Consider the following 222,074-nt stretch of genomic DNA (forward strand, 5'->3'; position numbering starts at 1 on the left):
AAGCGATGGAGCGCACAACGATGCGATTGGCAGTCATTTCCGATATCCACGGCAATCTTGCTGCGTTGGAGGCCGTGCTGGCCGACATCAAGGCGCGTGGCGTCGATCGTATCGTCAACCTCGGCGATTGCGTCACCAGTCCGTTGTGGCCGAAGGAGACTTTCGAAGCCCTGCAATCGCTGTCGTTGCCGACCGTGCGCGGCAATCATGACCGCTGGATCGAGGAGTTTCCGGACGACAAGCTCTCGCCGGCCGGCCTGTTTGCCCGCAACGCATTGACCGCGGAGCAGCGCCGGGTGCTGCACAGCCTGCCCTCCCAGCTACGTCTGGACGAGGCAATCCTGGCCTGCCATGGCACGCCGGAGAACGACACGACGTGCCTGCTGGAGGAATCGCTCGACGACGGCCGCTTTGTACCGGCACGCCGCGACGTCCTGGAGGCCCGCCTCGCGAGCGAACCGGCGGCGCGCGTGGTGCTGTGCGGTCATAGCCACCGCCAGGCGGTCGTTCAGGGTCCCGGCGACCGCCTGGTCCTTAACCCGGGAAGCGTTGGCTGCCCGGTCTTCGCAGACCTTCCCATCGCCGCAAAACTCGAACACCGCTCGCCTCACGCCCGCTACGCGATCCTCACGAACAGAAACAAGCGCTGGCAGGTCGAGCTGCTGGCCCTCGAATACGACTGGGACGCCGCATCGGCGCGCGCGCTCGCCAACAACCGCCCCGACTGGGCGCAGGCCATGCTGACCGGGAGCGTCGAATAGAGGCTCCGCTGAGCGCGCAGCGCTCAGATCTCCGCGTAGACCTCCAGCAGATTGCCATCGGGATCGCGGAAGAACAGCGTGCGGTGGCCGAAGGACTGGTTCGTCGGCGGCGATACCAGCGCAACGCCCTGCCGCACCAGCTCGTCGGCACACGCATCGACCTCGGCTGCGGACACCCTGAACGCCATTTGCAGCGCGGCGCTGCCGGTCGGGATCGGCGCATCAGCAGCAGTACGGCTCGGCCGTGCCAGCGCCAGCGTGTTGGAGCCGAGGCCGTACTCGATCCAGTTCGGCGACAGCTCTCGCAGCAGCGGGAAGGCAAGAACGTCCTCGTAGAAGCGGCGCATCGCCGCCATGTCGCGTACTAAGATGACGGTATAGTCGATCGCGCGGATGGCATCGAAGGGCGATCGAGCCTGCGGGTTGGATGCGTCTGTCATCGTGGCTCTCGTTGCAATGCCGGCACGTGGCCTGCGGATCACTTACCGCGGCAGGCCATCATTCCACCAGCTCCGGCCACGGCACGATGGTCGACTTCACCGTCTTCATCGCCATCGCGTCCTTCACAGCCTGCGCGACGCCTTCTTCCGTGAACGGATAGATCGTCTGCATCCTCAGCCAGGGATATTTGTCTCGTGTGCGGTACAGCATGTCGACGCCGAGCGGCAGGTCGTTGCCGGTAAAGCCCCAGGAGCCCAGCACGTTGAGGTCCTTGGTGCAGATGCGGTGCCAGGAGGTGTCGATCGAGCCGGCGTCGGTGAACTGGCCCATCTCGACATAGGTGCCGCCGTCGCGCAGCATCTCGATGCCTTCGGGGCCTGCGGTCGGATGACCCGAGCAGTCCATCACGAGATCGGCGCCGAAGCCGCCGACGATTTTCCGCACGCGATCGATGCGCTGCTGCGGCGACGTCAGCTCCTCGATGTTCACGGTCGCCTCCGCGCCGAACTCGCGGGCGAGCTTGAGCCGCGGCTCCTCCGGCGCGCCGACGCAGATCACGCGCCCTGCCCCCATCTCCCTGGCGGCTGCGACTGCCAAAATGCCGATCGGGCCCGAGCCCTGGATCACCACCGTGTCACCCCAGGTAAAGCCGCCCGCACGCGTGGCGCGATTGAAGGCACGGATGCAGGAGGTCAGCGGCTCCGACAGCGCCCCGAGCCGCAGCGACATGTCGTCGGGCAGTTTGTAGATCTTGGTGCCCGGCAGCATGTCGAGATCGACATAGACATATTCGGCCCAGCCGCCCCACATATGCGGCGCCTTGTCGAAGCCGAGATAGCGGCCGTAATAGACCGGCGTCAGGCACTTGTTCGCTACTTGCGGATAATGGATGCAGTAATAGCAATGGCCGCAGGGCATCAGCGGCGGGATCATCACCTTCGAGCCGACGGTCAGTGGCTTGCTCATGAAGTCCTCGGTGAACTCCTCCCCGCATTCGACGATCACACCGCCGAGCTCATGCCCGAGCGTGAACGGCCACGGCAGCGGCTTCGGCCAATGTCCTTTCAGGATATGCAGATCGGTGCCGCAGACGCCGCAAGCGCCGACCTTGATCAGCGCGGCCTTCCTGCCGACCTTCGGCCACGGCACGGTGCGGATGACGGGCTCCGAGCCGGGACCTGCGTGGGTGCAGACGCGGATCTGTTGCATGGCTGCTTCCTCGTTGCCCGTCTGTTATGATTGATGGCGCGGGCGTAAGGTGAAGCGTATGTGAGATGCACGCGCGTGCCAAGCTGCGGCGCGCTGATCACTTGAGCGATCCCGAAAAATGACAATCCTCGGACACCCGGCATTGATCGTCTTTGGCGGCCTTCCCGGCACCGGAAAGACGGCACTTTCCCGCGGGCTGGCGATGCGGCTCGCAGCGACGCATCTTCGCATCGATGCCATTGAACAGGCTCTGCGGGAGAGCGGTCTCGCAGTCGGTGCGGCCGGCTACGCCATCGCCAACGCGATTGCGGCCGAAAATCTGAAACTCCGCCGGCCCGTCATTGCCGACTGCGTCAATCCCGTCCACCTAAGCCGCGCGGCCTGGCGGCAGACCGCCTCGCAATACTCGGCTCCAATCGTCGAGATCGAAGTTGTGTGCAGTGACCCGGCTTTGCACCGGCAACGCGTCGAAGGCCGGTCGGCCGACATCAGCGGCCATAAGCTGCCAAGCTGGGATGACGTCGTGAATCGCCACTATGAACCGTGGGACCGGGAACATCTCGTACTCGACACCGCCCGAGACACGCTCGATCACCTCGTCGCGCAGGCAGAGGCCTACACGCGCGAAAGGATCGGCTAGCCGCTTCGTGCCGCCGCACACCCAATTCTCTTGAGCCCTCGCCAGCGACCGTGTAAGGCCGCAAGCTCCCTACCGTGGTGCCCGCTTGAACCCCCTGCCCCAAAATCCGGTCGCCGCCTCCGGCTCGTTCGCGGCGATGAAGTCGGTGCCGTACCGGCTCCAGTTCGGCTCTTACGTGCTGGCGATGATGGCCGACAATATCGAGCATGTGATCAGCTATTGGGTTGTGTTTCAGAAATTCCACTCGCCAGCGCTGGCAGGTTTTGCGGTGCTGTCGCACTGGCTGCCGTTCCTCTTGTTCTCGGTCGCGGTCGGCGGGCTCGCCGACCGGGTCGATCCACGCCGCATCATCCAGTGCGGCATGCTGCTGTTCATCGTGGCATCGAGCGGGTGGGGATTCTTCTTCCTCACCGACACGATCCAGATGTGGCACGCGATGCTGCTGCTGGTGATCCATGGCTGCGCCGGCGTGCTCTGGCAAACGCCGAACCAGCTGCTGCTCTACGACCTCGTGGCGCCTGCCGACCTGCCGAGCGCGGTGCGGCTGAACGCGATGGCGCGCTATCTCGGCATCCTGGTCGGGCCGGCCGTGGGCGGAATCATCATGCTGACGCTCGGCACCTCGCACGGCATCATCTTCAACACGCTGTTCTATCTGCCGATGCTGCTCTGGCTGTTCTGGGCGCCGGTGCGCGACAAGAGCGTGGCGGCGCGGCGCTTTGCGGTCCGTGGCTTCGCCGATATCGTGCTGACCATCCGCGCCATCGCCACCCAGCCGGTGCTGACGGCGATGACCTGGCTTGCCGGCCTCACCTCCTTCATGATCGGCAATGCCTACCACGCCCAGATGCCGGGCTTTGCCGGCGACCTCGGCCATGGCGATCCCGGCGTCTCCTACAGCGTGCTGCTCGCGGCCGACGCGGCCGGTGCAGTGCTCGCCGCGATCGCGCTGGAATCCTGGGGACGCCTGAAGGGCACCCCGCGCGTCGCGATCCTGCTCGCGATGCTCTGGAGCTTGGCGCTGCTCGGCTTCGCAATGGTGCGGGTCTATCCGGTCGCGATCGTGCTGTTGTTCTGCGCCGGCTTCTTCGAGCTGTCGTTCAACACTATGGCGCAGGCGCTGGTGCAGCTGAACGCGCCGCACGACATCCGCGGCCGCGTGGTCGGTCTCTATAATATGGCCGGCCTTGGCATGCGGGCCTTCAGCGGCATCACGGTCGGGTTGTTTGGCGCGGCGATCGGCATTCACTGGTCGCTCGGCCTGTCGGCTGCGCTGCTGCTGGCGCTGCTGGTGGTGCTGCAGCGTCGTGCAACGAGGCCGGCATGAGCGCCATCACCGGGTGTGGCTTTTCGGGCGCATTGTGTCAGTCCGTGTCCGCCGCGGCCGATCCTAACGCGGCATTAACCCTGTGCACCTTAGGGTCGTCCCGGACTCCGCCCGGGCGGGGGGTCGGGTGTTGAAAATGGCGTTGGCGAACAAAAAATTTCTTCCGGCCGCCGAGGAGCGTCGGCGCTTCCAGCGGGTGAAGGTGCACCTGCTCGGCCGCTACATGCTGCCGGACCGCCGCGAATTCCCCTGCCAGGTGATCAACATGTCGCCGGGCGGGCTCGCGCTGCTCGCCCCCGGCATCGGCAATGTCGGCGACCGCGTGGTCGCCTATCTCGACCATATCGGCCGCGTCGAGGGCAAGATCACCCGCATCATCGACAACGGCTTCGCCATGACGATCGGGGCTACGCCCCGGAAGCGCGACAAGCTCGCGGCCCAGCTGACCTGGCTCGCCAACCGCGACATCCTCAACCTGCCGGAAGACCGCCGTCACGACCGTATCGTGCCGCGCAACCCGATCGCGGTGCTGACGCTCGAGGACGGCACCAAGATGACCTGCCGCATCATCGACCTCTCGCTGTCGGGCGCCGCCATCGCCGCGGAGAACCGGCCGCCGCTGAAATCGACGGTCCTGCTCGGCCGGGTCCAGGGCCGCGTGGTCCGAAACCTCGAAGACGGCTTCGCGCTGGAGTTCCTGCACGAGCAGCCGATCGAGACACTCGAAGAGAGCGTTACCGCGCGGTAAAGCGCCAGCGCGGCAAAACCCCGTAATTTCCAGCCCTGAAGGCGGCCTCCGCAATGCGGACGCCGCCTTTTTCATGCGTCGTGACGGCGTCAGGGCGGGTTAACGCGCAGCCCGTTTGCAGATGGAAACGGCGGTTCCGCCAGTGTTTCCGCGTTAATCGATAAAATTTGAATCAATTGCAGTTGTTTCAAATTTTATGAGAATTCGATTCAAGTATAGATCGAATTCGCCGCAGGTTTTACTTGCATTCGTCTCGACTTGACTTGGTCGACTTAGCGGCAACGCAAAAGCTCCATGCGAAATGTGGTCCCAACAAGAAACGGGGGCCGCAATGTTTGACTTCAGGGGACAGGGAAAAGGGCTGGCGCTGGCCGCCATGCTCTTCGGGATCAGCGCGGCAGCGCAGGCCGGCGAAGGCCGTCTGCTCTACGCGAGCCTCGGTGACACCACGCGTGCACCGATCGGCTGGGTCGAATTCTGTGCGGACAACACCGCCCAGTGCCAGGGCGCACCGGCGCAGCCGCGCGACATCGTGATGTCGCAGGGCGCATGGCGCGACCTCGTCAAGGTCAATCGCTGGGTCAACGAGACCGTCAAGCCTTTGACCGACCAGGAGCACTGGGGCGTGATCGAGAAATGGTCGCTGCCATCAGACGGTTACGGCGACTGTGAGGACTACGTGCTGTTGAAGCGCAAGATGCTGATCGATGCCGGATGGCCGCGCCAGGCCCTGCTCATCACCGTCGTGCGCGACAAGAAGGGCGAAGGCCACGCGGTGCTGACGGTGAAGACCGACAAGGGCGAGTTCGTTCTCGACAATCAGAATGAGAACGTCGTTGCCTGGACCGAGACCGGCTACCGCTTCGTCAAGCGCCAGTCGCAGAGCGATCCCAACGTCTGGGTCTCGCTCGGCGATACCAAGCCGGCGGTCTCCACCGCCAGCGCGAGAGACTGAGCAAGAGATCAGGAACGAGACAGCAGGTTACGCGACCCGGTCACATCCCCACCCCTCCCCGTCCCAGACCGGTTCGCGCGCGGCCAGGCTTCCCCCAAAGCCTGGCCGCAACTTTTTTGGAGCCCAGCCTGTCCCCGGGAGCGTCGTGCAGCGTGTAACGCTGCGTCGCTGAATCGGGACCCGCTTTGCGAACAGAGATGAGCCCCGGTTCAGCAGCACATCATTGCATGCTGCGCCCCGGGGCGCGGCAATCACCCCAGCACGTCTGCAAGCCGCAGCTCGTCGGCGACGGGATCTTTCAGGAACAGCTCGGCTTCGATCTCGTCCAGGTGCGACAGCATCTGCGCGCGCGCGGCTTGCTTGTCGCGCTTGCGAATGGCGGCAACGATGCCGGCGTGGTGCTCGGTGCCGCAGGCCGGCGTGTCGTGACGGCGATAGAGCAGAATGATGAGCGAGGAGCGTGCGATCAGCTCCTTCAGGAAGCCGAGATAGATGCTGTGTCCGCTCATCTCGGCGACGAGACGGTGAAACTCCCCGGAGAGCCGGACCGAGGCGCGGGCATCGCCGCGCAGCTCGGCCTCGCGTTCCTCGGCAAGATGCCGCTGGAGGCGATCGATCCAGTCCGGCGTCACCGCATCGACGGCGTGATCGACGATGGTGGGCTCGATCAGGCGGCGCGCCTCGAACACTTCGCGGGCATCGGCCGGCGTCGGCCGCGCGACGAAGGCGCCACGGTTCTTCTCGATGTTGACGATGCCCTCGTGCGCGAGCTGCTGAAGCGCGGTGCGGACCAGCGTGCGGCTTGCGCCGTAGATCTCGCCGAGCTCGTCCTCGCCGAGCTTGGTGCCCGGCAGCAGGCGGTGCTCGAGGATCGCGGCGGTCACACCCTCCCGGATGCGGCTGACGCGATCGTTCGCATCGGGCGCGTCGGATTTGGGGCGGGGCTTGGCGGCCATGAGTTCGAGGTTGGGCTTGAGGGCTCGATCGACGACGTTCGCTCGCGAATGTTAGTCGACGAGCTGTATGCAATCACAGGCGAAAGTTTATACAATCCGCGCTCGTTTCGTGTGCAGGTGATTGCGCACAGGGCGGACGGGACAGCGGGCCCGGATTCGATCTAACGATCTGACTCCGCTGCACAGTTTCGCAATTCGGCCGGCAGGGCGGCGGTTGGCACGGACCTTGCGGAGAGAGCGGCAAGCACCGCCCCTCCTTGGACACGCCATGGCCACTCCCGCCGCCCTCGAACTGGTCGCCGTCACCAAGCGCTATGACACGACGCTGGCGGTCGACACCGTCAACCTGAAGATCCCGGCCGGCACCTATTGCTGCCTGCTCGGCCCGTCCGGCTGCGGCAAGACCTCGACCCTGCGCATGGTCGCGGGCCACGAGGCCGTCAGCGAGGGCGACATCATCCTGGGTAGTCAGAACGTCACCGACCTGCCGCCGGCCGCGCGCGGCACTGCGATGATGTTCCAGTCCTACGCGCTGTTTCCGCATCTTACCGTGCTCGACAACGTCGCCTTTGCCCTGAAGATGCGCGGCATCGACAAGCCGACGCGCCACAAGCGCGCCGGCGAGCTGCTGGAGCTGGTGGCAATGAGCCAATATGCCGGCCGGCTGCCGGCGCAGCTCTCCGGCGGCCAGCAGCAGCGCGTCGCGCTGGCCCGCGCGCTGATCACCGAGCCGCAGATTCTCCTGCTCGACGAGCCGCTGTCGGCGCTCGATCCGTTCCTGCGGGTGAAGATGCGGGGCGAATTGAAGCGGCTGCAGCGAGAACTCGGCATCAGCTTCATCCAGGTCACCCACGGCCAGGAAGAGGCGATGGCGCTCGCCGACCACATCGTGGTGATGAACCACGGCAAGATCGAGCAGCAGGGCACGGCCCGCGACATCTTCCACCATCCCCGCACCGAATTCGTGGCGCGCTTCATCGGCGGCCACAACGTGCTCAGCGACGCCGGCAAGCTCATCGCCGTGCGCGCCGATCAGCTCGGCATCGCGCCGTTCGCTGACGGCGCGTTCGGCGCGCCGGCGCTGCTGACCCAGACCGAGTACCAGGGCTCCTACATCGCCGTCTCGCTCACGCTCGACGACGGCACCGCCCTGTTCTCCCACGTTCCCGAAGCCACTTTCGACGTCCACCCGTTCCGTCCGGGCGATCGCGTGCTGGCCACCTGGGACCCCGCCAAGGCGCAACGCCTGCAATAGCGCCCTTGATCTTGGAAAAATGCGCAACACTAGAGGAGTGAGGGAAATGACCGAGACGACCAGGACAACCGGCCTCAGCCGCCGCACGCTGCTCAAGGGCACCGCAAGTCTTGCCGGCCTCGCCGCCGGCTCCGGCGCCATCACCGGCTTTCCCTATGTGAAGTCGGCCGATGCCAAGGTGCTGCGCTATCTCGGCACCGCCGTGAACGAAGGCGACGACATCTCCAGGCAGTGCCTGAAGGACACCGGCATCAAGATCGAATACATCACCGCGACCACCGACGACGTCACCAAGCGCGTGATGACCCAGCCGAACTCCTTCGACGTGCTGGACACCGAATATTTCTCGCTGAAGAAGATCGTGCCGTCCGGCAACATCCTCGCGCTCGACGCCCGCAAGATCAAGGAGTTCGGCAACATCACGCCTGTGTTCACCAAGGGCGAGACGCCCGGCGGCAAGAAGATCGGCGGCCAGGGCACCGCGCCCTGGAAGGTGCTCTACCTCGAAGGCAAGGATTCCAAGAAGTTCGCGACGTCGGCGACCGAATTCGTCACGCTGATCCCGACCGTCTACAATGCCGATACGCTCGGCATCCGCCCCGACCTGATCAAGCGGCCGATCAGCTCCTGGTCCGAGTTGCTCAACCCCGAATTCAAGGGCAAGGCCTCGATCCTCAACATCCCCTCGATCGGCATCATGGATGCCGCGATGGTCGTGGAAGCCTCCGGCAAGTACAAATATGCCGACAAGGGCAACATGACCAAGGAAGAGATCGACCTCACCATGAAGGTGATGACCGAAGCCAAGAAGGCCGGCCAGTTCCGCGCCTTCTGGAAGGACTTCAACGAAAGCGTCAACCTGATGGCCTCGGGCGAGACCGTGATCCAGTCGATGTGGTCGCCGGCGGTGACGAAGGTGCGCTCGATGGGCATCCCCTGCACGTTCCAGCCGCTCAAGGAAGGCTATCGCTCGTGGGCCTCGGGCTTCTGCGTCTCCAAGGGCGTCTCGGGTGCGAAGCTCGAATGGGCCTATGAGTTCGTGAACTGGTTTCTATCAGGCTATGCCGGCGCCTATCTCAATCGCCAGGGCTATTACTCCGCCGTGCTCTCCACCGCGAAGGCGCATATGGAGCCCTACGAGTGGGCCTATTGGATGGAAGGCAAGCCGGCCGAGAAGGACATCAAGGCGCCCGACGGCTCACTGCTCGAAAAGGCCGGCGCGGTGCGCGACGGCGGCTCCTACGAGGACCGCATGGGCGGCGTCGCCTGCTGGAACGCGGTGATGGACGAGAACGACTACATGGTCCGCAAGTGGAACGAGTTCATCGCGGCGTAGCGCGACATGTCCGAAGAAGTCCTGCAACAGGCAGCCCCGGGCCTGATCCCGGGGTCAGGCACAGTGCGCGCCGCCAAGCCGACGCGCCTGTCGCCGTCCTTCATCTCCTGGCTTCAGGCCGGGCCGATGATGCTGGTGTTTCTCGCCTTCTTCCTCATTCCGCTCGCCTTCGTCGTCATCGTCTCGTTCTGGGACTACAACGAATACCAGCTGCTGCCCACTTTCTCCGGCCGCGGCTACACCGACACGTTCGAGGGCTGCATCGCGCAACTCCCCGATCTCTGCACGATCGGCAAGACCTATCTGAAGACGCTGAAGCTGTGTTTCATGGTCTGGGCCATCACGCTCTTCATCGGCTTCTGGGTCGCCTACTTCCTCGCCTTCCACGTCAAGTCCAAGACCTGGCAGATGGGATTGTCGCTGCTCTGCACGATCCCGTTCTGGACTTCCAACGTGATCCGCATGATCGCCTGGATTCCACTGCTCGGGCGCAACGGCCTCGTCAACTCGGGCCTCACCAAAGCGGGACTGATCAACCATCCGATCGAATGGCTGCTGTTCTCCGAGTTCTCCGTGGTGCTGGCGCTGGTGCACCTCTTCACCTTCTTTATGGTGGTGCCGATCTTCAATTCGATGGTGCGCATCGACAAGTCGCTGATCGAGGCCGCCTATGATGCCGGCGCCAGCGGCTTCCAGACCCTCGTCAATGTCATCATTCCGCTGTCCAAGCCCGGCATCGTGATCGGCTCGATCTTCGTCATCACCATCGTGATGGGCGATTTCATCACCATCGGCGTGATGGGCGGCCAGCAGATCGCCGCCGCCGGCAAGATCATCGAGACGCGGGTGAATGCGCTGCAGTTCCCGGCCGCGGCAGCCAACGCCGTCATCCTGCTCGCCATCACCTTCCTCATCATCACCATGATGTCGCGCATCGTCGACATCAAGAAGGAGCTCTAGAGCATGACGGAAGGACGCCCGGGCTCGTTCTACGTGCTCGCGATCTTCTTCGCGGCCTATGTGCTGTTCCTCTACGGGCCGATGATCGCGATCTACGTGCTGTCGTTTCAGGGGCCGCAGGGCGGCCTCACCTTCCCGATGAACGGCGTGTCGACCTTCTGGATCGCAAAGCTGTTCCAGGGCACCGGCATCGTCGATCTCGGCGCCGCCTTTCGCCGCTCGCTGCTGCTCGGCATCATCGTGATGATCGTCACCGTCGTGCTGTCGGTCGCCGCCGGCATGGCGTTCCGGCGCAAGTTCAAGGCGCAAAGCATCCTGTTCTACTCGGCGATCGCCAGCCTGATCGTGCCCTCGATCATCACCTCGCTCGGCATTTCCCTCGAATTCCGTATCATCGACGATCTGATCAAGGCGCATTGGAATGAGAATTTCGAGACCTCGATGGGCCTGCTCACCTCCGGGCTCGGCGCGCATCTGACCTGGACGCTGCCGTTCGGGCTGCTCATCATGTTCGCGATCTTCAACCGCTTCGACCCGCGGCTCGAGGAAGCCGCGCGCGATCTCGGCGCCACGCCGTGGCAGACGTTCCGCCATGTCGTGCTGCCGATCATCCTGCCGTCGGTGATCGGCATCGGCCTGTTCGGCTTCACGCTGTCGTGGGACGAGCTCGCGCGCTCCAGCCAGGCCATCGGCGCGGTGAACACGTTGCCGCTGGATCTGCAGGGCCTCACCACCACGGTGACGAACCCCGACATCTATGCGCTCGGCACCGTGATTTCGGCCGTCTCCTTCACAGTGATCGCCCTTGCGCTCGGCACCATCCACGTGCTCAACAAGCGGCAGGCGGCCAAGGGCTCGGACGCCGGCCAAGGACTCGTCTAACAACACGCTGGTCTGAGGGACTTGTCTGATCCGATGCGGCTTCACGTCGTCAATCCCAACACCACGGCGTCGATGACGGCGAAGATCGCCGCTGCGGCGCGCAGCGTCGCCCTGCCCGGCACGGAGATCGACGCGCGGCAACCGACGATGGGCCCGGTCTCGATCGAGGGATTTTACGACGAGGCCTTCGCCGTCCCCGGCATGCTCGGCTGCATCCGCGAGGCCGATCGCGACGGTGCGGACGCGCACATCATCGCCTGCTTCGACGACACCGGCCTCGATGCCGCCCGCGCCGTCGCCAAAGCGCCGGTGATCGGCATCGGCGAGGCCGGCTTCCACATGGCGAGCCTGATCGCGGCGCGCTTTGCCGTGGTGACGACGCTCGGTGTCTCCATCGTCCCGATCGAGCACAATCTGAGGAAATATGGCCTCGCCGAGCGCTGTGCCCGCGTCCGCGCCGCCGAGGTCCCGGTGCTGGCGCTCGAGGCGCGCAACGCCGATGCAATCGGACGAATCTCCGCGGAGATCACCGCCGCCATCCGCGACGATCGCACTGAAGCGATCGTGCTCGGCTGCGCCGGCATGACCGATCTCGCCGCCGAGCTCGCCGCCACGCACGACCTGCCCGTGATCGACGGCGTCGCCGCCGCGGTGACGCTGGCGGAATCACTGGTGCGGCTCGGCCTGAAGACCTCCCGGCTCGGCCCCTACGCCGCGCCGCGCGCGAAGACCTATTCCGGACCGTTTTCGCCGTTTCAGCCGTAGGCTCGGTTCGACACCAACAGGCCCAAACTTGCCCAAAGAGCGACGTCTTATCGCAATTGGGTTGATACTATTTTTGGTAGAGTGTATTTTTGTTCACATATTTGGCGACATTACTGCACCGCTAAGGCGTGCGAGAAATCATGATCGCGGATCACGAATTTGGTGGACAACATACCGAACTCAAACTGTCGATTATTGAGGGGTATCTAAAGGCCTTTACCACGGCGCTTCGTCCTCACTTCAAGAACCTTTGGTACATTGATGCGTTTGCCGGAAGTGGTACTCGGACGGTTCGAACTGAGCGACAAGGCGCTACTCTGGTCGAAAGACCCATCGAAGAGGTCGTCGAGCGCAGGCGCGGATCAGCTCAAATCGCGCTGGACGTAAGACCCGAGTTTGATTTTGTGGTCTTCATCGAAAAGAATCCCAATTATGTGTCTGCGCTGGAAGATTTGCGAGCCAAGAATCTCCGACGCAACATCGTTGTCGCGGAGGAAGATGCAAATTCAGCTCTGAAACAATTAGTTGCAAATAATAGCTGGGACGACAAACGAGCCGTCGTCTTTCTTGACCCATATGGAATGGAGGTCGAGTGGACCACTCTTCAAGCGCTCGCCGCAACGCAAGCAATCGACGTCTGGTTTCTATTTCCGTTGGCGGGATTATTTCGACAGGCTACAAGGAAGCTGACTGATATTGATGAGCATAAGCGCGCCGCGCTGACGCGAATGTTTGGCTCAGATTCTTGGGAAGAAGAGCTTTATCCTGAGGTCGGGAACCCCGACATGTTCGGCATGTTGCCTGAGCGACGAAGAGACCTAAATCCGGCTGGGCTGGAGCGCTACGTGCGAGGTCGGCTTAGCGAAATCTTCGGCGCAGTATTGAAGCCTCTCGCGCTACCAATCGACCGCGGGCCGCAGATGTTTTCGCTGTTCTTGTGCATCTCCAATCCAGCGCAAGAGGCGATTGGTCTCGCCACACGGATCGGAGATCACCTGTTAAATCCTAAGCGGCATCTCATCGTACGTCCGACCACGAAGTAGCCTGCCGGATGCCTTCTTATTTTTACCGCCCCATTGCTTAAAAAAGAACGCCGTGCCGTGACGGCGACAAGCACTCTGGATTTCGTCCACCCATTTTGGGTCCATCGAGCGGGCTCCGGGACCGCTCTCACCACCAACGATCGCCCAATGGATGCCGGAGAGATCAGCGGTGGCGACAGATCCGAGCAGCGGCTCGAATGAAATGAAACGAACCACTGCGCGAACCCGGCGTAAATCCTCGACGCGATCCAAGTAATCTGCGTTCTCGACGCTGGTGCCAAGCCAGACATTCTTCAGTGTTGGCAAAGCATGTGTGACCTGAGCCATCCGGTCGGGGCGCTTGGTTAAGATCTGATAGGTGTGCTGCGGTGTCGCCTGCATCGTCGTCCAGACCTCGCGGACAAAACTATCCGGCACATTCGCGTGGAATAGATCGGACATTGAGTTCACAAAAATTTGGCGCGGCTTGCGCCAGGCCTTTGGTGCTTCAAGTGCGCGCCTATCGAGGAATAGCTTGCCAGTCCAAACTGACCTTTCTCCACTCTTTCTCGTTAGGCCGCGGTATTTCTCGGCTCCCATGGCCTCAAGACGCGCAGCCATGCGCATCGCGTAGCAGTTGGTGCAACCAGGCGAGAGCACAGTGCAACCCGCGACCGGATTCCAGGTTGCGTCAGTCCACTCGATCGAGGTCTCGCCCATCGTCCATTCTCCGAGCGCTTAGGCCTGACAGAGTGAAGTAAATTATCCCTAAGGACTTGTGATTGCACTAGCCGCCGCAACCCACGGCCTGCCCGTAGTCGACAGCGTCGCGGCGGCGGTGACGGGCGGAATCACTGGTGCGGCTGGGCCTGAAGACCTCCCGGCTCGGCCCCTACGCCGCGCCGCGCGCGAAGACCTATTCCGGACCGTTTTCGCCGTTTCAGCCTTGATTCCCCAGCCGAGACGAAGCCTCGGAGGCGCCAAGGCCCGCTGATTGCTGGTTTTCTGGCCTTTGGCCTCTTTTTGGTCCCATTCCTTGCTGACACGTAACGCTTTCGGGACGCCCCGGCCGCCTCTGGGCTGCCGGTCTTCGCCACTCACCAAGTTTCAATTTTGGGTTTTGTCAGCGATGATCGATCTCGCCCAGGGCACACCGTCCAACCCGCTGCTCCGTCTCGGCGCCCAGCCCATCGCGCTGACCGCCGCAGCGCTCCTGCTCCTGATCGCCGGCGTCACCTCGATCGCGATCTGGCGTGCCTATACCGGCGCCGCGCCCGAGACCGACCGGGTGGTGGCATCGCGGCAGCTCCAGGCGCGGACCGCGCAGGCCTCCGAGCAGCTGGTCGAGAAGACCAAGGGGCTGGAGGCGACCCAGCAGGAATCGATCGACCAGCTCCAGGTGGTGCAGGATCAGCTCCAGACCATGAAGCGGCTGATGGCGGCGCAGCAGGCCGACACCAAGCGTCTGTCCGAGCAGGTGGCATCGCTGAACGAGTCCATCGACGGCCTGCGGCAGTCGTTCGCCAGCGCGCGAGCCACCGACGTCGAGGCGCCCGCGGTTACCCGCAGGAAACCAGTGCGGCACCGCGCCCAGGCCAGCGCGCGCAAGCGCTCGCGCGGCTAGGCAACTCACCGCAGCGCACTAATTTTTTCGACTTGTGAACTGGATCACATTCGCCCGTGTGATTCCGCGCGATGCTCGCGGTTACCGGATGGCGTGAGCCGATTTCAATGTCCGGGGCTGGCAAGGTCGTTGACGGTATACTGCGTCAACGGCCTTGTTTTTTAGTCGGTCATCCCTGTCGAGGGCGCTACTCGCAGACATCCACGCGGCGGATACGCCAGCCCGCGGGCGTCATGACGCGCTTCCGCGCGACGTAGCAGCCGCCATAACCATCATTGTAGCCGTAGCCGGTACCATAATAGTAGGGGCCGCCGTAATAGGGGTAGCCGTAGCCGTAATAGCCGCCGTAGAGACCGGCACCGGCAATGCCCGCCCCGATTGCCAGTCCAGGCCAGAAGCCGCCGCCGTGCCAATGGCCGCCATGGTGCCAACCGCCGCCGTGACCCCAACCACCATGGCCCCAGCCGCCATGTCGGAAGCCACGTGCCTCGGCCGCCTGCGGCACTGCGAGCCCGACCATTGCCACGGTCAGCGCCGCCATCATCATCCTGCGTAACATCACTCGATCCTCCGCGTGGACACGCTCCACGCTTCAAAGTGGGGTCAAGCTAGCGTCACTCGGGGATTCCGGACAGCCACACTGTCTCACTTCCGCGCGAGCGTTCAGCAGCCGCGGCAGATGCTCTTGAGCTTCTTGTCGAGCAGGCGATTCTCGGCATTGACGGCGGCGTCCGTGCCGCCGCCAGTGGCGGCAGCGCCTCCGCCGCCGGGGCCGGATGATTGAGCCGTGCCGAGGCTGTTGGTGCCGGGCGGCGGCGCCGGCGAATTGGCGACACCTCCAGCCGACCCTGCGGCGCCACCGTTCGTTCCGCCAGAGCCGCCGGCCGCCTGCGCGAACGCGACGGCCGGCATCGCCGCAAGCGCGAGGATCAGGATCAGGGTTCTTGTCGGGACGGCTACAGGCGATGCGGCCATGCAGAATTCTCCTTTACCGGTCAACCGCCGCGGCGGAATCCGGTTCCGGACCAAATGCCGTCGCCTGAGCTTGAATGAGCGCGACCGAGGCGCGCCTCGGAGGGATGCTTCGCAGCACGCCAGTCGGGTCCGCCGACCATCATGCCGCCGTCGCCGAGGTCTCGGTCCGGTCCTCGACCATGGTCACGAACATGTGGGATTCTTCGCTGGCGCTGCCCACCTGGATCCGGCGAGCACAGATGACGCGGCGCCCTCGCGCGGGATTGTCGATGGTGTCGACGATCGGCTCGAGCTGCTGCTTCTGCGCGAGGAGCTGCTGGTCGCGCCGCTCGATCAGCTCGGCCGCCTCCATCGAGAACAATTCCCGCGCGGTCTTGCCGATGATCTCGCCGCGCGTCATGCCGATCATCTTCTCGGCGGCCTTGTTGACGAAGACGTAGCGCAAATTGCGCGCGTCCTTGGCGATGATGCCCTCGGCCACGTTCTCGATGATGGTGGCGAGGAAGCGCTCCATCCGCTCCAGAATGCGCTCGCGCTGACGCTGTTCGGTGACGTCCTCCTGCACCGAGACCCAGCCGCCGCCGTCCATCGGACGCTCGTAGATCTTGATGGTGCGTCCGTCGTTGAGGGATATCTCGTAGACCGTCGGCTCGCGCCTGGCGATCCTGCCGAGAACCGCCGCGAGATATTTCGCGACGTCGCCATCGAACAGCCCGCTCTTGACCCGGTGCTGCAGGATTTCCTCGAGGGTGGATCCGGCCTGGATCGTCTCCGGCAGATTGTAGATCCGGCGGTAGTTCGCGTTCATCGCCACCACATTGGCCTTGCCGTCGAGCATGATCAGGCCCTGCGGCATGCTGTTGATCGCCGCCGAGAGCTGCCACTTCTTGGCCTGGTACTTGTCGTTGAACTTGTCGCGGTCGGTCATCGCGGCGTCGCGCGCCTGGGCGGTGCCGAGCTCGAGCTCCTCGAGCTCGAAGATGCGGGCGACGGCGTCGCGGAAGTTCTGCACGGCGCGCGCAAGACGTCCGATCTCGTCGTGACGGCCGAGATGCGGCACCTCGCTCTTGACGTCGCCTTGCGCGATCCGGTCGGTCGCCAGCGTGATATCGGCCAGCGCGCCGACCACGGAGGTGCGCATGACCACGACGTTGAGCGCCGCCAGCATCAGGGCGGCAAGTCCGAGCGCGAACAGATAGGCGGCCGCATAGCGGTTGTCATCGGCGAGTTCGTCCGCCTCGCGGGCGCGCTGCTCGTAGATGCGTTCGAGCGCCTCGATGTCGCTGTTGAGCTTTCTGCGCACGGTCCGGTTGGCGTCGTTGTCGCCCCATTCGCGAGCCGCCGCCGGGCTGATTTCCACGCCGCGTCGGACCAGCTCCCGGCGGAAGTCGATGAACTGGATGATGCGCTGGCGGAAGCTTGCGAACAGTTCGGCGTCGTCCTTGCCGACGTTCTTCTCCATGCTCTTCAGGGCGTCGGCGAGTTCGCGGTTGCGCCGTATCAGCCCATCGGCGAATTGCTTCGCCGTGCTGCGGTCGGCCGACATGTAGATGCCGCGTGAATCCATCACGATGGCGTAGATCAGCGCATTGATGCGCCCGACGCCGATCGCCGCCTCGGCGGACGAGGCGTGCATGTGACGATAGTTCGCCTGCAACCGCACGGACTGGACCGACATCACCAGGAGGAAGGTGGTGACGATCGCAAGGAAGGCGGCAATGCTGTAGACTTTCTCGGCGACCGTCAGCGTGTCGGCACCACGGGCGAGCCTTACGAACTTCTTCAATAGATTGGTTCCGGCGCCAAGGCCGGATTCCAGCGCCGTCGCCTCCATGGCGCCGCTCCTCCTGGTTGAGAACGCTCAACGATAAGCGTGATCGCGCTAGCGGAGGCTTAAGGCGCCAGACTGTATTTTTACGGTACGGAACCTGCCGCGCCGGCTCCTCAACCGATCCGCTTCAGCCCCTGCTTGAAGCGCGGACCGTTGGCCGCGTAGAACTTCGCCGCGCTTCCCATCTTCTGCACCTGAGCGTCGTCGAGGGTGCGAAGCACGCGCGCCGGCGAGCCGATGATCAGGGAACGTTCGGGAAATTCCTTGCCCTCGGTGATGACGGAACCGGCCCCGACGATGCTGTTGCGGCCGATCCTGGCGCCGTTCATCACGATCGAGCCCATGCCGATGAGCGCGCCCTCCTCGATGCTGCAGCCGTGCAGGATGACGTTGTGGCCGACCGTGCAATTCCGGCCGACCACAAGCGGAAAGCCGAGATCGGTGTGGCAGGTCGAGCCGTCCTGCACATTGGCGCCCTCGCCGATCTCGATCCACTCATTGTCGCCGCGCAGCACGGCGCCGAACCAGACGCTCGCGCCCGGCTTCAGGCGCACCCGGCCGATCACGGTCGCGGTGTCCGCGATGAAATAATTGCCGTCGGCGGGAAGGTCGGGCGCCTGCCCGTCGAGCTCGTAGATCGCCATGGAGGTCTCCTGTCACGTCGCCCCAGCCATAGCGAAACGGCGGCGAGGAGGCAAAGGAACCGGCGCGCCGGCGATCCGGCCGCGCGTCAGCCCAGGACGCCGGCCGCGCGCAGCGTCATCAGGAAGAAGGTGCCGCTCATCATGCTCCAGAACCCGGCGATGACGGTTGCCATCATCACGAATTCGGCGCGGCGGCTTTCCAGCCGCCTGCCGCGCAGCGTGTTGCGCATGATGATGAAGGGCGCGGCGAACACCAGGAACGGCACCGCCGCGAAGGTCTTCGGCGCCACGCCGTCCTGCAACAGGCCGAAGCCGGCGGGGCGCTGCGCCAGCGCCTGGTATCCGTTCACGAGCGCGCCCGCGAGCGCGAAGCCAATGCAGATCGCAAAAAACGTATTGAGAGCTTCAGGTGTCATCGGAACGGTCCGCCCTTACGCAACGCCACCGCCTTCCTCTGACAAAGAGTGCGGGTTAACGCTACATTATCCTTAAGCGAAGGTTAACGCCGCCGCCTGTTCCGCGCAGGGCCGTCCCCGCCCGCCGCAGGTGCGGAACGCTGCGCGAAATCGCTGCCGCATGGCATATTCGCCGCTGATTCGCCGGCCGGCGGCCGGCGTCCGGATCTCTTGCGCCAGCTCATGACGGTGTTTTCGGAAGCTCCCTTCAGGTCCCCCCGCACGCGCACCCGGGCCCATGTCGTCCCGATCGTGCTCGGCGGCCTTGCCGCGGCCGGCGCGGTCGCGCTGGTCGCCTATTTGCTGTGGCCGACCTGGGGCCCGCGCGGCGCCAATGCCCCGGACAAGCTGCCGGTGAGCGTCGGCGGCACGCTGTTCAACCTGCCCGTGAACGCAATCCGCATGAAGATCCAGCGGCACTCCGGACCGCAGGAGCGCATCGATCTCGACTTCCTCTATCCCTCGCTGGAGCCGCCGGGCCCGCCCAAGCACGTCACCGCCGAGACGGTGGAAGCGGCAGTGCGATCGATCGACCGCATCTTCCTGTCGATCGCGGCCCATCACGATGCGCTCTCGCCCGAGCAGCGCACGGCCACGATCTATCCGCGCTATCTCGACCCGGCCGCAGCAAGCCCGGCGGACGGCCTGACCATGCGGATGTTCCGCAGCGACACGCCCTACGGCAGCGAGGATCTCTATTCCGCGGCAAGCCCCGCGCTGACCGCGCGCTGCACGCGCGATGGGGCAACGCCGGGCATGTGCCTGTCCGAGCGCCGCGTCGGCGGTGCCGACCTCACCTTCCGCTTCCCGCGTAGCTGGCTGTCGCACTGGCACGACGTGGCGGACGCGATGGACCGGCTGACCGCGCAGCTGCGCGGGCCGAAGGGGTGAGCGGAGCCGCCCTGCTCTGCCGCGAGATCGGCCGGGCGGCGCCCCCAAAACAAAAACTGCGAAAACAACCCCATGCACAGTAGCCAAGCATTGACGGCATTAGGCATTTTCGTATTTTTCGAATAGCCATTGACCCGACGGGCAAAGCAGGGGCAAAATGACATCCTGATGAGCTCGTTTGAATGATGCGGTTGCGCATCCTCCGCCGCCACCGGAATTGCCCGGGTCGCCGCACCAATGTGTGACTGGTGTCACTGATCATGGATTGCACTGGGGCATTGTGCGAGTAATCTGACGCTATTGCATTCGGGGGCTGGAATGCGGTTTCGGCTGTTGGTTTTGTTGATTGTTGCGAGCTGGCTCGGGACCGGTGCGGCGCTCGCCGAGAAGCGCGTCGCGCTCGTCATGGGCAACTCGGCCTACAAGAACGTGGCGCGGCTGGCGAACCCCGCGAACGATGCCGCGCTGGTCGGCGGCATGTTCAGGAAGGCGGGCTTCGACGCCGTCGACGTCAAGCTCGATCTCACTGGTTCGGAGATGCGCAAGGCGCTGCGCGAGTTTGGCGGCAAGGCGCGGGATGCCGGGGTCGCGGTGGTCTATTACGCCGGGCATGGCATCGAGCTGGACGGCGTCAACTATCTGATCCCAACGGACGCGACGCTGGAGACGGACAGCGACGTGCTGGACGAAACGATTGCGCTGGACCGCGCGCTGTTCGCCGTCGAGCCCGCCAAGCAGTTGCGCCTGATCATCCTCGATGCGTGTCGCGACAACCCGTTTGCCAAGACGATGAAGCGTACCATCGCCTCCCGCGCCATCGGCCGCGGCCTTGCCAAGGTCGAGCCGACCAGCCCGAACACGATGATCGCCTTCGCCGCGAAAGCGGGCTCGACTGCTTCGGATGGCGATACGAAGAACAGCCCGTTTGCCACCGCTCTGGTGGAACGCCTGCCCACGCCGGGACTCGACCTCGGCAAGGCCTTTCGATTCGTTCGCGACGATGTGCTCAAGAGCACCGGCAACAAGCAGGAGCCGTTTGTCTACGGCTCGCTTGGCGGCGATGACGTGGCGCTCGTCCCTGCCAAACCGGCGGCAGCGCCAGGCCCGCAAGCCGATGCGCGAGACGGCGTGCGTCGGGACTATGAACTGGCGCTCCAGGCCGGGAACCGCGACGCATGGGAAGCCTTCCTGCAGGCTTATCCCGATGGGTTCTATGCGGGCCTCGCCCGTGCGCAGCTGAAGAACGTCGCGGCCGAGGAGGCGCGCGCAGCCGCAGCCGCGAAGGCACGCCAAGCCGAAGATGAAAAGGCACGGCTCGCAGCCGAGCGCGCGAACAAGGCCGAGCAGGAGAAGGCGGCTACCGCCGCCAAGGCCGCCGAGAACGCCCGCCTTGCAGCCGAAAAGGCCAAACAGATCGAGGAGGCCAAGGCGGCCGCAGCAGAGCAGCGTAGGAAGGACGCAGAAGCAGCAGTGGCGAAGGCGCTGGCTGACAAGCAGGCCGCGGAGAAGGCGCTTGCCGATAGGTTGGCGAACGAAAAAGCCGCTGCCGAGAAGCAGGCGACCGAGAAGCAGCAGGTTGCAGACACCGCACAGAAAGTCGCGGCTGTCGCACCAACCTCATCACCGCCGAGCCTATCTCCACAAGAGACAGCGAAATTGGTTCAGTCAGAGCTGCGCCGTGTCGGCTGTCTGGCATCCGCAGCCGACGGCGACTGGAATGCGTCATCGCAACGTTCGCTGACGTTGTTCAACAAATATGCGGGAACGAAATTCGACGCCAAGCTTGCGAGCTTCGAGGCGCTCGACGCCATCAAGGCCAAGCCGGGCCGGGTCTGCCCCTTGGTTTGCGATCACGGCTTCAAGGCCGATGGCGATGCTTGCGTGAAGATTGCCTGCCGAGCCGGCTATCGCGTTAACGACGATAACGAGTGCGAGAAGGTGCAGGACAAGAAACCGGTCGCGACTCGCGAGGATACCAAGAAGCGAGACACGGAGCGCAAGCAAACAGAAGCTGCACCAGCGAAGCCGCAGTCGTCTGGTCAAATGGTCTGTGCCAGTGGAATCTGTCGTCCAGTTCGGTCAGGCTGTCGCCTTGAATCAACAAGCTCTGGCAGCGGCTACAGAAATGTCGAAGTCTGCAATTGAAGACGCGTGCCCGGTAAGTCCTGCTCTAGGTTGCTTCGCTTCGCTCGCCATCACGACGTTGAGAGAGCGCGCCTCGATCTCATCCGTGCCCGGACGCAACGCAGCGCCGCTTCGACGGTGCGCTGCGGAGCCGGGGCCCATGTCGCAGCGATGCGTTGTGTAGCTCTCTGGGTCCCGGCTCTGCACTGCAACGCTTATCGGCGTTGCAGTGCGTCCGGGACACGAGAGAGTGCCGAAACTATTCCTGATCGACCAGATCGTCCTCGAGGATCGCCATCTGGAACTGAAACGAACGATCGTCGTCCTCGTCGTCGACGAAGAGCACGCCGATGAATTCCTCGCCGATATAGACTTCGGCGGAATCGTCCTTCTTCGGCCGCGGCACGACGCGGATCTTGGGATTGCCGAATACGCGCTTCAGATACGCATCGAGCTTTCTGACTTCTTTGACGTCCACGGCAAGTCTCCGATCGAAAATGGCTGGCCGCGTTTTAGGACGAGATGCGGCGAACCGCCAGCATGAATTGCCAAAGAATTTGGGGACGGAAAGGGCCGGAAAATCCGGCCCTTCGCAGATCAAGGGCCCGCTCAGAGCCCCATCGCGTTGATCATCTGGTCCATGGTGCGCGACGGCTCGGCGCAGCCGGCTTCGCCGACGATCTTGGCCGGCACGCCCGCAACCGTGACGTTGTGCGGCACCGGCTTGACCACGACCGAGCCGGCGGCGATGCGCGCGCAATGGCCGATCTCGATGTTGCCGAGGATTTTTGCGCCGGCCCCGATCAGGACGCCGTGCCGAATCTTCGGGTGACGGTCCTCGTTCTCCTTGCCGGTGCCCCCTAACGTGACGCCGTGCAGGATCGAGACGTCGTCCTCGATGATCGCCGTCTCGCCGCAGACGAAGCCGGTGGCGTGGTCGAGGAAGATGCCGCGGCCGATGCGCGCGGCGGGATTGATGTCGGTCTGGAACACCGCGGAGGCGCGGCTCTGCAGATAATACGCGAAATCCTTGCGGCCCCTCAGATAGAGCCAGTGCGCCAGGCGATGGGTCTGGATCGCGTGAAAGCCCTTGAAGTAGAGCAAGGGATCGATGAAGCGCGAGGTCGCGGGATCGCGGTCATAGACGGCGACGAGATCGGCGCGAAACGCGTTGCCGAGATCGGGTTCGTCGCGCAGCGCCTCGCCATAGGCCTGGCGCACCAGCTCGCCCGACAATGCGGAGTGATCGAGCCGTTCGGCGACGCGGTGAACCACCGAGTCCTCCAGGCGGCTATGATGCAGCACCGACGAATAGATGAAGGTCGCAAGCTCCGGCTCGCGGCGGACGATGTCCTCCGCTTCGCCCCGGATCCGGTCCCAGATCGGATCGAGCGATGCGAGCTTTCCCCCCGGATTGACCTGATGCACTGCCATGGAATTTGCTCTCTCGAATGGGCGTCTTTTGTTGGCTGTATAGCACAGTCTAGGCGACAAAGTCCTGACGGGCTTGCCTGAGAGTGAACAGCACCTTGCCCCATAAGGCATGCCAAGACCTTGAAACACAACAGGTTCTTCCGACGCCCAAGCGGCAAGGTCGGCTCAAGGTGGTCAGAGTTTCGTCAAAATTCAAGCCGGGGCGGCGTCAAACTATTGGTGAATTCCCTCTGAGCCGTTATTGCGGTGATTGATCCGAAAGCGAGGCCGGGAGCGGATTTGAGCATCACCACCGATCAATTGCGCGCACGCGCCGCGGGGTCGTCTTGGCTGCGCGTAGCGGCAATGGCTTTGCCGCTCCTGATGCTCGCGCCGGCGTTCTGGAATGGCTATCCGCTGCTGCAATGGGATACCGGCGGCTATCTGGCACGCTGGTACGAGGGTTATCTCGTTCCCAGCCGCTCCACGGTGTTCGGGCTCTATCTGCATTATGGCGAGAGTTTTGGTTTCTGGACCAACCTCGCGGTCCAGTCGCTGGCGACGCTGTGGCTGCTGCAGCTCACCCTGCGCGTGCTCTCGATGATGCAGACCTTCCGCTTCGTCACGATCAGCCTGTGCCTGATCGTGGCGACCGCGCTGCCCTGGCTTGCGAGCATGCTGCTCACCGACATCTTCGCCGGGCTCTCGATCCTGTCGCTGTTCCTGCTGGCTACAGGCGCAGGCCGCACCTCGACGCTCGAGAAGATCTCGCTGTTCGTCTTCACCGCCTTTGCCGCGGCGACCCACAGCGCCACGCTCGGCGTGCTGCTCGGCCTTTGCATTGCGGGCTGGATGGCGCGGCCGTTCCTTAAGCAGCGCCTTCCGCTCAGTGGGCTGGCGCAGGCGAGCCTCACCATCATCGCGGGCAGCCTGATGCTGGTCTCGGCGAACTACGCGCTGTCCGGCAAGCTGGCCTGGACGCCCGGCGGCTATGGCGTCGCCTTCGGCCGCATGATGCAGGACGGCATCGTCGCGCGCTATCTTAACGACCGCTGCCCGCGCGAGCGCTACAAGCTCTGTCCCTATCGCAACGAGCTGCCGGCGACCGCCGACGAATTCCTGTGGGGCAAGAGCATGTTCAACACGCTCGGCCGCTTCGAAGGCATGAATGACGAGATGGGTTACATCGTCGTGCAGTCGATCAAGGATTATCCGGCCTGGCAGGCCGGCGCGGCGCTGCGGGCGATGGGCCAGCAATTGCTGCATGTCGCGACCGGCGAAGGCACCGACGGCTGGATCCCGCACACCCGCGGCATCATCGAGCGCTACATCCCCGCGCAAGTCCCGCCGATGCGCGCGGCGCGGCAGCAGAACTGGCAGCTCGACTTCACCGCGATCAACTGGCTGCACGTGCCGGTGGCGCTGGCCTCGATGCTTGGGCTGCTCGCACTGCTGGCGCATGCGCTGGCGAACCGCCGGCTCGACGATTTGACGCTGCTGGCGGCGACCGTAACGCTGGCGCTGCTCGGCAACGCCTTCATCTGCGCCGTCATCTCCGGCCCGCACGACCGCTACGGCGCGCGCATGGTGTGGGTTGCGACGTTCGTGGTGCTGATGGCGCTGGCGCGGCGGTTTGGCGAGGATGCCAAGGCGCGATGAGATTGGGGTGAAGCACCTTCGCGCTTGGTTCGTCCGAGCAGCTATCACATTTGTCGCAGAGCAGCACTCAGAACTGACCCGGCATTCAACAGCCTCTCCGAGTCGGCAAAGAAGTAGAGTCCGATAACAGCCCTTGGCGGGTCACCCGTGGCACCTGAGTCCGTTGTTGGCCCTTTGCGCCGGCTCGTCCAGCGCCGCCACGTCCGAGCCGAAGGGTAAGCCGGACCTCACAGGTGCCCCCCAAAGTCGGCGCGAACGACCCGAGGCGACATCCGGCCCCCGTCAGCATCTCTTGTCAGGTGCTGTTTCGGTCGGAACGCTACTGAAAATACGAAGTTGATCTTCCGTCACGACGCGCTCGATCTTCTCGGACTTGCCCCTGATGCGGTATCTAACTCGTCCATCGGACTCGATGGGCATGCATCGAATGATGGTATAAATCATCGGCGGTTCAGCGGTGGCACGTCCTTGTGGACCTTGGGGTTGGTGGCGAACGTCTTCATTCAACTTATAAGCATACGACATGTGTGACCTCAACGTTTGCGGCTTGGAGTGACCTAACGCGTACTGTCGGCTCTGGTTCGTAAGATCGAATACGAGATGCTCTAGTCCTCGAGAATGGATTTTGTAGCCTCGAATATCTGTTCCGCTGTGCCTTTGATCGTGCCCTTGGCCCAGGCCTGAAACACGGTCACGTAGGCGCTCTTGTAAGCCTCTTCGTCTGCAGAGAAGTAGACCTCATCTGTGACGGTATCCAAGACAAGCGCTCCTTTATCGATGCAAATTTCTTCGATTAGAACCAGTCGCTCTTCTTGCTCGGCGAGATGCCGTTTGACAATGCTCATTGAAACTCCTGCTTTGCGCTGATCCACGTTCTTCGGGTGATCGCCGCCCAATGCACACGCGAATGACTTCATAGAGAGCTGGAACAAGCCGCTGAGAGGAGTGAGCGACATCACCTAAGGCATGACGCGCCTGACACGGGAGAAAGATGGCTCAGCCGGCTGGGGGCGTTGGCGGACGAATGCGCCACGAACGTCTCATCCGATCGCCGGCTGCTGGTCCAATCTGCCAGTTGCATCATCCCTCGGACGGGGAATTCCGTACGGGACCGACAATCAACCTGTAGGTGGGCACCGAAGCAGTGTTCCACGATTCCAGGGGCGCGCCGCAAACCGTGCACTCGAAGCTTGCGATTTGCCGACTGGGGGCTATTTCCTCGGTTCGACTATAGACGGCGCCGCACCGACAGGATCGGTGATGAGATTCGATCATGCCGATCTATGCGCCCGAAAGACGAAACAAGCTACGTCCAAATTCGATTTGGCTATTGAGCTCCGAGACAGAGACGCCTCGTCGTTTCACCTTCTCGGTCCGTTCAAGTTTTGCTGGGCAACCACCGGGCCGAATGTCGAAGAGAAGCTACGACAGCTCACTTGACGGTCGCTTCCACGGGTTGAAGCAAGAACCCCGCCCTGATGACTCAGGCGGGGGGGGGACCACAAGCTCTGCCAGTACATCCGTGGCTAGAGCAACAGGTCTGTCGTGCTCTTAACTAAGCAGCACGAAGATTTTCGGCAGCGGACTTGCCCGTACGACGGTCCGCGACAACGTCGTAAGACAGCGTCTGACCTTCGTTCAGGGTGCCCATTCCGGCGCGTTCGACCGCGCTGATATGAACAAAAACGTCGTTGCTGCCGTTTGCCGGCTGGATAAAGCCGAAGCCCTTTTGGGTGTTAAACCACTTCACTGTACCTGTATTCATCGGGTCTTCCTTTCGCATACGCGCAGGAGCTGGCGCGCGGACTTGCGGCCAGTGTTCCAGTTTGTCGATGTTGGAGAATGTCTGAAACGTGCGCGCCGTCAGGACCTGAGGCGAAAGCGGAACAGTTGTTCGGCCAGTATCGATGCTTGAGACCATACATCAATAGTTGTGAGACTTCAAGGAGAAGCCAACAGCACTTCTTATCATGGTTTGTGTCCTAGTCCGGTAGTTGAAATCCGTGGTGACTGATGCGGAAGCGACCTCGGGCGCTCGGAGTTGTAAAATGCTCTTCGTCGGCGCGACAAAATTGAGGCTGACGACAAGTTGCTCGAAATGCTTCCCTGAGGTTCCCTTTTCGCGCGCTTTCCTGCATAGTTCGGCATGGCAAAAGCAAAAGTAGACTTCAAACCACTTCGTAACTCAGAGGGCGACTGGACTATTGTTGCCGAGTACCCCGGCGCAGAACCCCGAGAGATCACGGGCTTCACGAGCAAAGCCGAGATCGACGATTGGATGAACGGGGAGCGCCGGATCGCTTGGCTCCGATCACAGGGTTACGCGAAGTGACGTGGTGATCCCTTCTTCCAACTGTCGCATTGTCGCTTCTGGCTTGTGGCGAAGATCTGGCCGTCATCGCTATTCTAGCCCGCTTGATTGGCTGGGTTATCGCTGACGGCCGAAGTTCTCGTCGCGGCAAGTCTGACAGCTCTGGTCAGGGCCAATGATTGTGCACAGTCACCGTTCTCAGTAATTTTTCAAATTGCCTTGGCGAGCGCAATCAGCCGAAAATCCTCGAGCGCCGCGTGCCGATGCGGAGCGACGTCGCGCTGGTAGATCTCGGTGTCGACGATCGCGCGGAAGGTGGCGAAGTCGCCGTATTCATTGATCGCCGCTTCGTCCCAGCGTTCGCCTGGCGAGCCGACGATGGGCGCCAGGACCGGGACGGAGAATACCCGCACCAGCGGCTTACCGGCCGCCAGACGCCGGAATGCCGGCCTGTAGCGTTCATTGAAGGCTTCGCGGCCTGAGCAGGGCGCGGCGTCGAAGCCATCCTCGTAACGCGCCTGAGCGCGGTAGCGCAGCAGATTGAGCATGTAAACCGGCTGGCCGGGTGGAATCGCGCGCTCGGCGGCGTCGAGAGCTTGCAGAGTGATTTCGATCGGGTTCATCGGACTTCCCATGTTTCGAGCGCCGCAGAATGCGCGCTGACGCTCTCCAATTAGAGGGTTCGGAAAGGCTCTTGTAGTGACTGGGCAGCCATGATTGTTTGGACTGCATGTCCACAACGACCTTGCCTCCCGATCTCTCCCGTCTGCTCGCCTTCGTCCGCGTGGTCGAGGCGGGCTCGTTCGCCGAGGCGGCGCGGCGGGCGGGGACGACCACCTCGGCGATGTCCAAGGCGGTTGCCCGCCTGGAACAGGCTCGCGGGGTGCGGCTGTTGCATCGCTCCACCCATTCGTTGGCGCTGACCGACGAGGGCGACCGGCTGATGACGGCGGGACGCGCGCTGGTCGAAAGTCTCGCCATTGTGCAATCCGCGCTCGGCGACGTCGCGCGCGACGATGGCGGACGGGTGCGCGTGACCGCCCCCGCCTCGTTCGCGCGCGCCTGCATCCTGCCGCGGCTGCCCGCATTCCTGCGGGAACGGCCGGAAATCGAGATCGAGGTCAAATTCCGCAACGAGATTCTCGATCTCGCCGCGGAAGGCGTCGACGTCGCGATCCGCTCAGGGCCCCTCGACCGCACGCCCGGCCATCAGGCGCGGCGGCTTTGCACGTTCTCCTGGATCGCCTGCGCCTCGCCCGCCTATCTGAAGGCGCGCGGCGGGCCGGCCACTCCCTTTGAGCTTTCCGCGCACGACCATGTCGGCTTCCGCAATCCCGCGAGCGGTCAGATCCTGACCTGGCGCTTCGCCGACCCGCGCGGCAAAGCACCCATTCGCCTCACGCCCAAGCCCAAGCACATTTGCGACGACGCGCATGCCTCGCTCGCGTTGATCGCGAACGGGTTCGGCATCGGCTGGGGGCCGGCGTGGCTGGTCCACGAAGACATTCGCGCCGGCCGGCTGGTCGAGGTGCTGGCGCCCTGGCGCGCGCCTGGGGAGCCGCTGTGGATGCTGCGCAGCTCGGGACGCCGCCCGCCCCTGCGCACACAGCGCGTCATGTCGTTCCTCAACACGCTTCCCGCCGCGTTCAGCGACAAGGCAGCGTGAGGCATCGGCCGTCAGCGAAATCTGGGCACCGAGAACCGAGCTCCAGCTCCCAGGAATTGGGACTCGCTATGCTGGAAGCCGCGACCGATAGGGCGCGGTCAGAAGCAGCATGAAAAGCGCTCTTTCAGCCTGGTACTTGGCGGCGGGTCGACTTGCTTCCCGGCCCTGCGCCGCGACGGCTCCTTGGCTGGTGCAGACGCTCCAGGCCCATCTTTTCCGCCTGCGCTGCACCAGGACCACCTCGAATATCGGAAACTCCGGACTGACCATTGCTGCCGCTTCTCGCCCAATATCCAACCAAACAAACTTGAACCCGGAGGATGGACTTGAGTCTTCACCCATTTGGGTGAAGAGGGAGTTCGCGCATACCGGGGCAAAGTCTGATCCAGACCGCCGCGTGTCGGACGGGACGGGCGATGAGGGGATATGCCCGCGGATGGAAAAACCGTCTAGCCGCCACGCAATGCCTTGCCGGCGAGCAGGCTGACGAGCTCCTGCTGACGTGAAAGTCCGGTCTTTGAAAGCACGGCCTTGAGCTGCGTGCGCACTGTCTCTCGTGCAACGCCGAACGTCGCTGCGAGTGCGTCGATCGATGCGGCCTGTGCAACGCCACGTGCGACCTGGGCCTCTGCCGGCGTCAGGTCGAAAAGCCCTTGCAGGACTTCCGCACTCGGTACCGCGCCGCGATCGACCGGGGTCACGACGAGCATGAAGGTGGCTCGCGTGAAGACATCGCGCGCCGATCCGCGCACCGGGATGACATGCAGGACCATCGGGACGCGATCGATCGCCGCTGCGATGGCGACGGACTTGACGATCCTGCTGTTGCCGACCAGCGGAGCTCCCACCGCTGCCAGGAACAACTCGTCCGCGGCAGCATCGGTCAAAGTCAGCCGCTCGGCGCGGTCGTGGAACAGCGACGGCATCAGCGCTTCGAACAAGCCGTTTGCCGCGAGCAATCGGCCGCGTTCGCGCAAGATTGCTCCGGGCAGCCCGATCGCCTGCAACGCATCGGCTTGCGCGCGCGCCTGCTCGAAACCAAGGCGGCTTGCGGTCAGTGACGCCCGCGCCAGGTGTGGCCGCAAGTCATCGAGGAACGAGACGACGTCGCGCGGCACCGGCCCATTGTCCTGGTGTCGCGGCATGACGATCGCGATCGAATCGCCGCTCGGTATCGGGATGATCGTCCCGGCTCTGTAGCCGAGCCCGTGCCTGCGGTAGAAGTCGCGGTACACTTCATTGGTCGCGATCTCCTCGTCCGACAGGAGGTCTCCATCATTGAGGAAGCCGGCGTAGTTGAGCGCGGCGGCACGCGGCAGCAACGGATCGCGCTCACTCCATCCCTCATTCAGGAAAAGCGGCATGGTCTGGTCGAAATTATTGGAGTTGACCGCACTGATGTAGCCGTCGCGTACTGCGAAAAGCAGGCCGCCATTGCCGCCGATAGCGAGACCGATTTCGCCGAGGACCTCGGGCCACAATGACGGTATCAGCCCGGCCTCGTAGATGCGATCAATCAGACGATCGAGATGCCCAGATCCACTCATGCGCTGCGCGAAGGAACCAATGGCACAATTATAGCTGGATGACCAAGGGACGCAATCAGCCACGTGGAGCGGGGCCCGAGATCCTGCGGTGGAACCAGCTGGCTCGTAAATCCCTGCCGTGGGTATCGCCCAGGTGGTGCGCGGTCCAGCGACCCGGCTGGCGTCTCCTCGCCTCGGACAACATGCCCTCATCCTCGCCGTGCCAAGAACTCCAGCACGCCGGTCTTGTGGACCTTTCGCCAAGCGCGCCGGCCCTGCTCGGCAACGCCTTCATCTGCGGCGCGTCTCCGGCCGGCACGACCGCTACGGCGCGCGGATCTTGCCCGGCTCGCCGGCCAGCGCAGCCGGAGCGGCTCCGGCAGTATAGGCATTTCAGCAACCTCGTGTTTAGCGCTGTGAACCTCTTCTACGGAGAAGAAGAGACGCTTAGGATCGATCGGCCTCCATGACCGGCATCGACGTGAAGCGCGTGAGAGTGACAAGCCCGGAGCAATGACGACCAATGAATGACCAAACATCCGAGGAGGTCATCGAACTCCGGGTCGACGACATCGCCCAGCTCTTTCACACGCTCGATCCCTTCCCGTTTCGCGAGCGCGACCTCGATCGAGAGGCGGAAGAGTACATTATCGGCTGGGCGCGAGAGCTGGCGGGGCAGAAGGCGATCCGGATTCGGATCCATCATCCCGACACTGATCTGCAGGTGAAGGCGGCGCTGGAGCTCCGCGAAGCCTTTCGCCACTATTTTGCGGATCGGGCGGAGGCAACCCAAAGAGATATCAATGAATTGTTCAGAATAGGCCGCCGGTCGCTGGCGATCGGGCTTGCCATTCTGATCACGTGTTTGCTCGTGGCGCATTTCGTCGTTGGCGCGTTTGTTGCCAACCCCTTGCGGCGTCTGCTTGAGGAAAGCCTCTTGATCCTGGGTTGGGTTGCGAACTGGCGCCCGTTGGAGATATTTCTGTACGACTGGTGGCCGCTGGTTCGCCGGCGCGATCTGTACCGGCGCCTCTCTCAGGCTATCATCGAAAGCCGACCGCGTATTGACGAGCGGAGCCCAGCCAGTGGGTCAGGGACTCAAGCCGGTTCAAAGCCAGAACGCGTGCAGTCAAGCTAAGTCGGTCCCTATGGAGCCACGGAATCGTCGATATTCGTCTCGTGGATCGTGCGCACGCGCTGCCGTCGGTCCCAGCCGCGCTCTGCTCGCGTCATCGCCAACGGCGGACGATGTGGCAATCATCGTTAGCAGCCAATGGCTGCTAGTTCGGGTCGACCGCGCATCGTCCTGCCTGCTGGTCGAGGTCGCTCAATGAATGCCGCGTTGCCTTGGTTCGAGTTTGCCCTCTGTGTCATCATGATCGGCTTGGCCGGGCCCGTGCTGACGCGGTACGGCGATGCTATCGCGCGGCTGACAGGACTGAGCCGCTCCTGGATCGGCCTGGTCCTGCTCGCGACAGCAACTTCGTTGCCAGAATTGTTCACGGGGATCAGCTCGGTTGCCATCGCGCGGGTACCCGACATCGCAGTCGGAGACGCACTGGGCAGTTGTGTCTTCAATCTTGCGATGTTGGTTCTGCTCGACGAGCTGAGCCGCAACGAACCCTTGTACCGGCGAATCGACCAGGGACACGTGCTAACGGCGGGGTTTGGTATCGTCCTGATCGGAACCGTGGGTGCCATCATTCTGATCGGTCGCGGATCTCTGAGTGTGGAACTGTTCCATATCAGCATCTACACGCCGCTTCTCGTCCTGCTCTACCTCGTCGCAATGCGCGCGGCCTTCGAATACGAGCGGCGCACACCCCCGCTTCCACAGACCGTCCAGACCGGATCTGACGTCACCTTGTCCGAGGCGCTGCTGCGTTATGCCGGAGCCGCCGCGGTGATCGCCGCCGCCGGAACCTGGTTGCCGTTCGTCGGAGCGCAAATCGCCGATACGATGGGCTGGCAGACAAGCTTCGTCGGCACTCTGCTGATCGCCGCGGCGACGTCGATCCCCGAGCTGGTCGTGAGCATCAGCGCGCTGCGGCTCAAGGCCGTCGACATGGCGATCGGCAACCTCCTCGGCAGCAATCTGTTCGACGTGCTCGTGCTTGCGATCGACGACCTCGCCTATCGCGACGGACCCCTGCTGTCCTCGGTGTCGCCCGTCCACGCAATCTCGGCCTTCGCGGCCGTCGTCATGTCGGGAATCTTCATCATCGCGATCCTGTACAAGCCGGAGACCCGCATTCGCGGCACAGTCGGTTGGGTCAGCATCGCCCTATTGGCTGTCTATCTGTTCAGTGCGTACGCCGCGTATCTGCACGGGCACTGACGCGCCCTCTAGTGGAAAAGGAACAGGGGACAAGGCGGCCGCTCGACCAATCGCCGCGTCGTCGAGCCAAACAACGCGTTGCTCCAGCCGCGATGGCCAAACGCGCCCATCACCAGCAAACCGATACTCCGATCAATCACCTCAATTCGGATCGCCTCGGATGGGTCCACCGACGACTCGATCGGAACGACCGTACAGTGTACTTCATGGCTCCGTAAGAACTCAGCCGCAGCATGAGCGCGTCGGGTCGCAAGCTCCGAGTCCGCCGCGATCGACGTCACGTGCACGCGAGCCTCGCGCCACAATCCCAGAAGCGCGTACATCTGCAAGGCGCGCATGGCGGGCAGGCTGCCATCATATGCGACCAGCACGTCGCTGGGACAGCGATAGTCGTCGCCGCAGATGACGACTGGCCGCGGCGATAGCAGCAGAAGACCGGATACCAATTCCGGCAAAGCCGCAGGCGGGTCGACTGAAAAGGTGGTATCGTGGCCCGTGACGATCAAATCTCGCGTCTCAGAAGCCGCACGGAAGACCTCGGGTGGATCACCTTCGAAAGAGAGCCACGAGAACTCGACGCCCCTCGCATCACATGCTGCAGCGTATGACGCGTGCATCCGCGCGTTGTTCTCGACCGCTTGCCGTCCCCGGATCTCTTCGAGCTTGGCTTGATACGCCGATGCGCCGATGCCGCCAATCATCGGAACAGTGAGGGAAGAGAGATCGATTCCAGAGAGACCGGAAACGAGCACCCCGCCGGAACGGGCGAGATCGAATGCAAGCTCCCGCGCGCAAAGCGAGGACGCCGTCTGGCCGAGAAGAAGAAGAATGCGCATTGATCCGCTCCAGTGATGCTAGGCAGCAGCTCTGCTTGTGACACCCTCCAGATCCAGCCTAGCGGAAGACGGGGCAAGCTGCATGACGCAGATCAATGAACCTTCACGTCTGGAGTTGGGCCGTTGCGCTTGAAGAGATGAACGGTTGCCTCAAAGGGAGCGGACAGCCCCCCGTGGCGCGACATTTCAGGATAGTTCGGCAACAACCTCGTCACTCGGACAACCTGCCCTCACCCCCGCCGTGCCAAGAAATCCAGCACGCCGTTCTTGTAGACCTTGTCGCCGACCGCGCGCATGTGGTCGCGATTGGGAATGTCGAGCACTTCGGAGCCTGGGATGATGGCGCCGAGCGCGCTGGCGGAGCCGGCGACGTCGTCGGTCGAGCCGACCGCGATCAGCACCGGCACGTCGATGCGCGCGGCTTGCTCCCGGGTCATGAGGTCGCGCGTGCCGCGCAGGCAGGCGGCGAGCGCACGATGATCGGAGCGGGTCTGGTCGGCGAAGGCACGGAAGGTCCGGCCCACGGGATCGGTGACCTCGTCGAGCGAGGGCGCCTCCAGCGCTTTCGCCACGTTCTCGCCGGGCCCGGTGCCTTCGATCAGGCCGCCGATGCCGATGCCGCCGAGGATCGCCGAGCGCAGCCGCTGCGGCTCGTTGAGCGAGAGCCACGCCGCCATCCGCCCGCCCATCGAATAGCCCATGATGTCGGCCTGCGGGATGGCGAGATGATCCATCAGCGCCAGCACGTCGCCGGCCATGGTCGGAATCGAATATTGCGCGGGCTCGTAGAGCTTCGCGCTTTCGCCGTGGCCGCGATTGTCGAGCGCGATGACGCGGCGGCCGTTCTTGCGCAGCTCCGAGACCCAGGTCGGATAGACCCAGTTCACGTTCTTGCTGGAGGCAAAGCCGTGCACCAGGATGATCGGATCGCCCTCGCCTTCGTCGAGATAGGCAATTTCAACAGCGCCGTTGTGAAAGCTCGGCATCTTTCAGTTCCGTGAGGGTGTTGAGGGAATGAATTGATCTTAGACCACGATCCGGAAAAGTGTGCAGCGGTTTTCCGGCAACATCGTGCTCAAACAATAGCCCGAAGCGGCTCGCGCCTCAGGCCGTTGCGACCGCGTTGGCGAGCGCGGCCTCGGTTGCGATCCGCGCCTTGCGCAGGCGGCGCGCCCGCCTGCGGTCGCACCAGGCCTGGGTCAGGCGCTCGGTGGTCGCCTTGATGGACGACAGCAGACCGAACAGCGTCAACACCGCGCCGAACAGCCACATCGCCAGGTCGAAGGCGCCGCCGATCAAGAGCAGCGCGCCGCGGCCGAGCAGCTTCATGACCGCACGCGTCTTGCTGCCTTGCGCTTCGGCAAGCCGCGCCGCGCGCGCGACGTCCTTCGGACCTTCGGCGATGCGCAACGTATCCATCGCCCCGCGCGTGCCGGTCTTCCCGGCGACGCGGGTGACGTCCTTGCCCAGCCGCACCAGTGCGCCGGCCTTCTCGGCCCGGAACGCAGCCTTGATCGCGCTCACCGTCTCGCCCGGACGGAGCACCGATCCCCTGGCGACCGCATTGCGGAGCATCGGCGTGTCGACGACCTCGCGCGCGGAGCGGCCGGCCCATGTTGCGAGCCCCTCGCCGAGCCGCCCGACCTTGCGCGCATCCTTCACCAGCGTCAGTCCGGCGCGCACCGGCGCCGCACCGCCGGCGGACACATAGGTTGCCGCCGTCACCGCAAGGCCGGCGGCCGCAAGCCCGAGCACGAGGCGATCGGTGTCCTCGCCCATGGCGAGGTGCTTGCCTTCCCGGACGATGTCCCTGATGTCGCCAAACACGAAGAGATCGCCGGCCACCGTTCCCGACAGGCTCGCGACATCGTCGGCATTGCCGGTCACGAGGCCGGTGGCAAATCGCTTGGCAAATTGCGACGTGGAATTCTCGGCCTTGACCGCATCGCTGACGCGGCTCAACAGGTCGTCCGGCAGCGCGATGTTGCGATCGCGCGCCAGCGCGACGAAACTGTCGGCGAGATCGGAGTCTCCGGCCGCGAGCGCGGCCTCGATGTTGTCCTGAACCACCCGCTCGTTCTGCCGCAGCAGCGCATCGAGCTTCAGCTCGGAGAGCGCGGCCGGATCGTCCTGGGCGGCGAGGATCGCGCCGGCCTCACGAGCATGCGGCGCCACCTGCGCGAGCAGGAAGCTGCACGCGGCAATGCCCGCCAACGCCGTACTGATTCGCAGCCACTTCATGTGGAACAGCCCGGATGCCCCTGGGATCGCTCGCGCCGACAATTCGTCTTTCGTCTCGAATGCACGCGCCCACACAGAGATAGTATGCCAAAATTGCGACACAACGTCCCCGACGAAAGAAGGGCTTCTCTCAGGCCGCAAGATTGTGTCGAATTTGCATGAGCAAATGAGCATGGGGCAATTGCGGAGCTTTCGGTTCCGCCGGACTAGCAATCAGCTGCACCCGCCAGTATGGTCCGCGGCGCCTTAAAGATGCCGCGTCAGTTCTTGATTGTGTCTGCCGCCATTGCCACTCCAGGATGAGTTACGATGTCCGACCATGTCGTCCCGCACTTCCACAACGATGCCGGTGTCCCCGTCATCGAGATCGGCTCGCAAGAGTTCATGTGTGTGGGCGCCAACCCTCCGTTCGACCATCCGCACGTCTTCCTCGACCTCGGCAACGACAACGAGATCATCTGCCCCTATTGCTCGACGCTGTACCGCTTCGCGGCCGACCTGAAGCCGGGCGAAGCCCGCCCGCCGGAATGCGTCCTGAAGGACAAGGTGGCCTGACCGCTTCCGTCGGTCAGGGGTGGCGCTCTCCCGAACGATTGTCATCGCCGGTGCCGGTATCGGTGGCCTGACGGCCGCGCTTGCGCTCGCGGCCCGCGGGTTCCGCATCGTCGTGCTGGAAAAGGCCGAGCGCCTCGAGGAAGTCGGCGCCGGCCTGCAACTCTCCCCCAATGCCAGCCGCGTGCTGGTCGAGCTCGGCCTCACCGAGCGCCTCAAGCTGCGCGCCGTCGTCCCGGAAGCGGTCTCGATCATGAGCGCACGGGCCGGGGGCGAGTTGCTGCGCATGCCGCTCGGCGAAGCCGCCTCGCTGCGGGCCGGCGCCCCCTATTGGGTGGTGCACCGCGCCGACCTGCAATCGGCGCTGGCCGGCGCCGTTGCCGATCATCCCGATATCGACCTGAAGCTGGGCGCGACCTTCGAGGACGTCGCGCCGCACGCCAAGGGACTGACGGTGGTCCATCGCAGCGGCACGATCCGCCGCAGCGATCTCGCCAGCGCCCTGATCGGCGCCGACGGCATCTGGTCGACGGTCCGCCAGCATCTGTTTCCCGAGGTGCAGCCGCGCTTCTCCGGGCTGATCGCCTGGCGCGGCACGCTCGATGCCACCCAGCTGCCGAAGGACTACACCGCGCGCCGGGTGCAGCTCTGGATGGGCCCGAACGCCCATCTGGTCGCCTATCCGATCGCCGGCGGACGCCAGATCAACGTGGTGGCGGTGCTGCCGGGCACCTGGAACATTCCGGGCTGGAGCACGCCCGGCGATTTTCGCGAGGTGATGGACGCTTTCGCCGCCCCGCGCTGGCCGCCGTCGGCGCGGATGCTGCTCGCCCCGGTCGACAGCTGGCGGAAATGGGCGCTGTTCGGCGTGCCCGACGGCTGTCCCTGGAGCAAAGGGCCGGTGGCCCTGCTCGGCGATGCCGTGCATGCGATGCTGCCCTTTGCAGCCCAGGGCGCCGGCATGGCGATCGAGGATGCCGCGGTGCTCGCCCGTCATCTGAGCCTTGAAGCCGCCGAGAGCAGCGCTGATATCGCCGCGGCGCTGAAGCAGTACGGCCGGGCGCGCGAGGCGCGGGTGCGTCGGGTGCAGCGCACCGCGCGGCAGCAGGGCCGCATCTATCATCTCAGCGGGGCGCTGGCGATCGCGCGCGATGTTGCGATCCGCGCGCTCGGTCCCGAGCGCATGCTGGCGCGGCAGGACTGGATCTACGGCTGGCGGCCGTGAACCGGCGCGGCCGCGGTCTCAGCGTGCCGTTCGGCCGGATTTCGGAGCAGGCTTGACCGCTGCGGCCGGCGCAGCCGCCGGCTCGGCGGGCGGTGCCGCCGCCTCCATGTCGCTCTCGCGGCATCTGTTCCTGCGCCAGGTCTCTTCGAGCAGCTTCTGCTGGCCCCGCGCCGCGACGTAATCGTTGCGATAGGCGAGCTCTGCGACCACGACGCCCCCCGTCCCCGTCTCGGCCTTCGCCATCAGCCGCTCGAGCTCCTGGATGCGGATGACGAGATTTTTGCGTTCGGGGGCAAGCTGCTTGCAATCCCAGAGGTCGTAGCGGGCCGGATCCACGAAGGCCGGGCTGATGGTGTCGCTGACGCTCGCGCAGCCGGCGAGCGCCGCGCAGAGCAGGCCCAGCGCAAGCAGTCCGCGCCCGGAGCGACAGCGGGAGAGAAACGAATCAGGCATGTCGGATGAACAGTCCCCGTGGATGAGAATGCCTAAAGCAATAACACATGTCCGGATTGAGGCTTTGCCTTGTGCCGCCGGCTCGCTTAGAGAAGAAACGTCCCCCGGTGACGCAAAGCGCCAATTCCAGACCGCCGGCGATGGACTTAAGTGTTTGATCTCGTTGGATCAAAGCGGGCATGGCGGAATTGGTAGACGCAAGGGACTTAAAATCCCTCGGTGCGCAAGCGCTGTGCCGGTTCGACCCCGGCTGCCCGCACCACGAGATCTGACGCTGGCCCCGCCGCCGCCTCCGCCTCCGCCTCCGCCTCCGCAGGCGGGCTCGCAGCCGCGCCGGGCACGCAAGCTTTCGTTTACCAAGCCGCCCTTCCGCGTGCCGAATCCGGGCGGCGCGAGCGGCCTTTACTCCACCTTAGATCGTCCTCGCCTAAAGCGAGCGATGTCTGCCCCGTCGATGCAGACCCAGGGAACGCAGGGCCTGGAGCGGCTGGCTTCGATGGTGAGAGCTCCGATGGACGCGCGCGAGGATTGGTCCCGGTCCAGGATTGGCGGAAGAGGCGCGGCGTCCGCATCTCACCTGCACGGGGTCGAGGTCTACGTCTTCCTGATCGCCTTCCTCGCCGTGTTCTACCTGTCGAACGGCCCGCTCCTGCTCGGCCATTACGATCTGGGCTGGCACCTCGCCGCCGGAGACCTGATCAGGCAGCGGGGCGAAGTGCCCTTGCAGGATCCGTGGGCGTTCACCGTCGGCGACAAGCGATGGTACAATCTGTCCTGGCTCTGGGACGTGATGGCCAGCGCGCTGTATCAGCAGGCCGGCTTTGCCGGGATCGTCCTCATGGTCGTCGCCTCCGGCGCGGTCATCGCCGGCTATCTCGCCTTCTGCGGCTTGAGCTGCGGCGCTTCGGCCCCCGCGGTCTGCATTGCGGTGTTCGCCGCGTGCCTGCTCTATCCCTGCTACGAAGCCTCGCCCAACATGTATCTGGCGGCATCGCCGAACATCGCGACGATGTTGTTCGCGGTGGTGTTTTACGCGGAATGCCTGCGGCGGGGGCGATGGTTCCTGCTGCCGCCGATGATGATCGTCTGGGTCAATCTGCATGGCGGCTTCATGCTCGCCTTTCCGATTCTCGGTGTCTTCGCCGGCGTCGCCTTGCTGCGGCGGGACTGGACAGGCTTTCGCGATTACTGCCTGGCGGGCGTCGGGTGCTTCATCGCGATCTTCGTCAATCCGCTGGGATGGCACATCTATGACGGCGTGACGGCGACGCTGGGTCATTTCGTGCAGGCCGACATCAGCGAATGGCGGTCCTATTTTCACAACGTGGAGCTGCCGGGGAGCCTTCCCGGCATCGCCTATGCGCTGACATTCGCGGTCCTGGAGCTGCGCTACCGAAACTCCACGCGCGTGCCGCTCGAGGCGCGCGTGCTGGCGTGGCTCTTCCTTTTTCTCGGTCTCTACCAGTTCAGATACACCGCGTTCTTCTTCATCTTCTCCAGCGTGCCGATGGCGCTGCACATCGACCGGCTGCTGCCGAAGCTCCGGGGCCTCGAGGTGCGGCGCGCGATGCTGGCGGCAGGCGTCGTCGGCATGTTGTTGCTGCCCGTCACGTTCATGCAGGTGAGACCGGCGCTGGCATTGCCGGACATGCTCTCGGAAGCGGATGCCCGCTATCTCGAGGCGCACAGCCCGCGCGGGCACCTGCTCAACCATTGGAACGTCGGCGGGCTCCTGATCTTCAGAACCCAGGGATCGGTGCCCCTCTTCGTCGACGGCCGGGCTGCGACCGCCTACCCCGACGCGCTGCTGCGGGACTATCTCGCGCTGGTGCGGTGGGACATCGAGGCGGCGACCTGGGACAAGGTGATCGCCAAGTACAGGATCGATGCGGTGCTCTGGATCAGAGCGCATGACCAGCTGCGGCACTTCCTGGTCGGCGAGAGGGGCTGGAAAGAGGAATATACCGGCGCGTATGTCAGCCTCTACACACGGCAACAGGCCGCTCCCAGATAAGGCCTGCCGGGGCTTGAGCCGGCCGAACCAGCGATGAACACACCGGCGATCGATGCCGGGGTCGGTCCTGCGCAGGGCTGACCGCTCACCAAGTCTTGTCCGCACCCGCTCCGTCTGCCAGCCATCCCGAAACGTGGGTTGTGCAGCGCAGCATAGGCAGCGGATAAAGCCCTTGAAATCGAGAGGTGAGCTTCTTGTCTGACGTCAATGCCGACGACTGGGTGTCCACGGGACACCGCCCGATGCGCTTTCCGGAATTCGTCATCGTGATCGCGTCCATCATGGCGCTGAATCCACTCGCGATGGACATGATGCTGCCGGCGCTGCCCAATATCGGGGCAGCCTTCAGGATTCCCGTCGCCAATCATCTCCAATTGGTGCTGTCGACCTTCCTGATCGGCTTTGGTGTCGGCCAGTTCGTCATGGGCCCCCTGTCGGACCGCTTCGGCCGCCGGCCGGTGCTGCTCGGCGGCATGGCGGTCTATGCGGTGGCGAGCGTGCTGGCGGTCGCCGCGCCCTCATTCGAGACGCTGCTGCTGGCACGTGCGCTCCAGGGACTCGGCACCGCGGCGACGCGCGTGATCGCGACTTCGATCGTGCGCGATTGCTATGTCGGCCGCCGCATGGCCAGCGTGATGTCGCTCGCCATGATGGTGTTCATCGCGGTGCCCGTGGTCGCCCCCTCGTTCGGACAGGCGGTGCTGCTGGTGACCGCGTGGCGCGGCATCTTCGTCGTGCTGATGCTGTACGGCCTGCTCGCACTCGCATGGTGCGTGCTGCGGCTGCCTGAAACCCTGCCCCAGTCCGAGCGCCGGTCGCTGGCGCCCGCCGACGTGCTTTCGGCGTTCCGGCAAACCGTCACCCATCGCCAGACCATCGGCTATGCCACGGCCGCCGGCAGCGTGATGGGCGCCCTGTTCGGTTATGTCTTCTGCGCCCAGCAGGTCTTCACCGACATCTATCGCCTCGGCCATTACTTCCCGCTCGCTTTCGCGGCGATCGCGGCCGGCGTCGCCATTGCCGGCTTCCTCAATGCAAGGCTGGTCGGGCGGCTCGGCATGCGCGTGATCTCGCACGGGGCGCTGACGCTCTACACATTCGTGGCCGTCGTGATGCTGCTGACGGAATGCCTCGGCGTGCTGCCGCTCGCCTTGTTCATGGTGCTCTCAGCCCTGATGATGTTCTCGTTCGGCATGATGGTCGCGAACTTCACCGCACTCGCGATGGAGCCGCAGGGCCACATCGCGGGGACCGCCTCGTCGCTTTACGGCTCGATCACGACGCTGATCGGGATCGTGGTCGGCATGGCGATCGGGCAGAGCTTCGACGGCACGCTGCTGCCGTTCTCGATCGGCTTCTTCCTGTCGACGCTCGCCGCGCTCGGGATCGTGCTGGTGGTCGAGAAGGGACGGCTGTTCAGGCCGCATCATCGCCCCATCGCCTGAGGAACTTCCCGGACCTCTCGATGTTGTACTGCAGCAATTGAAGGGATCGGCGAGATGGAACAAGAGAGCAGAGCGGATCAGCCCGCGTGGGAGACCGAGCGGCCTGCCCCCGGCGAAATATCCGAGGAGCAGCCGAACCGAAGCCTGCCATTCGCAAGCGAAGGTCTCGAGCAGGTGCGCGACAGCCACTGCTGATCGAGACCGATATCCTCGCAACGAAAAGGCGCCGCGGTTTCACCCGCGGCGCCTTTCGCTTTTCAAGCGCAGGCGGGGGTCGCCTACTCCTTCTTGTCGATGTTCCAGAACACCGGCGTCGCAGGACCGTCGAGCACGCCGGTCAGCGATTTGCGCCAGCCGCTCGGGATCAGATACTGCCCCAGCGGAATGTAGATCACCTGCTCATAGGCTTGCTTCTGGATGTCGGCGGCGATCTTCTTCTGATCGTCGACCGAGGCCGCGCGGACGAAAGCGTCCTTGAGCTGCTCGATCTTGGCGTCCTCCGCCCAGCCGAACCAGCCCTTCTTGCCCTGGCCGCCGATCGAGAGATTGGCGATCGGGTTGGACACGTCGGCCGCGACCCAGTTGGTGAAGAACATGTTCCAGCCGCCTTCCTTCGGCGGCTTCTGGCTGGCGCGGCGGCTCACCACCGTCTGCCAGTCGGTCGCCTGAAGGTCGACCTTGAAGCCGGCCTCGCGCAGCAGCTGGGCCGCAACGATCGGCTGCGCCTTCAGCGTCGTGACATCGCCAGGGGCCATGATCACGATCGGCGTACCGTCATAGCCGGACTCGGCCAGCGCCTTCTTGGCTTCCGCCATTCCGTTGCCCTTGATCAGGGTCTCGGAGCCCGCATCGGTTGCGAGTGGCGTGTCGCAAATGAAGAAGGCGCCGCAGATCTTCTGATATTTGGCGTTGCCGACCAGCGCGTCGAGCACGTCCTTCTGGTTCATCGCCAGCAAGGCGGCGCGACGCACCTTCACGTTGTCGAACGGCGGATGAAGGAAGTTCATCCGGCCGAGCGTCTGAAAGCCGAACTTGTTCAGGACCTCGATCGTGAGCTCCTTGTTGGGTTCCAGCACTGGCAACATGTCGAACGGCAGGTTCTCCATGAAATCGATGTCGCCCGACTGCAGCGCGTTCACCGCGGTCTGAGAGTCCGGCATGGTGATCCACTCGACGCGGTCGACCTTCACGACCTTGCCGCCGGAGGTCCAGCTCGCCGGCTCCTTGCGCGGCACGTAATCGGTGTTCTTGACGTAGACCGCCTTCACGCCGGGCTGGAATTCGCCCTGCACGAACTTGAAGGGACCCGAACCGATTTGCTCGGGGATCTGCTTGTCCGGCGGCGTCTCGGCGAGGCGCTTCGGCATCATGAAGGCGACGCGCGAGGACGGCTTGCCGATGGAGTCGAGCACGAGGCCGTAGGCCTCCTTCAGCTTCAACGTGATGGTCTTGGCGTCGGTTGCCTCGATGCTCGCGGTGAAGTCCATGAGCTTCTGGCCCATGCCGTCGACCGCAGCCCAGCGCTTCAGCGAAGCGACGCAATCCTCCGCCGTTACCGGCGCGCCGTCATGCCACTTCAGCCCGTCGCGGAGCGTGAAGGTGTAGGTGAGCTTGTCGTCGGAGATCTTCCAGTCCGCCATCTGCGGCTGGACCTTGAAGCTCGAATCGGTGGCCACCAGCGTGTCGTAGACCATGTAGCCGTGGTCACGCGTGATGTAGGCCGTGGTGAAGATCGGATCGATGATGCGCAGATCGGAATGCATCACCGCCGTGATGGTCTTGCCGGCGGCGAGCACCGGCGAGGCAAGCGCCGTCGAAAGCGCGACGACAGACAGCGCGAGTTTGGAGGCAAACGCGCGAGGCCCCCGGCGCATGAAGTGCAACATAAAAAGTTTCTCCTGACGTGAAACTGTTCAAAGGCGGGTTATTGATTGAGCATGTGGTTCATTCCCTGGGCGAACTAACCCCATGCAATGCCTTTGTCTTTCGAGACTTGCAGACAGTGCCGAGCGCGTCAATCCGGTTTCGCTGCAGGCCCTGGCGGCGTGCGCACGGGCTCCACAAGGATCGGTTTGGCACTACAACACTCTCCGCTCGTCTCGCCCCGCGGCGATGCAATGCGCGTTCCATCTTTCGAAGCTTGAGAGACATTGAGATGAATCCAGCCAATCTTCCCTTCGATTCCGAGGCCATGCTCGAAGGCTTGCGCACCTGGGTGGAATGCGAGAGCCCGACCTGGGATGCCAACGCCGTCGACAAGATGCTCGATATCGCAGCGCGGGATATGGCCATCATGGGTGCGACGATCGAGCGCATCGCGGGCCGTCAGGGCTTTGGCGGCGTGATCCGCGCGCGCTTTCCGCACCCGAGACAGGGCGAGCCCGGCATCCTGATCGCCGGACACATGGATACCGTCCACCCGGTCGGCACCATCGAGAAGCTGAAATGGCGGCGCGAGGGCAACAAGTGCTACGGCCCCGGCATCTATGACATGAAGGGCGGCAACTACCTCTCGCTGGAAGCGATCCGGCAGCTGGCGCGCGCATCCTTCACCACGCCGCTGCCGATCACCGTGCTGTTTACGCCGGATGAGGAAGTCGGCACGCCCTCGACGCGCGACATCATCGAGGCGGAAGCCGCGCGCAACAAATATGTGCTGGTGCCCGAGCCCGGCCGTGCCGACAACGGCGTCACCACCGGACGTTACGCCATCGCACGCTTCAATCTCGAGGCGACGGGACGGCCGAGCCACGCCGGCGCGACGCTGTCGGCCGGCCGTTCGGCAATCCGCGAGATGGCGCGGCAGATCCTTGCGATCGACGCGATGACGACGGAGGACTGCACCTTCTCGGTCGGCGTCGTGCATGGCGGGCAATGGGTCAATTGCGTTGCCACGACCGCCACCGGCGAAGCGCTCTCCATGGCCAAGCGGCAGGCCGATCTGGACCGTGGCGTCGAGCGGATGCTGGCGCTGTCGGGCACGACCAACGACGTCACCTTCAAGGTGACGCGCGGCGTAACGCGCCCGGTATGGGAGCCGGATGCGGGCACGATGGCGCTGTACGAGAAGGCGCGCGGCATCGCCAAATCTCTCGGCGCGGAATTACCGCATGCGAGTTCCGGCGGCGGCTCCGACGGCAACTTCACCGGTGCGATGGGCATCCCGACGCTCGACGGCCTTGGCGTGCGCGGCGGCAACGGCCACACGCTGGAAGAGTATATCGAAGTCGAGAGCCTCGTTGAGCGCGGTCGGCTGATGGCGGGACTCTTGGCGACGCTGGAGTGATGGTGCAGGCCGTCATTCCGGGGCGGCGCGTAGCGTCGCACCTGGAATCTCGAGATTCCGGGTTCGCGTCTGCGACGCGCCCCGGAATGACAAAGCATCGGAAGGGGCTACACGCTCCCAAAACAGCTGACCGCACTGCAAAAACCGCGACCCTGATGGCACGGGAATTGCTGAAATGTTAGGCTGATGGCAGAACAGACCCTCGCTGCCACGATTTGACTCTAATCTGACGGATCCAACTTGCTCGGATATCTCCTTCGCCGAATCCTCGCCGCCGTGCCCGTGATGGGCGTCGTCGCGCTGTTCGTCTTCCTCCTGCTCCGCCTCACCCCTGGCGATCCCGCCGCGATCCTCGCCGGCGACAATGCGACGCCCGAGCGGCTGGAGCGCATCCGGACCTCTCTCGGCCTCAACGAGCCGCTGATCGTGCAGTTCATCACCTGGGTCAACAAGCTGCTGCACGGCGACCTCGGGACGTCGCTGATCTCCAACCTGCCGGTGATCAAGATGATCAGCCAGCGCGTCGAGCCCTCGATCTCGCTCGCGCTGTCGACGATCATCCTCGCCGTCGTCATCGCAGTCCCGCTCGGCGTGATCGCGGCCTGGAAGCACGGCACCTGGATCGACCGCTTCGTGATGGGCCTGTCGGTGCTCGGCTTCTCGGTGCCGGTGTTCGTGGTCGGCTATGTGCTGATCCAGATCTTCGCCATCGAACTGCGCTGGGTCCCGGTGCAAGGCTTCCGCAGCGTCTTTAACGGCTTCGGGCCGTTCTTCGAGCGCATCATCCTGCCGACCTGCGCGCTTTCCTTCATCTACATCGCGCTGATCGCCCGCATGACGCGCGCGGCGATGCTGGACGTGCTCGGCGAGGATTACGTGCGCACGGCGCGCGCAAAAGGCATCAACGAGGTTGCGGTGATGATGCGCCATGCGCTGCGGAACGCCGCAGTACCCGTGATCACCGTGATCGGCACCGGCTTCGCACTGCTGATCTCCGGCGTCGTCGTTACCGAGAGCGTGTTCAACATACCCGGCATCGGCCGCCTCACCGTGGACGCGGTGCTGGCGCGCGACTATCCGGTGATCCAGGCGATGATCCTGCTGACATCGCTCGTCTATGTCGTCGTCAATCTTCTGATCGACGTCGCGTACACCCTGCTCGATCCCCGGATCCGGTACTGAGGCAAGGATTTAAGAACGAACATGTCGGTCGATACCCTTCCCCAGTCCTCCATTCCGATCACGTCGCCGCTGCGGCCGCGGTTCGGATTCCTCACCTCGACGCCGATCATCGCCACGGCGACGGTCCTGCTCGCCTTGATCGTGCTGGTCTCGATCTTCGCGCCGCTGATCGCGCCCCATGATCCGATCCAGCTCGCACCGTCGCAACGGCTCAAGCCGTCGTCCGCGCAATTCCTGCTCGGCACCGATGCCTACGGCCGTGACCTGGCCTCGCGCGTCCTCTATGGCGGCCGCATCTCGCTGCTGATCGGCATCGGCGCGGCCATCCTGTCGATTGCCATCGGGCTCGCGATCGGCCTCGTCTCCGGCTTCTTCAAGCTGGTCGATGCCGTGCTGATGCGCGTCATGGACGGCCTGATGGCGATGCCGAGCATCCTGCTCGCGATCGCCGTGGTGTCGCTGTCCGGCGCCAGCCTCTGGACCGTGCTGATCGCAATCACGATTCCGGAGATCCCGCGCGTCGCGCGCCTGGTGCGCTCCGTCGTGCTCTCGGCACGGGAGGAGCCTTACGTCGAAGCCGCGATTTCGGTCGGCTCCAGCCTGCCGAAAATCATGTTGCGGCACCTGATGCCGAATACGGTCGCCCCGCTGATCGTGCAGGGCACCTATATTTGCGCCAGCGCCATCCTCACCGAGGCCATCCTGTCCTTCCTCGGCGCCGGCATCTCGCCGGAGACGCCGACCTGGGGCAACATCATGGCCGAGGGCCGCCAGTACTTCCAGATCAAGCCGTCGCTGATCTTCTGGCCGGGCCTTCTGCTTTCGATCGCCATCCTCAGCATCAATCTGATCGGCGACGCCGCCCGCGACGCCCTCGATCCGCGCATGAAGCAGCGGGAGGGGAAGTGAGGTCCTCAGTTTCGTCACTCCGGGGCGCGACGACGTCGCGAACCCGGAATCCATTTCAACACCGACACTGCGGCCCGATGAATTCCGGGCCCGCGCTGCGCGCGCCCCGGAATGACGGCGGAGAGAATTGACGTGACCAACATTATCCTCGACATCAACAACCTCGTCGTCTCCGTCGGCAAGAAGCCAGGCGGGCCGAAGATCATCGACGACATCTCGATCCAGGTGCGCGAGCGCGAGACGTTGTGTCTTGTCGGCGAAAGCGGCTCGGGCAAGTCGGTGACCTCGCTCACCACGATGGGCCTGCTGCCGAAGGGCACACTGGTGCCCACCGCCGGCAGCATCAAACTGGTCGGCGAGGAGCTGCTCGCCGCCACCGATCGCCGCCTGCGACAGCTTCGCGCCACGCAGATGGCGATGATCTTCCAGGAGCCGATGACCGCGCTCAATCCTGTGGTGCCGGTCGGCCGTCAGATCGACGAGGTGCTGCGCGTGCACACCAGCCTCGACGCCAAGGCGCGCAAGAAGCGCATTCTCGACATGATGGAGCAGGTTCACCTGCCCCAGGTCGAACGCATCTTCGCGTCCTACCCGCATCGGCTCTCCGGCGGCCAGCGCCAGCGCATCATGATCGCGATGGCCCTGGTGCTGGAGCCGAAGCTGCTGATTGCCGACGAGCCGACCACCGCGCTCGACGTCACCACGCAGAAGCAGATCCTGACGCTGATCCGCGAGCTGCAGCGCGATCACGGGACCGCCGTGCTGTTCATCACCCACGACATGGGCGTGGTCGCCGAGATCGCCGACCGCGTCGCGGTGATGCGGCAGGGCCGCCTGGTCGAGACCGGCCCGCTCGACACCGTGCTGCGCAATCCGACCATGGAGTACACCCGCAATCTGCTCTCAGCGGTGCCGAGCCTAGTGCCGCGCGCGGCCCGACCCGAGACCAAGGAGCCGGTCGTGCTGGAAGCCAACGAGCTCAGCAAGGTCTACAAGGAGCGCGCCTTCTTCGGCAAAGGCCGTGAGGTCGTCGCCGCCGACAAGGTGACGCTGACCCTGCGCAAGGGCCGCACGCTCGGCATCGTCGGCGAAAGCGGCTCGGGCAAGTCGACAGTGGCGCGCTGCATCGTCCGCCTGATCGACCCGACCTCCGGCGGCATCCGCCTCGCCGGCCGCGAAATCGCCGACATCTCGCGGCGCCTGCTGCAGCCGCACCGGAAGAAGATCCAGATCGTGTTCCAGGATCCCTACCGCTCGCTCAACCCGCGCGTCACCGTCGGCGAGAGCATTGCCGAAGGCCCGATCAATTACGGCGTCGCGCACGCTGACGCTATGAAGCGGGCGCGCGAGCTGCTCGAGCTGGTCGGCCTGCCCCCCGACGCGGTGTCGCGCTATCCGCACCAGTTCTCCGGCGGCCAGCGCCAGCGCATCGCCATTGCCCGCGCGCTCGCGCTCGATCCGGACGTGCTGGTGGCCGACGAAGCGGTCTCCGCGCTCGACGTCTCGGTGCAGGCGCAGGTGCTGGACTTGCTCGACGAGATCCAGACCCGGCTCGGCATCGCCATCCTGTTCATCACCCACGATTTGCGCGTCGCGGCGCAAATCTGCGACGAGGTCGTGGTGATGCAGCATGGCCGCGTGGTCGAGCAGGGCCCGGCCGCCGAGGTGCTGACGCATCCGCAGCAGGCCTACACCAAGGCGCTGCTCGACGCCGCGCCAGGACGCGGCTGGGATTTTGCGAACTTCCGGCCGGTGGCGGAAGGTGTGGGGGCCGCACTGTAGCTCTCTCCGCTGTCATTCCGGGGCATCGCGAAGCGATGAGCTATGGTGCGCAATTGCGCACCTGAGAATCCATCGGACAGCGGATTCTGTAGCGCAATGGATTCCGGGCTCGCGCTCCGCGCGCCCCGGAATGACAGCGGAGTGTGGGCGCACCCGCGGCATTCCCAAAACGTCCTGACCCTATGCACGGCGCGAGTGCTTCCCGCCTTGCTCTCTCCTTCGCGCCGGGGCTAACGTCGCGCACTTTCAAAACGCTGGACTTGAATTGATGACACGTATCGCCGTCGGCGGCTTCCTGCACGAGACCAACACTTTCGCTCCCACCAAGGCGACCTTCGCCGATTTCCAACATGGCGGCGGCTGGCCGGCGATGACCGAGGGGGCCGACGTGCTGAAGGTGATGCGGCGCATCAATGTCGGCCTCGCCGGTTTCGTCGACAGCGCCGAGACCAACGGCTGGGAACTCGTCCCGACGATTGCCGCCGCGGCGAGCCCTTCCGCGCACGTCACCAAGGACGCCTTCGAGCGCATCGTGAGCGTGATGATCGACGGCATCGCAGCCGCGGGCCCGATCGACGCGGTCTATCTCGACCTGCACGGCGCGATGGTGACCGAGCACCTCGACGACGGCGAAGGCGAGATCCTGGCGCGGGTCCGCCGCGTCATCGGCAGGGATGTTCCGCTGGTCGCCAGCCTCGACCTCCACGCCAACGTCACCCCCGAGATGATCGAGCATGCCGACGCGCTGATCGCCTACCGCACCTATCCCCATGTCGACATGGCCGAGACCGGCCGCGCCTCGGCGCGCCATCTCGCTCTGCTGCTGAAGACGAATCAGCGCTTCGCAAAGGCGTTCCGACAATTGCCGTTCCTGATCCCGATCAGCTGGCAATGCACCAACGACCAGCCGACCAAGGGCATCTATGAAAAGCTCGCGGCCCTGGAGGGCGATGCGGTCCCGACGCTGTCTTTCGCGCCGGGCTTTCCCGCCGCCGACTTCCGCGATTGCGGGCCGAGCGTGTTCGCCTATGGCACGACGCAAGCGGAGGCCGATCGCGCCGCGGATGCGGTCATGCGGCTGGTCGAAAGCCACGAAGACGATTTCGACGGCAAGATCTGGTCGCCCGACGATGGCGTGCGCCACGCCATGGAACTGGCCAAGAACGCGCGCAAGCCGATCATCATCGCCGACACCCAGGACAATCCCGGCGCCGGCGGCGATTCCGACACCACGGGCATGCTGCGCGCGCTGGTGCGCAACAAGGCGAGCGCCGCGACCGGCGCGATCTACGATCCGGTCTCGGCCAAGGCCGCGCATGCGGCCGGCGTCGGCGCCACCGTGACGCTGTCGCTCGGCGGCAAGTCCGGCATTCCCGGCGACGAGCCCTACACCGAGACCTTCGTGGTCGAGCAGCTCTCCGACGGCCGCTTCATCGCGCCGGGTCCATATTACGGTGGCCGCGAGATGGAGATGGGCCCCTCTGCAGCCTTGCGCATCGGCGACGTCCGTGTCGTGGTGAGCTCGTACAAGGCCCAGCTCGCCGACCAGGCGATGTACCGCTATGTCGGCATCGAGCCGACGCAAGAGAAGATCCTCGTCAACAAGAGCTCGGTGCACTTCCGCGCCGATTTCGAGCCGATCGCGGAGAAGCTGATGATCTGCGCCGCGCCCGGCGCGATGCCGGCCGACACCGCCTCCCTGCCCTGGACGCGGCTGCGCCCGGGTATCCGCATCAAGCCGAACGGCCCCGCTTTCATTCCTCCCTCACGCTGACTGGACAAAGCACATGCCCACGATCGACCGCATCGACGGCTATGCCGACGAACTCACCGCCATCCGGCGCGACCTCCACGCCCATCCCGAGATCGGCTTCGAGGAAGTGCGGACCTCCGGCATCGTCGCCGACAAGCTGAAGAGCTGGGGCATCGAGGTGCACCGCGGCCTCGGCGGCACCGGCGTGATCGGCGTCATCAAGGGCAAGGGCTCCGGCAGCAAGCGCATCGGCCTGCGCGCCGACATGGACGCGCTGCCGATGGAAGAGAACACCAACCTGAAATGGAGCTCGAAAATCCCCGGCCGCTTCCACGGCTGCGGCCATGACGGCCACACCACCATGCTGCTCGGCACCGCGCGCTATCTCGCCGAGACCAGGAATTTCGACGGCACCGTGCACCTGATCTTCCAGCCGGCCGAGGAAGGCCTCGGCGGCGCCCGCGCCATGATCAAGGACGGCCTGTTCGAGAAATTTCCGTGCGACGAGCTCTACGGCCTGCACAACGCGCCCGACCTCAACCACGGCGAGATCGCGATCCTGCCGGGCCCGGCGATGGCCAGCGCCGACTTTTTCGACCTGCGCATCACCGGCTACGGCGCGCATGGCGCGATGCCCGAGCGCTCGAAGGACGCGGTGATCATCGCGACCACGCTGGCGCAGGCGATCCAGACCATCGTCAGCCGCAACGTCGATCCGCTGCAGGCCGCCGTGGTGTCGATCACCCAGATCCATGCGGGCTCCGCCTACAACGTCATTCCCGGCGACGCGCATCTTTGCGGCACCATCCGCACCTTCTCGAAGGAAGTCCGCGCCCTGGTCAGCGAACGCATCCGCACGATCTGCGCCGGCGTCGCCAGCGCCTACCAATGCGTGATCGACGTCGACATCCGCGACACGTTTGGCGTGCTGATCAACCAGGTCGAGCAGTCCAAGGTGGTCGAGGAGGTCGCGCGCACCATCGTCGATCCCGCCAACGTGATCACCCGCGCCCAGCCCAAGATGGGCAGCGAGGATTTCGCCGACATGCTGGAGACCATTCCCGGAGCCTATTTCTGGGTCGGCCATGACGGCTCGGTGCCGGTGCACAATCCCGGCTTCGTGCTCGACGACAAGATCCTGCCGATCGGCGCCAGCATGTTCGCGCGCATCATCGAGACGCGCATGCCAGTGGGTGCCAATGCATAAGAAGCGTGCCGACGAGGCGGTCACCTCGCTGCACGATCTGTCCGCGGTCGATCTGATCGCGGGCTATCGCGCCAAGCAATTCTCGCCGAGCGAGGTGCTGGAGGACTTGCTCGCGCATGTCGCGGCGTGGGAACCGCATCTGAAGGCGCTCTATGCATTCGATCCCGACGGCGCGCGCGAGGCCGCCAAGGCTTCGTCCGCGCGCTGGACCGGCGGCGAGCCGTCCGGTGCGCTCGACGGCGTGCCCGTCACGGTGAAGGACAACATCGCGACCAAGGGCGTGCCTTTGCCGCTGGGCGCGGCCAGCGTCAAGCTGGTTCCGGCCGAGAAGGACGCCCCGCCCGCGGCGCGGCTGCGCGAGGCCGGGGCGATCATCTTCGCCAAGACCACCATGCCCGATTACGGCATGCTGTCCTCCGGACTCTCCAGCTTCCACGCGCTGGCGCGCAACCCCTGGGACCTCACCAAGAATCCCGGCGGCTCCAGCGCGGGCGCAGGGGCTGCAGCAGCAGCCGGCTATGGTCCCTTGCATCTCGGCACCGATATCGGCGGCTCGGTGCGCCTGCCCGCGGGCTGGTGCGGCCTCGTCGGCCTGAAGCCGAGCTTTGGCCGCGTGCCGATCGATCCCACCTATGTCGGCCGCGTCGCCGGGCCCATGACCCGTACGGTCGATGATTGCGCGCTGATGATGAGCGTGATCGCCAAGCCCGACCGGCGCGACGGCATGAGCCTGCCCGCCGAGCCGCTCAACTGGAAAGGCTTGGAGAAGTCTCCGCGAAAACTGCGGATCGGCTTGATGCTCGATGCCGGCTGCGGCCTGGCGCCGGAGAAGCCGGTGCGCGAGGTCGCGGTGAAGGCGGCGAAGGCGTTCGAGTCCGCGGGCAGCGTCGTCACCGAGGTCGACGGCATCCTGACGCGCGAGATGCTCGACGGCCTCGACGATTTCTGGCGCGCCAGGATGTGGGACGATCTGTCGAAGCTGACGCCGGCCGACCAGGCCAAGGTGCTGCCCTACATCTTCAAGTGGGGCGAGTCCGGCGCCAGGCTCTCGGGCGTCGACGTGATCCGCGGCTTCAACCAGACCATGGCGATCCGGGCCGCGGCAGCAAAACTGTTCTGCGAGCTCGACTATGTGATCTCGCCGACCGCGCCGAACGTGAACTATCCGGCGGAATGGGCCTCGCCGACCAACGATCCCATGAAGCCGTTCGAGCACATCGCCTATACCGTGCCGTGGAATATGTCGGAGAACCCTGCGGTCTCCGTTAACGGCGGCTTCGACGCCAAGGGCTTTCCCATCGGCGTGCAGATCGTCGGCCGCCGCTTCGACGATATCGGCGTGCTCGGCATGGCCAAGGCGTTCGAGGCCCTGCGCGGCGCGCAGCGGCCCTGGCCGAAGCCGCCGGCGAAGTAAGCACCCTCTGTCATTCCGGGTTGCGCCCACTTGGCGCAAGCCCCAATGACTTGGGACAGACAACCTGCGGGAGCCTCTTGCTTACCCTCCCCTGGAGGGGGAGGGTCGGCTCACATTGAGCGCAGCGAAATGTGAGACGGGGTGGGGTGACGGCTCTCCACATCCGACACTGCCCGAGGGGAGAGATCACCCCACCCCGCTCGCGCTGCGCGCGATCGACCCTCCCCCTCCAGGGGAAAGTAAAGAAAACCAGCCTCTGCCGTCTGCGCAGCAAAGAAACAAGGAAGGAAACCATCATGGCGTATGAGACGATCAAGTACGAGGTCGCCGAGCAGATCCTCACCATCACGCTGAACCGGCCCGACAAGCTCAATGCCTTCAACGCGCAGATGCAGTCCGAGCTGATCGACGCGTTCGACGCCGCCGACAAGGACGACAATGTCCGCGCCATCATCGTCACCGGCGCCGGCCGCGGCTTTTGCGCGGGCGCGGATCTTTCGTCCGGCGCCGACACGTTCGACCGCGATGCGCGGCGCGGGCCGGTGAGGCGCCTTGCCGACGGCAGGGTCGATTACAGCGATCCGCAGGTGCGCGACGGCGGCGGCCAGGTCACCTTGCGCATCTTCAAGTGCCTGAAGCCCGTGATCGCCGCGGTGAACGGGCCGGCGGTCGGCATCGGCGTCACCATGCAGCTCGCGATGGACATCCGCATTGCCTCGGACGCGGCGCGGTTCGGCTTCGTGTTCTCCCAGCGCGGCATCGTGCCGGAGGCCGCCTCGAGCTGGTTCCTGCCGCGCATCGTCGGCATCTCGCAGGCGCTGGAATGGTGCTATTCCGGCCGCGTCTTCCCGGCCCAGGAAGCCCTCGCCGGCCGTCTCGTCAGCAAGGTCGTCGCCCCCGATGATCTCCTGCCGACCGCCCGCGCGCTCGCCAAGGAATTCGCGGCGAAGACCGCGCCGGTCTCGGTGGCGCTGATCCGCCAGATGATGTGGCGAATGATGGGCGCCGACGATCCCATGGAGGCGCACAAGGTCGACAGCCGCGGCATCTATGCTCGCGGCCGCTCGGACGACGTCAAGGAAGGCGTGGTGTCGTTCCTGGAGAAGCGTCCCGCACAGTTCAAGAACAAGGTCTCGACCGACATGCCGGACTATTTCCCGTGGTGGACCGAGCGGGAGTACAAATGACGCGTAGCGTCATCCCGGGGCGATGCGAAGCATCGAACCCGGGATCTCGAGATTCCGGGTCGCCCTTCGGGCGCCCCGGAATGACGGCGGTGAGGATCAGTCCATCATCAGCGCGACGCGACCGATTGCCTTGCGGTCGATCAACAGCCGCATCGCCTTCGCATAGTCCGCCAGCGGCAGGCGGTGCGAGACGTTGGGGCGCAGCTTGCCCTGCTCCGCCCATTGCAGCAGTGCCTTCAGGCGCACCTCTCCCAGCGCGGGATTTTTCCGCACGGCTTCGCCGGCACGCACGCCGAGCACGCTGGCGCCCTTGATCAGCAGGAGATTGGTCCTGGCCGAGCCGATGCCGCCGGTGAAGCCGATCACCAGGAGCCGCGCGCCCCAGGCGATGCAGCGCAGCGAATCTTCAAAGACCTGGCCGCCGACGGGGTCGAACACGACGTCGGCGCCGCGACCGTCGGTGATGCGCTTGACGGCATCGCGAAACGGCTCGCGGTCGTAGCGCACGAGATGGTCGGCGCCGCGCGCCTTGGCGACGGCGAGCTTTTCGTCGCTGGATGCGGTCGCGATCACGATCGCGCCGAGCATCTTGCCGATCTCGACGGCGGCCAGTCCCGTGCCGCCGCCGGCGCCGTGCACCAGCAGCACCTCGCCCGGCTCGACCCGGCCGCGATCGATCAGGGCATGATAGGCCGTGCCATGGCCGGCAAGATAAGTTGCGGCTTCCGCGTAGTCGAATGTCGACGGCTTAGGGGTAAGCTGAGACGGCGTGACGACGGCTTCATCCGCAAACGCACCGTGTCGCATCTTGACGATGACCTTGTCGCCGACGGCAACACCCTTGGCCTCCGGGCCGATCTCGGTGACGTCGCCGGCGGCTTCCATGCCCGGCGTGAACGGCAGCTCCGGCTTGAGCTGATATTGGCCGGCCGCCATCAGCACATCGGGAAAATTCAGCCCGGCGGCCCGGATCGCGACGCGCACCTCGCCGGGCTTCAGGACGCGCGATGGATATTCCTCGAGCCGCAATGCTTCGGGCTCGCCGAGCGAGCGGCAGACGACGGCCCGCACCATCAGGCCGCGCTCGCCTTGCTGCGCAGAAGCGCTTCGCGGATCAGCGGCAGGCGGTCGTTGCCGAAATACATGTCGGTCTTGTTCACGAAGATCGTCGGCGAGCCGAAGCCGCCGCGCGCGACCACCTCTTCGGTATTCGCCTTGAGCTGGTCCTTGATGCCCTGCTCCGAGATCCCTGCGAAGAATTTCTGCTCGTCGATGCCGACCTGCCTGCAAATCTCGGCCAGCACGGCGTCCTGCGAAATGTCCTTGTCACCGCCCCAATAGGCTTCGAACACGGCGGTTGCGAACGGCACCATGTCCTTGCCCAACCAGATGCACCCGCGCATCGCCTTGACGCTGTTCACCGGGAACACGGTCGGCGGCATCTTGATCGCAAGGCCTGCCGAGCGCGCCCAGTCCTGCAGATCCTTCTTCATGTAGCGCGCCTTCAGCGGCACGGGCTTCTCGCGCTGCGCATAGACGCTCGGATTGACGGTGTTGAAGATGCCGCCGACCAGGATCGGCCTCCAGACGATCTCCGCGCCCAGCTCCTTGGCCAGCGGCTGGATGTTGTGGAAAGCGAGATAGGTCCAGGGGCTGGAACAGTCGAAGAAGAACTCGATCATGATGGTTCCTTGTGTTTGTCATTCCGGGATGCGCCCGCAGGCGCAGGCCCGGAATCCATTTCACCACCGTCTCTGCGGCACGATGGATTCCGGGCTTGGCGCTACGCGCCGCCCCGGAATGACGGCGTTGCCGTCACCTCTTTCCCAACCCTTCCTCGCACGCTTGCCGAACATGATCTTGCGTGATTCCCTCGCCGAACGGCTCTTTCCTCGGCCCTTCCCTGTCGCCGCGGCTGGAATGGCGAGCGACTTTCGTTGTTCTGTACCTCGACGTTAGGACATGGCAGGAAGGGGCGCAACACAACCTGCCGGGAGGGCCGCCATGCTGTTTCCAACCACGATCGCCGGCTCCTTGCCGAAGCCGGAATGGCTCGCCGAGCCCAACATGCTCTGGGCGCCCTGGAAATCGCAGGGCGACGAGCTTCTCCGCGCCAAGCGCGACGCGACGCTGATCTGGCTGAAGATCCAGGAGGACGCCGGCATCGACGTGGTCACCGAGGGCGAGCAGGCCCGTCAGCATTTCGTCCACGGCTTCCTGGAGAAAATCGAAGGCATCGATTTCGCCCACAAGGTCGAGATGGGCATCCGGAAAGACCGCTACAAGGCGATGGTGCCGCAGGTGGTCGCGCCGCTCCGGCTGAAAGATCGCGTCCATGCCTTCGAGGCGCGCGTGGCCCGCACGCACACCAGGAAGAAGCTGAAATTCACGCTGCCCGGCCCGATGACCATCATCGACACCATCGCCGATCGCTATTATGGCGACCGCGTCAAGATGGCGTTTGCCTTCGCCGAGCTCTTGAACGAGGAAGCCAAGGCCTTGCAGGCCGACGGCGTCGATCTCGTGCAGTTCGACGAGCCTGCCTTCAACGTCTACATGGACGAGGTCAACGATTGGGGCATCACGGCGCTGGAACGCGCCGCGCAGGGGCTGACCTGCACCACCGCCGTGCACATCTGCTACGGCTACGGCATCAAGGCCAACACCGACTGGAAGGAGACGCTGGGCAGCCAATGGCGGCAATACGAGCAGATCTTCCCGGCGATCGACGCGAGCCCGATCCAGCAGGTCGCGGTCGAATGCCGCAATTCGAAGGTGCCGCTCGACCTGCTCGGGCTCCTGAAGAACAAGATCGTGCAGGCCGGCGTGATCGACGTCGCCAGCGACGAGGTGGAGACCGCCGAGGACGTCGTCCAGGTGATCGACGCCGTGTCGAAGTTCGTGCCCAAAAGCAACATCATCGCCACCACCAATTGCGGCATGGCCCCGATGCGGCGCGAGATCGCCGAAGCCAAGCTGATGGCGCTCGGCGCGGGCGCGGCGCTGGCACGCGAGAAGCTGGGATGATGGCGGCGACCTGCAAACGGCTCCGCTAGTCCAGAGCCGTCGGATGCAGCGCCGGCCGATATCCGGCGCTCAGCGCCCGCAATGCGGACGGAGGCGTCAGCAACATCGGGCCGGCCGGCTCGCGCTCGGTGCGGGTATAGCCGGCGGGAGACCATAGCCGCGCCCGGCCTTTCTTCATCAGAAAGCTCTCCTCGCCCAGCTGCACCATCGCGCCATCCGGCAAGTCTGCGAGCGCCACTTGCAGCGGGTGCAACCGCTTGCGGCCGCGATCGAGACGCTCCCGATGCAGCTGCGCGTCCATCTCCTTTGCGCTCACCTTGCTTACGCCATTGCCCTGCTCCCATGCTGCGCGGAAGCGGTTGGCATCGTCGCGGCGGCAGAAGAAGCAGGGGCGGTGCCCCGCGGCAAGCGCGGTGGCTTCGTCGAGAAAGAACAGCTCGGTCCAGCTCCGCCGCGCCATCACCGGCCGCCGCCAGCCGCGGAATTCGCACAGGCAGGTGATCCACGCCGGTGACGACCAGCGCTTCTTCAGCAGAGACTTCGTCGCGGGATCGTGGATGATGCCGCGATTGCCGGTGAACATGCCGCGATGCGGGGTGGCGATGATGTCGCCGGTGGGCGTGACGCGGTTTTGCAGGGGCATTTTTTCGGTACCGTCATTCCGGGGCGATGCGCAGCATCGAACCCGGAATCTCGAGATTCCGGGTTCGCTTCGCGCCCCGGAACGACGAACACCTCACGCCGCCCCGTCGCGCAGCGGCGGGTGGTAGGACAGCGCGGTGTCCCAGGGGAAAAAGATCCAGGTGTCCTGCGAGACCTCGGTGATGAAGGTGTCGACCAGCGGGCGGCCCTTCGGCTTGGCGTAGACGGTGGCGAAATGCGCGTCCGGCAGCATCTCGCGCACCAGCCGGCCGGTCTTGCCGGTGTCGACGAGGTCGTCGACGATCAACAGCCCCTTGCCGGTGCCGCCGCCAAGCTTCATGGCCTGTTCCGAAATGCCCTTGAGGACCTGGAGCTCGCCCTGCTTGTCGTGATCGTAGCTGGCGATACAGACCGTATCGATCACGCGCACGCCGAGCTCACGGGCCACGATCGCGGCCGGCACGAGGCCGCCGCGCGTGATCGCGATCACCGCGTGGAACGGACCGACCTCGTTGAGCCGCCAGGTCAGCGCCCGGCAATCCCGGTGGAATTGGTCCCACGAGACCGGAAAGGCCTTGCCCGCCCGCTCCTGTGCGCTCAGTTCCGGTGCGTCACCAGCCATTGTCGTCTCCTGCGTCGTAAACCGTCCAGCAAGCCGGGGCTTTAACGGCTGACGTTCAATCCTGCCAGCATCTCCTTCACCGCAGCCATCGCTGCCGCCAGCTTCTCCGGATCGCGCGAGCGCACCACCAGGTTGGTGTTCGGCTTCGATTCCTCGTCCATGAAGGGATAGCTGCCGATGATGGTGTCGGGATGGGCGGCGGCGATCGCCCGCAGCGGGCCGCCGATGTCGCCCTCGCGCGCGTTGGCCCGCACCGTGTCGGAGAGCATGCGCACGCCCGATTTCAGCTTGGGCGCGACGATGTCCATCATCGCCTGCATGATCGAGGGCACGCCCGCCATGACGATGACATTGCCGATCTTGAATCCGGGGGCCAGGATGGTCGCGCTCTGGATCAGCTCGGCGCCGTCGGGGATGCGGGCCATGCGCAGGCGGGCCTCGTTGAGGTCCTGCTCGCTCCAGCGCTCGCGAAAACGGGCGACGACCTCCGGGTGGTGGTCGATGCCGACGCCGAACGCCTTGGCGACGGCATCGGCAGTGATGTCGTCATGGGTCGGCCCGATGCCGCCGGTGGTGAAGACATAGGTGTAGCGATGCCGCAGTGCATCCAGGGCCGCAATGATGTCGGCCTCGTCGTCGGAGACGACCCGGACTTCCTTCAGGTCGATGCCGATATTGGTCAGGTATTCGGCGATGAAGCCGATATTCTTGTCCTTGGTTCGGCCGGACAGGATCTCGTCGCCAATGACCAGAATGCCCGCCGTGACGATCTCGCTCATAACTCAAGTCCCTCACCTGTAGCACCGACTTTGCCGGGGTAACGCGTTGAAGTCACGCGGTTTTGCTGCCGAAATAAGCAGTCCTCCGCCATTTTTTCGGGCAGGCCGCCGGCCACCCCCGGCAAATGCTGCCAAGCCATGCTTATCGCGCTGGCCCGGCCCTTGCTACCACATGAAAGTCATGCACTCTTGCCGCATGGCCACAGGACGTTGCGGTCTTCAACAAGGCCTTGCGGCCTGTCCAATGGCGCAACGCCTTGCGGAGACAAGTCGGGATCTATGGCAGTCGCGTTTGATGAAATGAACATTCCCGGCGGGGACCTTCGCCCCGCCTATCAGGAGCTGGCGCGCTGGCTCAAGGAGACGCCCCCCGAGGCGCTCGAATATCGCCGCCAGGAGGCCGAGCTCCTGTTCCGCCGGATCGGCATCACCTTCGCGGTCTACGGCGAGGCCGAGTCCACCGAACGCCTGATCCCCTTCGACGTCATACCGCGAATCATGTCCGGCAAGGAATGGACCCTGTTGGAGAAGGGCCTGAAGCAGCGCGTGCGCGCGCTCAACATGTTCCTGCGCGACATCTATCACAGCCGCGACATCCTCCGCGCCGAGATCGTGCCTGACGATCTGATCTTCCAGAATCCGGTGTTCCGACCTGAGATGAACGGCCAGCATGTGCCGCACGACGTCTACGTGCACATCGCCGGCATCGACATCGTCCGGGTCGACGCCGAGGACTTCATCGTGCTGGAAGACAACGCCCGCACGCCCTCGGGTGTGTCCTACATGCTGGAAAACCGCGAGATCATGATGCGGCTGTTTCCGGATCTGTTCGCCCGCCACAGAGTGGCGCCGGTCGAGCGCTATCCGGACGAGCTGCTCTCTGCCTTGCGCTCGGTCGCGCCGCTAAGTGCATCCAGCGAGCCGACGGTGGCCCTGCTCACCCCCGGCGTCTACAACTCGGCCTATTACGAGCACTCGTTCCTTGCCGACAAGCTCGGCATCGAGCTGGTCGAGGGCCGCGATCTCATCGTCAAGAACAACGAAGTGTTCATGCGGACGACGGAAGGGCTGAAGCGGGTCGATGTGATCTATCGCCGCGTCGACGACGACTTCCTCGACCCCCTCACCTTCCGGCCCGATTCCGTGCTCGGCGTGCCCGGGCTGATGTCGGCCTATGCGGCCGGCAACATCACCCTCGCCAATGCCGTCGGCACCGGGATCGCCGACGACAAGGCGATCTACTCCTACATGCCGGACATCGTGAAATTCTATCTCGGCGAGGAGCCGATCCTGAAGAACGTACCGACCTGGCGCTGCCGTGAGCCGAAGGATCTGGCCTACGTGCTGGACAATCTGAGCGAGCTCGTCGTCAAGGAAGTCCACGGCTCCGGCGGTTACGGCATGCTGATCGGCCCCGCTGCGACGAAAGCGACGATCGAAGCGTTCCGCGACAAGCTCAAGCGCGAGCCGGAGGGTTTCATCGCGCAGCCGACGCTGGCGCTTTCGACCTGCCCGACCTGCACCGCATCCGGCCTCGCACCGCGCCATGTCGATCTTCGGCCCTTCGTGCTCACGGGCAGCAAGAGCACGACCATCGTGCCGGGCGGCCTGACACGTGTTGCGCTGAAGGAAGGCTCCCTGGTGGTGAATTCGAGCCAGGGCGGCGGCACCAAAGACACCTGGATCCTGGACGAGTAGACAGATGCTGTCGCGTACCGCCGAAAACCTCTACTGGCTCGCCCGCTACGTCGAACGGGCCGAATATCTCGCGCGCACCATCGACGCAACGCTGCGCGTCACCGCGCTTCCCGCCGCCTATATCGGCAAGACCAACGAATGGGACTCGGCGCTGCTCACCGCCGGCGTCGCCGCCAGCTTCTACCAGACCTATGAGGAAGCCAACGAGCACAACGTCGTCGAATACCTCTCGTTCTCCGCGGACAATCCGTCCTCGATCAGGAACTGCATCGAGGCGGCGCGGCTGAACTCGCGTTCGGTGCGCACCGCGCTGACCAGCGAGATGTGGGACACCATCAACTCGGCCTGGATCGAGCTTCAGGCGGTGTGGAGCAAGGGCACCTCGACGCGCGAGGAACTCGCAAGATTCCTCCGCTTCGTGCAGGAGACCTCGCTGCGCTTCGACGGTTCTGCCTACCGGACCATGCTGCGCAACGACGCCTATTGGTTCTCGCGGATGGGCGTGCACCTGGAGCGCGCCGACAACACCGCGCGCATTCTCGACGTGAAATATCACGTGCTGCTGCCCGAGGAGGAGCATGTCGGCGGCCCGCTCGACTTCTACCAGTGGAGCTCAATCCTGCGCTCGGTGTCGGCGCTGACCGCCTATCACTGGGTCTATCGCGAGACGCTGAAACCCTGGCTGATCGCGGACCTGCTCATCCTCAACGACACGCTGCCGCGCTCGCTAGCCAGCTGCTATGGCAATCTCGTGCGCAACCTCGACCAGATCGGCGTCGCCTATGGCCGCCAGGGCGCGGCCCAGCGCCACGCCCGCGGCATCCGCAACCGGCTGGAGCACAGCAACATGAACGACATTTTCCAGCACGGCGTGCATGAATTCATTCAGGAATTCATCACGGACAATTCCAGGCTGGGCGAAATCATCACGAAGCAGTATTTGATCTGACCCACGCTGTCGTTCCGGGATGGTCCGAAGGACCAGACCCGGAACCTCGAGATTCCGGGCTCGGTCCTGCGGACCGCCCCGGAATGACGGAATCAAACCACCATGCGCCTGCGAATCCTGCACACCACGACCTATCGCTACGAGCCGCCGGCCACGAGCGTGATCCAGATCCTGCGCATGACGCCCGGCAGCCATGACGGGCAATATGTGGCGGAATGGCAGATCGACGTCTCCACCGACACCAAGCTCGACACGCATGAGGATGCGTTCGGCAACGTCACCCATGTGCTGTCCTGCGGGCCGGTCGGCGACATCCAGATCACCGCCGAAGGGCTGATCGAGACCCACGATACCGGCGGCGTGCTGCGCGGCACCGACGAACGCTTTCCGGTGGGCATGTTCCTGCGCTCGACCGATCTCACCTCCGTCAATCCGGCGATGACGGCGGTGGCGCGTCAGTTGCGCAGCGAGGCCGAGAGCGACACGCTCGGCTTCCTGCATACGCTGATGACCGAGATTGCCGACCACATGACCTTCGACGAGGACCCGACCCATAGCGGCACCTCGGCGGCGGAGGCATTCACGCTCAAGCGCGGGGTGTGCCAGGACTACGCGCACATCTTCATTGCCTGCGCCCGCGCCGGCGGCGTGCCGGCGCGCTTCGTCTCCGGTCACTTCCTGCGCGCGGACGGTCTGTTGCATCAGGACGCCGGGCACGCCTGGGCGGAAGCCTTCGTGCCCGACCTCGGCTGGGTCGGCTTCGATCCCGCCAACAGCATCTGCGCCACCGACGCCCATGTCCGCGTCGCGATCGGGCTCGACTATCTCGGCGCGGCCCCGGTGCGCGGCACCCGCTACGGCGGCGGCACGGAGACGCTGACGGTGGCCGTGAAGGTCGAGCAGGCCGGCCGCGGCGGGCCGTCGCAATCGCAATCCCAGCGGCAGAGCTAACCGCAGCCGTCGGATCGCATCAGCCATGCTACACTCGCGGGACCAGCCCTCCGCGAGGTACCCATGGCCACTGTAAAACTGCTTTCGGACGATGAGCTCTCCCCTGAAGCGCGCGCCGTCTTCGACGATATCCGCAAGGTGCGAAAGTCGGACTTCGTCAACAATTTCTGGCGCGCGCTGGCGCATGATCCGAAGACGTTGCGGCGGACCTGGGAGAGCATCAAGGAGGTGATGGCGCCCGGTGCGCTCGATCCCAAGGTCAAGGAAATGCTTTACGTGGCGGTTTCGATCGCACATGGCTGCAGCTATTGCATTCATTCGCACACCGCCGCTGCGCGCGCCAAGGGCATGAGCGAGGCCGAATATGCCGAGATGCTCGCCATCGTCGGCATGGCCGCGGAGACCAACCGCCTGGTGACGGCGCTCGGCGTGCCGGTGGACGAGGCGTTTCTTGTTGATGCCGGCGAATAAGCTGCCGTCTCACGCCGTCATTCCGGGGCGCGCGCAGCGCGAGCCCGGAATCCATCGGGCCTCATAATTCGTCGATGAATGGATTCCGGGCTCGCGACTTCGTCGCGCCCCGGAATGACGGTTGGAATCGGGGGTTTCATGCCTCCTTGAAATTGGCTAGTAATTCCGCGCAAACGCGTTCGGGGAATGGAAATGACCTATTGCTGCGGAATTCTGGTTCGGGACGGTCTGGTGATGATCGCCGACACCCGCACCAATGCCGGCCTCGACAACGTCTCCACGTTCCGCAAGCTCCACATCTTCTCCAAGCCCGGCGAGCGCATCATGGCGATCGCCAGCGCCGGCAACCTCGCCATCAGCCAGTCGGTGCTCTCCACGCTGACCGAAGGCCTGGAGGACCCCAACACGGGCGAGCTCGAAACGCTGATGAACGCGCCGACCATGTTCCAGGCCGCCCAGCGCATCGGCCGGGCGATCCGGGCGGTGCACGCCACCGAAGGCCCTGCCTTGAAGTCCGAGGACGTGTCCTTCGACGTCTCCTTCCTGTTCGGCGGCCAGATCAAGGGCTCGCGGATGCGCCTGTTCATGGTCTACACCGCCGGCAATTTCATCGAGTGCACCACCGACACGCCCTATTTGCAGATCGGCGAGCACAAATACGGCAAGCCGGTGCTCGACCGCGCCATGCATTACGACGTCGAGCTCTACGAGGCGCTGAAGACCGGCCTGATCTCGATGGACTCGACGATGCGCTCCAATCTCGGCGTCGGCCTTCCCATCGACGTGCTGGTGGTGCGGTCGGACGCCTGCGAGGCCGACCTCAACCACCGCATCGAGGCGGGCGAGCCCTATTTCCACGACCTGCGCTCGCGCTGGTCGGCGGCGCTGCGCGCAGCGCATCAGAACATTCCGCGGCCGCCCTACAAAACGAAAAAGAGCCAAAAACCTGACAACATGAGCAAAGGCAGGAAACGATGAGCGAAGCAAAAAAGATCGCATTGGTGACGGGCGCCGGCACCGGAGTCGGGCGCGCGGCCTCGCTGGCGCTGATGAATACCGGCTTCACCGTCGTGCTCGCGGGGCGCCGGCTCGACATGCTCGAGGAGACCGCAAAGCTCGGCCCGGCAGGAAAAAGCCTGTGCGTCACCGCCGACATGACCAAGCCGGATTCCATCGCCGCGCTGTTCGACAAGGTGAAGGCGACCTATGGCCGGCTCGACGTGCTCTTCAACAATGCCGGCATGGGCGCGCCCGCCGTGCCGTTCGAGGACCTCAGCCTCGAGCAATGGCAGGCGGTGGTGAACACCAACCTCACCGGGCCGTTCCTGTGCACCCAGCACGCCTTCCGCATCATGAAGGACCAGACCCCGCGCGGCGGCCGCATCATCAACAACGGCTCGATCTCGGCGCATGCGCCGCGGCCGTTCTCGGCCGCCTACACCTCGACCAAGCACGCCATCACCGGCCTGACCAAGGCCAGCAATCTCGACGGCCGCATGTACGACATCGCGGTCGGCCAGGTCGACATCGGCAATGCCGCGACCCCGATGACCGATCGCATGGTCAACGGTCCCGGCGTGCTGCAGCCGGACGGCACCACCAAGCACGAGCCGCGCATGGATGCCAAGGCGGTCGGCGACGCCGTCGCCTACATGGCCGGCCTGCCGCTCGATGCCAACGTGCTGACCATGACGGTGATGGCGACGAAGATGCCGTTCGTGGGGCGGGGCTGACCCAAAATTGCGAAAACAACCCCATGCACAGTAGGGATCTCATTGATTCCTTTGTGCTGGGTCTCGTGCCCCGGACGCAGCGCGGCATGCAATGACGCGCTGCTGAGCCGGGGCCCATGCCTCCGCGATCTCGCGCTTGGTCGTCTGGGTCCCGGCCCTGCGCCGCAACGCTGATGCGTTGCGGCTTGTCCGGGACACGAGAGCATCTCGGACTTCCGCGCCCAACGGCATTGCCTTTGCAAGGCCGGTGCGGCCATAATTGCCGAGGGTTCGGGGACATCATGCTGCGGCTGCAATCGGCACTCGGCATTTTCGCACTGCTGTTGATCGCCTTGGTGCTGAGCGAGAACCGTCGCGCGGTCTCGCTGCGGCAGGCGGCGATCGGCCTCGCCGCGACCTTCGTCACCGCCCTCGTGCTGCTGAAGCTGCCGATCGTCGCGCACGCCTTTGGCACCATCAACGACGCGGTCGGCGCGATCTCCGCGGCCTCGCGCGCCGGATCCGCCTTCGTGTTCGGCTATATCGGCGGCGGGCCCCTGCCCTTCGACGTCAAGGTGCCGGGCGCAGATTTCATCCTGGCGTTCCAGGCGCTGCCGATCGTGCTGGTCATGAGCGTGCTGACGACGCTGCTGTTCCACTGGCGCGTGCTGCCGCCGATCGTGCGCGGCATGGCCTGGCTGCTGGAGCGGACGCTCGGCGTCGGCGGCGCGGTGGGCCTGTCGACCGCCGCCAACGTCTTTCTCGGCATGGTCGAGGCCCCGCTGTTCGTGCGGCCGTATCTGGCACAGATGACGCGCAGCGAATTGTTCCTGGTGATGACCGGCGGCATGGCGGGCATCGCCGGCACCGTGCTGGTGCTCTATGCGACGCTGCTGGCGCCTCTCATCCCCGATGCCGCCGCGCATTTCGTCATCGCGTCCGTGCTGGGCGCGCCGGCCGCGATCCTCATCAGCCTGATCATGGTGCCTGAAATCTCGGACAAGCGCACCGGCGGCACGCTTGAAGATCCCGAAATGGAAATGTCGGGCACGATGGACGCGATCGTGAAAGGCACCACCGCCGGCCTCGAACTGCTGCTCAACATCGTCGCCATGCTGCTGGTGCTGGTGGCGCTGGTCTATCTCGTCAACGCCACGCTCGGCCTGCTGCCTCATGTCGGCGGTGCCGCGATCTCGCTGCAGCGTCTGCTTGGCCTCGTCATGGCGCCGGTGTGCTGGCTGATGGGATTGCCGTGGGATCAAGCGGTCACCGCCGGCAGCCTGATGGGCACCAAGACCGTGCTCAACGAATTGATCGCCTATGTCGACTTCTCGAAGCTGCCGCCCGGCGCGCTCGATCCGCGCTCGCGCCTGATCATGCTCTACGCGATGTGCGGCTTCGCCAATTTCGCCAGCCTCGGCATCATGGTCGGTGGCTTGGGAGTGATGGCGCCGGAGCGGCGCGAGGAGATCAACGCGCTCGGGCTGAAGTCGATCGTGTCGGGGACGCTGACCACGTGTCTGATGGGCGCGGTGGTGGGGGTGGTGGCGTGATCTTCACTCGTCATTCCGGGGTGCCGCGTAGCGGCGAGCCCGGAATCCACTTTACGGCACGCGGTGTCGTCCGATGGATTCCGGGGCGCGCCACGCGCGCCCCGGAATGACGTCAAGCCTTCAACTCTACCGTCTTGAATTCCGCCGGCAGGATCACCTCCAAGAGCTCGACGTCGTCGGAGTAATCCAGGATCATGTGCTTGATCTTCGGCGGCTGGGTCCAGGCGCTGCCTTCCTTCATCAGCGTCTCGCCCTGCCCGTCCATGTAGGTCTTCACCCAGCCCTTGAGCACGTAGACCATCTGGAATTCGACGTCGTGGAAGTGCAGCTTGGAGACCTCGGCGGGATTGCACGGGCCCTGCAGGCGGATCACATGCGCCTGCGCAAGACCGTGGGTCGCCTCGGCAATGCCGAGGTCGCGGTATTTCGCGTAGGCGCGCAGGCCGTCGGCCTTGAAGTCTTCCTCGCGGTGATGGCTGATGGCGATGCGTTGCCGCGGGCGCGCGGGCTTTTTCGGAGCCAGAGCCGCCGGCTGCTTGACCGGCACGCGCACAGCGGCCTTGGCGCTGCTTCGCTTCCGGGCAACGGCTTGCACCGCACCGCGCGATTTGGTCTTCGTGGCCATTGGGTGCCTCCCCTGTTGTTATTCCGGGAGGCTAGCACGGAAACGGGTCGCGTGGCGTGCGCAAAGCGAGGCGTACCCACCGTTGAGGATCGCGAGAGGTCGCGGGCACGGCGCGGACGCGCCTTTGCCCGCCCTATGGCACCGTCTGCATTTCAATGCAGCCGGAACACGCCGTCCACGGCGCGCAGCTCGGCCGGCTTGATCAGCTTGGAATGCGCCACGGTGACCGAATGGAGGGGGCCGTCGAGCTTCTCCTGCCAGAACGCCAGGAAATCCTTCAGCGCTGGGAATTTCGGAAACATGTCGTAGTTCTGCCAGACGTAGGTCTGAAGCAGCGAGGGATGATCCGGCATCCGATAGAGGATCTGTGCCGTCGTCAGCCCGTAACCCAGCATCTGTTTCCGGAAATCCTCGGAAACGGCCCCATTCCGCAGTCCCATGCCAAACCTCCTTTGCAGGAGCGCATTCAAGGGGCGGCTTGGTCGGTGTGCGCCTTACGAGCCACCCGGTACTGATGCGCTCACATGAGAGAAATGTGACGCAAACTGACAATTCATCTCAAGCCCAAAAGTTTAACAAGCTGTTGAAATTCAACGCGTTAGCAGCAGAGAAGACTCCGTGCTAATACGGGCGCGAGGCTCGGTTAACGATGGCGCGAGAAGCTGGCAATCCGCGCTTCCGAGTGCTGATTTTTTTGCTACAAACCCTTGCCCCCGCAAAATTCCTGTCCTATTTCAACTCCGCGCGTGCTAGCACTCGCGGGCACCGACTGCTAACAATCTCAAAACCTCAACCCGAGCAAATGCTTAGGAGGACTGCATGAAATTCCGTCCGCTTCACGACCGCGTCGTGGTCAAGCGCATCGACGCAGAAGAGAAGACCGCTGGCGGCATCATCATTCCCGACACTGCCAAGGAAAAGCCCTCCCAGGGCGAAATCGTCGCTGTTGGCCCGGGTGGCCGCGACGAGTCCGGCAAGCTGATCCCGATCGACCTGAAGGTCGGCGACCGCGTGCTGTTCGGCAAGTGGTCCGGCACCGAGGTCAAGATCGACGGCCAGGACCTGCTGATCATGAAGGAGAGCGACGTGATGGGCGTTCTCGAAGTCAGCGAGTCCAAGAAGAAGGCGGCTTAAGAGCCCCTCTCCTCCCTCCAGTCAAACATCCAAGGAAAAATCCAGATGGCAGCCAAAGAAGTCAAATTCTCGGTTGATGCGCGCGACAAGATGCTGCGCGGCGTCGACATCCTCGCCAACGCGGTGAAGGTCACGCTCGGCCCGAAGGGCCGCAACGTCGTGCTCGACAAGTCGTTCGGCGCTCCCCGCATCACCAAGGACGGCGTCACCGTCGCCAAGGAGATCGAGCTCGAGGACAAGTTCGAGAACATGGGCGCCCAGATGGTGCGCGAAGTCGCCTCCAAGTCCGCTGACGCGGCCGGCGACGGCACCACCACCGCCACCGTGCTGGCCCAGGCCATCGTGCGCGAAGGCGCCAAGTCGGTCGCCGCCGGCATGAACCCGATGGACCTCAAGCGCGGTATCGACCTCGCGGTCGAGGCCGTCGTTGCGGACCTGCAGAAGAACTCCAAGAAGGTCACCTCGAACGAGGAGATCGCCCAGGTCGGCACCATCTCGGCCAACGGCGACCAGGAGATCGGCAAGTTCCTCTCCGACGCCATGAAGAAGGTCGGCAACGAGGGTGTCATCACCGTCGAGGAAGCCAAGTCGCTCGAGACCGAGCTCGACGTCGTCGAGGGCATGCAGTTCGACCGCGGCTACATCTCGCCCTACTTCGTCACCAACGCCGACAAGATGCGCGTTGAAATGGACGACGCCTACATCCTCATCAACGAGAAGAAGCTCTCCTCGCTGAATGAGCTGCTGCCGCTGCTCGAGGCCGTGGTGCAGACCGGCAAGCCGCTGGTCATCGTCGCCGAGGACGTCGAAGGCGAAGCGCTCGCGACCCTGGTCGTGAACCGCCTGCGCGGCGGCCTCAAGGTCGCGGCCGTCAAGGCGCCGGGCTTCGGCGATCGCCGCAAGGCCATGCTGCAGGACATCGCGATCCTGACCGGCGGCCAGGCGATCTCGGAAGACCTCGGCATCAAGCTCGAGAACGTCACGCTCAACATGCTCGGTCGCGCCAAGAAGGTGATGATCGACAAGGAGAACACCACGATCGTCAACGGCGCCGGCAAGAAGGCCGACATCGAGGCGCGCGTGGCGCAGATCAAGGCGCAGATCGAGGAGACCACCTCGGACTACGATCGCGAGAAGCTCCAGGAGCGTCTGGCCAAGCTCGCCGGCGGCGTCGCGGTGATCCGCGTCGGCGGCGCGACCGAGGTCGAGGTGAAGGAGCGCAAGGATCGCGTTGATGACGCGATGCATGCGACCCGCGCGGCCGTGGAAGAAGGCATCGTTCCGGGCGGCGGCGTCGCCCTGCTCCGTGCCTCCGAGCAGCTCAAGGGCCTGCGCACCAAGAACGACGACCAGAAGACCGGCGTCGAGATCGTGCGCAAGGCGCTGTCGGCTCCCGCCCGCCAGATCGCGATCAACGCCGGTGAAGACGGCTCGGTCATCGTCGGCAAGATCCTGGAGAACAAGGCCTACAATTACGGCTTCGACTCCCAGACCGGCGAATATGCCGACCTCGTCAAGAAGGGCATCATCGACCCGACCAAGGTGGTCCGTACCGCGATCCAGAACGCAGCCTCGGTTGCAGCCCTGCTGATCACCACGGAAGCCATGGTCGCCGAGCTGCCCAAGAAGGCCGGCGCCGGCCCGGCCATGCCCCCCGGCGGCGGCATGGGCGGCATGGACTTCTGATCCAGCCGTTCAGGCACGGATACGAATGCGAAACCCCGGCAGCGATGCCGGGGTTTTCTTTGGGGGGCGTTACTAGCGTTGCCGTCAAGCCTCGCCAATCTCTGACAGCGCCATCAACGCCCCGGCAAAGGCTACGATTGCAGCTGCCAGCGCCATATTCGCCTGTATAAATGAGAAAAGCTGTAGACCGGCGGCTATTGCCGCCAAATGCTTGCTCTGTATCATGAAGCAATCCTGTGTTTGTGATTGCCGTCCGGACGACATTTTGTTGCGCCTAGATACGTTACAGGCGCCGCGACCGGAAAACGTGCGGCCCAGCTGCGCATAATATGCGGAGTAAATGCGGTATATGCCCCACCCCACTTTTGGCGCAGCTCTAGGAAAGCTCATCTACCAGAAGCGCAAGGCGCTCGGCCTTACGCAACTGCAGTTGGCCGAAGATGCATTTCAAACGCAAGCGAAGGTTAGGCGCGTCATCGAGCTCGAGAAAGGCACGGTCGCCAATCCCCATCCAAAAACGATCGATCCGATTATCGCAGTTCTACAGATCACCGAGGAGGAGCTTGAGGCGTGTGCCAAAGGCACCGACTTCCAGCCTGATCGCGAACTAGACCGCGCCTACCGGGAAGCTCGTAATCTAATCGAGGCAATATCGAGACAATTTGAGCATTCAAATCCACAAGCCAGCTTAGCAGAAGTGGACGACTTCCTGCGGCAAAAAGCGAGGGAGTGGGCGGAACTGCGAGCTCGCATACAAGCGATTGAGTCCACGGATAGCAAACTCGCAAATTTTACTACTGCCGCCTCTCACGCTCTTGCTGAAGGCAACTTTGAAGAAGTCGACGCTTTGCTCGCGCAAGCAGAAGATTTTCAACAACAGGAACGCACGCTCACCGAAGTGCGTAAGCAAGCTCAGATCAGAATCACACGCGGCGATACCAGCCTTTTGAAGGGTGACTTCGATGCGGCTAAGATTCATTATCGTCAGGCGGCGCAGTTCTTCGAGCCCTTCGATCAAAGCGAAATGGTCTACATTTTGGACGAGATCGCCGGGCACCTCTATGAAGTGGGACGGCGCTCCACTAATCCTCCGTTCTTAATTGCAGCCGATTTGCTTGAAGCAGCACTCAGAACTGAGCTAGTCCAGAATGATCCAGAAGAGCGAGCCAAGCTCTACTTTCGTCTTGGCCTTATCTATCGCAACGCTAGCATTACCGCCACATTGAGCGAACTTGCTGCTGAATTCATAGACAAAGCGATTGACTGCAATCGAAAATCTCTCGCAGCTTTACCAGACACACCCGACGCAAATCGGCTCGCATCCGCAAAAGTGGGACTAAGCAATTGCCTCCTGCAAAAAGGTCGTGAAACTCGAAGCCCAGAGATCATCGGTGATGCCATCGGGATCCTAATCGAAATACGACAACTCTTGCATGGAATCCCTGAGGCTCTCGAAGTGTTGGGTACTACTTGCAATGCGCTCGGAAACGCCTTCATGGAGAACTATCAACTGCAGAACCCCGAGCTTCAAGACCAATCTCTTTTGGACACGGCACTCGAAGCGTATAACGCTGCATTAGAAGCAGCCTCTAGATCATCGGATGCTAGCGTCTGGGGAACCGCGAAGGCGAATTGCGGAGTTGTACTGGCGACCAAAGCTAGAATGCAAGGGATCGAATCTGAAGCAGCGCGCTTTTTGCGCGTCCAAGCCATCTCCGCATATTTGGCTTCGATCGAAACTTTTCCAGAAGTCTCGTTTCCGATGCCCTTCGCCGAAGCTCACAAATCTCTGTCAGATCTCTTTTTCGATCAGTCCGTCGCTACGGACGATGAACTCAAGGAATTCTACCTGTTTCGTGCAATAGCATCGTCCAATTCAGCTGGTGAAATATTCAGCAAGGAGCGCTACCCAGATGATTGGGCGCATATTCAGACACAGCTTGGACGAATATTTCTATACCATGCAACGCTACGTGACGACACGTTAGTTACGGACCTCAACCAAGCGAAGGAACACTTTCAAGAGGCGCTCAAGATATTCCAGACAAGTAACGACGAGGTAGAAATCGAATTCTGCCACGAACGCCTCAAATACATTGATGAGCAGCTTGAAGATCGAGAGAATTAAGAATTGCGGCGTTCTCGAACGCTGTAATCGCATCAGTCATTTGACTAAGGCTACCACCTTTGACCGGTTGGCCGTTGCTCGACGAACGATGCCCCCTACTCCACCTTGCCCATCCGCTCGAAGCGCGGCTCGTCGTCTTCGTCGATTGACCAGATGATCCGCGTAACCTTGCCGATCAAATTGTCCATCGGCACGAAACCGAATGTCGACATGCGACTGTCGGTGGAATTGTCGCGGTTGTCGCCGAGCACGAAGAAGTGGCCCGGCGGCACCGTGAAGACGGCGGTATTGTCCAGGAAACCGTCGTCGTCGCAATCGATGGTGACATAGAACGCGCCGCTTGGCAGCGTCTCGCGCCAGCGCTTGACCTTCGCCTCGTCGTCGCCGCCACAGGCTGAGCCGGCGGGCTTCGCCTCCAGGGCGACGCGCGTCACCGGACGGTCGTTGAGGACGAGGCGGCCCTGCCGCATCTGGATGCGGTCGCCGGGCAGCCCGACCACGCGCTTGACGTAGTCGACCGAATTGTCCTTCGCCGTCCGGAACACGACGATGTCGCCGTATTCCGGGTCGGCGGCAAGGACGCGGCCCGAGATCCAGGATGGCGCGAACGGGAGGGAATAGCGGCCGTAGCCGTAGGCGTATTTCGCGGCGAAGACGTAGTCGCCGACCAGCAGCGTCGGCGCCATCGAACCCGAGGGGATGCTGAACGGCTGGTACAGGACGAAGCGAAACAGGAGCAGCGGCGACCACAGCACCGGGACCAGCAGGATCAGGATGAGAATCGCCTTCCATTCCCGCGACTGGGCTCGCGAGGGCCGGATGGTTTGCGAAAGAGTGGTCATGTGCTTGCCCCGGTCAGGTCCTCACGAGATTACGCAACCTTGGCGCGCACGCAATCCCTGCTCCGTGATCTTGGTCGCGCCTCGCGCGCACCGCGTTCAATGCGAAGGCCTTGAACGTCGCCGCCGTCAGAGCTGCGAGACTTCCTTGAAGCAGTGCCTGACCCAATCGATCGTCACGCGGGTGGCCGCGTCGCGCTTGAGATGGTTCTGCACCAGGAGCCAGACGTCGCGCCGTTTCGACAACAGCGTGGCACGCAGGCCGCGGTCGGCGAGCAGCGCGGTGCAGCTGTGCTCGGGCAGCACGCCAACGGCCTGGTGCGACTGGATCATGGTCCGGATGATCCGGACATTGTCGGTAACGCAGCGGACGTTCGTCAGCCGCTTCGCGCGCAGGAACTGCGCTTCCGGAATGCTGTCGAGCTCGTCCGGATAGACGCAGGCGATCGGCTCGCCGCCGGAGCGGTCGGCGGGCTCGAAGAAATACAGCCTGACATCGCCGAGCTTGGAGATGGTGAAGTCGCCCTTCTCCGGCTTGCGCAGGCGGATGGCGAGGTCGGCCTGCCAGCGCGAGAATTTCACGTTGCCGCTGGAGGTGAGGAATTGCAGGGTCAGGCCGGGATGATCGCGCAGGAAGCTGCTGGCCCGCGGCGCCAGCAGCTCTTCGGCGACCGCGTTGGTCGAGGCGATGCGCAGGCGCCCGACCGGGCCCGGCTGGCTCTCCTTGATGCGATCGATCGCGGCGGCGTGGGCGGCCATCGCCCCGACATGTTCGAGCACCGCCTCGCAGTGGCGCGTCGGCCGCCGCAGCCCGTCCACCGCATCGAACAGCGGCACGCCGAGATCGCGCTGGATCCGCGCCAGCCGGCGGCCGACCGTGGTCTCGTCGATGCGCAGCCGCGCGCTGGCGCCGGCATAAGTGCCCTCGTCCCTCACCGCAGCAATGATGCGCAGATCGTCCCAGTTCATTGCGGCGAGCCTAGCAGGCGACGCCGCGCCCTGCAAATTCGCAGCCATAAGCTGCAATAGTCCTGCACAATGGCAGGCCGTCGTTGCGTTAATGTCGCGCCCATCCGCTATCCTCTTAAGGCCTGACCCGCATGACCGCTCCGAAGACCCTGCTCGAACTCGCCGGCGCCGATCTCGATCCGCCGAAGCTCCACGAGGCCTGCCTCGTGCTGATCGACATTCAGAACGAATATTGCGCCGGTCCGCTGGCCCTGCCCGATGCGCAACCCGCGATCGCCGCGGCGGCGCGCTTGCTGGCCCGGGCACGGGAGAGCGGCACCGCGATCTTCCATGTCGCGCACAAGGGCCGCGCCGGCGGCCTGTTCGACCGCGAAGCCGCGCGCGGCGCGATCGTTGAGCGCCTGACACCGCTCGCGAGCGAGCCCGTGATCGAGAAGGCGCTGCCGAACTCGTTCGCCGGCACCGACCTGCAAGCACGCCTTGCCGCAACCGGGCGCAAGAACATCGTGCTGGCCGGCTTCATGACCCACATGTGCGTCTCCTCGACCGCCCGCGCCGCGCTCGATCTCGGCCTGCGCACGACGATCGCCGCCGATGCCTGCGCCACCCGCGACCTGCCGGACGGCCGCGGCGGCACGCTGGATGCCCGGACCATTCACGAGGTCGCGCTGGCCGAGCTCGCCGACCGCTTCGCGATCATCGCGCAGAGCGATGCGCTGACCTGACGGAGCCGGCCATGCTGCAACTCTATTTCTTTCCGATGGCCTGCTCGCTCTCGAGCCGCATCGCGCTGATGGAGGCCGGCATCGAGGCGGAATATCACCTCGCCCATATCTGGACCAAGCGGATCGTGGACGACGGCAGCGATTTCCGCGACCTGTCGCCGAAGGGCGCGGTGCCGGTTCTGGTGCTGGAGAACGGCGAACGGCTGACCGAGAGCGCGGCCGTGCTGCAATACATCGCCGACGTGAAGCCGGAGGCCCGCCTTGCGCCTGACAACGGCGAGCCCGCTCGCTATCGCCTCCAGGAATGGCTGAGCTTCGTCGGCGCCGAGATCCACAAGGCGTTCCTGTTTCCGACCTTCTGGTACAAGGACGACGGCTCGCTCGCCAAGCCGCGCGCAAGGATCACGCAGACCTTGTCGGTGCCATCTGCGCATCTGGCGGAGCGCGAATTCCTCGTCGGCAACAGCTTCACGGTGGCGGATGCGCACCTCACCTGGGCCTTGCTGCTGCTGCGTCCCGCGGGAATCGACATCGCGCAATGGCCGGCGCTGTCGGCCTATCTCGCGCGCATGCAGGCGCGCCCCGCCGTGCGGGAGGCGATCGCGACCGAGATGGCGCTGCGCAAGACCATGGCGGCGTGAGCGCGCCTCACTCCACCCGCGCCAGCACCGCGAGCTTGCGGATGCCCTTGTTGCGGTAGGCGTCGAGGAACGCATAATAGTCCTTGAACGACACGCAGCCGTTGGAATCGCCGCCCGGCCCGAGCATGAAGGTGTGCGCGAGCAGGCCGTCGCGGCCGTAGATCGCGCTCTCGCCTCCGATCGGGGTCAGGCGCAACGCCGGCACGCCGTGGAACAGCGCCTCGCGCGGCTTCAGCGTGTAGATGTGGGGCGGAGTCACACCGCGCATGCGCAGGCGGCGCGAGCTCGGATCGTCGCGGTTGGCGCCAAGGCCGGAATGCGCCTCGAGCCTGGTGCCGTCGGGCAGATACACCGTCTTGGCCATGATGTCGTAGACCGCGGTGTCGCGCTCATAGGGCGGCGCGCCGCCGAGCATCGGATTCTGCTCCTTCGGCGCGATGGCAGCGGTGATGCTGGCATCGGCCGAGGCATAGGCGAGCAGCCCGCCGGACGGCTCACGCTTGCCCCAGAGCTTTTCCACCATCGACTGGCGCGGCCCGGTGATCGACATCACCGCAGCCTTGGCGCGGTCCGCGAACGATGTCTTCGCTTCAGGCGCCGGCACGATCTGGGCCGGATCGGCCGAGGCGAGCTGGATCTGGGCATCCGGAGCACGCTTGGCCTTGTCGGTTGTCTTGTCAGTGGCGGTCTTGGCCGGAGCCGCCGGCTTCAGCGCTTCGGCGACCTTCGCGATCACGCTCTGCTTCGGCGCGTCCTTGGCCACCGCGACCTGGGTGGACGGCACGGCGCTCGCTGCATTCGAGGGCACGCCTTGCGTCGCGGCCGCAGCGAAGCGCTCGTTGAACATCTCCCGCGAGATCGGGGCTGTGACCTGCAATCGGTCGGGCAGCAGCGCGAAGGCTTCCTTGATGGCATCGCCTGCCTCGCGCAGCACGACCTTGGGTGCCCGCTTGATCACCGGCTCGTCGTAGCCGATGCCGCCCATGGTCGGGTAGACGCTCGCGCCGAAGACGTTGCTGTAGATGGTCCAGCCGGCGCCCATCACGACGCAGCCGATCGCCGCGGCGCCAAGCCAATTAATCGTGGTCATTTGCCGGGAAGATTTCCGCGAATGGCTTTGCGAGAAATTTTTCGACTTCCGTGCCGCGTTACTCGGCGCAGCGATACTCGTACTCATTCGCCTTGCGTCCAGGACGGTGTCACTCAGTCCCCCTTCAAAGTGCCGCTGGTCACGATCCGGGAACAGCATCTCGCAGAGGGTCGGAGCGTCATTAAGGCGACTTTTAGTTAAATGCGGATTAAGTTCGGGCAGATGTGAGGCGGCTCGTCAACGCTGTCTCATTCTGGGAAAAAAGCCCGCAGAATTACGGACTTAGGCGCGTCTGTTAACCATCATTCTCGGCCGGATCGGCGCATTCTGCGAACTTCTCCGGTCGCCCCTTTAAGCACATCCAACCAAGTCCTTTTCGTGGTCTTCAATGCCCGGATGATGACGGGGAAGCATTGCGCGAGGCTGCCGTGCATGCGCCCCTCCGCCTCTCTGCTTGGCTCGCTTGGCGGCCGCGTTGGGCCGCTCACGCCATCACGCGTCGTGCAGCGCAACTGACGTCGCACCGGTCTTCCCTGACCGAAATTTGATCGCGCCGGACTGGACAATGCCGCGGCAGGGAAATAGCTGGCAGAGCGGCACTTTTCAGCAGCCTCTGCGCGTGATACGGTACCGTATCAACATCGCCTTGAACTGTGCCAAGCACGCAAACGGAGGCTGGCATGAGTGGATTCGCGCGCGCGGGGTATTTCGCCGTAGCGTGGTCGTTTCTGTTGATCGGCTGTGCAATTGCGCAGCCTGCTGCCAATGCGGGCTGCACGGCAGCGCCATCCACCGCAGGCACACAAGTCTGGCGCTGCGGCAGCGGCATCACCATCGTCGCAGAAAACGGCGCCCGATTTGAACTAAAGGACGCCAACCGCGACGGACATATAGACTCCGTCGAATTGAGCAGCAAAGCGCTGCTGGTCGAGGTGCCGAGGAAGCCCCGGGGCAATGCCTTCAAGGTGCTGACGCCGCAGGCGATCGCCGCGGTGCGCGGCACCAGATGGGCCGTCGATGTCGCCGAGGCCAGGACCTCCGTCTTCGTCGCTGATGGCCGCGTCGGCGTCAGCCGCAGGTCCCGTGGGCGCGGCGTCGTTCTGGGCCCCGGCGAAGGCGTCGACGTGGAAGCGAGCGGCCCGTTGACCGTCAAGACGTGGGGCCAGCCGCGCGTCGACGCGCTGATGGCAAGGCTCGGCCAGTAGGACCTATTGGCCGATACGACTCAGAACAAAGAAGATTGCAGTTCATAGTGGCTAGACGCGTTCAGATCCTGGTGGCACTCGTCCTCACCGCGCTGTGGGGTGCGGGCATCTATGCCGCGCACGCCTACGGGCATCTGCGCTTTCTCGACCGCCTCGAAGCCACGCTGACCGATTGGCGAACCCAGGTTCGCGGCGTGCAGCGGCCGCCCGATCTCGTCACCATCGTTGCGATCGACGATACCGTGGTGAAACGCGGCGGCAGCTATCCGTTGCCGCGCGCCGACCTCGCCCGGGTCGTCGACACCATCGTGCAGTTCAAGCCGAAGGTGGTCGCGATCGATCTCCTGCTGGTCGACCGCAGCGCCGCGATCGGCGACGCCACGCTGGCCAACACGCTCGCCACCGGCCCCATGGTGCTTGCCGCCGCGGCGATCTTCCCCTCCGACAGCGAAACCGTGACATCCGTCAGCGAAGACGGTCCCCTCGCCGTGCTGCCGCAGGCCGAGCGCTTCCTGCAGCCCCTGCCCGCCTTCGCCGATCACGCCGAGGTCGGTGTGGTCAATGTCGCGACAGGACAATCCGGCTCGCCGCTCTCGGTGCCGATGCTGTTCCGGACACGCGACAAGGTCGAGTTGTCGTTCCCGTTGCGCGTTGCCGCCCGCGCGCTCGACGAGCCGCTGACGGTCGCGCCGGACCATCTAAGGCTGGGTGAGCGCGTGGTGCCGACCGACAGCGACTTCGCGCTGCCGATCACCTTCTACGGCCCACGGCGGACGATTCGCACCGTCAGCGCGCAGAGCATTTTCGACGGCACGCTCGACCGCGCCGCGATCGAGAACCGGATCGTCGTGATCGGCGCCTCGGTCGCCGGCGGCGGCGACTTCTTCCCGACGCCGTTCGACTCCCTGATGCCCGGCGTCGAGGTGATCTCGACGGCGATCACGCATCTCGTCGCCGGCGACGGCATCGTGCGCGACCGCAGGGTCCGCATCACTGAAGCGCTCACCGCGATCCTGCTGCCGATGCTGCTGGTCGGCCTGCTCGCCTGGCGCCGCAGCGCGCTCGGCATCGCGGCCGCCGCCGCTTTGATGGTCGCCTGGGCCGGCCTCAATGCGTTCGCGTTCACCCATGGCGTCTGGCTGAATGCGGCAACCACACTTGCCGCCGCAGTGCCGCCGGTTGCGATCTTTGCCGGTGTGCAGCTGTGGGCCGGAGGCCGCCGCACGCAATATCTCGCCGCCAAGAGCAGGTCGCTTGCCCGGTTGCAGTCGCCTGCAGTGCAGGAATGGCTGGCGCGCGACCCGAACTTCCTGTCGAAGCCGGTTCGGCAAAACGCAGCCGTGGTCTTCATCGATCTCTCCGGTTTCACGGGTCTGAGCGAGCGGATTGATCCGGACGAAGTCAGGAATCTTCTGAAGGCGTTTCACGCGCTGATCGACAGGATCGCGGTCGATTGCGGCGGCACGATCACGGGCTTTCTCGGCGACGGCGCCATGATCCTGTTCGGACTTCCGGGTGCGATGCCCGATGATTCGGCGCGCGCGCTGAAATGCGCGATCGACCTGCATCGCAGCGTCGACCGCTGGATCGCCTCGCTGCCATCGGCCATCGGCAATCGGCTCGGTTTCAAGATCGGCGCGCATTGCGGCGAGATCGTCGCATCGCGCCTCGGCGAAAGCCACCAGCACATCACCGCAACCGGCGACACCGTCAATGTCGCGAGCCGCCTGATGGAGGTTGCCGCCCGGAACGGTGCGCGGCTCGCGCTCAGCGATACGCTGCTGGATGCGGCCGACTTCCACGGCGCTCCCGACGGCGTTCTGTCGGGCCCCCTGCTCGCTCAGGTCCGCGGCCGTTCAGCCGTCGTGACGGTGTGGTTCTGGCGCGATCAGAGCGGCCCGGGCCAGGCTGCGGCCAGAGCCGAGATGATCGACTGAACCTATCGAGCTTCCGGCGGCGGCGAGCGGTCGAGCACGTCGCCCTTGGCGCCCTCCAGCAGGTCGACGCTGTAGGTCTCGACCACGAGCGGCCCGCGCTTGCGCTGCAATTGCGCAACCTGCGTGACCTTCGCGAAGCGATCGTTGAGGAAGGGGTGGCCGCCGGGACGCAGCTCGTCGACATAGAGCAGCTTGCCGGCGAGCAGCTTTGGATCGGGCTCGGCCATGTTGACCCAGCGGATGCGCTGGTTCTGCTGCAGCACGCAGGTGCCGCGCGGCAAATAGAAAGCGAGCCACCCCGTGGTGCCGTAGTCCTGCGCGAGCACGCAGCTCGCGCCATGGCGCGTGCGCACCTCCTCGATTCCCGCGGCGAGCTCGCGCCAGCCGACACCGACGCTGCGCACGGTGGCGTCGCGGCGATAGCCCGAGAGCCAGCCGGTGTTGGCCTGCACGATCAAGGCTGCGAACATTACGATGCCCACAGGCGCGGCCCAGCGCAGGCAGAAATCGACGAGGCGCCGTGCACGCGGCTTCCACTGCACGAGGTTGGCGGCGGCCGCGGCAGCAATGACAAAGGGCGGATAGACGGGCGCGAACCAGTTGGCCTCGACACGGGCATGCAGCGAATGCCAGACGAAATAGGCGACGATGGTCCAGAACATCGCCTCGATCAGCACGCGCGAGGCCAGCGCGCCGGCGCGCTGCCAGGTCAGCGCGTGCAGGCCCATCGCGCCGAGGATGAAGACCAGCGGGGTCGCGAACGCGATCTGGGTCGGGATCAGCTCGGCGATGAAGACCGGGCGGAAGTCCTCGATCCTGGCACGGCCGAGCTGTTTTGCGAACGAGACCCATTGATGGTCCGCATTCCAGAGGATCACCGGCGCGAACAACGCCAGCGCAACGAGGCCGCCGAGATAGGGCCAGGGCGAGAGAAACCAGCGCCGCAGCTTCGGCACGAAAGCGAGCCAGATCAGGATGCCAGCGCCAAAGAACATCGCGGTATATTTCGACAGCAGCGCCGCGCCGACGGCCGCCCCGACCGCGAGCCACCAGATGCCGCGGCCGGTCTCCAGCACCTTGGCGAGGAAGAACAGCACGAAGCTGGATGCGACCAGCAGCGGTGCATCCGGCGTCACGATCAGCGTGCCGACGGCGGCCAGCAGCGTCACGTTGAGCAGGACGGCGCTGGTCGCCGCGACGCGCACCCCGCCGAACAGGATCGCCGCGGAGCGGTAGATCGCATAGCTCATCGGCAGCGCCAGCAGGATCGAGACGAGGCGGACGCCGAGCTCGGTATCGCCGGCGATCATGGTGCCGGCCCGGATCACGTAGGCGACCATCGGCGGGTGGTCGTAATAGCCCCCGGCCAGGTTCTTCGACCACATCCAGTAATAGGCTTCGTCGAAGGTGATCGGCGTCAACGCGGCCGCGACGAGCCGTAAGCCGACCAGCGCGAGGATCAGCAGCGCGCCGTTGCGGACGATCCGCGCGTCAGCCCCGCCCATATCGCGCTATTTCTTGCGCCAGACGAACAGTCCGGACATCGCGTAATTCCACACCACACCCATCAGCGCTCCGGCCATGCCGGCCAGCCACCAGATCGGCTCCTGGTCATACACCGAGAAGGCAACGCCGACATTGGCGAGCAGGCCGACGCTGCAGACGATGTAGAAGGCGATCAGGCCGCGCAGCAGCGCAAATCCCTTCAGCCGCTGATCGCGATAGGTGAGGAAATTGTTGAGAATGAAATTGCTGGTCATGGCGACGACGGCGCCGGCGGCCTGCGCCTCCGCGAACGGCGCGTTGAACAGGCGAAGCGCGATGAACAGCGTGGTCAGATGCACCACGAGGCCGATGCCGCCGACCATCGCGAACAGGATGAAACGCAGCGATACGACGTCGTTGGTCAGCTTGGCGAAGACGAGACCGAGGAAGTCGAGCGCGACCATGGAATCGAGCTTGCTCTCCCCGTGTTGGCGCGCACCGAAAGTGTAGGGAATCTCGATTGCCCGCAAGCTGCCGTGCGCGGTTGCCACGATGTCGAGCAGGATCTTGAAGCCGTGCACGGACAGTTTTGGCGCGAGCTGCTCGAAGCGGTCGCGGCGGATCATGAAGAAGCCGCTCATGGGATCGGCGATCTCGACCCGGAGCATCTTCCTTGCGACCTCGGTCGCCAGCGCGCTGGCGCCGGCGCGCTGCTTGTTGAAGCCTTCGCTCTTGTAGCCCTCGATGTAGCGGCTGCCGACCACGAGGTCGGCTTGGTCGCTCGCGAGCAAGAGCAGCATCTTCGGCAGCTGCGTCTCGTCGTGCTGGAGGTCGGCATCGATCACGGCGACGTAGGGCGCGCTGGATGCCAGGATGCCCTCGATGCAGGCGCCTGACAGACCGCGGCGGCCGATGCGGCGGACACAGCGGACGCGGCTGTCCTGCTGCGCCAGCGCGCGCACAACGTCCCAGGTGCCGTCGGGTGAATTGTCGTCGACGAACACGACCTCCCAGGCGACGTTGACGAGCGTCGCCTCCAGGCGCCGGTACAGCACCGTGACGTTGTCACGCTCGTTGAAGGTCGGGACAATGACCGACAGTTCCGGGCCCTCGTGAGCCTGCTGCGGAATGTCGGAGCCCGGTCTGATCGCTTCGTTCATGACGGCAGCGTATATCTGCCGCATCCTGCGCTGCCAAGCCGGGAGGTCTGTGGGAAAGGCCTCACAAAAGGGGCCCAAAAATGCCAACGACCCCGGAACGGCGGGCCGCGCGTACATCCGGCGCAAGCCCAAGCTATTCCAAGGTCGTTCCAGCGCCGGAGTTTTCGCTCAACGGCACCGTTACAAGCAAGATAGGAAGGACAGGACTGCTCCGCAAGGGGCCGGAAACCGGAATTATGAGCCTTACTGGTTCGGCACTTCCCGGATGATCGGGCCGCGCGGGGCGGGCGCGGCGGGGGCTGCGGGTGCCGCAGTCGGGGCCGGCTCGGCTTTCGCCGGTTTGGGCGGCTTACCGTACTGGCCGATCGGCCCGAACACGACGGCAACCGCAAGCACGATAGCGGCAACGATCGCGCCCAAAATGCCCCCCACCGATTCAGACGCCATGGACACCCATCCCTGTTCCAGATGCGGCCAGTGATATCACGGATGCGCGCGGAGCCGGAAGGGCCACGGCCCTACTTCGCCGGTGGCCTGTGCTTGACGAAGGCCGTCACGATGTCCTTCTGCGCGGATTCGACCGCCCTGTTCGCGGTCGCGAGATGGGCGCCGGCATCGATGTCAGGATATTGCGTGGTGAGATAGTCGAGCAGCGCCACCCGGTAATATTGCCGCTCCGACCGACAGGCGCCCGCGACCGAGCGGCCAAAATCCTGCTCCGTCATTCCCTGATTGCTGTCGCGCGAATATTCCCGCGCCAGGCAATGCCAGTAATCGTCGCGGCCCTGCTGGGCGAGCTTCTGCGCGCCCTTGGCATCGTCGTCATCCGCCATGACCGGGGACATCATGGCGGCAGATGTCATCATGATGAGCGCCGCTCCCAGCATCCGCATCTTGTTCTCCTTGTTCGCAGATCGCACTGCCGAGCTTAGACCGGCGGCGAGAACTGGCCAATCACATCTCGTTTGACTAGGATGACGTCTTCCCTCCCCGTCGATGCGAGATCCTCCGTGGCCAAAGCAAAAACCGCGTCCAAAAAATCCGGCGACATCTTCATCGGCGTCGGCGGCTGGACCTTCGAGCCCTGGCGCGGCGTGTTCTATCCGGAGAAGCTGGCGCAGGCGAAGGAGCTGTCTTATGCCGCCTCGAAGCTGACCTCGATCGAGATCAACGGCACCTATTACGGCTCGCAGAAGCCGGAGAGCTTTCGCAAATGGGCGAGCGAGGTGCCCGAAGGCTTCGTGTTCTCGGTGAAGGGTCCGCGCTTTGCCACCAATCGCCGCGTGCTGGCGGAAGCGGGCGATTCCATCAAGCGGTTCTATGATTCCGGCGTGCTGGAACTCGGCGACCATCTCGGGCCGGTGCTGTGGCAGTTCGCGCCGACCAAGAAATTCGACGGCGCCGATTTCGGCAAGTTCCTGGAGCTGCTGCCGCGCAAGCTCGAGGGGCGCGCACTGCGCCACGTCGTCGAGGTCCGCCACGACAGTTTCTGCACGCCGGATTTCGTGGCGCTGATCCGCGAGTTCGAGACGCCCGTCGTGTTCGCCGAGCACGGCAAATATCCCGCCATCGCCGATGTTGCCGGCGATTTCGTCTATGCCCGGCTTCAGAAAGGCAATGACGAGATCAAGACCTGCTACCCGCCGAAGCAGCTCGATGCCTGGGCCGAACGCTTGCAGGCCTGGGCGTCGGGCGGTGAACCGGACGACCTGCCGAAAGTCGACAAAGCCAGGCCGAAGAAGGAGCCGCGCGACGTGTTCGCTTACGTCATTCACGAGGGCAAGGTGCGCGCACCGGCCGGTGCCATGGAATTGATCGCGCGGGTGAGTTGAGGGACCCATGGCAAAGGCGAAAAAGCTGTTCACCATCGGCTATGAGCAGACGCCGCCCAAGGCGGTGCTGGACGAGCTGGAAGAGGCCGGCGTCAAGCTCGTGGTCGACGTGCGCGCGGTGACGTCATCGCGCCGGCCCGGCTTTTCCAAGAAGCAGCTTGCGGCAGGGCTGGACGAACGCGGCATCGCCTATGTCCACCTCGCCGCGCTCGGCACGCCGAAGGAAGGTCGCCTCGCCGCCCGCAGCGGACAGTACGACGCGCTCGAGAAGATCTTCTCAAAGCACCTGAAGGCGCCCGAAGCCAGGGAAGCGATGGACGAGCTCTCGGCGCTGGTGAAGAAGGCGGGTCCGGTGTGCCTGCTCTGCTACGAACGCGACCATACCCATTGCCACCGCCAGATGATCGCGGAGATCATCGAGGAACGCGATGGGGTGACGGTGAAGAATCTGGCGGGACGGCAGGTGTAGTTGCCGCCGTCATTCCGGGGCGCGACGACGTCGCGAGCCCGGAATCCATTCATCCACCAACTCTGCGACCCGATGGATTCCGGGTTCGCGACGTCGTCGCGCCCCGGAATGACAAATTACCCTTCACCCGCGAGCCTGAACGTTCCTTCCATCATCTGCACGGATTGTCCGCCGACATGGGCGGAGACGATCTTGCCGCCCTGCTTGCGCACGCGCGTCAGCAGCAGGCTCGGCCGGCCCATGTCGAAACCCTGGCCGACGGTGAGCTTGAGCTCGCCGTCGCGCACGGGATCGAGATCGGCGAACAGCGCGGCGGCGGCGACGGTCGCGCTGCCGGTGGCGGGGTCCTCGACGAGGCCGCTGGCGCCGCGCATGAACATCCGCGCCTGGCGATCGCAGGGCGCCTCCGCCGCGGGCACGTCGCGCGTATAGAACCAGACCGAGCGGGCGCCATCACGCGGCAACAGCTTGCCGTAGGCTGCCGCATCGGGCCGCGCGCGCTTCAGCGCCTCGCGCGAATGCAGCTCCATCACCAGAAACGCGTTACCGACGGTGACGATCTGAGCCTCGTGATGGTCCGTCTTGATGTCGTCCGCGCCGAGCGAGATGCAGCTCGCGGCTTCGGCAGCCGACAGCCGTGAAAGCCGCTCCAGCGGCTGCGGCGCGGTCAGCTCGGTTCTGGTCACCCGGCCCTGCTCTCTCACGACGTCGACGGGCACGAGCCCGGCCTTCTCCTCGAACAGCAGGCGCGGCTTCGGCTCCTTCGCCATCGCGGCGAGCACGAAGGCGGTGCCGACATTGGGATGGCCCGCAAAGGCAATCTCCTGCACCGGCGTGAAGATGCGCACCTGCGCATCATTGGCCTTGTCGCGCGGCGGCAGCACGAAGGTGGTCTCGGAATAGTTGAATTCGGTTGCGATCGCCTGCATCTGAGCCGTCGTCAGCCCGCCGGCGTCGAGCACCACGGCGAGCTGGTTGCCGCCGAAGGCGCGGTCGGTGAACACGTCGACGGTGATGTAGCGGCGCTGCATCGTCACTTCCCCATGCAAGTCGCGGCCAATAGCCGGCCGCATCGCCGGCAGTCTACAAGCCCGCGATATCGCTCGTCATGCCCCAAAATTCGGTGCAATCGGAGCAATCGCAATGATGTGTCGGACGTCAGTCAGAAGCAGCGCTAGCCCAGCTGAAACACCGGCACCTTCTGCGCATAGCCGCGCACCTCGACCTCGCCGAGCGCGACGGCATCGCTGCCGGCCTCGCCCACCGCCTCGCGCACGGTCGCGGAGATCAACAGCTGCGAGCCGAACTCCTTGTTCAGCGCCTCCAGCCGCGAGGCGAAGTTCACGGTGTCGCCGATGACTGTATACTCCTTGCGCCGGGGCGAGCCGATATTGCCGGCGACGACCTCGCCGAAATGAATGCCGATGCCGATGCGCAGCGGCCAGCTGGTCTGCGCGTTGATGATATCCATCGCTTGCAGCATCTCGCGGCCGGCAGCAACCGCCCGCTGCGCGGCGTCAGAGGCCTCCAGCGGCGCACCGAACAAGGCGAGGAAGCCGTCGCCGAGGAACTTGTTCACGATGCCGCCGTGACGGTCGAGGATGTCGACCAGCACCGCAAAGGCGCCGTCGAGCCGGTCGACCACCTCCTGCGGGCTGCGCGATTGCGCGCCGGCGGTGAAGCCGCGGAAATCGACGAACATCACGGCGACGCGGCGGACGTCGCCGCCCCCGCCGGTGCCCGCCGCCATCAGCCTTTCCACCACCTGCGGAGAGACGTGCTGGCCGAACAGGTTCGTCACCCGGTCGCGCGCGGTCGCCGCCGCAATGCTGGCGGCGAACTGGCGGCGCAGCTGGGCGCCGACGGCGCCCGCCAGCACGCCGCAGATCAGGATGACGATGCTGCGCACGGCGTGGAAATAGATCAGCGGTTCGCCGGTCTCGTCGGCCGCGTTGTAGAGTAGCGCGACGGAGAAAAGTCCGGCCGCGGCGACGAAACCCGTGAACGCCGAGAGCCAGAAGTCGAGCCGCAGGGTCGATAGGATGACGAAGATGAAGTACATCAGCGGCACGGCGAAGCCGATCGCCTGGCTTGCGCCCATGGTCCTGGTCTGCAGGACCAGGATCACCGTGGGCAGCGAGGTCTCGATCAGCGTGCCGATATAGCGCCTGACCACCGGCAGGTCGCGATCGAGCCGGAGGTTCTTCCTGATCTGGGTATGAACCCAGACCTCGAACAGGATGAAGCCGGCCAGGAGACCGTAGACCTCGAAGATGCCTTTCGTTCCACGCCAGACCCGGTTCACCACGCCGGGGTCGATCAGATAGATCGCGGTGAGCAGCAGCAACATGACGCAGCCCGTCGCGATCAGCGCCCGCACCCGCAGCAGCTCGGTGCGCAGCACCTCCCGCGTCAGCTCGCGCTCGAAATCCTCCGATAGCACGGCGTGCTGCCGTGTCCTCCTGCTCGCAAAACGAACCATCATCCCCCCTTGTCATTCCGGGGCGATGCGACAGCATCGAACCCGGAATCTCGAGATTCCGGGTTCACGCTTCGCGTGCCCCGGAATGACTTTCAAGAGCCATTGTGCCTCAATCCAGCGTACGGCGGAAGCGCGTCACGGCGATGGTCATGGCGAGCAGCATCAAAGCCGCCAGCGCCAGCGTGTCGAAGTGCAGATTCTGCATGGTCGCGCCCTTCAGCATGATGGCGCGGACGATGCGCAGATAATGGGTGAGCGGCAGGCATTCGCCGACATATTGCGCCCAGGCCGGCATGCCCGCGAACGGGAACATGAAGCCGGACAGCAATATGCTCGGTAGAAAGAACATGAACGACATCTGTATCGCCTGCAGCTGATTCTGCGCGATGGTGGAGAACGTGTAGCCAATCGCGAGATTTGCGGCGATGAAGAGGGTCGAGAGTGCCGCCAGCAGGAGCAGATTGCCGAGCACCGGCACACCGAACAGGAACACTCCGATATTGACGATCAGGAAGGCTTGAATGAAGCCGACCAGGATGTAGGGAATGATCTTGCCGAGCATGACCTCGACCGGCTTGATCGGCATCGACAGCAGGCTTTCCATGGTGCCGCGTTCAATCTCGCGCGTCACCGACAGCGCCGTGAAGATCAGCATGGTCATGGTAAGGATGGTGCCGACCAGTCCCGGCACGATGTTGAGCCGTGATTCCGCAGCCGGATTGTAGCGTGCATGCGCCCGGATCTCGAACGGCAGCGCCGGCGCATCGCCGATATGCAGATCGTGCCGCAGAGCGGTCTGCACGAGCATCCCGAGCGAGCCGAGTGCGGAGCTTGCAGCGACCGGATCGGTGGCGTCGGCGGCGACCAGCAGCGCCGGCTTGTCGCCACGCCGCACCGCCCGTTCGAAGCCGCGCGGGATTTCGACGCCGAACAGCACCTTGCCGGACTTCAACAGGTTGTCGAAATCGTCCACGTCGTGCACTTCGTAGACGAAGCGGAAGTAGGCGGTATTCTCCAGCGCTTTCAGGACCGAGCGGGCAAGATCGGATTCCTCCTGAATGAGCACCGCGCTCGGCAGATGGTGCGGCGTGGTGTTGATGGCATAGCCGAACAACAGAAGCTGCATCACCGGGATCGCCACGATCATCGCGAACGAGACGCGATCCCGCCGAAGCTGAATGAACTCCTTCGCCATCATGGCATAGGTGCGGCGCCAGAAGCCGAAGCGGTCGCGGATGTCCGGTTCGGGCCCGGTTGCCTGGACGGTGCTCATTGGAAATTGTCCCTTGAGCGGTTCATCAGTTCGATGAAGACATCTTCCAGCGATGGATGCGATTTCTGCCAGTGCAGGCCACTCTTCTCGCGCCAAGGCGCGACGCTGGCCTCGAGCGCGGCAACGTCGCGGCCGGACACGTGCAGCGAGGTGCCGAACGGCGCCACCATGTCCACCCCGGGCTTGCCCTCGAGCTCGGCCGTGAGGCCGCCCAGCTCGCCGGTGACGGTGTAGGTCGTCAGCGCGGACTTCGCGATCACCTCGTCCACGGTCCCGCGCGCCAGCAAGTGGCCGTAGGCGATGTAGGCGATCTCGTGGCAGCGCTCGGCCTCGTCCATGTAATGGGTCGAAACCAGCACGGTGAGGCCCTCGGCGGCGAGTGCATGGATCTCGTTCCAGAAATCGCGCCGCGCCTTGGGGTCGACGCCGGCGGTGGGCTCGTCGAGCAGCAATAATTGTGGATTGGGCAGCGTGCAGGCTCCGAGCGCCAAGCGCTGTTTCCAGCCGCCGGAGAGCTCGCCCGCAAGCTGCCCCTCGCGCCCTGAGAGCCCGAGCCGCTTGACCATGTCGCGGGCGGCGCCGCGCGCGTCGGCCAGACCATAGAGCCGCGCCACGAATTCCAGATTCTCGCGCACCGACAGATCCTGGTACAGGCTGAAGCGCTGGGTCATGTAGCCGACCTGGCGCTTGATCTTCTCGGAATCGCGGCGGATATCGTAGCCGAGGCAGGTGCCCTCGCCGCTGTCAGGCGTGAGCAGCCCGCAGAGGATGCGGATGGTCGTGGTCTTGCCCGAGCCGTTCGGCCCGAGGAATCCGTAGATCGAGCCGCGCCTCACCTGCATCGACAGATCGTGCACGACCTCGCGGCCGCCGAACGATTTGCTCAGGCCCTTGACGTCGATGGCGATGCCGTTGCCGCCCTTCATCGCTTGTCCGCCACCGGAGTCTTGGGGTTGAGATAGACGTCGATCGGCTGGCCGACCCGCAGCGCGTCGGGGCGCGAGGGCCGCGCCTGGATCAGATAGACCAGCTTGCTGCGCTCATCGAGGCTGTAGATGACAGGCGGGGTGTATTCGGCCGAGGTCGCGATGAAATAGATCTTTGCGGTGAGATCGGCCGCGCAATTGTCGCAGGAGACGCGCACCGTATCGCCGATCGCAAGCTTCGGCAGCGCCGTCTCCGGCACGAAGAAGCGCAGCTTCATGTTGCCGGGCGGCATGATCGACAGCACCGGCCGCTGCGCCGCCACCATCTCCCCCTCGCGGAAATAGATCTGCTGGATGGTACCGGCAACGGGCGCAAAGCCCTTACGTCGCGCCATCCGCGTCTCCGACGTCGCCACCCGCGCTTCTGCTACACGCAATGCGGACACGGCGGAGTCGAGATTGGCCTGCGTGCCCGACCCGGTCTTGCTCAGCGAGGCCGCGCGATCATAGGTCTGCTGCGCGTTCGCCAGCGTCGCCTTTTGCTGGTTGAGATCGGCGCGCTGGAGATCGTCGTCGACGGAATAGAGGGCGTCGCCGACCTTGACCTCGTCGCCCTCGCGGACATTGAGCTTCGTGACCCGCCCCGCTTCGTCCGGACTGACGAAGATCATGTCGGCCTCGACCCAGCCCTGGAAGCCGGGCTCGCGCTTCTCCTTGCACCCGGCAAGCGAGGTCGCGAACACGACAGCCAATGCAATACTGAAAAATGCGCGCGACGACCTCATGTCGTCCTCCGTTCGCCAAAGATCAAATCGAGATGGACGCGCAGCATGTCCTGTGCGTCGAGCGGCGCATGCCGCGCAAACAGGCTCTGCCAGATCACCGCGATCATCGCCGGTGCGACCAGGATCTGCGGATAGCGCGCGAGATCGTGCTGGCGGATCTCGCCGCGGGCAATGCCGAGCTCGATCAGCCCGCGCATGGCGGCGATGCCGCGCGAGACGACCTCGCGGTAGTAGAAGTCGGCGACGGCCGGAAAGCGCGGCCCCTCCGCCACGATCAGCCGCACCAGATCGCCGCGCCTGGTGCCGATGACCTCTTTCAGGAAGTTGCCGGCAAAGGCCTCGATGAGGTCGCGCACCGAGCCGGTCGGCGGCGGCAGCGCAGTCAGCCGCGCCACGACCGGCACGATCACGACGCGCACCAGCTCCTCGAACATCGATTCCTTGTCCTTGAAGTGCAGATAGATCGTGCCCTTGGCGACACCGGCACGCTTGGCGATGTCGTCGAGCCGCGTTGCGGCAAAGCCGCGGGCGATGAACTCCTCCATCGCCGCCTCGACGATCGCCGCGCGCCGCTCGGCCGCGCGCGTAGCGCGGTTCGAGGCGGGCAGCTCTCCGCGGATCGTGGACGGACGGTCTCCACGCGGAGGAGACGGTTTGGCGGGCTTGGTCAACTTGGTCATCATTGGTAATTTCTGACTGACTAGTCAGTCATTGTCAAGTCCAGAGCTGGATGAGGCCAGGCCCAATGGATTAGTGTTGACTAATGTATTAGCATACACTAATTGAATTTCATGACCGAAGCCGCTCCCAACCCCGTCACCACCGTGATGCGTGCCCTCGCCGATCCGACGCGGCGGGCCGTATTCGAGCGCTTGTTCGAGAGCAAGGAGATCAGCGTCGCGGAGCTGACGCGGGGCAGCGGCGTGACCCAGGGCGCGGTCTCGCAGCACCTGAAGTCGCTGAAGCAGGCGGGTCTCGTCGCCGAGCGCGCCGAGGGCCGCAACGTCTATTACCGTGCCGCGCCGCAGGGGCTCGAGCCGCTGGTCACCTGGATGGACCATTACGGCGTGTTCTGGCGCGAGCGTTTCCAGAACCTGCGTGACCTGTTGAAGGAGATCGATCCGTGAGTGCAGTTGTTTCCAAGGTCCAAACTCAAGACATCGTCATCGACGAGGTCTTCCCGCACGCCGTCGCGACGATCTGGAAGGCGCTGACCAGCGCCCAATTGGTCGCGCGCTGGCTGATGCCGCCGACAGGCTTCGAGGCGGTCGTGGGCAACGCCTTCACCTTCAAGACCAATCCGGCCGGCGCGTGGGACGGCACGATCCATTGCCGGGTCCTGGAGGTCGTGCCGAACCAGCGTCTTGCCTACGCCTGGAAGGGCGGCGACGAGAGCAATACCGGTTACGGCTCGGCGCTCGACACCGTCGTCACCTGGTCGCTCACACCGGTTGAAGCAGGCACGCGCGTGCGCGTGGTGCATTCGGGCTTCGTGACACCGAAGAACGATACCGCTTATCGCAACATGAGCGACGGCTGGGTCAAGGTGCTGCAGCGACTCGACGCCATCTCCGGCGAAGACGAGTAAGGACGCATCATCATGGACAAGCCCTATACCGGCGGCTGCGCCTGCGGCGCGATCCGCTATTCGATTCTGGGTGAGCCCCTGTTCAGCAATCATTGTCAGTGCCGGGACTGTCAGCGGGAAAGTGGCAGCGGCCATGGCTCCTACGCGACGTTCGCGCGGACAGGCGTCACGCTCACCGGCGAAGCCAGGCATTGGGACATGGTCGCCGACAGCGGCAACGTGAAGAGGCGCAGCTTCTGCCCACAATGCGGCGTGGCCGTCTATATGACCTTCGCGGCACAGCCCGATGTCTTCACGATCCGCGCCGGAAGCCTCGACGAGCCCGCCCGCTACAAGCCGCAGGTGGTCACTTTCGCCGCGCGCGGCCACGACTGGGATTGTCTTGACTCCGACCTGACGAAATTTGCCGGCATGCCGCCGGCGTGAGATTGGGCGCGCCGAGACTGGTCGGCGGCTCAAATGCACGCCCGGATATAAGGCCGGTTGATCTCCCACAGCTCATCAAGCAGGCCCCGCGCCGCCTCCTCGGATTGGATGACGGGGTCGAGCAGCAACGCTTGCAGCGCCATTTCCTTCGAGGCATGCATCGCCGCTTCCACAGCCATCTGCTGAACCTGAACCTGGACCGTCATCAGCTTGGCCACGGCGTCGGGCAACGGCCCGAGCGAGACCGGGTGGATGCCTGCGATATCGGCCACCACCGGCACCTCGACCGCGGCATCGGCCGGCAGGTTCGGGATCACCTGTTGATTGTAGATGACGGCGGACTCGATGAGTTGCCTCCGGTTGTGAACGATGGCGGCGATGATGCTGGTCGCACGCTCCCCTGAGGGCGCCGACCACCAATCCGGGACCTCGGCCTGGCCTGCGAGCACGTCATCGATCAGCCTCGTCAGTTTCGCCCGTTCGCTCTCGTCCCAGTCGTAATTGTAGCCAGCCTCGCCGGCCTCCCAGCCGAACGAGAGATACTCGCCAACGTGACCATCCCCGCATCCGAGCCAGTAGCCGAAGGCATGCAACAACTTCCGCGTCAGGGGTGAGAAGGTGGGATCGAAATCCCGCTCCTTCTCACGCAACAGCGGATAGAGGTCCTCGCCCGTCTCGCGATCCCGAATTTCGGTCAGGCACTGGAAATGATTGAGGCCTGCACCCCACACATCCACCTGGTCTTTTCGCATCCCCAAAATTCGGGCGACATTCTCGCGGGCAAGGAATATTCCGTGGCAGAGGCCGACGCTGCGAATCCTGCTGTACCGCCCGAGCGCCAGGATGATGCGGCTTTCCGGATTGGAGAAGTTGATGAAGGTCGCGCGCGGGCAGCGGCGCTCCATCTCGCGCACGAAGTCGAACACCACCGGCAAGGTCCGCAACGTGAAGAACAGACCGCCGGGCCCACCGTTCTCGCCCAGCGTATGGCGGATGCCGAACTTGCGCGGAATCTCGAAATCGAGCCGCCACAGTCGGTTACGATCGATCGCGGTGGAATGCACGACGAACTCGGCGCCGTCGAGCGCCGCGTGCCAATCCGTCGTGGCCTCGATGGCATAGCCGGCGCCGGATTTCTCGTTGAGCAGCTTCGCGAGCTGCGTCGACCGGCTGAGCCGGTCGACGTTACGTCCGACCAGAGTCAGTGTTGAACCTGAGAGATCGCGGCTCGAGAACAGGTCCCGGAACATGCTCATCCCGAAGGATGCGCTGCTGGCGCCGAGAAAGACGATCTTCGTTGGCCGGGTCACGCTCTGCTCGCCGCGCGTTAGCCGAAATCGAGCACCATGCGGCCGTCGATCTTGCCGGCCTTCATCCGCTCGAAGACGTCGTTGATCTGCGCCAGCGGCACCTTGGTCACCTCGGCCTTGACCTTGCCGTCCGCTGCGAAGGCGACGGCCTCATCCAGGTCGCGCCGCGTGCCGACGATGGAGCCGCGCACCGTGATGCGCTTGAGCACGACGTCGAAGATCGGCGTCGGGAATTCGCCCGGCGGCAGGCCGACGAGACTGACGGTGCCCTTCCTCCGCACCATCTTCAGCGCCTGGCCGAACGCGGCGGTCGAGACCGCCGTCACCAGCACGCCGTGCGCCCCGCCGCCGGTCGCCGTCAGCACCTTGTCCACCGCGCCGTCCGCGAGCGCATTGACCGCGAGATCGGCGCCGGTCTCGCGCGCCAGCGCGAGCTTGTCTTCGGCGATGTCGACGGCGGCGACCTTCAGCCCCATTGCCTTGGCGTACTGGATCGCGACATGACCGAGCCCGCCGACGCCTGAGATCACCACCCACTCGCCAGGCTTGGCCTCGGTCTCCTTCAAGCCCTTGTAGGTGGTGACGCCGGCGCACAGGATCGGCGCGATGGCGGCGAAATCGACGTTTGCCGGCAGCTTTGCCGCAAAGGCAGCCGAGGCGATGACATATTCGGCGAAGCCGCCGTTGACGCTGTAGCCGGTGTTGTGCTGGTGCTCGCACAGGGTCTCCCAGCCGGTCTCGCAATATTCGCAAGCCATGCAGGCATCGTGCAGCCAGGCGACGCCGACGGCGTCCCCCACCTTCAGATTCTTCACGCCGGCCCCGAGCGCGGCGACGATGCCGGCAGCCTCGTGGCCGGGAATGAAGGGCGGAACCGGCTTCACGGGCCAGTCACCCGAGGCCGCATGCAGATCAGTGTGACAGACGCCGCAGGCCTTGACCTTGACCAGAACCTCGCCGGGACCGGGCTGCGGCATCGGCACGTCCTCGATCACCAATGGCTTGCCGAATTGCTTGACGATTGCGGCTTTCATGGTCGGCATCTGCGGCTCCTCTGCGGGTTGCGATGCAGACTAGCAATGCCGCTCCGCGCCCCTTTGACGGGGGTCAAACAGCGCAAAATTTGCGCAAGGCAGCCCCGATCATGACACCACGATGACGCTGCGCGGAATCTCGACCTGTCAGCTATGGAACTTGAGGCCGTCGAGGATCTTGTCGACCACCTTGCGATCGGCCCGCATGGCGATGCCGACGAGATTGAGATCGTTGCGCGCCACCGCCCTTACCGCCTCGCGATTGGCGGCGTCGTGCGTGGTGCTGAACATGTCCTCGGTATAGACCGCCGGCTTGACGTTGCGCGCGAGCGCACGCTCCAGCGCGCGCGACAATGCGGGCCCGTCGGCGCCGTAGATCAGGATCGGCTGGCCGATCAACGCATGATATTTCGTGCCTGAGGCGTCTTCGTAGGCTTCGCCGATGCATTCGGGAAAGGCCGCGGCGATGCCGCTGGTGAGGAAGGAGGCGACGTTGAGCTTCTGCCAGACCTGAAGATCGGTGCGGATCACGACGGCGATCTTGGTATCGAACTGCATGCAATTCCTCGATTGTCATTCCAGACGCGCCACCTGGCGCGAGCGGAATCCATTCGTCCACCTACTCCGTAGCACGATGGATTCCGGCCTTCGATGCTATGCATCGCCCCGGAATGACGGCAAGATAAATCAACCCTCATCACCCCTTGGCGTCGCAGGCCCAGGCGCGGATCACACATTCCTTGCCGCCGTATTTGTAGCATTCGCGCGTGGCGGCGTTGAGCGAGGCGGAAATCTTCGGCTTGACGGCGTAGCCGTAGGCGCCGCAGGGGTTGGCGAGGTCGATCGACATGGCCGCGCAGGCGTGCTTCATCGTCACGGTGGTGCAATCGCCCTTGCACTGCTTCTGCGCCGCGGCGCGCGCCTCGTGCTCGGCGCCATAATCATACGCTTGGCCATAGGCGCCGCACTTGCCGACCGCAAAGGCGCCGGCGGCATGGGCTTCGGTGATGTAACGGGCACCGGCGACACAGACGGACAGCGCAAAGAAAAACATCGCGCAACGGCGCGCGACGACGTTCGAAACCATGGAAAATCCCCTCCCCCCAAGGCAGGTGCGGCTGACTCTAAGCCGCGGTCGTTTCCAGATGGTGAACGGGTGGTTGAATTCGGCAGGCTTGGAGGATGCCGTAGACCCGTAGGGCGGACTAGCGAAGCGTAATCGGCCTCTTGTTTCCGCGGAGAAACACAGCGGCGGATGACGCCTTCGGCTAATCCGTCCTACGCATCCTCATCCCCGTCTTGCCGCTTCCAGCGCCTGCGGCGTGTCGATGTCGAGGAAGGCGCTCTCGCCCTCGACGGGCACTTCGGCGACCGCCTCGGTGTGCTTGGCGATCAGATGCCGCGCGCCGACGTCGCCGTCGAGCATCATCAGCTCCTTGAAGAAGCGGCGCGACCACAGCACGGGATTGCCGCGGCGGCCTTCGCTGACGGGCACGACGATCAGGTTGCCGCGGTCGGGCGCGAAACTGTCGATGAGACGGTCGATCAGGCCGGCATCGATTAGCGGCATGTCGCCGAGACACACCACGGCGCCGTCGCAGGCCTCCGGCACGGCGGCGATGCCGGCCTTGACTGAGCTCGCGATGCCGCCGGCGAATTCCGGATTACGGACGAACCGCACCTTCAAGCCTTGCAGGGCCTGCTCGACCAGCTCGGCCTGATGGCCGGTGACAACGATCACCTCGGAGGCTTTCGAGGCCAGCGCCTGCTCGGTCGCGAGGCGCACCAGCTTCTTGCCATCGAGTTCGGCGAGCAGCTTGTTGGGTCCGCCCATGCGGGTGGAGCGGCCCGCCGCAAGCACGATCGCGGCGACCTGGCTGTTGCCCTCGATCTCCGGCTTGGCGCGCGGCTGCGGGCGCGTGACGATCTCCATCAGCAGGCCGCCGACGCCCATGCCCATCAGCTCGGCGCGCGTCACCTTGATGCCGGCGAGGAGCCGCATCAACACCCAGTCGAAGCCGTTCTCGACCGGCGAGCGCGCACAGCCCGGCGCGCCCAGCACCGGCACGCCGCCGGCGCGCGCGATCAGCAGGAGATTGCCGGGATCGACCGGCATGCCGAAATGCTCGATCGCGCCGCCGATCGCGGTGACGGCCGCGGGGATGACGTCGCGGCGATCGGCGATCGCGGACGCCCCGAACACGATGACGAGCTCGGCCCCGAGCCCAAGCAATTCCTTGATCGCCGCCGACAGCTCGTGTTCCTCGTGCGGGACACGGCGCTCGGCGATGATGCTGGCACCCGCGGGCGCGAGCCGCTCGGCGGTGACCCGCAGCGTCTTGTCGATCACCTTGGAGGACAGGCCCGGCAGCTGCGTCGAGACCACGCCGACGCGCTGGATCACATAAGGCGCGATCTTCAGCACATCCTTGCCCGCCGCCTTCACCGCGGCATCGCGCAAGCCCCCCTCGACGCCGAACGGGATGATCTTGACGGTGCCGACCATCTCACCCTCGACCACCGGCTTGTAGGCGGAGAGCGTCGCAAAGGTGATGGCCTCGTCGATATTGTTGATGCGATCGACTGCGGCGCGGTCGATCACCAGCACGCCCGGACGCGCGGCGAACAGGTTGGCGCGACCAGTGAAGGCGCGCTCGACATGAATGCCCTCGCCGCCGACGGCAAGCGCGATGCTGGCGGCCGCGACGTCCTCGGAGACGTCGCCCGCCTCCATGCGCACCACGACGATGTCCTTGATGCCTGCGCGCTCCAACGCCTCGACCTCGGCGGGGCCGATCGTCGTGCCCTTCTTCAGCACCAGCGGCCCCTGGCGCAAGGTGTGAACGGTCACCCCGCCGATCGCATCCCTGGGGCTCGCCGGGCCGAATTTCATGCCGCTTCTTCTTTCTCCTTGGGCGGCAGGCGGAGCACCGCGGTGATCTCCGCCATGATCGCGACCGCGATCTCGGACGGAGAGACCGCTCCGATCGCAAGCCCGATCGGCGCATGGATACGCGCGATGTCGCTTTCCTTCGCGCCCCGCGCCCGCAGCCGATCGGCCCGCTTGGCGTGCGTCTTCCGCGAGCCGAGCGCGCCGATATAGAAGCAGCCGCGCTCGAAGGCATGCAGCAATGCGGGATCGTCGATCTTGGGATCGTGCGTCACCGCGACGAAGGCGGTATAGGCATCGACATTGAGCGGCGGCAGCGCGGTATCAGGCCATTCGGCCACCAGCGGAATATCGGGGAAGCGCTCCGGGCTTGCAAAGGCCGTGCGCGGATCCACCACCGTGACGTCGTAGCCGAGCGAGCGCGCCAGCGGCGCCAGGGCCTGGCTGATATGCACCGCGCCGACGATGACGAGCTTTGCGGTCGGCGCATAGACGTTGAGGAACAGCTTCTTGCCGCCGGCTTCGACGCTGGCGCTCTTGCCCATGCGAAGCTGCTTCTCCAGCTCGCTGCGCAGCGGATCCCTGGCAAAATCCTTCGCCTTCACCAGGCGCTGTTCGCCGCTTTCGGTGTCCGTCACCAGGATCGCCGGCCGGCGCGCGGCCCGCTCGGCATTGAGTTCGTGCAGGATCTCGAGCTTCACGGCTAACCGACCTTCTCGACGAAGACGCGGATAGTTCCGCCGCAGGACAGCCCGACATTCCAGGCGGTCTCATCGGCGACGCCAAACTCCAGCATCCTGGGCTTGCCGCTCTGGATCACATCCATGGCCTCGGTGACCACGGCGCCCTCGACGCAGCCGCCGGAGACCGAGCCCAGGAACGTGCCCTCGTCGTTGATGACGAGGCTCGAGCCCGCAGGGCGCGGCGCCGAGCCCCAGGTCTCGACGACCGTCGCCAGCGCGACGCCACGGCCGGCCTTTTGCCAGTCCTCCGCCGCCTTCAGGATATCCTCGTCGCGATCGAGCATGGGTGCCTCTCAAGCTGCGGAGCGGATCAGGCTGCGGTGATGCGGCGGCAGCGGCCGGGAGAGCGTCGTGATCAACTCCTGGATCGAACTCAAATTATGTACCGGGCGGAATTCGTCAACGTGCGGGAGCATCATTTTGATGCCCTGCGCCTTGGCCTCGAAGCCGCCGAACCGGAGCAGCGGGTTGAGCCAGATCAGCCGCCGGCAGGAGCGGTGCAGCCGGTCCATCTCGAAGGCCAGCTTGGAATCGGCCTCCCGCTCCAGCCCGTCGGAGATCAACAGCACGATGGCGCCCTGGCTCAGCACGCGGCGCGCCCACAATTTGTTGAAGTTGTGCAGCGAGGCCGAGATCCGGGTGCCGCCGGCCCAGTCCTCGACCGAAGCCGAGCAGCTCGCCAGCGCCTCGTCGGGATCGCGCTGGCGCAGCGCGCGGCTGACGTTGGTCAGACGGGTGCCGAACAGGAACACCGAGACGCGCTTGCGGGCATCGGTGATGGCGTGCAGGAAATGCAAGAACAGGCGGGTGTACTCGCTCATCGAGCCCGAAATATCGAGCAGCGCCACGATCGGCGCCGGCTTCTCGATCCGTCCCAGGCGGTGGATGTCGATGATGTCGCCGCCGGTGCGCAAGGATGCGCGCAGCGTTCGGCGGAGGTCGAGACGAAGCCCGCGCGGATCGGACCGGTGTCGGCGCGTCAAAAGCTGGGCCTGCGGCAGGTGCATGCGATCGATGGCGCGCAACGCCTCGGCGATCTCCGCCGCGCTCATTTGCGCAAAATCCTTCTTCTGAAGGATTTCCTTGTCGGAGACCGACAGGCGCAGATCCTGCTCCTGGTGCTGCGGCGTCTCCGTCATGCGCGGCTGCGACATCGCCTCCTGCACGCGGCGCGAGCCGGCCTTCGGCTTCTTCTTGGCCTCGTCCGGCAGCGGCACCGAATCCAGCATGTGCTTCCACTCCTCGGAGGCGCGGAAGAACAGGTTGAAGGCCTGGCTGAAGATCATCGCATGTTCGTGGCGCTTGACGAAGATCGACTCCAGCGTGGTGAAGACGTCGGCGCGGTTGCCGATCTCGATCACCTGCAGCGCGCTCATGGCGTCGATGACGGCGCCCGGCCCCACCGGCAGGCCCGCCGCGCGCAGCGCGCGGGCGAAGCCGACGATGTTATCGGCGAACTGCTCGGTTTGCTCCGGGGCAAGGTGGTTGATGGCCATGAGTCTATCCTCGCTCCGTCATTCCGAGGCGTCGCGAAGCGACGAACCCGGAATCCAGAAGTTGTGGCGCGAGATTCCGGGTTCGCGCTACGCGCGCCCCGGAATGACGGAAAATCAATTCTCGCTCGTCGCTTCCTTCAGCACCTTCTGCAAGGCATCGCCCTGCATCCGGGTGATGTCGTCCTGATATTTGAGCAGCGCGCCCAGCGTGTCGCCGACCACCTGCGGGGTCAGCGATCGCGCATCGAGCTCGGACAAAGCGGTGGCCCAGTCGATGGTCTCGGCAACGCCCGGCGATTTGTAGAAGTCCTGATTGCGCAGCGCCTGCACGAAGCGCACCACCTGCTGCGACAGCTTGGCGGAGATGCCGGGCACGCGCGACTTGACGATCGCGAGCTCGCGCTCGGCGGCGGGATAATCGACCCAGTGATAGAGGCAGCGCCGCTTCAGCGCGTCGTGGATCTCGCGGGTGCGGTTGGAGGTGATGATCACGATCGGCGGGTGCGGCGCCTTCACGGTGCCGAACTCGGGGATCGTCACCTGGAAGTCGCTGAGGATTTCGAGCAGGTAAGCCTCGAACGCCTCGTCGGCACGGTCGAGCTCGTCGATCAGCAGCACGGGCGGGCCGGCGACGTCGGGCTCCAGTGCCTGGAGCAGCGGCCGCTTGATCATGTAGCGGTCGGCGAAGATGTCACTCGAGAGCTGGTCGCGATCGGTATCGCCGGCAGCTTCCGCCATCCGGATCGCGATCATCTGCGCCGCGCTGTTCCACTCGTAGACCGCCGAGGAGACGTCGAGGCCTTCGTAGCATTGCAGGCGGATCAGCTTCCGCCCCAGCGCCGCCGAGAGCACCTTGGCGATCTCGGTCTTGCCGACGCCGGCTTCGCCTTCCAGGAACAGCGGCCGTCCCATCCGCAGCGAAAGATACGTCACTGTCGCCAGCGATCGCTCGGCGAGATAGCCGCGCGAGGTCAGGAGTTCGAGCATCGCATCGACCGATGCCGGCAATCCAACTGAAGTACTGGCACCGGAAGTATTGGCCACTGAAGTCATGAAACGCCAGTCTCGGTTACGCCCTCATCGGGGCAGGCTTCGGGCCCGTCGGTCGCCCGCTCATTCCTTGGCGTTGGCCGCATCGACGGCGCGCCGTGTCAGCACGCCAATGAGATGCGCGCGGTATTCGGCGCTGCCGTGGATGTCGCTGTTGAGGCCTTCCGCCGGCACGTTGATGCCCTCGAGCACCTTCGCGGAGAACCGCTTCTTGAGCGCTTCCTCGTACGCCTCGACGCGGAACACGCCGTCGGAGCCGGCGCCGGTCACGGCGACCCGCACGTCCGACGGGCGCCGCGCCACGAATACGCCGACCAGCGCGTAGCGCGAAGCCTGATTGCGGAACTTGATGTACGCAGCCTTCTTCGGCAGCGGAAACATCACCTTGGTGATGATCTCGTCCGGCTCAAGCGCGGTCGTGAACAGGCCCTGGAAGAATTCTTCCGCCTTGAGCCGGCGCTTGTTGGTGACGATCGTCGCGCCCAGCGCGAGCACCGCGGCCGGATAGTCCGCGGTCGGATCGTTGTTGGCGAGCGAGCCGCCGATCGTGCCCTTGTGGCGCACGGCCGGATCGCCGATCTGGCTGGCGAGATTGGCCAGCGCCGGGATCGCCTCACCGACGATCGCGGAGGACGCGACCTCGGCGTGCTTGGCGGTGGCGCCGATCACCAGCGAGCGGCCCTTCATCTCGATCGTGTTGAGCCCCTCGATATGGGAGAGGTCGACCAGATGCGGCGGGCTCGCCAGGCGCTGCTTCATGACGGGAATCAGCGTGTGGCCGCCGGCGATCACCTTGGCGTCTTCGTTCTTCACCAGGAGGTTGGCGGCCTGCCGAACGGTGCCGGGGCGATGATATTTGAATTCGTACATCTGAATGTCCTGATCGCGGGATGCGCGTTACGCGAGGTCGGATTTCGCCATCGCCTTGGCGCCGGCGGAGATCGAGGCGACGATGTTCTGGTAGCCGGTGCAGCGGCAGAGATTGCCTTCCAGTTCTTCCCGGATCGTATGGTCGTCGAGCTCGTGGCCCTTGCGGTGCACGATGTCGATCGCGGTCATGATCATGCCCGGCGTGCAGAAGCCGCACTGCAGGCCATGGTGCTCGCGGAAGGCTTCCTGCATCGGATGCAGCGGCGCGCCGTCGGCGGCTAGCCCCTCGATCGTCTTGACCTCGTGGCCGTCGGCCATCACCGCAAGCGTGGTGCAGGACTTCACGGCCTTGCCGTCGAGATGCACGACGCAGGCGCCGCACTGCGAGGTGTCGCAGCCGACATGGGTGCCCGTCAGCTTTAGATTCTCGCGCAGGAACTGCACCAGAAGCGTGCGGGGATCGACATTGGCCGTGACTGGATTGCCGTTCACGATGAGGGAGATTTTTGCCATAAGCACTCTCTATCAGCGCCCCGACGGGTCCCATCGAAGCGGTTCTTATAATTATTCCAACCCATCATATGGGCCATTATGCCCGGGGGCAACATCGCCCCGGACGCAAGGCGCCATGCCGGAGGCGCTACCCTAGAGATATTGGACCTTCAGCTCTGTACGGCCTTGGCGAAGTTCGCGAAAAACTCGTCGGCAAGCTTCTTGGCGGCACCGTTGATGAGGCGCTGGCCGAGCTGCGCCAACTTGCCGCCGATCTGCGCCTCGACGTCGTAGGAAAGCAGCGTGCCGCCGTCCTTCTCCGCCAGCCTGACCGCCGCGCCGCCCTTGGCGAAGCCGGCGACCCCGCCCTCGCCCTCGCCTGAGATCTTGTAGCCGTTCGGCGGATCGAGATCGGACAGCGTGACCTTGCCCTTGAAGCGCGCCGACACCGGGCCGACCTTCATTTTCGCCGTTGCACGAAAGCCGCCGTCGTCGGTCTTCTCGAGCTCCTCGCAGCCGGGGATGCAGGCCTTCAGCACCTCGGGATCGTTGAGCTTGGCCCAAACGGCCTCGCGCGGCGCCGCAAGCTGGACTTCGCCGTTCATCGTCATGGCCATGAGGGTGCCTCCCGGATCACGTAACTATAGTGCTGATCAAGTAACGCAGGGACGCGGCAAAGGAAAGGGCGGCGCTCGGTCAAGTGCAATGCATATTCGCAACTGCAAAAAGGCGTGTGCGGGCGGTTGGGGATTGGCATGGCCGGGCCATGATGATTAGGTCGCGCGCAACATGAGCACATCCCTCTCCCCCCTGCTCGCACCGATGCTGTCGAGCGCTGCCATGCGCGCGGTCTGCGACGACCGGTCGACGCTGCAGAACATGCTTGATTTCGAGGCAGCTCTGGCACGCGCCGAGGCCGCCACGGATGTGATCCCGGCATCCGCCGTGGGGCCAATCGAGGCCGCCAGCAAGACCGATGCCTTCGACATGGCCGCGCTGGCAGAGGCCGCGACACGATCGGGCAATCTCGCGATTCCCCTGGTCAAGACCCTGACCGCCAATGTCGGCAAGGCCGACAAGGAGGCCGCGCGCTACGTGCATTGGGGCGCCACCAGCCAGGATGTCATCGATACCGCCACCATGCTCACGCTTCGCGCCGGCATCGATGCGCTCGACGCCGACCTCGGCCGCGCCATCAAGGGCTTTGCCGCACTGGCGCGCCACCATCGCAACACTGCGATGGTGGCACGGACCTGGCTCCAGCACGCGCTGCCGATGCCGTTCGGCCTCAAGGCCGCCGGCTATGCCTCAAGCCTCGCCCGCGCCCGCTGCCGCCTGCGGCGGCTCCGCCGCGAGGGCCTCGCGCTGCAATTCGGCGGCGCTGCCGGCACGCTCGCGGCCCTCGGCGACAAGGGCCTGGCCGTGGCGGAACGCCTCGCGCGGGAGCTCGGTCTACCGCTGCCGGAAGCGCCCTGGCACACCCATCGTGACCGGATCGCGGAGGCCGCTTCCTGCTTCGCCATTCTGGCCGGAAGCTGCGGCAAGATCGCGCGCGACGTCTCGCTGCTGATGCAGACCGACGTTGCCGAAGCCTTCGAACCCGCCGGCGAAGGCCGCGGCGGCTCCTCGACCATGCCGCACAAGCGCAACCCGGTCGCCGCCGCAAGCGCGCTCGGCGCCGCCACGATGGCTCCGCAGCTTGCCGCGACGATCTTCGCGGCTCAGGTGCAGGACCACGAGCGCAGCGCCGGTCCCTGGCATGCGGAATGGCCGACGCTGCCGCAGTTGATGCTGGTCACCTCGGGCGCGCTGTCCGCCATCGTCGACATCGCGGAAGGCCTCGACGTCGACGCCGCGCGCATGGGCGGTAATCTCGATGCGACGCATGGGCTGATCATGGCGGAGGCGGTCACCTTCGCGCTGGCGGAGAAGATCGGCAAGAGCGAGGCGCATCACCTCGTCGAGGCCGCCAGCAAGCGCGCGGTCGCCGAGAAGAAGCATCTGCGCGAGGTGCTCTCGGCCGATTCGCAGGTGAATGCGCAGCTTTCGCCGGAAAAAATTGCGGCATTGTTCGAGCCGATGGCCTATCAAGGGGCTTCCCAAGCCCTGATCGACCGGCTGCTCGACGGCCTCGACCGCGAATAAGAACCGCAAGATACCACGGAGACGCCGCATGCCCATGATCGATGCCGACGGATGCCTGCTCAACGTCTCCGTCGAAGGCCGTGACGGCGGGCCGACCTTGATGCTGTCCAATTCGCTCGGCTGCACGCTTCAGATGTGGGAGCCGCAGATGAAGGCGCTGACGCAACTGTTCCGCGTCATCCGCTACGACCGCCGCGGCCACGGCAAGTCCAACGTGCCGCCCGGCCCCTATACGATGGAGCGCTTCGGCCGCGACGTGCTGGCGATCCTCGATGACCTCAACATCGAGAAGGTGCATTGGTGCGGCCTGTCGATGGGCGGCATGGTCGGACAATGGCTGGGCGCCAACGCGCCGGAGCGTTTCGGCAAGCTCATCCTCGCCAACACCTCCTGCTACTATCCCGATCCAACTAATTGGCATAACCGCATCAAGGCGGTGAAGGAGGGTGGCATCGCCGCCGTCGCCGATGCCGTGATCGCGGGCTGGCTGACCCAGGATTTCCGTGAACGCGAGCCTGACATCACCGCGAAGATGAAGGCGATGCTGCTCGCCTCTCCCGTCGAGGGCTACCTCGCCTGCTGCGAGGCGCTGTCGACGCTCGACCAGCGCGCGCTGCTGCCCAAGATCAAGAGCCCGACGCTGGTGATCGCCGGCCGCCACGACGTCGCAACACCGATCTCGGCCGCCGAACTGATCCGTTCGAACATTCCCGGCGCCAGCATGACCATCATCGACGCCGCGCACATTTCCAACGTCGAGCAGCCGCACGCGTTCACGGACGCCGTGGTGGGATTTTTGACGCAGCGCTGACAGCAACCGTCATTGCGAGGAGCGCAGCGACGAAGCAATCCAGACTGCCTCCGCAGATGCTTTCCTGGATTGCTTCGCTGCGCTCGCAATGACGAAGGAGGAAACATCATGGACGACCAGAAGCGCCGCGATGCCGGCATGAACGTGCGCCGCAAGGTGCTGGGCAATGCCTGGGTCGACAAGTCGATCGCGAACCGCAACGCCTTCAACACCGATTTCCAGGATATGATCACGCGCTATGCCTGGGGCGAGATCTGGACGCGACCGCATTTCGACGAGCGAACGCGGCGGGTGCTGGTGATCGGCACCATGGTCGCGCTGGGGCAATGGGACGAGTTCCGCCTGCACGTGCGGGCGGCGCTTGCCGAGGGCGGCTTCACGCCCGACGACATCAAGGAAATCCTGCTGCAGCAGGCGATCTATTGCGGCGTGCCGGCCGCGAACCACGCCGTCAAGGAAGCCTCAGCGATTGTGCAGGAGCTCGGCCTGCTCGAGCCCTAACGGCGCCGCGGTCTCGACGGTCTTCTGCTGAACGGTCTTGGGCGCGCCCTCGGGCCGTTCGATCACCACCACGATGGCGGCGCCGAGCAGGAGCAGCAGCTCGGTGGCGTGCAGGCGAAGCGCCGCCATCTCGCCGACCTTCGAAGCCATGATCATGCTGGCAAACGAGATCAGGCTGCCGATCGCCAGGGCGATGCCGAGCGCCTCGTCGCTGCCGCCGTTCTTGCGGATGCGAGGAATGCCAAGCAGCACGAGATAGATCGCAAAGAACGCCACGACCGTCAGCCGGCCCAGCGCCAGCAGCCAGGCGGCGCGCACCGTGTCCATGCCGGCCATCTGGAGATGGTCGCTGAGGTACAGCGCAACCGCGACGCTCGGCCGCTCGTAGAGGCCGTGCACCGGTGCGACGATGATATTGAAGACGACAAGGGCCCAGACCGGGATGAAATAGGCCGCCAGCAGCGCGCCGTTGACCGAACCGATCCGCCAATTCTTGAACATGCCGCTTCCCGCTTCGCCTGCCTTCGCCTTCGATCGAAAGCTTTGCGGGGAGCTAACTCGCATCGGACTGTGGCGGCAATTTAAACCCTTTGTTTACCTTAACTGGCCTCGCCCGAGGCGGCCATTCCGGGCAGTCGAAGCCGAAATCTCGAGATTCCGGCTTCGGCTCGGCGAGCCGCCCCGGAATGACGACGCTAGAAGGCCACAAAAAAGGCCCCGCCTTTCGGCGGGGCCCTCGTCGCCCTCTTATTATTTCTCGGCTATCAAGCGCACTATTCCTGGTCGCGCTGGCCGCCCTGCTGCTGGCCGGGACGATCGCCCTGGCGCATCGGGTCGTTCTGCTGCTGCTGTCCGGGTTTCTGACCGCCGCCCTGCTGCTGCCCGGGGCGCTGCTGGCCGGGGTTCTGACTCTGCTGGCCCGGATTCTGGTTCTGTTGCTTCGTCATTCGGGGAACTCCCTTGTTGGACGTCAGAGATGAGACAACGGCCGCCGCCGAGTTAGGTTGCCGTCGGAACCCGGTTTCTCGCACCTGCGGAACCCATCGGAAGCCAAATGACCTCTGTACAAGACCTGCTGCCGCCGCGTGAGCTGTTGCAGCCGTCAGTTCCCTCCTGTTACAAACGTGCAGAATGCTAAGCGGCTGCCGGGGCCCAAGAAAACCACCCTCCAACCCACTCTCCCAAGAGCTCGCTTTGAGCCCGCCTCAGGTTTGGTACGGCAGCGCATGGATTATTTCGCCCAACAGCTCATCAACGGTCTCGTCCTGGGCTCGATCTACGGCCTGATCGCCATCGGCTATACGATGGTCTACGGCATTGTCGGCATGATCAACTTCGCCCATGGCGACGTCTTCATGATCGGCGGCTTCATCGCGCTGATCACCTTCCTTCTTCTGGTCTCGACCGGCCTGACCGCGGTCCCGGTGATCCTGCTTGTCGTCATCCTGGTCTCGATGGCGATCACGGCTCTGTATGGTTGGACCATCGAGCGCATCGCCTACCGTCCGCTGCGCCACTCCTTCCGCCTCGCCCCGATGCTGTCGGCGATCGGCATGTCCTTCGTGCTGACCAATTATTCGCAGGTGGCGCAAGGCGCGCGGGTGAAGCCGGTGCCGCCGGTGATCACCGGCGGCTACACGCTGCATGAGAGCGCCGACGGTTTCGTGATCCAGCTCTCCAACATCCAGATCGTGGTGGTCATCACCACGATCGTGCTGCTGGCGATCTTCACCTGGCTGGTGTCGCGCACCCGGCTGGGGCGCGACATGCGCGCCTGCGAGCAGGACCAAACCATGGCGGCGCTGCTCGGCGTCGACGTCGACCGCACCATCTCCATGACCTTCGTGATCGGTGCCGCGCTCGCCGCCGTCGCGGGTCTGATGTACCTGCTTTATTACGGCCTCGTCGACTTCTTCATGGGCTTCGTCGCCGGCATCAAGGCGTTCACCGCCGCCGTGCTCGGCGGCATCGGCTCGCTGCCCGGCGCCATGCTCGGCGGCCTCGCGATCGGCCTGATCGAGACGTTCTGGTCGGCTTATTTCTCGGTCGAATACAAGGACGTCGCGGCGTTCTCGATCCTGATCGTGGTGCTGATCTTCATGCCGACCGGTCTGCTCGGTCGTCCCGAAGTCGAAAAAGTCTGACGGTCGCGCGTGGCAACTTCCTCACCCATGACTGCCGAACCTGCAACGGGCATCGCCTCCATCCTGAAGACGGCTTTCGTCAACGCTCTGATCGCGCTGGTGTTGTTCTCGTTGATGGTCGGCATCCGCACCGAGGCGGGCGCCTCCGGCCAGCTCACTTATTGGACTCGCTTCGGCGAGCTCGCTTCCCTCGTCGCCGCCGTGTTCGGCGGCTCGATCGTGATCGAGCTGCTGCGGCAATGGATCGGCCCGACCGGCACCGAGAAACTGGTGCCGCCGGCGGTGCAGAGCGGCATGTCTTTCATCGGCCGCTACCTCGCGCCGGCGCTGCTGATCTTCACGGTTCTGGTACCGGTGATCTTCTATGACCAGCGCTACATCCTCGACCTCGCGATCCTCGTGCTCACCTACGTCATGCTGGGCTGGGGACTGAACGTCGTGGTTGGGCTCGCCGGCCTGCTCGATCTCGGCTATGTCGCCTTCTATGCGGTCGGCGCCTATTCCTACGCGCTGCTTGCGACCAATTTCGGCTGGTCGTTCTGGGTCTGCCTCCCGCTCGCCGGCATCCTCGCAGCGTTCTGGGGCGTGCTGCTCGGCTTTCCGGTGCTCCGCCTGCGCGGCGACTATCTCGCCATCGTGACTCTCGCCTTCGGCGAGATCATTCGCCTCGTCATCATCAACTGGCAGGAGCTCACCGGCGGCCCCAACGGCGTCTCCGGCATTCCCCGCCCCTCCTTCTTCGGTATCCCGCTCGACAACAGCGACGACGGCCTCGCCGCCAGGCTGCACATCGAATATTCGCCGACGCACCGCATCATTTTCCTGTTCTACCTGATCCTGGCGCTGGCGCTGCTCACCAACTGGGCGACGATCCGCCTGCGCCGCCTGCCGATCGGACGGGCCTGGGAGGCCTTGCGCGAGGACGAGGTCGCCTGCCGCGCGCTCGGCATCAACACCACCACCACCAAACTGACGGCGTTCGCGACCGGCGCCATGTTCGGCGGCTTCGCCGGGGCGTTCTTCGCCACCCGCCAGGGCTTCATCAGCCCGGAATCCTTCACTTTCCAGGAATCGGCGCTGGTGCTGGCCATCGTCGTGCTCGGCGGCATGGGCTCGCAGCTCGGCGTCGCGCTCGCCGCGCTCGCCATGATCGGCGGCTTCGAATTGTTCCGCGGCCTCGAGACCTACCGCATGCTGGTGTTCGGCATGGCCATGGTGCTGATCATGATCTGGCGGCCGCGCGGCCTCGTTGGCCATCGCGCGCCGACCGTCTATCTGACCAAGGCGAAAGCGATCTCCTCCGACCTCGTCAAGGAAGGGCACGGATGAGCGGCGACAAGATTCTCAGCATCGACCGGCTCGCCATGCGCTTCGGCGGCATCGTTGCCGTGCAGGACCTTTCTTTCGCCGCCGAGCGGAAGAAGATCACCGCGCTGATCGGGCCGAACGGCGCCGGCAAGACCACCGTGTTCAACTGCATCACCGGCTTCTACAAACCCAGCAGTGGGACCATCCGTCTCGCCCACGACGACGGCAGGACGATCGCGCTGGAGCGGCTGAGCGATTTTCGCATCGCCAAGCAGGCCAAGGTCGCACGCACCTTCCAGAACATCCGGCTGTTTCCCGGCATGACCGCGCTGGAGAACCTGATGGTGGCGCAGCACAACGCGCTGATGCGCGCCTCCGGATTCACCCTGCTCGGCCTGCTCGGCGTTCCCTCTTACCGTGACGCCGAACAGCGCGCCATCGACCTCGCCACCGACTGGCTCAAGCGGGTCAAGCTGATCGACCGCGCCGACGATGCCGCCGGCAATTTCGCCTATGGCGACCAGCGCCGGCTCGAGATCGCGCGCGCAATGTGCACCGAGCCCGCGCTTTTGTGCCTGGACGAGCCCGCCGCCGGCCTCAACGCGCGGGAGAGCGCGGCCTTGAGCGAGCTGCTGCTCTCGATCCGCGACGAACTCGGCACCTCGATCCTGCTGATCGAGCACGATATGTCGGTGGTGATGGAGATCTCCGACCACATCGTGGTGATGGACCACGGCGTCAAGATCGCGGAAGGCACGCCGCGCGAGATCCGCGACGATCCCAAGGTGATCGCGGCCTATCTCGGCGCCGACGAGGAAGAGGCGGCAGCCGTGATGGAGGCCGGATCGTGACGCCGGCGCCCTCTCCTCTGCTCGCAATCCGGGGCCTGCGCGCCGCCTACGGAAAGATCGAGGCGCTGAAGGGCGTCGACGTCGATATCGATGCCGGCGAGATCGTGGCGCTGATCGGCGCCAACGGCGCCGGCAAGTCGACGCTGATGATGACGATCTTCGGCAAGCCTCGCGCGCGGGCCGGCCAGATCCTGTACGAAGGCCGCGACATCACCAACGTCCCGACCCACGAGATCGCGCATCTGCGCATCGCGCAATCGCCGGAGGGCCGCCGCATCTTCCCGCGCATGAGCGTGGCGGAAAACCTCCAGATGGGGGCGGACGCCACCGACTGCACGGAGGCCGAACGCGAGGCGACGCTCCAGCGCGTCTTCACGCTGTTTCCACGGCTGAAGGAACGCTATGACCAGCGCGGCGGGACCCTCTCCGGCGGCGAGCAGCAGATGCTGGCGATCGGCCGCGCCCTGATGAGCCGTCCGCGCCTGCTCCTGCTCGACGAGCCCTCGCTCGGCCTCGCGCCGCTGATCGCGCGCCAGATCTTCGACGCGATCCGCACCCTGAACCGGCAGGACGGCCTCACCGTCCTGATCGTCGAGCAGAACGCCAACCATGCCCTCAAGCTCGCCCATCGCGGCTATGTCATGGTCAACGGCCTGATCACGCTGGCCGGCACCGGCGCCGAATTGTTGCAGCGCCCTGAGATTCGCGCCGCCTATCTGGAAGGCGGCCGGCACGGCTGACCGAGCCGCACGCGCTCCCGCGTGCGGCCGAACGTGGCGAGATATCTGCGCCAATGCCCGTATTTTGCCGGTGACTTCTCCGGAAATTCATTCAAGAATGGCGCCGGTTTGGACCGGGCCTGCCCGGCAACTTCCACAGGCGACCACCCGCGAGGTATCTCATGAAATCACTGAAGCTCATCGGTCTGGCATTCGGCGTATCGATCGCGCTGTCGAGCGCGGCGTTCGCGCAGGATGTCACCATCGCAGTCGCAGGTCCGATGACCGGCGGCGAATCCGCCTTCGGCCGCCAGATGAAGAACGGCGCCGAAATGGCCGTGACCGATATCAATGCCGCCGGCGGCGTCAACGGCAAGAAGCTCGCGCTTTCCGTCGAGGATGACGCCTGCGACCCGAAGCAGGCGCGCTCGATCGCCGAAAAGATCGCTGGCGCGAAGATCCCGTTCGTGGCCGGGCATTATTGCTCGTCGTCGTCGATCCCGGCCTCGGAGGCCTATGCCGACGGCAACGTGCTCCAGATCACGCCGGCCTCGACCAACCCGCTGTTCACCGAGCGCAAGCTCTGGAACGTGGCGCGCGTCTGCGGCCGTGACGATCAGCAGGGCCTGATCGCGGCGCAGTACATCGCCAAGAACTACAAGGGCAAGAACATCGCGATCCTCAACGACAAGACCACCTACGGCAAGGGTCTTGCCGACGAGACCAAGAAGGCGCTCAACAAGGCCGGCGTCACCGAGAAGATGTACGAGTCCTACAACAAGGGCGACAAGGACTTCAACGCGATCGTCTCGCGCTTGAAGCGTGACAACATCGACCTCGTCTATGTCGGCGGTTACCATCAGGAGAGCGGCCTGATCCTGCGTCAGATGCGTGACCAGGGCCTCAAGACCGTGCTGATGGCCGGCGACGCGCTCGCCGACAAGGAGTACGCCTCCATCACCGGTCCGGCCGGCGAAGGCACGCTGTTCACCTTCGGTCCCGATCCGCGCAACAAGCCGACCGCGAAGAAGATCGTCGAGGCTTTCAAGGCCAAGAACATCGATCCGGAGGGCTACACCCTCTACACCTATGCGGCGATGCAGGTGTGGTCGCAGGCGGCCAAGAAGGCCGGCACCACCGACGCCAAGAAGGTCATGGAAGCGATGAAGGCCGGCAAGTGGGACACCGTGATCGGCCCGATCGAGTATGACGCCAAGGGCGACATCAAGCAGATCGACTACGTCGTCTACAAGTGGGACGCCAAGGGCGGCTACGCCGAGATCAAAGGCAACGGCACCTGAAGACGGCTCCGGGGCTCAAACCTCGCATGCGAACCTCAACAACGCCCCGGCTTGCCCGGGGCGTTTTTCTTTGTGCGGCAGAATCAGACGGCTGCGGGCAGCTCGCCGGCGGGCGCCGCCTGGGCCTTACGAAGCGCTTGCAGGAGATCGTTCGGCCGAAACGGCTTTTGCAGGCAGATCACGTTGGCGAGGTGGGGCGATTCTTCCATGAAGTCCAGCGCCGTCATTCCGGACACCGCTACGACGGGCAGCCCCGGCGCACGTTCGCGCAGGGCCGCGATGACGTCGACGCCGCTGATGTCACCGAGGAAGATATCGACGATCGCCGCGTCGAACGGACCTTCAGCGAAGGCCTTCAGCCCGGCCGCGCCGCTGTCGGCCTCGGCAACCTCGTAATGGTTGACCCGAAGCACGATCGCGACCATCGCACGCACGTCCTTCTGGTCGTCGATGATGAGAACGCGAGACATGGGAACAACTCCCGCAGATCAAACAAACCGTATGTTTCAAGCCTGGAACCCGGGACCGTGGCGGGGCATTATGACACCGTGCGGTAAAGCGCATCTTACCCGATCCCTATTCCGCGTTCCCACCCGAATTAGGTAAGTTGTAACCTTCGGTTGAGTCGTCGCTGCATCAGTTCACGACCCGTGTCCGGAACGGGCTATCCTGGAGGTCAAGGCTGCCAGATCTTGGAACTGCGGAGATGCTCAACACGGGTCTGCACGAGATGAACGCGCCTGCGATTGACCGAAGCACATTTCTTTCCACTCTGCCGGCCACCTCAACCGACCGGAACGCGGCTCTGTGGATCGTCGGCGTCTCCTCGATCCTGTTCGCCCTGGCCGTGCCGTTCGCCGGTATCCCGCTGCCGCCGGTTCCGGCCTTCGTCGCGAGCTATCAATCCGCCCTGGCCGTGAGCGACATCATCACCGCAGTGCTGCTGTTGTCGCAGTTCTCGGTGTTGCGGACCCGCGCGCTGCTGTGGCTGTCGACCGGCTATCTCTTCACCGCCGCGGCGGCGCTGGCCCACGCCCTTACCTTCCCCGGCCTGTTCACCCCGACCGGACTGTTCGGCGCGGGCAGCCAGACCACCGTCTGGCTCTACATGATCTGGCACGGCGTCTTCCCGCTGTTCGTGCTCGGCTATGCCTGGCAGAAGGAAAAGGACGGCGGCCCCACGATCAAGGGTCCGACCAGCAACGCGATCTGCGCCATCGCGCTCGGCGTCGTCGCGGCCATGGCTGCCTTTGCCTGGATCGTCACCGCCCAGCACGATCTGCTGCCGGTGCTGCTCCGCGACGGCCGTTACACGGCGACCATGATCGGGGTCGTGTCCTTCGTGTGGTCGCTGAGCTTCGCCGCGCTCGTTTCGCTGTGGTTCCGCCGCCCGCATTCGGTGATCGACATCTGGCTCATGGTCGTGATGTGCGCATGGCTGTTCGACATCGCGCTGTCTGCGATCGTCAACGTCGCGCGCTTCGATCTGGGTTTCTACGCCGGCCGTCTCTACGGCCTCTGCGCGTCGAGCTTCGTGCTCGCGGTGCTGCTGATCGAGAATGTCCGCCTTCAGGTGCACACCGTCGGGCTCGTCGGCAGGCTGCGCCAGCAATCGGCCTCGGAACGCGATTATTACGGCAAGCGCCTCGCGCTGTACGGCGCCGTCGTCGAATCCTCCAACGACGCCATCATCACGAAGACGCTCGACGGCGTCATCACCGGCTGGAACAAGGCCGCGGAGCATCTGTTCGGCTATTCCGCCGCGGAGGCCGTCGGAAGGTCGATCGACATCATCGTGCCGCCGGACCGCAAGCACGAAGTCAGGAGCATCCTCAACCGGATCGCCGGCAACGAATCGATCGCCCAGCACGAGACGGTGCGGATTCGGAAGGATGGCCGCGCGCTCGACGTCGTCCTGAATGTTTCGCCATTGAAATCGGACAACGGAGAGATCATCGGGGCCTCCAAGATCGCTCATGACATCACGGAGGAGAAGGAGGCGCGCGAGAAGCTGCGGCGCGAGACCGAGGAGCGCCGGCGCATCTTCGAGACCTCGCAGGACCTGATCCTGGTCACCGACGGTTTCGGCAATTTCGTCCAGGTCAGCCCGAGCGTGAAGGACATCCTCGGCTTCAACCCGGAGGACATGATCGGGCACAGCGCGACCGAGTTCATCCACCCTGACGACCTCGAGAAGACGCGGGAGGAGATGCGGGCGGCGCGGCGCGGCGCGGTCAAGCGCAGCTTCGAGGCGCGCTACTATCACCACGACGGTCACGAGGTCACGCTGAACTGGATGGGCACCTGGTCCGAGCCCGTGAAGCGCCATTTCTTCATCGGCCGCGATCTCACGGAGAAGCAGGCCGCCGAAGCCCAGTTCCGGCACGTCCAGAAGATGGACTCGATCGGCCAGCTGACCGGCGGTGTCGCCCACGATTTCAACAACGTGCTGACCGTCATCACCGGCACGATCGGCATCCTGGCCGACGCGGTCGCCGACCGCCCCGAGCTGGCTGCGATCACCAAGCTGATCGACGACGCCGCCGAGCGCGGCGCGCAGCTGACCAAGCATCTGCTGGCCTTCGCCCGCAAGCAGCCGCTCCAGCCCCGCGAGATCGACGTCAACGCGCTGGCGCTCGAAGCCGCCAAGCTGTTGCACCCCACCCTGGGCGAGCAGATCACCATCGTGCCGCAGCTCACCGAGGATGCCTGGCCGACGCTGGTCGATCCCGGCCAGTTGTCAACCGCGATCCTCAATCTCGCGCTGAACGCTCGTGACGCCATGCCGGAGGGCGGCACGCTGGTGCTGGAGACCCGCAACATCTTCCTCGACGACGGCTATGCCAGCATGAACCCCGACGTCGTCGCCGGCAATTACGTGATGATCGCGGTCAGCGACACCGGCTCCGGAATCCCGCCGGAGCTGATCGACCGCGTGTTCGACCCGTTCTTCACCACCAAGGAGGTCGGCAAGGGCACCGGGCTGGGCTTGAGCATGGTGTTCGGCTTCGTCAAGCAATCCGGCGGCCACATCAAGATCTACAGCGAGCAGGGCCACGGCACGAGCGTGAAGATCTACCTGCCGCGCTCGAGCGGCGTGCAGGAGAGCGAGTTCGAGGCGCTACAGAATGTGCCCGTTACCGGCGGCAACGAGAAGATCCTGATCGTCGAGGACGATGCACTGGTGCGGCAATATGTGGTGACCCAGGTCAAGAGCCTCGGCTACACCGCGCTCGAGGCCGCCAACGGCGCCGAGGCCCTGACCATCCTCGACAACGACAAGACCATCGACCTGCTGTTCACCGACATCATCATGCCGGGCAACATGAACGGCCGTCAGCTGGCCGACGAAGCCGTCCGCCGCCGCCCCGACCTGAAGACCCTGTTCACCTCGGGCTATACCGAGAATGCCATCGTCCATCACGGCCGGCTCGATTCCGGCGTGCTGCTGCTGGCAAAGCCCTACCGCAAGACCGAACTCGCCAAGATGCTCAGGACTGCACTGGCGAGTTGAGCCTGCGGCATCCCTGCGCTATCGCAAGGCGAGCTCCTTTCAGCGCGCGAGGCCATCTTGAAGAACCTGCTCACCGACATTGCCGGGGTCCGCGTCGGGCATGCCGAGGACGCCAAAGTCGCCAGCGGCACCACCGCGATCATCTTCGATTCCCCCGCGATCGCGGCGATCGACGTGCGCGGCGGCGGTCCCGGCACGCGCGAGGACGCCCTGCTCGATCTTGCCAACACCGTCGAGCGGGTCGATGCGATCGCGCTGTCCGGCGGCTCCGCTTTCGGCCTCGATGCCGGTGGCGGCGTCCAGGCCTGGCTCGCCGAGCAAAGGCGCGGCTTCAAGGTTCGCGAAGCCCTGATCCCGATCGTGCCGGGCGCGATCCTGTTCGATCTGCTCAACGGCGGTGACAAGGCCTGGGGCCGCTTCTCGCCCTATCGCGACCTCGGCTACGCCGCGGCCGCTGCCGCCGGCACCGACTTCGCGCTCGGCAGCGTCGGCGCTGGCCTCGGGGCCACCACCGCGACGTTCAAGGGCGGGCTCGGCTCGGCTTCGGCGGCGACTCCTGATGGCGTGAAGGTCGCGGCGATCGTCGCCGTCAACGCGGTGGGCACCGTTACCGTCGGCGACGGGCCGTGGTTCTGGGCGGCGCCGTTCGAGCTCGGCGGCGAATTCGGCGGCCGCGGCCTGCCTGACACGTTCACCGACGACATGCTTCGCATGCGCATCAAGGGCGGTCCCGCGGCAAGCGCGCGCGAAAACACCACCATCGGGGCCGTCGTCACCGACGCGGTGCTGACCAAGCCCCAGGCCAAGCGCCTGGCGATGATCGCGCACACCGGCTTTGCCCGCGCCATCTATCCGGTGCATGCACCGACCGATGGCGACGTGCTGTTTGCGGCGGCGACCGGCGAGAAGCCAATCGAGCCGCTGGTCGGCCTCACCGAGCTCGGCACCGTCGCCGCCAACGTGGTCGCGCGCGCGATCGGCCGCGCCGTGTACAGCGCGGCCGCGTTGCCGTTCCCGGGGGCGCAGCCGGCGTGGAGGGACAGATTCGGCTAGAAACGAAACGGCTGATGCGGCGTTACCCTGGCGGCCTCAGGTGTGCTGCCATGCCGTCTTCCGTGATCCGGTTCTTCCGCTATGCGCCCGACACGCGGGAGCTGAAGGTGACTTTCGTCAGCGGACGCCTCTATGTCTATGAGGACGTTCCGCCCGAGGTTGCCGCAGCGTTCCGGCAAGCGCGCTCAAAGGGCGCGTTCTTCAACCACGAAATCCGTGACCGCTACGGCTATCGTGACATCACGCACGAATATGCCGGATGATCTCGGATGCCGCTCAGACGCTCATCGACATCGACGAACCGGCCGCCGCCGAAGAGCCCTGGCCCTGGCCGCCTTGCTGCTGCATCAACTGCGCGAACAGATCATAGGCCGAATTGCGGGGGCTGGAGGGGCCCGGCACCGTCGTCGACATCTTGAAGCCGTCGGCATAGGTGACGGTGGTGGTGGTCGAGCCGTCGGCAGCGGTCGTCGTCGTCGAGGTCGATCCGCCGACGGACTTCGACGATGAATCCGATCCATCGCCCGAGCCGCCGGCACTCTCCGCGTGATGGTGGCCGTGGTGACCGCTCTTCAGGGCCTTCGACATCTCATCGAGACTGACGTTGCCGTCGGAGTTCGCGTCCATCTTAGAGAACACGTCATCGGCCTGCGCTAAGTTGGTCCCGCCAGCTCCCAGTGCGTCCTCGAACTCGGACTTGGTGATGTTGCCGTCGCCATCCGCATCGATCTGCGAGAACAGATCCTTGAGTGCAGCATCCCGGCCTTTCGACGTCGCGTTCGACGACGTCGAGGTCGCCACGCTGCTGCCGTCGGACGATTGGCCTTGTGCCGCGATCAGCGCGCTCATCGTTTCCGGCGAAATCTGTGGGCGATTGCCCGAATTGACCGACGAAGTCGCGCCGCTGGTCGTATTGCTGCTGCCGCTGTCGATCGCGAACGGATTGGTCGCGCCCTGCGCCGAGTTCGTCTTGGGCGTCGAGGAGGACGATTTCGAGTTCGTCAGCGACTGAATCGCATCGAGTGCGCTCGATACGGCCCCGACGGCCCCAAGGGCAAACAACATTGCACAACTCCAACCGATGCGGCATGCCGCGGCCAATGTTCTGCAGGTGTCGTCAGCAAGCGTCGTGCCAGCGCAAAAAGTTCAATGAAATCCGGCTACGCCGCGCATCGGACGGCCGGGGAACACCGGCAATTCGTGCCGACTGCGGCAGAATTTTCCGCCCACAGCAAGCACGCCTGTCCTGCATTGCCCGCCGCGGAGGCGCATGTTAGGCGAGGCCATCTTTCACGGCCGCACCGGGAAACCGCGCCATGACCCAAGCCTTTACCCCCCGCCCGCTGGCCATCGCGCCCTCGATTCTGGCCTCGGATTTCTCCAGGCTCGGCGAGGAGGTGCGCGCCGTCGACGCCGCCGGCGCCGACTGGATCCATCTCGACGTGATGGACGGTCACTTCGTTCCCAACATTTCCTACGGCCCCGACATCATTAAGGCGATGCGCCCGCACACCAAGAAGGTGTTCGACGCGCATCTGATGATCTCGCCATGTGACCCCTATCTCGAAGCCTTTGCGAAAGCCGGCTGCGACCACATCACCGTGCATGCGGAGGCAGGCCCCCATCTGCACCGCTCGTTGCAGGCGATCCGTGCGCTCGGCAAGAAGGCCGGCGTCTCGCTCAATCCAGGCACGCCGGTCAGCGCGCTCGAATACGTGCTCGATCTCGTCGACCTCGTGCTGGTGATGTCGGTCAATCCCGGCTTCGGCGGCCAGGCCTTCATTCCCTCGGCGATCGGCAAGATCCGCGACATCCGCGCGATGACGGCGGGACGCCCGATCGACATCGAGGTCGATGGCGGGGTCGGCCCCGATGTCGCCGGCGCGCTCGCTGCGGCCGGCGCCAACGCCTTCGTCGCCGGCACATCCGTATTCCGGGGCGGCACGCAGGATGCCTACAAGGCCAACATCGCCGCGATCCGCAATGCGGCGCTGGGGGCCCGCGGCGAAGCCATCTGAGAACCATTCGCGGGTCCCGAACCGGCGCCACCGCCGCCGCGACCAAAGGCAATGAATGGAATTCACGCCCCCCCGTTTTCCGCAGGCTTGGAACGCCTGCGCGCCGAATCCCTGCAGGACGGAGAGCGGGTGATCTGGCAGGGCCAGCCCGACGGCGTCGCCCACATGATGATGTGGCGGTATCTTTGGTGGATCGGATTTCCCTGGCTGTTGCTGACCGCCATCGGCTTCGATTGGATCGGCGGCGCGGCCCACCCTCTCGCGATGCTCGGCATTGCGATGGTTGCGGCCCCGCTGGTGATGCTGCTTCAGGACCTGCAGACGCTCTATCTCATCACCGATCGTCGCGCGCTCATCTTGCGAACGGCCTGGGGCAGACGGACGGTGAGCCAAACGCCATTCCAGGCGATGGACCCGGTTTGCGAAATCCTCGACATCGGCCGTGGCGCCGGTCACCTCAATTTCGCGTCGGGAAGGTCGACCCGCTCGCCCGATACCGACTATACTGGACGCTACGGATTTCGCTGTCTTCGAGAAGCGCCGCGCATACGGGAGATCCTCGAAGGTGCGCGCACGGGCGCGATGCGACAGCACGGAAAAAAAGTCGCGGCTTTTACGGGTGCTGCAATGCGCAATGCCTAAAATTGCAGTCTTGATCCGTACTCATCCGGACTTCACTGATTCGCGCAAATCACCGCAAGTGATTCCTGCCTGCTTTTGACGGGAGGACATCATGACGGCGATCCTGCTCTGGACTGGTGTAGCGTTGTGGTTGGCGTTCAACGCGGCGATTGCGGCTCGCAGCCTGCGTGTGGCGCGACCGCTGAAGGCCGAGGCTTCTGCCCGCGTCATTCACCTTCATCGTCGTCGGGGCTGAGCGCCATGCAAATCACGCTCGTGAAGCGCCAGCCGAAGCGCAGGTGCCGGATCCCGCGCCGCCCGCATCCGGGCCTTGATTATTTCTTCGGCCGCCTCGATCGCGCCGACGGCGCGATGGACGACGATGCCAGGCTCGACACCACGGACCTCGATCATTCGTTGGCGTCACAGCACTGATACTTCCCTCTTTCGGATCGCCCCATGAAACCGCACTGCCCGAACTGCCTGAAGGAAATGACCAAGGCATCCGCGTCGCGTAACCTGTTCAATTGCGAGCCCTGCCGCGAGATCATCCAGTTTTTCGGCGGCAGCGCGGATCACGGCGAGCCCGGCCCGCAATTCTCTTGGCCGATCCGCCGCAAGCGGGTCGCCCACGCCGTTCACGCGGCCTGATCCGCCCGTTCAAATCGGCAGCCAGCCTATCCAGGTGCTTCGCCAGCGTCGCCGGCCATCCGCGGCGGCCGTACCACGGTGACGGTGCAGGCCGCTTCCGCGGCCACCTTGGCCGAGACACTGCCGAGCAGCGTGCGCCTGAATGAGTCTTGCCGGGCTCCGATGATGACGTGGTCGACCTGGTTGACCTCGGCGAATTCCAGGATCGCGGCGGCGGGATCAACCGCCTCCAGCACATGAGCCGTCAGCCGGCTCTCATCCAGTTTGAGCGGCGTCGCCCAGTGCCGGAGTGCGACCAGGCGGTCGATATGCTTGTTGGAGCCCTGCTCGTCCAAGGTGCGGTCGACCGCGATCCGGCTCAGCTTGAGCACGTTGAGGCAGGCGAGCCGTGCTGACGGCAGGGTGGCGAGGATGCGCTCGGTGGTCACGCGCAGCGCTTCGTTGAGCTCCGGTGCGCCTTCCACCGTGTCGAGCGCGACCGCGAGGATCGGGCTCGATGCGATTTGGGCGGCGACATCCGACTTCGCGCGCGGCGCCATGACACCCAGATTGAACCGGCGCCGCCAAGCGACGCTGAGCGGGTCGCGTTTGACCCGCTCCGAGCGCGTGGTGAGCTTGACCTGGTCCGGGTGGGCGAGGTCGAAAGCAAGCTGGGACGCCGTCGGATAGCGCCACACCGGCTCGATCTCAAGACATCGCAGCACCACCTCCTGGAGCCAGGGCGGATAGTCGGCACGGAGCTTGCGCGGCGGATGCGGATCGCGCCACAGCCGGCGCCGCATCGCGCGCAGCGTCTCGCCCTCGCCGAACGGCCGCTCGCCGGTGGTGAAGAAATACAGCAGCACGCCGAGCGAAAACAGATCGCTGCGCGGATCGTCGCGCACCCCCGACAGCCGCTCGGGCGCCATGTAGGGCGCAGTGCCGTAAGGCAGGCGGAACTCCTCCTGCAACAGATCCGGCAGGTGGTTGTGATGCGACAGGCCGAAATCAATCAGCACGGCCTCGCCGCTCTCGCGGAACATGATGCTGCTCGGCTTGATGTCGTGGTGGATCACGTTCTGCCGGTGCAGGTCGGCCAGCGCGCTCGCGATCCTGGCGACCAGCTGCCGGGCTTCGTCATAAGGCAGCGGCAGGTCGGGCAGCCGCTTGTAGAGCGTGGCGCCACCGATGCGCTCGATCACGACATAGGCCTGGTGCGCGAAATCGCCGGTGCCGAAACAGGTCGGGACGTGCGGCCCTGCAAGCCGCGGCAGGATCATCATCTCCATCTCGAAGGAGACGATCGCGGCGGGATCCTCGCCCTCCGAGACCCGCGGTATCTTCATCAGCAGGGGCACGTCGATGCCGGGATGGGTGACGATCCACAGCGTCGCCATGCCGCCGGCGTGAACGCATTCGCCGATGGTGTAGCCATCGATCACCGCGCCGGATTTGACCAGAGGCTTCGGCATTGCCTTCAGCGCCCCTGCGACAGCCGATCGGCGAGCCAAGGCGGCAGACCGTTGTCGCGAATTCTGCCGGCTGCGGTCGCGATGTCATAGGGCGCCCGGCAATAGGTGATCTGGCACGATTCGGTGTCGAACAAGACGAAGGCTGCCGACGGATCGCCGTCGCGAGGCTGGCCGACCGAGCCGAGCACGGCGAGCCATTGCCGTCCGCGCAGCAGCTGCACCGGGACGTCGGTCTTGGGCACGAAGCTCGTCATCTTCGCCGTCACCGACATCGAATAGAGCGCGGGACGATGGACATGGCCGCAGAACGTGACATGGGCCGGTGTCGCGATCAGGCTCTTGGCGGCCTCCACCGTCGAGCGCACATAGTGCCAGCGCTGGGGGTGGGAGGCTTCCGAATGCACGAAGAGACGATCGTCGTCCTCGACCAGCATCGGCAATTCGGTCAGGAACCTCCGCTGCGCGGTATCAAGCCGGCCGCGGGTCCATTCGATCGCGACCTGCGCCTCGGCGTTCATGGTCTCCGCGGAGGAATTGACCGCCTGGTCGTGATTGCCGCGCACGGCGACAGCACCTTGGGCAACGAGCTCCATCGCGGTATCCACCACCCATTCGGGATCGGCGCCATAGCCGACGAAATCGCCGAGCAGGACGAATTGCTCCACGCCCTTCGCACGGGCGGCCTTCAGGCAGGCCTCGAAGGCCTGCCGGTTGCCGTGGATATCCGAAAAGACAGCGAGAAGCACGCACCCTCCACCCTCGAATTCTTATTGAAAGCCGATAAGGCCAATTTGAGGGAGGTCAAGACCATGCGCCAGCGCGGCGGCCTTTGCCAGCGCCCGCCGACGATGGCGGAGAGCCTATTGCTCGTCTTTCGGGGGCATTCGGGGCGGCGGCAGCGGGGTGAACACGGCGCCTTGCGCGCCGACCGGCGGGGCGATGAACTCACCGGTCGAGGAATCGCCGCCGGTCGTCTCCAAGATGGTCTTGGGCGTCACATATTCGCGGACCATGTCGATGATGCTGCCATCGCCGCCGCCGAAGTCGGCGGCGCGGCCGCCTTGCGGATTTCCGAGCGCGATCTCGTTCTCCGCGGCATGGGTCTTGTCGGCGAGCCTGTCGTTGTAGGGCACGCGGAAGGCACGCGGAATGCCGCTCGGGCGATTGTCCTCGTCGAGCTGCTCGACCCACAGATAGATCGAGCCGGGATCGCCCTGAAGCGAGTGCGGCTCGACGATGCGGGCCTTCAACAGCTTGAAGGACGCCGGCAGCCGCTCGGAACTGGCCCAGCCGAGCAGCCCGCGCATCTCGGTGAAGCTGACGACATAGAAGGCGCTGGTCACGATCACCGCGACCGCCTTCAGCGACCAGTGCAGCCGCGCATAGACCAGCACGACCAGCAGCAGCGCGCCGATCACGGCGTAGGCGACCGACAGCGTCAGGATGACGGTCTGCAGATCAGTCACGGCGTATCCTCGTGGGGTTCCTGCTCACGCCTGTCCTCGGGTCGAGATCGGCGCCGTTGCGCCAGCCGCTACGGAACGTCTCCAGCAGCGATTTCGGCCGCTGGTCGACGTTGACGACCTTGCCCTCGTCATCGATCCGGAACCGGACCGCGGTCTTCTCGTCGCCGGTGTGGTCGAGCGTGAATTTGTTGTCGAACACCACCTGCGCCGTCGGATTGAGCTTCTGCACCTTCACGTTGGCCGTGACGGGCTCGCCGGTCGTCGCCACGAAATGCGAGATGTTGACGGTGTATTCGCCGGCCAGGATGCCGCGCACCGTGACGATCTCCTCGCGGATCGGCGAGGCGATCTTCTTGCCGGCGACGATGATGAAGTCGTTGGCCCCGCCGCGGTCGTCGCGGTCGAGGGTGAGGAAGCCGGCCTCGCGGTGGCGATACCAGGCGATGTTGCCGGCGGGATCCTGCACGAACAGGTCGAGATCGTCGGGGTGATTGTCCGGCCAGTCCAAGGTGATCATGAACTCGGCCTTGGAGTCGATCTTGCCCTCCTTGGCGTCCGGAGAGACCGCCAGCAGCGCCAGGAAGAACAGGAACGCGATCACCTGGAGCGCCTTGAACAGCATCACGCCCAGGGGGTCGAACGCCTCCTCGCGCGGATAGAGACCGAAATCATCCATCATGACGAGGTGGCGCCCTTGACTGCGCCTTTGCGCTCGAGCACCGGCGTCACATAGGTCTCGGTCAGCACCACCGCATCCGAGAACACCCGCTGGGTCGCGGCGTCCAGCATGTAATACTGGATGCGGACCAGGATCGAGCCGACGAGGCCGGCAAGCGTCGTATACATCGCAACCGCCATGCCGTCGCTCATCAGGCCCATCGAGGAACGCATCGCGACCTTGTCGGCGGCATCCAGCCCCGCGATCGGCGCCAGCATGATGATGAAGCCGATGATGGTGCCGAGCAGGCCGAGCTTCATCAGCGTGTCCGAGACGAAGGCGCCGAACCCGTTGGAGCCGCGCAGGCGATCGGCGAGCGTTCGCAGCAGCAGGGTCTGGTCGACCGGCCGATAATCCTGCGCCGCGGCCTTGGTCACCAGGCTTTCGATGTGATCTCGTACCAGCCCGCGCGGCAACGCCGCCGCACGCGCATCGAGCACCTTGCCACCGTCGGGGGCCGCGAGCACCGCTCGGCAGCGCCGCGCCGCCGCGCCCTCCCGCGCGATCGCCCGCGTGCGCAGGAAGCAATGGCCGCAGGTGAGGACATAGAGTACCGCGATCACGCTCGAAATGTAGGTGCGGTCCGAGGTCAGCATCAGATGGATCAGACCGAACCGCCACAGCAGCACGACGGCGAAGATCGAGAGTCCGGTGAAGATCATCCAGAACAGGAGCGCGCTGCGCTCGGACGGGTCGGTCGTGACAGGCGCGATCGGTCCAATCGTCATCGAACTCATGCTGCACCGCTCCTCGGGCCGCAACGATTGGCCCCATAAATTTCCACCCGATTAGATCAAAGCCGCCGTATCAGGTCCAAAGACCCATGCCCAATCCGGCTTGGGAAATTTGCCCGAGCTGCGATCCTGCCGAACCCCGCAATTGGCAAGGCGCGGCGGCGTTGTTAGGCTGACCTTATCAAACGTCGAGGGTGATCGCATGCGCCTCGTGCTTCAGCTTGTCGCCCGTCTGCTGCTCATCGTGGCTCTTTGCCTGGGCGCAGCAACCATATGGGCCACGTTCGACGCCTATCGCAGCGTCGATCGGGCGACCGCAGCCTCGGCGCAGCGCGTCGCGCAGGCGCTTCAGGGGCTGTATTGGCGCGAGCTTTTGTTGCGCAGCAGCAGGGCCCGCGAGCATATCCTGCCGGTTCCGGACTGGCGCACCCTGGAGACCATGAAGCTGATCTCGCCCGGCGTCTGCGTCGAGTTCCAGCCGGCCACCGCTTTTGAGAAGCCGCTGTGCGGCCAGAGCGAGGGGCTGGGCAAGGCGCCGCCGCGCTGGTTCGCCGCAATCGTGCCGATGATCCTCGGCAGCCACGCCGAGGTGATACGGCCAGTCAGTCCCCGGGCCGCTTCCGCCGGCACGGTGGTCGCGACGCCGGATGCGGCCGCCGCGATCTCGCTCGCCTGGGAATACATCCTCAACGTGATCGACGTCGCGCTGTTGATGGCGGCGGCGATCGCCCTGCTGGCATCGCTCGCGATCGCGCATGCGCTGGCCCCGGCGCGCGCGATCGTGACGGCGCTGCAGCGCATGGCGCGCGGACAATACCGCACCCAATTGCCGCGCTTCCGTTCGATGGAGCTGGCGATGATCGGCCGCGCCGTCGAGGAGCTCGGCGGCCGCCTGGAGGAAGCCACCGAGCAGCGCGCCGCGCTGACGCGGCGTCTGATCGAGATCCGCGACGACGAGCGCCGCGCCCTCGCCCGCGAGCTGCACGACGAGTTCGGGCAGAACCTGTCCGCCATTCTCGCTTTCGCCAATACGATCGAGACGGCGAGCAAGAAGGGAAACCCCGACATCGGCATCGCGCAGGATGCGCGCATGATCTCGCAGGCCACCCATCATCTGATGGCCTCGTTGCGCGATGCGCTGAAGCGTCTGCGCAATCCGCTGCCCGAGGAGCTCGGGCTCGAGGCGAGCCTCGTCAATCTCGTCGACAGCTGGCGCTCGCAGAGCGCGGCCCGGCCGACCATTCGGCTCGACCTCAGGGGCGACCTGACGGACGTGCGGGGAGCGGCCGCCACCACCGCCTATCGCGTGGCGCAGGAATGCCTGACCAACGCACTGCGCCACAGCGCGGCGCGCGAGATTTCCTTGCGCATTGAACGCCGGACCGGCGACGACGACGCGCTGCTGATCCGCGTCGAGGACGACGGCGGCGGCGATGCGGCGCGCGTCGCACAGTCGGCGGGCTTCGGCCTGACTGGCATCCGCGAGCGCGTCAATGCGGCCGGCGGATCGCTCTCGATCCTGCCTGCCCGCGGCGGCCTCAGCGTCGCCGCCACCATCCCGCTCGCCGCGTGAGGCCGCCATGAGCGAGGTGGCAACAACAGGCATCTCCGTGCTGCTGGTCGACGACCATCCGATCGTTCGGCAAGGCTACCGGCGTGTGCTGGAAAGCCAGGGCGATCTGCATGTCGTGGCGGAAGCCGACAACGCCGCGGACGCCTATGGCGCCTTCAAGGCGCACGACCCCGATGTCGTGGTGCTCGACATCTCGATGCCGGGCGCGAGCGGGCTGGAGGCGATCCGCAACATCCGCGCCCGCAGCCCGCGGGCGCGGATCCTGGTGTTCACCATGCACAACGAGGCCGTGCTGGTGAAAGCCGCCTTCGGCGCTGGCGCCAGCGGCTTCGTCACCAAGAGCAGCGAGCCGTCCTCGGTGGTCGGCGCCATCCGTGCCGTCGCCCGCGGCGAACGCGCCATGAGCGACGACATCGCGCATATCCTGGCCGAGGACAGCCTGTCGTCGGGTTCGGTGCTGGATCAGTTGGGGGAGCGCGAGATCGAGATCCTGCGCCAGTTCGCCGGCGGCGCTACCACCGAGCAGATCGCGGCGCATCTCAATCTCAGTGTGAAGACGGTGCAGAACTATCACTACCTGATCAAGACCAAGACCGGCGCCCGCACGGATGCGCAGCTGGTGCGGCTGGCCGCGACGTGCGGTCTGACGAGGATCTAGCAGCAGAGCTGCCGCACCGCCTCGGTCACTTGAGGCTTCTCAATCTGCCGAAGCAAATTGGAACGGAGACCATCCGGCGCCGGTTAACACGGCAAAGGAGTCCAGGGTCATGAGTAAGGGTCATCACAAGTCAGTCGACCATCCCTCCATAATTACCGTCGGTGAGCTGATCGACGAACTGTGCCGCCTGCCGGATACCGCTGTTATCCATTTCCGCTGCCCGATGCTCGGCCAAGAGCTGGCATTCGAGCGCCTTCGAAAGCGGTCAAAGGACGATGTCGAGATCGCAATCAATGCGTATCCGGAGAGTCCGCCGGTCGCACCATCCTCGGAGTCCGCCCTCCACGCCCGAAGGCACTCCGCTTCCTCGGCCTCGCTTCGCAACGGTGCCGTTCTTAACAAAGTGAGAAGTTGATCGGCCGCACCGCGAATTGAATCGTCCTGCGGCCTCAGGCCGCCTTCAATCCGCGCAGCAGCAGCGCCAGCGTCGCATCGACGCGCGCGGGAAGATCGGCATCCTTCCACTCCTCGGCATGAGCCGGATGGTGGAAACGCACGGTCGCATCGAAGATCGCGCGCGCCGTGATCTTCGCGTCGGCGACGTCAAACACGCCCTGCTTCACGCCGTCGCTCAGGATCGCCGCGATCTGGTCGATCATGGTGTCCTTGTGACACTTCACGGCCGCGCAGGCTTCGCGCGCCAGCGTCAGGTAGGTGTCGAACATCTCGGGGTCGTCGAGCACGCGCGAACGCTTGGCAGCGAACAGCGTGCGCAGCCAGCGCTCGAGCCTGGCCGGCGCCGAGCCCTGCTCCTCGACGATCGCGCGCAACGGCGCGTCGATGCGGTCCAGCCAGCGCTTGGCGACGGCCTCGCGCAGCGAGGCCTTGCTCGGGAAATGGCGGTAGACGCTGCCGTGGCTCACATCGAGCGCACGGGCCACGTCGACCACGGTGGCCTTGGCAAGTCCGAAGCGCCTGAGCACGTCCTCGGTGACGTCGAGGATCCGCTCCGGCGTCAAGACAACAACTTCATTCATGCCAGCACCATGTTCCCGTTGAGGGCTCAGTTTCCCGGCAGTAGGGCTACTTCCGAAGCGCCCTGGCCGGTCGTTTCGGAAAGCCTATGCCCTAATGAGGCAGTTTTGCAGCTTGCGCCGCGATCTGGCGCGCCACCAGCAGATTGAGCCAATGCCCAATCACGCCGGTCAAATTGAGGATTTCGGTCGTCATCGTCTTAAGTCTCCATTCGTCCGCGGTCCCGTTCTTCAATCGCCCTCCGATCCGCTTCGGATGTCGGGCTCCCCGGGGCTTGTCGCGGGACGCCCAATCGGAGCGTCCGGGAGCAGATATACACGTCTCGATGACAGATTTCAATATCTGTCAGTCAATGATCCGTGATTGACAGTGGGTTTTTACCGGCCCCCACCCCCGCCAACCGGTCCGGTGGATAGCTCGGCGATCCTCCTCTTTGGCGGGTCAGACCGTTTGTTTCGCCCTGTCCGCTCTGTTAAATCACGGCGTAAAAAGCATTTTGGCCGGCGCCGCCTCCTCAGGATCGCCCGCCCACCTTCCTGGAGCCATCAGATGATCCCCCGCTACACCCGTCCCGAAATGGCCTCGATCTGGGAGCCGCAGACCCGGTTCAAGATCTGGTTCGAGATCGAGGCGCATGCGGCGGACGCGCTCGCCGAGCTTGGAACCATCCCCAAGGAGGCGGCCAAGACGGTCTGGGCCAAGGCCAGGAACGCCACCTTCGACGTCGCCCGCATCGACGAGATCGAGCGCGAGACCAAGCACGACGTCATCGCCTTCCTCACCCATCTTGCCGAGATCGTCGGCCCCGAGGCGCGCTTCGTGCACCAGGGCATGACTTCCTCCGACGTGCTCGACACCTGCCTCAACGTGCAGCTCACCCGTGCCGCCGACCTCCTGCTCGCCGATCTCGACAAGGTGCTGGCCGCGCTGAAGAAGCGCGCCTTCGAGCACAAGATGACACCGACCATCGGCCGCAGCCACGGCATCCATGCCGAGCCGGTGACCTTCGGCCTCAAGCTCGCTTACGCCTATGCCGAGTTCTCGCGCGCCAAGGAGCGCCTGATCGCGGCGCGCAAGGAAGTCGCGACCTGCGCCATTTCCGGCGCCGTCGGCACCTTCGCACAGATCGATCCGCGCGTCGAAGAGCACGTGGCGAAGGCGATGGGCCTCGTCCCCGAGCCGATCTCGACCCAGGTGATCCCGCGCGACCGCCACGCGATGTATTTCTCGACGCTGGGCGTGATCGCCTCCTCGATCGAGCGGATCGCGGTCGAGATCCGCCACATGCAGCGCACCGAGGTGCTGGAGGCCGAAGAATTCTTCTCCGAGGGGCAGAAGGGCTCCTCCGCCATGCCGCACAAGCGCAACCCGGTGCTGTCGGAGAACCTCACCGGCCTGTCCCGCATGGTGCGCGCCTATGTGACGCCGGCGCTGGAGAACGTCGTGCTTTGGCACGAGCGCGACATCTCCCACTCCTCGGCCGAGCGCATGATGGGTCCGGATGCGACGGTGACGCTCGACTTCGCGCTGGTGCGCCTCGCCGGCCTGATCGACAAGCTGCTGGTGTACCCCGCCAACATGCAGAAGAACCTCGACCGCCTCGGCGGCCTCGTGCATTCGCAGCGCGTGCTCCTGGCGCTGACCCAGAAGGGCGCAAGCCGCGAAGACGCCTACAAGCTGGTGCAGCGCAACGCCATGCCGGTCTGGCGCGGCGAAGGCGATTTCCTCCAGCTGCTGAAGAAGGACGTGGAGGTGCGGAAGTATCTCTCGGACGCCGAGATCGAGGAGCAGTTCGACCTCGGCTATCACCTCAAGCACGTCGACACGATCTTCAAGCGCGTGTTCGGCGAGAGCTGATATCCCGTCATTCCGGGGCACGCGACGCGTGAACTCAGGTGCGCAATCGCGCACCTGAGAATCTCGCGCTACGATTTCGAGATTCCGGGTTCGATGCGTCGCATCGCCCCGGAATGACAAGTGAACCCCCAGAACACGGATCCCCCATGCCCATCGTCAACCGCGTTGCCGCCCTCTCCGACGAAATGGCTGCCTGGCGCCATGACTTCCACGAGAACCCGGAGCTGCTCTACGAAGTCCACCGCACCGCCGGCATCGTTGCGGACAAGCTGCGCGAGTTCGGCTGCGACGAGGTGGTGACCGGCATCGGCGGCACCGGCGTGGTCGGCGTGATCCGCGGCCGCAAGTCCGCCTCAGGCAAGACCATCGGCCTGCGCGCCGACATGGACGCACTGCCGATCATGGAGACGTCGGGCGTGCCCTACGCCTCCAAAGTGCCCGGCAAGATGCATGCCTGCGGGCATGACGGCCACACCGCCATGCTGCTGGGCGCCGCCAAATATCTCGCCGAGACGCGCAATTTCGACGGCACCGCGATCATGATTTTCCAGCCCGCCGAGGAAGGCGGCGGCGGCGGCAAGGCCATGGTCGAGGACGGGCTGATGACGCGCTGGAACATCCAGGAGGTCTACGGCATGCACAATATGCCGGGCCTGCCGGAGGGGCATTTCGCAACCACACCCGGCGCGATGCTCGCCTCCTCCGACAACATCCAGATCACCGTCCGCGGCAAGGGTGGCCACGCCGGCGCCGGACCGCACAAATCGGTCGACAGCGTGCTGATCGGCTCGCAGATCGTGAATGCGCTGCAATCGATCGTGGCGCGCAACGTCGATCCGCTGAAGTCCGCGGTCATCTCGATCACGCAATTCCACTCCGGCACCGCCTTCAACATCATCCCGGAGGTCGCCGAGCTCGCCGGCACCGTGCGCACGCTCGACCCTGAAGTGCGCGATCTCGTCGAACGCCGCATCGGCGAAGTCGCCGACAGCATCGCCCGCGCCTATGGCGGCTCGGCCGAGACGAAGTACACGCGGATGTATCCGGTGACCATGAACCATGCCCGCGAGGCCGGCCTTGCCGCCGACGTCGCTCGCGACATCGTCGGCACTGAGCGCGTCAACGACAAGTTCATCCCGATGATGGGCGCCGAGGATTTCTCGTTCATGCTGGAAGCACGCCCCGGCGCGATGGTGCTGGTCGGCATGGGCGACGGCAACGAGTGCCACCACCCCGCCTATGTCTTCAACGACAATATCCTGGGCCACGGCGCCTCGTTCTGGGCACGCCTCGTCGAGACGCGGATGCCGGCGGGGTAGAGGCTTCGTAGGGTGGGTTAGCCGAAGGCGTAACCCACCACTTCTGTTGCCGCAGAGACGAAAGAGGTGGATTACGCCGAGCAGATGCGCTTTGCGCATCTGCAGGGCTAACCCACCCTACGCTCTCACGTCGAATAAGGTGGGCATGGCGCTTTGCGCCTTTGCCCATCCTACGAGTGCGAAGCGCCATTCACCTACGCGTGCACCACCTCATGGCGCATCACGAACGGTGCAAGCAGCTTTTGAACCTCGCCGGCGACCATCTCACGCCGGTCCTCCGGCACCCCCGTCAGCGTGACGGTCGCGATCGAGCCGTGGCTGCCATGGGCGCCGACCTTGACCCTGCAATCGATGCCGCGCTCGACCAGCGGCGCCAGCACCTTGGTGAACACGCGTTCCGCCGCGTCCCAGCGCAGCTGCGGCTTGAACACCTTGCCGACGCCCGTCACGGGCATCGGGTCGATCGGAATCACCTGCACCGGGACGGCGGCGCGCTCCGGCGTGCGCTCGCGCACCCACGATTCCAATTCGCCCGGCTCGACCTTGGCGCCCGGCTTCAGCTGCACATATCCCACGGGCAATTCGCCGGCATAGGCGTCGGGTTGGCCGACCACGGCGGCAAAGCCGACGGCGGGATGGCGGAACATGATCTCCTCGATCGGCGCCGGATCGATGTTGTGGCCGCCACGGATCACGAGGTCCTTGGCGCGGCCGGTGATCCAGAGATAGCCGTCGGCATCGAGACGGCCGAGATCGCCGGAATTGACCCAGACCTCTTCGACGAAGGCACCTTTGTTGTGCTCGTCGTTGAGATAGCCGCTGAACACGCCCGGCCCGGCCATGATGACGACGCCGATCTCGTCCGGCTTGCAGTCGCGGATCAGGCGGCCGTCGGCGTCCAGCTGCACGATGCGCACGCGCGAATAAGGCATCGGCAAGCCGACCGAGCCGAGCCGGATCGGCCGTGACGGATAAGCCAGCGTGTGCACGCTCGAGGTCTCGGTCATGCCGTAAACCTCGACCACCGGGAGCTTCAGCTTGTCCTGGATCGCCGAGCCGACGGCGACGGGGATCGCCGAGCCGCCGCCGGCTGCATATTTCAGGCTGGAGATATCCGCATTGCCGGGCGGCACCGCGAGCGTCGCGGCCAGCACCGTCGGCACGCTCGACAGCGCCTCGGGCTTGTAGCGTTCGACCAGTCCCCAGATGTTCTTCACAGCATTCGGATTGCGCCAGCCGCTCGGCGACAGCACGATTAGCGAGCCGCCGCCCGACAGCGTCGTCAGCACCTGAGTCAGCGAGCCTCCGACGTGAAACAGCGGCATGCCGAACAGCAGATTGACGCCGGGCTTTCCCTTCAGCAGCAGATTGAGCGCCCAGGCCTGATAGACCTGGTTGGCATGAGTGTGCCGCACCAGCTTCGGCGTGCCGGTGGTGCCGCCGGTGTGGAAATAGGCGGCGATGTCACGGCCGAGAATCTTGCGGCCGCTGACGAGCCGGTCGGACGGCTGCTGCTTGATCAGGTCGGCAAAGGCGAAGATGCCCTTGTCAGGATCGCCGCCGCCGAACACCTGCACGATCGCCTTGAGGTGCTTGAGCTGCGGGCGGATCTGCTCGACCTTCTGCCAGATGTCGGTGCCCGGCATCGGTCCGAGCGCCACCAGGATCTTGGTGTTCGCGGCTTCCAGGATTTCCGCGATCTGGTGCGGCTCCAGCAGCGGATTGACGGGATTGGCGATGCCGGCGGCCTCCGCACCGAACAGCGTCACGAAAGCATCGGGCACCAGCGGCAGCATGAAGCTGATGACGTCGCCCTTTTCCGCGCCGAGCGCGTGAAACATGTTGGCGGCCTGCGTGACGCGCGCGATGAAATCGCGGTACGTGACCACAGCCGGCGTGTCGGCGGGATCGGCATTCTGCAGGAACTGGATCGCCGCGCCGTCGGGGTTGCGCTCGGCACCCAGCTTGATGGCATCATAGGTACTCTCGGCCGCAATGCGCTCTGCGTAAGGGACCTGCTCGAAAGCGCGGACGTCCGCGTCCGTCAAAAGTTCCGGATAGTCGTTGCCGATAAGCCGATCGAGCGCATGGATGCCCGCCATGGAATTCCGTCCTCCCTCAGATGCATGTCGCCCGCCCGCTGTCTTTTGACATCTTGTTCGGCGAGGCCTCGACCAATGGCCGGTCGAGCGAGCGCAGAATGATCGATGATTTGCCGTTCGTCCATGGCCTATCCGCTGCAGCGGCGGGCCTCGATCGACACCGAAATTGAACCTTCACACCCAATTCCGGGACCAAGAACTGGCGTCGGATTTGGCGGCCAGCGTCCTGCCGCAAGACTCGAGGTGATCATGCCTAGGCATTGGAGCAACTTCATCCCCGCCCTCGGCGTAGCGCTCGCCATGGCAGCGGCGATCGCCATGCCGGGCGCGGCGTCGGCCGACGCCCAGCTCGACAAGATGCGAGTCAAGGTCGCTGCTTTCATTGCCGACAAGATGGAGAAGCTGGGCGGATCGCGCATCGTCTATCGGGTGGACGCCGACGGTTTGCGCGAGGCAGCCGTCGCGGACCTGCGCGACGACGTCTACAAGATCCTGCGCGAGGGCCGGATCGCCTTCTCCGGCCTCGCGATCCGCGACGGCGGAGTCGAGGTGAATATCCCCGATGCGAAGGGCCGCGAACAGCTCACACGCAAGCTCGCCTTGGCAGCGGAGGGCTTGCCAACGCACGCGCTCACCGTCAGCGGCAGCGGCGACGGACCGGTCAGGCTGGCGCCGACCGAGGCCGCATCCGCCGCACGGCTGCACGAGCTGGTCGACGATTCCATCGCCATGATCGAGCAGCGCCTCAAAGATGCCGGCGTCACGCTCGCCAGCGTCCAGCCCGAGGGCGCGGATCGCATCCGGATCTTCCTGCCGGGCGCGACCGAGCCCGAGCGCATCACCGCGATCTTCGCCAGGAAGGTCAAGGTCAGCTTCCGCCAGGTCGACCTGTCGATGCCTGCCGAGCAGGCGCAGCGGGGCGCGCCGCCGGACGGCACGGAAGTTCTGCTCGGCTTCAAGGACAACGAGCCCTACCTCGTTGCCAAGCGCAGCGCGCTCGACGGGGACGACATCAGCTCTGCCGGTCCGGGATTTGCAGTCGGCACGAACGAGCCCATCGCCTCGTTCCGCTTCAACGGCCGCGGCACGCGGCGCTTCGCCCACATCACCAGCGAGAATGTCGGCAAGCCTTTCGCCATCGTGCTCGACGACAAGGTGATCTCCGCCCCCGTGATCCGCGAGTCGATCACCGGCGGCTCGGGCCAGATCTCCGGAAACCTGACACTGGAAGAAGCCAACAGCGTCGCCATGATGCTGCGGGCCGCTTCGCTGCCGGGGCGCCTTGGCCTCGTCGAGCAGCAGGTCGTGCAGCCCGCCACGAAGCCGTAAGCCGAAGATCGTCCGGCGCCCCCGCCTGGGGGTGCATCCAACCCCTCCGCGGCGCCGCCTCCCGGTCCGAATCACGGCCGCGACGGCCTGATGGGCAATTGCCGAAAGGCCCGATCGGGCTAGAATTTGCCTCTTGCGACATGGCGGCCGAAGGCTTCATTTCAGCCGGCCGTCATCCGATTTCGGCTATAGGTGTCGAGCACACCGACCAGGACTGAAGGCCTTACGCGGGGTTAGTACCATGCCGTCCGGCAGCGCAGACATTTCCTCGATCCTCGACCGCATTCTCGACGCGGCCACGGACAATCTCAGGATCGCGAAGATCCTGGTTCAGATGGGCCTCGATCCCAACGACGTCACCTACGACGCGATCTTCAATCGGCTGCTGGAGATCTTCGTCAGCAACATCACGCTGGCCAATATGTTCGCCGTGGTCGGGGCGGTCTTCTTTGTCGCCACGCTCTTGATGCGGACGATGGTGCCGCTGCGCGTCGCCAACATGGTCGGCTGCGCGTTCTTTGCCATCTTCGGCGCGCTCTCCGCCAACGTCGCAACGTTCCTGCTCTACCTGCTGATGCTTCCGATCAACGCCCTGCGCCTCCGGCAGATGCTCAAACTGGTCAAGAAGGCGCGCCATGCCGCCGAAGGCGACATGTCGATCGAATGGCTGAAGCCGTTCATGACCGAGCGCCGATATCGCCGCGGCGACACGCTGTTCAAGCTGGGCGATCCCGCGAAGGAGATGCTCCTCACGGTCACCGGAAAGTTCCTGGTCAAGGAGATCAACGTCGAGATTGGGCCCGGGGCGCTGATGGGCGAGCTCGGCTTCCTCACGCCCGACAACCGGCGCACCGGAACGATTCAATGCATCGAAGACGGCCAGGTGCTGACGATCACCTATGACCGGCTGCTCGAGATCTACTTCCAGGATCCGCAGTTCGGCTATTACTTCCTGGTGCTGACCAGCCAGCGCCTCCTGCAGAACATCGACCGCCTGCAGAAGCAGCTGGCCACGGAACGGGCAGCCACGACGAACAGGATCGCGTGAACGTGGGCACCCCACGCCGGACCGCATCATGTCGGTCCCGGAATTCTGCGGATGCCGCTGGTACCTGGCTCCCCTCCCATGACGCCGAGCGGCCCCGCCGCAAAACCGCCCCAAAAACCGAATGGTAACCATGGCGCCTTAAGGTGACGACGTGACCCATTCTCCGACCATCCTGGTGTTCGATTCCGGCCTTGGCGGGCTCACGGTGCTCCGTGAGGTCGTGGCCGCGCGCCCGGAGGCGCACTTTGTCTACGTCGCCGACGACGCCTTCTTTCCCTACGGCCACCACGGCGAGGACGAGATCATCGCCCGCGTCGTGCCGCTGATGGGGGAGCTGATCGGCACGCACGACCCTGATATCGTCGTCATCGCCTGCAACACCGCGTCCACCCTGGTCCTGTCGCACTTGCGCGCCGCCTATTCCGTACCCTTCGTCGGCACCGTGCCGGCGATCAAGCCGGCCTGCGCGAGGTCGAGGACCCGCCGCGTCTCGGTGCTCGGCACCAAGGGCACGGTGAGGCGCGAATACACCAAAGCCCTGATCCGCGATTTCGCGCAAGGCTGCGAGGTGACGCTGGTCGGCTCTCCCGAACTCGCCTCGCTCGCCGAGGCCGCGCTGGGCGGCGCTTCCGTCAGCGACGGCGACATCCTGGCCGAGCTCGCGCCCTGCTTCGTCGGCGATACCGAGGATGCCGGCGCGCGCACCGACACCGTCGTGCTCGCCTGCACGCATTATCCGCTACTGCTCGACCGGCTGAAGCGGCTGGCACCCTGGCCGGTGGACTGGATCGATCCCGCGCCGGCGATCGCCCGGCGCGTCTCCGATTTGCTCGGTCCACGCAGCGGAGACATCGCACAGGCCGGCGCCGAGATGTTCTTCACCTCGAACCGCGTGCACGGCCTTTCGGCCACCCTGACGCCGTTCTTCGGCGGACGCGCACTGGCCTGACTTTCCGCCTCGGCGCCGCGCTGCTACGTTTTGCCGTCGTCCCCCAGCTGCAGGTCTTTCGATGTCGGTCCCGTCCACGCCGCTCAACCGTCTCCGCCAATTGTGGAGCGAGGGCCGCCCCGCCTTCGGTGCGATCGCGACCATCCCGAGCGTGCAGATGGTGCAGATCATGGCGCGCTCGCTCGATTGGATCATCGTCGATCTCGAACACGGCCCGATCGGACTGACCGAAGCGCATGCGATGATCGCCGCCACCACGGGCACGCCGTGCACACCCCTGGTGCGGATCGCGGCGAACGAACCGTGGCTTGCGAAGGCACCGATGGACATCGGCGCCTTCGGCATCAACTTCCCGATGATCACCAGCCGCGCGGACGCCGAGAAGGCGGTGCGCAGCGTGCGCTATCCGCCGCGCGGCGATCGGCTCTGGGGCCCGTTCCACGCCCCGTTCCGGTGGGGCCAGTCGATGCCGGACTACATGGCCAGCGCCGACGACGAGATGATCTGCATGGTCACCATCGAGCATATCGATGCCGTCAACCGCATTGACGAGATCATGGCGACGCCCGGAATCGACGTCGCGGTGATCGGCCCCGGCGATCTCGCCACGTCCATCAACAAGCGCGGCCAGATGGACGATCCGGAGCTGCTGGAGCTGATCGCGCGCGCCGAGGCCGGCATCCTCAGAAGCGGCGTGCCGATCGGCGGCGTCGCTCGCACCGCAGATCAGGCCAATGCCCTGATCGACCGCGGCTATCGTGCGATCGCGCTCGGCTTCGACTGGTCGTTGTTCCAGCGCGGCATCATGGCGGCGTTCGAGGGAATCAAGCTCTGAATAGCCGCAACGCGGGTGAGGGAAACCGCGGCGCTACTGGGATGTGCAATTCAGGAGAAATAGGCTCAAGGGACTTTGCGCGCGCGACGCCAAGACCCAAGCAACAAGCCATTGAAAATGATCTAGATTTTTGCCACCACCAAGCCGGCAGCCGCGCCAGCGCCGTGATGCGGCGAACCGGTCGCCCCCAAGCGGGTTGGTTCATGCTAGAGCGAGCGGGCGGGCCCCGCTCGCTGCCCATATTTTGAGCTTTGATTTGGAACCGAAAGACCAATGCGCGGGACGCCCAAAACCATATCGCTGCGGCGTCGCCTGATCTGCGACCTGATGCATGCCTCGATGGGCGTGCCTTTCGTTTCACTCTCCCGCTCGCTCAATATCCGTTCCCTGCTGGAGGCCCGCGCACGCGCAACGGCGCCCGCCGGCTGGGCCGCGATGTTCGTCAAGGCTTTCGCCCTGGTTGCGCGGGACGAGCCGATCCTGCGCACCGTCTACGTCAAATGGCCTTGGCCGGGCCTCTACGAGCTGCCGAAGAGCGTGGCGACGGTCGCGATTGCGCGGGTGGACAATGGCGAGGAATGCGTGCTGCCCCAGCGAATTGCCGCTCCCGAGGCCCTTTCACTCGCAGCGGTCGACGCCGAGATCCGGCGCGCCAAGACGGCGCCGATCGAGGACGTCCCGATGTTCCGCAAGATCATGCGGGCGACTCGCCTGCCGCTGCCGCTGCGCCGCCTGTCCTGGGCGATCGGCCTGAATTTCGGCCGGCAGCGCGGCAATTGGTTCGGTAGCTTTGGGGTCAGCTCGGTGGCCGCCTATGGCGGCGGCGAGCTCCATCCGATCACGCCCGGCCCCTTTGTCGTCAGCTATGGGGTGGTCGAGCCCGACCAGACCATCCGTGTCGTGATCCGCTGGGATCACCGGGTCACGGACGCTGCTCCGATCGCCCGGGTCCTGACCCGGCTGGAACAGGTCCTGAACACTGAAATCGCTGCCGAATTGGGTGCGGCCGGCGCCAAGCCAATTCGGGCGCTAAGAACCTGATTCTGGGTCCATTCGCATTGACAGTGAGCCCCAAACTCTCCTAAAAGCCGCCTGCTCGCGGGCCGATTTCGGCCCGCGAAGCGTTTCGCGACCCGTGGTCCTTTCCCTTAAGCTTTGGGGATCGGGCCTGTCGGTGCCGGGCCTAGGTCCGTCACACAGGAGGGCGCGTTTCCTCAAACCATGCAACCGAAGAGGACGCGATGACTAAGCGCAGTGAGGCGAAGTACAAGATCGATCGCCGTATGGGCCAGAACATCTGGGGCCGCCCGAAGAGCCCCGTGAACCGTCGTGAATACGGCCCCGGCCAGCACGGCCAGCGCCGCAAGGGCAAGCTCTCCGACTTCGGCGTGCAGCTGCGCGCCAAGCAGAAGCTGAAGGGCTACTACGCCAACATCAGCGAGCGCCAGTTCCACGGCATCTATGTCGAGGCAAGCCGCCTCAAGGGTGACACCGGCGAGAACCTGATCGGCCTCCTGGAGCGTCGTCTCGACGCGGTCGTGTACCGCGCCAAGTTCGTCTCCACGATCTTCGCCGCCCGCCAGTTCATCAACCACGGCCACATCAAGGTGAATGGTCGCAAGGTCAACATCTCGAGCTACCAGCTCAAGGTCGGCGACGTCGTCGAGGTCAAGGAAGCTTCCAAGCAGCTCGCCCACGTGCTCGAAGCCAGCCAGCTCCCCGAGCGCGACACGCCCGACTATCTCGAAGTCGACCACGGCAAGATGACCGCCAAGTACATCCGCATCCCCGGCCTCTCCGACGTGCCGTTCCCGGTGCAGATGGAGCCCCATCTGGTCGTCGAATTCTATTCGCGCTGATATCTTCGCGATCCATTGCTCAAAGGCCCCGGTTTCCGGGGCCTTTTTATTGTGATAACCTGGTTTCGATGTCCCAGACGACCGACCAGCTCGCCAACATCACCCCATCGGCAACGCCTTCCGAGGCGGAGCTTGAAGCATGGGCCAAGCTGCCCCGTGACGAGCAAGTCCGCCGATATCAGGCACTGTTCGCCCAGCCTGATTGCAACAACTTCACCTCGGACACGCCGGACGACATCCTCGCTGCCGCGCGCCAACGTGTTGCTCAACGCCGCCATGGCTGAGTACCGGCTATCGGAGCGCACCCGAGCCGACCTGATCGCCATCTACGATTTCACCGAGAGCCGGTTCGGCAAGTATCAGGCTGAAGCCTATTATGCGGGTCTTGTCCGTTCCTTCGGACTTCTTGCCGACTTTCCCCTGATCGGCCAGCAGGTGGATGAACTCGCGGCAGGATATCGACGTTTCCGCTTCCAATCCCATCTGATTTTCTACACCGTCCAGCCCGACCACGTTGAAATCCGCGCCATCCTTCACGGCGCACAAGAGATCAGACCGCAATTGTTCGACTAGATGAAATGACGAGATCAGCCATGCTCTACACCCCTCCCCCCGTCGATCCCAAGGCGCCGCCGGTGCGCATCAATCTGCTCTCGGACACGCAGACCAAGCCGACGGCCGGGATGCGCGAGGCGATGGCGCGCGCGGAGGTCGGCGACGAGCAGGTCGGCGACGATCCGACCGTGAACGCGCTGTGCGAGCGCGTGGCGGATCTGCTCGGCAAGGAGGCGGCGGTCTACATGCCCTCGGGCACCATGTGCAACGTCACCGCGACGCTGGTGCATTGCCGCCCCGGCGACGAGATCCTCGCCCACGAGACCGCGCATATCATCGCCCGCGAAGGCGGCGCGCATGCGGCGATCGGCGGCTTCCAGGTGACGCAGTTGAAGGGGCCCGACGGGCAGTTCACGCCGGAGACCTTTCGCAAGGCGCTGCATCCGCGTACGCGCTACCAACCGCCGCAGACCGTCGTCAGCGTCGAGCAGACCGCCAATATCGGCGGAGGCACGATCTGGAAGAAGGCCGCGCTCGACGAGATCGTGGCGATCGCCAGGCAGCACGGCCTCGTCACCCACATGGACGGCGCTCGCCTGCTCAACGCCACCGTGGCCAGCGGCATCTCCCCGCGCGACATGACGGCAGGCTGGGATTCGGCCTGGATCGATTTCTCCAAGGGTTTGGGCGCGCCGATCGGCGGCGTGCTAGCGGGCTCGCGCGCCTTCATCGATGCGGTCTGGCAGTGGAAGCAGCGCCTCGGCGGCTCGATGCGCCAGGCCGGCATTTGCGCCGCCGCCTGCATCTACGCGCTCGATCATCACGTCGAGCGCCTGGCCGACGACCATGCCAATGCGCGCGCGCTCGCCCGCGGACTGTCGCAGATCTCAGGCATCGAGGTCCAGGAGCCCGAGACCAACCTCGTCTTCTTCAAGCCCGACGGCGCCGGCATTGCCGGCGACAAGATGGTCACCGCGCTGCGCCAGCGCGGCATCACGCTTGCGATGATGGACGGCCGCATCCGCGCCTGCACCCATCTCGACGTCAATGCGGCCCAGATCGAGGAGACGATCGGATACGTCCGCGAGATCGTGCGCGGCGCGTAAGCATGATGCGGAAAGCTGCGAAGCGGTTTTCCGGATCATGCGTAAACACCACCTAAAGCGCGATGATGGTTCATCCAAATCTCGTCGCGCTTCGGTCAGCGTCCCATCGCCTCATAGACCAGCCGCGTCAGCTCGTCCTGGATCGGACCCCGCTGCGAAGGCGACTGCATCATGCAAATGACGAACATGTCGTCGGCGGGGTTGATGAAGAAGAAGGTGCCGCCGACACCGTCCCAGCGATATTCGCCAGCGGGCAGCGGCGGCTTCGCGCGCGTGCGCACGGCAAAGCCGAGACCAAAGCTGCTGTCGGGGCCCGGAAAATAGAATTCCGGATCTCTCGCGATCCCATTGGCTCCGTCGAGCTGGTCCGACGCCATCAGCGCCACGGTCTCGCGCTTGAGATAGCGGCGACCTTCGAGTTCGCCGCCATTGAGCAGCATCTGTGCAAAACGTGCATAGTCGCCGATGGTGCCGACCATGCCCGCACCACCGGATTCCCAGCGACGCGGCGCGGTCGCCTCGATGATGCCGGCGACCGGACGATCGAACCAGTCGCCGGGCAAGGGTTCGGCGATCAGCGGCCGCCTGGCATGGTCGGCGACGAAGAACGCCGTATCCCGCATGCCGAGGGGATCGAGCAGCCACTCCTTCTCGAACTGATAGAGCGACCGGCCCGACGCCGCCTCGATCACCCGGCCCAGCACGTCGGTCGAATGGCCGTAGTCCCACAGCGTCCCCGGCTGCTCGGCCAAGGGCAATCGCGCGAGCCGCTCGGCGAATTGCGCATTGTCGGGATCGCCGTCGAACAGGCCGGCTTCCGCATAGAGCCTGCGGACGGGACTGCTGCCGTAGAAGCCATAGGTGATGCCGGACGTGTGCCGGAGCAGATCGCGCACCGTGATCGGCCGCGCCAGCGGCTGGAGGGCCAGCTTGCCATCTGCTTGCGGGACGCCGACCTGGACATCGGCGAAGGCCGGAATGTATCTCGCGACGGGGTCATCGAGAGCGAGCTTGCCGTCGTCGACCAGCATCATCGCCGCCACCGAGGTGATCGGCTTCGACATCGAATAGAGACGGAAGATGGTGTCGTCCGTCATTGGCTGCGCCGTCGCGACGTTGCGCTGGCCGAACTTGCGGTAGAGTGCGGGCTTGCCGTGCTGCTGGATCAGAAGGATCGCGCCGGGGATCCTGCCGGCGGCGACCGCCTCGTCGAGCAACGCACTGACGCGCGCAAGTCCCGCCGTCGAGAAACTGCGGGCAGCCGGCGCTTCGGCACGAAGCTGGCTCGCCGCGCCCGCCAGCAGGACAAAGGCGGCGGCGAGGACGATCCGAACGAAGGCCTCACTTCTCCATGGCTTCATAAACCAGCTGCTTCAGGGTCCGCTGCACGCGCTGGCGCTCGCTCGGGGTCTGCTCCAGCAGCAGGACGAACATGTCCTGCTTGCGATCAACCACCAAATAGCAACCGCTGGCGCCGTCCCATTTCAATTCCCCGAGATCGCCGGGCGGCGGAGGTTTGGCATTACCCGGATCGGTGCGCACGGCAAACCCAAGTCCCATGCCAAAACCGTCACCGGGAAAATAGAAGTAGTCCCGCTCAACGCCGGAGTCCTTGCCGGCATGGTCCGATGCCATCAGCTCAAACGTCTGCGGGCTGAGATAGGTCTTGCCCTCGAACGTTCCTCCATTGACCAGCATCTGCGCAAAGCGGGAAAAGTCCGCCATGGTCGAAACCATGCCGCCGCTGGCGGATTCCCACTTCTGGCGAACCTCAGTCCTGTACTCGCGGCCGACCCGGAAATTGCTGTCGTTCGGCAGCGGCTGGGCGAGCCGTTTCAGCCTCTCCGGTTCGGTGACGAAGAAGCCTGTATCGGGCATACCGAGCGGATCGAGCAGCTTTTCCTTCTCGAGTTCGAACAATGTCTTTCCGGACACGATTTCCATGATCCGCGCCAGAATGTCAGTGGAATGGCCGTACTGCCAGAGTGCGCCGGGTTGATTGTGCAGCGGCAGCTTGGCGATCCGCTCGGCGAACTCGGCGAGATCGAATTCGCCCGCATAGATGTTAGCGTCGCGATAGGCCTTGCGAACCAGACTATCGCCGTAGAAACCGTAGGTTATCCCGGAGGTATGGCGCATCAGATCGAGAACGGTGATGGGCCGGGCCAGTGGTACCAGCTCAAGCGTCTTGGTGCCGTCCTCGGCCTTCTTCTCCTCACCGACCTTCACATTTGCAAAGGAGGGAATGTATTTCGAAACGGGATCGTCGAGCTTGATCTTTCCGTCCTGGATCAGTTGCATCGCCACAACGGAGGTGATCACCTTGGTTAGCGACGACAGGCGGAAGATCGTCTTGTCGGTGATCGGGGCCTTGCTGACGACGTCCTGCACGCCGAAGACCTCGTGATAGACCGGCTTGCCGTGCTGCTGGATCAGCACGTTCGCACCGGCAATCTTGCCGGTCGCGACCTCGTTCTTGAAGAACTCGGTGATCTTGGCGAGCTTGTCCTGATTGAAGCGCGCGCCGGCCGGTATCTCGTAAGTGCCCTCCGCCCGCGCCAGCGATATCGCGCCAAGCGACACCAGCACGCCGCAAGCCAGCGCACATAACCCAGATCGTGAAATCATATCCCCTCCCGGAACATGGTCCGGCGGAGTGTACCGGCAGCGCCATCAGGCACAAGGGCTGCCATGTCGCGCGAGCGCCCCGGCATGAAGCCTGGCGCTCGGCTCGGAGAAGCAACAGAACACCACGCGGGCAACAGAGGGAGATGCAGAGAGCCCTTCGATCACCGTGCGCACGGCGATATTTGCGGCTCGATCGGCAGGAAAGCGATAAATACCGGTCGAAATCGCCGGAAACGCCACGGAAGTCAGCTCGTGCGTCCCGCACAGCTCCATGGAGCGCCGATAGCAGGAGGCGAGCAGATCGTCCTCGCCAAACCTGCCGCCATTCCAGACCGGCCCGACGGTGTGGATCACATGGGCGGCCTTGAGCCGGTAACCTTTTGTGATCTTGGCATCGCCGGTCTCGCAGCCGTGGAGCATCCGGCATTCGGCGACCAGATCGGGCCCGGCGGCCCGATGGATCGCCCCATCCACGCCGCCCCCGCCAAGGAGCGACGTGTTGGCGGCGTTGACGATGGCGTCAACGCCGAGTGTGGTGATGTCAGCGACGATGACCTCGAGCTCGGCGCCGCCAATCCGGCGCCTCAGCACGGTCACGTCATCAGGCCGCGACGACGACGCCCTTCTCGGAGAAGAGCTGCTGCAGCTCGCCGGCCTGGAACATCTCGCGGACGATGTCGCAGCCGCCCACGAACTCGCCCTTCACATAGAGCTGCGGAATGGTCGGCCAGTTCGAATATTCCTTGATTCCGTTGCGCAGCTCGGCGGATTCGAGCACGTTGAGGCCCTTATAGCCGACGCCGATATGGTCGAGGATCTGGACGACCTGGCCCGAGAAACCGCACTGCGGAAATTGCGGCGTACCCTTCATGAACAGAACCACGTCGTTCGACTTCACTTCGTTGGCGATGAATTCCGCGATGCTCATATCCGTGTCCTTCTGGGGCAGAGCCCTCACCAATATCCCTCGGGCCGGCTCAGCCGATCTAACCCGATACCTGTCCATATATGTAGCCCAAACCGTTGTGCATCCAAAGTAAAATGGCGGCGAGAGGTCCCCTGCGACCGGTTTGGCCGGGGCCGGGCCCATAGGCTGACGACATCAATATCATCGCCGGAGAGGACTTTCATACCGTAACGGAGCCCCTATCTAGGACGAACCTCGGTTGTGGAACCGGGCAACGCCAACAACGTTCTCTTGTCCTGTCTGGAGAAAAACGTGACGAAACAAGCCTCCGCCACGGCCGCCGCCCCGCTTTCGTCACTGTCCGGTCCGGGCGGTCTCGCCCAGAGGCTGCAGGACGCGTTCGTTGCCGTCCGCAACGAGACTGAACGCCGGGCAGCGCCGCTCTCGCCGGAGGACCAGCAGATCCAGTCCATGCCCGATGCGAGCCCGGCGAAATGGCATCGGGCGCATACCACCTGGTTCTGGGAGCAGTTCCTGCTGGGCGAGCACGCCGCAGGTTATCAGCCCTTCCACCCCGATTTCGCGTTCCTGTTCAATTCCTATTACGTCAGCGCCGGCCCGCGTCATGCGCGCAATCATCGCGGCGACATCACCCGTCCCAGCGCCGATCAGGTCGGCGCCTATCGCAAACATGTCGATGCGGCCGTGGTCAAATTCTTTCGCGAGACCGGCGCGGACAAGCTGCGCGAGATCGCGCCGCTGGTCGAGGTCGGGCTGAACCATGAGCAGCAGCATCAGGAATTGATGTTCACCGACATCCTGCACGCATTTGCGCAGAATCCAGTCTATCCGGCCTACGATCCGGACTGGCGTTTTCCATCCGCCACGCGCACGGGCGATGAATGGCTGCAACTCAACGAGGGCATCCACACCGTCGGGCATGTCGACGACAGTTTCCATTTCGACAATGAGAAGCCCGCGCATCGCGCCCTCGTCGGCCCGGTCAGGCTGGCGCGCAATCTCGTCAGCAACGGCGAATGGCTCGCCTTCATGCGCGACGGAGGCTACCGGACCGCGACGTTGTGGCTGATGGACGGCTATGCCGCGGCCAGCAAGGACGACTGGCAAGCCCCGGGCCATTGGCGCGAGGTCGATGGCGCATGGCAAGTCATGACGCTCGCCGGCCTCAAGCCGGTCGATCCGCAAGCGCCGGTCTGCCACATCAGCTATTACGAGGCCGACGCCTTCGCGCGCTGGGCCGGAAAGCATCTGCCGACCGAAATGGAATGGGAGGTCGCAGCGCGCACCGGCCAGCTCAACGACGCCTTCGGCATCGTCTGGCAGTGGACGCGATCGTCCTACTCACCCTATCCCGGCTACCGCGCCATCGAAGGTGCGCTCGGCGAATACAACGGCAAGTTCATGGTCAACCAATTGGTGCTGCGCGGCTCCTCGCTTGCAACGCCGGAGGGCCATAGCCGTATCACTTATCGGAACTTCTTCTATCCGCACCACCGCTGGCAGTTCACGGGACTGCGGCTCGCCGACTACGAGTAAACATTTTTATCCGACGACCAATGCGCGCCGGACAGCGCGTTCAGGAGAGTATCATGAATGTGCACGCCAGCGCTTTGGCCGAAGCCCATCTTCCCGACGAGCAGACCACCGCCTTCGCCCGCGAGGCCATCGCGGACCTGTCACAGCAGCCGAAGAAACTGTCGCCGAAATATTTCTACGATGCGACCGGCTCGGAGCTGTTCGAGGCGATCACGAAGCTGCCGGAATATTATCCGACGCGCACCGAGCTTGCGATCCTGAGGGAGCGCGGCAGCGAGATCGCAAAGATCATTCCGGAGCACGCCGCCCTGGTCGAGTTCGGCGCCGGCGCGACCACCAAGGTCCGCCTGTTGCTGAACCATTGCAGGTTCGCGGCCTATGTCCCCGTCGATATCTCCGGCGACTTCCTGAAGGCGCAGGCGAATGGCCTGAAGCGGGATTTTCCCTCGCTTTGCATCTATCCGGTCGCGGCCGATTTCACCACGCCGTTCGAGCTGCCCAAGCAGGTCGCGTCGATGCCGAAGGTCGGCTTCTTCCCGGGCTCGACCATCGGCAATTTCGAACCGCAGGAAGCCCAGGCCTTCCTGAACAGCGCGCGCAAGATTCTCGGCCGGGGTGCGCAGATGATCATCGGCGCCGATCTCGAGAAGGACGAGCGCCTGCTCTATGATGCCTACAACGATGCCGCCGGCGTCACCGCGCGCTTCAACCTCAACGTTCTCGTGCGCATCAACCGCGAGCTCGGCGGCAATTTCGATCTGTCCGCCTTCACCCATCGCGCGATCTACAATCGCGAGCGGCACCGCATCGAGATGCACCTGATCAGCAGGAAGAGCCAGACCGTGCGCCTGCTCGGCACCAGCTTCTCGTTCAAGCCGGGCGAGAGCATCCACACCGAGAACAGCTACAAATACAGCATCGAGCGCTTCGCCGCGCTGGCGCAGGGCGCCGGCTGGCGGGTGCGGGAGAGCTGGACGGATGCGGCGAAGATGTTTTCGGTGCACGCGCTGGAAGTTGCGGAGTAACCTTCCACTTCCCGCTATCTCGGAGTGCTTTCCTGCGGCACATCCTTCGAGACGCCCGCTTTAGGGGGCTCCTCAGGATGAGGCCGGAGTGCGCGGCAGCAGTGTCCATGCGCTTCGGCGCTGATTAGCCCCATCCTGAGGAGACCGCGAAGCGGGCGTCTCGAAGGACGAGGCGTGCGCTCAGACGCTCCACAAGACGAACTACCATGCCGACGAGCGGCCGAGGGCTCAGTGCTCCCGGACCTCCTCCGGTGCCGCTCCCAGCGACACCGACTCCCACACCGCCACGACGATCATGATCATGGTCGTCGCGACCGATAGCCAGAGCGGCGACAGGTCTGACGCGAACCAGCTCAGCACCAGCAGCAGCGCGATCCCGACGCCGTGCGAGAGCTGGAGGAAGCCGCGGATCGCGTGCTTGAACAGGATGGTGCCGACCAGGAACACCAAGGGCCCACCGATCGTGCTCACGATCGTGCGCATGTCGGAATGTCCGGCCGGATGCTTCAGCACCAATTCGTCCGACACGGCCGTCAGGATGATGCCGGCCACGATCGGCGTGTGCAGATAGGTGTAGGCGAGCCGCGCCAGCCGGCCGGATTCAGAGGATTTCGAGATCCGCTCGGAGCCGGCCTCGGCGCCCTTGTGAAAATAGACCCACCACATCGCGATGGCGCCGATCAGCGCCGAGACGAAAGCAAGGATGTTGCTCGCGGTCCATTCCAGCTCGGCGAATGTTGCGCCGTTGACGATGATGGCTTCGCCGAGCGCGATGATGACGAAGAGAGAGCAGCGCTCGGCCATGTGCGCGCCTTCGACGGCCCAGGCCTCGATCGACGAGAAGCCCAGCTTCGGCACCCAGAACCGTGCGGCCGGCGCGATATATTCCCAGCTCACCGCCGCGATCCACAGCCATAGCCGCGTGTCTCCACCGGACAGACCGCCGGCAATCCACAACACGGCGGAGACCGAGAACCAGGTCAGGATGCGGATCGCATTGTGTCGCACTGCGGACCGGTGATGCGGGGTCGCAAACATCCAGAACGCGGTCCGTCCGACTTGCAGGGTCACGTAGGCGATCGCAAACCACAGGCCCCGTCCCTCGAACGCAGTCGGGATCGTGGTCGACAGCACGAGGCCGCCCAGCATCATGGCAAAAAGCAGGATGCGGACCGGAGTCAGCTCGGGATTGAGCCAGTTCGTGACCCAGGCGGTGAAGACCCACACCCACCACACCGCCAGGAACAGCACCATGACGTGCACCGCGCCGAGCGGCGTGAAATGGTGCAGCAGCGTGTGAGAAATCTGCGTGACGGCGAAGACGAAGACGAGGTCGAAGAACAGCTCGACAAAAGTGACGCGGCTGTGCTGGTTCGGTCCGGTGACGCGAAACATCGCGCCGCGAGGATTGTCCGCAGCCATCGTCATCCCCCGCTAAACTTGGATCAGGTGCCGGGTGCCCCGGGCCCGCCAGGCACCCCGGTCTGCAGCGCCAGCGCGTGCAGCACGCCGCCCATCTGGCCGCGCAAGGACTGATAGACGATCTGGTGCTGCTGGACGCGGGACTTGCCGCGGAAGGATTCCGAGATCACGGTCGCGGCGTAATGGTCGCCATCGCCGGCGAGGTCTCGGATGGTCACCTCGGCATCGGGGATTGCTGCCTTGATCATCGCCTCGATATCGTGGGCGTCCATGGGCATTCGGGTCGTGCTCCTTGTCTCGGCTGCGAATCAGCCTCGTCGTCGAATCGCTGCCGGGGTCCCCGGCCCGGCAGGGCCAAACTTAGCGTGAACGGCCTTCTAGGTCACGCTTTCCGGCACTATATCCCTGATCGCATCAGGATAAAGGCACGACAAAGTGCCGCGCGTGGCAGATCGATCGAAAAGGCGTGACATCATGAAGCTTCCAGGGCCCGACCACCCCATCACCATCACCGCAAATCCCCGGCGTGTCCGCGTCACGGCCGGCGACATCGTGATCGCCGAGACCGACAAGGCGCTGACCCTGAAGGAAGCCAAATATCCGGCGGTGCAATATGTGCCGCGCCAGGACGCCAACATGGCCCTGCTCGAGCGCACCGAGCGCACCACCCATTGCCCCTACAAGGGCGATGCCAATTATTACAGCGTCAAGGCCAACGGCAAGACGCTCGACAACGCGATCTGGACCTACGAGACGCCCTTCCCCGCCATGGCGGAGATCTCCGGCCATCTGGCGTTCTATCCCGACAAGTTGAAGATCGAGGAAGTGGGGTAGTTTGGGATGCGTCATTCCGGGGCGATGCGAAGCATCGAGGCGGGAATCCCGGGAGTCCGGGTTCGGTCCTGCAGACCGTCCCGGAATGACGAAAGGGAAGGCTACGCCCTGAAGATCGTCAGCCCGAGGACCAGCAGCACCAGGAAGATCACGACGAAGACGTAGAACAGGAAGCGGGCGACATCGGCGGAGGCGGCTGAGATGCCGGTGAAGCCGAGCACGCCGGCCACGATCGAGATCAGCAGGAAGATCAGCGCCCATTTCAGGATCGTCATCGCTAGCTCCGAACTGCCGCGTCTCACGGCCTTCGCTGTTTTCGCGAACGCTAACATCGCTGCCAGGAACTGGTTCCTAGAGGTGGTCGGGGGCGACCTACCAAACAAACTGCCCTTGCTGAAGCGAGTTCCCGGCGGCACAGTCCGGCCGGGACCAGGATCGGGGGCCACGATGACGATGTCACATTCGGCGACGATCGGCGCGGAGGCCCATGCCGCGCCCCAGAGCAAGGTGCGCAATATGGCGATTGATCGCGCCCGCACCTTCCTCACTTTGGTGGTGCTGCTGCATCACGCGGTGATTCCCTATACCTATTTCGGCCATACCGATCCGAGTTATTTCTTCGGCTTCGACATGGTCGTGCTCGCCACCGACAGCTTCTTCATGGCGATGTTCTTCTTCCTGTCGGGGCTGTTCGCCTGGTCCGGCATCGCCCGGAAGGGAATCCGGAGCTATCTGGCAGATCGCCTGCTTCGGCTTGGCCTACCCTTCGCGATCTGCGCCTTAACGGTCATTCCGGTCGCCTATTACGCGATCTCCCTGCGGCAGGATCCCGAGATCGGGTTTTCGGAATTCTGGTGGAATATGGTCACGAAGGGCCCGTGGCCGAGCGGGCCGATCTGGTTCCTGTGGGTCTTGTTCGCCTTCGACCTGGTTGCCTGCCTTTTGTACCGGCTGTCACCCAATCTGCTCGATCCGATCAATCGCCTCTCGCTGCATGGTCGACGCCGGCCCGCCGTGTTCTTCGCGGTCATGCTGGCCGTCACCGCGGCGTTCTACATTCCCGGGCTGGTTCACTACGGACACAGCAGCTGGTTCGAGTTTGGGCCGTTCTCGGTCCAGCACGGGCGCGTGATGCTGTACGCGACCTATTTCTTCTTCGGTGCCGGCATCGGCGTTGCGCAAATGGATCGCGGGCTGCTCGCTGTCGATGGCCGCATGGCGAAGGTCAGCTGGGACTGGATGGTCCTGGCGATCGTCCCGTATTGCCTGTTGTGGGGGCTGATCTTCATCAAGCGTCAAATACTGGGCAACCCGTGGCCGTTGCCGGACTGGTATGAAGCGCTCTATGCCATCTGCTTCACGGTCTTCAGCGTGGCCATCATGTTTCTGATCCTGGCCATTTTCCAGAGATTCAAGCAATCAGGCTCAGCCATGCTGCTCGATCCGATGCAGGGCGACGCGTTCGGCATGTTTCTGGTGCACTATCCGATCGCACTGTGGCTGCAATACTGGCTGTTCGACTATGATCTGCCGGCGATCGTCAAGGCCGCGATCGGGTTTGTACTGACTGTCGCAGCGAGTTGGGCGCTGACGCGCGCCTTGCGGCAGATCCCGGGCGCGTCGAAGGTGTTGTGATGAGCCGAGTCATTCCGGGGCGATGCGCAGCATCGAACCCGGAATCTCGAGATTCCGGGTTCGCGCTTTCGCGCGCCCCGGAATGACCATCACGCCGCCTTCCCGCTCATATAGTCCGGCAGCCACCGCTCGAACGAGGCCCGCAGCGTGTCGATCGCCACCGGCGCCTCGCCCGCGATCGCGATCGCATCGCCGCCGGTGGTGCCGATGCGCACGCAGGGCACCTCGCAGCCGCGCATCTTGGCGAGCACGCGGCCGGCTTCGGCTTCCGGCACGGTGACGAGATAGCGCGCCTGATCCTCGCCGAACCAATAGGCCTGCGGGACCAGCGCGGTCGGCGCCGCCAGCAGCTTGGCGCCGATGCCGCCCGCCATCGCCATCTCGGCCAGCGCGATCAGGAGACCGCCGTCCGAGAGGTCGTGCACGGCAGTCGCGGTGCCCGCATGGATCATGCCGCGCACGCAATCGCCGTTGCGCTTCTCGGCGGCGAGATCGACCGGCGGGGGTGCGCCCTCCTCGCGGCCACAGATGTCACGCAAATAGACCGACTGTCCGAGCCAGCCATGGGTTTCGCCGACCAGGAGGATCGCTTCGCCCTCGGCCTTGAAGGCGAGCGAAGCGGATTTGGTGAAATCGTCGAGCAGGCCGACGCCGCCGATCGAGGGTGTCGGCAGGATCGCACGGCCATTGGTTTCGTTGTAGAGCGAGACGTTGCCGGACACGACCGGGAAGTCGAGCGTGCGGCACGCTTCCGAGATGCCCTTCAGGCAGCCGACGAACTGGCCCATGATCTCGGGCCTTTCAGGGTTGCCGAAATTGAGATTGTCGGTGATCGCGAGCGGCTTGCCGCCGACCGCGGTAATGTTGCGCCAGGCCTCGGCGACGGCCTGCTTGCCACCCTCGAACGGGTCGGCTTCGCAATAGCGCGGCGTGACGTCGACGGTGAGCGCGAGGCCCTTCGGCCCGTCCTCGACGCGCACCACGGCGGCATCGCCGCCGGGGCGCTGCATGGTGTTGCCGAGAATGACGTGATCGTACTGCTCCCAGACCCAGCGCTTAGAGCACATGTCCGGCGTGCCGATCAGCTTCTCCAGCGCAGGCCCGAGACCCATCGGCGCCGGCACCTCGCGGGCATGCACGACCGGCAGCGCGGCCGAGGGGACATGCGGGCGGTCATAGACCGGCGCCTCGTCGCCGAGCTCCTTGATCGGCAAATCGGCCATGACGTCGCCGCCATGCTTGACCACGAAGCGCTTGCTCGGCGTGGTGTAGCCGACCACGGCGAAGTCGAGGCCCCACTTCTTGAAGATCGCCTCGGCTTCCTTCTCCTTCTCGGGCTTGAGCACCATCAGCATGCGCTCCTGGCTCTCCGAGAGCATCATCTCGTAGGCGCTCATCCCGGTCTCGCGGGTCGGCACCGCATCGAGGTCGAGGTCGACGCCGAGGTCGCCCTTGGCGCCCATCTCGACCGCCGAGCAGGTCAGCCCCGCCGCGCCCATGTCCTGGATCGCGATGACACAGCCCTTCTCCATGATCTCGAGGCAGGCTTCCAGCAGCAGCTTTTCGGCGAAGGGATCGCCGACCTGCACGGTCGGACGCTTTTCCTCGGACTTGTCGTCGAACTCGGCCGAGGCCATCGAGGCGCCGTGGATGCCGTCGCGCCCGGTCTTGGAGCCCAGATAGACGATCGGCATGTTCACGCCGGAGGCCGCCGCATAGAAGATCTTGTCGGTATCGGCGAGGCCGACCGCCATCGCGTTGACGAGGATGTTGCCGTCATAGCGGGTGTGGAAGCGCACCTGGCCGCCGACCGTCGGCACGCCAAAGGAATTGCCGTAGCCGCCGACGCCGGCGACGACGCCGGAGACCAGATGCCGGGTCTTGGCATGCTCGGGCGCGCCGAAGCTCAGCGCATTGAGGCAGGCGATCGGGCGCGCGCCCATGGTGAAGACGTCGCGCAGGATGCCGCCGACGCCGGTGGTCGCGCCCTGATAGGGCTCGATATAGCTCGGGTGGTTGTGGCTCTCCATCTTGAACACCACGGCCTGGCCGTCGCCGATGTCGATCACGCCGGCATTCTCGCCGGGGCCCTGGATCACCCAGGGCGCCTTGGTCGGCAGGCCGCGCAGATGGATGCGGGAGGACTTGTACGAGCAGTGCTCGTTCCACATCGCCGAGAAGATGCCGAGCTCCGTGAACGTCGGCTCCCGCCCGATCAGCTTCAGGATGCGCTCGTACTCGTCGGGCTTGAGCCCGTGGGCGGCAACCAGCTCGGGGGTGATCTTGGGTTCGTTCTTCATGGCTTCAGGGGCTTTCGGCGGCGTTTGGCCGTTCTTAGGAAGATCGGAGGGCCGGGAAAAGCCCTTTGTGGCGCATTTTCCCGCTGTCCCACGTTTTGCAGGCAGGGACGGCGGGAACAGGAATTGCACGGCGCGGACGGATCGGATTTAAGGGCTGAAGACCCGCAATTGAAGGCCCATTTCCTTGCACGAATTGACCAAAGCGCCCCCGCCCCGCCGCCCCGACCTCCACATCGCCACCGAAGGCGAGTTTGTGGGCTGGCGGACCTGGATTCGCGACAGTTTCGAGGCCCATGTCGGCCCCTTCTGGCATCAGATCGAGGCGGACGGCACCGTCCGCTGCGCCTTCAGGGTCGAGAAGAAGCACCTCAACGGCTCCGGGAACGTCCATGGCGGCTGCTACATGGCCTTTGCCGACTATTCCCTGTTTGCGATCGCCACCCACGTCCTGGACAGCCGGGCGGTGACGACCAACTTCGCCTGCGAATTCCTCGACGCGGCACGGGAGGGCGAGCTGATCGAATGCACCGGCGAGGTCACCCGCGCCGGCGGCTCGCTGATCTTCCTGCGCGGTAAGATGATGTCCGGGGGGCGGGTGCTGCTGACCTTTTCCGGCACGATCAAGCGGATGAAGCGGAAGGCGCTCCCTCAGCCAAACGCATAGCTCGGCGCCTTCCCTTTTCGCACGCCCTCGCCCACAGTCGGAGCGAGCGCTTGTGCGCCGGGGAGCAGGAACAAGGTGCCGCAGAGCACACCGTCGAGGGGTCGCACAGCGGCCTCCGCAGCATCGCCGTTGCCGTCCATGCCCGCCACCGGCGCGCGTCATTGGCGCGACTATGCGCTTCTGCTCGCACTCGCCTGCTGCTGGAGCTCGACCTATCCGCTGACCAAGCTGGCGCTTCCCACCATCCCGCCCATCACCTTCATCTCGGCGCGCTCGCTGATCGCGTTCGTCTTTCTGTTCGCGATCCTGCGGATGCGCGGCGTCAAGCTGCCGACCGACGTGAAGGCCTGGAAGCTGTTCGCGACCCAGCAGCTGATCAACTCGACCTTCCCGTTCCTGGTCATCACCTGGTCGCAGCAATACGTGCCGGCGTCGAACACGGTGGTGCTGGCCTCGACCACGCCGATCTTCGCCTTCCTGATCACCTCGCTGATCACGCGGCACGAGCCGGCGACGCTGCTCAAGCTCGCGGGCGCGATCTTGGGATTGGCCGGCACCGTCGCCATCGTCGGGCTCGATGCTCTGCATGGCCTTGGCAGCGAGATCGTGGCGGAGATCGCGATCCTGCTCGCGACCATCTCCTTTGCCTGCGCGACCATCTTCGGCCTCCGCCTCTCCGAGTACGATCCGATGGTGGTGGCAACCGGCTCGCTGCTGTTCGGCGGCCTCATCCTGCTGCCGCCCTCGCTGATCATCGACCAGCCCTGGACGCTGCACCCGACGCCGACCGCCATCGTCGCCACCATCGTCATGGGCATCGTCTCGAGCGCGCTGGGATTGATGCTGTTCTACGTCTGCCTCGGCCGGCTCGGTACGCTGACCACGAACGCCCAAGGCTATCTGCGCATCCCGATCGGCGTCGGCCTCTCCGTGCTGCTGCTCGGCGAGAGCGTGCCGTCGAACCTGGCGCTGGGGCTGCTGCTGGTGATGGCCGGCGTCGCCGCCATGACGGTGCCTGCGGAGCGGTTGAAGTGGCGCTAGCGTTTACTTGGCGTCGTCCGCCAGCATCTTCCGGTACTTTTCGACATCGCGCGTCACGAGCTGTTGCAACAGCTCCGGCGCGTGCTCGTTGGCATCGGGCGCGACGGTCGAGAGGTCGGCAAAGCGCTTCTTCACCGCGTCGGTCTCGACTGCCGTGCGCGCGGCGGCGTTCAGCTTGGCGATGACGGCCGGCGGCGTGCCCTTGGGCGCGAACAGGCCGTTCCAGCCCTGCGCCTCGAATCCGGGCAGGCCGGCCTCCGCGGAGGTCGGCAGGTCCGGCAGCGTGGCGAGCCGAACGGTCGAACCGACCACAAGGCCCTTCACCAGCTTGTCGTTGATCGACTGCGACACCGAGGCGGCCGCATCGCAGACGCCGTCGATCTGGCCGCCGACCGCGTCAGTCAGTGCCGGCGCGGCGCCGCGATAGCCGACCAGCGTCGCGTCGATCCCGGCTGATGTGACGAAGCTCTTGCAGATCAGATAGTTCGAGGAGCCGACGCCGGCATGGCCGAGATTGATCTTGCCCGGATTGGCCTTGGCATAGGCGATGAACTCCTTCAGGTCCTTGGCCGGAAAGTCCTTGCGCAGCGCGATGATGCCGAACGTCTTCGCCACCATGGCGATCGGCACGAAGGAATCCGGCGTGAACGGCAGCTTCGGATAGATCGTGTAGCTCGCGGCATTGGTGCCGGCATTGCCGATCGCGATGGTGTAGCCATCGGGCTCGGCGCGCGAGGCGCGCGCCAGCGCGGTCGAGCCGCCGGCGCCGGCGACGTTCTCGATCACGATGGTCTGGCCGAGCGCGATGCCCATCTGCTCGGCCACCGCGCGCGCGATCACGTCCGAGGTACCGCCGGCCGCGAACGGCACGATCATGGTGATCGGACGCCTGGGATAGTCCTGGGCGAACGCGGCCGTCGCAAAAGCTGCGGCGGCGACAGCGACCGAGAGCCGCTTCAGCGCGAACGCAATCACGCGGCCTTCTCTAGATGCTGGACCAGGCCGGCGAACAGGCCGCGGCCGTCGGTGCAGCCCATGATGTCTTCGACGTGGTTTTCCGGATGCGGCATCATGCCGAGCACGTTGCCCTTGTCGTTAATGATGCCGGCGATCGAATGCGCTGCGCCGTTGATGTTGTTGAAATCGTCGACCTCGCCGGCGGCGGAGCAATAGCGATAGAGCACTCGCCCCTCGCCTTCGAGCCGCTTGATGGTCTCCTCATCCGCCTCGTAATTGCCCTCGCCATGGGCGACCGGCACGCGGATGACCTGCCCGGCATTGTAGCCGCGGGTGAACGGGGTGTCGGAGCGCTCAACGCGCAAATGCACGTCGCGGCAGATGAATTTCAGCCGCGCATTGCGCATCAGCACGCCCGGCAGCAGGCCGGATTCACACAGGATCTGAAAACCGTTGCAGACGCCGAGCACGAGACCGCCCTTGGCCGCATAGTCGCGTACCGCGTCCATCACCGGCGCGCGGGCCGCGATGGCGCCGCAGCGCAGATAATCGCCGTAGGAGAAGCCGCCCGGCACCACCACGAGATCGGTGCCCGCAGGCAGCGTCGTCTCGGCATGCCAGACCATCGCCGGCTCGCTGCCGGAGATCAGCCTCAGCGCACGCGCCATGTCGCGCTCGCGGTTGATTCCGGGAAAGACGAGGATGGCGGCTTTCATGGCAGGGGTTCCGACGAGGCTGGGAATCGGGCTGGCCGAAGGGCCAATTCGTGAAGAGACATAACCATTTGACGGGGATTTTACCAGTGCTAGCCTCCGCAGAGGGTCTTGTACACAGGCCATGCACATCGGTCGGCGACGCGCCGCTCGGCCGATCGATTGCCCGGGATTGAAGCCATGAACGTCCCGTCGCTGCCCACCTCCCCCGCCGAGCCGGTCTCCGCCGAGGGCGTCGTCGCGGCCGGCGCCTATGTCGATGGCCGGCGCGTTGCCAATATCGCGATCAGCGAAGCTTCGAGCTGGCGGGCCAAGCCCGGGCATGTGGTCTGGATCGGGCTGCACGAGCCCGACATGGCGCTGCTCGGCGCGGTGCAGAAGCAGTTCGATTTGCACGACCTCGCGATCGAGGACGCCAACCACGCCCATCAGCGGCCGAAGATCGAGCAATATGGGGAGGCCCTGTTCATCGTCGCCCGCACCGCGCAACTGATCGAGGGACGCATTGCCTTCGGCGAAACCCACATCTTCGTCGGCGAAGGCTATCTGGTCTCGGTGCGCCACGGCGCTTCGACCTCCTACACGCCGGTGCGCGAGCGCTGCGAGAGCTGCCCGCGGGCGCTGGCCCGCGGCGAGGATTACATCCTCTACGCCATCCTCGATTTCATCGTCGACAACTACTCGCCCGTGCTCGAAAGCATTCACGACGAGGTCGAGGGCATCGAGGACGACGTGCTGTCCAAGCCGCTCAGCAAGGCGCAGATCGAGCGGCTCTACATGCTGCGCCGCGACCTGCTGCGGCTCAGAACCGCGATCGGGCCGCTGGTGGAGGTCTGCCGCCGGCTGGAGCATGACGAGCTGTCGATGGTGCGGAAGGCCATGCAGCCGCTGTTCCGCGACGTCACCGACCATGTCCGCAACATCCAGGAGCGCATCGATTCCATGCGCGAAGTGCTGGCATTCGCCTTCGAGGCGAGCCTGCTCGTCGGCCAGGCGCAGGAGACCGCGGTGTCCAAGAAGCTCGCGTCCTGGCTCGCCATCATCGCGGTCCCGACCGCGCTCGCCGGCATCTACGGCATGAACTTCAAGCACATGCCGGAGCTGGAATGGGAGTACGGCTATTTCATGCTGCTCGGCGTGATGCTGACCGCGTGCGGCTCGCTGTATTGGCGGTTTCGCAGAGCGGGCTGGCTGTAATTGCTTCGTAGCCCGGATGGAGCGAAGCGCAATCCGGGACAGTGCCGCTTGCAGATAGAACCCGGATTTCGCTTCGCTCCATCCGGGCTACCAGGCTGGCGGGCCTAGCTCAGCAACTCCACCCGATAATTCTCGATCACGGTGTTCGCCAGCAGCTTGTCGGCGGCTTCCTTCAGCGCGGCTTCCGCCTTGGCCTTGTCGGCGCCGGCGAGCTCGATGTCGAACACCTTGCCCTGGCGGACGCTGGCGACGCCGTCGACGCCGAGCGACTTCAGCGCGCCTTCGATGGCCTTGCCCTGCGGATCGAGGATGCCCGTCTTCAGGGTAACGGTGACACGTGCCTTCACGTCAGGATCCTCTTTCAGCTCTTCACCAGCACCGGGCCGGAGCCCTGCGGACGCTCGTTCTCCATGAGGATGCCGAGGCGCTTTGCAACTTCCGTATAGGCTTCCAACAGACCGCCGAGGTCACGGCGGAAGCGGTCCTTGTCGAGCTTCTCGTTCGACTTGATGTCCCAGAGACGGCAGCTGTCCGGCGAGATCTCGTCGGCGACGATGATGCGCATCATCTCGTTCTCGAACAGGCGGCCGCACTCCATCTTGAAGTCGACTAGGCGGATGCCGATGCCGAGGAAGAGGCCGGTGAGGAAGTCGTTGACGCGGATGGCGAGCGCCATGATGTCGTCGATCTCCTGCGGCGTCGCCCAGCCGAAGGCGGTGATGTGCTCTTCCGACACCATGGGGTCGTTGAGCTGGTCGTTCTTGTAGTAGAATTCGATGATCGAGCGGGGCAGCTGGGTGCCCTCCTCGATGCCCAGGCGCTGCGACAGCGAGCCGGCGGCGACGTTCCGAACCACCACCTCGAGCGGCACGATCTCGACCTCGCGAATCAACTGCTCGCGCATGTTGAGGCGGCGGATGAAATGGGTCGGCACCCCGATGTCGTTGAGGTGCTGAAACAGGTACTCCGAGATCCGGTTGTTGAGGACACCCTTGCCCTCGATCACCTGATGCTTCTTCGCATTGAACGCGGTGGCGTCGTCCTTGAAGTGCTGGATCAGGGTACCGGGCTCCGGGCCTTCATAGAGAACCTTTGCCTTGCCTTCATAAATGCGACGCCGACGGCTCATGGGGATGTACCGTGTTTTGTTGAAATCCATGTATTTGGTGTGCTCCGATTACCAGGATTTGCGACCCACAGCGGAGCTGCCGTGAACGGCCCGGAACCCATCCATAAGCCCTTGGAAACAGAACGAGAACCAAGCCTTCAGGCAACCTATCCGATTGGCTGTCCGAGCACAATCGATCCGGCCGTCCGGCGCCAACTTATACCGTCTTGCCTGCGGCTTAACGGCCCGTTGTTTTGCCGATTCGTGCTATCTATGTAGGCATGCAGCCGGGGCGCCGCAACGGAAGGCTCCCGCGCCATTCAGCAGGGATTTGGAACAAGGCATGAGCGAGTTCGACAAGCGCCAGGAAGGCTTCGAGAAGAAATACGCCCTCGACGAGGAGCAGAAGTTCAAGGCGGAGGCCCGCCGCAACCGGCTGCTCGGGCTGTGGGCGGCCGAAAAGCTCGGCATGTCCGGCGATGCCGCCACCGCCTATGCCAAGGAAGTGGTCGCGTCCGATTTCGAGGAGGCCGGCGATGCCGACGTCGTGCGCAAGCTGACGGCCGATTTCGCCGCCAAGAACGTCGCCGTCACCGAGCAGGCGATTCGCGCCAAGATGAGCGAGCTGCTCGCGGTGGCCGCCGCCGAGGTGAAGGCGGGCAAATAAGCGCCCGCGCATCCCCCACACACCGTGATTCCGGGGCAGTCCGTAGGACCGAACCCGGAATCTCGAGATTCCGGATCGCCGCTGTCGCGGCGTCCGGAATGACCCCAAACCTCACTCCTCCTTGAAGCCGTATTCCGGCACGTTGCCGCTGGCGCCGTAATATTTGTACGGCAGGAACTTGCCACTCATGGTGATCTTGACCCGGTCCCCCTTCGGGTTGGCGACGCGTTCGAGCGCCATGTCGAAGTCGATCGCGGACATGATGCCGTCGCCGAACTCCTCCTCGATCAGCGCCTTCCAGGCCGGACCGTTAACCATCACCATCTCGTAGAAGCGGTAGATCAGCGGATCGGTCGGCGGCATCGGCGTGCCGGTGCCGCGCATCGGCACCTCGTTGAGCATCGCAACTTCCGCCTTCGACAGGCCGAACAGCTCGCCGGCATTGGCGGCCTGCGGCTTGGTCAGCTTCATCTGGCCCATGATCGCGCCGACGATCAGCACTTCGGAATAGCCGCCGATCTTCTCGCAGATGTGCTTCCAGCTCCAGCCCTTCTCGCGCTTGATGTCGAGCAGCTTCTCGGTGAGGTCTTCGCGTTTCATGTCAGGGTCTCCTCTTCAGGCAGTGAGTCCGGGACTGGGCCCGGGTATCCAGGTCTGTCTTTGCTCCTCGCCGTTCGCGGCGATCGTCAGCCCGGGCTTGCCGATGTGAATCACCGGCACGTTGCGCGGATCGTGACCGGGTGTCTCGGCCGTAAAGGTCTTGCTGCGCGTCACCAGGAAATCGATGATGTGGTTGCGCAGGGCGTAGTAGAGCGGATGGCGATGCAGATCGGTGCGGCCGCGATCCCGCGGCAGCGGGTTCTCGACCACCTCGGCCAGCACCGCGCCGGGACCGTTGGTCATCAGGAAGATCTTGTCGGCGAGATAGATCGCCTCGTCGACGTCGTGGGTGATCATGAACGCAGTCTGCCCGGTCTCCAGGCAGATACGCCGCACCTCGTCCTGCAGCGTGCCGCGCGTCAGCGCGTCGAGCGCCGAGAACGGCTCGTCCATCAGCATCATCTTCGGCGTGATCGACAGCGCCCGCGCGATGCCGACGCGCTGCTTCATGCCGCCCGACAGTTCCGAGGGGCGCTTGTGCTCGGAGCCGGTGAGACCGACGAGATCGATGAAGGTCTGCGCATGCGCCTTGACCTTGGCACGGTCCCAGCTGCGCCATTTCGAGCTGACGGCGTAGGCGACGTTGCCGAGCACGGTGCGCCAGGGCAGCAGCGCATGGCTCTGGAAGATCACGGCGCGGTCGAGGCTGGTGCCGGAGATCGCCTGGCCGTCGACGATGACCGCGCCCTCGCTCGGCGCATCGAGGCCGGCGAGGATGTTGAGCACCGTGGTCTTGCCGCAGCCGGAATGGCCGATCACGCAAGCGAACTCGCCGCGCGCCATCGACAGCCACAGGTTCTCGAACACGGTGGTCGTGGCGCCGCCCGCGCCAGGATAGCGCTTGGCGATCGCTTCGATTGAGATGAATTTGTCGGTCATGTGTAAATCTCGTGTCCCGGGCGCGGTGCGCCACGCAGTGGTGCACCGCAGAACCGGGACCCATGTTGCCGCAGTGGGTCCCGGCTCTGCACAGCGGCACTTCGCGCCGCAGTGCGTCCGGGACACGGCCGAGTCTGTGTCGTCGCCATTGCCCTACTCCGGAAACGTGACCATGCGCGTGAACCGCGCCAGGATCTGGTCGAGCAGCATGCCGACGACCCCGATCAGCAGGATCGCGATGATGACGTTGGTGATCGAGAGGTTATTCCACTCGTTCCAGACGAAATAGCCGATGCCGGTGCCGCCGACGAGCATCTCGGCGGCGACGATGACGAGCCAGGCGATGCCGATCGAGATGCGCATGCCGGTCAGGATTGTCGGTGCCGCCGCCGGCAGGATCACGGTGAAGGCGCGCCTGACGGTGCCGACCTCGAGCGTGCGCGCGACGTTGATCCATTCCTTGCGCACGCTGGCGACGCCGAACACGGTGTTGAGCAGCATCGGCCAGATCGAGCAGATGAAGATGACGAAGATCGCCGAGACCGAGGAATCCTTGATGGTGTAGAGCGCGAGCGGCATCCAGGCCAGCGGCGAGATCGGCTTCAGCACCTGGATGAAGGGATCTAGCGCCTTGCTGAGCAGCGGCGACATGCCGATCAGGAAGCCGAGCGGGATCGCGACCAGCACCGCCAGCAGATAGCCGGTGCCGACGCGCGCGATGGAATAGCCGAGCTGGATGCCGAGGCCCTTGTCGTTCGGTCCGTTGTCGTAGAACGGTCGCTTCAGATGCTCCCAGAGCTTGGCGCCGACATCGAGCGGCCCGGGCATGGCGGACTTGCCTTGCGTCGCAGTCAGGCCCATCAGCTTGGCATATTCGGGGCTCATCGTCGTGGTAGCGCCGGTCGAGCGCGTCGCCAGATGCCAGATGCCGAGGAAGGCGGCGAGCAGCACGATCGAGACGAGGCCGGCGCGGAGGCGGAGGGATGATGTCATCGCGTATATCCCAGGTATCGTGTCCCGGGCGCGGCGCAGTGCGAAGCGGTGCGACGCAGAACCGGGACCCATGCGGCCCGACTGGGTCCCGGCTCTGCGAAGCAGCACTGCGTGCTGCATCGCGTCCGGGACACGAGGGCGGCGCCCATCATCACGACGACTTCCTGATCTTGAAGCTTGCCACGTAATCCTCCGGCTTGGCCGGATCGAAATTCTTGCCCATCACCGCGAACGATTTGTAGGCGCTCGCGGGTGGCGACAGGCCCATCTCGGTCATCAGCTTCTTGGTGTCGGTGGCGAGATAAACCTGCTCGGCCACCGCCTTGTAGTCGACGTCGCCCTTGATCTGGCCCCAGCGCTTCATCTGCGTCAGCATCCAGACCGCAAAGGACTGCCATGGGAACGGATCGAAATCGACGCGCTTGGCGTCGGTCTTCACGCCCCCGAGGCCGTCGGCATAGGTGCCGGTCAGGACCTGCTCCAGCACCGTCACCGGCGCGTTGATGTAATTGGCCGGCGCGATCGCCTCCGCGATCTGCTTGCGGTTCTCCGCCTTCGACGCATAGGCGGTGGCATCGACGATGGCCCGCGTCAGCGCCGCAAAGCTGTTCGGGGCAGTCGTGATGAATTCGCGGCTGGCGGCGAAGCTGCAGCAGGGATGGCCGTCCCAGATCTCCTTGGACAGGATGTGCATGAAGCCGACGCCGTCATAGATCGCGCGCTGGCAGATATTGTCGGGCGCGAGAAAGCCGTCGATGTTGTCGGCGCGCAGGTTCGCCACCATCTCCGGCGGCGGCACCGAGCGCAGCTGCACGTCGGTATCGGGGTCGAGACCGTGCTCGGCGAGATAATAGCGCAAGAGGTAATTGTGCATCGAATAGTCGAAGGGGATGGCGAACTTCATGCCCTTCCAGTCCTTCGGATCGCGCTTGTCCTTGTGCTTCATGGCGAGCGTGATGCCCTGCCCGTTGATGTTCTCGATCGCAGGCACCGCAAACGGAATGGCATTGGCACCGAGGCCGAGCGAGATCGCGATCGGCATCGGCGCCAGCATGTGGGCGGCGTCGTACTCCTTGTTGATGGTCTTGTCGCGGATCACGGCCCAGCCGGCGGTCTTGACCACCTCGACGTTGAGACCGTGCTTGGAATAGAAGCCGAGCGGAGCCGCCATGATGATCGGCGTGGCGCAGGTGATCGGAATGAAGCCGACCTTGAGATCCTTCTTCTCGGGCGCGCCTGCTTGCGCAAACACCTCTGTCGCCGTCTTGAGCGGGAAGAACTGCGACAGTGCCGCGAGCGCAGTCGACGCGCCCACGGACTTCAGGAAAGCACGTCGCGCCACGTCCTGCGGAAACATCGCGCGCATCACCGCGGAGGCGACCACGCCCTCGTAGCGCTTCTCCTCGCTCCCCACTGGCTCGCAGCGTAGCGCTCCCGCCTGCTCGTGCTCTGCAGCAGAACGATGCTGGCCGCAGGCGCAACCGGCCTGGAGATTGCGGTCGGAGTCAAACGGATCGTCGAACGTGGACATGCTGCTGCGCCCCTTTGTCACATCGCGCGGCGAACGCCGTTGTCCGCCGCGTCGGCTCAAACTCCATCGTGGTCCGGCCAAGCCTTGCGCAGCCGGACCACGAAAAACATGCAGGTTCTATGCCGCCTTGCCTGTTACCTGGGCAGCCACCGGCAAGCCCTGCTCGATCGGCAGCGACGGATCGCGCGACCATTCGTTCCAGGAGCCGAAATACATCCGCACGTCCTTCACGCCGGCGTTCTTCAGCGCCAGGAAGGTGTTCGAGGCGCGCGCGCCCTTGAAGCAGTAGAGATAGACCGGTGTCGCCGGCGTGATGCCGACGGTGGCACATTCGGCCAGGATCTCGTCCTTGGACTTGAAGCGCGGGCCCTCGGCGGTCGGCTTCATCATGCGGTACCATTCCAGCCACACCGCACCGGGGATACGGCCCTTGCGCGGGCAGAAATCCTTGCCGTACGGGGACGAGCTGTCGCCAATCCACTCGTCGACGTCGCGCACGTCGAGGATGGCGATGCCGGGCTTGCCGACGGCGGCGAGCATGGTCTTGGCGTCGATCAGAATCTCGCCGGCCTCGGGCACGATCGCGAACGAGGCCTTTGCCGGCGTCGGAACGTCCTTGGTCACGGGAAGACCCGCGGCGGCCCAGGCGTCGAAGCCGCCATGCAGCACTTTGACCTTGGGATAGCCGAGCATGGTGAGCAGATAGTAGCCGCGGCAGGACTGGCCGAAGCCGGAATTCATCGATTGCTCGTAGACCACGGCCGTTTCCTTGCCGGAGAGGCCGGCCGCGCCGAAGGCGTCGGCGAATTTGGTCTTCAGCTCGCTGATGCCCTCGGGCGTCGAGGTCGCAAGAAAGGTGAAGATCTCGTGCACGTTCACGGCGCCCGGCAAATGCCCGGCGGCATAGGCGTCGGGATTGCGGGTGTCGATCACGACACACGGCTCCGTCTTCAAGAGATCGGCAAGTTCGCTGGCAGAGATCAGAACGTCCGTCATTGGCAGCCTCTCCGTTGAGGTTAAGTGGTCTTCTGGGGTGGACTCGTGAGCTCAGGAATCAGCGAGCATCTTGCGCAGCTGCTTGGTGGCCGGCGTGACGATCGCGATGAAATAGGCCTCGCGCAGGCGCCGCTGCGCGCGATGGCCCTTCAGATAGCCGCGCGCGCCACAATGCAGCATCGCCGCATGCGCCGCCGCGACGCTGGCTTCGCCGGCGCGCAAGCGCAGCGCGATCACCTTGCGCCAGTAGGTCTCCTCCTCGTTGTAGGGGTCGCGCGCCAGCGCCATGGTCTCGGCCTCGATCTCCGCGGCGAGATCGCCGAAATGCACCGGCTGCTGCGGCAGATAACGGTTGATATGGCCGAGCGGACCATCAACCTCGCCCATGATGTTGATGCAGTCCTTGATCAGCCCGAGCGCCATGCCGGCCTGCAGCAGGATGAAGCCGGCGCGGATCTTCTTGACGAAGGGCCCGGCGGGATCGGCGAGGATCAGCTCGTCCGGCACGAAGACGTCGCGGAACTGGACGCCATAGGTGCCAGTGCCGTCCATGGCGAGGAACGGCTTGCACGGCGTCAGGGTAATCGCGGGATCCGAGCAATCGGCGAGAAACATCACGGTGCCGGGCTCGCCGCTTGCGATGCCGGGCTCGCCGCTCGCGGTGCCCTGGTCGTCCTCACGCTCGAAGATGGTGCCGAAATAATGGTCCGGGCCGAGATTGGAGACCCAGGGCAGCGCACCGCGCACGATGTAGCCACCCTCGACCTTGCGCCCCTTCAGCTTGAGCTTCTCGATACCGAAGAAGCTCTTCATCGGGTTGGAGAGCCCGGTGCCGCCGAGCACCCGGCCGGTCGAGAAGGCATCGCCGAAGCGTTTCGCCAATTTCATATTGGTCGAGTTGGCGGCGTACCAGACCAGCGTGTCCTGGCACCAGGCCATGAAGGCGGTCGCCCCGCAGACCTCGCCGATCGCCGCCATCGTCTGGATGGCGCAGCGCAGATCGGCGGGACCTTCGTGGGGCACGTGACTGCCCCACGCCCCGACCGCGCCGAACTTGCGCAGCACCTCGGCCGGATAAACCGAACCGTCGTCGATGCCGGCGGCGAGCGGGGCGAGCTGCTCCCGCGCGATCCGCGCCACCTCGCCTGCAATGGACGGTGCGGGCTGATCCAGAACGTCGACCCGCGATAAAGCCAGTGAACCCATGATCGTCTCCCGCACCTTGTCCTGGTTGCCGCCTGCTAGATGCCGACCTCGAGATTGACCGGCCGGGTGAAGGTGTTGGCGACCGGCGACCATTTCTTCACATGCGCGACCAGCGCGTTGATCTCGTCCTGCGCGATGCCCTCGCATGCCATGTCGACCTTGACGCGCACGTCGGTGAAGCCGACCGGCTTGTCCGAGGTGTCGCCGGTGCCCCAGACCGCGGTGATGTTGAGGTCGCCTTCGAGCTCGAGCTCGAGCTTGTTGACGATCCAGCCGCGGTGCACGGCGTTGGCGTGCAGGCCGACGGCGAGGCAGGAGCCGAGCGCGGCGAGCGAGGCTTCCGACGGATTGGGCGCGGTGTCGTCGCCGAGCAGCCCCGGCGGCTCGTCGACGATGTAGGGCGGCAGATTGCGGATGTAGTTGGCGTGGCGGAATTTTCCTTCCGCGACCGTCTTGCACTTCAAGGTCTTGACCACCTTCGGATTCGCCTTGCCGTTGGCGATCAGCTGCTCGAGCCCATTCTTGTCGATGGGCGCGAGGCACCCCGTCAGCACTGTCTTCTGAACGACCGCAGTCATCGTCTTCTCCCTGGCAGAGGTGGAAATCGGCAGGATACCGAACGGTCTGTTTCCTTGCATGGAGCGTGCCAGAACCGGCCAGAAAGCGAAAGGCGAAGCATTGGAGCCGCTTAGCGTCGCTGCCGGTGGATTGATCAACCCCCTCCTGCTCAAAGGCGGAGCAGATGCTCGAGCGGATGCGAATCTTTTCAGCGCCAACCAGATGCGGCTTGCTGATGTGATGCAGCTGCGATTAAGTTGCAGCTTATGGCAAAGACGTCATCGAAGAAGACCTCGCCCCACGCCGCCACCGGCGACGACGAATCCGCACGCGGGCGCCTGCTCAGCGCCGCGTCACATCTGTTCTGCAAGAACGGAATCAACGCCACCGGCATCGATGCGATCATCGAGGAGGCTGGCACCGCGAAGACCACGCTCTACAAATTGTTCGGCTCCAAGACCAATCTCGTCAACGCGGTGCTGGAAAGCGAAGGCAAGCAATGGCGCGAATGGTTCATCGCCGCCATGGAGCAAGGCGGCGGCGACGCACAAGCCAAGCTGACGCGCATCTTTCCGGCGCTGAAGAGCTGGTTCGCCGAAGAGCGCTTCTACGGCTGCCCCTTCATCAACGCGGTCGGCGAGCACGACAAGGACGCCAAACAGTTCCGCAACATCGCGCTGAAGCACAAGAAGATCGTGCTCGGCCACATCGAGAAGCTCGCCGGCGAGCTCGGCTCGAGCGAGCCCGCCGTGCTGGCGCACCAGCTCGGCCTCCTCATCGACGGCGCGATCGTCGCGGCGATGATCTCGCGCGACCCGGGCGTGGCGGATACGGCGGCACTGACGGCGGGGCCCCTGCTCGGCCACTCGAAGGCGAAGAAGAAGCGCGCGGAGCAATTCGAAGCGGTGTGATCGCTTTCACTTCGTAGCCCGCATGAAGCGCAGCGGAATGCGGGGATACCGTCCCGGATTGCGCTCCGCTCCATCCGGGCTACGATGATCTCGTCGGGTGAGCAAAGGCGCAAAGCGCCGTGCCCACCATTCCTCCGTGACCGTGGGCACGCTTCGCTTTGGCCACCCTACGAGACCGACGCGCGATCTACGCGCCCTGCTCCATCATCCCAGCAAGCCGCACCAGCTCTGTCTCCAGATCGCGCTCCACATCCACTGCCCGAATGTCGAGCACCCGATAGTCGCGCGCCTCGAGCCAGCTCCGCCGCGCCGCGCGATCGGCCGCGATCGCCTCGCCCTCACCCGGATTCACCAGCTCGATCGCGATCCGGTGCGGGAAGGAGACGAAGTCCGGGATGTGCCGTCCGACCGGCGTCTGGCGCTTGAACCCACCTGCGAAACGGCGGTCGCGGGTCAGGGCCTGCCAGAGCAGGCGCTCGGCGTCGGTCGGATTGCGGCGGAGCAGGCGGGCAAGGCCGCGCACGGTTGAGCCGCTGTCGGAGACGCCGCCGCCCTGCCCGTGCTCGGCCAAGAGCGCGCGCAGGCGCGTCGCCTGCTCGCCATCGAGCACGCCGCCCTTGGCCGGACCCTTGCGTCCTTCCGCGATCGCCATGATCACCCCGTGCAGGGTGTGCATGTCCTGCTTGGTCGGCTCCATCCGGGTGAAGATGTTGCGCAGGTTGACCAGCATGGTGTCGCGTTTCTCGGCCGGGCGCAAGAATTCCACCTTGTCGAGCTCGCGCACGAGGTTGTCGAAGAACGCCTGCATCTGGTGCTGCGAGGCGCGCTCGGATCTTTCAGGCATGGCGTGCGGCAGCTCGCCCGAGGTTATCCGCTTGAACCATTCATAGCCGACCAAGAGCACGGCCTGGGCGAGGTTGAGCGAGGCGAAGCCCGGATTGACCGGGAAGGTGATGATGCGGTTGGAGAGCCCGACCTCCTCGTTGGTCAGGCCCCATCGCTCGCGGCCGAACAGGATACCGGCCTTGCCTCCCGTGGCGATGTGCCCGGATATTTCGGCGGCCGCGGCTTCCGGCCCGACCACGGGCTTGGCCTGGTCGTGCGGGCGCGCCGTGGTGGCGAACAAGAGATCGAGGTCGGCGACGGCCTCTGCCACCGTGCCGAACAATTCGACCTTTTCTAGAATGTGGTCCGCGCCGGCGGCGGCGCGCTGGGCGGCGATGTTCGGCCAGCCGTCCCTGGGGTTGACGATGCGCAAGCGGCTCAGGGCGAAATTGCCCATGGCGCGCGCGGCCATGCCGATGTTCTCGCCGAGCTGCGGCTCGACCAGGATCACGATGGGACCGTCGAGGGAAAGTCCCGCCTTGCTCTTGTCAGTCCCCGACATCTCGCTTCGCTTTCACTCTCAAGGCCTTGGCAAGGCGCTCTTAGGAATTGATTCAGGCCGGCCTTTCAGGCTCGCGCTGGGCCGGCCGGGTTGTCCGACCGTCGTTTGCCTGTCCTGACGAAATTCTCAAGGGAAATAACGGGTTGGATTCGACCTTTGAATCGCGCCTGAAACCTCGTCCCTGCCGGTCCGGCGCGGCCCGACCTTGCTCCCCATCCGTGGGGGCTGGATCGGCTAAAAGTGCATAATCCCTTGGCTTTCGCCCGGTGCTATCAGGTGCTAAGAGGCGGCGGATATTCACGTGGCGCCGATGGCGCCGTTCCCAAGAGGGCTCCCCCGATCATGGCAAAAATCAAGGTATCCAATCCCGTCGTCGAGCTCGATGGCGACGAGATGACCCGGATCATCTGGCAGTACATCAAGGACAAGCTGATCAACCCGTTCCTGGATGTCGAACTGCTCTATTTCGACCTGGGCATGGAGTACCGCGACCACACCAACGATCAGGTCACCATCGACGCGGCCGAGGCCATCAAGAAGGTCGGCGTCGGCGTCAAGTGCGCCACCATCACCCCCGACGAAGCCCGGGTGAAGGAGTTCAACCTCAAGCAGATGTGGAAGTCGCCCAACGGCACTATCCGCAACATCCTCGGCGGCGTGATCTTCCGCGAGCCGATCATCTGCAAGAACGTGCCGCGGCTGGTTCCCGGCTGGACCAAGCCGATCATCATCGGCCGCCACGCCTATGGCGACCAGTACCGCGCCACCGACATCAAGTTCCCGGGCAAGGGCACGCTCTCGATGAAGTTCGTCGGCGAGGACGGCACCGTGATCGAGAAGGAGGTGTTCAAGGCCCCCGGCGCCGGCGTCGCCATGGAGATGTACAATCTCGACGATTCCATCGTCGACTTCGCCCGCGCCTCCTTCAACTACGGCCTGCTGCGCGGCTACCCGGTCTACCTGTCGACCAAGAACACGATTCTGAAGGTCTATGACGGCCGCTTCAAGGACATCTTCCAGGACATCTTCGACCGCGAGTTCAAGAAGGAGTTCGACGCCAAGGGCCTGACCTACGAGCACCGCCTGATCGACGACATGGTGGCCTCGGCGCTGAAATGGTCCGGCGGCTATGTCTGGGCCTGCAAGAACTACGATGGCGACGTGCAGTCCGACACGGTCGCGCAGGGCTACGGCTCGCTCGGCCTGATGACCTCGGTGCTGCTCACCCCCGACGGCAAGACCGTGGAAGCGGAAGCCGCCCACGGCACGGTGACCCGCCACTACCGCGAGCACCAGAAGGGCAAGGAGACCTCGACCAACTCGATCGCCTCGATCTTCGCCTGGACCAGAGGCCTCGCCCACCGCGCCAAGCTCGACAACAATGCCGAGCTGGCCAAGTTCGCCAACACGCTGGAGAAGGTCTGCGTCGACACCGTCGAGGCCGGCTACATGACCAAGGACCTCGCGCTCCTGGTCGGCGCCGACCAGCGCTGGCTCTCGACCACCGGCTTCCTCGACAAGGTCGCCGAGAATCTCGGCAAAGAATTGGCTTAAGCCGCCGGCAATTCCGCCCCTAAGGGGCCGGACATCATCGCGGGCCGCGCCAAAGCGCGGCCCGTTTGCTTTTCAGGCGCGCTCAGTCAGCGGCCCGTGCCTTCCTCCTCCGCCTGCGCCAGCTCGGCGAGTGCGAGATCGCCGGTGTCGGCGAGCCTTGCCTTGGCGGTGGTGTGGACGTGGTCGGCGAGCGTCGGCATGCGCGCGATCAAGGCGTGAAAATCCTGGGCATCGAGCACGAGCAGGCGTGTCTTGCGGGTCGCCGTCACCGTGCCGCTGCGTTTGGTCTTGTGCAAGAGCGCGATCTCGCCGAAGAAGGTGCCGTCGCTAAGGTGCACATGCTGGCTCGGCAGCGCGATCTCGACCTCGCCGGCGGCGATGAAGTACATCGACGAGGCCGCATCGCCCCGCCGCACCAGGACCTCGCCCTGCTCGATGGTGCGTGCGCGGAGCAGGCGCATGATGTCGGCGATCTCCGCGGCCGACAGATGCGAGAACAGCGGCACCCGCGCCAGCATGCCCCAGGTGACGACGAAGTCGCGCCGCTTGACCTCTTCCGCGAAGGCGGTGGAGATGATCGCGACCGGCAGCGCGATCATGGCGAAGCCGCTGACGATGGCGAATGTGGAGATCAGCTTGCCGAGTGGCGTCACCGGCACGACGTCGCCGTAGCCGACGGTGCCGAGCGTCACGATTGCCCACCACATCGCCTGCGGGATGGTGCCGAGCTTGTCCGGCTGCACGTCGCGCTCGATGGCGTAGAGCAGTGAGGCGAAGGTCAGGACCGCGCCGATCAGGATCACGATGCAGCCGATCAGCGCCCGCCGCTCGGCATGCACGGCGGCGAGCAGCGAGCGCATCGCCGGGGAATAGCGGATCAGCTTGAAGAACGGCAGCACGCCGAGCGCCGCGAGCGTCGGGTGCTCGCCGGTGGCCAGCACGATGGCCGCGGGCAGAAACGCCATGAGGTCGATGAGGCCGAGCGCCGAGAAGGCATAGCCAAGCCGGTCGGACAGCGCGGATCCCTTGCGCTGGGTGTGGCCGGCCACCGTCCACAGCCGCGCGGCATATTCCAGCGCGAACACGATCACCGAGAGGATGGTGATGCCCGCGAACAGCACGCCGAACTGCGCGTCGAGCTCTGGCACCGAGGCCAGGATCATCGCAGCCACATTGAGCACGATGAGGCCGACGATGAGCTGGATGAAGCGCGACCCGGCCGAATAGGCCAGCGGGTCGTGCTCCAGCAATTCGTAGAGGCGATCCCTCACGTTGGGATCGCGAAGCCCACGTCCTCGCGGAACGGAGGACATGGCGACTTAAGCGCCTGCCATCGCTTTTTCGATCGCAGCTAATGCCTCGGTCGCCTTGGCGCCGTCGGGGCCGCCGGCCTGCGCCATGTCGGGCCGGCCGCCGCCGCCCTTGCCGCCGAGCGCCTCGGAGGCAATGCGGACGAGGTTCACGGCGTTGAAACGCGCAGTGAGATCTTGCGTCACGCCGACCACGATTCCCGCCTTGCCGTCCTCGGTGACGCCGACGATGGCGACGACGCCGGAGCCGATCTGCTTCTTGCCGTCGTCGGCCAGGCTCTTGAGATCCTTCATCTCGATGCCCTCGACCGCGCGCGCCATCAGCTTGACGTCGCCGACCTCGCGCACGGCCGAAGCCGCGCCATTGCTCCCGGCGGAGGTGCCGCCGCCCATCGCCAGCTTCTTGCGCGCGTCGGAGAGCTCGCGCTCGAGCTTCTTGCGCTCCTCCATGAGCGCGGCGATGCGCGCCGGAACGTCGTCGAGGGAGGTGCGCAGCTCGTTCGCCGCGGTCTTCGCCAGCGCCATGGTCTCGTTGGCGTGCCTGCGCGCGTAATTACCGGTCAGCGCCTCGATGCGGCGCACGCCGGACGCCACCGCGCTCTCGCTCGTCACCGTGATCAGGCCGATGTCTCCGGTGCGCCTGACATGCGTGCCGCCGCACAGCTCGACCGACCAGCCGAGCGCGTTGGCGCCGCGCTCGCGCGCCGTTCTGCCCATCGAGACGACGCGGACCTCGTCGCCGTATTTCTCGCCGAACAGAGCGCGAGCGCCGGCCTCGCGCGCCTCGTCGACGCCCATCACCCGCGTGGTGACCTCGTCGTTCTCCAGCACCACCTCGTTGGCGATGTCCTCCACGCGTGCGAGCTCCTCCGCCGTGATCGGCTTCGGATGCACGAAGTCGAAGCGCAGCCGGTCAGGCGCGACCATCGAGCCGCGCTGGGCGATGTGGTCGCCGAGCACCTGGCGCAGCGCCTCGTGGATGAGATGCGTCGCCGAATGATGCGCGCGGATCGAGGTGCGCCTAGTATGATCGACCTCGAGCTGCAGCGCGGTACCGAGCTTCACTTCGCCCTGCTCGACCTTGCCGATATGGACGAAGAAATCGCCGAGTTTCTTCTGCGTATCGGTGACGCGGAACTTGATGCCACCCTCGCCCGTCAGCACGCCGGTGTCGCCGACCTGGCCGCCTGACTCCGCGTAGAACGGCGTCTGGTTCAGCACGATGGCGCCGATGTCGCCGACCTTCAGGCTGGTGACCTCAGTGCCGTCCTTGACCAGCGCCGACACCACGCCCTCGGCGCTCTCGGTCTCGTAGCCCAGGAATTCGGTGGCGCCGAGCTTCTCGCGCAGCGGAAACCAGATCGCCTCTGAGGCCGCCTCGCCCGAGCCTTTCCAGGACTCGCGCGCCTTGGCCTTCTGCCGCTCCATCGCGTCGGTGAACGCGGCCTGGTCGACGCCGATGCCGCGCGACTTCAGCGCGTCCTGCGTCAGGTCGAGCGGGAAGCCGTAGGTGTCGTACAGCGTGAAGGCGACGTCGCCGTCAAACATGTCGCCCTTCTTTAAGGACGCGCTCTTCTCGTCCAGAATCGCCAAGCCGCGCGACAGCGTCTTGCGGAAGCGGGTCTCTTCCAGCCGCAGCGTCTCCTCGATCAAATTCTCCGCGCGCATCAAATCGGGATAGGCCTGGCCCATCTCGCGCACCAGCGCCCAGACCAGCCGATGCATCAGCGGCTCTTGCGCACCCAGCAGCTGCGCATGGCGCATCGCGCGCCGCATGATCCGGCGCAGCACGTAGCCGCGGCCCTCGTTCGAGGGCAGCACGCCGTCGGCGACGAGGAACGCGGAGGAGCGTAGATGGTCGGCTATGACGCGGAACGAGGCGACATTCTGCTCGTTCGGCCCGCTGCCGAGCGCGGACGAGGTCGCCTCGATCAGATGGCGGAACAGGTCGGTCTCGAACACGCTCTCGACGCCCTGCAGAATGCAGGCCATGCGCTCCAGGCCCATGCCGGTGTCGATCGAGGGACGCGGCAGCGGCTGGCGCTCCTCCTTCGTCACCTGCTCGAACTGCATGAACACGAGATTCCAGAATTCGAGGAAGCGGTCGCCGTCCTCTTCCGGCGAGCCGGGAGGCCCGCCCCAGATGTGATCGCCTCGGTCGATGAAGATCTCCGAGCACGGGCCGCACGGGCCGGTATCGCCCATCGCCCAGAAATTGTCCGAGGTCGGAATGCGGATGATGCGGTCGTCGGAGAAGCCGGCGATCTTCTTCCACAGGCCCGCCGCCTCGTCGTCGGTGTGGTAGACGGTGACGAGCAGCTTGTCCTTCTTGAGCCCGAACTCCCCGGTGATCAGCTTCCAGGCAAGCTCGATCGCGCGCTCCTTGAAATAGTCGCCGAACGAGAAATTGCCGAGCATCTCGAAGAAGGTGAGATGGCGCGCGGTGTAGCCGACATTGTCGAGGTCGTTATGCTTGCCGCCGGCGCGCACGCATTTCTGCGAGGTGGTGGCGCGCTGATAGGGCCGCTTCTCGACGCCGGTGAAGACGTTCTTGAACTGCACCATGCCGGCATTGGTGAACATCAACGTTGGATCGTTGCGCGGCACGAGGGGCGAGGACGCCACGATCTCGTGGCCGTTCTCGGCAAAGAAGTTCAGAAAGGTCGACCTGATCTCGTTGACGCCGCTCATGTTCATCCAATCGGGTGTGCTAGAGCATGATCCGGAAAAGTGTGAAGCGGTTTTCCGAAAAGATCATGCTCAAACAAAGAGCTAAAGCGCGATGACGCGCTTTAGAACCCGCTTCTCGCCATCCAAACCGTAACGTTAAGGCTGATATCTGCGGGCCAAAGCGCTTTTAGACAAGGCCAGCTTTCCTGTCCAGAAACTGTGCAAGCAGATCAGAGGGTTGCCGCAGCCGCTCAATTCCGCTGCAATCCCGTTGATAGGGCGCGCGGACGCGTTGACAGGCTTGGCTGGCCTGTGGTCTCTACCCATCTGTATCGTACGGCCACGTCGGGAGAGACCGGCTTTAGGCAGCCGGCGCCGAAGGAGCAACCGCCCCGGAAACTCTCAGGCAAAAGGACCGCGTGGCTTTGACAGCATCTGGAAAGAGGCGCCGACGGGTCTAGACCCGGACTGCGTCCGCCGACGGGATAATACTCTCAGGCACAGCGACAGATGGGGCTTCGACTGGTGTCCTCAGGGGAATCGTCCCCGGGGAACCGCCGAGGGCCCCCATGATGCTAGCGCACGACCAAGACTCCCTGAAACGGACGCCCCTTTACGACCTTCACGTCTCCCTGGGCGGCAAGATGGTGCCGTTCGCGGGCTATGACATGCCCGTGCAATACCCCGCGGGCGTGCTGAAGGAGCACCTTCATACCCGCACCAAAGCCGGCCTGTTCGACGTCTCCCATATGGGCCAGATCGCGCTCCGGCCGAAGTCCGGCAAGCTCGAGGACGCCGCCCGCGCGCTGGAGCGGCTGGTGCCGCAGGACATCGTGGCGATTGCGCCGGGACGGCAGCGCTATGCCCAGTTCACCAACAAGGACGGCGGCATCCTCGACGATCTCATGGTCGCCAATTTCGGCGATCACCTGTTCCTGGTCGTCAACGCCGCCTGCAAGGCGGAGGACGAGGCGCATCTGCGGGCGAATCTGTCCGACGACTGCGTGATCGATCCCCTCGCCGACCGCGCGCTGCTCGCGCTGCAGGGCCCGAAGGCCGAAACGGTGCTGGCGACATTGTGTGCGGCGGCGCCGTCCATGAAGTTCATGGATTCCGGTCCGCATGAGGTCGCCGGCATCAAGTGCTTCGTCTCGCGCTCCGGCTACACCGGCGAGGACGGGTTCGAGATCTCGGTTCCGTCGGGCGATGCCGACCGCCTCGCCAGGACGCTGCTGGACAATCCCGACGTGCTGCCGATCGGCCTCGGGGCCCGCGACAGCCTGCGGCTGGAGGCCGGCCTCTGCCTCTACGGCCACGACATCGACACCACGACCACGCCGGTCGAGGCCGCCCTGGAATGGTCGGTGCAGAAGAGCCGCCGCAGCGGCGGCGCGCGCGCCGGCGGCTTTCCCGGCGCAGACAAGATCCTCGCGCATTTCGACAACGGCGCGTCCCGCCGCCGCGTCGGCCTGCGTGCCGAGGGCCGTGCCCCGGTGCGCGAGGGCGCGCTGCTGTTTGCCGACGCCAATGCCGGCGAGCCGATCGGACGAGTCACCTCGGGCGGTTTCGGCCCGAGCCTGAATGCGCCGGTGGCGATGGGCTACGTGCCCACCAATCTGAGCGCGCTCGGCACCAAGCTGTTCGCCGAGGTGCGCGGCCAGCGGCTGCCGCTCGCCGTCGCCGCCATGCCCTTCGTCAAGAACACCTACAAACGCTGAGGATTCGAAATGACCACGACGCTGTACACCTCTGATCACGAATGGCTGGCGATCGACGGCGATGTCGCCACCGTCGGCATCACCGACTACGCCCAGCAGCAGCTCGGCGACGTCGTGTTCGTCGAACTGCCCAAGGTCGGGCGGAGCTTGAAGAAGGCCGAAGCCGCCGCCGTCGTCGAGTCCGTCAAGGCGGCTTCGGACGTCTACGCCCCGATCTCGGGTGAAGTGCTCGAGGCCAATGCCGAGCTCGCATCCGAGCCGGCGCTGGTGAACTCGGACGCGCAGGGCAAGGCCTGGTTCTTCAAGATCAAGATTGCCGACAAGAGCGAGCTCGGCGGCCTCATGGACGAAGCCGCCTACAAGGCCCACACGGCGTGAAGACATGACCCGAGCCGTCTCAACATACTCACTGTCATGCCACGCGAAGGCGGGGCATCCAGTAAACGCAGGCGGTTCGGCTGGAGCCGAGAAGCTGCGGCGTACTGGATCGCCCGCCTTCGCGGGCGATGACAGCAACTCCTAAAGCGAGGACCCAATGATGACCGCGCACCGCAAGACCAACGGCGACACCGCCGCCAGTTTCGTTCGCCGCCATATCGGCCCGTCGGCGCGCGACGTCACCGCCATGTTAGAGACCGTCAGCGCCAAGAGCGTCGACGCCCTGATGGCGGAAACGCTGCCGGCCGCGATCCGGCAGGCCGCCCCGCTCGATCTCGGCAAGCCGCTGAGCGAGACCGAGGCGATCGCGCACATGACGGAGCTGGCGCGACAGAACCAGGTCTTCACCTCGCTGATCGGCCAAGGCTATTCCGGCACCATCCTGCCCGCGGTGATCCAGCGCAACATTCTGGAAAATCCGGCCTGGTACACGGCGTACACGCCTTACCAGCCCGAGATCAGCCAAGGCCGGCTGGAAGCGCTGCTCAACTTCCAGACCATGATCTGCGACCTCACCGGGCTCGACGTCGCCAACGCCTCGCTGCTCGATGAGGCCACCGCCGCCGCCGAAGCCATGGCGCTGGCGGAGCGGCACTCGCAGGTCAAGGCAAAGGCGTTCTTCGTCGACCAGGACGTGCACCCGCAGACGCTGGCGGTGATGCGCACCCGCGCCGAGCCGCTCGGCTGGAGCCTGATCGTCGGCGATCCCCTCACCGATCTCGACAAGGCGGACGTGGTCGGCGCGCTGCTGCAATATCCGGGCTCCTCGGGCGCATTGCGCGACCTCAGGCCCGCGATATCGGCGCTGAAGGCCAAGGGCGCGCTCGCGATTCTCGCCGCCGATCTCTTGGCATTGACGCTGATCGCCTCGCCCGGCGAGCTCGGGGCCGACATCGCGATCGGCTCGGCGCAGCGCTTTGGCGTGCCGATGGGCTATGGCGGACCGCACGCGGCCTATATGGCGGTGCGCGATGCGCTCAAGCGCTCGCTGCCCGGCCGCATCGTCGGCCTCTCCGTGGATTCGCGCGGCATGCCGGCCTATCGGCTCGCGCTGCAGACCCGCGAGCAGCACATCCGCCGCGAAAAGGCGACCTCCAACATCTGCACCGCGCAGGTCCTGCTTGCTGTGATCGCCTCGATGTATGCGGTCTATCACGGCCCCGAAGGCCTCTCGCAGATGGCGCGCAACGTGCATCGCCGCACCGCGGTGCTGGCGAGCGGCCTGCGCAAGCTCGGCTTTGCGCCGCAATCGGAGACCTTCTTTGACACGCTGAGCGTCGATGCCGGCGCCAAGCGCGCCGAGATCGTCGCGCGCGCGGCCGCCGAGAAGATCAATCTCGGCGTCGGCGAAACCGCCTTGCGCATTGCGCTCGACGAGACCACGACGCCTGCGACGGTCGAAGCGGTCTGGCGCGCCTTCGGCGGCACGCTCGCCTATGCCGAGATCGACGCGACCACGCGCGAAGCGCTGCCGGAGGCGCTGAAGCGCACCACCGCGTTCCTCACCCATCCGGTGTTCCATGCGCATCGCTCCGAGACCGAGATGCTGCGCTACATGCGCAAGCTCTCAGATCGCGACCTCGCGCTCGACCGCGCCATGATCCCGCTGGGATCCTGCACCATGAAGCTGAACGCGACCACCGAGATGATGCCGCTGACCTGGCCGGAATTCGCGACGCTGCATCCGTTCGTGCCGCGCGAGCAGGCCGCGGGCTATCACGCCCTGTTCGCACGGCTTTCGAGCTGGCTGTGCGACATCACCGGCTATGACGCGATCTCGCTGCAGCCGAACTCCGGCGCGCAAGGCGAATATGCCGGGCTGCTCGCGATCCGCGGCTATCACGCGTCGCGGGGCGAGACGCACCGCAAGATCTGCCTGATCCCCTCCTCCGCCCACGGCACCAATCCGGCGTCAGCCGCGATGGCCGGCATGGACGTGGTGGTGGTCGCCTGCGAGAAGAACGGCGACGTCGACGTCAACGATCTCTGCGCCAAGGCCGAGAAGCATTCGAATGATCTCGCCGCGATCATGATCACCTATCCCTCGACCCATGGCGTGTTCGAGGAGCATATCCGCGAGATCTGCGAGATCGTGCACGGCCATGGCGGCCAGGTCTATCTCGACGGCGCCAACCTCAACGCCCAGGTCGGCCTGAGCAGACCCGGCGATTACGGTGCCGATGTAAGCCATCTCAACCTGCACAAGACCTTCTGCATCCCGCATGGCGGCGGCGGCCCCGGCATGGGTCCGATCGGCGTGAAGGCGCACCTGGCGCCGTTCCTGCCCGGACACCCGGCAACGCAGGCGGATGCCCCGGTCGGCCCGGTCTCCGCCGCGCCGTTCGGCTCGGCCTCGATCCTGACCATCTCCTACATCTACATTTTGATGATGGGCGGCGAAGGCCTGAAGCGCGCCACCGAGATCGCGATCCTCAACGCCAATTACATCGCAGCGCGCCTCGATCCGCACTTCCCGGTGCTCTACAGGAATGAGAAGGGCCGTGTCGCCCACGAGTGCATCGTCGATCCCCGTCCGCTGAAGACGAGTTCTGGTGTTACGGTGGACGATATCGCAAAGCGCCTGATCGACTACGGCTTCCACGCCCCGACCATGAGCTTCCCGGTGCCGGGCACGCTGATGATCGAGCCGACCGAGTCGGAATCGAAGGCCGAGCTCGACCGCTTCTGCGACGCCATGATCGCGATTCGGAAGGAGATCGCCGAGGTCGAGGCCGGCCGCTTCAAGATCGAAGCCTCGCCGCTGCGCCACGCGCCGCACACCGTGCACGACATCGCCGATGACGACTGGACGCGCGCCTACACCCGCAGCGAGGGCTGCTTCCCCGCCGGCACCTCGCGCACCGACAAGTACTGGAGCCCGGTCGGCCGCGTCGACAACGTCTATGGCGACCGCAACCTGGTGTGCTCCTGCCCGCCGGTGAGCGATTACGCAGAAGCTGCGGAGTAAGACGCGACGGAGGTTTCGTAGGGTGGGTTAGCGGGCGGTCGCGCGAAGCGCAGGCCGCCGGCGTAACCCACCACTTCAGCTTTCGCGGAGATAAACAGTGGTGGATTACGCCTCCGGCTAATCCACCCTACAACGCTGAATGCGCCGCTAGGGCGAGATCAACAACCGGCGCTCGCCATCCCACCGCCACAGCCGTTCATTGGTGAGAAGTGTGCCGCCCCACCAGCGTTTGATTGGGTTGTGACGGCGAAAATCCTCCCGGCCCGCCAGGACCGCTTCGCCAAACGCCGTCAGCGACAGCCGGCTGCGGCGAAAGGCAGCGTTGCGACTTCTCACGTTGTCCGGATCGAGTGTCGCCAGCTTGCCGTCCAAGCCCGCGATCGCTGGCGCCGGGCCGAATGCGAGTCCTTCGAGCAGCGTGCCGAGCTCCCACTGATCGAAGATGTGTGTCCCCAACGCGCCCGGCCGAAACAGCGCATCGGTACGATCGTGTCCGCCCGCAATCCGCTCGAGAAGCCGCGTCTCGGTCGCCCCCAGTCCCGTCGCCGGCGACGGCAATTCTGCGAGTAGGTCTTCCATGGCCGGCTTCAAAAAATGCAGCTTGCCGAGCGGCCGGCCGAGCAGCCCGGCGCAAAGCTCTGGCGTCGGCGCGCGGTAAGCTTCCCAGGCCATGCTGGCGATCCCAAGATCGCTTTCCACGATATCGAACTGCCGAACGTCACGATGACGAAGTTCCGAGGGATCTGCTTCGCGCAGATTGAAATCGACGCGTCGCAGTCTCAAACTTCCAGTGAGTGACGGCTCGGAGCGCACATAATCGAGGATCCAGATCAGCTGCAATTGACTGTTGGGTTCAGGATCGAACCACAGTTCGATGAAATCGACCCCGTAAGTTTGGCAGACCCAGAGCAACCCACCCGCCCGATCCTGGCGCCTGAGAAGGGGCGATTGATCGACCCTGACGCAATCCGACCAGTGCATCTCGTTTAATGGCCACCTGGCGCCGAGATAATCGATGAGGTGGTGAGGCGTGGGAAGCGGCCCCGAAACGAAACGATAGATGAACGGGACCACCATGTCGGCGCGATCGGCGAGAGCAAGACCGACGCCCGCCGAACTGGTCAGGATCACACGCTGCATGGCCGCCGCACCCCACCCTCAAAACGAAACGGACACCGAAGACGTCGGCAACTCAACGTCCTCAGTGCCCGCTCCTCGCGAAAAACTCTTCGCGTTAAGGCTTACTCGTCCGCCGGCTCCTCGCCGTCGGCATCGCGCTCGGGCGTGCCGGCCAGGATCTGCTCGGCGATCAGGCCAGAGTTCTGGCGGATCGCGGTCTCGATCTTGGCGGTGATGTCGGGATTGGCCTTCAGGAACGCTTTCGAGTTCTCGCGGCCCTGGCCGAGGCGCTGGCTGTCATAGGAGAACCAGGCGCCGGACTTCTCGACGATGCCGGCCTTGACGCCGAGATCGAGGATCTCGCCCATCTTGGAGACGCCCTCGCCGTACATGATGTCGAACTCGACCTGCTTGAACGGGGGCGCCAGCTTGTTCTTGACCACCTTGACGCGCGTGGTGTTGCCGACCACCTCGTCGCGCTCCTTGATCGCGCCGATGCGGCGGATGTCGAGGCGGACGGAAGCATAGAATTTCAGCGCGTTGCCGCCGGTGGTGGTTTCCGGCGAGCCGTACATCACACCGATCTTCATGCGGATCTGGTTGATGAAGATCACCATGGTGTTGGACTTGTTGATCGAGGCCGTGAGCTTGCGCAGCGCCTGGCTCATCAGGCGGGCCTGCAGGCCCGGCAGCGCATCGCCCATCTCGCCCTCGAGCTCGGCCTTCGGCACGAGCGCCGCGACCGAATCGATCACCAGCACGTCCACCGCACCGGAGCGCACCAGCGTGTCACAGATCTCCAGCGCCTGCTCGCCGGTGTCGGGCTGCGAGATCAGGAGCTCGTCGATGTTGACGCCGAGCTTGCGGGCATAGACCGGGTCGAGCGCGTGCTCGGCGTCGATGAAGGCGCAGATGCCGCCCTTCTTCTGCGCTTCCGCGACCGTATGCAGCGCCAGCGTGGTTTTACCTGAGGATTCCGGCCCGTAGATCTCGACGATGCGCCCCTTGGGCAGGCCGCCGATGCCGAGCGCGATATCGAGCCCGAGCGAGCCCGACGACACCGCCTCGATGTCCATGGACCGGTCGTTCTTGCCGAGCTTCATCACCGAGCCCTTGCCGAACTGGCGCTCAATCTGGGAGAGCGCGGCGGCCAGAGCTTTACTCTTGTCCATGGAAGATCCTTCGACGATACGCAGGGCAGTGGCGGACATAGGTCGTGCTCCTTATGGCGAGGATTCGCGCGAGGGACAAACAGTTGCGAGGGCGGCGCGTCGATAAATGCAATGTACTCCATTTGTTCTAGGTTCGCAATATGTTCTTTTGCGATTGGACGGCCGTCCCGTGTTTCAGCCTAACCCCAGGTTGAATGCCGGAGGTCCTTATTGCCGGTGAGGTTGCTCGTCGTGAGCAACCAGCGATGGTCAGCCATCCGGCTCGTCCGTGCGCTGTGCACACAACTGAACAGACGCCGTTCCGTTTATGGATCCTGATCAATCATCACCCCGCGCGGGACCGCGGCGGCTACCGATGATGAGAACCCCGATTGCGCTCACGTCCTTCCGCGCACGGACAGGATCGTGCCATGTTCAAGCGGCGACGTTTCAAGCAACAACTGACCCTTCAAGACCGGCTCTCGGCGTGGGTGAAGCAGGTCAAGGAGGACGCCGCCAGCCTGCCTCCCGGCCCCGAGCGGGACGCCCTCCTCAAGAAGGCGCGCCAGGCTGAATTAGCCAATCATCTGCACGACTGGGTCAAATCCCCCGGGCTGCAACCGCCGAAATAGTCGCGCGGCCGCAACATTCCGCCCCCGGACGAAGCTGGCGCGCATCGACGAGGCTGGCTCGTCGTCATAATTTCGCAATCCTGCGGCACCGAACCTTTTCGCGGTCCCAGGCCTTCTCCAGGACGAGACCGCAACTCTGGGGATCAGACATGACGGACAATGAGCACCGCGAAACGATCAGGCGCAAACCTCTGCCGGAGGCGGCGCTTGAGGAGATGATGAAGTTCGAGCGCACGGAAAACGAGTTCCGCAGGAAGGATCGCGAAGAGCGCGCCAGCGAGCTCCATCTTCCCCTGAATGACATCAAGATCCACTAGAGCCTGCAGCGACCGGCTTCGGAACCGACAGCGGCGTGGCGGCTGACGCTTCCAGCCGGTTCGGGATCGACCGACCTGCAGGGGTGCGTCATGGCGACGAGGCGGCCGCCGCGTGGCCTTGCCGGCGCCACAAATCATTGAGGTATTCAAACACCTCGATCACCACTGAGAGAACACCAGAATTTCCATGCGACCTACTGTGCATGGGGTTGTTTTCCAATTTTTTGAGATTGGCCGCATGCCGACCTGCGATCATCGCAGGCCACGACTGCCGGCGGTGCCCGCCCTACAGCAGCGCCAGCAGCACGAGGCCGATCACCAGCACCACGAAGCCAGCCGCTGTCGCGGCGGCGAACGACCGCTCTACGTTATCCATGATGCCACCCCATCGTCGGCGAGCCACGTTTCCCCCATGGCTGCGCCGAACGGTCTGGAATCTTGCCGACCTGTGTGACCGCAGTTGTGCGAACGGATGTCGAAATTGGGACCGCTGCGGGGCCAGTCTGCGGCCTCGGCTCGGGCCGCCAACCTGCCGCCTGTCAGGCTGCCGTAAGCGGAGCCGGCTAGGATGATGCGGCTATGGCGTTGCAGCCCAGCACCTCAGCCTCCAACGACTCTCCGCCCCGCTTGGCTCTCCCCAGGCGGGGCTTTTCATGCCTGGCTGCCGGCGCGCGGATCCCCCTCCTCCCGGGTCAGGCGCAGCGCGAAGGCGCGGATCGCGGGCGCGGCCAGGAGCACGATCGGCAGCATCGCGGCCCAGGCGATCAGCCACGACGCCATCCAGTGGCCGAGGAAGATCGTCGCGCTGCCGGCGGGCAAGCTGGCGATCCCCGCCGCGATCAGCGAGGTCAGCCCGGACTGGATGATCCCGAACACGAAATGACTGTAGCGACGGGGAATGCCGAGCATGGCGGACCCATGTTGTTTGCCGTCATCACGCAAGCAAGGCACATGCCGCCGCGTGCATCGGAAGCCGTTGGCGGGGACTGGTCTGCGTCGCGTGCCGCCCATCGGCGCAAAGAACGCGACTGGATGCAGCCCAGGAACTCTGTTCTTGGTCGGAGAACCACGGGGTAACCTACCGTCAACCAACAGATTTTCCTTGTCGCGGGAATTTGACGACGATCATCATGTCTGCGGGCGGCGGCATCATCCGTAGCCGCCCGGAATTGATCTGACGCGGGTTTGGGATTGGACTGCGCGCGCCCGTGGCCTTGGGGCGAGGCCGTCACGCGCGATCGGTGCCAGCCATGCCGCTCTATTTCTTTCGTATCCGGAATGGCCGTTATTCCGGCTGCGCCGACCAGGCGACGGAATTTGCCGATCGCGATTCGGCCTGGAAAGAGATGACCAATGTCTGCGCCGACATGACCGCCGGCATTGCGCGCAAGCTCCAGGAAAATTCCGAATGGCACATGGAGCTGCTGGACGAGGCCAAGGAGCCCGTCTTCCGGATCCGCATCGTCGCCGAAACCCTCGACTAGGACGAGGCTCGAGGCCGGCTTCAGTCCGCGCTGGGCAGCCGCCGCATGGTGAATTCGATGTCGCCGCCCGGCAGTTCGCGCCAGGTCTCGACCGCGCTCATATAGCCAGCCTTGGGGTAGCGGGCGAAGAAGGCCTGGGCCCGTTCCCGCGCCGCCGCGCGCGGCAGCGTGAAGGTCTCGCGCAGATAGCCGTCGCCGAAAGCTGGGCCGGGCTTGCCGGCCGCCTTGCGCCGGCGCGCCATCCGCTCGGCGAGATCCCGCGGACGATCGGCCATGTCCTGCCCTCCTCTACGCGCTACGCTCAGAGGCAAATGTAGGGCGCGGGCCGGCCGAAGAGGAGTCCTGTCCGAAGGCCTGTGCCGCCCCGGACGAAGCTTTGGTCAGTTGGCGGCCGTGCCGCTCTTGGTCTTCTTCGGCGCGCTGCTCGCGGCCGATGCCTTCGGCGCCGCCGGCTGCTTCGGCGGATCCGCGCGCATGCCGCCCCAGGGATCGTTGGACGCCTTGGATTCCGGGATCTTCTTCAGCGTTTCCTTGTAGGCCTTCTCGCGCTCGGCTTCCGCAGCCTTCTCCTCGGGGGACTTGCTCGGGCCATCCTGCATCAGATTGATATTGGGCATTTGCGCATAGGCAGGTCCCGCCAGCGCCGCCAGCAGCACCGCCGCCATACGGAAAAGCTTCATCGTCTACTCCTTGATCATCCATGAGGCACGGATCGCCCGCGCCGGGGGCCGTCAGCGGCCCGCTAGGACCGGTCCGACCGGCACGATTTGGGCCCATGCAGCCAATCGTCCCAGATCGGGCCGCATTTGGTGCACCCGCTCAGCGCGAAGCCGAGGGCGATCATACCAAAGACGAGGACACACCGACGCAACATCATCCACCCGTTCCCAAGCAAGGCATCATACCGGGCCAAGTCGGGCATTTTCAAGCCGACTGCACCGCCGCGAGACCGGTGACTTTGCCGCGCCGATGCGCACACAATGGGACGAAACATCCGGCAATACAGGAGAGCACCACAGCAATGCAAAGCCAGCCAGACGCCGAATTCGGCCTCCCCGACGCCAGACGCATCCTCGGCGAGGTCTTTGCGCCCTGGGTCCAGGACCTCAACCTCGCGGTGGAGCGCATCGAGCACGTGCAGCCGGCGGACGCGCCGGACTGGCAGCCGGGCGCGCTGCTGCGCATGCCGTTCTCGGAGCGGTTGTGCCGCCATGGCGGCGTGGTCTGCGGCCAGGCCCTGATGGCGCTCGCCGATACCGCGATGGTGATCGCGATCCTTGCCGCCAATCGCGGCTATCGTCCGATGACGACGGTCGACCAGACCACGCATTTCATGCGCGCGGTGTCCTCGTCGGACGTGCTGGCGGACGCGCGCGTGGTGCGGCTCGGGCGCACGATGAGCTTCGGCCGCGTCACGCTGCTGTCGGCAACCGACAGCAAGCCGGCTGCGATGATATCCAGCGCGTTCGCGATGCTGCCGGGCTGATCAAAAGCGAGAGCCGCGCGCGCAAAGCGCACCGCGGCTCTCCATCACGATCGCATCGAGACCCCAGCCGCAACTGCGGCCGGCGCTTCGGTCCGCACTTCCAGCTACTTGCCGAGCACCTCGTCAGCCGCCGTGACGATGCTGGCGGTCGGATTCTTTCCGCAATAGGCACCAAACTTCTTGGCGTTCGCGATGAACACGTCGGTGTCGATGATCGCGTTGTCCTCGTCGCCCTTGTACCAGCCATCCATCCAGGTCAGCACGACCTGGATGTTGTCTTCGCCGCTCTCGAGGAACTGCTTGCAGCTCATGGTCGAAAGGTCCCATTTGACGGCGTGGGCGGGCATCGACGACAGCGAGAGCGCAGCGGCGAACAGAAGCGAAAACGTGGTCTTCATCGGAATCTCCATCGGCGCCGTGACGCCATAAAAGAAAAGCTTGCAGGGAAATCGGCGGAGAGGCTCTCCGCTCGAACGTCGTAAATGAAGTCTGAAGCGCCGTGCGAGCAGCGCCGATATTGAGTTTAGTTCAACGTAATTTCTATGCATTACTCCACAATCATCGTGATGGACCGACGCCGATGATCGAGAAGCGTACAGCGCAGCGCCACCGTGTTTTCAAGGGTGGAACGATCACCTTCGAAAACAACGGCTTCGCCTGCACGGTGCGAAACATGTCGGCGGGCGGCGCGGCGATCGACCTCGACGCCCCCGTCATGTTACCGCAATCGTTCACGCTCTCGATCGCGCGCGACGAGTTCGTGCGGAATTGTCGCACAGTTTGGCGCCGTGACAAGCGCGTCGGCCTCGCCTTTGTGCGTTAGCGCCCGCGATGTGAACGAGCGTTCGCATCGCATCCACAAGGCAATGATGATTGCGCGGCACGGCGACGGCAACGCCAGCGCAGGCTTGCGGTCACGCGCGCGGCAGGCGCGACCGCCTCGTCTTGGATCCCGCAGGTAAAGCTGGGCGGCCGCCGGCCCTGCGCCGAGGCAGCGGTCAGCGCCGGCACGGCGGCCGCGATGACCAAAACCCTCATCGGCGCAATCCCCTGCGTCTGGGGTACAAGCTGGCCCGCAATCGCGGAATAGCAATGCCGCGGGTTCTAGGGCTTGTGGAGGCCTCAGCAAATCTTGATCGGCAAGGACTTCGCCCAACCGCATTCGTGCCTATCTGTCCGCCCGCAGGGGACTTTCACGGATGTTACGGATCATTGCTCATGCGGCGCTGCTGGGCGGCGCGCTCGCGCTCGGTGCCTGCGGCTTTGCCGACAGCCGCGCGCCGGTGCCCGAGTTCATGCGCATGAAGGAGGCCGAGCAACCCCCGCCCGAAGCGCCTCCCGACGTCAAGCGTGTGGTGCGCGAGCAGATCGATGTGGTTTTCCTAGCCACCTCCTATCCGCGCGAGGTGCACGTCGCCCCGCCCCGTCGCGAGGTGCGCGGGCCGGGCTGGACCGCTTGCGTGCGCGCCCAGCTCACCTCCGCGACCGGCACCTCGCTCGGCGCCCAGACCTACATCGTGACGATCAACGGCGGGAAGGTCGTGGACCGCCGGCGGGCCGAAGCCGACGACATCTGCGGCACCGAGACATACGAGCCGGCCTAGGAACCGGCGCCGACCGACGGTTCCGGGAAAAACGAGCATTGCGGCGGGAACGATCGCCGCCTCCCCTTCTTGTTACCGCCGAGGGCAGTTTCGAGGAGGACACGATGAAGACATTTGCGATTGCGCTGTTGGCGGGCGTGGGCGCCCTGGCAGCCGTCTCGGGCGCGAAGGCTTCCGATATCTACACGACCAGCGAGTACACCAATCCGGATCTGGTTCAGCAGGTGCGGCTCGTCTGCGACGACGCCGGCCGTTGCTATCGCACGCGCAGCGGCTCGCGCGTGATCGTGCGCGATTCCTACAATTACATGCCGCGTGATCGCTACTATGAGCGTCGGACGTATCATCGTCACTACGATGACGGCCCGCGCGTCGGCATTCGCGCGCCTGGCGTCAGCGTCGGCGTGGGCGTGGGCGACCGCTGGTAATCCGTGAAGACGTAAGGGCCGGGACCGGACGAGACGATTCGCCCGGTCTCGTTCACATGTCCCTACGAGGTACCGCCGTCATGCGGCGGTCGATTGCTGCTGGAACTGCTCGTAAGCCGCGATCGCATCCGCGGCGTACATCAGCGAGGGCCCGCCGCCCATGTAGACGGCCATGCCGAGCGTCTCCTCGATCTCTTCGCGGCTCGCGCCGAGCTTGACGAGCGCCTCGGCGTGAAAGCCGATGCAGCCGTCGCAATGCGCGGCGACGCCGAGCGCCAGCGCCATCAGCTCCTTGGTCTTCTTGTCCAGCGCGCCGTCACGCGTGGCAGCCTGGGCGAGTGCGGAGAATCCCTTCATCGTATCGGGAATGTCGCTGCGCAGCTTCTTCAGGTTGGCGGAGATGTTCCTGGTGATGTCGACGTAGTTCTTGTCCATCGGACCCTCGTTAGCTGGATTTGGCTGTGGTCGGAGCCACCTCACGCGGCGCGCGCAAGGCGATGTAGATCGCGGGAATCACCAGCACGGTGAGCAAGGTTGACGAGGCGAGCCCGAATAGCAGCGAGATCGCCAATCCCTGAAAGATCGGATCGAGCAGGATGGTCGCAGCTCCGATCATGGCCGCAAGCGCGGTGAGCAGGATCGGCTTGAAGCGGACCGCGCCGGCCTCCAGCACCACCTCGCGCAGCGACTTGCCGTCCCCGCCGCTGTGCCTGATGAAGTCGACCAGCAGGATCGAGTTGCGCACGATGATGCCGGCGAGCGCGATGAAGCCGATCATCGAGGTCGCGGTGAACGGCGCCCCCAGCAGCCAGTGCCCGATCAGGATGCCGATCAGCGTCAGCGGAATCGGCGTCAGGATGACAAGCGGCAGACGGAAGCTCCTGAACTGGGCGACGACCAGCACATAGATGCCGAGGATGGCCGCACCGAAGGCAGCCCCCATGTCGCGGAAGGTCACCCAGGTGATCTCCCATTCGCCGTCCCACAGCAGCGTGGGGCGCGACTCGTCCGATGGCTGGCCGTGCAGGCTGATGGCGGGCCTCGGCAGCTTGCCCCAATCATGCGCATCCACCCGATCGGCAACCGCGAGCATGCCGTAGAGCGGCGCCTCGAAGCGCCCGGCGAGCTCGGCCATCACCATGTCGGCGAAGCGGCCGTCGCGGCGGAAGATGGTCGGCGAGCCTTCTTCCATGGTCGCCTTCACGACCTGGCCGAGCTCGACCACGGTCTTGCTGCCGGGCACGGTGTTGGCCGGCACCGGCGTCGAAGCCAGCGCCTCGTCCCAGACCAGATCGCGCTTTCCGAGATGCACCGCGATCTCGATCGGGTTACGGTCCTCGCCGCGATGCGAATAGCCGATCGAGGTGCCGCCGAACAGCGTCTGGATCGTGTCGTAGACGTCGCGCTGCTCGACGCCGAAGAATTCGAGGCGGTCCTGGTCGATCGAGAGCCGCAGCCGTGGCCGTTTCTCGCCGATGGAATCGTCGATGTCGACGATGAACGGCACTTCGGCGAAGATCTTCTTGAGCTCGGCCGTCACCGCCCGGCGCGTCGTCGCATCGGGACCATAGACCTCGGCGAGCAGCGTCGACAGCACCGGCGGCCCGGGCGGTACCTCGACCACCTTGATGCTGGTGCCCGCGGGCGGATCGAGCGCCTTCAGCTTCTCGCGCAGTTCGAGCGCGATCTCATGGCTCGCGCGTTTTCGCTCGCCGCGCGCAGCCAGGTTGACCTGCACCTCACCGAGTTCGGGCCTCTCTCGCAGGTAGTAGTGCCGCACCAGGCCGTTGAAATTGAAGGGCGCCGGCGTGCCGGCATAGGATTGCACCGAAGTGACCTCCGGCAATTGCCGTGCGATCTCGGCCGCGCCGAACAGCGTACGCTCGGTCGCCTCCAGGCTCGCGCCTTCCGGCAGGTCGACGACCACGGCGATCTCGGACTTGTTGTCGAACGGCAGCAGCTTGACCGTCACCGACTTGGTCGCGAACAGCGTCATCGACAGCAGCGTCGCGATGCCGACGCCGAGCAGGAACAACCAGGCCGACCGCTTGCTCCGCACGATCGGCGTGGCGAAGCGCCGGTACAGCCGGCCGAGCCGGCCTTCGTCGTGCTCCGCATGCGCCGAGGCAACCTCGCCCCTCGGCGCGAGCTTGAGCATCAGCCAGGGCGCCACCACCATCGCGACGAAGAACGAGAACAGCATGGCGGCCGACGCGTTGGCCGGGATCGGCGCCATATAGGGTCCCATCAGGCCTGACACGAACAGCATCGGCAACAGCGCGGCGACCACGGTCAGCGTCGCGACGATGGTGGGGTTGCCGACCTCCGCCACCGCCTCGATGGTGGCCTGCAGGCGCGGCCGGCCGTCGCGCATGGCCCAGTGCCGCGCGATGTTCTCGACCACGACGATGGCGTCGTCGACGAGAATGCCGATGGAGAAGATCAGCGCGAACAGGCTGACGCGGTTGATCGTGTAGCCCATGAGGTTGGCGGCGAACATCGTGAGCAGGATCGTGGTGGGAATCACGACGAACGTCACCAGCGCTTCGCGCCAGCCGATCGCGACCGCGATCAGGACGACGATCGAGACGGTCGCAAGGCCGAGGTGGAACAGCAGCTCGTTGGCCTTCTCGTTGGCGGTCTCGCCGTAATCGCGCGTCACCGTCACCTGGACATCTTCGGGGATCAGGCGCGACTTCAACCCTTCGAGGCGCTCCGCGATATTCTCGGACACCACGACCGCATTGGCGCCGGCCCGCTTGGCCAGCGCCAGGCTGACGGCCGGCGTCCGCGCCCACTGCCCGGCGGCCCCGCGCGAATCCGTCCAGACGCGATGCTCGGTGGTGCTCGGACCGACGACGACGGAGGCGACGTCCTTGACGTAGACCGGTCGGCCGTCGCGGCTCGTGATCAGCAAGAGTCCGATGTCGGGGATGCCGGACAAAGTCTGCCCCGCCGCGACGCCCCGCACGATGCCGGCATCACGAACCTGCCCGGCCAGGAACGAGCGGTTGGCATCCTTGACCTTGGCCACGAGCTGCTGAAGCGTGACGCCGAACAGCGACAGCTTCTCCGGATCGGGCTCGACGCGGATCTGCTGCGCGGCGCCGCCGGATATGTAGGTCAGGCCGATGTCGTCGACCTTCATCAGCTCCGCGCGCAGCTTGTCGGCGAGCTCGTAGAGGTCCTTGTCGGTCCAGCGGCTGGCGACCTCGGGCTTCGGCGACAGCGTCAACACCGTCACCGCAACGTCATTGATGCCCCGCCCGACGATCAGCGGTTCCGGAATGCCGACGGGAATGCGGTCGAGGTTGGCGCGGATCTTCTCGTGCACCCGCAGGATGGCATCCTCGAACTTGGTGCCGACCAGGAAGCGCGCGGTGACCATCACGCGGTCGTCCTCGGTCTGGCTGTAGACGTGCTCGACGCCGTCGATGCCCTTGACGATCGATTCCAGCGGCTTGCTCACCAGTTCCACCGCGTCGGGCGCGCGCAGGCCGTCGGCATTGACGCGGATATCCACCATGGGAACGCTGATCTGCGGCTCCTCCTCGCGCGGGATCGCCACGACGGCGATCAGCCCCACGACCAGCGCCCCGATCAGGAACAGCGGGGTGAGCGGCGATGCGATGGTTGACCTGGTCAACCGTCCTGACAATCCAAGATTCACGGCCGCACCAATTGGTCGCCGGCCTGGATGCCCGACAGGATTTCGAGACCGTCGGGAAGCGACGGCGTCGGCACGTCGCGACCGCGCTGCACCGGCACGTCGATCGTCTCGTCGCCCTTCCGGATCCGGACATAGTCGATACCGAACCGCGTCGTCACATAGCCTGCGGGAATGACGAAGGCCGTTCGCGTTCCGGCGGCGACCCAGACCCGCAAGCGATCGCCGACGAAATATTCACCGAGCCCATCGACCGTGGCATCCGCAATGACGCGCCCCTCCTCGATCTGGGGATAGACGAGGTCGACCACGCCCCATTTCGAGGCTTCTCCCGCCAGCTCCGCGCCATCGACGCGGACCTTGTCGCCGGCCTTGAGGAAGCGCGCATGGCGCTCCGGCACGCGCAGCCGCAGCTTGAAATTCTGCTGGGCGACGGTGACGATGGGATCGCCCGCGAGCACGACGGATCCCACGGTGATCAGCCGCTTCAACACACGCCCGTCCGCCGGCGCGAGCACCTGTCCCTGGTTGAGCTGCTCGTTGATGACGGCACGTTCGGCGGTCTTGGCCCGCAGCCCGTTCTCGGCGACGTTGAGCGCCGTGCGCTGCTCGTCCAGCTTGATCCGCGGCAGGATACCGCGCTCGACCAACCCCTCGGTTCGGGTGAAGTCGAGTTGCGCCTGGTTGGCCTGCGCCTGCAGTGCCTCGATCTGGGCGTCGAGTGATTTCATTTGCAGCACGAGCTTCTCGTCACCGATGGCCGCGATCGCCTGGCCGGCGGCAACGCGATCCCCTTCCCTGACCTTGAGCTGAGCCACCGTGCCGCCGATGCGTCCGCGCGCGGGAACCACGCTGGTGCTTTCGACCGTGGCGAATACCGCCTTTTCGTCCGCGATCGATTGCCGCGCGACCACGAGTGTCTCGGCTGCCGTCGCTGCTGTTGCAAACAGGCCTGTCGCCGCCAAGGCAGCCAGCAGGCCCAAATATCTCGCCATACATCGCATGGGATTTTTCCGTGTCACGACCAAAGCATCACCACGCCGCAGCGCAGCTCATTTCATCTGCATGGGAGAGAAGCGTGTTGATCCTGGTCAAGGCGCCCTCCCCCGAGCTCTCGTAGGCTTGTTCCTGGCGGACTTCGGTGCGCAGAACGCCTGGTACAGCGTCTTCAACACTTCACGCGCCGGCTCGCTGGCGATCGAATAAAAGATCGTCTGCGCGTCGCGCCTGGATGCGACCAGGCCATCCTTGCGAAGGAGCGCAAGATGCTGGGAGACCGTGGAGTCGCGCAGACTGAGGAACTCGGCCAGCTCGCCGACCGACCGCTCGCCGTCGATCAACTGACAGATGATGAGCAGACGGTGACGGTTCGAGAGCGCCTTGAGCAGCACGCTCGCCTGATCCGCCGCCCGCTCCATGACTTCGGTATTTATTTTCATACTTGCGTATATACAAAAATACGAATATATAGTCAAGCGCTGCATGACGGCCGGAACTGAACCGGCGAAGCGGCTTGGTCCAACGGAGGTACCCATGGCGGAAGTTGTCGTAATCGGAGCCGGTCTGAGCGGAACGCTGATGGCCTATGAATTGCTGCCCCAGTTGCGAAAGGAGGACCGCGTCAGCGTCATCTCGCAAGGCGCGGTCTATCACTTCGTACCCTCGAATCCCTGGGTGGCCGTCGGCTGGCGCAAGCGCGAAGAGATCGAGATCGATCTCGCAGATGTCATGAAACGCAAGGGCGTGCGGCTGCTGACGCAGGGCGCAAAGCGCGTCCACCCCGAGGAGAACCGTGTCGAACTCGGTGACGGCACGTCGATCGACTATGATTATCTGGTCGTCGCGACCGGCCCCGAACTCGCCTTCGACGAGATTCCGGGTCTCGGGCCGCAGGGTCATACCCAGTCGATCTGCCACGTCGATCACGCCGCACATGCCCGTGACGCGTTGGAGAAGCTCGCAGCCAACCCCGGCCCGGTCGTGATCGGGGCGGTTCAGGGCGCCTCCTGCTTCGGCCCGGCCTACGAATTTCTCTTCATTCTCGAGACCGAACTGCGCCGGCGGAAGCTGCGTGACCGGGTACCGATGACGTTCGTCACCTCGGAGCCCTATATCGGCCATCTCGGTCTCGACGGCGTCGGCGATACCAAGGGCCTGCTGGAACGCGAGATGCGCGAGAAGCACATCAAGTGGATCACCAATGCCCGCGTCGACAATGTCGCCCCTGGCTTGATGTCGGTGGAGGAGTTTGCCGACGACGGCACGTCCCGCAAGGCTCATGAGCTGCCATTCGCCTATTCGATGATGCTGCCCGCCTTTCGCGGCGTCGAGGCGGTGCGCGGCATCGAGAAGCTGACCAATCCGCGCGGCTTCGTCATCGTCGACAAGCACCAGCAGAACCCGGCCTTCCCCAATATCTTTGCAGTCGGCGTCTGCGTGGCGATCGCGCCGATCGGCGCGACACCGGTGCCGGTCGGCGTGCCCAAGACCGGCTTCATGATCGAATCCATGGTGACGGCGACCGCGATCAACATCGGTGCCCTGCTCCGTGGCAAGGCGCCGACGGCGCAGCCAACCTGGAACGCAATCTGCCTCGCCGATTTCGGCGATTCCGGCGTCGCCTTCCTCGCGCAGCCGCAGATTCCGCCGCGCAACGTCAATTGGTCTTCAAAGGGCGAATGGGTGCACTTCGCCAAGGTCGCCTTCGAGAAATACTTCCTGCGCAAGATGCGGCGCGGCGAGAGTGAGCCGTTCTACGAGCGCTTCCTGCTCGACCGGCTGAACATCGCCAAGATCAAGGAGGTCCGAACCGGCACATGAGCACGACACGCCAGATCGTCTGCGGACATTGCGGGCGCATCAACCGCCTGCCCGCCGGGCGCGCACCGGAAGGTGCGCGCTGCGGCGCCTGTCACCAGCCGATGTTCACGGGCCAACCGATCGAGGTGGACGAAGCCGCCTTCGGCCGTCATGTCGCCAGCAACGACATTCCCGTGCTCGTCGACGTCTGGGCACCATGGTGCGGACCCTGCCGCGCCATGGCCCCGATGTTCGCACGCGCGGCGCAACAGCTCGAGCCCGGCGTCCGTCTGTTGAAGCTGAACTCGGACAATGCACCAACCCTGTCGTCGCAGCTCAACATCAGCGGCATTCCGACGCTGCTGCTGATGCGCGGCGGCCGGGAGATCGCACGCCATTCCGGCGCGATGGATGCGCGCAGCATCGTCGCCTGGACCGAAGCCAACTTGACCCGTTCGTAACGTCGCAAGATCAAAAAAGGAGCCTGCCATGAATGTCGATAAAGCCGTCCTCGCGTTTGCGGGGTTCGTCGTCCTGCTCGGTCTCGCACTGGGCACCTATGTGAATGCCTATTGGTACCTGCTGACGGCCTTCGCCGGACTCAACATGCTGCAGGCCTCGTTCACGGGCTTCTGCCCCGCCGCCATCGTGTTCAAGAAGCTGGGCCTGAGCAGCGGCTGCGCGTTCTCCTGAACGTGCGGACGCAGCCTGTAATGCGGGGGAATTTGCCATGACCGACGACACCTTCATCGAGGGACCTCTCTACGAGAAGCGAAGAAAGGTCTATCCGCAGTCGGTCCATGGGCCGTTCCGCCGCATCAAATGGGCGATCCTCTGCGTCACGCTCGGGGTCTACTATCTCCTGCCGTTCGTGCGCTGGAATAGAGGCCCCGGGCTGCCCGATCAGGCCGTGCTGATCGATCTGCCGCATCGCCGCTTCTATTTCTTCTTCATCGAGCTATGGCCGCAGGAGGTGTATTACTTCACCGGCCTGCTCATCCTCGCCGCGATGATGCTTTTCCTGATGAACGCGGTCGCGGGACGGCTGTGGTGCGGCTATCTCTGCCCACAGACGGTGTGGACCGACCTGTTCTACGCCGTCGAGCGCTGGGTCGAGGGCGACCGCCGCGAGCGCATGCAGGGCGACAAGCACTACTGGACGTTCAACCATATCCGAAAGGTCGCGCTGAAGCATTTCCTTTGGATCATGATCGCCTGGTGGACCGGCGGCGCCTGGGTGCTCTATTTCGACGATGCGCCGACGCTGGTGATGGAGCTCGCGACCTTCCAGGCCCCGTTCATCGCCTATCTCTGGATCGGCATCCTGACTGCGACGACCTACGTCTTCGCCGGCCATGCCCGTGAGCAGATGTGCATCTACATGTGCCCGTGGCCGCGCATCCAGGCGGCCTTGACCGACGAATGGGCACTCAACGTCACCTATCGCCGCGACCGCGGCGAGCCGCGCATGTCGGTGAAGAAGGCGGAAGCTGCCCGTGCGCAGGGTGGCCTCGCCGGCGACTGCGTCGACTGCCACCAGTGCATCAACGTCTGCCCGACCGGCGTCGACATCCGACACGGCATCCAGCTCGGCTGCATCCAGTGCGGCCTGTGCATCGACGCCTGCGACAACGTCATGCGCGAGATCGGACGTCCCCAGGGGCTGATCGGCTACGACACCGACATCAACATGCAGCGCCGGCGCGAGGGCAAGCCGCCGATCTATCGCATCGTCCGTCCGCGCACGGTGATCTACACCGCAGCGATCGCCATCGTCGGCAGCATCATGTTGTACACGCTCGCCACGCGCGCGACCATGGACGTCAACGTGCTGCACGAGCGCAATCCGCTGTTCGTCCAGCTGTCGGATGGCGGGGTGCGCAACGACTACACCGTGCGCATTCTCAACAAGGGCGCGCAGCGATCGTTTGCGATCGAGGTCTCCGGGCTGCCCGGCGCGACCATTCGCGTTGCCGGCATCGAGGCCGCGCCCGGGGCCAAGCCCGTCGTCGAGGTCGGGCAGGACCAGACCCGCGAGGTCCGGCTGTCGGTGCAGGTCGGGCCCGCCGACCTGCCGAAGACCTCGCGCGATCTCGAGGTCACGATCACCGATACCGCCGGCGGTGGACGGGCGAGCGCCCGCGACCACTTCTTGCCCGGCGACAAGTAGGGTCTTCATTGAGCATCCGGCAACGGATGCTCAATGAGACGTTAACATTACCGTTCGAATTGAAACGGCGCGCCAACGGTATTTTCCAATCTTTGCGCTAAGCATGGCCACGTGACGCGGTATTTGCCCGCGTGAACGGGACGAGGGGACGTGGTCGACATCGCGCAGCAGGCGGCGATTCATCCGGCATCCGCACAGGATGCCATGGCGGCGTGCGTCCCGCTCGTTGCGATCGACGCCGGTCAATGGCGCGCACTCGCGCAGCGGGCGGTCGAGCCGAACGGATATTACCTGCCCGCCTGGGAACTCGCCGTCAGCGCCACCGCGCGCGGCCGCATGGACGCCTCGGCATTGCCTGCATTCGACGGCTCTTCGACGCGGCTGATCGGCCTGATGCCCGTGATCTCGCTGTGGCGAGCCTGGAGAATTCCCCTGCCCGCGCTGGTGAGCGCGCATCCCTACGGCACGTTGTGCAGCCCGCTGATCGATCGCGACGCTCCGATCGCGGCAGCCACACAGCTGTTGCAGCAGGCGCGCAAGGCCGGTGCGCACGCGCTCGTGCTGAACGACGTCGCGCTCGACGGCGCCGCGATGAAGGCGCTCGAGCAGGCCTTGAGCCGCGACGGCCTGAAGCCGCGCGTCCTGTCTTCCTACCTGCGCGCCAGCCTCGATGCGACGCAGGACGACGAAACGCTGTTGCGCGATGCGCTCGGAGCGAAGAAGCTCAAGGAGCTGCGCCGCCTGCGCCATCGCCTCGAAGAGCACGGCCCCGTTACGTTCGAGGCCGCACGCCGGCCCGACGAGATCGGCCCCGCGCTCGAAACGTTCCTGCAGCTCGAAGCCAGCGGCTGGAAAGGCGAGCGCGGCACCGCGCTGGTCCAGCATGCCGGCGATGCGGCCTTCATTCGCCGCGCCGTCCCGGCGCTGGCGGAAACCGCGCAGTGCGAGATCATCACGCTTCGCGCCGGCACGACGCCGGTGGCCGCCGGAATCGTGCTGCGCCACCAGGATCGCGCCTTCTTCTTCAAGCTCGGCATCGACGAGCGCTTTGCCAGATATTCGCCGGGCGTACAGCTCACGCTCGAGCTCACCCGCCATCTCTGCGCCGATCCCGCCATCGCCAGCGCCGATTCCACCGCGAGCGCCGACCATCCCATGATCAACCCGATCTGGCGGGGACGCTTCGCGGTCGGCGACGTGCTGATCCCGCTGCGGCGGCATGATCCGGTGGTGGCGCTCATTCACGGAGCGCTGGTCGGCCTCAACGCCGCGCACGAGACCGCGCGACGCCTGGTTCGCCGGCTCCGCAAATCAGCGAAGACTACTCCGCCGCCTGCGCGTTGATCTCCGCCGAGACCTGGCGGATGGCGCGCGCGAGCAGGTTCGGATCCTGCGCGCCGGAGACCGCGTATTTCTGCGCGAAGACGTAGGTCGGCACGCCGGAGATGCCCTTCTCGGCGGCCTCCTGGGCGTCCGCCGAGACGCGCGCGACGTCCTCGTCGGTGGCAAGGCGCCTGCGCACGTCCTCGGCATCGAGGCCGATATCGGCGGCCGCCTGCACCAGCACGTGCACGTCGGTGAGATCGCCGCCGTCGCGGAAATACAGCTCCATCAGGCGCTGCTTCATCTCGGGCGCCTTGCCGATCGCTTCCGCCCACAGGATGAGACGATGGCAGTCGGTGGTGTTGGGTTGGCGCGCCACCAGCTCCGGCTTGTACACGAGGCCCTCCTCGCTTGCGGCCGCAACGACGCGCCCGGCAATGCCCTTGTAGGCTTCGACCGAGCCGAACTTCTGGGTGAGATAGGCCTCGCGGCTGATGCCCTCGCGCGGCACCCAGGGATTGAGGAAGAACGGGCGGAAATTGAGCTTGACCGGAACGTCGGGAACGAGCGCCAGCGCGCTCTCGATCCGGTGCTTGCCGATATAGCACCAGGGGCACACCACGTCGGAAACGACGTCGATCTGGAGCGGTTTCAGCGTGCTCATGTCAGGCGCCTCCTTCGGGCGGGTCACGGGTTCGCCGGAAGATAAGCCGAACTGGAGGAGGCGCAAGGCACCGATCCCGCATGGCTCGGGACTGCACCTCTGCGGTTATCGTGATGGCTCCGGCCCGCCGGGATACTCGCGGCCAGGAGGGCTACCGCCTGTAAACGCCGCTATGACAGCCCGGCCGACATCTGCTTCAGCCGTTCGGCGGTGCGCTCGTCCGCCGGGAAGAAGGTTTCCAGCGCCAGCTCCGACAGCGTGATGTCGACCGGCGTGCCGAACACCATGGTGGTGGAGAAGAAGCTCAGGATCTCGCCCTGGTGGCGCAGCTTGAAGGGGATCGCGACATTGTCGCTCGACAGCGGCCCCGCGCGCGCCGGGATCGGATAGCTCTTGAGGTCGCTGTAGAGCTTTATCAGCTCGGGGTCCGCAGTCGCCTCGCATTGCCGGTGCAGCCGCTCCAGGAGGTGCCCGCACCATTCCGCGAGGTTGACCGTGCGCGGTGCCAGCGCCTCGGGATGGAAGGCGAGCCGCAGCACGTTCAAGGGCTGGCCGAGCAGCCGCTGGGGAATGCCGTCGAGCAGCGGCGCCACCATGCGGTTGGCCGACACCAGGTTCCAGTGCCGGTCCACGGCCAGCGCCGGATTGGGCTCATGGGCTTTGAGCACGAGATCGATCGCCTGGCGGGCTGATTTCAAGGCAGGATCCTCCAGGGGCCGCTGCTGGAAGGCCGGCGCATAGCCGGCCGCGACCAGCAGCACGTTGCGTTCGCGCAAGGGCACGTCGAGGCGTTCGGCGAGCCTCAGCACCATGTCGCGCGAGGGCGCCGCGCGACCGGTCTCGACGAAGCTCAGGTGACGCGCCGAGATTTCGGCCTCGCCCGCGAGATCGAGCTGGCTCATGCGGCGGCGCTGCCGCCATTCGCGCAGATGATCGCCGATATGGACTGGTTGGCTGCGCTCGGTACGTGCCGTGGATGCATGTGCGTTCATGACCGAAAATCTAGCATGCAGGTGCCGGCCCTTCCATTACCTGCGAGGTCATGGTTTCGATCCTTTTGACCGCCGCCGCGGAAATGTTAATGAAGCACCGTCATGCGCCGAATGAACACCAGCGAACTCGAAAAGCAGGCGAAGGGGGTGGCCGCCCTGATGCGCATGTTCGCCAATGAGCATCGTCTGCTTATCGTCTGCAAGCTCGTCGAATATGGCGAAATCAACGCAAGCGCGCTTGCCGAGGATGTCGGCCTTTCCGCTTCGGCTCTATCGCAGCACCTGGCGAAGCTGAAGTCCGAACGCATCGTTGCCTGTCGGCGCGATGGTCAGACGATGTGGTACCGTATCGCAGACCGGCGGATCGAAGAGCTGTTTTCGACGCTGCACAGGCTGTTCTGCAAGACACCGGGACGGTGACCTGCGACCCGGACCAACGACTTGCGCCGTTCACTTCCGCCTGGCTTCGGCCGATTCGACCCACCAGAAGAACAGCGCGGCGCCGACCGCAAGCGCGGCGAACCAGACGATGTCTGGAACGTGCGTCACGTCCGGAAGACGGACTTTGCCCAGCGTCCAAACGTTGAGCACGTGCGCCTTCAACCAGTCGAAGCTCAGGGCGTAGAGGATGGCCCCGGCGACCATGCCGAGCGCACCGACCAAGGCATGAACGCTGCCGGTCGCGATGGCGCCGAGCGCCGTTCCCGGGCAATAGCCGTAAACCACCATGCCGACGCCGAACAGGGCTGCGCCGAGCGCGACCGCGAGCATGTTGGCATCCTTCACTAAGTATTTCGTGTTGCCGGTATCGACCAGCAGCAGCACACCGATCCCGCCGACCACGATCGCGGTGCCCATCACCTTCAGCACGGTGAAATCCCGCAGCCGGAACTGATTCTCGATCACGTTGCAGTTGGTCACCTTGCCGCGTTGGAGCAGGAAGCCGAACGCCGCACCCATCAGCACCGGACCAAGGATCGTCATCATCGCTGTCATCGGAGGTCCCTCACCGCTTGCGGAACATGAGCGCGGAAATTCCGAGCCCGGTGGCGAACATCACCGCCAGGAATAGCCAGCTCGACACCGCGAGCTGCAACCCGCCGGAGATGCCGTGGCCGCTGGTGCAGCCGCCGGCAAGCCGCGCGCCGTACATGATCACGGCTCCGCCGAGGAAGGCGCCGATGAAGCGCTTTGCAATCGACGGCCCGAATCGTTCCTTCCAGACTTCAGGCACGAGCTCGAGCCGCCACGTCCCCGACATCACCGCGGAGATGAAAGCGCCTGCCGGAATGCCGACGAGGAACCAGACACCGTAGTCCCATTTCAGCGGCATGCTCTTCCAATAGGCGTTCTGTGCCACCGCCTCGGGTCCGACCACGGGAATGGCAAACAGGGAGGCGATGCGCGAATAGGCGGTGGTGACGCCGAGCGGATCTCCGAACACGGCAAAGGCGATCCAGCTCAAAAGGCCAATTCCCGCACCGACGAGATAAGGCGACCAGTCAATCCGCGCCGTGCGCGGCGCTTCGCGAGCGTAGCTTTCCGTGATGGTGGTCATGTGCGTTTCCCCGGAAGCGTTGTGTTGTGCCAGCATCGTTGCGGCAAGATCAGACTGCACCGGCAAACATCATATTCAAAACATTTAATTTAGCAATCTCTAAAGTCTTTTCAGGTGCCGGACGCCGGCGAGCCCGTGGCCGGTCGGGCTTGCGGCATACCGGCGCGGTCGACGATCAGATCCGTGAGACCCGCCCCCAGCCACATGCCGCCGAGCACGAGCCAGGCGGTGAGCGCGAAGACCGAGGCGCCGGTCACGCCGGCGCCGACCGCGCAGCCGCCGGCGAGCATGGCGCCGAACCCCATCAGCACCGCGCCGAGCAGGTAGCGGCGCATGCCGAGCCCGTCCGAGAATCCTTCCAGCTTCAGCTCACCCGCATGCGCCGCCGCGGCGAACGAGCCGAGGAACACGCCCGGAATAATGCCGAGGTCGAAGCCGAGCCGCAGCTGCGAGCTGTTCAGAACCAGCATCAGCAGTTCGGCCGACGGTCCGCTGAAGGTGAGGCTCTTCAACGTCACCGGCGCGAATGAGGCCTGCGACAGCTGGTAGGTGAAGAGCCAGCCGGCGACGACGGCCGCGCCGGCCGCGAGCGCGGCAAGGATCAGGTGGCGCGGCAGCCGGCTGCGAAAGGCGAAGGACAACCCCGCAATCAGCCAGACGCCTCCGAAGGCGAGCTTCTCGGGCGTGCCGGCGCCGAACATCGCCATGATGTCGCGCGACGGGCCGCCGTCGACCAGCCACAGATTGGTCACCCACTCGCGCGTGGGCGACAGCAAGCCGCGATAGGAGGCCTGAGCGGCGACCGCGAACACCAGTCCCGACAGCAGCGCCCTGAGATTGCCGTTGGCCGAGAGCACGAGCAGCCGGCTGGCACAGCCGCGAGCCAGGATCATGCCGCAGCCGAACATCACCCCGCCGGCCAGCGCACCGGAGATGCTGCCCTGCTGCGCGAGCTGGCGCGCCTCGGAGACGTCGAGCCAGCCCAGCGCGACCAAGCCTTGCGTGCCCACCAGCGCGGCGGCGAAGGTCAACAGCCACACCGCAAGGCGCGGCCCGCCGGTACCGCGGGAGAACTCGACGGCGGCTGCGCGCAGGCAGAAGCGACTGCGCTGGGCGAAGAATCCAAAGAGACCGCCGACCAGGAGGCCGCCCAGCCATGACAGCCGCTCTTCTCCCATGAGATCGATGAGTGTCGTCAGCACGGCCGCCTCGGTATGCCCTGGACTTGCCAATCTATCGCGAGGTGCGGCCGCGCTGTATGAGCGAGATCAAGCCCAGGGCGCGGCCTACGCCCGCTCAGGGACGCAGATAGGCAAATCCCTGCTGTTGCAGCTCGACGAGCCGCACCACGCCGCCTTTCTCGGCGACAACGAAGCCGGGCGTGAGGTCGTCCAGCTTGACGCCCTGCGCCTTCATCGTGTTGGCGCAAGCGTCGAAGCCGACGCCGGCAGCGACGAGCTTCGTCATCATCGCAACGGTGTGATCCTGGGCCGCAAGCGCGTGGAAGGCCCGCAGCGCCGGCCCATGCACGACCAGCCTGATGTCGGCCTTGCCGGGCCCACCGACGCCGTCGACATGGTTCTGCAGGTTGCCGAGAACGAAGACGACACGATCGGCATCGGCGAGATGATAGGCCACGCGCTGTCGCGCGGGCGTTTCCGTCGCCGCGGACGCCTGGCGCACCGCGAAGATGCCGAATAGTCCGGCAAGGCCGGCGCGAAGCATGGATCGACGCTGCATGGCGCCCCTCCTATCGTGTCTGCTTGATGAACTCGGCGATGCGGTCGGCGACGTCTTCCGCAAACAGATCGCGAAAGAAGTGATCGGCATCCTCGATTGTGTCGAGCTGAACCCTGCCGCCGCTCGAAGCGGCCAGCGGCGCGAAGGACGCGGCCACATCAGGCACGACCGTGTCCTTGGTCGCGGCGAACACCAGCACCGGCAGCTTCGCGCGGGCCACGAGGGCGGCGGTGTCCTGGCCGGCATCGGCACCGTAGAACGAGGCAAAGGCCCGCGCAGTGACCACGGCGTTGCGGCAATAGATGAAGCCGGGCACGTCCAGCCACTCTCCGCCGCGCCCGGCCGCGACCGCCTCCGTCGCCCCCTCCAGCAACGGCGCGAGCGGCTTGCCATAGGTCTTCGCGTAGGCGGCGCGCAAATCGGCCTCCGCCTTTGCGGTCACGGGCGCCAGCAGCACCGCACCCGCCACTGGCGTCTCGCTTGCCGCGAGATAGCGCGCGACCTGGTTGCCGCCGCGCGAATGCCCGAACGCGAAGACGAGCCGGGACACGCCTCTTGCCCGCGCAACCCAGGCGCCGATCTCGGCGATCGCATCCTCGGCGACATAGTCATGTCGCACCGCGCAATCATACATGCCCTTGCGGCGATCGGCTCCCAGCGACAGCGTGTGCGCGAGCGAGGCGATGCCGCGCTGCTCCAGCGCCTTGGCAATACCTTGAACGACCTCCATGTCCTTGTGCGCAAGCGTGCCGTGGGTCATCACGACGAGCGGTGTGTCCGGCCCCATCGAGGCTGGCGTGCGCAGTGTCGCGAGCGTCGTGCGGCCCTCGACCGACAGTTCGAGCTCCTGCTCGGCCGCAGCTGCGGACCCCGCGAATGCAAGCACGATAGCCAGTCTCATCAACCATCGCATCGGCGGCTCTCCTCACGGCCGGACAATCGTCCAGTTCTTTTCAGCAAGATCCATTAGCGCGGCAACCCCGACCTGGGCGACGCTGACGCCTTCGAGCAGCGGAGGCCGCCTGCCCTCCTTCGCCGCCAGCGTCTCCAGCGTGTTGCCGCAGGCAATGAAGCTCACATTGGGCATCGATTTCAGGAAGTTCACCAGGCGCTCCCTCACCGGCGAACGGTCCTCGAGCAGCATGTCGAGGCCGCCATTGAAGGCGACCACTGCGATCTCGACGTCCTCGCCCTGCCCGGAATAATGCCGCGAGACGTTGGCGGCGACATCGAGGACGGCGCGCATCTTGACCGGGTCGTCGTCGCTGATCTGCAGCACGAGCCTGTGAAGCTCAGCGGCCTCGGCCGCGGCCGGCGAGATCGTGATGAGCGAGCCGGCAGCGAGAGCCGCATGCAGCAGCGTGCGGCGGCTCGCCCGGCCGTGTCTCACTCCACGCCCCGCGACTTCTTGTCCTTGCCATCCTCAGGCGTCACGTCGATGGCGGCAGCGCGACCGGTGATCTTCACCGGGGCGATGCAGTTCTTCATGCAGGGATCCTTCTGCCAGAACGCCTTCTCGCTGCTGGCGCGATCGTCCATCACGAAGCCCTGCTCGTTCGGCATCTTGATCGTGGCAAGGGTCTTCTTGTTCAGCTCGAGATTCTGATCGGTGACCACGTCGTTCAGATAGAGGACGTAGGCGACCAGCGCATAATATTCGTCGACGGACAGCGACCCCGTGTTGCCATAGGGCATGGCGTGCCTGACGTAGTCGAACACGGTGGAGGCGTAGGGCCAGTACGAGCCTACCGTCTTGACCGGATTGTCGCTCGTGAGCGAGCCCTTGCCGCCGGCCAGCACAGGCCAGCGGCCGCTGCCCTCGCCGAACTCGCCGTGGCAGCTCGCGCAATTGTCCATGAACAGCTTCTCGCCCTGGGCGGCGGTGCCCTTGCCTTCCGGCAGGCCCTGGCCGTCGGGCCGCACGTCGATGTCCCAGCCGCGGATCTCATCCACGGTCGGCGCGCGACCGATGTGATAGCGCGGCCCGCCCTTGGCATCCGCCTTCTGCTGCGCGAGCGCCGGCGTGCTCAGCGCGCAGGCAAGCAGCGCGGCCGTGATGAGCTTAAGCGACTTCGACATTCTCGACCTCACCATTGGCCTGCACATGCCAGGTCTGGATGCCATTGTTGTGATAGATGGAGTTGACGCCGCGGATCTTGCGCAGCTCGGCCTTGCTCGGCTGCACGTATCCGGTCTCGTCCTGGACGCGCGATTGCAGCAGCAGGGGATCGCCGTTCCAGTCGAATTCGTAGTAGAAGCGCGTCAACGCCTTGTCGAGCACCGGCCCGTCGAGCCGCGCCGGCCACCAATTGCGGCCGCCATCGAGCGACACGTCCACGCGCTTGACCTTGCCGTTGCCGCTCCAGGCAAGCCCGGAGACGATGGTGAAGCCCTTGCCGTGCCTGATCGGCGCCTGCGGGCTCGGGCTCGTGATCACGGACTTGGCGTCCATCGACCAGGTGAAGCGGCGCGCCTTGCCGTTCGGCATGAGGTCCGTGTATTTGGACGTCTCCTCGCGGGTGTGCCAGGGCTGGTCGCCGACCTTGATGCGGCGCAGCCACTTGACCCAGAGATTGCCCTGCCAACCCGGCACCACGAGGCGCATCGGATAGCCCTGCTCTGGATAGAGCGCCTCGCCATTCATCTTGTAGGCGATGATGCAGTCGTCCAGAGCCTTCTCGATCGGTAGGCTGCGGTCCATCGCGGCGGCATCGGCGCCCTCGACCAGCAGCCACTTTCCGTTGGTCTTGACGCCGGCTTCCTCCAGCAGCGTGCGCAGCGACACGCCGGTGTACTGCACGCAGTGGATCATGCCGTGGGTGAACTGGCAGCCATTGAGCTGGGCGCCGCGCCATTCCATGCCCGAATTCGCCGCGCACTCCATGAAGTGGATGCGATTGACGCGCGGATAGCGCTTCAGCTCCTCCAGCGTGAGGATCAACGGGCGCTCCACGAGCCCGTGGATCATCAGGCGATGATCCGCCGGATCAACCTCGGCAATACCGCCGTGATGCCGCTCGAAGCAGAGCCCATTCGGGGTGATGATGCCTTCGAGCTCGTGCAGCGGCGTGAAGCTCACCGAGGATTCGCGCGAGGCGGTCAGCCATTCGACGTCGCGCCGCACCACGTCCTTCTCGAATTTCGACGGCTTGCCATACGGGCGCACGGCGACGCCCTCGCCGAGCGACCTGGTCCATTCCGGCACGTTGGGCGGCTGATTGGCGGGATTGCCGCCGCCCGCAAGAGCGGGCTTGGCGAGCACCGATGCGGCAACACCGGCGCCAGCGGCCAGGAAGTTGCGTCGGGATTGGCGGGAACTGTCCATCTTCGACATCGCTTCTCACGCTCCGGTAACTTTGACGGCCCGGTTGGGTTCGAGCCGAACGGTTTTCTGTCGCGTCAGGTAGTTCGCGACGACGTCCCAGATCGGCGGACCCTCGGTTCCTTCGTTGACGCTGGCCCAGCCCGCAACCTGGTATTCCCTGGCGGGATCGATCGGCGCGCCGGTCTTGGCCATCTGCATGTCCGAGATGCGCTGCCCCTGCGGCTTGGCGACGTCTATCGCGTAGGACAGTCCGCCGATCCGCACCATGTCGCCGCCCTGCTGGTAGTAGGGATCGACGTTGAAGAGATTGTCGGCGACGTCCTCGATGATCTCCTTCAGCCGCGCGCCGGTCATGCCCATGCGGTAGACCGCGGGATAGGTGATCGCGGTTGCGTTAGTGACGTCCTCGAAGGTGATGTCCTGCCCCGGCAGCACGCTGGTGCCCCAGCGGAAGCCGGGCGACAGCGCGATCTCGGCGTCGCGCTCCTGCAGGAGCGCCTGGCAGATCAGATCGTCGAACGTGCCGTTGAAATTGCCGCGCCGGTAGAGCAGCGAGTCGGTTCGGCCGAGCACCTTGGAAAGATCGGACGCGAACGGCTTGCGCACCTCGGCGATCTTGGCCGCCATCTCGGCATCCGCCGCGATCACGTCGGAGAACAGCGGAATGAGCTTGTACCTGTAAGCTTTCACCTCGCCGTCGCGGACGTCGAGGTCGAGCCGCGAGACGAACTTTCCGGACGAGCCCGACGCGATCAGCAGGGTCTTGCCGACCTTGACGGCCTCGGGCAGCGCGTCATGGGTATGTCCGGTCAGGATGACGTCGATGCCCTTGACGCGGCTCGCAAGCTTGCGGTCGACGTCGAAGCCGTTGTGGGAGAGCAACACGACGAGTTGCGCGCCGCCCTTGCGCGCCTTGTCGACCTGCGCCTGCACGTCCTCCTCGCGCACGCCGAACGACCAGGTCGGAATCATCCAGCGCGGATTGGCGACCGGCGTATAAGGGAAGGCCTGGCCCAGCACCGCGATCTTGACGCCGCCGCGCTCGATCATGGTCGAGGCCTCGAACGCCGCCTCGTTCCATTCGGTGTCGCGGATATTGAGGCCGAGGAACGGGAAGCCGAGGCCTTCTATCGCCTGCTTGACCCGCTCGGTGCCGTAGGTGAACTCCCAATGCCCGGTCATGGCGTCCGGCTTGAGCAGCGCCATGCAGTCGATCATGTCCTGGCCGCGCGTCTTCAGCGACGACCACGAGCCCTGCCAGGTGTCGCCGCCGTCGAGTAGCGCGACCTTGTCGCCGCGCTCGGCGCGGATCGACTTGATCACGGTCGCGGCGCGATCGAGGCCGCCGATCCGGCCATAGCTCTTGGCCAGCGCCTCGAAATCCTCCGACGTCAGGGCGTAGGCAGCCGACGAGCCGGGCGCGATCCCGAACCGTGTCAAGAACTCCTTGCCGGTGACGTGCGGCGGAAGGCCCTTGGCCTCGCCCACCCCGAGATTGGTCGAGGGCTCGCGGAAATAGAGCGGCATCAGCTGGCCGTGGATATCGGTCACGTGCACCAGCGTGACGTTGCCGAGCGGCTCGAATGCCAGCAATTCCTTCTCGGACAGGCGCTGCTGAGCGACCGCCCGGGTCAGGCCGGAGCCGACACCGCTCGAGAGGGCCGCCGTTGCCGCGGCGACCTGAATGAACTCGCGGCGAGAGATCATGCGCAAGACTCCTGCAAACTCATCGTTTCAGTTGCGCACCGACGGCGTCTCGACCGGCAATCCGATGCCGCGCCAGGCCACATAGAGCTCGAGCGCGAGGAACTCGTCCGAGAGCGGCTTGAACGGCTCGGCGCGGACGTCGAACATGCAGCCTTCGAAACGCTCATGAAGCGGCACCAGGCGCTGGTCGCGCAGCCGATAGGTCGGAAAGCCGTTGGTCTGGCCCTGGCTCAGGAAATCGGCGCGCATGAACTTGCCGTTGTTGCGCTCGTGGCAGGACTCGCAGGCCAGATCGAGCTGGCCGTAGCGCGTGTAATAGATCTGCTTGCCGCGCTCGAACCAGGGCGACATCGGCCCGTCGGTCTTCACCGCGACCTTCATGCCGTGCGACTGGTAGCGCACGAAGGCGGTCATGTCGGTCAGCTCCCGGGATTTGAATTTCCAGGGCTCCGCCTTCATCTGCTCGCTGCGGCAGATGTTGATGCGTTGCTCGAGATTGACCGGCTTCTTGAGCTTGTCGTCCCATTTCGGCATGGCGGCGCCGACGCCCTTCATGCTGGTCGCGGCCTCGCCGTGGCAGCTCATGCACGACTTGCCCTCGCTGCCCTCGACCTTCTTCCAGGCCTCCGCCGCGCGCTCCACGGCGAGGAATCCCGGATTTTCCAGATCGTCGTCCTGCAGCGCACGGGTCTCCTTGCTGCGGAACTCGTAGCCGGAGATGATGGTCTTGAAGACGTGGCCGGGCGGCGCCGCGATGCCCTTGCGCTCGGCCTCCTCCGCGGATGCGAGCGTCGCAACCGATGCGGCGGCCACGATCGCAACGGCCAACCCTGTGTATCGTGGCGCCATTCGAGCCTCCCTCAATGCGCGATGCGCATCATGCCTTGAGCGCGATCTTCTCTTCGGCCGTGATCACCGTGCCGTCGTCGTCCGCCCAGGAGAACTTGAACGTGCCGGCCTCGTCGATCCTGGCGTCGAACTGGATGTAGGGGTTGGCCGAGATCGCCGGCTCCAGCGCGCAGCCGAACACCGGCTTGCCGTTGAACTCGCAGGCGAACTTGTTGATGATCTTGCGCGGAATGGGCTTGCCCTGCGCATCCTTGCGCTGGCCCGATTCCATCACGTGCGAAACCAGGGTCTTGATCTGGATGACCTCGCCCTTGGCGGCTTCCTTCGGAAGCTTGATGCGCGGTTTTTCTGCCATCTGTCTTCTCCTAAGCCGTTAGCCGCCGCAGCCGCCGATGGTGACCTTGACGGTCTTCTGCTCCGTGAACAGCGAACCGTCGCTCATCTTCGCGATCGCAACCACGTTCTGCGTGGAGGCGAGCCGGATCCGGATCGAGGCTTCCGCCTTGCCCGACAGCGGCGTGAAGGACAGCGTCGCCACGCCCGCATTCGGGTTGCCGTCCGCGATGATCAGAACGTCCTTGACGTAAGATTCCGCGGTCATCGGGCTGTCGATGTTGATCGACAGCGGCACGGTGTTGCCGTTCTCCGCGATTTCCGGCAGATCGAGCGAAATCTTGCCCTTGGCCGGCTGCTTGCCGCCGGTGAACTTCTCGATCCACTTCGCCGCGTCGTTCGAGACCTCGGCATCGGCTGCCATGGGCATCAGGGTCAGCATGACGAAGCCGCCCCCGAGTGCAAATGCCTGCCGTCGATTGATGGCTTTCATTCCTGATCCTCCTCGCCGTCAGTTCAGCGTCTTGAGAAAAGCGATGACGTCCTCGACCTGCCCGGCCGTCAGAATGGGCTTGCCGACGAATTCCGGGCGCACCCGGCTGAGCCCATCGTTCTTGAAGAACGCGGGCATGACCGTGCCGGTGAAGATGCGCTTGGGGTCGGCGATGATGAGGCGCAATTGCGCCTCGCTGTAGCGGCCGGCGACACCGTCGAGGGACGGACCGAACTCGCCATGGAATTCCTGAGATTTCAGGCTGGTGACCTGATGGCAGGCCAGGCAATTGCCGAGCGTGCGTGTCAGGAACACCTTCTTGCCGGCGGCGGCGTCTCCGGGCGCGCCGGTCAGTGATTTCGGCAGAGAATCATCGACGACGTCGAGCTTGATCGACTCCTGCGCACAGGCGCTTCCGATCGTGAGACACCAAGCAAACGCAGCTGCAAGCGAGCGCCGCATGTTTCCTACCCCAGGGATGGCGAGGTGACGCCCGCCTCGTTCATGACGAATCCAACGATCCATCACATTCATTTATTATGATATGATCATGTCTTTAACGGCGTCAAGACATATTTGCGCGCGGCGGCGAACTAGCCGCCGGTGGCGAGGAAGTCCTTGAACGAGCCGCGCTCGTAAGCGCGATCCCGCACGAAACGAAACATCGCGAGAAAATGCGGCGGCTTCAGATAGCCGGGCGCCCGCGCGACTTCTCGCGCCATCGGCTCCCGCTTTTCGATGCCGCTGGACGAAGGCGGAAAGAACTGGAACGTCGGGGTGAACCTGATCGCGTATTTCTGGGCAAGGTCCTTCTCGGACAGCTCCTGACGGTCGAAATCCGTCACCTTGCGGGATCCGATCAGATTGAGCTGGAGAACCTCGAAATTCTCGCGGATATAGCTCGCAATGCCGGCATCGGCGAAATTCACCAGATGCGTTTCGCGGCAATAGGGACAGCCCCGCAGCTCCCACATGATGGCGAGGCGCTTGCCGTTGGCCGCGGAGCTGTCGAGATCCTCGCGCAGATCGAGAAAGCTCTGCAGGAACCAGGGCTCGTGATAGAGCCCGTCATCTCCGAGCGCGGGTTCGGCCACCGCCGCGCGGCAGCTTGCGGCAATCGCGGCGGCCGGAGCCAGTGCCAGAAGATCTCGCCGCGTCGGCCTGAAAAGATGCATCGGGAATTTCAACCTTGGACAACATTGCGGGTCGAAGCAGCTCTATTATAATATTCGAATACTCGAATGTAACAAGGGTTTCCCATCTTGCGCTGCATCATCATCGTGCTGTTGACGTGGCTGGCCTCCGGAGCGCTTGCGCTTGGCGCCGAGGGCGCCCCTGCGAAGGATTTCGCAGCGGCGATGCAGCCGATCAGGGCCAATCTGCGCAGCGCCGCGAGCTATGCGCGGACCGGAAACATCGCGCTGGCGCAGATGGAAGTCGAAGAGGCCACAGCGGCCTGGAAGCTGCTCGCGACGAATGCGCCCCCTCCCAGCCCCACCCATACGCCTGCCGCACTGTCGGAATTTCTCGGCCGCGGCGGCGAGCAGCTTGGTGCGGTCACGCGCGCGCTCGATGGCGGGGACGTTGTCGCCGCCGGACGAGAGCTGCTCCTGCTCCGCCGGTCGTTCCACGACCTCAGGCGTCGATCCGGCCTCTACGATCTCGCCGATTGCGTCTTCGAGATCGCACCCGCGATGGAGAGACTGCGCGTTGCGGCCACGCACTATGGCGAGCACCCTGTCCCGGCACGGGCCGAGGATACCATCGCCAGCGCAAGCGCGTTGGGCGACCGTCTGCAACGCTGCAACGATTGGGCCCAGGCGGACGTTGCTGAAACAAGCGAGTTCCGTCGGCTGATCGACGGCGCGATCGCCAGCAGCACCGAGATCTCCCATGCGGCGATGGCTGGAGACGGGCCGCTCGTCCATCGCTACCTGATCGAGCTGCAGTCTTACGCGCAGCTGCTCGATTTCCGCTTCGGCTGAAACCGTGATGGTCAGCCGATGCTGGTCAATGCAGGGAAATGCTGCAGCAGCCATTCCGAGACGGCTGGCATCAAGCCGGTCAGGAACATCAATCCGGTCGCAACCAGAAAGGCGCCCATCGTCTTCTCCACCAGAGCCAGGTGCCGGCGGGCACGGCCGAGCGCGGCGACGAAGCGACCGGTGAAAGCGGCAGCGATCAGGAAGGGAATGCCGGTCCCTGCCGAATAGGACAGCAGCAGCAGAGCCCCCCTCGCAGTGGTGTCCTCGGACCCCGCCATGAACAGGACGGCCGCGAGGATGGGACCTGCACAGGGTGTCCAGCCGAACGCGAACGCCAGACCCATGACGAAGGCGCCCGCAACACCGGCAGGCCGGTTCTCGACCTGCAGCGTCGCGCTGCGATACAGCAGCGGAATCCTGAGCACACCGAGAAAGTGCAGCCCCATCAAGACGATCAGGGCGCCCGCGACGATGCCGAGCGTCGAGATATGGGCGGAGATGAAGCGCCCCGCAATCGAGGCGGTCGAACCCAGCGCCACGAAGACCAGGGAGAAGCCGGCCACGAACGCCAATGCAGAGACCAGGATGCGCGGCCGCAATGCCGGCTGCCCATCGGAGAGATCCGAGACCGAGACACCGGCCATGTAGCACAGGAACGGCGGGACCAGCGGCAGGATGCAGGGTGACAGAAACGACAACAGGCCAGCGACAAAGGCCGCCCCAAGCGTGACATCCAAGGTCATTGCCTCCCACCTATTACATATGCGAATTTAATGATATAAAGATGCAAGGAAGTCCAGAGGCCCGAAGTCGGGAGGTCATGACGCGGGATGAGCCGGCACGTCGCATTTCTCCTGGCATTGCTCCTGGCCGCGATCACGCTTGCCCTGCCGGCGACGGGGTCCCGCGCGGCCGAGTTGGTCATGTTCGAGCGGGCCGGCTGCGTCTGGTGCGCGCGCTTTGATTCCGAGATCGCGCCGATCTACGGCAAGACCGAGGAAAGCCAGGCCGCGCCGCTGCGCCGCGTCGATCTCGGCCGCCCCCTGCCCGCCGATCTCTCCGGAATCGATCCGGGTGCCTTCACGCCGACCTTCGTCGTGGTAAAAGAGGGCCGGGAGATCGGCCGCATTCGCGGCTATCCGGGGGATACCTTCTTCTTCGGCCTGCTGAGCCGCATCCTGACGGGTTCGGGATCGATGCCGGGCAGGTCGTGACCCGAAATGCCATGAGGAACTTGATGCGATGCCGTTGCCAAAGCTGAAGGAGATCGAGGGATCCGCCGAACTCGAGCAGATGATCGAGAAGGCGCGCGAGGCGAGCGACATGCTCAAGGCGCTGTCGCATGAATCCCGCCTGCTGCTGCTCTGCATCCTCGCCGAGGGCGAGAAGTCGGTGACCGAGCTCGAGCAATTCCTCGGCGAGCGGCAATCGACGGTATCCCAGCAGCTCGCGCGGCTGAGGCTCGACCGTCTGGTCACCACCCGGCGCGACGGCAAGACCATCTATTACAGCCTCGCCAGCGAGGACGTCCGCAAGATACTGACCGCCGTCTACGACGTGTTCTGCGAGCCGGTGCGCCGGCGGCGCCGGTAATTATCCGCTCTGGCTTTCCGCAACCTTCGGGCGCAATCTGCCCGGAAGGACAACAAACATCTCCGGGAGGAATGCTGAACCCGTCGACCATAGCGTTTGCATGCGGGCTTGCAGCCGGCGCCATGCTCGGTGTTGCGGGTCGCGCGGGACGATTTTGCACTCTGGCGATGCTCGAGGATGCGTTCTTCGGGTCGGATTTGCGCCGGCTGAAATCCTTTGCGCTGGCTGCGGCCGTGGCGCTGTTGGCGACCCAGGCGCTGGCCGAGTTCGGCATCGTCGATCTGTCGCGATCGATCTACGTGACACCGTCGATCGGGCTTGGCGGTGCGATTCTGGGCGGGCTGATGTTCGGCATCGGCATGGCGCTGGTCGGCACCTGCGGCTTCGGCACGTTGGTCCGCGTCGGCGGCGGAGATCTGCGCGCCATCGTGGTCTTTCTCGTGCTCGGCCTCTCGGCGCTCGCAACCATGCGCGGGATCACGGGCATGCTGCGCGTGATGCTGATCGAGCCGTTGTCTGTGCGGCTCTCCGCAGGCAGCGATCAGACGCTGACCTCGCTTCTCGGCGCCGGAGGCGCGATGCGCGCGCTGCTCGTCGTGTCGATCGCCACGGCCCTCGCCGTCTGGGCTCTCGCCGACGGCAGGCTGCTGCGATCGCCCCGACTGCTGGCCTCCGGCCTTGCCGTCGGCGCCGCGATCGCATTCGGCTGGTTCGCGACCGGCTGGCTCGCCGATGACGAGTTCGATCCCGTCCGCGTCTCCTCGCTCAGCTTCGTCGCGCCGCTCGGCGACACCATCCTCTACATCGCGACCTTCTCCGGGGCGCGTCTGAATTTTGGCATAGGCTCCGTCGCAGGCGTGGTGGCAGGCTCATTCGCCGCAGCGATGCTCGCGCGCGGCTTCCGTTGGGAGGCCTGCGATGACGCCCGCGAATTGAAGCGTCACATGACCGGCGCGCTCCTGATGGGCATCGGGGGCGTCATGTCGATGGGATGCACGATCGGGCAAGGGTTGACCGCGTTCTCGACCCTCGCCGTCTCGGCGCCGATCACCCTGCTGGCGATCGCCTGCGGAGCCCGACTCGGGCTCGAGTTCACGATGACCGGCGAGTGGCTGCCGGCATTGCGGCGGCTGTTCGGCGCCTCGACATAGCCAGGACCACCGCGATTTCTCGCGAATTGCGAGCTGCGTCGAACGTCCCACAGTGCCCTGAATAGCGCCCTGCCTTACCCCTGAGGTAATCGAATTGGCCCGCGGGCCGGCGCATCTTCTGTTGCAACAGGAGATGACCATGATCGCGCTGCTGCTCTACCGGACCATCGCAGACCACCTCGTTCCCTGGGCCATGGCGCTCGCGACCCGCATGCTGGCACGCAGCCTCAACGTGCCCGAGCCGCTGGTGCATTCGACCGGCGATTACGTGGTCGCACAGGTCATCGCCTTCGAGCACGGCGTCGGCAGAAGCCTCTGCCCCTACCGTCTCGCCCGCCTGCTCCGCGCCTGGTGGCGCGGACGGCAGTGAGCTCCACCCCACCCCAAGCAAGGAGACCTACCATGATCGTTGCATCCACCTTCCTCCGCCGCGCCCTGCTCGCCGATGCCGTCTTCAGCGGCGTCGCCGCCCTCGGCTTCACCTTCGGCGCCAGCACGTTCGCTGCGCTGTTCAACCTGCCCGAAGCGCTGCTGCGCGAGACCGGCCTGTTCCTGATCGCCTACACCGCCCTGGTCGGCTGGCTCGCTTCGCGCGCCGCGGTGGCGAAGGCGCTGGTGCTGCTGGTCGTGGTCGGCAACGCGGCCTGGACCGTCGGCAGCATCGCCCTGCTGCTCTCCGGCGCGGTGTCGCCGAACCTCGCCGGCGAGCTCATGGTCGTGGCGCAGGCGATCGCGACCGGCGTGTTCGCCGAGCTGCAATATGTGGGATTGCGCAGGAGCGAGAGTGTGGCGGCGGCGTGAGGCCAGTCACCGTCATTCCGGGCTGGTGCGCGAGCACCAGACCCGGAATCTCGAGATTCCGGGCTCGATGCTGCGCATCGCCCCGGAATGACCCCTGACGATGCGCTGCTTCGTAGCATGACAGCGGAGCTGGAAGCGCAGGCTAGACCCGCGCGCGGGCCTTGCCGACGGCGTGACCGTTGAGCTTCCTCTTGGCGGCCTTGTTCTTGAGGCCCTTCGCGCCTGCCTTCTGCGCCTTGCGGTCGGCCCGCGCCTTCACCTTGGCACGTTCGGCCCGCGCCTCCGCGCGCAGCTTCTTGCGCTTCTTCTCGCAGGAATCGCACTTGCAGCCGATCGGCTTCAGATAGGCTTTGAAGTAGTCAGTGCCGTAATCGTAGTTGATCTCGTCGCCCGGCTCGATGTTCTTGATGGCGCGGATGAACACCTTGCGCTCGCGCGGCCGGACGTCGGATTCGGCGTTGGGCCGGCAGGAATGGTTGATATAGCGGGCGAGATTCTTGCGCACCGAGCCGTCGATGGTCCAGCGTCCGTTGAGCTCGAACAGATACTTGTTCTCGATCTCGTCGTGCGCTGGGATCCGCGAATCCAGGATCGGTCCGAAATAGCGGATGATCCGGGTGCCCTTCTTGATCGGCTTGGTGGCGAAGAGGCCGAGCCCGGTCTTGGAGCGGCCGACACGATAAGGTTTGTTCGAGATGGCTGGCATGATCGAGAGAATGAGGACGCGAACGAGGCGGGAGAAGCCCAAGCGAAGCCGTTCTTCTAGAACGATTCCGCGGCGCTGTCAGGTATATCCCACGCCTGTTTGAACCTTGCCCACAATCAAGACGTCAGATCGGACGAAGTTCCCGTACCATCAAGAACCCCATGATGAACCATATCACCCGCATTGGCCTCGCGGCCTTGACGATCTGCGTCGGCCTGACCAGCGCCGACGCCCAATCCGTGAGCAGCACCTACACTTCGACGGCGCCAAAGGATTGCCGCCAGGTCGGGAGGGCCAGCGAACTCGACGGCAGCACCACGAGGGCATGTCCGGGCAGGAACGGCCTCGTGGTGCTGGTTGCCGAGGACGATCTTCGCGAAATCGTCTCGGTCGGCCGCAATCGCAAGCAAGCGGCCGAGGAACCGGCGGCCAAGGTCTGGTTCGCGCCGTTCAATTCGTCGGAGACCACGATAGAGTGGCGTGCCGTGGGCGCAAAGCCGTTCGCGATCATCCAGCGCTGGCACATCGCCGACAACGGCGATCCCGACAAGCAGGGACGGCCCAACACCAAAGCCATGCTGGTCGTGACCCGGCTGCCGCCCGGCCCGGTCTGCCACGTCGCCTATGTCGATGCGATCGCCAATCCCACCGCCAACGAGCTTGCGCGCAAGGCCGCGGACGATTTCGCCCGCGGCTTCACTTGCGGCAAGGACGAGGTGAAGATCGTCGGCACGCGCGGCCGCGCCGTCGAACTGGCAACGATGCGCTAGTCTCCCGACTTGGCTCGCCGATAGCGCGCCAGCAGCCGCTCTCCTTTCGCAGCGATGCGCCGCGCCGCCGCGACCGTTTTCGGAACCGGCTCGCCCCAGGCATGCGCCGACAGCGCGTGGCGGGTCGGCCGCCCCTTTGCATCGACCAGCGGCGGCAGCTTGGCGCGGCCATAGAAGCGCACGGCCCAGCTTCCTTTCCGCCGCATCTCCTGCGGCGTCATCTCCGACTCTTTCTTGGTGACGCCGGGCCGCAAATCGGCGCCCTGCTTGCGCGCGATCGCCTTGCGACCCGCCGCGGTCAGGCCGCCGCGCGGATCCTTCTCGCGCGCGGATGCGCTGCGGTTGCGAGACTTGGCCTTCTTCGCGGTGCGTTTGCGGGTCTTCCTCGCGGACGTCTTCTTTGCTTTCGACGATTTCGATTTCGAAGCTTTCTTCGAGGCTTTCTTCCTAGAGGTCTTCTTTGCTGCCATGCGCATGTTGTCCACGAGGTTGGGATAGCGGCGGCTGGCACGGCGGGCGCGCGCTTTCGCCGCCGATTTCTGCGCGGGGCTGAGATGCTTGGAAGCCTTCCCTGTCCGTTTGCGGGGATTGGCGCGTTTCCAGGGAGCGCGTGCTGTTCTTGCCATGCGGCGTCAACGCCTGATCACGGCAAGGGTTGCGTTGATCCTTGATGGATCAGTGTCCGGGCGGTTTGCTCGTGATGGGCGCGGTCAGCATCGCCTCGAGCAGCCGCTCGGCCGTGGTCCCCTTGGGGAGCCGCTCGAGGATATCCTCGAGCCGGCCGTCGAGCAGCAGCATGGTGAAGCCGTGCACCATCGACCAGGCGCGTGCGATGGCGGCGCCCTGGTTCAGCGTCAGCGCGTCGCCGCTGATCTGCTCCTGCCGCATCGCGCCGATGGCATTCGCGAGCCCGGCAAAGGAGGCTTCGGCGGCCTCGTGCAGCGAGGGCCTGGAATAATCCAGCCGCTCGGAGCGGAACATGATGCCGTACATGCCGGGATGAGCCTGCGCATAGGCGACATAGGCCTTCGGCTGCGCCAGCGCGGCCTCGAGCGGCGTGGTGGCGGCATTATAGGACGCGGCCATTGCGGCGTTGAACTGGCGGAAGCCGACGGCGGCGAGCTCGCTGAGGAGGCCGGTGAGATCGCCGAAATGATGGGTAGGGGCGGCATGCGAAACGCCGGCCTCGCGTGCCACCGCGCGCAATGTGAGGCCCGCAAGCCCGTCGCGTTCCAGCACCCGTTCGGCGGCCTGGAGCAGCGCCTCGCGCAAGGCGCCGTGATGGTATGGCGTCTCGGCCTTCGCGCTCGTCGCGCGGCGCGAGGTGCGCGATGCCGCGGTCGACGTCGTTCTGCCGGGGGCACGCGGGCCTCGCGTGGTTTCGCTCTTGGTGTCGGTCTTGGCCATTCGCAAGCTATATGACGCAATATTGACAGTGTAAAGATTTCGCTTGACCGGAGTGGTGATCGGCGCTATCTGATCTTTACGATGTAAAGATGGGGAGGGATATGCCGTGCAGAACGACGCCACCGCCGAGCGCCGCAACAATATCGCACCGATCCCGTTCGAGGCCGATGCGCCCTTCCTCAAGATCATCGGCGAATTGCCGCGCGATCTGAACGGCACGCTCTATCGCAACGGTCCCAATCCGCAGTTCGAATCCCCCGGCGCGCACTGGTTCGTCGGCGACGGCATGCTGCACGCCTTCCACCTCGAGAACGGACGCGCCAGCTATCGCAACCGCTGGGTCCGCACGCCGAAATGGCTTGCCGAGCACGACGCCGGCCGCGCCTTGTTCGGCGGCTTCGGCCGCAAGCTGCCGGATGCCCCGGCCGATCTCACCGACGGCGGCGTCGCCAACACCAACATCATCTTCCACGCCGGCAAGCTGCTCGCGCTGGAAGAGGCGCATCTGCCGACCGAGATCGAGCCGGGCACGCTGGCGACGCGCGGCTATCACAACTATCAAGGCCGCGTCGCCGGCAGCTTTACGGCGCACCCGAAGATCGATCCCGTCACCGGCGAGCTGGTGTTCTTCGGCTACAACGCCGCCGGTCCGTTGACCCCTGCCCTCTCCTACGGCTCGATCGATGCCTCCGGCAAGGCGACGCGTTTCGAGAGGTTCGAGGCGCCCTATGCCAGCATGGTGCACGACTTCATCGTCACCGCGAACCATGTGCTGTTTCCGATCCTGCCCATCACCGGCAGCATGGAGCGCGCCATGAGCGGGCGGCCGCCTTACGCCTGGGAGCCGGACAAGGGCGCCTATGTCGGCGTGATGAAGCGCAGCGGCACGGCAAAGGACATCGTCTGGTTCCGTGCCGAAGCCTGCTACGTCTTCCACGTCATGAATGCGTGGGAGGACGACAATCGCATCGTCGCGGATGTCATGCAGTTCGAGGAAGCGCCGCTGTTTCCGCATCCCGACGGCCGGCCGACCGATCCGGAGAAGTCGCGCGCCCGGCACTGCCGTTGGACGTTCGACCTCTCGGGCAATACCGACCGCTTCCAGCAGACCTATCTGGACGATCTCACTGGCGAATTCCCACGCATCGACGACCGCCGCGCCGGACTGAAGAGCCGTCACGGCTGGTACGCCTGCGCCAATCCGAAACTGCCGATGTTCGGCGCGCTCTCCGGCATCGTCCACGTCGACGGCAACGGCAGACGGCTCGGCCAATACCTGCTGCCGGCCGGCGACACCATCTCCGAGCCCGTGTTCGTCGAGCGCGCGAAGGATGCGGCCGAGGGCGATGGCTGGCTGCTCGCGGTAGTCTGGCGGGCGCGAGAGAATCGCAGCGACCTCGCGGTGTTCAACGCCACCGACGTCGAGGCGGGTCCCGTCGCGCTGGTGCAGCTCGGCCACCGCGTGCCCGATGGCTTCCACGGCAATTGGGTCGGGGCGGCGTAGCCCTCGTCAATGCCGGCGCAACGCAGTCGCGAGCCCGGAATCCCCGTGGATATTGCGTCATCAAGGAGGCCCGATGCACATGCTCCCGATCGCCGCGCAATCCGTCGCTGTCCTCGCCCCGGCGGGCGCCGCACTTGCATTCCTGGCGATCCGGCTACGCCGGCGAAGCCTCACGTTCTTCGAAGGCGGCATCCTGCTCGCTGCCGGCCTTCTCCTCGCCGCCACACTCCCGATGTTGCCGCCCCTGCCCTGGACAGGATTGGTCGACGAGATGACCGACCAGCTCGTTGCAGCGCTTCATTTTCTGGAGGTCGCCTACGTCGCCTTGACATTGTAAGAGATGGTTGACCGCGCCGCCCTGGTTATTGCGGTTCCGAATTTCGCGCTGCCGGGTCCCGATCCGGGCGTTCCGGTCGGTTTAGGGGGCCCCTGCGCCATCTCGCAACAGCGCGCCTGACCTCACAAAGTGATATGCTGGGTATCGCCGGATCAAGTAGGGTGCGCCGGTCCGCGCCTTGCCCGCGCCGCTGAACAGGAATGACGATGAAGGACGTATTCGCCCGCCTCGCCTCCGACCTCCTCTCCGTCATCATCTTCCTGGCCGTCTATCTCGTCACAGACAACGTGATCCTCGCAACGGCGGTGGCGATTGCCGGCGCGATCGCGCAGGTGATCTATGCGCGGCTCAAGGGACAACCGCTCCACTACATGACCTACGCAAGCCTCGCGCTGGTCGTCGTGCTGGGCGGTATCACGCTACTGACCAACGATCCGCGCTTCATGCTGGCAAAACCCTCGATCGCACATTTCGCCATCGGCGCGATCATGCTCAAGCGCGGCTGGATGCTGCGCTACATGCCGCCGATGGTCGTCGAGACCGTTCCGGAATATGTCACCGTTGCGGGCTATGCCTGGGCGGTGCTGATGTTCGTGATCGGCGCCGGCATGATCGTGGTCGCCGCCACCGGCGACCTGAAGCTGTGGGCGTTCTATCTCATGGTGGTCGCAGGCGGCGCCAAGATCCTGGCCTTTGCCGTGCAGTACTTCGTTCTGCGGCTGATCGTTACCAGCCGCCGGCGCGCCGCCGCCCGCGCCTAAATGCCCTATTCGAGGGTTAGGCAGGGGCTGCGAGTTGGGCTATAGGCTCGGCTCCGGGACTGGCCGCGGATCGTCGCGGTCGGCCGAATTTGTTCGGGAGACGGGAATGGCCGTAGACGGCAACTGGAATCTGACCATGACGACGCCGATGGGCGAGCGCCAGGCGACGCTGAGCCTGAAGGCCGCCGGCGGCACGCTCACGGGCACGCAGGGCGCGGAAGGTAATACCGCCGAGATTTTCGACGGCACCGTCTCCGGCGACAATGTCTCCTGGAAGGTCTCGATCGACAAGCCGATGCCGCTTACGCTCGAATTCACCGGCACCGTCTCCGGCGACGGCATGAGCGGCGAGATGGGCATCGGCCCGATGGGCAGCTTCCCGTTCACGGGCTCACGCGCGTAAGGCCGCGCACCATCATGCGCGTGCTCCGTCTCATCGCGGCGGCGATCCTGTCCGTCGCGACGCAAGCGGCGCGCGCGGACGACACCGGGCCGGCGTGGCGCGCAAGCGCGCTCGCCATGGTGCCCGCCGGCTACGTTGCCGGCATTGCGTATCGCACCGAAGGCTCGACCGGCTATCTCGCGGTCTATCCGGCAACCTCGAATGATCCGAAGGCACCGGCCAGCGTGTTCGCCGCACGCCAGACCCTCGTCGTCGCGCTGACACCGGATGCGACACGCGCCTTGTCAGCCGAGATCAAGCCGCGCAGCGATCCCGATAGCGATGACAGCGACTTCGCCAAGCTGCACGCAGAGCTTGCCGGAAAGCGCGCGACGCTTCCCGATCGCACCGAGCCCTGCAGTCTCGGCGCCTGGTCCATCGACAAGGATCCACACGGGCTCAACGTGCGCGCCGAGCCGTCAACGACGGCGCGCGTGCTCGGCACGCTGCCGCCTCCCTACCGGCTCAAACTGGGCGGCGCCGAGAACACGCCCGACGGCGGCTGGCTCACCGAATTCCGCATCATCGGCTTCAAGAACGGCTGGTTTCTGATCGAAGGCGCAAGGCCGCCCGGCAAGGACTACGAGGACGAGAAGCGATATCCGCGCAGCGCGCCAAAGCCCTATGCCGGGCGCGGCTGGGTTGCTTCCAACAAGGTCGGCGCGAACTACGCCAATGGCGACACGCGCGCGGGCGGCCTGTTCCAGGCCCCCTTTGTCGACGCTCAATGGATGCCGGCGCAGCGCGAACTCGGCGGCCCGATCGACGGCGACGGCGGACCCAGGCGCCTCCTCGCCTGCAGCGGCTTCTGGGGACTGGTCGAGAGCCACGACGGCGTGCGCGGCTGGTGGCGCGCGCTGTGCTCCAACCAGGTCACGAATTGCAGCTAGTGAGATAGCGTTCGCTCGCGTGTCCCAGACGCGGTGCAGCGTGCAACGCTGCTCTGCAGAGCGGGACCCATGCCTCTACGATGGACCCCGGATCAGCAGCGCAGCATTTCATGCTGCGCTGCGTCCGGGGAACGTCCCTCAGCCCAGGTTCAACTCCTTGAAGAAGTCGTTGCCCTTGTCGTCGATGATGATGAAGGCGGGGAAGTCGACGACTTCGATGCGCCAGATCGCTTCCATGCCGAGCTCGGGATATTCGAGCACCTCGACCTTCTTGATGCAGTGTTCGGCGAGATTGGCCGCGGCGCCGCCGATCGAGCCGAGATAGAAGCCGCCATATTTCTTGCAGGCTTCCCGCACGGCCGGTGCGCGGTTGCCCTTGGCGACCATCACCATCGAGCCGCCGGCGGCCTGGAACTGGTCGACGAAGGAATCCATGCGCCCCGCGGTGGTCGGACCGAACGCACCGGAGGCGTAGCCGTCGGGCGTCTTGGCGGGGCCGGCGTAATAGACCGGATGGTTCTTGAAGTAGTCCGGCAACGGCTCGCCCTTCTCCAGCCGCTCGCGCAGCTTGGCATGGGCGCTGTCGCGCGCGACGATCATGGTGCCCGTCATCGAGACCCGGGTCTTGATCGGGTACTTCGAGAACGTCGCCAGAATGTCCTTCATGGGCTGGTTGAGGTCGATCTTGACGACCTCGCCGCCGAGCGACTGCTCGATCTGGGGCAGGTACTGCGCCGGGTTATGCTCGAGCTCCTCGAGATACACGCCGTCCTTGGTGATCTTGCCGAGCACCTGGCGGTCGGCCGAGCAGGACACGCCAAGGCCGATCGGCAGCGAGGCGCCATGACGGGGCATGCGGATCACGCGCACGTCGTGGCAGAAATATTTTCCGCCGAACTGCGCACCGACGCCGAGCGACTGCGTCATCTTGTGGATTTCCTTCTCCATCTCGACGTCGCGGAAGGCATTGCCGTCGGGCGAGCCGTGCGTCGGCAGCGCATCGAGATAGCGAGCGGAGGCGAGCTTCACCGTCTTCATGCAGAGCTCGGCCGAGGTGCCGCCGATCACGATGGCGAGGTGATAAGGCGGGCACGCAGCGGTGCCGAGGGTCAGGATCTTCTCCTTCAGGAACGCGAGCAGCCGGTCCTTGGTCAGCACCGAGGGCGTTGCCTGGAACAGGAAGCTCTTGTTGGCGGAGCCGCCGCCCTTCGCCATGAACATGAACTTGTAGGCGTCATCGCCTTCGGCGTAGATCTCGCACTGCGCCGGCATGTTGTTGGCGGTGTTCTTCTCCTCATACATCGAGAGCGGAGCGACCTGCGAGTAG

At 64.9% G+C, this 222,074-nt stretch carries 235 protein-coding genes, 1 tRNA gene, 1 pseudogene and 1 riboswitch (1 of these 238 only partly in view); of the genes and pseudogenes, 120 read left to right on the forward strand and 117 right to left on the reverse strand.

Annotation, left to right across the window (positions count from 1 at the left end; translation table 11 throughout):
• Positions 1–20 precede the first annotated feature (20 nt).
• A complete protein-coding gene (locus tag K410_RS0124025) occupies positions 21–761 on the forward strand; it encodes a metallophosphoesterase family protein (protein WP_028137228.1) in 741 nt (246 codons plus the stop codon).
• Between the two features lie 23 nt (positions 762–784).
• Here the strand turns inward: K410_RS0124025 and K410_RS0124030 are convergent, their stop codons facing one another.
• Positions 785–1,201 (reverse strand): VOC family protein, encoded by a 417-nt coding sequence (locus K410_RS0124030; protein WP_028137229.1) that lies wholly within the window; start codon positions 1,199–1,201, stop codon positions 785–787.
• 58 nt (positions 1,202–1,259) lie between these two features.
• Positions 1,260–2,411, reverse strand: coding sequence for a zinc-binding dehydrogenase (locus K410_RS0124035; RefSeq protein ID WP_028137230.1), 1,152 nt, complete (start codon positions 2,409–2,411; stop codon positions 1,260–1,262).
• Between the two features lie 118 nt (positions 2,412–2,529).
• Between K410_RS0124035 and K410_RS0124040 the strand changes: the two genes are divergently transcribed.
• The 4 genes from K410_RS0124040 to K410_RS0124055 all read left to right on the forward strand — a co-directional run bounded on the left by K410_RS0124040 (position 2,530) and on the right by K410_RS0124055 (position 6,081).
• Positions 2,530–3,051, forward strand: a complete 522-nt coding sequence (locus K410_RS0124040; RefSeq protein WP_028137231.1) for a P-loop nucleotide/nucleoside kinase family protein — start codon at positions 2,530–2,532, stop codon at positions 3,049–3,051.
• A gap of 136 nt (positions 3,052–3,187) precedes the next feature.
• The gene (locus tag K410_RS0124045; RefSeq protein WP_049820191.1) at positions 3,188–4,378 is read left to right on the forward strand and encodes an MFS transporter; all 1,191 of its coding nucleotides are present in this window, start codon (positions 3,188–3,190) and stop codon (positions 4,376–4,378) included.
• 136 nt (positions 4,379–4,514) lie between these two features.
• A complete protein-coding gene (locus K410_RS0124050; RefSeq protein WP_024340745.1) occupies positions 4,515–5,126 on the forward strand; it encodes a PilZ domain-containing protein in 612 nt (203 codons plus the stop codon).
• 331 nt (positions 5,127–5,457) lie between these two features.
• On the forward strand, positions 5,458–6,081 hold the full coding sequence (locus K410_RS0124055) for a transglutaminase-like cysteine peptidase (RefSeq protein ID WP_028137233.1): 624 nt from the start codon (positions 5,458–5,460) through the stop codon (positions 6,079–6,081).
• 251 nt (positions 6,082–6,332) lie between these two features.
• Here the strand turns inward: K410_RS0124055 and K410_RS0124060 are convergent, their stop codons facing one another.
• Positions 6,333–7,037 carry a GntR family transcriptional regulator gene (locus tag K410_RS0124060; RefSeq protein WP_028137234.1) on the reverse strand — a complete coding sequence of 235 codons (705 nt, stop codon included), beginning with the start codon at positions 7,035–7,037 and terminating at the stop codon, positions 6,333–6,335.
• Between the two features lie 268 nt (positions 7,038–7,305).
• Between K410_RS0124060 and K410_RS0124065 the strand changes: the two genes are divergently transcribed.
• The 6 genes from K410_RS0124065 (at position 7,306) to tcmP (ending at position 13,278) form a co-directional block, all read left to right on the forward strand.
• The gene (locus K410_RS0124065) at positions 7,306–8,292 is read left to right on the forward strand and encodes an ABC transporter ATP-binding protein (RefSeq protein ID WP_028137235.1); all 987 of its coding nucleotides are present in this window, start codon (positions 7,306–7,308) and stop codon (positions 8,290–8,292) included.
• Between the two features lie 46 nt (positions 8,293–8,338).
• On the forward strand, positions 8,339–9,628 hold the full coding sequence (locus tag K410_RS0124070) for an ABC transporter substrate-binding protein (RefSeq protein ID WP_028137236.1): 1,290 nt from the start codon (positions 8,339–8,341) through the stop codon (positions 9,626–9,628).
• Between the two features lie 6 nt (positions 9,629–9,634).
• Positions 9,635–10,588: an ABC transporter permease gene (locus K410_RS0124075; RefSeq protein ID WP_028137237.1), complete on the forward strand. Its 954-nt coding sequence runs from the start codon at positions 9,635–9,637 to the stop codon at positions 10,586–10,588.
• 3 nt (positions 10,589–10,591) lie between these two features.
• Positions 10,592–11,470, forward strand: coding sequence for an ABC transporter permease (locus K410_RS0124080; RefSeq protein WP_028137238.1), 879 nt, complete (start codon positions 10,592–10,594; stop codon positions 11,468–11,470).
• A gap of 33 nt (positions 11,471–11,503) precedes the next feature.
• Entirely contained in the window at positions 11,504–12,235 is a 732-nt protein-coding gene (locus K410_RS0124085; RefSeq protein ID WP_028137239.1) for an aspartate/glutamate racemase family protein, read from the forward strand.
• A 140-nt stretch (positions 12,236–12,375) separates the two neighbouring features.
• Positions 12,376–13,278 (forward strand): three-Cys-motif partner protein TcmP, encoded by a 903-nt coding sequence (tcmP, locus tag K410_RS0124090; protein ID WP_028137240.1) that lies wholly within the window; start codon positions 12,376–12,378, stop codon positions 13,276–13,278.
• On the opposite strand, the gene K410_RS38625 is transcribed toward tcmP, so the two are convergent.
• A complete protein-coding gene (locus K410_RS38625; RefSeq protein WP_080672202.1) occupies positions 13,234–13,977 on the reverse strand; it encodes a DUF5131 family protein in 744 nt (247 codons plus the stop codon). The genes tcmP and K410_RS38625 overlap by 45 nt on opposite strands.
• Positions 13,978–14,050: 73 nt before the next feature.
• Here K410_RS38625 and K410_RS41050 point away from each other — a divergent pair.
• A pseudogene (locus K410_RS41050) lies at positions 14,051–14,207 on the forward strand (aspartate/glutamate racemase family protein); the annotation flags it as partial.
• A gap of 179 nt (positions 14,208–14,386) precedes the next feature.
• On the forward strand, positions 14,387–14,881 hold the full coding sequence (locus K410_RS0124100; RefSeq protein WP_028137242.1) for a hypothetical protein: 495 nt from the start codon (positions 14,387–14,389) through the stop codon (positions 14,879–14,881).
• A 187-nt stretch (positions 14,882–15,068) separates the two neighbouring features.
• Here K410_RS0124100 and K410_RS0124105 read toward each other — a convergent pair whose 3' ends face one another.
• The 5 genes from K410_RS0124105 to K410_RS0124125 form a co-directional block, all read right to left on the reverse strand.
• Positions 15,069–15,440, reverse strand: coding sequence for a hypothetical protein (locus tag K410_RS0124105; RefSeq protein ID WP_028137243.1), 372 nt, complete (start codon positions 15,438–15,440; stop codon positions 15,069–15,071).
• Positions 15,441–15,544: 104 nt separating this feature from the next.
• Positions 15,545–15,856 (reverse strand): hypothetical protein, encoded by a 312-nt coding sequence (locus K410_RS0124110; RefSeq protein ID WP_028137244.1) that lies wholly within the window; start codon positions 15,854–15,856, stop codon positions 15,545–15,547.
• Between the two features lie 139 nt (positions 15,857–15,995).
• On the reverse strand, positions 15,996–17,690 hold the full coding sequence (locus K410_RS38040) for a PAS-domain containing protein (protein ID WP_028137245.1): 1,695 nt from the start codon (positions 17,688–17,690) through the stop codon (positions 15,996–15,998).
• A 110-nt stretch (positions 17,691–17,800) separates the two neighbouring features.
• Complete coding sequence (locus K410_RS0124120) at positions 17,801–18,331, reverse strand: gamma carbonic anhydrase family protein (RefSeq protein ID WP_028137246.1); 531 nt, start codon at positions 18,329–18,331, stop codon at positions 17,801–17,803.
• Between the two features lie 86 nt (positions 18,332–18,417).
• Positions 18,418–18,747, reverse strand: a complete 330-nt coding sequence (locus K410_RS0124125; protein ID WP_028137247.1) for a DUF6949 family protein — start codon at positions 18,745–18,747, stop codon at positions 18,418–18,420.
• 222 nt (positions 18,748–18,969) lie between these two features.
• Here K410_RS0124125 and K410_RS0124130 point away from each other — a divergent pair, with 222 nt between their 5' ends.
• Together K410_RS0124130 and K410_RS0124135 are read left to right on the forward strand one after the other, a co-directional pair.
• A complete protein-coding gene (locus K410_RS0124130) occupies positions 18,970–19,677 on the forward strand; it encodes a hypothetical protein (protein ID WP_028137248.1) in 708 nt (235 codons plus the stop codon).
• 318 nt (positions 19,678–19,995) lie between these two features.
• On the forward strand, positions 19,996–21,822 hold the full coding sequence (locus K410_RS0124135) for a caspase family protein (RefSeq protein WP_049820192.1): 1,827 nt from the start codon (positions 19,996–19,998) through the stop codon (positions 21,820–21,822).
• Positions 21,823–22,060: 238 nt separating this feature from the next.
• On the opposite strand, the gene K410_RS0124140 is transcribed toward K410_RS0124135, so the two are convergent.
• A complete protein-coding gene (locus K410_RS0124140) occupies positions 22,061–22,279 on the reverse strand; it encodes a DUF3126 family protein (protein WP_007602550.1) in 219 nt (72 codons plus the stop codon).
• Positions 22,280–22,410: 131 nt separating this feature from the next.
• Positions 22,411–23,235, reverse strand: coding sequence for a serine O-acetyltransferase (gene cysE, locus K410_RS0124145; protein WP_028137250.1), 825 nt, complete (start codon positions 23,233–23,235; stop codon positions 22,411–22,413).
• A 279-nt stretch (positions 23,236–23,514) separates the two neighbouring features.
• On the opposite strand from cysE, the gene K410_RS0124150 reads away from it, so the two are divergent.
• A complete protein-coding gene (locus K410_RS0124150; protein WP_028137251.1) occupies positions 23,515–24,873 on the forward strand; it encodes a hypothetical protein in 1,359 nt (452 codons plus the stop codon).
• Between the two features lie 605 nt (positions 24,874–25,478).
• Here the strand turns inward: K410_RS0124150 and K410_RS0124155 are convergent.
• The 3 genes from K410_RS0124155 to K410_RS0124160 all read right to left on the reverse strand — a co-directional run bounded on the left by K410_RS0124155 (position 25,479) and on the right by K410_RS0124160 (position 27,807).
• A complete protein-coding gene (locus K410_RS0124155; protein ID WP_155253570.1) occupies positions 25,479–25,718 on the reverse strand; it encodes a hypothetical protein in 240 nt (79 codons plus the stop codon).
• 710 nt (positions 25,719–26,428) lie between these two features.
• The gene (locus K410_RS38045) at positions 26,429–26,638 is read right to left on the reverse strand and encodes a cold-shock protein (protein WP_028180113.1); all 210 of its coding nucleotides are present in this window, start codon (positions 26,636–26,638) and stop codon (positions 26,429–26,431) included.
• Positions 26,639–27,393: 755 nt separating this feature from the next.
• The gene (locus K410_RS0124160) at positions 27,394–27,807 is read right to left on the reverse strand and encodes a hypothetical protein (protein ID WP_028137253.1); all 414 of its coding nucleotides are present in this window, start codon (positions 27,805–27,807) and stop codon (positions 27,394–27,396) included.
• Positions 27,808–27,914: 107 nt separating this feature from the next.
• Here K410_RS0124160 and K410_RS0124165 point away from each other — a divergent pair, with 107 nt between their 5' ends.
• Positions 27,915–28,850 (forward strand): LysR family transcriptional regulator, encoded by a 936-nt coding sequence (locus K410_RS0124165; protein WP_028137254.1) that lies wholly within the window; start codon positions 27,915–27,917, stop codon positions 28,848–28,850.
• A gap of 449 nt (positions 28,851–29,299) precedes the next feature.
• On the opposite strand, the gene K410_RS37190 is transcribed toward K410_RS0124165, so the two are convergent.
• A complete protein-coding gene (locus tag K410_RS37190; protein WP_196236042.1) occupies positions 29,300–30,640 on the reverse strand; it encodes a helix-turn-helix transcriptional regulator in 1,341 nt (446 codons plus the stop codon).
• A 259-nt stretch (positions 30,641–30,899) separates the two neighbouring features.
• On the opposite strand from K410_RS37190, the gene K410_RS37195 reads away from it, so the two are divergent.
• Positions 30,900–31,514, forward strand: coding sequence for a hypothetical protein (locus K410_RS37195; protein WP_063831430.1), 615 nt, complete (start codon positions 30,900–30,902; stop codon positions 31,512–31,514).
• A 192-nt stretch (positions 31,515–31,706) separates the two neighbouring features.
• A complete protein-coding gene (locus tag K410_RS0124180; RefSeq protein ID WP_028137255.1) occupies positions 31,707–32,714 on the forward strand; it encodes a sodium:calcium antiporter in 1,008 nt (335 codons plus the stop codon).
• An 8-nt stretch (positions 32,715–32,722) separates the two neighbouring features.
• Here the strand turns inward: K410_RS0124180 and K410_RS0124185 are convergent, their stop codons facing one another.
• From K410_RS0124185 to K410_RS0124195, 3 genes are all read right to left on the reverse strand, one after another.
• A complete protein-coding gene (locus tag K410_RS0124185; protein ID WP_028137256.1) occupies positions 32,723–33,550 on the reverse strand; it encodes a universal stress protein in 828 nt (275 codons plus the stop codon).
• Positions 33,551–33,780: 230 nt separating this feature from the next.
• A complete protein-coding gene (locus tag K410_RS0124190) occupies positions 33,781–34,536 on the reverse strand; it encodes an alpha/beta fold hydrolase (RefSeq protein ID WP_028137257.1) in 756 nt (251 codons plus the stop codon).
• Between the two features lie 118 nt (positions 34,537–34,654).
• Entirely contained in the window at positions 34,655–35,791 is a 1,137-nt protein-coding gene (locus tag K410_RS0124195) for a hypothetical protein (RefSeq protein ID WP_028137258.1), read from the reverse strand.
• A 309-nt stretch (positions 35,792–36,100) separates the two neighbouring features.
• Between K410_RS0124195 and K410_RS0124200 the strand changes: the two genes are divergently transcribed.
• Together K410_RS0124200 and K410_RS0124205 are read left to right on the forward strand one after the other, a co-directional pair.
• A complete protein-coding gene (locus K410_RS0124200; RefSeq protein WP_008562814.1) occupies positions 36,101–36,346 on the forward strand; it encodes a zinc-finger domain-containing protein in 246 nt (81 codons plus the stop codon).
• A 19-nt stretch (positions 36,347–36,365) separates the two neighbouring features.
• On the forward strand, positions 36,366–37,568 hold the full coding sequence (locus K410_RS0124205) for an FAD-dependent monooxygenase (RefSeq protein WP_028137259.1): 1,203 nt from the start codon (positions 36,366–36,368) through the stop codon (positions 37,566–37,568).
• 18 nt (positions 37,569–37,586) lie between these two features.
• Here K410_RS0124205 and K410_RS0124210 read toward each other — a convergent pair whose 3' ends face one another.
• Positions 37,587–38,021 (reverse strand): hypothetical protein, encoded by a 435-nt coding sequence (locus tag K410_RS0124210; RefSeq protein ID WP_028137260.1) that lies wholly within the window; start codon positions 38,019–38,021, stop codon positions 37,587–37,589.
• 173 nt (positions 38,022–38,194) lie between these two features.
• Between K410_RS0124210 and K410_RS0124215 the strand changes: the two genes are divergently transcribed.
• The 3 genes from K410_RS0124215 (at position 38,195) to K410_RS0124225 (ending at position 41,480) form a co-directional block, all read left to right on the forward strand.
• Positions 38,195–38,283 (forward strand) — tRNA-Leu (locus K410_RS0124215).
• A gap of 177 nt (positions 38,284–38,460) precedes the next feature.
• Complete coding sequence (locus K410_RS0124220) at positions 38,461–40,035, forward strand: hypothetical protein (protein WP_349509806.1); 1,575 nt, start codon at positions 38,461–38,463, stop codon at positions 40,033–40,035.
• Between the two features lie 194 nt (positions 40,036–40,229).
• A complete protein-coding gene (locus tag K410_RS0124225) occupies positions 40,230–41,480 on the forward strand; it encodes a multidrug effflux MFS transporter (protein WP_028137262.1) in 1,251 nt (416 codons plus the stop codon).
• 278 nt (positions 41,481–41,758) lie between these two features.
• On the opposite strand, the gene K410_RS0124235 is transcribed toward K410_RS0124225, so the two are convergent.
• A complete protein-coding gene (locus tag K410_RS0124235; RefSeq protein ID WP_028137263.1) occupies positions 41,759–43,366 on the reverse strand; it encodes an ABC transporter substrate-binding protein in 1,608 nt (535 codons plus the stop codon).
• 269 nt (positions 43,367–43,635) lie between these two features.
• On the opposite strand from K410_RS0124235, the gene K410_RS0124240 reads away from it, so the two are divergent.
• From K410_RS0124240 to K410_RS0124275, 8 genes are all read left to right on the forward strand, one after another.
• Positions 43,636–44,766 carry a M20/M25/M40 family metallo-hydrolase gene (locus tag K410_RS0124240; protein ID WP_028137264.1) on the forward strand — a complete coding sequence of 377 codons (1,131 nt, stop codon included), beginning with the start codon at positions 43,636–43,638 and terminating at the stop codon, positions 44,764–44,766.
• Between the two features lie 240 nt (positions 44,767–45,006).
• A complete protein-coding gene (locus tag K410_RS0124245; RefSeq protein WP_028137265.1) occupies positions 45,007–45,948 on the forward strand; it encodes an ABC transporter permease in 942 nt (313 codons plus the stop codon).
• 21 nt (positions 45,949–45,969) lie between these two features.
• Positions 45,970–46,857: an ABC transporter permease gene (locus tag K410_RS0124250; RefSeq protein ID WP_028137266.1), complete on the forward strand. Its 888-nt coding sequence runs from the start codon at positions 45,970–45,972 to the stop codon at positions 46,855–46,857.
• A gap of 132 nt (positions 46,858–46,989) precedes the next feature.
• Entirely contained in the window at positions 46,990–48,639 is a 1,650-nt protein-coding gene (locus tag K410_RS0124255) for an ABC transporter ATP-binding protein (RefSeq protein ID WP_028137267.1), read from the forward strand.
• Positions 48,640–48,907: 268 nt separating this feature from the next.
• Positions 48,908–50,413, forward strand: a complete 1,506-nt coding sequence (locus K410_RS0124260; protein ID WP_028137268.1) for a M81 family metallopeptidase — start codon at positions 48,908–48,910, stop codon at positions 50,411–50,413.
• Positions 50,414–50,426: 13 nt separating this feature from the next.
• Positions 50,427–51,599: a M20 aminoacylase family protein gene (locus tag K410_RS0124265; protein ID WP_028137269.1), complete on the forward strand. Its 1,173-nt coding sequence runs from the start codon at positions 50,427–50,429 to the stop codon at positions 51,597–51,599.
• A complete protein-coding gene (locus K410_RS0124270) occupies positions 51,592–53,013 on the forward strand; it encodes an amidase (protein ID WP_028137270.1) in 1,422 nt (473 codons plus the stop codon). Before K410_RS0124265 ends, K410_RS0124270 begins: the two co-directional genes overlap by 8 nt.
• A gap of 296 nt (positions 53,014–53,309) precedes the next feature.
• On the forward strand, positions 53,310–54,200 hold the full coding sequence (locus tag K410_RS0124275) for a crotonase/enoyl-CoA hydratase family protein (RefSeq protein WP_028137271.1): 891 nt from the start codon (positions 53,310–53,312) through the stop codon (positions 54,198–54,200).
• Between the two features lie 96 nt (positions 54,201–54,296).
• Here the strand turns inward: K410_RS0124275 and K410_RS0124280 are convergent, their stop codons facing one another.
• Both K410_RS0124280 and K410_RS0124285 read right to left on the reverse strand, forming a co-directional pair.
• A complete protein-coding gene (locus K410_RS0124280) occupies positions 54,297–55,274 on the reverse strand; it encodes an NADPH:quinone oxidoreductase family protein (protein WP_028137272.1) in 978 nt (325 codons plus the stop codon).
• Positions 55,274–55,882 carry a 2-hydroxychromene-2-carboxylate isomerase gene (locus tag K410_RS0124285; protein WP_028137273.1) on the reverse strand — a complete coding sequence of 203 codons (609 nt, stop codon included), beginning with the start codon at positions 55,880–55,882 and terminating at the stop codon, positions 55,274–55,276. Before K410_RS0124285 ends, K410_RS0124280 begins: the two co-directional genes overlap by 1 nt.
• 322 nt (positions 55,883–56,204) lie before the next feature.
• Between K410_RS0124285 and K410_RS0124290 the strand changes: the two genes are divergently transcribed.
• The gene (locus tag K410_RS0124290) at positions 56,205–57,227 is read left to right on the forward strand and encodes a methionine synthase (protein WP_028137274.1); all 1,023 of its coding nucleotides are present in this window, start codon (positions 56,205–56,207) and stop codon (positions 57,225–57,227) included.
• Positions 57,228–57,252: 25 nt separating this feature from the next.
• Here the strand turns inward: K410_RS0124290 and K410_RS0124295 are convergent, their stop codons facing one another.
• From K410_RS0124295 to K410_RS0124305, 3 genes are all read right to left on the reverse strand, one after another.
• The gene (locus K410_RS0124295; protein WP_028137275.1) at positions 57,253–57,870 is read right to left on the reverse strand and encodes a hypothetical protein; all 618 of its coding nucleotides are present in this window, start codon (positions 57,868–57,870) and stop codon (positions 57,253–57,255) included.
• A 93-nt stretch (positions 57,871–57,963) separates the two neighbouring features.
• Entirely contained in the window at positions 57,964–58,491 is a 528-nt protein-coding gene (gene gpt, locus K410_RS0124300; protein ID WP_028137276.1) for a xanthine phosphoribosyltransferase, read from the reverse strand.
• Positions 58,492–58,532: 41 nt separating this feature from the next.
• Positions 58,533–59,270 (reverse strand): competence/damage-inducible protein A, encoded by a 738-nt coding sequence (locus K410_RS0124305; protein WP_028137277.1) that lies wholly within the window; start codon positions 59,268–59,270, stop codon positions 58,533–58,535.
• Between the two features lie 279 nt (positions 59,271–59,549).
• Here K410_RS0124305 and K410_RS0124310 point away from each other — a divergent pair, with 279 nt between their 5' ends.
• The 7 genes from K410_RS0124310 (at position 59,550) to K410_RS0124340 (ending at position 66,604) form a co-directional block, all read left to right on the forward strand.
• On the forward strand, positions 59,550–60,968 hold the full coding sequence (locus tag K410_RS0124310) for a circularly permuted type 2 ATP-grasp protein (RefSeq protein WP_028137278.1): 1,419 nt from the start codon (positions 59,550–59,552) through the stop codon (positions 60,966–60,968).
• Between the two features lie 4 nt (positions 60,969–60,972).
• Complete coding sequence (locus K410_RS0124315; RefSeq protein ID WP_028137279.1) at positions 60,973–61,917, forward strand: alpha-E domain-containing protein; 945 nt, start codon at positions 60,973–60,975, stop codon at positions 61,915–61,917.
• Between the two features lie 102 nt (positions 61,918–62,019).
• Complete coding sequence (locus K410_RS0124320) at positions 62,020–62,868, forward strand: transglutaminase family protein (RefSeq protein WP_028137280.1); 849 nt, start codon at positions 62,020–62,022, stop codon at positions 62,866–62,868.
• 63 nt (positions 62,869–62,931) lie between these two features.
• On the forward strand, positions 62,932–63,339 hold the full coding sequence (locus K410_RS0124325; RefSeq protein ID WP_028137281.1) for a carboxymuconolactone decarboxylase family protein: 408 nt from the start codon (positions 62,932–62,934) through the stop codon (positions 63,337–63,339).
• A gap of 192 nt (positions 63,340–63,531) precedes the next feature.
• The gene (locus tag K410_RS37200; RefSeq protein WP_049820292.1) at positions 63,532–64,317 is read left to right on the forward strand and encodes a proteasome-type protease; all 786 of its coding nucleotides are present in this window, start codon (positions 63,532–63,534) and stop codon (positions 64,315–64,317) included.
• Positions 64,314–65,072 carry an SDR family oxidoreductase gene (locus K410_RS0124335; RefSeq protein WP_028137282.1) on the forward strand — a complete coding sequence of 253 codons (759 nt, stop codon included), beginning with the start codon at positions 64,314–64,316 and terminating at the stop codon, positions 65,070–65,072. Before K410_RS37200 ends, K410_RS0124335 begins: the two co-directional genes overlap by 4 nt.
• 281 nt (positions 65,073–65,353) lie before the next feature.
• Positions 65,354–66,604, forward strand: a complete 1,251-nt coding sequence (locus K410_RS0124340) for a NupC/NupG family nucleoside CNT transporter (RefSeq protein WP_028137283.1) — start codon at positions 65,354–65,356, stop codon at positions 66,602–66,604.
• A 112-nt stretch (positions 66,605–66,716) separates the two neighbouring features.
• On the opposite strand, the gene K410_RS0124345 is transcribed toward K410_RS0124340, so the two are convergent.
• Positions 66,717–67,229 (reverse strand): cupin domain-containing protein, encoded by a 513-nt coding sequence (locus K410_RS0124345; RefSeq protein ID WP_028137284.1) that lies wholly within the window; start codon positions 67,227–67,229, stop codon positions 66,717–66,719.
• A gap of 152 nt (positions 67,230–67,381) precedes the next feature.
• Positions 67,382–67,669: an usg protein gene (locus K410_RS37205; RefSeq protein WP_049820194.1), complete on the reverse strand. Its 288-nt coding sequence runs from the start codon at positions 67,667–67,669 to the stop codon at positions 67,382–67,384.
• 379 nt (positions 67,670–68,048) lie between these two features.
• Between K410_RS37205 and K410_RS0124355 the strand changes: the two genes are divergently transcribed.
• Both K410_RS0124355 and groL read left to right on the forward strand, forming a co-directional pair.
• Positions 68,049–68,363: a co-chaperone GroES gene (locus K410_RS0124355; protein WP_028137285.1), complete on the forward strand. Its 315-nt coding sequence runs from the start codon at positions 68,049–68,051 to the stop codon at positions 68,361–68,363.
• Positions 68,364–68,408: 45 nt separating this feature from the next.
• Positions 68,409–70,049, forward strand: a complete 1,641-nt coding sequence (gene groL, locus K410_RS0124360) for a chaperonin GroEL (protein ID WP_028137286.1) — start codon at positions 68,409–68,411, stop codon at positions 70,047–70,049.
• Positions 70,050–70,133: 84 nt separating this feature from the next.
• Here groL and K410_RS39780 read toward each other — a convergent pair whose 3' ends face one another.
• Positions 70,134–70,274 (reverse strand): hypothetical protein, encoded by a 141-nt coding sequence (locus K410_RS39780; RefSeq protein ID WP_155253571.1) that lies wholly within the window; start codon positions 70,272–70,274, stop codon positions 70,134–70,136.
• A 124-nt stretch (positions 70,275–70,398) separates the two neighbouring features.
• Between K410_RS39780 and K410_RS0124370 the strand changes: the two genes are divergently transcribed.
• The gene (locus tag K410_RS0124370) at positions 70,399–72,177 is read left to right on the forward strand and encodes a helix-turn-helix domain-containing protein (protein ID WP_155253572.1); all 1,779 of its coding nucleotides are present in this window, start codon (positions 70,399–70,401) and stop codon (positions 72,175–72,177) included.
• 95 nt (positions 72,178–72,272) lie between these two features.
• Here K410_RS0124370 and lepB read toward each other — a convergent pair whose 3' ends face one another.
• Positions 72,273–73,019, reverse strand: coding sequence for a signal peptidase I (gene lepB / locus K410_RS0124375; protein ID WP_028137288.1), 747 nt, complete (start codon positions 73,017–73,019; stop codon positions 72,273–72,275).
• Between the two features lie 126 nt (positions 73,020–73,145).
• Positions 73,146–73,985: a LysR family transcriptional regulator gene (locus tag K410_RS0124380; RefSeq protein WP_028137289.1), complete on the reverse strand. Its 840-nt coding sequence runs from the start codon at positions 73,983–73,985 to the stop codon at positions 73,146–73,148.
• Between the two features lie 131 nt (positions 73,986–74,116).
• Here K410_RS0124380 and K410_RS0124385 point away from each other — a divergent pair, with 131 nt between their 5' ends.
• Complete coding sequence (locus K410_RS0124385) at positions 74,117–74,710, forward strand: cysteine hydrolase family protein (RefSeq protein ID WP_028137290.1); 594 nt, start codon at positions 74,117–74,119, stop codon at positions 74,708–74,710.
• A gap of 11 nt (positions 74,711–74,721) precedes the next feature.
• Entirely contained in the window at positions 74,722–75,351 is a 630-nt protein-coding gene (locus K410_RS0124390; protein ID WP_028137291.1) for a glutathione binding-like protein, read from the forward strand.
• A 7-nt stretch (positions 75,352–75,358) separates the two neighbouring features.
• On the opposite strand, the gene K410_RS0124395 is transcribed toward K410_RS0124390, so the two are convergent.
• Positions 75,359–76,441, reverse strand: a complete 1,083-nt coding sequence (locus tag K410_RS0124395) for a DUF2778 domain-containing protein (protein WP_028137292.1) — start codon at positions 76,439–76,441, stop codon at positions 75,359–75,361.
• Between the two features lie 680 nt (positions 76,442–77,121).
• Here K410_RS0124395 and K410_RS0124400 point away from each other — a divergent pair.
• Together K410_RS0124400 and K410_RS0124405 are read left to right on the forward strand one after the other, a co-directional pair.
• The gene (locus K410_RS0124400; protein ID WP_028137293.1) at positions 77,122–77,646 is read left to right on the forward strand and encodes a FecR domain-containing protein; all 525 of its coding nucleotides are present in this window, start codon (positions 77,122–77,124) and stop codon (positions 77,644–77,646) included.
• A gap of 47 nt (positions 77,647–77,693) precedes the next feature.
• Complete coding sequence (locus K410_RS0124405; protein WP_028137294.1) at positions 77,694–79,583, forward strand: CHASE2 domain-containing protein; 1,890 nt, start codon at positions 77,694–77,696, stop codon at positions 79,581–79,583.
• 2 nt (positions 79,584–79,585) lie between these two features.
• Here the strand turns inward: K410_RS0124405 and K410_RS0124410 are convergent, their stop codons facing one another.
• The 4 genes from K410_RS0124410 to K410_RS0124425 all read right to left on the reverse strand — a co-directional run bounded on the left by K410_RS0124410 (position 79,586) and on the right by K410_RS0124425 (position 83,121).
• Entirely contained in the window at positions 79,586–81,088 is a 1,503-nt protein-coding gene (locus K410_RS0124410) for a glycosyltransferase family 39 protein (RefSeq protein WP_028137295.1), read from the reverse strand.
• A gap of 6 nt (positions 81,089–81,094) precedes the next feature.
• On the reverse strand, positions 81,095–82,228 hold the full coding sequence (locus K410_RS0124415; RefSeq protein ID WP_028137296.1) for a glycosyltransferase family 2 protein: 1,134 nt from the start codon (positions 82,226–82,228) through the stop codon (positions 81,095–81,097).
• A gap of 243 nt (positions 82,229–82,471) precedes the next feature.
• Positions 82,472–82,675 carry a hypothetical protein gene (locus K410_RS0124420; protein WP_028137297.1) on the reverse strand — a complete coding sequence of 68 codons (204 nt, stop codon included), beginning with the start codon at positions 82,673–82,675 and terminating at the stop codon, positions 82,472–82,474.
• Between the two features lie 71 nt (positions 82,676–82,746).
• On the reverse strand, positions 82,747–83,121 hold the full coding sequence (locus K410_RS0124425; protein WP_028137298.1) for a hypothetical protein: 375 nt from the start codon (positions 83,119–83,121) through the stop codon (positions 82,747–82,749).
• Positions 83,122–83,238: 117 nt separating this feature from the next.
• Between K410_RS0124425 and K410_RS0124430 the strand changes: the two genes are divergently transcribed.
• Together K410_RS0124430 and K410_RS0124435 are read left to right on the forward strand one after the other, a co-directional pair.
• The gene (locus K410_RS0124430; protein ID WP_028137299.1) at positions 83,239–84,060 is read left to right on the forward strand and encodes a DUF72 domain-containing protein; all 822 of its coding nucleotides are present in this window, start codon (positions 83,239–83,241) and stop codon (positions 84,058–84,060) included.
• 7 nt (positions 84,061–84,067) lie between these two features.
• Positions 84,068–84,529, forward strand: coding sequence for a DUF488 domain-containing protein (locus tag K410_RS0124435; protein WP_028137300.1), 462 nt, complete (start codon positions 84,068–84,070; stop codon positions 84,527–84,529).
• Positions 84,530–84,645: 116 nt separating this feature from the next.
• Here K410_RS0124435 and K410_RS0124440 read toward each other — a convergent pair whose 3' ends face one another.
• From K410_RS0124440 to K410_RS0124465, 6 genes are all read right to left on the reverse strand, one after another.
• A complete protein-coding gene (locus K410_RS0124440; RefSeq protein ID WP_028137301.1) occupies positions 84,646–85,560 on the reverse strand; it encodes a PhzF family phenazine biosynthesis protein in 915 nt (304 codons plus the stop codon).
• Positions 85,561–85,703: 143 nt separating this feature from the next.
• Entirely contained in the window at positions 85,704–87,011 is a 1,308-nt protein-coding gene (locus tag K410_RS0124445; RefSeq protein WP_028137302.1) for an adenylate/guanylate cyclase domain-containing protein, read from the reverse strand.
• A gap of 109 nt (positions 87,012–87,120) precedes the next feature.
• Positions 87,121–88,284 carry an ABC transporter permease gene (locus K410_RS0124450; RefSeq protein ID WP_028137303.1) on the reverse strand — a complete coding sequence of 388 codons (1,164 nt, stop codon included), beginning with the start codon at positions 88,282–88,284 and terminating at the stop codon, positions 87,121–87,123.
• Complete coding sequence (locus K410_RS0124455; protein ID WP_028137304.1) at positions 88,281–89,210, reverse strand: ABC transporter ATP-binding protein; 930 nt, start codon at positions 89,208–89,210, stop codon at positions 88,281–88,283. Before K410_RS0124455 ends, K410_RS0124450 begins: the two co-directional genes overlap by 4 nt.
• Positions 89,207–89,995 (reverse strand): HlyD family secretion protein, encoded by a 789-nt coding sequence (locus K410_RS0124460; RefSeq protein ID WP_028137305.1) that lies wholly within the window; start codon positions 89,993–89,995, stop codon positions 89,207–89,209. Before K410_RS0124460 ends, K410_RS0124455 begins: the two co-directional genes overlap by 4 nt.
• A complete protein-coding gene (locus tag K410_RS0124465) occupies positions 89,992–90,678 on the reverse strand; it encodes a TetR/AcrR family transcriptional regulator (protein WP_028137306.1) in 687 nt (228 codons plus the stop codon). The genes K410_RS0124460 and K410_RS0124465 overlap by 4 nt, the downstream gene beginning before the upstream one ends.
• Positions 90,679–90,786: 108 nt before the next feature.
• Here K410_RS0124465 and K410_RS0124470 point away from each other — a divergent pair, with 108 nt between their 5' ends.
• Genes K410_RS0124470 through K410_RS0124480 form a run of 3 tightly spaced genes read left to right on the forward strand, consistent with a single transcriptional unit; the run spans position 90,787 to position 92,009 of the window.
• Positions 90,787–91,122, forward strand: coding sequence for an ArsR/SmtB family transcription factor (locus tag K410_RS0124470; protein WP_028137307.1), 336 nt, complete (start codon positions 90,787–90,789; stop codon positions 91,120–91,122).
• Positions 91,119–91,583: an SRPBCC family protein gene (locus K410_RS0124475; protein ID WP_028137308.1), complete on the forward strand. Its 465-nt coding sequence runs from the start codon at positions 91,119–91,121 to the stop codon at positions 91,581–91,583. The genes K410_RS0124470 and K410_RS0124475 overlap by 4 nt, the downstream gene beginning before the upstream one ends.
• A gap of 12 nt (positions 91,584–91,595) precedes the next feature.
• Positions 91,596–92,009, forward strand: a complete 414-nt coding sequence (locus tag K410_RS0124480) for a GFA family protein (protein ID WP_028137309.1) — start codon at positions 91,596–91,598, stop codon at positions 92,007–92,009.
• A gap of 29 nt (positions 92,010–92,038) precedes the next feature.
• Here K410_RS0124480 and K410_RS0124485 read toward each other — a convergent pair whose 3' ends face one another.
• From K410_RS0124485 to K410_RS0124540, 12 genes are all read right to left on the reverse strand, one after another.
• A complete protein-coding gene (locus K410_RS0124485; RefSeq protein ID WP_028137310.1) occupies positions 92,039–93,319 on the reverse strand; it encodes a family 4 glycosyl hydrolase in 1,281 nt (426 codons plus the stop codon).
• A 17-nt stretch (positions 93,320–93,336) separates the two neighbouring features.
• Positions 93,337–94,362: an alcohol dehydrogenase AdhP gene (gene adhP / locus K410_RS0124490; protein WP_028137311.1), complete on the reverse strand. Its 1,026-nt coding sequence runs from the start codon at positions 94,360–94,362 to the stop codon at positions 93,337–93,339.
• A 138-nt stretch (positions 94,363–94,500) separates the two neighbouring features.
• Positions 94,501–94,911 (reverse strand): DUF2000 family protein, encoded by a 411-nt coding sequence (locus tag K410_RS0124495; protein WP_028137312.1) that lies wholly within the window; start codon positions 94,909–94,911, stop codon positions 94,501–94,503.
• Between the two features lie 139 nt (positions 94,912–95,050).
• Complete coding sequence (locus K410_RS0124500; RefSeq protein WP_028137313.1) at positions 95,051–95,440, reverse strand: DUF4189 domain-containing protein; 390 nt, start codon at positions 95,438–95,440, stop codon at positions 95,051–95,053.
• Positions 95,441–95,641: 201 nt separating this feature from the next.
• Positions 95,642–97,246: an NTP transferase domain-containing protein gene (locus K410_RS0124505; protein ID WP_028137314.1), complete on the reverse strand. Its 1,605-nt coding sequence runs from the start codon at positions 97,244–97,246 to the stop codon at positions 95,642–95,644.
• The gene (locus K410_RS0124510; RefSeq protein WP_028137315.1) at positions 97,243–97,944 is read right to left on the reverse strand and encodes an XdhC family protein; all 702 of its coding nucleotides are present in this window, start codon (positions 97,942–97,944) and stop codon (positions 97,243–97,245) included. Before K410_RS0124510 ends, K410_RS0124505 begins: the two co-directional genes overlap by 4 nt.
• A 2-nt stretch (positions 97,945–97,946) precedes the next feature.
• Positions 97,947–98,270 carry an XdhC family protein gene (locus tag K410_RS0124515; protein ID WP_007602422.1) on the reverse strand — a complete coding sequence of 108 codons (324 nt, stop codon included), beginning with the start codon at positions 98,268–98,270 and terminating at the stop codon, positions 97,947–97,949.
• A 9-nt stretch (positions 98,271–98,279) separates the two neighbouring features.
• Positions 98,280–99,482: a vWA domain-containing protein gene (locus K410_RS0124520; RefSeq protein WP_028137316.1), complete on the reverse strand. Its 1,203-nt coding sequence runs from the start codon at positions 99,480–99,482 to the stop codon at positions 98,280–98,282.
• A 114-nt stretch (positions 99,483–99,596) separates the two neighbouring features.
• Positions 99,597–100,535: an AAA family ATPase gene (locus K410_RS0124525; RefSeq protein WP_028137317.1), complete on the reverse strand. Its 939-nt coding sequence runs from the start codon at positions 100,533–100,535 to the stop codon at positions 99,597–99,599.
• 60 nt (positions 100,536–100,595) lie between these two features.
• Positions 100,596–101,402, reverse strand: coding sequence for an FAD binding domain-containing protein (locus K410_RS0124530; protein ID WP_028137318.1), 807 nt, complete (start codon positions 101,400–101,402; stop codon positions 100,596–100,598).
• Between the two features lie 27 nt (positions 101,403–101,429).
• Positions 101,430–101,915, reverse strand: a complete 486-nt coding sequence (locus tag K410_RS0124535) for a (2Fe-2S)-binding protein (RefSeq protein ID WP_028137319.1) — start codon at positions 101,913–101,915, stop codon at positions 101,430–101,432.
• Positions 101,916–102,064: 149 nt separating this feature from the next.
• A complete protein-coding gene (locus K410_RS0124540; RefSeq protein WP_028137320.1) occupies positions 102,065–102,511 on the reverse strand; it encodes an SRPBCC family protein in 447 nt (148 codons plus the stop codon).
• A 172-nt stretch (positions 102,512–102,683) separates the two neighbouring features.
• Here K410_RS0124540 and K410_RS0124545 point away from each other — a divergent pair, with 172 nt between their 5' ends.
• The 3 genes from K410_RS0124545 (at position 102,684) to K410_RS0124555 (ending at position 105,351) form a co-directional block, all read left to right on the forward strand.
• Positions 102,684–104,039 carry a 3-carboxy-cis,cis-muconate cycloisomerase gene (locus K410_RS0124545; RefSeq protein WP_028137321.1) on the forward strand — a complete coding sequence of 452 codons (1,356 nt, stop codon included), beginning with the start codon at positions 102,684–102,686 and terminating at the stop codon, positions 104,037–104,039.
• 28 nt (positions 104,040–104,067) lie between these two features.
• Positions 104,068–104,850 carry a 3-oxoadipate enol-lactonase gene (gene pcaD / locus K410_RS0124550; RefSeq protein WP_028137322.1) on the forward strand — a complete coding sequence of 261 codons (783 nt, stop codon included), beginning with the start codon at positions 104,068–104,070 and terminating at the stop codon, positions 104,848–104,850.
• A gap of 108 nt (positions 104,851–104,958) precedes the next feature.
• Positions 104,959–105,351 carry a carboxymuconolactone decarboxylase family protein gene (locus tag K410_RS0124555; protein WP_028137323.1) on the forward strand — a complete coding sequence of 131 codons (393 nt, stop codon included), beginning with the start codon at positions 104,959–104,961 and terminating at the stop codon, positions 105,349–105,351.
• On the opposite strand, the gene K410_RS0124560 is transcribed toward K410_RS0124555, so the two are convergent.
• Together K410_RS0124560 and K410_RS40525 are read right to left on the reverse strand one after the other, a co-directional pair.
• The gene (locus tag K410_RS0124560; protein WP_028137324.1) at positions 105,313–105,852 is read right to left on the reverse strand and encodes a hypothetical protein; all 540 of its coding nucleotides are present in this window, start codon (positions 105,850–105,852) and stop codon (positions 105,313–105,315) included. The two genes, K410_RS0124555 and K410_RS0124560, sit on opposite strands and share 39 nt — an antisense overlap.
• Before the next feature lie 272 nt (positions 105,853–106,124).
• On the reverse strand, positions 106,125–106,298 hold the full coding sequence (locus K410_RS40525; RefSeq protein WP_181769418.1) for a hypothetical protein: 174 nt from the start codon (positions 106,296–106,298) through the stop codon (positions 106,125–106,127).
• A 279-nt stretch (positions 106,299–106,577) separates the two neighbouring features.
• Here K410_RS40525 and K410_RS0124570 point away from each other — a divergent pair, with 279 nt between their 5' ends.
• The 5 genes from K410_RS0124570 to K410_RS0124590 all read left to right on the forward strand — a co-directional run bounded on the left by K410_RS0124570 (position 106,578) and on the right by K410_RS0124590 (position 111,674).
• Positions 106,578–107,495: an ABC transporter permease subunit gene (locus tag K410_RS0124570; RefSeq protein ID WP_028137325.1), complete on the forward strand. Its 918-nt coding sequence runs from the start codon at positions 106,578–106,580 to the stop codon at positions 107,493–107,495.
• 27 nt (positions 107,496–107,522) lie between these two features.
• A complete protein-coding gene (gene livM / locus K410_RS0124575; RefSeq protein WP_049820195.1) occupies positions 107,523–108,824 on the forward strand; it encodes a high-affinity branched-chain amino acid ABC transporter permease LivM in 1,302 nt (433 codons plus the stop codon).
• Complete coding sequence (locus K410_RS0124580; RefSeq protein ID WP_028137327.1) at positions 108,821–109,654, forward strand: ABC transporter ATP-binding protein; 834 nt, start codon at positions 108,821–108,823, stop codon at positions 109,652–109,654. The genes livM and K410_RS0124580 overlap by 4 nt, the downstream gene beginning before the upstream one ends.
• Positions 109,651–110,394 carry an ABC transporter ATP-binding protein gene (locus tag K410_RS0124585; protein WP_028137328.1) on the forward strand — a complete coding sequence of 248 codons (744 nt, stop codon included), beginning with the start codon at positions 109,651–109,653 and terminating at the stop codon, positions 110,392–110,394. The genes K410_RS0124580 and K410_RS0124585 overlap by 4 nt, the downstream gene beginning before the upstream one ends.
• 161 nt (positions 110,395–110,555) lie before the next feature.
• Complete coding sequence (locus tag K410_RS0124590; RefSeq protein WP_028137329.1) at positions 110,556–111,674, forward strand: branched-chain amino acid ABC transporter substrate-binding protein; 1,119 nt, start codon at positions 110,556–110,558, stop codon at positions 111,672–111,674.
• Positions 111,675–111,757: 83 nt separating this feature from the next.
• Here the strand turns inward: K410_RS0124590 and K410_RS0124595 are convergent, their stop codons facing one another.
• Positions 111,758–112,144: a response regulator gene (locus tag K410_RS0124595; RefSeq protein WP_028137330.1), complete on the reverse strand. Its 387-nt coding sequence runs from the start codon at positions 112,142–112,144 to the stop codon at positions 111,758–111,760.
• 236 nt (positions 112,145–112,380) lie between these two features.
• Between K410_RS0124595 and K410_RS0124600 the strand changes: the two genes are divergently transcribed.
• The 3 genes from K410_RS0124600 to K410_RS0124610 are packed head-to-tail and all read left to right on the forward strand — an operon-like array spanning position 112,381 to position 116,504.
• Positions 112,381–115,188 (forward strand): PAS domain S-box protein, encoded by a 2,808-nt coding sequence (locus K410_RS0124600; protein WP_028137331.1) that lies wholly within the window; start codon positions 112,381–112,383, stop codon positions 115,186–115,188.
• Positions 115,189–115,245: 57 nt separating this feature from the next.
• Positions 115,246–116,241: a P1 family peptidase gene (locus K410_RS0124605; RefSeq protein WP_028137332.1), complete on the forward strand. Its 996-nt coding sequence runs from the start codon at positions 115,246–115,248 to the stop codon at positions 116,239–116,241.
• Between the two features lie 50 nt (positions 116,242–116,291).
• Entirely contained in the window at positions 116,292–116,504 is a 213-nt protein-coding gene (locus K410_RS0124610; RefSeq protein WP_028137333.1) for a KTSC domain-containing protein, read from the forward strand.
• 13 nt (positions 116,505–116,517) lie between these two features.
• Here the strand turns inward: K410_RS0124610 and K410_RS0124615 are convergent, their stop codons facing one another.
• The gene (locus tag K410_RS0124615; protein ID WP_028137334.1) at positions 116,518–117,306 is read right to left on the reverse strand and encodes an EF-hand domain-containing protein; all 789 of its coding nucleotides are present in this window, start codon (positions 117,304–117,306) and stop codon (positions 116,518–116,520) included.
• A 251-nt stretch (positions 117,307–117,557) separates the two neighbouring features.
• Here K410_RS0124615 and rpe point away from each other — a divergent pair, with 251 nt between their 5' ends.
• The 5 genes from rpe (at position 117,558) to K410_RS0124635 (ending at position 119,531) form a co-directional block, all read left to right on the forward strand.
• A complete protein-coding gene (rpe, locus tag K410_RS0124620; protein WP_028137335.1) occupies positions 117,558–118,259 on the forward strand; it encodes a ribulose-phosphate 3-epimerase in 702 nt (233 codons plus the stop codon).
• A 51-nt stretch (positions 118,260–118,310) separates the two neighbouring features.
• Positions 118,311–118,901, forward strand: a complete 591-nt coding sequence (locus K410_RS0124625; RefSeq protein ID WP_028137336.1) for a hypothetical protein — start codon at positions 118,311–118,313, stop codon at positions 118,899–118,901.
• A 91-nt stretch (positions 118,902–118,992) separates the two neighbouring features.
• Positions 118,993–119,136, forward strand: coding sequence for a hypothetical protein (locus K410_RS40530; protein WP_196236043.1), 144 nt, complete (start codon positions 118,993–118,995; stop codon positions 119,134–119,136).
• A gap of 5 nt (positions 119,137–119,141) precedes the next feature.
• A complete protein-coding gene (locus tag K410_RS40535; protein WP_196236044.1) occupies positions 119,142–119,315 on the forward strand; it encodes a hypothetical protein in 174 nt (57 codons plus the stop codon).
• Positions 119,316–119,339: 24 nt separating this feature from the next.
• Entirely contained in the window at positions 119,340–119,531 is a 192-nt protein-coding gene (locus K410_RS0124635) for a hypothetical protein (RefSeq protein ID WP_028137337.1), read from the forward strand.
• 26 nt (positions 119,532–119,557) lie between these two features.
• Here K410_RS0124635 and K410_RS0124640 read toward each other — a convergent pair whose 3' ends face one another.
• The 5 genes from K410_RS0124640 to K410_RS0124660 all read right to left on the reverse strand — a co-directional run bounded on the left by K410_RS0124640 (position 119,558) and on the right by K410_RS0124660 (position 123,903).
• Positions 119,558–120,982 carry a serine/threonine protein kinase gene (locus K410_RS0124640; RefSeq protein WP_028137338.1) on the reverse strand — a complete coding sequence of 475 codons (1,425 nt, stop codon included), beginning with the start codon at positions 120,980–120,982 and terminating at the stop codon, positions 119,558–119,560.
• Positions 120,983–120,987: 5 nt separating this feature from the next.
• On the reverse strand, positions 120,988–121,728 hold the full coding sequence (locus K410_RS0124645) for a metallophosphoesterase family protein (RefSeq protein WP_028137339.1): 741 nt from the start codon (positions 121,726–121,728) through the stop codon (positions 120,988–120,990).
• 114 nt (positions 121,729–121,842) lie between these two features.
• Complete coding sequence (locus tag K410_RS0124650; RefSeq protein WP_028137340.1) at positions 121,843–122,448, reverse strand: hypothetical protein; 606 nt, start codon at positions 122,446–122,448, stop codon at positions 121,843–121,845.
• Positions 122,441–123,127, reverse strand: coding sequence for a DUF2135 domain-containing protein (locus K410_RS0124655; RefSeq protein ID WP_028137341.1), 687 nt, complete (start codon positions 123,125–123,127; stop codon positions 122,441–122,443). The genes K410_RS0124650 and K410_RS0124655 overlap by 8 nt, the downstream gene beginning before the upstream one ends.
• Positions 123,124–123,903 carry a MotA/TolQ/ExbB proton channel family protein gene (locus K410_RS0124660; protein WP_028137342.1) on the reverse strand — a complete coding sequence of 260 codons (780 nt, stop codon included), beginning with the start codon at positions 123,901–123,903 and terminating at the stop codon, positions 123,124–123,126. The genes K410_RS0124655 and K410_RS0124660 overlap by 4 nt, the downstream gene beginning before the upstream one ends.
• 199 nt (positions 123,904–124,102) lie before the next feature.
• Here K410_RS0124660 and K410_RS0124665 point away from each other — a divergent pair, with 199 nt between their 5' ends.
• The 3 genes from K410_RS0124665 (at position 124,103) to K410_RS38645 (ending at position 126,546) form a co-directional block, all read left to right on the forward strand.
• Positions 124,103–125,473: a sensor histidine kinase gene (locus K410_RS0124665; RefSeq protein WP_028137343.1), complete on the forward strand. Its 1,371-nt coding sequence runs from the start codon at positions 124,103–124,105 to the stop codon at positions 125,471–125,473.
• 7 nt (positions 125,474–125,480) lie between these two features.
• Entirely contained in the window at positions 125,481–126,131 is a 651-nt protein-coding gene (locus K410_RS0124670) for a response regulator (protein ID WP_028137344.1), read from the forward strand.
• A 109-nt stretch (positions 126,132–126,240) separates the two neighbouring features.
• Positions 126,241–126,546, forward strand: a complete 306-nt coding sequence (locus K410_RS38645; RefSeq protein WP_080672205.1) for a hypothetical protein — start codon at positions 126,241–126,243, stop codon at positions 126,544–126,546.
• 34 nt (positions 126,547–126,580) lie between these two features.
• On the opposite strand, the gene K410_RS0124680 is transcribed toward K410_RS38645, so the two are convergent.
• Entirely contained in the window at positions 126,581–127,168 is a 588-nt protein-coding gene (locus tag K410_RS0124680) for a TetR/AcrR family transcriptional regulator (RefSeq protein ID WP_028137345.1), read from the reverse strand.
• 547 nt (positions 127,169–127,715) lie between these two features.
• Here K410_RS0124680 and purB point away from each other — a divergent pair.
• Together purB and K410_RS0124695 are read left to right on the forward strand one after the other, a co-directional pair.
• Complete coding sequence (gene purB / locus K410_RS0124690) at positions 127,716–129,023, forward strand: adenylosuccinate lyase (protein ID WP_028137346.1); 1,308 nt, start codon at positions 127,716–127,718, stop codon at positions 129,021–129,023.
• Between the two features lie 146 nt (positions 129,024–129,169).
• Positions 129,170–130,342, forward strand: a complete 1,173-nt coding sequence (locus tag K410_RS0124695) for a M20 aminoacylase family protein (protein ID WP_028137347.1) — start codon at positions 129,170–129,172, stop codon at positions 130,340–130,342.
• 194 nt (positions 130,343–130,536) lie between these two features.
• On the opposite strand, the gene K410_RS0124700 is transcribed toward K410_RS0124695, so the two are convergent.
• On the reverse strand, positions 130,537–132,444 hold the full coding sequence (locus tag K410_RS0124700; RefSeq protein WP_028137348.1) for an acyl-CoA synthetase: 1,908 nt from the start codon (positions 132,442–132,444) through the stop codon (positions 130,537–130,539).
• Positions 132,445–132,693: 249 nt separating this feature from the next.
• Here K410_RS0124700 and K410_RS0124710 point away from each other — a divergent pair, with 249 nt between their 5' ends.
• From K410_RS0124710 to K410_RS0124750, 9 genes are all read left to right on the forward strand, one after another.
• On the forward strand, positions 132,694–133,773 hold the full coding sequence (locus K410_RS0124710) for a SecDF P1 head subdomain-containing protein (RefSeq protein ID WP_028137349.1): 1,080 nt from the start codon (positions 132,694–132,696) through the stop codon (positions 133,771–133,773).
• 241 nt (positions 133,774–134,014) lie between these two features.
• Positions 134,015–134,821 (forward strand): Crp/Fnr family transcriptional regulator, encoded by an 807-nt coding sequence (locus K410_RS0124715; protein WP_028137350.1) that lies wholly within the window; start codon positions 134,015–134,017, stop codon positions 134,819–134,821.
• A 151-nt stretch (positions 134,822–134,972) separates the two neighbouring features.
• Entirely contained in the window at positions 134,973–135,770 is a 798-nt protein-coding gene (gene murI, locus K410_RS0124720) for a glutamate racemase (RefSeq protein ID WP_028137351.1), read from the forward strand.
• 61 nt (positions 135,771–135,831) lie between these two features.
• Positions 135,832–136,605 carry an HpcH/HpaI aldolase family protein gene (locus K410_RS0124725; RefSeq protein ID WP_028137352.1) on the forward strand — a complete coding sequence of 258 codons (774 nt, stop codon included), beginning with the start codon at positions 135,832–135,834 and terminating at the stop codon, positions 136,603–136,605.
• A 273-nt stretch (positions 136,606–136,878) separates the two neighbouring features.
• A complete protein-coding gene (locus K410_RS0124730; RefSeq protein ID WP_028137353.1) occupies positions 136,879–137,646 on the forward strand; it encodes an acyltransferase in 768 nt (255 codons plus the stop codon).
• Positions 137,647–137,846: 200 nt separating this feature from the next.
• On the forward strand, positions 137,847–138,464 hold the full coding sequence (gene rpsD / locus K410_RS0124735) for a 30S ribosomal protein S4 (protein WP_028137354.1): 618 nt from the start codon (positions 137,847–137,849) through the stop codon (positions 138,462–138,464).
• Positions 138,465–138,532: 68 nt separating this feature from the next.
• On the forward strand, positions 138,533–138,748 hold the full coding sequence (locus K410_RS0124740) for a hypothetical protein (protein ID WP_049820196.1): 216 nt from the start codon (positions 138,533–138,535) through the stop codon (positions 138,746–138,748).
• A complete protein-coding gene (locus K410_RS0124745; protein WP_245269449.1) occupies positions 138,723–139,037 on the forward strand; it encodes a type II toxin-antitoxin system RelE/ParE family toxin in 315 nt (104 codons plus the stop codon). Before K410_RS0124740 ends, K410_RS0124745 begins: the two co-directional genes overlap by 26 nt.
• A gap of 20 nt (positions 139,038–139,057) precedes the next feature.
• Positions 139,058–140,125 carry a threonine aldolase family protein gene (locus tag K410_RS0124750; RefSeq protein ID WP_028137357.1) on the forward strand — a complete coding sequence of 356 codons (1,068 nt, stop codon included), beginning with the start codon at positions 139,058–139,060 and terminating at the stop codon, positions 140,123–140,125.
• 95 nt (positions 140,126–140,220) lie between these two features.
• Here the strand turns inward: K410_RS0124750 and K410_RS0124755 are convergent, their stop codons facing one another.
• From K410_RS0124755 to grxD, 4 genes are read right to left on the reverse strand one after another with little or no spacing between them, the layout of a single operon-like run.
• The gene (locus tag K410_RS0124755) at positions 140,221–141,486 is read right to left on the reverse strand and encodes a serine hydrolase domain-containing protein (protein WP_049820197.1); all 1,266 of its coding nucleotides are present in this window, start codon (positions 141,484–141,486) and stop codon (positions 140,221–140,223) included.
• The gene (locus tag K410_RS0124760; protein ID WP_028137359.1) at positions 141,467–142,753 is read right to left on the reverse strand and encodes a serine hydrolase domain-containing protein; all 1,287 of its coding nucleotides are present in this window, start codon (positions 142,751–142,753) and stop codon (positions 141,467–141,469) included. Before K410_RS0124760 ends, K410_RS0124755 begins: the two co-directional genes overlap by 20 nt.
• A gap of 45 nt (positions 142,754–142,798) precedes the next feature.
• Positions 142,799–143,350 carry an O-acetyl-ADP-ribose deacetylase gene (locus K410_RS0124765; RefSeq protein WP_028137360.1) on the reverse strand — a complete coding sequence of 184 codons (552 nt, stop codon included), beginning with the start codon at positions 143,348–143,350 and terminating at the stop codon, positions 142,799–142,801.
• 4 nt (positions 143,351–143,354) lie between these two features.
• Positions 143,355–143,681 (reverse strand): Grx4 family monothiol glutaredoxin, encoded by a 327-nt coding sequence (grxD, locus tag K410_RS0124770; protein WP_028137361.1) that lies wholly within the window; start codon positions 143,679–143,681, stop codon positions 143,355–143,357.
• A gap of 240 nt (positions 143,682–143,921) precedes the next feature.
• Between grxD and egtB the strand changes: the two genes are divergently transcribed.
• A complete protein-coding gene (egtB, locus tag K410_RS0124775) occupies positions 143,922–145,217 on the forward strand; it encodes an ergothioneine biosynthesis protein EgtB (protein WP_028137362.1) in 1,296 nt (431 codons plus the stop codon).
• Positions 145,218–145,270: 53 nt separating this feature from the next.
• Positions 145,271–146,242, forward strand: coding sequence for an L-histidine N(alpha)-methyltransferase (gene egtD, locus K410_RS0124780; RefSeq protein ID WP_028137363.1), 972 nt, complete (start codon positions 145,271–145,273; stop codon positions 146,240–146,242).
• A gap of 228 nt (positions 146,243–146,470) precedes the next feature.
• Here egtD and K410_RS0124785 read toward each other — a convergent pair whose 3' ends face one another.
• Together K410_RS0124785 and K410_RS0124790 are read right to left on the reverse strand one after the other, a co-directional pair.
• Positions 146,471–147,664, reverse strand: a complete 1,194-nt coding sequence (locus K410_RS0124785) for a low temperature requirement protein A (RefSeq protein ID WP_028137364.1) — start codon at positions 147,662–147,664, stop codon at positions 146,471–146,473.
• Between the two features lie 23 nt (positions 147,665–147,687).
• Positions 147,688–147,942: a BolA/IbaG family iron-sulfur metabolism protein gene (locus K410_RS0124790; RefSeq protein ID WP_028137365.1), complete on the reverse strand. Its 255-nt coding sequence runs from the start codon at positions 147,940–147,942 to the stop codon at positions 147,688–147,690.
• A gap of 196 nt (positions 147,943–148,138) precedes the next feature.
• Between K410_RS0124790 and K410_RS0124795 the strand changes: the two genes are divergently transcribed.
• Positions 148,139–148,498, forward strand: coding sequence for a DUF427 domain-containing protein (locus K410_RS0124795; RefSeq protein ID WP_028137366.1), 360 nt, complete (start codon positions 148,139–148,141; stop codon positions 148,496–148,498).
• 101 nt (positions 148,499–148,599) lie between these two features.
• Here the strand turns inward: K410_RS0124795 and K410_RS38050 are convergent, their stop codons facing one another.
• Entirely contained in the window at positions 148,600–148,773 is a 174-nt protein-coding gene (locus tag K410_RS38050) for a DUF1328 domain-containing protein (protein WP_027525383.1), read from the reverse strand.
• A gap of 172 nt (positions 148,774–148,945) precedes the next feature.
• Here K410_RS38050 and K410_RS0124805 point away from each other — a divergent pair, with 172 nt between their 5' ends.
• The gene (locus tag K410_RS0124805; protein ID WP_028137367.1) at positions 148,946–150,133 is read left to right on the forward strand and encodes an acyltransferase family protein; all 1,188 of its coding nucleotides are present in this window, start codon (positions 148,946–148,948) and stop codon (positions 150,131–150,133) included.
• An 89-nt stretch (positions 150,134–150,222) separates the two neighbouring features.
• On the opposite strand, the gene purL is transcribed toward K410_RS0124805, so the two are convergent.
• Positions 150,223–152,433, reverse strand: a complete 2,211-nt coding sequence (purL, locus tag K410_RS0124810; protein WP_028137368.1) for a phosphoribosylformylglycinamidine synthase subunit PurL — start codon at positions 152,431–152,433, stop codon at positions 150,223–150,225.
• Between the two features lie 184 nt (positions 152,434–152,617).
• On the opposite strand from purL, the gene K410_RS0124815 reads away from it, so the two are divergent.
• A complete protein-coding gene (locus tag K410_RS0124815) occupies positions 152,618–153,097 on the forward strand; it encodes a PaaI family thioesterase (protein ID WP_028137369.1) in 480 nt (159 codons plus the stop codon).
• Positions 153,098–153,172: 75 nt separating this feature from the next.
• The gene (locus tag K410_RS0124820; protein WP_028137370.1) at positions 153,173–154,138 is read left to right on the forward strand and encodes a DMT family transporter; all 966 of its coding nucleotides are present in this window, start codon (positions 153,173–153,175) and stop codon (positions 154,136–154,138) included.
• Between the two features lie 3 nt (positions 154,139–154,141).
• Here the strand turns inward: K410_RS0124820 and K410_RS0124825 are convergent, their stop codons facing one another.
• Together K410_RS0124825 and purQ are read right to left on the reverse strand one after the other, a co-directional pair.
• Entirely contained in the window at positions 154,142–155,113 is a 972-nt protein-coding gene (locus K410_RS0124825; protein ID WP_028137371.1) for a tripartite tricarboxylate transporter substrate binding protein BugD, read from the reverse strand.
• Positions 155,110–155,811: a phosphoribosylformylglycinamidine synthase subunit PurQ gene (purQ, locus tag K410_RS0124830; protein ID WP_028137372.1), complete on the reverse strand. Its 702-nt coding sequence runs from the start codon at positions 155,809–155,811 to the stop codon at positions 155,110–155,112. Before purQ ends, K410_RS0124825 begins: the two co-directional genes overlap by 4 nt.
• Positions 155,812–155,988: 177 nt before the next feature.
• On the opposite strand from purQ, the gene K410_RS0124835 reads away from it, so the two are divergent.
• On the forward strand, positions 155,989–157,005 hold the full coding sequence (locus K410_RS0124835) for a magnesium and cobalt transport protein CorA (RefSeq protein ID WP_028137373.1): 1,017 nt from the start codon (positions 155,989–155,991) through the stop codon (positions 157,003–157,005).
• A gap of 104 nt (positions 157,006–157,109) precedes the next feature.
• Here K410_RS0124835 and purS read toward each other — a convergent pair whose 3' ends face one another.
• Together purS and purC are read right to left on the reverse strand one after the other, a co-directional pair.
• Positions 157,110–157,352 (reverse strand): phosphoribosylformylglycinamidine synthase subunit PurS, encoded by a 243-nt coding sequence (gene purS, locus K410_RS0124840; protein ID WP_028137374.1) that lies wholly within the window; start codon positions 157,350–157,352, stop codon positions 157,110–157,112.
• A 14-nt stretch (positions 157,353–157,366) separates the two neighbouring features.
• Positions 157,367–158,134 (reverse strand): phosphoribosylaminoimidazolesuccinocarboxamide synthase, encoded by a 768-nt coding sequence (gene purC, locus K410_RS0124845; protein ID WP_173015815.1) that lies wholly within the window; start codon positions 158,132–158,134, stop codon positions 157,367–157,369.
• A 322-nt stretch (positions 158,135–158,456) separates the two neighbouring features.
• Between purC and K410_RS0124850 the strand changes: the two genes are divergently transcribed.
• Complete coding sequence (locus K410_RS0124850) at positions 158,457–158,780, forward strand: DUF1476 domain-containing protein (RefSeq protein ID WP_028137375.1); 324 nt, start codon at positions 158,457–158,459, stop codon at positions 158,778–158,780.
• A 111-nt stretch (positions 158,781–158,891) separates the two neighbouring features.
• Here the strand turns inward: K410_RS0124850 and cynS are convergent, their stop codons facing one another.
• The 7 genes from cynS to K410_RS0124885 all read right to left on the reverse strand — a co-directional run bounded on the left by cynS (position 158,892) and on the right by K410_RS0124885 (position 165,623).
• Complete coding sequence (gene cynS / locus K410_RS37210) at positions 158,892–159,380, reverse strand: cyanase (RefSeq protein WP_049820198.1); 489 nt, start codon at positions 159,378–159,380, stop codon at positions 158,892–158,894.
• A gap of 15 nt (positions 159,381–159,395) precedes the next feature.
• The gene (locus K410_RS0124860) at positions 159,396–160,319 is read right to left on the reverse strand and encodes an ABC transporter ATP-binding protein (protein WP_028137376.1); all 924 of its coding nucleotides are present in this window, start codon (positions 160,317–160,319) and stop codon (positions 159,396–159,398) included.
• A 153-nt stretch (positions 160,320–160,472) separates the two neighbouring features.
• Positions 160,473–161,312: a nitrate ABC transporter permease gene (gene ntrB / locus K410_RS0124865; RefSeq protein ID WP_028137377.1), complete on the reverse strand. Its 840-nt coding sequence runs from the start codon at positions 161,310–161,312 to the stop codon at positions 160,473–160,475.
• A 151-nt stretch (positions 161,313–161,463) separates the two neighbouring features.
• Positions 161,464–162,843, reverse strand: coding sequence for a CmpA/NrtA family ABC transporter substrate-binding protein (locus K410_RS0124870; RefSeq protein ID WP_028137378.1), 1,380 nt, complete (start codon positions 162,841–162,843; stop codon positions 161,464–161,466).
• Positions 162,844–162,960: 117 nt separating this feature from the next.
• On the reverse strand, positions 162,961–163,839 hold the full coding sequence (locus K410_RS0124875) for a sulfurtransferase (RefSeq protein WP_028137379.1): 879 nt from the start codon (positions 163,837–163,839) through the stop codon (positions 162,961–162,963).
• 51 nt (positions 163,840–163,890) lie between these two features.
• Positions 163,891–165,045 (reverse strand): acyl-CoA dehydrogenase family protein, encoded by a 1,155-nt coding sequence (locus tag K410_RS0124880; protein WP_028137380.1) that lies wholly within the window; start codon positions 165,043–165,045, stop codon positions 163,891–163,893.
• Positions 165,046–165,080: 35 nt separating this feature from the next.
• On the reverse strand, positions 165,081–165,623 hold the full coding sequence (locus K410_RS0124885) for an OsmC family protein (RefSeq protein WP_028137381.1): 543 nt from the start codon (positions 165,621–165,623) through the stop codon (positions 165,081–165,083).
• Between the two features lie 246 nt (positions 165,624–165,869).
• On the opposite strand from K410_RS0124885, the gene K410_RS0124890 reads away from it, so the two are divergent.
• Complete coding sequence (locus K410_RS0124890) at positions 165,870–166,514, forward strand: TetR/AcrR family transcriptional regulator (RefSeq protein WP_028137382.1); 645 nt, start codon at positions 165,870–165,872, stop codon at positions 166,512–166,514.
• A 187-nt stretch (positions 166,515–166,701) separates the two neighbouring features.
• Here K410_RS0124890 and K410_RS0124895 read toward each other — a convergent pair whose 3' ends face one another.
• A complete protein-coding gene (locus K410_RS0124895) occupies positions 166,702–167,901 on the reverse strand; it encodes a TrmJ/YjtD family RNA methyltransferase (protein ID WP_028137383.1) in 1,200 nt (399 codons plus the stop codon).
• 342 nt (positions 167,902–168,243) lie between these two features.
• Here K410_RS0124895 and K410_RS0124900 point away from each other — a divergent pair, with 342 nt between their 5' ends.
• Positions 168,244–169,455, forward strand: coding sequence for an NADP-dependent isocitrate dehydrogenase (locus tag K410_RS0124900; protein ID WP_028137384.1), 1,212 nt, complete (start codon positions 168,244–168,246; stop codon positions 169,453–169,455).
• Positions 169,456–169,541: 86 nt separating this feature from the next.
• On the opposite strand, the gene K410_RS0124905 is transcribed toward K410_RS0124900, so the two are convergent.
• Both K410_RS0124905 and alaS read right to left on the reverse strand, forming a co-directional pair.
• Positions 169,542–170,768 carry a cyclic nucleotide-gated ion channel gene (locus K410_RS0124905; RefSeq protein WP_028137385.1) on the reverse strand — a complete coding sequence of 409 codons (1,227 nt, stop codon included), beginning with the start codon at positions 170,766–170,768 and terminating at the stop codon, positions 169,542–169,544.
• Positions 170,769–170,774: 6 nt separating this feature from the next.
• Entirely contained in the window at positions 170,775–173,456 is a 2,682-nt protein-coding gene (gene alaS, locus K410_RS0124910; RefSeq protein WP_028137386.1) for an alanine--tRNA ligase, read from the reverse strand.
• A 315-nt stretch (positions 173,457–173,771) separates the two neighbouring features.
• Positions 173,772–173,862, forward strand: a riboswitch (glycine riboswitch).
• A gap of 142 nt (positions 173,863–174,004) precedes the next feature.
• On the opposite strand from alaS, the gene gcvT reads away from it, so the two are divergent.
• The 3 genes from gcvT (at position 174,005) to gcvP (ending at position 178,559) form a co-directional block, all read left to right on the forward strand.
• Positions 174,005–175,153 carry a glycine cleavage system aminomethyltransferase GcvT gene (gene gcvT / locus K410_RS0124915; protein WP_028137387.1) on the forward strand — a complete coding sequence of 383 codons (1,149 nt, stop codon included), beginning with the start codon at positions 174,005–174,007 and terminating at the stop codon, positions 175,151–175,153.
• Between the two features lie 9 nt (positions 175,154–175,162).
• A complete protein-coding gene (gcvH, locus tag K410_RS0124920; protein ID WP_028137388.1) occupies positions 175,163–175,531 on the forward strand; it encodes a glycine cleavage system protein GcvH in 369 nt (122 codons plus the stop codon).
• Positions 175,532–175,691: 160 nt separating this feature from the next.
• A complete protein-coding gene (gene gcvP, locus K410_RS0124925) occupies positions 175,692–178,559 on the forward strand; it encodes an aminomethyl-transferring glycine dehydrogenase (protein ID WP_028137389.1) in 2,868 nt (955 codons plus the stop codon).
• A 147-nt stretch (positions 178,560–178,706) separates the two neighbouring features.
• On the opposite strand, the gene K410_RS0124930 is transcribed toward gcvP, so the two are convergent.
• Together K410_RS0124930 and recA are read right to left on the reverse strand one after the other, a co-directional pair.
• Positions 178,707–179,699 (reverse strand): hypothetical protein, encoded by a 993-nt coding sequence (locus K410_RS0124930; protein ID WP_028137390.1) that lies wholly within the window; start codon positions 179,697–179,699, stop codon positions 178,707–178,709.
• Positions 179,700–179,800: 101 nt separating this feature from the next.
• Positions 179,801–180,889 (reverse strand): recombinase RecA, encoded by a 1,089-nt coding sequence (recA, locus tag K410_RS0124935; protein ID WP_028137391.1) that lies wholly within the window; start codon positions 180,887–180,889, stop codon positions 179,801–179,803.
• 371 nt (positions 180,890–181,260) lie between these two features.
• On the opposite strand from recA, the gene K410_RS0124940 reads away from it, so the two are divergent.
• A complete protein-coding gene (locus K410_RS0124940; protein WP_028137392.1) occupies positions 181,261–181,461 on the forward strand; it encodes a hypothetical protein in 201 nt (66 codons plus the stop codon).
• A 149-nt stretch (positions 181,462–181,610) separates the two neighbouring features.
• Positions 181,611–181,778, forward strand: coding sequence for a hypothetical protein (locus K410_RS40540; protein WP_063831431.1), 168 nt, complete (start codon positions 181,611–181,613; stop codon positions 181,776–181,778).
• Between the two features lie 651 nt (positions 181,779–182,429).
• Here the strand turns inward: K410_RS40540 and K410_RS0124955 are convergent.
• Complete coding sequence (locus K410_RS0124955; RefSeq protein WP_028137393.1) at positions 182,430–182,687, reverse strand: DUF2798 domain-containing protein; 258 nt, start codon at positions 182,685–182,687, stop codon at positions 182,430–182,432.
• Positions 182,688–183,028: 341 nt separating this feature from the next.
• Between K410_RS0124955 and K410_RS0124960 the strand changes: the two genes are divergently transcribed.
• Positions 183,029–183,262 carry a DUF6894 family protein gene (locus K410_RS0124960; RefSeq protein WP_018316629.1) on the forward strand — a complete coding sequence of 78 codons (234 nt, stop codon included), beginning with the start codon at positions 183,029–183,031 and terminating at the stop codon, positions 183,260–183,262.
• A gap of 20 nt (positions 183,263–183,282) precedes the next feature.
• Here K410_RS0124960 and K410_RS0124965 read toward each other — a convergent pair whose 3' ends face one another.
• Both K410_RS0124965 and K410_RS0124970 read right to left on the reverse strand, forming a co-directional pair.
• Positions 183,283–183,537 carry a hypothetical protein gene (locus tag K410_RS0124965; RefSeq protein WP_028137394.1) on the reverse strand — a complete coding sequence of 85 codons (255 nt, stop codon included), beginning with the start codon at positions 183,535–183,537 and terminating at the stop codon, positions 183,283–183,285.
• A gap of 105 nt (positions 183,538–183,642) precedes the next feature.
• The gene (locus K410_RS0124970) at positions 183,643–183,942 is read right to left on the reverse strand and encodes a hypothetical protein (protein ID WP_028137395.1); all 300 of its coding nucleotides are present in this window, start codon (positions 183,940–183,942) and stop codon (positions 183,643–183,645) included.
• Positions 183,943–184,283: 341 nt separating this feature from the next.
• Here K410_RS0124970 and K410_RS0124980 point away from each other — a divergent pair, with 341 nt between their 5' ends.
• Positions 184,284–184,748 (forward strand): PaaI family thioesterase, encoded by a 465-nt coding sequence (locus K410_RS0124980; RefSeq protein ID WP_028137397.1) that lies wholly within the window; start codon positions 184,284–184,286, stop codon positions 184,746–184,748.
• A 104-nt stretch (positions 184,749–184,852) separates the two neighbouring features.
• On the opposite strand, the gene K410_RS0124985 is transcribed toward K410_RS0124980, so the two are convergent.
• Positions 184,853–185,146 (reverse strand): HdeA family protein, encoded by a 294-nt coding sequence (locus K410_RS0124985; protein ID WP_028137398.1) that lies wholly within the window; start codon positions 185,144–185,146, stop codon positions 184,853–184,855.
• A gap of 182 nt (positions 185,147–185,328) precedes the next feature.
• Here K410_RS0124985 and K410_RS0124990 point away from each other — a divergent pair, with 182 nt between their 5' ends.
• From K410_RS0124990 to K410_RS0125000, 3 genes are all read left to right on the forward strand, one after another.
• Positions 185,329–185,571, forward strand: coding sequence for a PilZ domain-containing protein (locus K410_RS0124990; RefSeq protein ID WP_028137399.1), 243 nt, complete (start codon positions 185,329–185,331; stop codon positions 185,569–185,571).
• Positions 185,572–185,947: 376 nt separating this feature from the next.
• Positions 185,948–186,352, forward strand: coding sequence for a hypothetical protein (locus tag K410_RS0124995; RefSeq protein WP_028137400.1), 405 nt, complete (start codon positions 185,948–185,950; stop codon positions 186,350–186,352).
• Between the two features lie 104 nt (positions 186,353–186,456).
• Positions 186,457–186,780, forward strand: coding sequence for a hypothetical protein (locus K410_RS0125000; protein ID WP_028137401.1), 324 nt, complete (start codon positions 186,457–186,459; stop codon positions 186,778–186,780).
• A gap of 78 nt (positions 186,781–186,858) precedes the next feature.
• On the opposite strand, the gene K410_RS0125005 is transcribed toward K410_RS0125000, so the two are convergent.
• The 4 genes from K410_RS0125005 to K410_RS0125020 form a co-directional block, all read right to left on the reverse strand.
• The gene (locus K410_RS0125005) at positions 186,859–187,215 is read right to left on the reverse strand and encodes a carboxymuconolactone decarboxylase family protein (protein WP_028137402.1); all 357 of its coding nucleotides are present in this window, start codon (positions 187,213–187,215) and stop codon (positions 186,859–186,861) included.
• A 10-nt stretch (positions 187,216–187,225) separates the two neighbouring features.
• Complete coding sequence (locus tag K410_RS0125010; protein WP_028137403.1) at positions 187,226–190,450, reverse strand: efflux RND transporter permease subunit; 3,225 nt, start codon at positions 190,448–190,450, stop codon at positions 187,226–187,228.
• The gene (locus K410_RS0125015; protein ID WP_049820199.1) at positions 190,447–191,442 is read right to left on the reverse strand and encodes an efflux RND transporter periplasmic adaptor subunit; all 996 of its coding nucleotides are present in this window, start codon (positions 191,440–191,442) and stop codon (positions 190,447–190,449) included. The genes K410_RS0125010 and K410_RS0125015 overlap by 4 nt, the downstream gene beginning before the upstream one ends.
• 96 nt (positions 191,443–191,538) lie before the next feature.
• Positions 191,539–191,886, reverse strand: coding sequence for an ArsR/SmtB family transcription factor (locus K410_RS0125020; RefSeq protein WP_049820200.1), 348 nt, complete (start codon positions 191,884–191,886; stop codon positions 191,539–191,541).
• A 94-nt stretch (positions 191,887–191,980) separates the two neighbouring features.
• Between K410_RS0125020 and K410_RS0125025 the strand changes: the two genes are divergently transcribed.
• From K410_RS0125025 to K410_RS0125045, 5 genes are all read left to right on the forward strand, one after another.
• Positions 191,981–193,267, forward strand: a complete 1,287-nt coding sequence (locus tag K410_RS0125025) for an NAD(P)/FAD-dependent oxidoreductase (protein WP_028137406.1) — start codon at positions 191,981–191,983, stop codon at positions 193,265–193,267.
• Positions 193,264–193,707: a thioredoxin family protein gene (locus K410_RS0125030; RefSeq protein WP_028137407.1), complete on the forward strand. Its 444-nt coding sequence runs from the start codon at positions 193,264–193,266 to the stop codon at positions 193,705–193,707. The genes K410_RS0125025 and K410_RS0125030 overlap by 4 nt, the downstream gene beginning before the upstream one ends.
• Before the next feature lie 28 nt (positions 193,708–193,735).
• Complete coding sequence (locus tag K410_RS0125035) at positions 193,736–193,939, forward strand: YgaP family membrane protein (protein WP_011088520.1); 204 nt, start codon at positions 193,736–193,738, stop codon at positions 193,937–193,939.
• A gap of 37 nt (positions 193,940–193,976) precedes the next feature.
• A complete protein-coding gene (ccoG, locus tag K410_RS0125040; protein ID WP_028137408.1) occupies positions 193,977–195,416 on the forward strand; it encodes a cytochrome c oxidase accessory protein CcoG in 1,440 nt (479 codons plus the stop codon).
• A 150-nt stretch (positions 195,417–195,566) separates the two neighbouring features.
• Positions 195,567–196,760, forward strand: a complete 1,194-nt coding sequence (locus K410_RS0125045) for a GNAT family N-acetyltransferase (RefSeq protein ID WP_028137409.1) — start codon at positions 195,567–195,569, stop codon at positions 196,758–196,760.
• Here K410_RS0125045 and K410_RS0125050 read toward each other — a convergent pair.
• Positions 196,738–197,403 (reverse strand): DsbA family oxidoreductase, encoded by a 666-nt coding sequence (locus K410_RS0125050; protein ID WP_028137410.1) that lies wholly within the window; start codon positions 197,401–197,403, stop codon positions 196,738–196,740. The two genes, K410_RS0125045 and K410_RS0125050, sit on opposite strands and share 23 nt — an antisense overlap.
• A 170-nt stretch (positions 197,404–197,573) precedes the next feature.
• Positions 197,574–198,395, reverse strand: a complete 822-nt coding sequence (locus K410_RS0125055) for a helix-turn-helix domain-containing protein (RefSeq protein WP_028137411.1) — start codon at positions 198,393–198,395, stop codon at positions 197,574–197,576.
• A 102-nt stretch (positions 198,396–198,497) separates the two neighbouring features.
• Between K410_RS0125055 and K410_RS0125060 the strand changes: the two genes are divergently transcribed.
• Complete coding sequence (locus K410_RS0125060; RefSeq protein WP_028137412.1) at positions 198,498–198,815, forward strand: ArsR/SmtB family transcription factor; 318 nt, start codon at positions 198,498–198,500, stop codon at positions 198,813–198,815.
• A gap of 30 nt (positions 198,816–198,845) precedes the next feature.
• On the opposite strand, the gene K410_RS0125065 is transcribed toward K410_RS0125060, so the two are convergent.
• The 14 genes from K410_RS0125065 to K410_RS0125130 form a co-directional block, all read right to left on the reverse strand.
• On the reverse strand, positions 198,846–199,391 hold the full coding sequence (locus K410_RS0125065) for a YeeE/YedE thiosulfate transporter family protein (RefSeq protein WP_028137413.1): 546 nt from the start codon (positions 199,389–199,391) through the stop codon (positions 198,846–198,848).
• Positions 199,392–199,401: 10 nt separating this feature from the next.
• A complete protein-coding gene (locus tag K410_RS0125070; RefSeq protein WP_049820201.1) occupies positions 199,402–199,953 on the reverse strand; it encodes a YeeE/YedE thiosulfate transporter family protein in 552 nt (183 codons plus the stop codon).
• Between the two features lie 110 nt (positions 199,954–200,063).
• On the reverse strand, positions 200,064–201,155 hold the full coding sequence (locus tag K410_RS0125075) for a YeeE/YedE family protein (RefSeq protein WP_028137415.1): 1,092 nt from the start codon (positions 201,153–201,155) through the stop codon (positions 200,064–200,066).
• A gap of 94 nt (positions 201,156–201,249) precedes the next feature.
• A complete protein-coding gene (locus K410_RS0125080) occupies positions 201,250–201,693 on the reverse strand; it encodes a DsrE family protein (RefSeq protein ID WP_028137416.1) in 444 nt (147 codons plus the stop codon).
• 10 nt (positions 201,694–201,703) lie between these two features.
• On the reverse strand, positions 201,704–202,606 hold the full coding sequence (locus tag K410_RS0125085) for an alpha/beta hydrolase (RefSeq protein ID WP_028137417.1): 903 nt from the start codon (positions 202,604–202,606) through the stop codon (positions 201,704–201,706).
• 12 nt (positions 202,607–202,618) lie between these two features.
• Complete coding sequence (locus tag K410_RS0125090) at positions 202,619–203,083, reverse strand: DsrE family protein (RefSeq protein ID WP_028137418.1); 465 nt, start codon at positions 203,081–203,083, stop codon at positions 202,619–202,621.
• Positions 203,080–203,772: a c-type cytochrome gene (locus tag K410_RS0125095; protein WP_028137419.1), complete on the reverse strand. Its 693-nt coding sequence runs from the start codon at positions 203,770–203,772 to the stop codon at positions 203,080–203,082. Before K410_RS0125095 ends, K410_RS0125090 begins: the two co-directional genes overlap by 4 nt.
• The gene (soxC, locus tag K410_RS0125100) at positions 203,756–205,027 is read right to left on the reverse strand and encodes a sulfite dehydrogenase (protein ID WP_028137420.1); all 1,272 of its coding nucleotides are present in this window, start codon (positions 205,025–205,027) and stop codon (positions 203,756–203,758) included. Before soxC ends, K410_RS0125095 begins: the two co-directional genes overlap by 17 nt.
• A 6-nt stretch (positions 205,028–205,033) precedes the next feature.
• Positions 205,034–206,725, reverse strand: a complete 1,692-nt coding sequence (gene soxB / locus K410_RS0125105; RefSeq protein ID WP_028137421.1) for a thiosulfohydrolase SoxB — start codon at positions 206,723–206,725, stop codon at positions 205,034–205,036.
• Between the two features lie 27 nt (positions 206,726–206,752).
• Entirely contained in the window at positions 206,753–207,574 is an 822-nt protein-coding gene (gene soxA / locus K410_RS0125110; RefSeq protein WP_028137422.1) for a sulfur oxidation c-type cytochrome SoxA, read from the reverse strand.
• A 28-nt stretch (positions 207,575–207,602) separates the two neighbouring features.
• On the reverse strand, positions 207,603–207,929 hold the full coding sequence (soxZ, locus tag K410_RS0125115; protein WP_028137423.1) for a thiosulfate oxidation carrier complex protein SoxZ: 327 nt from the start codon (positions 207,927–207,929) through the stop codon (positions 207,603–207,605).
• An 18-nt stretch (positions 207,930–207,947) separates the two neighbouring features.
• Positions 207,948–208,400 carry a thiosulfate oxidation carrier protein SoxY gene (gene soxY, locus K410_RS0125120; RefSeq protein ID WP_028137424.1) on the reverse strand — a complete coding sequence of 151 codons (453 nt, stop codon included), beginning with the start codon at positions 208,398–208,400 and terminating at the stop codon, positions 207,948–207,950.
• An 18-nt stretch (positions 208,401–208,418) separates the two neighbouring features.
• Positions 208,419–208,862: a sulfur oxidation c-type cytochrome SoxX gene (gene soxX, locus K410_RS0125125; RefSeq protein ID WP_028137425.1), complete on the reverse strand. Its 444-nt coding sequence runs from the start codon at positions 208,860–208,862 to the stop codon at positions 208,419–208,421.
• Between the two features lie 131 nt (positions 208,863–208,993).
• Positions 208,994–209,575, reverse strand: coding sequence for a SoxW family protein (locus tag K410_RS0125130; RefSeq protein WP_155253586.1), 582 nt, complete (start codon positions 209,573–209,575; stop codon positions 208,994–208,996).
• A gap of 87 nt (positions 209,576–209,662) precedes the next feature.
• Here K410_RS0125130 and K410_RS0125135 point away from each other — a divergent pair, with 87 nt between their 5' ends.
• On the forward strand, positions 209,663–210,385 hold the full coding sequence (locus K410_RS0125135; RefSeq protein WP_049820202.1) for a hypothetical protein: 723 nt from the start codon (positions 209,663–209,665) through the stop codon (positions 210,383–210,385).
• Between the two features lie 11 nt (positions 210,386–210,396).
• Here K410_RS0125135 and K410_RS0125140 read toward each other — a convergent pair whose 3' ends face one another.
• Positions 210,397–211,128 carry a cytochrome c biogenesis CcdA family protein gene (locus K410_RS0125140; RefSeq protein ID WP_028137428.1) on the reverse strand — a complete coding sequence of 244 codons (732 nt, stop codon included), beginning with the start codon at positions 211,126–211,128 and terminating at the stop codon, positions 210,397–210,399.
• 87 nt (positions 211,129–211,215) lie between these two features.
• On the opposite strand from K410_RS0125140, the gene K410_RS0125145 reads away from it, so the two are divergent.
• The 5 genes from K410_RS0125145 (at position 211,216) to K410_RS0125165 (ending at position 213,930) form a co-directional block, all read left to right on the forward strand.
• On the forward strand, positions 211,216–211,599 hold the full coding sequence (locus tag K410_RS0125145; RefSeq protein WP_028137429.1) for a thioredoxin domain-containing protein: 384 nt from the start codon (positions 211,216–211,218) through the stop codon (positions 211,597–211,599).
• Between the two features lie 28 nt (positions 211,600–211,627).
• The gene (locus K410_RS0125150; protein ID WP_028137430.1) at positions 211,628–211,978 is read left to right on the forward strand and encodes an ArsR/SmtB family transcription factor; all 351 of its coding nucleotides are present in this window, start codon (positions 211,628–211,630) and stop codon (positions 211,976–211,978) included.
• A gap of 71 nt (positions 211,979–212,049) precedes the next feature.
• Positions 212,050–213,129, forward strand: a complete 1,080-nt coding sequence (locus K410_RS0125155; RefSeq protein WP_028137431.1) for a YeeE/YedE family protein — start codon at positions 212,050–212,052, stop codon at positions 213,127–213,129.
• Between the two features lie 139 nt (positions 213,130–213,268).
• Complete coding sequence (locus K410_RS0125160; RefSeq protein ID WP_080672242.1) at positions 213,269–213,499, forward strand: hypothetical protein; 231 nt, start codon at positions 213,269–213,271, stop codon at positions 213,497–213,499.
• Positions 213,500–213,531: 32 nt separating this feature from the next.
• Positions 213,532–213,930: a hypothetical protein gene (locus K410_RS0125165; RefSeq protein ID WP_028137433.1), complete on the forward strand. Its 399-nt coding sequence runs from the start codon at positions 213,532–213,534 to the stop codon at positions 213,928–213,930.
• A gap of 142 nt (positions 213,931–214,072) precedes the next feature.
• On the opposite strand, the gene K410_RS0125170 is transcribed toward K410_RS0125165, so the two are convergent.
• Positions 214,073–214,636, reverse strand: a complete 564-nt coding sequence (locus tag K410_RS0125170) for an SET domain-containing protein (RefSeq protein WP_028137434.1) — start codon at positions 214,634–214,636, stop codon at positions 214,073–214,075.
• Between the two features lie 164 nt (positions 214,637–214,800).
• On the opposite strand from K410_RS0125170, the gene K410_RS0125175 reads away from it, so the two are divergent.
• On the forward strand, positions 214,801–215,406 hold the full coding sequence (locus K410_RS0125175; RefSeq protein ID WP_028137435.1) for a hypothetical protein: 606 nt from the start codon (positions 214,801–214,803) through the stop codon (positions 215,404–215,406).
• On the opposite strand, the gene K410_RS39790 is transcribed toward K410_RS0125175, so the two are convergent.
• Both K410_RS39790 and K410_RS0125185 read right to left on the reverse strand, forming a co-directional pair.
• Positions 215,403–215,876, reverse strand: coding sequence for a DUF6321 domain-containing protein (locus tag K410_RS39790; RefSeq protein ID WP_245269452.1), 474 nt, complete (start codon positions 215,874–215,876; stop codon positions 215,403–215,405). The two genes, K410_RS0125175 and K410_RS39790, sit on opposite strands and share 4 nt — an antisense overlap.
• Before the next feature lie 205 nt (positions 215,877–216,081).
• Positions 216,082–216,813, reverse strand: a complete 732-nt coding sequence (locus K410_RS0125185; protein ID WP_028137437.1) for a TetR/AcrR family transcriptional regulator — start codon at positions 216,811–216,813, stop codon at positions 216,082–216,084.
• A gap of 106 nt (positions 216,814–216,919) precedes the next feature.
• On the opposite strand from K410_RS0125185, the gene K410_RS0125190 reads away from it, so the two are divergent.
• The 5 genes from K410_RS0125190 (at position 216,920) to K410_RS0125210 (ending at position 220,747) form a co-directional block, all read left to right on the forward strand.
• A complete protein-coding gene (locus K410_RS0125190; RefSeq protein WP_028137438.1) occupies positions 216,920–218,317 on the forward strand; it encodes a carotenoid oxygenase family protein in 1,398 nt (465 codons plus the stop codon).
• 73 nt (positions 218,318–218,390) lie between these two features.
• The gene (locus K410_RS0125195; protein ID WP_028137439.1) at positions 218,391–218,654 is read left to right on the forward strand and encodes a hypothetical protein; all 264 of its coding nucleotides are present in this window, start codon (positions 218,391–218,393) and stop codon (positions 218,652–218,654) included.
• A gap of 206 nt (positions 218,655–218,860) precedes the next feature.
• Positions 218,861–219,415: an inner membrane-spanning protein YciB gene (locus K410_RS0125200; protein ID WP_028137440.1), complete on the forward strand. Its 555-nt coding sequence runs from the start codon at positions 218,861–218,863 to the stop codon at positions 219,413–219,415.
• A gap of 106 nt (positions 219,416–219,521) precedes the next feature.
• Positions 219,522–219,818, forward strand: a complete 297-nt coding sequence (locus K410_RS0125205; RefSeq protein WP_028137441.1) for a hypothetical protein — start codon at positions 219,522–219,524, stop codon at positions 219,816–219,818.
• Between the two features lie 14 nt (positions 219,819–219,832).
• Positions 219,833–220,747: an SH3 domain-containing protein gene (locus tag K410_RS0125210; protein WP_028137442.1), complete on the forward strand. Its 915-nt coding sequence runs from the start codon at positions 219,833–219,835 to the stop codon at positions 220,745–220,747.
• 138 nt (positions 220,748–220,885) lie between these two features.
• Here the strand turns inward: K410_RS0125210 and K410_RS0125215 are convergent, their stop codons facing one another.
• Positions 220,886–222,074: the 3' portion of a fumarate hydratase gene (locus K410_RS0125215; protein ID WP_028137443.1), read on the reverse strand. 467 nt of this gene lie beyond the right edge of the window; the window shows 1,189 of its 1,656 coding nt (coding positions 468–1,656); its start codon lies off the right edge, out of view; the stop codon is at positions 220,886–220,888.

The organism is Bradyrhizobium sp. 22 (assembly GCF_000482425.1).
Taxonomy (GTDB): Bacteria; Pseudomonadota; Alphaproteobacteria; order Rhizobiales; family Xanthobacteraceae; genus Bradyrhizobium; species Bradyrhizobium japonicum_B.

Excerpts from the sequence above, each read along its gene's own strand:
- K410_RS0124325 (WP_028137281.1), top strand. The coding sequence starts at position 62,932 with ATGGCCACTGTAAAACTGCTTTCGGACGATGAGCTCTCCCCTGAAGCG.
- purL (WP_028137368.1), bottom strand. The coding sequence starts at position 152,433 with ATGAAGAACGAACCCAAGATCACCCCCGAGCTGGTTGCCGCCCACGGG.
- grxD (WP_028137361.1), bottom strand. The coding sequence starts at position 143,681 with ATGAGCATCGCGGAATTCATCGCCAACGAAGTGAAGTCGAACGACGTG.
- K410_RS0124665 (WP_028137343.1), top strand. The coding sequence starts at position 124,103 with ATGCGCCTCGTGCTTCAGCTTGTCGCCCGTCTGCTGCTCATCGTGGCT.
- K410_RS0125000 (WP_028137401.1), top strand. The coding sequence starts at position 186,457 with ATGAAGACATTTGCGATTGCGCTGTTGGCGGGCGTGGGCGCCCTGGCA.
- soxB (WP_028137421.1), bottom strand. The coding sequence starts at position 206,725 with ATGATCTCTCGCCGCGAGTTCATTCAGGTCGCCGCGGCAACGGCGGCC.
- K410_RS0125085 (WP_028137417.1), bottom strand. The coding sequence starts at position 202,606 with ATGCGATGGTTGATGAGACTGGCTATCGTGCTTGCATTCGCGGGGTCC.
- K410_RS0124160 (WP_028137253.1), bottom strand. The coding sequence starts at position 27,807 with ATGAACCCGATCGAAATCACTCTGCAAGCTCTCGACGCCGCCGAGCGC.
- K410_RS0124750 (WP_028137357.1), top strand. The coding sequence starts at position 139,058 with ATGCTCTACACCCCTCCCCCCGTCGATCCCAAGGCGCCGCCGGTGCGC.
- lepB (WP_028137288.1), bottom strand. The coding sequence starts at position 73,019 with ATGACCACTCTTTCGCAAACCATCCGGCCCTCGCGAGCCCAGTCGCGG.
- K410_RS39790 (WP_245269452.1), bottom strand. The coding sequence starts at position 215,876 with ATGGCAGCAAAGAAGACCTCTAGGAAGAAAGCCTCGAAGAAAGCTTCG.
- K410_RS0124960 (WP_018316629.1), top strand. The coding sequence starts at position 183,029 with ATGCCGCTCTATTTCTTTCGTATCCGGAATGGCCGTTATTCCGGCTGC.
- K410_RS0124345 (WP_028137284.1), bottom strand. The coding sequence starts at position 67,229 with ATGGCCACGAAGACCAAATCGCGCGGTGCGGTGCAAGCCGTTGCCCGG.
- K410_RS0124900 (WP_028137384.1), top strand. The coding sequence starts at position 168,244 with ATGGCAAAAATCAAGGTATCCAATCCCGTCGTCGAGCTCGATGGCGAC.
- K410_RS0124465 (WP_028137306.1), bottom strand. The coding sequence starts at position 90,678 with ATGATGACCAAGTTGACCAAGCCCGCCAAACCGTCTCCTCCGCGTGGA.
- K410_RS0124275 (WP_028137271.1), top strand. The coding sequence starts at position 53,310 with ATGGCGTATGAGACGATCAAGTACGAGGTCGCCGAGCAGATCCTCACC.
- K410_RS0124280 (WP_028137272.1), bottom strand. The coding sequence starts at position 55,274 with ATGGTGCGGGCCGTCGTCTGCCGCTCGCTCGGCGAGCCCGAAGCATTG.
- K410_RS0124355 (WP_028137285.1), top strand. The coding sequence starts at position 68,049 with ATGAAATTCCGTCCGCTTCACGACCGCGTCGTGGTCAAGCGCATCGAC.
- K410_RS0124210 (WP_028137260.1), bottom strand. The coding sequence starts at position 38,021 with ATGCCTGATTCGTTTCTCTCCCGCTGTCGCTCCGGGCGCGGACTGCTT.
- K410_RS0125080 (WP_028137416.1), bottom strand. The coding sequence starts at position 201,693 with ATGCAGCGTCGATCCATGCTTCGCGCCGGCCTTGCCGGACTATTCGGC.
- K410_RS0125095 (WP_028137419.1), bottom strand. The coding sequence starts at position 203,772 with ATGTCGAAGTCGCTTAAGCTCATCACGGCCGCGCTGCTTGCCTGCGCG.
- groL (WP_028137286.1), top strand. The coding sequence starts at position 68,409 with ATGGCAGCCAAAGAAGTCAAATTCTCGGTTGATGCGCGCGACAAGATG.
- K410_RS38625 (WP_080672202.1), bottom strand. The coding sequence starts at position 13,977 with ATGGGCGAGACCTCGATCGAGTGGACTGACGCAACCTGGAATCCGGTC.
- K410_RS0125205 (WP_028137441.1), top strand. The coding sequence starts at position 219,522 with ATGGCCGTAGACGGCAACTGGAATCTGACCATGACGACGCCGATGGGC.
- K410_RS0124530 (WP_028137318.1), bottom strand. The coding sequence starts at position 101,402 with ATGTACGAATTCAAATATCATCGCCCCGGCACCGTTCGGCAGGCCGCC.
- K410_RS38050 (WP_027525383.1), bottom strand. The coding sequence starts at position 148,773 with ATGACGATCCTGAAATGGGCGCTGATCTTCCTGCTGATCTCGATCGTG.
- K410_RS0124715 (WP_028137350.1), top strand. The coding sequence starts at position 134,015 with ATGCCGTCCGGCAGCGCAGACATTTCCTCGATCCTCGACCGCATTCTC.
- K410_RS0124985 (WP_028137398.1), bottom strand. The coding sequence starts at position 185,146 with ATGAAGACCACGTTTTCGCTTCTGTTCGCCGCTGCGCTCTCGCTGTCG.
- K410_RS0125130 (WP_155253586.1), bottom strand. The coding sequence starts at position 209,575 with ATGCATCTTTTCAGGCCGACGCGGCGAGATCTTCTGGCACTGGCTCCG.
- K410_RS0124480 (WP_028137309.1), top strand. The coding sequence starts at position 91,596 with ATGGACAAGCCCTATACCGGCGGCTGCGCCTGCGGCGCGATCCGCTAT.
- K410_RS0124695 (WP_028137347.1), top strand. The coding sequence starts at position 129,170 with ATGCCCATCGTCAACCGCGTTGCCGCCCTCTCCGACGAAATGGCTGCC.
- K410_RS0124470 (WP_028137307.1), top strand. The coding sequence starts at position 90,787 with ATGACCGAAGCCGCTCCCAACCCCGTCACCACCGTGATGCGTGCCCTC.
- gpt (WP_028137276.1), bottom strand. The coding sequence starts at position 58,491 with ATGGCTGGTGACGCACCGGAACTGAGCGCACAGGAGCGGGCGGGCAAG.
- K410_RS0124425 (WP_028137298.1), bottom strand. The coding sequence starts at position 83,121 with ATGCGGATGCTGGGAGCGGCGCTCATCATGATGACATCTGCCGCCATG.
- K410_RS0124580 (WP_028137327.1), top strand. The coding sequence starts at position 108,821 with ATGAGCGGCGACAAGATTCTCAGCATCGACCGGCTCGCCATGCGCTTC.
- K410_RS0124445 (WP_028137302.1), bottom strand. The coding sequence starts at position 87,011 with ATGGTTCGTTTTGCGAGCAGGAGGACACGGCAGCACGCCGTGCTATCG.
- K410_RS40525 (WP_181769418.1), bottom strand. The coding sequence starts at position 106,298 with ATGACGAAGCAACAGAACCAGAATCCGGGCCAGCAGAGTCAGAACCCC.
- soxC (WP_028137420.1), bottom strand. The coding sequence starts at position 205,027 with ATGTCGAAGATGGACAGTTCCCGCCAATCCCGACGCAACTTCCTGGCC.
- K410_RS0124285 (WP_028137273.1), bottom strand. The coding sequence starts at position 55,882 with ATGATCGAGTTCTTCTTCGACTGTTCCAGCCCCTGGACCTATCTCGCT.
- K410_RS0125025 (WP_028137406.1), top strand. The coding sequence starts at position 191,981 with ATGGCGGAAGTTGTCGTAATCGGAGCCGGTCTGAGCGGAACGCTGATG.
- K410_RS0124500 (WP_028137313.1), bottom strand. The coding sequence starts at position 95,440 with ATGGTTTCGAACGTCGTCGCGCGCCGTTGCGCGATGTTTTTCTTTGCG.
- gcvT (WP_028137387.1), top strand. The coding sequence starts at position 174,005 with ATGATGCTAGCGCACGACCAAGACTCCCTGAAACGGACGCCCCTTTAC.
- K410_RS37205 (WP_049820194.1), bottom strand. The coding sequence starts at position 67,669 with ATGGGACTGCGGAATGGGGCCGTTTCCGAGGATTTCCGGAAACAGATG.
- K410_RS0124040 (WP_028137231.1), top strand. The coding sequence starts at position 2,530 with ATGACAATCCTCGGACACCCGGCATTGATCGTCTTTGGCGGCCTTCCC.
- K410_RS0124895 (WP_028137383.1), bottom strand. The coding sequence starts at position 167,901 with ATGTCGGGGACTGACAAGAGCAAGGCGGGACTTTCCCTCGACGGTCCC.
- K410_RS0125055 (WP_028137411.1), bottom strand. The coding sequence starts at position 198,395 with ATGAACGCACATGCATCCACGGCACGTACCGAGCGCAGCCAACCAGTC.
- K410_RS0124455 (WP_028137304.1), bottom strand. The coding sequence starts at position 89,210 with ATGAAGGGCGGCAACGGCATCGCCATCGACGTCAAGGGCCTGAGCAAA.
- K410_RS0125035 (WP_011088520.1), top strand. The coding sequence starts at position 193,736 with ATGAATGTCGATAAAGCCGTCCTCGCGTTTGCGGGGTTCGTCGTCCTG.
- pcaD (WP_028137322.1), top strand. The coding sequence starts at position 104,068 with ATGCCCATGATCGATGCCGACGGATGCCTGCTCAACGTCTCCGTCGAA.
- K410_RS0124990 (WP_028137399.1), top strand. The coding sequence starts at position 185,329 with ATGATCGAGAAGCGTACAGCGCAGCGCCACCGTGTTTTCAAGGGTGGA.
- K410_RS40540 (WP_063831431.1), top strand. The coding sequence starts at position 181,611 with ATGACGGACAATGAGCACCGCGAAACGATCAGGCGCAAACCTCTGCCG.
- egtD (WP_028137363.1), top strand. The coding sequence starts at position 145,271 with ATGAATGTGCACGCCAGCGCTTTGGCCGAAGCCCATCTTCCCGACGAG.
- K410_RS0124655 (WP_028137341.1), bottom strand. The coding sequence starts at position 123,127 with ATGATGGATGATTTCGGTCTCTATCCGCGCGAGGAGGCGTTCGACCCC.
- K410_RS0125150 (WP_028137430.1), top strand. The coding sequence starts at position 211,628 with ATGCCGTTGCCAAAGCTGAAGGAGATCGAGGGATCCGCCGAACTCGAG.
- K410_RS0124340 (WP_028137283.1), top strand. The coding sequence starts at position 65,354 with ATGCTGCGGCTGCAATCGGCACTCGGCATTTTCGCACTGCTGTTGATC.
- soxX (WP_028137425.1), bottom strand. The coding sequence starts at position 208,862 with ATGCGGCGCTCGCTTGCAGCTGCGTTTGCTTGGTGTCTCACGATCGGA.
- K410_RS0124385 (WP_028137290.1), top strand. The coding sequence starts at position 74,117 with ATGACCGCTCCGAAGACCCTGCTCGAACTCGCCGGCGCCGATCTCGAT.
- K410_RS0124070 (WP_028137236.1), top strand. The coding sequence starts at position 8,339 with ATGACCGAGACGACCAGGACAACCGGCCTCAGCCGCCGCACGCTGCTC.
- K410_RS0124155 (WP_155253570.1), bottom strand. The coding sequence starts at position 25,718 with ATGAGCATTGTCAAACGGCATCTCGCCGAGCAAGAAGAGCGACTGGTT.
- K410_RS0124055 (WP_028137233.1), top strand. The coding sequence starts at position 5,458 with ATGTTTGACTTCAGGGGACAGGGAAAAGGGCTGGCGCTGGCCGCCATG.
- K410_RS0124085 (WP_028137239.1), top strand. The coding sequence starts at position 11,504 with ATGCGGCTTCACGTCGTCAATCCCAACACCACGGCGTCGATGACGGCG.
- K410_RS0124635 (WP_028137337.1), top strand. The coding sequence starts at position 119,340 with ATGAAACCGCACTGCCCGAACTGCCTGAAGGAAATGACCAAGGCATCC.
- gcvH (WP_028137388.1), top strand. The coding sequence starts at position 175,163 with ATGACCACGACGCTGTACACCTCTGATCACGAATGGCTGGCGATCGAC.
- K410_RS0124240 (WP_028137264.1), top strand. The coding sequence starts at position 43,636 with ATGAATCCAGCCAATCTTCCCTTCGATTCCGAGGCCATGCTCGAAGGC.
- K410_RS0125070 (WP_049820201.1), bottom strand. The coding sequence starts at position 199,953 with ATGACCACCATCACGGAAAGCTACGCTCGCGAAGCGCCGCGCACGGCG.
- K410_RS0124450 (WP_028137303.1), bottom strand. The coding sequence starts at position 88,284 with ATGAGCACCGTCCAGGCAACCGGGCCCGAACCGGACATCCGCGACCGC.
- K410_RS0124100 (WP_028137242.1), top strand. The coding sequence starts at position 14,387 with ATGATCGATCTCGCCCAGGGCACACCGTCCAACCCGCTGCTCCGTCTC.
- ntrB (WP_028137377.1), bottom strand. The coding sequence starts at position 161,312 with ATGACATCATCCCTCCGCCTCCGCGCCGGCCTCGTCTCGATCGTGCTG.
- K410_RS0124790 (WP_028137365.1), bottom strand. The coding sequence starts at position 147,942 with ATGCCCATGGACGCCCACGATATCGAGGCGATGATCAAGGCAGCAATC.
- K410_RS0124725 (WP_028137352.1), top strand. The coding sequence starts at position 135,832 with ATGTCGGTCCCGTCCACGCCGCTCAACCGTCTCCGCCAATTGTGGAGC.
- K410_RS0124305 (WP_028137277.1), bottom strand. The coding sequence starts at position 59,270 with ATGAGCGAGATCGTCACGGCGGGCATTCTGGTCATTGGCGACGAGATC.
- K410_RS0124260 (WP_028137268.1), top strand. The coding sequence starts at position 48,908 with ATGACACGTATCGCCGTCGGCGGCTTCCTGCACGAGACCAACACTTTC.
- K410_RS0124980 (WP_028137397.1), top strand. The coding sequence starts at position 184,284 with ATGCAAAGCCAGCCAGACGCCGAATTCGGCCTCCCCGACGCCAGACGC.
- K410_RS0124440 (WP_028137301.1), bottom strand. The coding sequence starts at position 85,560 with ATGCAGCGCCGCTACATCACCGTCGACGTGTTCACCGACCGCGCCTTC.
- K410_RS0125170 (WP_028137434.1), bottom strand. The coding sequence starts at position 214,636 with ATGCCAGCCATCTCGAACAAACCTTATCGTGTCGGCCGCTCCAAGACC.
- K410_RS38645 (WP_080672205.1), top strand. The coding sequence starts at position 126,241 with ATGAGTAAGGGTCATCACAAGTCAGTCGACCATCCCTCCATAATTACC.
- K410_RS0124940 (WP_028137392.1), top strand. The coding sequence starts at position 181,261 with ATGTTCAAGCGGCGACGTTTCAAGCAACAACTGACCCTTCAAGACCGG.
- K410_RS0124395 (WP_028137292.1), bottom strand. The coding sequence starts at position 76,441 with ATGACCACGATTAATTGGCTTGGCGCCGCGGCGATCGGCTGCGTCGTG.
- K410_RS0125005 (WP_028137402.1), bottom strand. The coding sequence starts at position 187,215 with ATGGACAAGAACTACGTCGACATCACCAGGAACATCTCCGCCAACCTG.
- K410_RS0124965 (WP_028137394.1), bottom strand. The coding sequence starts at position 183,537 with ATGGCCGATCGTCCGCGGGATCTCGCCGAGCGGATGGCGCGCCGGCGC.
- K410_RS0124400 (WP_028137293.1), top strand. The coding sequence starts at position 77,122 with ATGAGTGGATTCGCGCGCGCGGGGTATTTCGCCGTAGCGTGGTCGTTT.
- soxY (WP_028137424.1), bottom strand. The coding sequence starts at position 208,400 with ATGAAAGCCATCAATCGACGGCAGGCATTTGCACTCGGGGGCGGCTTC.
- K410_RS0124590 (WP_028137329.1), top strand. The coding sequence starts at position 110,556 with ATGAAATCACTGAAGCTCATCGGTCTGGCATTCGGCGTATCGATCGCG.
- K410_RS0125060 (WP_028137412.1), top strand. The coding sequence starts at position 198,498 with ATGCGCCGAATGAACACCAGCGAACTCGAAAAGCAGGCGAAGGGGGTG.
- alaS (WP_028137386.1), bottom strand. The coding sequence starts at position 173,456 with ATGAGCGGCGTCAACGAGATCAGGTCGACCTTTCTGAACTTCTTTGCC.
- K410_RS0125210 (WP_028137442.1), top strand. The coding sequence starts at position 219,833 with ATGCGCGTGCTCCGTCTCATCGCGGCGGCGATCCTGTCCGTCGCGACG.
- K410_RS0124785 (WP_028137364.1), bottom strand. The coding sequence starts at position 147,664 with ATGGCTGCGGACAATCCTCGCGGCGCGATGTTTCGCGTCACCGGACCG.
- K410_RS0124185 (WP_028137256.1), bottom strand. The coding sequence starts at position 33,550 with ATGCGCATTCTTCTTCTTCTCGGCCAGACGGCGTCCTCGCTTTGCGCG.
- K410_RS0124420 (WP_028137297.1), bottom strand. The coding sequence starts at position 82,675 with ATGGCGTCTGAATCGGTGGGGGGCATTTTGGGCGCGATCGTTGCCGCT.
- K410_RS0124625 (WP_028137336.1), top strand. The coding sequence starts at position 118,311 with ATGAATGGAATTCACGCCCCCCCGTTTTCCGCAGGCTTGGAACGCCTG.
- ccoG (WP_028137408.1), top strand. The coding sequence starts at position 193,977 with ATGACCGACGACACCTTCATCGAGGGACCTCTCTACGAGAAGCGAAGA.
- K410_RS0124610 (WP_028137333.1), top strand. The coding sequence starts at position 116,292 with ATGCCGTCTTCCGTGATCCGGTTCTTCCGCTATGCGCCCGACACGCGG.
- K410_RS40530 (WP_196236043.1), top strand. The coding sequence starts at position 118,993 with ATGACGGCGATCCTGCTCTGGACTGGTGTAGCGTTGTGGTTGGCGTTC.
- K410_RS0125155 (WP_028137431.1), top strand. The coding sequence starts at position 212,050 with ATGCTGAACCCGTCGACCATAGCGTTTGCATGCGGGCTTGCAGCCGGC.
- K410_RS0124250 (WP_028137266.1), top strand. The coding sequence starts at position 45,970 with ATGTCGGTCGATACCCTTCCCCAGTCCTCCATTCCGATCACGTCGCCG.
- K410_RS0124875 (WP_028137379.1), bottom strand. The coding sequence starts at position 163,839 with ATGACGGACGTTCTGATCTCTGCCAGCGAACTTGCCGATCTCTTGAAG.
- cysE (WP_028137250.1), bottom strand. The coding sequence starts at position 23,235 with ATGGCAGTGCATCAGGTCAATCCGGGGGGAAAGCTCGCATCGCTCGAT.
- K410_RS0124805 (WP_028137367.1), top strand. The coding sequence starts at position 148,946 with ATGACGATGTCACATTCGGCGACGATCGGCGCGGAGGCCCATGCCGCG.
- K410_RS0124700 (WP_028137348.1), bottom strand. The coding sequence starts at position 132,444 with ATGGCGGGCATCCATGCGCTCGATCGGCTTATCGGCAACGACTATCCG.
- K410_RS0124370 (WP_155253572.1), top strand. The coding sequence starts at position 70,399 with ATGCCCCACCCCACTTTTGGCGCAGCTCTAGGAAAGCTCATCTACCAG.
- K410_RS0124050 (WP_024340745.1), top strand. The coding sequence starts at position 4,515 with ATGGCGTTGGCGAACAAAAAATTTCTTCCGGCCGCCGAGGAGCGTCGG.
- K410_RS0124970 (WP_028137395.1), bottom strand. The coding sequence starts at position 183,942 with ATGAAGCTTTTCCGTATGGCGGCGGTGCTGCTGGCGGCGCTGGCGGGA.
- K410_RS0124130 (WP_028137248.1), top strand. The coding sequence starts at position 18,970 with ATGACGGTGTTTTCGGAAGCTCCCTTCAGGTCCCCCCGCACGCGCACC.
- K410_RS0124860 (WP_028137376.1), bottom strand. The coding sequence starts at position 160,319 with ATGACCGACAAATTCATCTCAATCGAAGCGATCGCCAAGCGCTATCCT.
- K410_RS0125175 (WP_028137435.1), top strand. The coding sequence starts at position 214,801 with ATGAACCATATCACCCGCATTGGCCTCGCGGCCTTGACGATCTGCGTC.
- K410_RS40535 (WP_196236044.1), top strand. The coding sequence starts at position 119,142 with ATGCAAATCACGCTCGTGAAGCGCCAGCCGAAGCGCAGGTGCCGGATC.
- K410_RS0124270 (WP_028137270.1), top strand. The coding sequence starts at position 51,592 with ATGCATAAGAAGCGTGCCGACGAGGCGGTCACCTCGCTGCACGATCTG.
- K410_RS0124235 (WP_028137263.1), bottom strand. The coding sequence starts at position 43,366 with ATGTTGCACTTCATGCGCCGGGGGCCTCGCGCGTTTGCCTCCAAACTC.
- K410_RS0124135 (WP_049820192.1), top strand. The coding sequence starts at position 19,996 with ATGCGGTTTCGGCTGTTGGTTTTGTTGATTGTTGCGAGCTGGCTCGGG.
- K410_RS0124885 (WP_028137381.1), bottom strand. The coding sequence starts at position 165,623 with ATGACTGCGGTCGTTCAGAAGACAGTGCTGACGGGGTGCCTCGCGCCC.
- K410_RS0125160 (WP_080672242.1), top strand. The coding sequence starts at position 213,269 with ATGATCGCGCTGCTGCTCTACCGGACCATCGCAGACCACCTCGTTCCC.
- K410_RS0125195 (WP_028137439.1), top strand. The coding sequence starts at position 218,391 with ATGCACATGCTCCCGATCGCCGCGCAATCCGTCGCTGTCCTCGCCCCG.
- K410_RS0125030 (WP_028137407.1), top strand. The coding sequence starts at position 193,264 with ATGAGCACGACACGCCAGATCGTCTGCGGACATTGCGGGCGCATCAAC.
- K410_RS0124505 (WP_028137314.1), bottom strand. The coding sequence starts at position 97,246 with ATGAAATTCGGCCCGGCGAGCCCCAGGGATGCGATCGGCGGGGTGACC.
- K410_RS0124710 (WP_028137349.1), top strand. The coding sequence starts at position 132,694 with ATGCCTAGGCATTGGAGCAACTTCATCCCCGCCCTCGGCGTAGCGCTC.
- K410_RS0124125 (WP_028137247.1), bottom strand. The coding sequence starts at position 18,747 with ATGACACCTGAAGCTCTCAATACGTTTTTTGCGATCTGCATTGGCTTC.
- K410_RS0124640 (WP_028137338.1), bottom strand. The coding sequence starts at position 120,982 with ATGCCGAAGCCTCTGGTCAAATCCGGCGCGGTGATCGATGGCTACACC.
- K410_RS0124515 (WP_007602422.1), bottom strand. The coding sequence starts at position 98,270 with ATGCTCGATCGCGACGAGGATATCCTGAAGGCGGCGGAGGACTGGCAA.
- K410_RS0124030 (WP_028137229.1), bottom strand. The coding sequence starts at position 1,201 with ATGACAGACGCATCCAACCCGCAGGCTCGATCGCCCTTCGATGCCATC.
- K410_RS0124195 (WP_028137258.1), bottom strand. The coding sequence starts at position 35,791 with ATGAAGTGGCTGCGAATCAGTACGGCGTTGGCGGGCATTGCCGCGTGC.
- cynS (WP_049820198.1), bottom strand. The coding sequence starts at position 159,380 with ATGAAACGCGAAGACCTCACCGAGAAGCTGCTCGACATCAAGCGCGAG.
- K410_RS0124680 (WP_028137345.1), bottom strand. The coding sequence starts at position 127,168 with ATGAATGAAGTTGTTGTCTTGACGCCGGAGCGGATCCTCGACGTCACC.
- K410_RS0124955 (WP_028137393.1), bottom strand. The coding sequence starts at position 182,687 with ATGCTCGGCATTCCCCGTCGCTACAGTCATTTCGTGTTCGGGATCATC.
- K410_RS0124460 (WP_028137305.1), bottom strand. The coding sequence starts at position 89,995 with ATGAGGTCGTCGCGCGCATTTTTCAGTATTGCATTGGCTGTCGTGTTC.
- K410_RS0124525 (WP_028137317.1), bottom strand. The coding sequence starts at position 100,535 with ATGACTTCAGTGGCCAATACTTCCGGTGCCAGTACTTCAGTTGGATTG.
- K410_RS0124540 (WP_028137320.1), bottom strand. The coding sequence starts at position 102,511 with ATGGCCATGACGATGAACGGCGAAGTCCAGCTTGCGGCGCCGCGCGAG.
- K410_RS0124520 (WP_028137316.1), bottom strand. The coding sequence starts at position 99,482 with ATGGCCATCAACCACCTTGCCCCGGAGCAAACCGAGCAGTTCGCCGAT.
- K410_RS38045 (WP_028180113.1), bottom strand. The coding sequence starts at position 26,638 with ATGAATACAGGTACAGTGAAGTGGTTTAACACCCAAAAGGGCTTCGGC.
- K410_RS0124670 (WP_028137344.1), top strand. The coding sequence starts at position 125,481 with ATGAGCGAGGTGGCAACAACAGGCATCTCCGTGCTGCTGGTCGACGAC.
- K410_RS0124220 (WP_349509806.1), top strand. The coding sequence starts at position 38,461 with ATGTCTGCCCCGTCGATGCAGACCCAGGGAACGCAGGGCCTGGAGCGG.
- K410_RS0124535 (WP_028137319.1), bottom strand. The coding sequence starts at position 101,915 with ATGGCAAAAATCTCCCTCATCGTGAACGGCAATCCAGTCACGGCCAAT.
- K410_RS0124265 (WP_028137269.1), top strand. The coding sequence starts at position 50,427 with ATGCCCACGATCGACCGCATCGACGGCTATGCCGACGAACTCACCGCC.
- K410_RS0124110 (WP_028137244.1), bottom strand. The coding sequence starts at position 15,856 with ATGGCCGCATCGCCTGTAGCCGTCCCGACAAGAACCCTGATCCTGATC.
- purC (WP_173015815.1), bottom strand. The coding sequence starts at position 158,134 with ATGAGCCGTCGGCGTCGCATTTATGAAGGCAAGGCAAAGGTTCTCTAT.
- K410_RS0125200 (WP_028137440.1), top strand. The coding sequence starts at position 218,861 with ATGAAGGACGTATTCGCCCGCCTCGCCTCCGACCTCCTCTCCGTCATC.
- K410_RS0125015 (WP_049820199.1), bottom strand. The coding sequence starts at position 191,442 with ATGGCGAGATATTTGGGCCTGCTGGCTGCCTTGGCGGCGACAGGCCTG.
- K410_RS0125065 (WP_028137413.1), bottom strand. The coding sequence starts at position 199,391 with ATGACAGCGATGATGACGATCCTTGGTCCGGTGCTGATGGGTGCGGCG.
- K410_RS0124390 (WP_028137291.1), top strand. The coding sequence starts at position 74,722 with ATGCTGCAACTCTATTTCTTTCCGATGGCCTGCTCGCTCTCGAGCCGC.
- K410_RS0124315 (WP_028137279.1), top strand. The coding sequence starts at position 60,973 with ATGCTGTCGCGTACCGCCGAAAACCTCTACTGGCTCGCCCGCTACGTC.
- tcmP (WP_028137240.1), top strand. The coding sequence starts at position 12,376 with ATGATCGCGGATCACGAATTTGGTGGACAACATACCGAACTCAAACTG.
- K410_RS0125050 (WP_028137410.1), bottom strand. The coding sequence starts at position 197,403 with ATGAGCACGCTGAAACCGCTCCAGATCGACGTCGTTTCCGACGTGGTG.
- K410_RS0125140 (WP_028137428.1), bottom strand. The coding sequence starts at position 211,128 with ATGACCTTGGATGTCACGCTTGGGGCGGCCTTTGTCGCTGGCCTGTTG.
- K410_RS0124180 (WP_028137255.1), top strand. The coding sequence starts at position 31,707 with ATGAATGCCGCGTTGCCTTGGTTCGAGTTTGCCCTCTGTGTCATCATG.
- K410_RS0124545 (WP_028137321.1), top strand. The coding sequence starts at position 102,684 with ATGAGCACATCCCTCTCCCCCCTGCTCGCACCGATGCTGTCGAGCGCT.
- K410_RS37200 (WP_049820292.1), top strand. The coding sequence starts at position 63,532 with ATGACCTATTGCTGCGGAATTCTGGTTCGGGACGGTCTGGTGATGATC.
- K410_RS0124870 (WP_028137378.1), bottom strand. The coding sequence starts at position 162,843 with ATGTCCACGTTCGACGATCCGTTTGACTCCGACCGCAATCTCCAGGCC.
- K410_RS0124555 (WP_028137323.1), top strand. The coding sequence starts at position 104,959 with ATGGACGACCAGAAGCGCCGCGATGCCGGCATGAACGTGCGCCGCAAG.
- K410_RS0124880 (WP_028137380.1), bottom strand. The coding sequence starts at position 165,045 with ATGGGTTCACTGGCTTTATCGCGGGTCGACGTTCTGGATCAGCCCGCA.
- K410_RS0124060 (WP_028137234.1), bottom strand. The coding sequence starts at position 7,037 with ATGGCCGCCAAGCCCCGCCCCAAATCCGACGCGCCCGATGCGAACGAT.
- rpsD (WP_028137354.1), top strand. The coding sequence starts at position 137,847 with ATGACTAAGCGCAGTGAGGCGAAGTACAAGATCGATCGCCGTATGGGC.
- K410_RS0124165 (WP_028137254.1), top strand. The coding sequence starts at position 27,915 with ATGTCCACAACGACCTTGCCTCCCGATCTCTCCCGTCTGCTCGCCTTC.
- adhP (WP_028137311.1), bottom strand. The coding sequence starts at position 94,362 with ATGCCGACCATGAAAGCCGCAATCGTCAAGCAATTCGGCAAGCCATTG.
- K410_RS0124290 (WP_028137274.1), top strand. The coding sequence starts at position 56,205 with ATGCTGTTTCCAACCACGATCGCCGGCTCCTTGCCGAAGCCGGAATGG.
- K410_RS0124795 (WP_028137366.1), top strand. The coding sequence starts at position 148,139 with ATGAAGCTTCCAGGGCCCGACCACCCCATCACCATCACCGCAAATCCC.
- K410_RS0124120 (WP_028137246.1), bottom strand. The coding sequence starts at position 18,331 with ATGGCGATCTACGAGCTCGACGGGCAGGCGCCCGACCTTCCCGCCGAC.
- soxZ (WP_028137423.1), bottom strand. The coding sequence starts at position 207,929 with ATGGCAGAAAAACCGCGCATCAAGCTTCCGAAGGAAGCCGCCAAGGGC.
- K410_RS0124755 (WP_049820197.1), bottom strand. The coding sequence starts at position 141,486 with ATGAAGCCATGGAGAAGTGAGGCCTTCGTTCGGATCGTCCTCGCCGCC.
- K410_RS0124740 (WP_049820196.1), top strand. The coding sequence starts at position 138,533 with ATGTCCCAGACGACCGACCAGCTCGCCAACATCACCCCATCGGCAACG.
- K410_RS0124380 (WP_028137289.1), bottom strand. The coding sequence starts at position 73,985 with ATGAACTGGGACGATCTGCGCATCATTGCTGCGGTGAGGGACGAGGGC.
- K410_RS0124415 (WP_028137296.1), bottom strand. The coding sequence starts at position 82,228 with ATGAACGAAGCGATCAGACCGGGCTCCGACATTCCGCAGCAGGCTCAC.
- K410_RS0125020 (WP_049820200.1), bottom strand. The coding sequence starts at position 191,886 with ATGAAAATAAATACCGAAGTCATGGAGCGGGCGGCGGATCAGGCGAGC.
- K410_RS0124105 (WP_028137243.1), bottom strand. The coding sequence starts at position 15,440 with ATGTTACGCAGGATGATGATGGCGGCGCTGACCGTGGCAATGGTCGGG.
- K410_RS0124035 (WP_028137230.1), bottom strand. The coding sequence starts at position 2,411 with ATGCAACAGATCCGCGTCTGCACCCACGCAGGTCCCGGCTCGGAGCCC.
- K410_RS0124660 (WP_028137342.1), bottom strand. The coding sequence starts at position 123,903 with ATGAGTTCGATGACGATTGGACCGATCGCGCCTGTCACGACCGACCCG.
- K410_RS0124310 (WP_028137278.1), top strand. The coding sequence starts at position 59,550 with ATGGCAGTCGCGTTTGATGAAATGAACATTCCCGGCGGGGACCTTCGC.
- K410_RS0124295 (WP_028137275.1), bottom strand. The coding sequence starts at position 57,870 with ATGCCCCTGCAAAACCGCGTCACGCCCACCGGCGACATCATCGCCACC.
- K410_RS0124075 (WP_028137237.1), top strand. The coding sequence starts at position 9,635 with ATGTCCGAAGAAGTCCTGCAACAGGCAGCCCCGGGCCTGATCCCGGGG.
- K410_RS0124730 (WP_028137353.1), top strand. The coding sequence starts at position 136,879 with ATGCGCGGGACGCCCAAAACCATATCGCTGCGGCGTCGCCTGATCTGC.
- K410_RS0124595 (WP_028137330.1), bottom strand. The coding sequence starts at position 112,144 with ATGTCTCGCGTTCTCATCATCGACGACCAGAAGGACGTGCGTGCGATG.
- K410_RS0124065 (WP_028137235.1), top strand. The coding sequence starts at position 7,306 with ATGGCCACTCCCGCCGCCCTCGAACTGGTCGCCGTCACCAAGCGCTAT.
- K410_RS0124835 (WP_028137373.1), top strand. The coding sequence starts at position 155,989 with ATGAACGTCCCGTCGCTGCCCACCTCCCCCGCCGAGCCGGTCTCCGCC.
- purB (WP_028137346.1), top strand. The coding sequence starts at position 127,716 with ATGATCCCCCGCTACACCCGTCCCGAAATGGCCTCGATCTGGGAGCCG.
- K410_RS0124930 (WP_028137390.1), bottom strand. The coding sequence starts at position 179,699 with ATGCAGCGTGTGATCCTGACCAGTTCGGCGGGCGTCGGTCTTGCTCTC.
- K410_RS0124335 (WP_028137282.1), top strand. The coding sequence starts at position 64,314 with ATGAGCGAAGCAAAAAAGATCGCATTGGTGACGGGCGCCGGCACCGGA.
- K410_RS39780 (WP_155253571.1), bottom strand. The coding sequence starts at position 70,274 with ATGATACAGAGCAAGCATTTGGCGGCAATAGCCGCCGGTCTACAGCTT.
- K410_RS0124320 (WP_028137280.1), top strand. The coding sequence starts at position 62,020 with ATGCGCCTGCGAATCCTGCACACCACGACCTATCGCTACGAGCCGCCG.
- K410_RS0124080 (WP_028137238.1), top strand. The coding sequence starts at position 10,592 with ATGACGGAAGGACGCCCGGGCTCGTTCTACGTGCTCGCGATCTTCTTC.
- K410_RS0124495 (WP_028137312.1), bottom strand. The coding sequence starts at position 94,911 with ATGCAGTTCGATACCAAGATCGCCGTCGTGATCCGCACCGATCTTCAG.
- K410_RS0125185 (WP_028137437.1), bottom strand. The coding sequence starts at position 216,813 with ATGGCCAAGACCGACACCAAGAGCGAAACCACGCGAGGCCCGCGTGCC.
- soxA (WP_028137422.1), bottom strand. The coding sequence starts at position 207,574 with ATGGCGCCACGATACACAGGGTTGGCCGTTGCGATCGTGGCCGCCGCA.
- K410_RS0124025 (WP_028137228.1), top strand. The coding sequence starts at position 21 with ATGCGATTGGCAGTCATTTCCGATATCCACGGCAATCTTGCTGCGTTG.
- K410_RS0124560 (WP_028137324.1), bottom strand. The coding sequence starts at position 105,852 with ATGTTCAAGAATTGGCGGATCGGTTCGGTCAACGGCGCGCTGCTGGCG.
- K410_RS37195 (WP_063831430.1), top strand. The coding sequence starts at position 30,900 with ATGAATGACCAAACATCCGAGGAGGTCATCGAACTCCGGGTCGACGAC.
- K410_RS0124600 (WP_028137331.1), top strand. The coding sequence starts at position 112,381 with ATGCTCAACACGGGTCTGCACGAGATGAACGCGCCTGCGATTGACCGA.
- purQ (WP_028137372.1), bottom strand. The coding sequence starts at position 155,811 with ATGAAAGCCGCCATCCTCGTCTTTCCCGGAATCAACCGCGAGCGCGAC.
- K410_RS0124570 (WP_028137325.1), top strand. The coding sequence starts at position 106,578 with ATGGATTATTTCGCCCAACAGCTCATCAACGGTCTCGTCCTGGGCTCG.
- K410_RS0124200 (WP_008562814.1), top strand. The coding sequence starts at position 36,101 with ATGTCCGACCATGTCGTCCCGCACTTCCACAACGATGCCGGTGTCCCC.
- K410_RS0124410 (WP_028137295.1), bottom strand. The coding sequence starts at position 81,088 with ATGGGCGGGGCTGACGCGCGGATCGTCCGCAACGGCGCGCTGCTGATC.
- K410_RS0124190 (WP_028137257.1), bottom strand. The coding sequence starts at position 34,536 with ATGCCGAGCTTTCACAACGGCGCTGTTGAAATTGCCTATCTCGACGAA.
- K410_RS0124615 (WP_028137334.1), bottom strand. The coding sequence starts at position 117,306 with ATGTTGTTTGCCCTTGGGGCCGTCGGGGCCGTATCGAGCGCACTCGAT.
- K410_RS0124435 (WP_028137300.1), top strand. The coding sequence starts at position 84,068 with ATGGCAAAGGCGAAAAAGCTGTTCACCATCGGCTATGAGCAGACGCCG.
- K410_RS0124760 (WP_028137359.1), bottom strand. The coding sequence starts at position 142,753 with ATGATTTCACGATCTGGGTTATGTGCGCTGGCTTGCGGCGTGCTGGTG.
- K410_RS0124995 (WP_028137400.1), top strand. The coding sequence starts at position 185,948 with ATGTTACGGATCATTGCTCATGCGGCGCTGCTGGGCGGCGCGCTCGCG.
- K410_RS0125165 (WP_028137433.1), top strand. The coding sequence starts at position 213,532 with ATGATCGTTGCATCCACCTTCCTCCGCCGCGCCCTGCTCGCCGATGCC.
- gcvP (WP_028137389.1), top strand. The coding sequence starts at position 175,692 with ATGACCGCGCACCGCAAGACCAACGGCGACACCGCCGCCAGTTTCGTT.
- livM (WP_049820195.1), top strand. The coding sequence starts at position 107,523 with ATGACTGCCGAACCTGCAACGGGCATCGCCTCCATCCTGAAGACGGCT.
- rpe (WP_028137335.1), top strand. The coding sequence starts at position 117,558 with ATGACCCAAGCCTTTACCCCCCGCCCGCTGGCCATCGCGCCCTCGATT.
- K410_RS0124850 (WP_028137375.1), top strand. The coding sequence starts at position 158,457 with ATGAGCGAGTTCGACAAGCGCCAGGAAGGCTTCGAGAAGAAATACGCC.
- K410_RS0125145 (WP_028137429.1), top strand. The coding sequence starts at position 211,216 with ATGAGCCGGCACGTCGCATTTCTCCTGGCATTGCTCCTGGCCGCGATC.
- K410_RS0124045 (WP_049820191.1), top strand. The coding sequence starts at position 3,188 with ATGAAGTCGGTGCCGTACCGGCTCCAGTTCGGCTCTTACGTGCTGGCG.
- K410_RS0124905 (WP_028137385.1), bottom strand. The coding sequence starts at position 170,768 with ATGTCCTCCGTTCCGCGAGGACGTGGGCTTCGCGATCCCAACGTGAGG.
- recA (WP_028137391.1), bottom strand. The coding sequence starts at position 180,889 with ATGTCCGCCACTGCCCTGCGTATCGTCGAAGGATCTTCCATGGACAAG.
- K410_RS38040 (WP_028137245.1), bottom strand. The coding sequence starts at position 17,690 with ATGGAGGCGACGGCGCTGGAATCCGGCCTTGGCGCCGGAACCAATCTA.
- K410_RS0124890 (WP_028137382.1), top strand. The coding sequence starts at position 165,870 with ATGGCAAAGACGTCATCGAAGAAGACCTCGCCCCACGCCGCCACCGGC.